We start from the raw sequence: 170,134 nt of genomic DNA, 5'->3' as shown, positions 1-170,134 counted from the left end.
TCTGGCCCGCGGCGGGGGGGGGGGGGGCGGGGGCGGGGGGGGGGGGGCCCCCCCCCCGGCCGCCCCCCCCCCCCCCCCCCCCCCGGGGGGTCAGGCCTGGGGCGTGAGAGGGAACCACTCACTGCCGATACCAGTGACGATCTCCAAGGCGGCCTGGTGCTGCGGAAGACCGGAGTCGCCATGGCTGTGCGGTCGGTGGAGCCGCGTCTCTCGCACGGTGACAGGTGTGTCGTGGACGAGGGTCAGGTCACCGGGCTGCAGGTCCGGGTCGGAAGCGGGCTTAACGAGCTTGGCCAGCTGGATCGTCGTCTGATGGGCAAGGACCCAGTCGATCAGGTCGTCGAAGACGGTGTCGATCTCGCTGCGCTCGTAGTGGTGGCGCTCGTAGTGGTGCTTATCGGCGTCGTAGGCGACAGTGCCGCGCGCCGAGTCCAGCTTCTCGACGAGCTGGTTGATGTCGATGGTGCTGCCGGGCTTGGGGCGGTTCATCGGTACGTACTCCCTGCGGTGCGGGCCGGGGAAGTGCTGGGGTCTTCCCTTGTCGGTGGCCGCAGTGAACCGCTCCGGGTCGGTGAGCAGCGAGGATCCGCGAGTTCGTGCGGATGGCGGTGGCGGAGGCCTGTGTCAGCCGCCGTACCGTCAGGACAGGGAGCGGATGAGCCGCTGGTCCATGGCGTCGCGGCCCGGGCTGTGGGTCCGGCTTGGAATAGGCCGGACCAGCGACAAGCCCCGCCGCGCCGGTACTGGCAGCCGGCGTGCGCAGCAGGCATGGGACGCTGCGGTCATGAGCGGGTCCGGTCGGGCAGGCGAGCGTGGCACCATGCGCAGCGAGTGGCACTCAGAAGTCGGAGGGGCCAGTGTCGGCCGTTGCTGGTGCTTGGGCAGCGGCGGGTGACGCGCAGCACGTCAAGCGCTTCCACCGCAGGCCCGATCAGCCGACAGTTGTGGCTGAGCTCATGGCCTGCCAGCCCGGCGATCCGGCGGGCATGCTCGGCCAGAGTGTCTCGCTCACGCCGGACCAGAGCTAGCTCCTCCGTCATCGCCCGGACTAGATCAGCGGCAGACGTCTGCCCCAGCCTGTCCAGGTGCTCGGCCAAACCGAGTGGATCAAGCGGCGCGGTCACGCCGTCCGTCTCAGGGCCTTTGCGTCCCTGCGGACGTTCGGTCATCACAGGCGGCTGCTGGGGAGCGGCGAACTCCTGCTCCGTGCGGCTCACGAGCCGCACCCCGGCCCGCAGCGGTGACGGCCAATGCCGCGCCACCACCCCCAGTACAGGCGTCCCACCCGCATCCTCAGCGTCCGCGCAAGCCGAGCCGGGCCGTGGATGCCGAGAAGGAATTCCATCGTGACCCCGGCCTCCTCGGCGATACAGGCGAGGTCGGTCGTGCTGGGCGTGAGCGTGCCGTCGCACAAGGCCGGCAGCTCCTCATACTGGAGCGGGCGCCCTTGGGACGCTCGTTCGATGGCGAGAGCCCGAATCCGGTCGAGGGTCGCCTCCTCGCTGCGGGCGACAGACGCGATGCGCTTCATAGGGTGTGGGTGTCTCCTTGACTCATGGCGGGCTGAGAGGTCCGAGAAGACCTGGTGCTGCCCAGGTACGTCACGCGCTGGCGAATCCCGGGTTTATACAGCCGTACTAGATCCACCGGCCCCGCCTCTGCGGGATCACTCGGCGTCGTCAGCCAGCCGCCACAGCGGACAGTCGGTGATCATCGGCGTGGCGGCTCCGACGGCACAGCCCTCGGGGACTTCGGGACAGTTGCAGTACGGATCACCCCAGCAGCCGCGCGCAGCCTCACCCGGCTCGTGGTGCTCGCACGTCTTGCAGGACCGCACCTCGGGGTTGCTCCAGCAGCGGGCGACGTGCGCGGCGGCGGCGGGCTTCTTGGCCCAGGTACGGCGGCAGTGCGGGCACTGGTGGCGTACGACGGTGACCGGGAGGGTCACGGCAGTCGGAAGGCGGGCCGCTTGCAGGGCGGAGCGTTCCTCGTCGGCGGCCTCCACTAGTACACGGACGAGCCAGTCGACGTATGGGGTGGCGGTGAGCAGTTCAGGGAACGGCCTTCGGCCGGTAGGGGAGCCGTCGGTGTGGCCCACGGGGAAGCCTTCCTTCTCGTGTGCGGACTGCTGTTTCACCGGCCTTGGCTGCCGTCGAGGCTGCTGAGGGCGATGGTTTGCGCCTGTACCAGCAGGGCGTGGCAGTCTTCGCCGCTGGAGCCGACTGTGATCGGAGTGTCAACTGCTGTGACCAACTGCCACCCCTCATGGGTGGGCCGGAGGATCAAGCAGGGCTCGCGGCGGGCCCCGAAGCGCAGCTCGGCGCAGGGCGGTATGACCTGGATGTTCATGTCGGGGAGCATGCGGTCCGTGCGGGACGCTGGCCGTACGGCACTGCCGATGGAGTTGAAGGATCTGGCCAGGGCGGCGGTCCCTTCCTGCGTGGTCAGCGAGACGTTCCACGCGATGTTGCAGGTGCGGACGGGACGGCGAGGGTTGGTGGTCGGAGGGTGGTCGGGGCACCACAGCTGAGAAGAAAGGCTCTGGAGCCAGGCGGTCATGACCTCCCGGGCGTACCGCTTGGAAGGGCGGTCGTGACCGCGTATCCACCAGCGAAGAACACCGGCAAAGCCGTCTTCAGCCAGTGCGTCGGCTAGCTGTCGGTGAACGATCCGTTCCTCCAGCAGCTCGACTTCCGCCTCGCGGCGACTCTTACGCTGCTCAGCGACGACTAGCCGGGCGCGAGCCGCTGCCAGCTCGTCCTCCAGCTGCTCCACGGTGTGCGCAGACGGCTGAGACGCTTCGAACTGCGAGACCTCGGCACCGATGCTCTCTACCAAGGCGCCGCGCAGTTCCTGAGGCACATCGGGGTGGACGGCGATGTGGATGCGGACGCCGAGGCCGTTCACCGTCTCGAAGAGCGGTCCCAGGCCATCGGCACCGAGAGCAACGGACCACTGTGAGAGGTCGGGAGCGTTGTTGATCAGGTCGTAGATCGTCTGCTGCGCCCGGCGGAACTGCTCCTGATTGAGCTCCGCCCAGCGAAGGTGCCCCTCCATCTGCTCGCCGACACCCATGAAGTCGGGATCCTGGGTGAGAGCGCCGCGCTGACGGGCAGCCTCGGCGCGGAGATCGTCATCGGTGTATGGGGCGGTGCTCATGGACGCCTTCCTTGAGGAGAGACCGACAGTTGCTGCGGCCGTGATCACTGAAGCCGACCGCGGCCGTAGCGTCGCCTGGCCGCGAATCTCGGTCGGCTGGGTGCGGCCGGCAGCGGGGCAGAAGCAGCGGGTGGGCCCTTGCCGGCGCGGCACTGTGTCAGGGAGGTTGCATGGCCGCCGTGAGCCTGCCGCAGGGAACGGACAGCCGTCCCCGTCCCTGCGTGGGGTCAGGGCCGTGTGACACCTTGCCGCCTCGACGAGGAGACGTGGCCAGTCGACTGCCGCCGCGGTGAACTCGGGATTGCGTGCGGACGGGGACGCTCCAGGACCCCGAACGTGGACTCTGGAAGACCTGGAGCGCCGAGTTGGAGAGGACTACAGCGAGGGCATCTGGATGGTGCCGTAGCGCTGGGCGAGCTTGTCGGTTACCTCGCGGGCGCACCGGATGGCGTCGGCCGCCGCGTCGAGGTCGCCCGGTGCACCGTCGACCAAGGTGGTGAGGTAGTCGCCGGCGGCGTCGTGCAGGTGCGCGGACCAGGGTTCACGGTGCTCGGAGGCGGGGCGGTCGGCGCGCTCGCCGGCATACATCAGGACATGCAGGCCGTCATAGGCGGCATTCTCGTCGTCCGGGGCACCGGGACGTGCGGCCATGATCAGGAACGTCATCCCTCCCTCACTGCCAGGGAACGCGTAGCGGCCGACGGCAGCCAGTGCTGCGCGTAGCAGTTCGCCTTCGGTGGGCACACTCTGGTGGGACAGTTCATTCATCGTTGTTTCCGCTCCGCGGGTGGTGAGCGCCGGTGGAGCCTTGGTGCACCGGCGGGACGGCCGCAGTGAACAGGAAGGGCGCGGAAAGGGCGACGATCGGCGAATCCGCCCGCGAGCTGGTCTTGTTACGCGCAGGATCGGCGTCAACCACTTGAGGCGGCACCCAGACGTTCCACCAGGAGTCCAGGGAAGAGCGCCGCCAAGGCGATGGTGATTCCCCTTGGCCCGCCGCTGCGGGCGGGTTAGGCGATGCCGTTCTTGGAGACCGTGTAGCGGAAGCCGCAGGCCGAGATGATGACGAACTCGACCCCGCGCGGCGAGGTGTACGGAACCCAGGTTGCCTGCTCGTCCCTCAACAGCCCGAGGGCGTACCTGAAGACGACGTCCTGGGCCCAAGGCGGCATCTCCTCGAGCGGCTTGCCCTCCTCCGCGGTTCCAGAGGGCTCATGCCCGGCCTGGCGCTTGGTCGTGGAGAGGGCGGGTCCGGCTGTGGGAGCTGCGGCTCCGGTGGTCAGGGGGATCATTCGGCGGCTTCCTGCTTCTGCGGGTCAGTAATGGGGGAGAGGAGGGCGCGCATCTCGCGCACGTACCGGACGCGGTGCTCGTTCCACCGGTGCCGTGCCGCGACGTTCTTGAGCGTGTTGTTGTCCCAGCCGATAAGAACGGCCCACAGATAGGCATCGTGCCGGTCGGCGGACCAGTCACGGGTGTCGCCGGCGCCCACGCGCATCATGTTGCAGACGGCGTTGACGGCCCGTGCGATCCCACCGAGGGTATTTCGGTGCCAGTCCCAGGCCTTGTACATGGCCTGCGCTGCCTCGCGGGTCTCGGCTCGGTCGTGCTCGGCGTCCTCCAGGGCCTCGTAAAGCTCCGCCAGGCTGGCCTCCGTGCGCTCGTCCAGTGACAGCCGACCGGGTGTTTCAGCGAGCGTCACAGGCACAGTAAGCTCCCCGGCTGCGAGCAGGAGGTGTTCCTCCCACAGTGGCCGAAGAAGACCACCGTAGGTCTGGGAGCGGGACATCCAGCCGCAGGCACAGGCCACCATCCAGCGGCCGTTGGGCACATCGACGGTGCGGGGCACATGCTGGGTGACGATACCGACGTGATCAGGGCAGACGGAGCCGGTCGAGGGGCCACGGGTGACCTGGCGCCAGCCCGCACCGGACCAGCATGGACGGGCGGGCTCCCGCCCGTCCATGCGGGCCGCCATGTCGAACTCCCGAAGACATCCCGGGTACAGGCACTGGCGGAGGGAGGGCTGGTTGCGAAACGCCGTGGCCTCGGCGATGAGATCGGCCAGCTGCTCCTCGGTGAGCGTGGCCAGGGTCGGCTGGTCGGTCACGGGCTGCTCCTTTCAAGGCGGGCGAGGTAACGGAGAGCAGCTAACCGCGGGCTGGTGGTGCGGGCAGTGGTGCGGCGAGTTTGCGTGCTGCCACCACCGCCCTCAGCACGGCCAGGCTCAACCGCTGGAAACGTGTCAGCAGCCGGCGACATGCGGTTTTCAGCGCAGCCGTCCCCGGCGGGACTGCCTCATGGGACGTTGCGGGTTCGATGAGCCTGCCGCAGGGATCGGACAGCAGAGCAGGCGGCAGCAGGTCCATGCCTCCACGGCCGGTCCGCTCGAAGCTGTCACTGGATCGACCAGCGCCCGGCTGGTGAGGAGGCCCCCGCCTTCACCTGCGTCAGCGGGGGAAGGGAAGTCGGCCGAGGCCCGGCCCCCGCAGGCGGGCCGTGACGGTGCGCTGCTGCGGGCCGGGGCCCAGCGGCGTTCTACCCAACCGCTGAGCCCCGACGTCGCCTGGTTGTCCTGCTACGCGTGCGGCGGCATGTCCGGGTCGTCGCCCTGCTCGATGCCGAGGGCCTGGGCGACCGCCTTGAACACCTCGGGGTCAAAGGACGGCCGAGGGAAGCCGTCCTGCCAGTCGAGACCGGCGGTCGGCCAGTCAGGATCGACGATGACCGGACGGTAGGAGCCGGAGAGCACTTCGCTGGCGAGTAGACCGGGCGGGAGCGGGAGCCGTTCGTCTGCTTCAGGGAGCAGCCCGGCGAGCTCGGCCGCCCCCGTACGGGTCTTGTCCGCGCCGCCGCGCCGGAAGTACTTCTCGCCCAGGTGCTGGCGTACCACGGCTTCAAGCTCCTCGTGCTGGGAACCGGCAACGTACGGGGCAGTCAGGGCGCGAGCCTGCTGCGGGGTCATGCCGGTGGCCGCGACGAGCGACTTCACCGCGGCGTCGGACAGGCCGTCGGCGAGCTGGTCCAGGCGCTCGGTCGCTGAGGCGCCGGGCTCCAGACCGAGGAGCTCCATAGCCCGGTGTCGTTGAACTCCGGCGGCAACGGCGACGCGCTTCACGTAGCCCTCAAGGCGCTCACCGGGCCGGGGCAGGGGAACACCAGCGATCCGGGAGGGGAGGCCGGGGCGTGGGCCGGAGCGGGCGGCGACGGCGGCGCGGGCCTGGGCCAGGGTGATGCCGGGGTGGGCCCGCTTGTACGCGCGTACGGCACGGTCCTGCTCACGGCGGCGGGGATTGGTCATGACGTCTCGTCCTTGTCCGGCCTGCTGCCCCACACGCGCCGGCCGTCCACGAGGAGAGCATGACGAATTGGCTCGCGCGAGTCTCAGACGTCTGTGGTCCCCGTCGACGGTGTGGGCGTCGAGGTCGGTGTGGACCGGGCGCGGCGCGGTTGCCCTTCCAGCGTCCTCATCATAGGCGCGGTGACGGTACCGGGGGAGCCTCCCTGACGTCACTGCCGGGGCCAGGCGGCACCAGTGTGCCAACGGTTGGCCAGACACGGGTGCAGAGGTCAGTCCGCGCGCTGTGGAGCCCACCCGTGATAGGTCCACGTCCCCCTGGCGAAGCTGTACACGACGGCACTGCCTTCAGGGTCATCAGGAGCCTCGTCGGTGCACGGCAGGACCTCTATGCCGAGGTCCTGCGCGGCCGCGATCCGGTGACAGCCATCGTTGATCTCTCCGTCATGAATCCAGATAGGTACACGAAGGCCGTGTGTCCTGATGTCCTCGACCAGCGCGGGGTACCAGGCGTCCTTGCGCTTGTCAGGGAGTACGGCAGACACGCGGAAGTCGGGCATCTCTGGGTCGTCAGGCATGTAGTAATCGCCTGCGATGGCGTCACAGGCATACGTCTCCAGCAGCTCGGCGAGCGTACGGGTGTAGGGCATCGAGCCGGGTTCCTTCGAAGGGCAGGTTGAAGTACGACTGGTTGCCTTGAGTCGGCCTCGGCGACCAGCGGGTGAATGGGCGGCAGCAGCTCAACCCGGCAGCTTGTCGGAGAGCACCATGCGGCCGTCTCGGGCGGGGTGGTCCTTCACGGTGAAGTGCTGCTCCAGGTAGTCCCGCATGGCGTTCAGCTTTTCCTTACGCAGCGAACCGTCCGAACGCCACATCGAGTGGCACTCCACGTAGTTCACGATCACGCCGTGCGTGGGCGAGGTGCGGACTTGGGCGCCCTCGGACCAGCGCTGCCCGGAGCGCCGCCCGGTGGAGGTCCGGCTCAGACGGAACTCCTTGCCGAGACGGTAGCGAACAGCGGAGTAAGTGGCCTTGGCCATGGTCTCGGTTCCTCGTTGCTCTCGGTGGGCGTTCAGCTCGGCGTGCATGGGGCGGGTTGCCGGGACGTATCTGACCGCAGCCGGGCGGTGCGGACCCCTGTCCGGCGAATTCCGCAGGTCCACTGACATTCACAGGGAGGAGCAGCGGCACCTCGCCGTCTTGCAGGATCGGCATGAGGCCCCCGAAAGAGGTGCTGACTTGCAGGCCCTGGCGCGTCCCTCGGCCCAGAAAGCTGTCGCCGCCAACCGGCTGGCCCTGGTGGTGACCGCCCTGCCTCTGCCCCGGACACCTCCTGAGCACGCTCCCCGTCCTGTCCGGCCATGGGACCGAGGCTGCACACGCCGTGGGCGAGAGTCCATCAGCGATACTCAGCCTCGGTCTCCGGACCGGTTTCAGCCTCACCCGGATGCCGCCGGTGCCTGCCGGGCATCCTTCAGCGTGGTGCTCAACACCGCACCAAGCTCCTCCTGGAGCATCCTGATCTGCTCGTCGTTGTGGCTGCACCGGTCCTTGGCCGTCGTCTCCGGTTTGGCTGGCTTCAGTTCCGGGACCGTCTTGGCCCCGGGGTACTGCTCGCGGAGGTAGGCGAGCAGGAGCGGCAGCCAGCCACCGCGGTTCCGTTTGATCCCGAAGAGGTGACCGACGGTCTCCCCGAACACGGCGGCGGAGACGACGGGGGCCACGATATCCGCGAACTGCTGACAGATACTCGTCCGTGAACCTTCGGCGAGCGCTGCGTAGTCCCTGGGGAGGGTGACCAGCGCTGCCACCTGCTCAAGGGTGAACCGGCCGCCCTTGTGCCCGACGTCGACCGACCGGATCCGCGAGGTGACACCCGGGATCACGCGGCCCATGGCGAACGCGTTACCCCCGCTGGTCTTGCGCGCGCCCCGGGTGATCACCTCCAGATCAGCGGGAAGTCCCGTCGCCTGGTCGGCGGTGATCGTGATCTCAGGTGCTACCGGTCCGGAGTTGTACCGCCCGAATGTCGCCATCATGAATGCCCGGCGGCGCGTCGACGGCGACCCGTACGCGGCGGCGTCGATCTCTTCCCACGTCACCGACACCGCCGCGCCGAGTTCACTCTCCCCGGCGCAGTACAGCTCTTCCGTGATCGCGTCGCGGATCTCTTGGGGCAGCTGGTTGGACTGTTCGAAGAGGATCGTGTGCAGCGGCGCTCCACCGTGCTTGAGGGCGAGTGCCCAGATCATCGGTTCGAGCATGAGCCCGGCCGTCTGGGCGCCGGGCATGTCGGCGACGAGTGAACGGATCTCGTCCCAGGTGGCACCTGAGCGCGGGCCGAAGTGGTCGTAGGCCTCCGGCCCGCACTCGCACTCTTCGTCGGTGACGCACGTGCAGCCCGGCCCGTCGACGATGTAGTTCCCGACGGCTGCCCCGGCCTGCTCGATGGCGTCGGCCAGAGCGGCAACGTTCTCGGGCAGTCGTCCGGCGCGCTTCCCGGCATTGGTGAAGTCGATGCACGGCGAGGACCCGATCAGGATCTGGGTGTGCCGGAACACGAAGTGCTCGGGGTCGATGCTGCGCACGTCCGCGCAAATGGCGTGGCATCCGGCCCGCGTCGCTGTGGACGTGGCGTCGCGGCTTGCGTCTATGCACAGCATGTCGACCTTGGCCCCGAGGATGCGACGGATCCCGACGCACCAGCCCCCGCAACCACCGAACAGATTCACAGCTCTGGGCGCGTCGCCCTCGGCGGGGGCGAACAGCCATCGCACCGGGCCCGGCCCGGCGAGCCTCACCAGGTCGGCGGTGTCCTCCTCGGACGGGTGCGCGGCAACGAAGTCGGCGTACGTCCAGCCGTCCAAGTCGTCGTACATGATCGGCGTACGGCCCGCCGCGCTGAAGGTGTCCGGCACCCGCACCGGGCCCGGCTCCTGAGCCTGCGGTGCGCCGCCGCTGCCGCCTGCCGCCGGGCTCTGTGGCCTGGCAGTGGTCGGGATGGCAGCGGCGTCGGGCTGCGGGGGCTGGGCCTGGGTGGGGTACACCCGGCCGTCAGCGCTGCGGTGAAGGGTTCCGGCCTCGAGCAGCGGCAGCACCCGGGAGGGGTTGACCTTGCGGCCGGCGTGGCGGAAGCCGTCACCGTTCTGCCACAGCAGGCCCGCTCCGGCCCACTCGATCACCTCGGCCTCCGTGCCCGGCTTGGCGGTCTGCACGAACTCGCGCGAAGCCCACTGCTCCGCCGGTTCCTCCGGCCCTTGTTCGGCCTGATCAAGCAGTGCGAGCGTCGTCGTGCCTGCCTTGATGGCGGCGGCCAGGTCGAGCTGGTACACCCCGTACCGGTCATTGACCGTCGTGCACAGCGCGTGCCAGGTCTGGGCCGTGGCATCCGTGAGGTTCGCGGCGGCCGCCGACAGGACATCGGCGGCCGCCGGCGTGATCGGCTTCTCCACGCCGTTGACGTTGTAGGTACGCGTCACCCGCCGGTCGCCCCGGCCCGTGCCCCCATCAAGACGCGCCGAGGTGGCCCCCGGACGGAGACGGGTGACCACGTGGCCGATGTACGCGGCCGACAGCGTCGTGGCCGCCTGCGCGTCCAAACCGTCAGCGTTCAGTGCTTCCAGCACGGCCAGCTCATCAACCGTGGGGGTGGCGGCCCGCTCGGCCGCGGCCTTCTCCTCCGCGGCCCGCAGCGCGGCGGCCCGCTCGTTGGCGGCCTGCTCCGCCTCCGCTGAGGCCTGGGCCTTCTCCTGCTCCCCGGGCCAGGTTTCCCCGGCGGACAGCCACCGGTAGCGGGAGCTCTTCACCGCGGCGTGCCGGGTGTCCTTCTCCGGCTCCGTGACCGCGTTGATGCGCATCGCGTTCGACCACAGACGAAGCGCGCGGACTCCCTCGTCGGTGAGACCGAACGCGCGGGCCCCGGGGGCGATGGCGAGCACCTTCACGAACCCGGCTGCCCACAGGCGCGGAACCAGGGTCTTCCTGATCCTCTTGGAGACGTCGGCGCGGTCGGGGCTGATGTCGTAGGCGCTGAATCCGTCGGCAGTCTCGCGCACCTTGCCGTCACGTATCCACCCCAGCGTGCGCCACTGGTTGCGGGAGAAGTTCAGTGCTTGGGCAGCGTCGATGTCCTCCGGCGTCATCACGTCGGCGTCTTCCCGGGCGTGCACGTCCAGGTGGGCGCGGGCGGCGTCGGCGGCATCCTGCTCGGTGTCGTAGACGTAGGCAGCGGCGATGTCGGCGACCGCGTCACCGAACTTGTTCAGCCCCATGGAGACGGGGCCATGCCGGTCGCACTCGGCCACCCACTGGGAGCCGATCAGGTCGAGAGCGACCGCCCGCGCGGGGGCGGGGGTGCGGTACGCCTCCCCGACCTTGGGCAGATCGCCGCACTCGGCCGCCCGGCCCTGGCCGGTCTCCTTGGGCGTAGCGACGGCGGCACCGGGCGGCGTCCATTCGGGAAACGTCTCGCCGCGCTCCGTGGCGTCGGCGTGGGCGCGGACGATGTCCCGGACGCTGGCCGCGTACGGCGCGTCGTTGATCACCGAGCAGACGTCGATGCGCGTGCCGTCCGGCGCGATGACCAGCCAGGGCCAGTCCTCGCCACCCTCCTTCGACACCACGTAGACCGCTCCGCGGACCACCGCTTCCCAGATACTCGGGCTGACCCGCGTCACCGTGACGCGCCGCCTACCCGTGCCCATGACGATCTCCTGCGGGCCGTGCTGCGACATGACGAGACCGTCCTCGCGGCGGTCATCCTTCGCCGCCTGCCGCTCCTCGGCCTCCTGCTCGCTCCGCGCCCATGCGGCCGCCTGCTCCTGCTTGGCCTGCGCATCCCGCTCCGCCTGCTCCGCCGCAAGACGCTCCCGCGTGGCCTCCATCTCCTTGGCCCACTGCTCGACCTGCCGCATCTGCGCGGCGCGGCGGCGCTCCTCCTCCTGTCCGTACGGCAGGGGAGTAAGACGCCGGGCCTGGTCCCTGGCCGACTGCTTGCTCGTCCGGCCGGTGTGGTGAACACGCACCCGCGCCCAGTAGGCGGCCCGGTGGTCTGCGTGCAGAAGGTCGGGGGCGGCGGTGCACCAACGGTGCGCGATAACGCCGTCGGGGGTGACCGTGACAGGGCCGCGGCGGCCGGCGCGGGGGACCGCGATGTAGCCGCCGGACGCCAGCAGCTCGACTAGGGCGGCCCGTACCCGGCGGCCCTGACCCTCACGGCGGCGGACGATCCCGGACGTGTCCGCGTGCAGGTCTCCCGCGTACGCGGCGGCCAGAACGTCGGCCAGCCCTGTGCACCAGCCCATACGCGGCAGTTCGGTTCGGGCGTTGCTCTCATCGAGCCACTGGTCCGCGCCGCTGTTCTCCATCTCTGAGTCAGCGGGTGCGGCGAGCGTGGTGCCAGCCGTTCGGCTGGCGTCGTCGGCCCGCTCCGGGGCGTTGGTGTCGTCCGGACCGTACGCGGCGTCAGTCGTCGAGGCCTCCGTCGTGGAAGCCACCGCTGTGTGAGGGGGCGTGCCCCCGAGGCCTTCCTCGGCGGTCTGGCCGGAGGCGGTCTCGCCGGGGCGCTCCTCATCCTGGGTAGTGGACGTGGCGTTGAGCCGGGCGGAGAAGGCGGTCCGGCTCGCCCGGACCGCGGCGACCAGGGCGGCCCGGTCGCCGCGCGCCTCAGCGGCCAGCGCGGCGGCCTCGTCCTGCGCCTTCTTACCGCCGCCCCGCTTGCGCACAGCCGCGCGGGCTTCCCGCTTCGCACGCTCGTCACCGTCAGCGGCGCCCTGAGCTATGAGCGCATCGGCCAACGCCTTGGACGGCCACGGCGCCCGCTCGCCGTTTTCCAGAGCCTGAGTGAGCATCTGCCCGCACAGCTCCGCCGCACGATCACCCCACTGCTGCCAGTGCAGTGCGCACGTCTTGGGATCGCCCTTGGCCAAGGCGCGGGCGAGGTCGATCACATCCCGCCCGGCGGACCGGTCGCCGCCGTGAGCGTCGTCCAGGATCCGGCGGGAGAGGCAGCGGGCGCAGGCGACGAACCGGCCGAGCTCGCAGTCCTGGTCGTCGACGACCGCCACCCAGTAGCGGGCGCCGGAGCGCTTCGCGCTGCACTTGCCGACGTAAGGCGCGGACATCGCACAGTACGCGTCGACGTCGGCTTCCTTGTCGTCGTCGGCACATACGGAGACGACGCGGAGACGGGAGTTCGCCACACTCTCCAGGGCGGAGTTCCACACCTTCCACTCGGCCACGTAGCGCCGGTGGTCAGTCCCCTTGCGTGACCAGTCCTCACCCGTGCAGCCTTCACGGCCGTCTGCGGCGGTCAGGTGCTCGAACCCCCAGCGGCACTCGGCAACCAGGCCCACGGCGCCGAAGCGGCGGATCAGGAACACACCGGGCTCAAGCTCCACACGGTCCGGCATGCACCCGAGCGCCGGAGCCTGCGCCGTGTGCTGCCCGTACTTCGCCCACAGGGCGGCGAACCGAGCACGGGTGTTGGAGTCCTCACGGATCCGGGCGAGCACCTTGGCAAGGGGGCGGTCCTCGATGTTGGCGGCCCACCAGTACGACCCGTCAGCGTCGTGTCCGGCCTCCCACTGGCCCTCCTCCGGGCGGCAGTAGGTGATGGGCCGGATCCGGAACGCGTGCCCAGCCGCCGTCGTCAGTACCCAACCAGCGGCAGGCTTCGGCCCGTCCAAGAACGACACGGCCGCGATCGACTCGCCTTCCTGCAGCGCGGCCGCGAGCTGGCCGGCGGCGATGTTCCCGGCTGCAGCCTCACCCCGTCCGGCATCGCCATGGACGACGGACTTGCGCTGGCTGTCGACGGAGCTGGGGACGCTGTTCACGGGATTCCTTCGCGGGCCGGGAGAGGCCACGCGGATGCGCAGCCGGGGCCACTGAAGCGGCGTGCGCCAGCGACGTCGCCTTCTCGCGAATTCCGGTCACGGCGCGCCCACCAGCCGGTTCTCGACCGCGTGCTGACAGGCAACGAGGGCGTCCTCGACGACGGACAGCAGCCGGTCCGGGCCGAGGGGAGCGACCCAGACCGGTTGGTGACCGCGCACGACCGCGGTCCAACTGGACAGCGAGGCTGCTACATCGTGAGCGGGAGGGCCTGTCCCGCGCCCTGAGGCGTCCGTGCGCCCCGCGGGGGCAAAGGCCCCCGCCGGGCGCACGATGGCAAGCAACGAGCAGTCCGAGACCGTCATGCTCACCTGGGGCAGCGCACCGCACCCGTCGCAGCCCCTACCGGAGCACGTCCTCGCGCCGGACCTTCTCCGCCTGCGCGGCATCCGCGAAGGCGCACCCGTACAAAGCCAGCGTCTCTTCACGCCCGGACTCGGCACGGGCGGCGGCTTCCTCCATGCGCGCGCACTCGGCCACGAAGTCAGACAGGGCACCCGCTGCGTGGTAGGTCTCGGCCGACGCCTCGTAGTGGCCGGCGTCCCGCTTCGCACGGCTCACGTCGTCGTACGCCTCTTCACAGGACCGGACGGCCGACCACACGCCTTCAGCGAGCGCATCGCCTTCCTGGACCCGGTCTCCGCAGGCCCGCGCCCGCTCCACGTCACCGGCGGCGAGTACCCCCGCTGCGTGCACACGCATGCGGGCCTTCGTCAGCCGCTCCACCGCCGCCTCCCACGCGGCCGCCGTTCGGCCGGACGCCGCGCGCTCGGCCCGGGCCTGGTCACGCCCGGCCAGCCCGGCACGGCTGGCTTCCGCACGCGCCTCCGCCCGCTCGCCGGCGTAGTGCGCATCCCAGTACAGGGCCTTCTCGAAGTCCCGAACGCCGTTGTACGCGGCCTGGGCGGTCTCGAGCGCCGCCCACTCGGCGACGGCGTGCTCAGCGAGCCGGGTCGGCTCCCCGTAGCTGTTGTACGGGTACTTGGCCCAGTCGACCAAGTGCTTGCGGTCGTTTCCAGTACCGAATCCCCGAGGGTTCTGGCGGACGGCGGCCGCCGCCTTTCGCAGGTTCTCAGCGCCGCGTCCCTCGATACGGTCAGCCACTGCCAGCGTGAACGCCACGGCAGCGGCGTCGACCCGCTCACCGGCGATCAGCGCAGCGGAGGTGTACCGCGAGGGGTAATACACCGACCGGCTGGAGCGCTTGGACTTTACCCAGGCGTCGTACTGCGCCACGAACGACAGCGAGGGATCACCATGCCCGGCGTGCGTGACACCGTCGTAGTCGGTGTGGCCGTCGAACCACGCACACCAGGCACGCGAGGAGTCCTCGAACATCACAATCAGCCCGGCGTACCCGCGCGCCGACGGTTCGCGGCCTGCGTCGACCAGCTGCTTGCGCCACTGAGCTTCCTGGGCGATCAGCCGCTCCTGTGCCTCCTCAATGATCGGAGCGGCGAGCGCCTCCCGCTCAGCGCGCGCCGCAGCGTCCGCGATCGCCTCCCCGGCTTCCTTGACGTGCTGCCCGGCCAGCACGATCGCACGACGCCACGACGCACACCCCCGCGCATCCTCGCCGTTCGTCTCGGCCAGCCACGCCCGCGCCGCCTTCACAGCGTCGGTGGCCGACCGCTCGGCCGTCTTGGCCTCCGCGTAGGCGGTGGAGCCCAGCTCCACCGCCCGCGCGCCCGTCGGCGTGGAGCCGTCGAGGGCGTTGAACGCGTCCCGAGCGTCACTCAGGGCAGCACTCACCCTCGCCACGGCGTCGTCCATCTGCCGGACCCACTCCGCGGCGTCGCGCCCCCACACCGTCCGGCCAGTGGCCTCCTGCTCACGCGAGACGACGCGCACAGCCTTGACGGCCTCGCGCACGGCCTTGAACCCTCCGGTCGAAGCGGATGCCACGAACTTGCCCGTCGCCTCGTTCCATGCGCACACGTGCTCGGTTTCCTCCACCCCGGCGCGCACCATCACGAGCCCGGAGAGCACCGCGGCGCGCACCCACAGGCGGCCGGTCCAGCGGCGCTCCACGCGCACGTCCCAGCCCAGCTGTTCAGCTTCACGCACCAGGGAGCCCGCGTTCTTGGGCATGCCTGCCAGCGCGGCGGCCGCCGCGTCGGCCCCGAGGGCAGCGGCACATCCGCCGCAGCGCCCAGAGCGGACCTCCTTGCGCTGGCACGCCGGGCACGACTCGGCTGCGGTCTCCTCGCCGGCAGGACCGCGAGCATCATCGTGTCCGCCGCTCGCAGCGGCGGGAGAGGACTGCGGGTGGGAAGCTGCGGTACGCGAGTCGGCGTTCATCGGGTGCCTTCCTGAGAGAGGACTGCCGGCGGCTGCGCGGCTCGGCCACTGAAGAGGCAGAGCACCGTCACCGTCGCGATCTCGCGAATCCCGCGCACCGACTGGGCCGGGGCCCCAGCCTGCCGACCTGTCGGTCCGGCGGCGGGCGCTCGCCAGCCGGGGTGCGGCAACGTCAGCGGCGGCGACCTGGCGCGCGGTTCTCGTAGATCAGGTCCAGGTCCCAGGGCCCGCGGTGCTCGTACACCGTCATGTGCTGGCAGGCCGGACACCGGAACGCCACGTAGCGGCCCGGGGGTTCACTGCCGCGCCCGGATGCCATCAGTCCGGGCCCCGGATCCTCACAGTTCTCGCACGCTGTTGAGTAGTGCGACAGGACGAGCTGTGGCTGCCAGTCGCACCAGACGAGTGGCCGGCCCCGGTGTTCACGTGGCAGCGCGGGAATGCGCCGCTCGACGGGCTCGATCGGTTCGGTGCCGGGCAGCTCCTCGAGGACAGCCTGCTGCGGGGCCGGGTCGCCCCGCCACACACGCAGACACGTCCGGCATGTCTTCGGTCCATTCCAGGGACCGTCGTACGCGCGGACTGCGGGGGCCTGTTCCGGGTCGGTGCAGCACAACAGAGGGACAGTGAACACCGGCAGTGGGGGCGGCGCGGCGCCGGGGGCCAGGAGGTGCAGGACACCGGCGGGGGTGCGGACTACGACGGCCGCAGGGCCCCCGGTGCTCGCGGCCGAGGGTGCGGGGGCGCGGCGGTTCCTGGCTGTGGCGGTGCGGGGCTGTTCCACGGGCGCTCCGGAGGCGAAGGATGGGGAGGGGCTGGCGGAAAGCCAGTCACCAGCCGTTGCCGGTGTGGCGTTCGAGGATGGCTGCCAGGTCGCGGTGCCAGCGGTGGTACATGGCCATACGGTGCTCATGGACGAGCCGGGCCATCTCTGACGCGTCCTGGCCGAGGACGAACGGCGCCTTGGTGTTGAGCAGCTGCCGCATGGCGGGCTCGGGGGAGCGCGGCACATTCAGACGCTGGTCCGCCTCGGACAGCGCCGACGCGCCCGTCCAGGAGTGGGCGCGGGCCCACAACTGGTGCAGAGCCTGCGCCCGTACGAAGGTCTCCAGCTGCATGCCGGGAACGGGGTCTTCGGCTTCAGCGGCGTTGACCAGGCGGGTGATGGCCTGGTGGTGGGCCTTGCGGGCCACTCGCGTCTCCTCCCGGACGGAGGCGACGATCAGATCGTTCGTTGTCGGCTCGGGCATCGGATGTCTCTCTTCTGCGGGGTCGTGCTCGGGGAGCTGCTGGTCCTGGCTCCATGCCTGGATGCGCAGCGGGATGGTGATCGTGACGAGGGCCGATCGGACAGCCTGGAGGGGCCGGGCGAGAGCGCCTCGCTCATGCGGCTCGTCGGGTCAGAGCCCGCTCACGGCTGTGACTGCTCGACGGCCTGAACCGACCACGTCAGCAGGTACGCCCGGAACACGATGCCCTCGTACCTGCTGCGGTCCTCTTCCGTCGCCCATCGGGCGCGCTGGATGGCCTCGGCCGCATCGGGAAACGCCGACAGCCGGTGGTGGCCCCCGTTGCGGTGCGCGTCGAAGTCGATGCTGCTCCATCTGCTGTTCCAGGAGGGGGTGCTGGAGACGAAGGCGTAGTCGGGACCGCCAGGTGCGGGGGTGCCGACGTCCGCCGGCGCACTGGTACGCGTGATCCGGTACAGCGTGGGCCCGGGCCAGGGCCCCGGCCCGGCCGCTTCGGCGTCTTCGCGGCTGCGGTGGGCGTGGGGGCCGAACATCCGGGTGATGTCGCTGTCGGAGGATTCGGCCAGGAAGACCAGGCCCCACGCCATCGAGGGGCTGTCGGACCAGACGAACCTGGTTCGGCTCTCCTGCGCGCTCATGGGCGGCTGTCCTTTGCTGCTGGCGGGGTCGTGGGTGAGGGGCGTGGTGCACGGCTGGCGGCCTGCTGGGTGGGGCTCGTCGGGTGGGTTCAGGCGTCGGGGATGAGGGTGAAGTAGAGGCTGCCTCGGCTGGTGGTGATCTGGGTGGCGGGCCGGTGGCGGGGGAGGCCGGAGCGGGGGTGCTTGTTGGGGGCGTGGAAGTCGATGCTGCGGACGGTGGCGGGGTGGCCGTTGTGGAGGATGACGTCGCCCTCCTTGAGGTGGGGGTCGGTGGGCTTCTTGGCGAGCTGGGCCAGTTCCTCGTCGCTCAGGTGGGTGCGGACGTAGTTGATGAGGTCCTCGAAGGGGAGGTAGCGGCCTTCGCCGTCGATGGCCACGCATTCGGCTTCGAGCGCGGCGATGAGCGCGAGGGGGTTGAGGGGAGTGCCGTTGCTGGGCATCGGGTCGGGCTCCTTGGCGTAGGGCAGGTGCTGGGCCCTGCCGGGACGGCCTTCAGTGAACGGGGCGCCACCACCGGCGGCGACGTCTGGCGAATCCCGGGTGCCGGCGGCCGCGCGGTTGCCCTGATGGTGCTGTCCGGTCCTGTCCGTACGGTGCGGGCACCACTGAGAGAGAGGACAGCGCCCGTGCCTGCGACCAGCCCACGAATCCATAACGGCAAGAAGCCTGGAGTCCTCCTCTACGGGTGGCTGTCCGGCTCCCGGCCCTCTTGGGGGCCCGGACGTGACGATTCGGAACGACACGTGACGACCCGTGACGAGTCGTCACGGCCCGGCGGGCACGGTGCGGGTGGGGCAGGCGGGCTAAAAAGGAGGGCGGAGCGCTTCTTGCCGTTATGGGTTTCTTGGCTGGTCGTAGACACGGGAGAGGCGGTTCGGTGAGGCACGAGCGCACCGTACGCGGGGGAGCGGACACCCCCTCTGGCCACCCCGGGCGCAGTCCCCTTGCGACAGGCCTGTCCGCGGCCGCGCCTACCGTCGCGGCCCACGCGCCGAGAGGAACCCGATGACCGAGACCGACCTGCCCGCTCCCGCACGCACCACCCCGGTACGCGACGACCACGCCTGGCCCTTCCCCCTCAGCACCGGCGGCCGCTCCCACGTACGCCTGCGCGTCTGGCCCACCCGCGACCGCCCCGGCCCCCTCGTTATCGCCACCGACCTGATGCTCGGCGCCGGACTCATCAACAACGCCGAGAGCCTGTGCCGCGCAGCCCACGCCGAATTCGGCCCGCACACAACCGTCGTACGCCACTTCCCCGCCTGGTCCATGCTCGCCATCAACGGAGAGGACGTCTTCGACCAGCTCACCCTCGACGAACAGGACCGCGCCCGGGCCCGCCGGTGCACCGAACAAGTCCTGGACCTTCTCGGCGCCGGCGTCCTCGGCTACCCCGGCGACACCCCGCCCACCCACGCCGGCGCAGGCGCGGCCGCCGTCCCGCCGCAGAGCGCCCACATCGCCCGCGCCCTCGCCGCCCTGCTGCGCCTCGACGAGACCCGGGTGATCGAACGACGCCCCGACGGCTACCCCACCCTCACCGGCCCCGTCGCCGAGAAGGACCTCGCACCGCTCAGCCACCTCAAGCTCGGCACCGAGGCCCTCCGGCGCCTCGCCGGCTTCCTCGCAGAGGCGGACACCAACCCCCACCAGAGCGCCGCCGGCGCCAAGCGGGAACGCCGGCTCGGCAAGATCATCCACACTCTGCAGGAGCAGACGTGGCAGCTCGGCCTCCTCGCCGACGAACTGGCAGCCGAAGAACAGACCTGAACCACCCACCGCCCGGACGCCCTCACCGCGGCCGGGCCCGGCCGCCCCGGTGGAGCCTCCCCGCAGCAGGGACGGACAGCTCCACCGGGGCGGGCGGCACAGATCCGGCATCCGCTCACACAGGGACGCCGCGGTACGCAAGACTCCCACCGTGCCCCCCTCACCCAAGAAGCCGACGAACCGCATGGAGCCGCTGGGCCAGGTCGCCCGGGAACTGTGGATCCTCAGCGGCAACGAATGCGCCTTCGACCCCTGCACCGAGCGGCTCATCTGCGAAGACGGCGCATTCATCGGCGAAGTGGCCCACATCCACGGCGTCGAGCCGAGCAGCCCCCGGCACGATCCCGCACTGGACCGGCAGGCCCTCCGGGCCGCCAGCAACCTGATGCTCCTGTGCCCCAAGCACCACACCCGGATCGACCACGTGAACAGCCGCAGCAAGTACCCCGCCCCCATGCTGCGCAGGATGAAGAAGAAGCACGAAGACCGGTTCCGCGCAGCGGCCGCGTACATCGAGGCCCAGTTCACCGATCACACGAAAGCCGCGACCGTCCACTACGCCACCACCCTCGACGCACTCCACGCCGCCATCGGAGTCGACAAGCTCACGCCTGACGAGAAGCACGACGACGTCGCGATGGTCAACACCATCGCGGACAAGCTCGCCGAGCTGACCCTGCCGGCCCGCAGCCTCCTCTCCTTCCTCGTCCAGGCCGACGCTGTACTCGGCATCGCCGAGGTGTCCCGGCGCACCCGCCGGTCACAGAGCGAGATCAGCAGCACGATGGAGGAACTGGACCGCCTCGGGTACGCCTACCTCGAACGCGAACCCGACGAGGACGAACCCCGAGGCGCTCTCAAGCTCTACGCCCACGACTCGTTCGACGGATGGCCGTTCTGGGATGACCTGCGGACCTTCCTCGACGAACACCCGGAGCACATCGCGCGGGTCATCGTCGACCTCGAGTTCAACCTGCTGGACTGACAACGCAGCGGCCTGGGCACAGTCAGCCTCTCGGTCCGTCTGGTGTGGGGGTTGGCGGTGGGCGAGTTCGGTGACAATCGCGCGGATGCTGGGGCGGTCGCGGACCTCGCGGAAGCGCTGAGCGGCTGGCGGGTGCGGGGGGCGGCTGGCCGACGCCGAAGCTCTCGAACAGGGGGGCTGTACGCCTCCCTCGACCGGCGCGCCGACACGGACCTGTCCGCTTGCGTGGAGAGGACCATCACCGAGAACACGAAAGCGACGCACACATGATCATCTGGGTTAACGGTCCCTTCGGCGGCGGCAAGACCACCACCGCCCGCCTGCTCCACCAGCAGCTCCCCACCAGCCTGATCACCGACCCCGAGGAGATCGGCTTCGTCCTGCGGAAGAGCATCGGCGACCACCCCAGCCGACAGAAGGACTTCCAGGACTACCCGGCCTGGCGCACCCTGGTCGCCGGCCTCTGCGCCGAGCTCGACCGCCAGACCCGGGGCGGGCCGGTCATCGCGCCGATGACGCTGCTGCGCCGCGAGTACGCCGAGGAGATCTTCGACGCCCTCGCAAAGGCCGGTGTCGAGGTGCACCACCTCCTTCTGCACGCCGACTCCGACGTCATCAAGAGGCGCATCGAAGGCAGCATGGAGTTCCCCGGCGATGAGGAGCGCAGCGAGAAGGTCCGCGCCTTCCGGCGTCGGAAGCTCGAGGTCTACGAGCAGGCGTACGGCTCCTGGCTGAGTGAGCGGGCCGACGTGATCGACACGACCGCGCTCACTCCGGACCAGGTCGTCGCGGAGGCCCTTACCCTCCTGAACCTGTCGTGAATAGCGCCGCGATAGCGATGATGGCCGGGCCGGCTGGTACTCCCCCGGACGCACCGCGTGCCTGGAGGAGTCCGTCGCCGCCGTACTGCTGCTCGCCTCTCGGCGCCTCGGCGTGCGCTGGTGCCACGGAATCGCGTCCGACCCGATCCGGCTCCGGAAGGTCGGTGCGATCCGGCAGGCCGGGTACTGGCTCGGCCAGGTGTGCGACGAGATGGTGATGGATGCTCTGGCCACGGACTTCATCGGGCCGTCAGCCGTCGCTCCCTCGCACCCCGCGTCTGGTTGATCCACTCGCGCATTTCGTCGTACGGGCAACCGGGTCAAGCGGACAACGTCCGCGCCCCGACATCGGGGCCTGGCTGAAGAGGCTCGGCATGCCCTAGCTCTCCCTTCGATGTCAGTGACGGCTGCGATCGTGGGCCCCATGGTCACGGCAGAGGTTGCGAGGTCCGATTCGGTGTCCTGGCTGGCGGTCCAGCTCGCCAAGCCGGTAGCGGAGGTGCTGGCCGTGCGCGCCGCCGATGTCCGGGCGTTGTTGCCTTCCCGACCGGACAGCGCCTCCGGCCGGTACATGTGGTGGCGCTGTCTCAGCATGGAGCAGGCCCGCCAGGCGATGATCCTCGGTCGGCTGGAGGCGCTCAGTCTGCACCTGCGGGGGATCCCCGCCCTGGGATATGCCGCCGACGACCTCCTTCCGCTGGAGGCTGTCGAGGAGGCCGAGGGGTTCGTGGACGAACCCCTGGCTGAGGCGCTGGCGCACTATCGAGCGTGCAGGGTGCGGGCGCGCAGCACGCCCGCGCCGCTGGAAGATCAGGTGTCCTGCACGGTGAGCAGCACGGGCCGTCGTCCGTAGGAGGCGCTGAGGGCATCGATCACCTGACGGCCTGCCCCGGTCAGGTCCTCCTCAGTCGCGTGCCAGAAGCCTGAGAACGCCTCGTGCGTCGGAGCCTCGGGATCTGCGTCGGGGTCCCGAAGGGCCCAGGTCGCCCCGGTGGTCCCGAGCAGCAGATGTCCGATCAGGCAGTCGGAGCGCGAGGAGACGTCGATGTCGTCGTCGTCCAAGTCGGGGAACGCCTGGCGCCATGCCGGGGCCGGGCCAACCGGTTCCTCGGTGAGCACGGCATGGACGTCCAGACCTGCGGCGCACACGATCATGGGCTCCTCGGTGCGCTCGGGCCATAGCGCGTACACGCTGGTGCCGCAGCCCCCGTAGCTGTCGAGGTGCGTTGGCCAGCGAATGAGTGTGCCGGTCATGGCGGTGGCGTCCATACGGCGCCAGAGGCTGCCCACGGTGCTCTCCGTTCGTAGATGGGCGGGATGGGCGGCCTTACGCGGGGGTGGGAGGCTGCCCCGGGTAGACAGGGGCGGATGGACGTTCGGCGCCGTACCGGACTGTGAGGTCGGGCCGCTGCACCGCGCCGGGCTCGAACAGGGCGTACTCGCTGTAGCCGCAGATCATGTACGAGGTGTTCGTCCTGTCGGCGAACTGGGCTATCACCTCCCCGTCGCGGCAGGTCAGGTGCCAGGCGAACGTCCAGGTGACCGCGTCGACCGGCTTTCCGTCGCGCATGACATCGAGCGGCTCCACGTCCACCGTCGCCACTTCTCCGACTTCGTACTCCTGGCCGAGCCACGGCCGGAATACCGTCTGGATGAGCAGCCCAGGCTTGAGCTGGCTGGCCGTTACGTACGGCAGCCCGGTGGCGTCACAGGCGGCGCAGGTTCCATCGGTGGGGTGGCGGTGCGTCATCGACTTCTCCGAGGGGGCGGGATCGCGGTTGTGGGGGTGTCGGCTGGATGCTTGCGCAGGCCGAGCAGATGGTCATCAGTCCGCGAACTACAGCGCCGGCAGCGGGAGACGGCCGCGTCCCGAGGCCCCGAGGTGCCGGCCCTGACTGGTTGATGGGTGGGCAAGGGCGTGCCGGCGGCGGACAGCGGTGCGTGACGTCTGCCGCCGGCACGCAGAAGACCGCCCGTCCTTTGGTCCGCACCGCCCCGAGGGCACGGGCCGTCAACACCACGGCTCCTCTTTCGAGGGACCTTTGCCTACTTCCCGGCAGTCGCTCCTCGTTGTGCCGGTAGCGTCGGGTGGACGGCAGAGTGCCTGCCGGTCTCCCGCTGATGCGACACCCCACGCGGTCCCAGCGACGAGGCGAAGGAGCCTCGCGGTGTCCGCGGGGTGAGTCCCGGACCCGGCACGCACCATCTCTTGTGAGACCGACCGTGGACTTTGACGGCCGGGCGTGGGCGGCCTCGAAGGACGCAGCATGGCACGGAACCGGACAGTGCAGCGCAGGGCCCGCCAGCTCCAGCGGCGGGCGGGCGGCGGGTTCAACGCCGCCCGCGACCAGGTGGTCGCGCTGCCACCGTTGCGGGCGCGTCTCACGCACGAGGAATGGCTGGCCGCCGGGCGGGCCCGGTTCGGCACGGACGACATCAGCCAGTGGTCTGCCCTGTGCCCTCGGTGCGGGCACGTCACGTCCGTCGCACGGTTCGCCGAGGTCTCCGGGAGCACAGAGCTGACGCAGGCGTTCACCGAATGCCTCGGCCGGCACCTTCCCGGCGCCGGAGCCCACACATTCCCGTGCGACTGGGCCGCTTGGGGCCACATCCCCCTGTACGGCTACACCGTCGTCGTCGACGGGAGGGAGTTCCGGGTGTTCGCCTTTCCGGCCCCGGACGAGGACGTGGCGAGGAACAAGGCGCGCCAGGAGGAACGGGCCGCGGCTTGGCAGGCTCGTGTCGACGCCCAGGCGGAGGCCGAGGCAGAGGCGGAGGAGGACCAGGAGGGGGACGAAGACCAGACCGATGTGTGCGAGTCATGCGACCGGCCGGTGGGCCGGCGTCACCGACAGGACTGCATCTGGCGGGTCGAGGAGCTGCTGGGTGAGTGGACGGCCGTCGAGGAAGTGCACACCTGGGCGGACGGTCAGGCGCTCCTCGACGTCGCGACGGACCTCGAGCCGGCCATCGGCGCCTACATCGAACTCGTCGGACAGCTGTTGACTGGCCGCGGCATCCCTGTGACGGAGCAGGCCGCGGTCCGGGTGGAGGACGGCTTCGACCTGTCGGCCGACGGCGACGTGACACTGCGCGGGCGGAACCAGCTGGGTGGTCTGCAGTGGTTCTCCTGGGATGCCGAACACGGATGGTCCTTCACCTCCATCGATCCGGCCCAGCGGCCCAGCCCGGTCTTCTACGCCGGAGGCCCGATCACGCCGGTGGCCAGCGTGGCCGCCGAGCGGATCGCGGCGGTCGTCGAAGGCCGGGAGTCGTGGACAGGGCAGCGCATCCGTCAGCGCGCGGTGGTCGAGCCCAGCGCGTGGCACGGTGTGGCGCGCGAGCTGAAGGCTGCCGTCGATGGCTGTGGCCGAGTAGCAGGTCAGGGCGCCGAGCTGGTGAACTGACGGCCGTCGACGCGCGCCGCTACGGGTTCACCGTGTTGTGCACGGCACGGTGAACCCGATGACCGAGCCCGTGCCTGTTCCCGTCCCGCTCATGCGCCCTTCCGCGGTGTCGTCCGTGCCTGCGGGGCCCGGTTGGTCCCATGCCATGAAGCTGGACGGGTGGCGGGCAGCCGTTCACCGCCGCGGCGGTCAGGTCCTGGTCCACTCCCGGTCCGGCCGGGACATCACGAGGGAGCTGCCCGAACTGCGGACTGTGCTGATGGACTTGCCCGACTGTGTCCTTGACGGTGAGATCGTGGCGGCCTACGCGGACGGACGGATGGACTTCGGTGCCCTCGCACGCACGCCGGCGTGGCGGGCCTCCCATGGGGTCGGGGTCGTTTTCACCGCGTTCGACATCCTGGCCTTCTCCGATTCGCCTGGCCGGCCTGCGTTCGACGTTCGCTCCCGGCCGCTGCGGGAGCGGCTGCTGCTCCTTGAACGAGCCCTGGCGGGGCGCGGTGTGCGATGGGTGCCGGGGCTCGACAGCGCGGCCGAGGCGGTACAGCAGGCGCGGGATCTGGCACATCTTGGAGTGGAGGGTGTGGTCTCCCGCCGGCTTGACTCGCCCTACAGCACGCGGGCCTCCCGGGCATGGGTGAAGTGGCGCACCGACGGTGATCCGGTCGACGCGAAGGTGATCGCGGTGATCGGGCCGGTGCACCGTCCTTGGGCGTTGCGAGTGCTGGTCAACGGCAGGGAAGCGGAGACTTCACCGCGGTTGGACTCTGTGCGCGCTGCGGAAGTCGCCCGGCAGCTCACAGGTCACGTGGGCGCTCGCCGGCAGCGCGAAGACGGCTCCGAGGAGCACCTGGTCGTTGGGGTGGTTCTTGCCGAGGTGCGTCCGCCTGTCGGCAGGCACGGCAGCCTGCACTTCGTGCGGCTCCGCACGGACATCTGAGGACTTCCGCAGACGCCACGGCGTCACCTCACGCAGTTGATGGCCGGACCGGCCAACTGCGTGAGCGCCGCGGTGTCCGCTTCGCACGGCAGACTGCCTCACGTAGCCACACACCGCCCCCGGCGCGAGCTCGCGCCGGGGGCGGCCGTACGGACATCGCATGTGGTCGACCGCTCGCACGCTCGTGTCGACGCCGGTCGTCAAGGAAGGACGATCATGAACGACGCGGCTCCCGCTGCGCGCGGCGACGCCCTCCTGCAGCAGGCCATTGCCTCGCTGCGCCAGGGCAACCCTCTCGTCGACCCGGCCTTGTACGAGCCCCTCACCGAGCTGCTTGAGGACGCTGCCCAGGGCGACGACGAAGGTGTCATCAGCCCCTACGCCGAAGCCGTCGCCGCAGCACTGCTCGGCAGCCCGCTGACGCCTGCCCGGCCGGCGGCCGCGCCTGGGCACGAGTCGGCGGCCGCTTCCGACAGCCACACCCCTACAACGACCAGGAGCACCCTCTCGTGACCGCCCTGCCCCGCCTCACCGCCGACGCCCGTGCCCAGGCACTGCAGAAGGCCATCGCTGCCCGCAAGGAACGCAGTGAACTGCTGATCAGCCTCAAGGCAGGCCAGATCTCCCTTCACGAAGTCCTCGACCGTACGGACACGGTCGCAGGCAAGATCCGCGTACGCCCCCTGCTCGAAGCGCTGCCGGGCATCGGCAAAATCCGTGCCGGCCAGCTCCTGGACCACATCGGTATATCCGAACGCCGCCGAGTCCGAGGGCTCGGTCCCCGTCAGAAGGCCAAGCTCCTCGATCTCTTCCCGCCCCAGAAGAAGTGAGCCGCCGTGGTGCCCGGTGCCCGTCCCGCTGGGCACCGGGGCCTGGTCGTCCTCTGACCTCGCGTCCCGGCTGTCCCTCCGGGCTGTCGGACTCAGGCACCGAGCGATCGGAACCTGGCTAGGCCCGAGCCCTTTGTCGTGCTGTGCGGCGCTCGTTCCGGGCGGCTTCCACCGCCGCACGCCGCCGTTGGCGAGCCTCCTCCGTGGAGCGGCACTCATCCGCGATCTGCCGCCCCATAGCTGCTGCCGACCATGCGCCCGGGCGGTCGCCGCTGCCCAGCTCTACTCCGGCAGGGGGTGTGGGTACCCGGGTGAGCTCCGGCTCGTTGCCCGGACCGCCGTACAGAGCGACGTATCCAAGGCCGACAGCCCAGAGTCGGAGGGCTTCGACCTCGCGTACCACTGCTTGCCCCAGATCTCCGTCGGGGGTGTCGGCCCAGAGAGCTACCTCGTGCCAGCCGTCGGCCGGGGGCGGAGTGAACTGCTGTACCGCGCTGGCGACGGACTCGGTGGTCTCCAGCCACAGCCGGGTGCCGGCTTCGTCCCGGCAGGCCACTCCCAGCAATGGCCACGTCCGGACGTCGTGCTCGACGGCTTGTCCGTCGGAGGTGTACGGCGTGAGGCGCATACCTCGGAACCGCAGACCGTTCACTGTCACCTCGGCATGTGGGTGGGGACCTGATGCCTGCGCCGGTGTCCGCAGGCCTTGCCATTGTGGCCGACACAACCCCGCGCCTCATGGGCCTGCCAATCCGAGGGAGAGAGTTTGCTGTGCTCCGTCATGAGCCGTACGCGCCTTGTTCCTTGCCGCTCGCAACCTGCGGTTCGTGCGGGGGTGGGCCGGTCGTTCACGGTCTTCCTGGCCGAGGCTGTCGCAGTGTTCGACGGTCCGGTGGACGTTCCTCACGGCCTGACAGCCGGGCTCCTCCGCGCCCAATCTTCCGGACAGCCACAGGCCGGCTTCCGGCACTCCGCTGGCGTCGCCTCTCTCGCTGCCGGAACCACCGAGCGTGCAGGACGCTCCGCCCCGTCGTCCTTCTTCACCACCGCCCGATCGACACCAGAGGTCCAGGTATGAGCCAGGAACGTAGTCACGACGAGATGAACGATCTGATCGACGCTGAGCGCAGGGTCGACTGGGACGAAGAAGAGTACGAGCGGTAGGCGTCTCAGACCTCAAGTCCCTCGATGGGGTGAGGCAACCGTCGGCAGGCTCGGGGCATCTGGGACGACCGCTAGAGTCGGGCTCCGGGGGTAGCGCAACCTGACTCCGGCCTGCATGGGCGCCCACGCCGCCGCAGGACCGGCCAAGCCGTCTCGGACGCAGCGCTGCATTGTCGTGTAGCCAGCCGGTATGTCTTCCATCGTGGAACGGACGGCGGGGGCGTGGGGTCCGCCGGAGGGGTTCACCATGGTCAAGAGCCGTAAGGCGCGCCGGAACACCCAGGCCCGCGTGGCTGCCACGGGGCAGCGGCCCGCCGCCGCCTACCGTGAACTGCGCGCGGTCAATGCGCCCTACGAGGGGTACGTCGTCGATCTTCACCATGTCGTGGACGACATCACCACTCCCGGGCACCAGGGGGACTCCTGGGCGTACCGGGTGCGGACTCCGGAGGGAGTCGACCTGACGTGGAGCGATGTCAACGACCCTGATGCCGGCGGCCCGGAGCTCACTTCCAGGCAGCAGATCTCTCTGTTCGGAGGGTGGCCGCTGACTCCTGCGCTGCTGCGGGCCCGGTTCCCGGGCGCCCGGATCATCGAGCACAGCGTCATGCCGGAAGGTTGCCACGGCTGCCATCTGGTGAAGTGCTGGACGGTACACGTCGGGTGCACCGTTCCGTGCGAGCGGCTTGAGGCTGCGCGGGAGACGGAGGCGCGGTGGGAGGCCGAGGAGGCGTTCGACTGTGCGTACGCGGCGTACCAGGCGGAGCTCGCTGCTCTGTGGCGCCGGCACGAAGCCGAGGACGCCGATCTTGAGCGGGATGTGCAGAAGGTCCGCGAGCGGGTGGATGCCTGGCGGACCGCGGTGGACTCCGGGCGCTGGGAGGATGCCGGGGGTTCCGAGGCGATGTGGAGTGAGTGGGACGCCTGCAACGGGCGGGAGCGTGATCAGCGTGAGCGGCATGACCAGGAGTACAAGGAGCTGACCGGCAGGCAGCCTGAACTCCCCGCCCACTGGGAGACGGCTGTCTCGGCCTGAGCGGTGATCTGTCGGCCGGTGGCCGCATCGGTGAGTCCGCTGCTTAGATGCTGCCCTGCGTGCATCACCAGGCGGCGGACACGCCGGTCGTACGATGTGACGTCATGGACCGGCTCGAACGCCCCGCCCGCACCGAGATCACCGCGCTGCTGAAGAAGCTGGCACGCGGCCCGCAGGCGACGTACGACCAGCGTGCCTTCTTCCTGAACGAGTACCTGCGGGTGCTCAGCGACTTCCTCGAGCTCCCCGAGGAGCGGATCCAGGCAGGCGACCTCGCGGACGTTGGCTACGCGGTCGCGTGGCTGAACGCCGCGGCCGCGGGTTACACCCGTCAGCGTCGGGTGGCCGGCAAGAAGGACGCGGCCGCGGCGTCGCAGGCAGCTCGCTGCGCCACTTTCAACGCCTTTGCTCGTCACCTCGGTCAGCCGGAGCGTCTTTCCGAGGGGTGGCCCGACAGCCAGGGCCTGCCGGTCGACGAGAGCCGCCGGGTGGTGGAGCTCCTTGCGGACAACCGACCGCCGCGCACGAACCGCAGCACGTGGGAACGCACCAGCGCGCTTGCGGCCCTGAGGCTCGTCACCGGCCGCCCGCTGTCCGAACTCGCTGGTCTTCAGGTGTCGGCCCTCGACCTGAAGGCGGCCCCGCCCACCGTCACCTTGGGAGAGCGCGTCTTCCCTCTGGACGAGTTGGCTGTGCGGACGATGAACCGGTGGCTGGATACCTGGAAGCGGCTGACCGAACAGCTGGAGGGTGGGACCGTCACGCAGGTGTGGGTCACCATCAAGCCGGGCCGGCCCCGCTACGGTGAGCCGGCCAAGCACCCGTACCTGCCGTGCTCCATCCGCGCTCTTCGGGCGGCTCAGCACGACCTGACCAGCAGACTGCTCGCCCGGCCGACACGGCTCGGGCAGCTGAGCGGCCCTGATCCAGACGACGTCGTCTCCCAAACCCCCAAGAGGCGCCGTGCAGCGCCTGCGGCTCCTCCTCCGGAGCGCACCGCCGAGGACCGGGCGCTGGCGCTCCGGCAGGCTGCCGAGGTCAGGCGTGAGCGGGCGGAGATGCTGGGGCGGCTGAAGACCGGCGACCTGTCGCTGCCCGATGTACTGGCACGGGAGGACAGGGTGGTCGGCGGTACCCGGGTGGGCCGGCTGGTGGAGTCGCTGCCCGGCGTTGGGCCCGCTGCGCGGAGGCGCATTCTGGCGGAGGTCGGCTTGGACGAGCAGCGGCGTCTGCAGTCCCTCCGGGCCCAGCAACGTGAGCGGCTGCTCCACGAATGCTCGACCGTTTCGTGAGCCACGTAGTCGCCCGCGGCTGACGGTTCCGCGTGCGAGCCGGTCTGAGGAATGGGGAAGAGACCCGGGGGATGTGAACCCTGCGGGGAAACCGCCGGACCCACGGGCTCTCGCTGTCAGGAGGACCGCGCGGACAGTCGAATCCGCAGCTGGTGCGCCGTTCGCTCCACACTGGGGTCTCTTGATTCCCAGCCTGGAGTGAACTGCCCATGACCACGGACCCGAGTGCCGGACCGGCCGCCGGCGACGACCTGCTTGACGAGACCGCGCTGCTGACGCACGGCGACACGATCGCCCGTGCGCTGCGGCGTTGGTGCGCAGACCGGATCGAGGACCTGGAGGAGGAGTTCGACCTGTTCGGTGCGCCCGACAGTCCATCGGAGCGGCAGCGCTGGACTCTCGAGCTTTCCGAGCGCCAAGCGCTGGCTCTGGCCGAGGTCGAGCAGCTCCAGCGGGTACGGGCGGAGACCAACAGCGCTTGGTCAGAGGACCGGTGGGCCGACCTGGGGGCGTTGGGGCTTCGCCACCAGCGGCACCTGGATGAGGAAGCAGTCGCCACAGCTCGCCGCCTGCGTGATCTTTCCGACGCGTATCCGGGCCGCGGACGGGCCCCCCGGCCCAGGCAGTCTTCCGCGACGCCCGGGCCGGGAGAGGTGGCCGTGCCGTGGGGCGTCGATCCCGGTGCTCCGGCCACCGGTCGATCGCCGCAGATAACCTCCCGGTCCTTGTGGGCACTGCTGAGAGAAGCCTTCCCAGATGCCTCCTCCGGCCGGTGCACGGTGACGGCACACCGGCTGCTGAAGGAGGTCCTGCAACCCACACTCGGTCCGGTCGACGCGATGCAGATGCGCCGGGAGCTCACAGCGGCCCTGCACGACGGGGTGAGGCCGCCTGCCGACGAGCACGAACAACACCGCAACCAGTGGATCGTCGAGTCGGTTCTCGGGCGAGTGGTCGTACCGCTTGCTGATCAGCGCAACCGGCTCGCGGCCGCGGCGGATGACGCCCGCGCTCTCCACCCACTCATCTCGGGTGGCAGTTGCCCGGTTTGCGGGGTTGCGTCTCCGTGTCCGACACGGCGAGCGCTGGGGGACACGGCCGTAGATGGCATGTGAGGGGAATGGCCCTGGGGGCATCTGGGCCGACGCCGCCCGCTCGTGTTCTTGGGCAGAGGAGCTGGTGGCGGCCGCCGAAGTCCGAGGCCGCCACCAGCTCAAGCGGATACCGGGTCAGTCAGAGGGGACGCCCGGCCGGCAGCAGAGAATCCTCTGGCAGGCCGTCCTTGAGGAGCGAATAGCTTCTGTCCGGGTCCTGGAGGATGCCGCCGCCGTCATACGGCCACCGCTGCGGATCACGGAACGCCACTCCGATGTAGGCACGGCCGGGAGTATCGGCCCAGGTGGGGTCCAATACCGTCCCATCAGCCCGGACGCACCAGGCGTGCGCGAGAGGGAAGTCCACGCCGCCGGGGAGGGCGAACCCCTCGGCGTAGACCAGACCTTCGGAGCGGTGGTCGCGGGCGTACCGGGCGGCATTGCTGTAGCACAGCCGTGGCTCCATGCCCGTCAGGTCGGGCGGAGGAGGGGAGACGGTGAAGCGGCGACCGTGGCTGAGCAGGAAGTGGTAGAGCGTGGGGAACGCCCATCCGTCTGTGTTGTAGTTGCCCTCAGCAAGCCTCGCTACGTCGTGGAGATAGGTGGCGACCGCCTCCTCGGAGAGCGGGTCGACGATGGGTGTGATCATGAGCGAGAGCTTCCTCCGGAAGGGCCGACGCGCCGAGCCTAGGCGAAACCCGCATCGGGGGTGAGGCCCTCCGCCAAGGTGATGCTCGCACTGCGGCACAACACCCTGCACGCGCGCTGCCGGACGGCCGGACACCGGACGGAGAGCCCGCTCAGGCGGTGAGCGGCCACTGCTCGGCGACCTGCTGCTGGGCCTTGTGCCACGCTCGCTCCAGCTCGCTTCCCTCGGTGGGGTCCTGCAGGGACCATCCATCGGCGGCGAACTGCCGGATCTGCGGCAGCAGCATGAGAGAGGAACCTCGTAGGGCCGCCCTCAGCACAACAGTGGCGGTCGGCTCGTGGGGTGAGTCCCCCCACCAGTCCGGCACGCGCCCATGCCGTCGCGGCGCCGGCTGATGGACGACATCACAGACGCGCAGCGTGGAACCGAGGACGAAGGGGCGGAAGTCGTCGCGGGACGTCAGTCGTAGCGAGCTGACGCTGAGGCGGCTGCCGATGGCCGGGACGGCAAGAGCGAGGTACCCGTCCGGGCGGCAGAGCGCCCCGAGGAGGCGACGCTGGTCCACGTCCACGGTGGCGGCGTCGAAGAATTCGATGCGGATTCCCAGGTCAATCATGGGTCGATCCTGCCGCCGTGACCGGACACCCCTCGGCCAGGTGCAGGCGCTGGCATCCCGGTGGGCTACTCCTGGGCGCCGTCGTTCCCTGGGTCTCCGGCCGTGATGGCGGCCAGGGCCGCTTCGAGCTTCTCCTGGGCGATCGGCCCGGAGTCCGGGAGACCAGCGGCTCGCCACGCGGCGACAGCGCGTTCAGTGTCCCCGCCCACGGCCTCGACCATCATGTCCTTGGCGTCCTTCTCGGCGACGGCTCCGTCAGCGGGCCCGAGGTCGACCAGGTGCACGGCCATTCGCACCTTGCTGGGCCGCTCTCCAGCCTGGGCCTTCGTCGTCTCCATCTCCTTGTAGACGCGGACGAGCCGGCCGACCAGGCGCTGGGCCGTGGCATACAGCGCCTTGCCCGAGTCGTTCTCGAGCCGATCGGTACGGAACCGTTCCTCACCCCGGCCCAGAGCCTTGATGTAGATGAAGGCGCGGTTGCTGCTCTCCTCGATCTCGACACGGGTGAGGACGCCGCGGACACGGTCCTTGGCGCCTTCGACGCGCGCGATGTCGGCGGCCAGCTGGGTGCCGTCCAGGTACAGGTTCAGCGCGAGCTCGCGCACCCGGCCGTGCCAGGCTGCCTCCAGCCCGGGTCGGCATGGGCCGGCGGCCTGCGCTGCAGCAATGATGAGCTGATGGGGTACGGATCCGTTCACGTGCATCATCATGCCGCGCCGAGCCTGGGCGCGCTGCGGCCCCCGGGAGAGATATGGGACGCAGCGCTGCACCCGCGCCGGGCCGCTCGTCAGGAGCCATCCTGATCTTGAGGATGACCCTTGGTTGCTGCTTCGTGCTCCTGGCGGGACTCGAACCCGCGCCAAGTAGGTGAGCTTGGAAAACGCGCTTCCCTGCCGGGGGTTCGGGGCCCGAGTCTTCAGGTCCCTCGCTTAGGTTCCCCACCCCTGGAGCTTTTGACTGCCAGGGCCCGGTCCCGGTGCATCCGCAACCGTCTCACCATGTCGCCGTTCCGTTTTACGGCCGCTCTGCCTTCTGAGCTACAGGAGCCTGCTCTCTTTCACGGAGCCATCATCCGCAGAAGCTATCCGGCCCGGTGGGGTTGCGCGAACGCTTTCCGTTCCGGAGGAGTCCCGTCGGCCCTCGCCTGCACCTTTCGGGCCCTGCCTCGTCCCCAGCTCGGACATCTGTCGCTCGGGCCGACGCCGAGCGGCTGTGGACGGTACAGGGCGCAGAGAGATGCGGCGGGGCTCTCGTGTCACCGAAATGTGGTGGTGCGGGCAATCAAGCGGCGGCCCGGGCCAGCCGTCAGCTCGGGAGAGCAGGAGCGGCTACTGAACGTGGAGACCGTCCCGTTCCCATTGCCGCAGCAGCGCATAGTCACGCTCGATGGTGCGCTGGTCTTCGGCGGCGAGGTAGACGTAGCCGGGGGAGCTGGTCAGGTCGCTTGTGCGCGCCAGTGGTTCGCCGGGGGTGATCGAGGAGCAGACCGCTATCGCGCTGGGGAGCGTGGCTACCGTGCCGGCGGCCTCGGCGCTGGCACGTCCGGGGGTGGGGTTGATGAACTCGACATTCCGGATCCGTCCCGGCCAGGAGGCGAGCTGGTCGTCGAAGTCGAGGAGGGTGCGGGGGTCGACGAGGGCCGCGGCGAGCAGAGCGGTCTGTGAGGTCCCCAGGTACTTGTCGATGACGTCCGGGGAGGTGGCGCCGCCGAGTCGGGCGCCGGTTTCGATCAGGACGGGGCCGCGGGCGGTCAGCATCACCTCGGTGTGGGCGGCCGACTCCTGGATGCCGAGCGCGTCGAGGACACGGCAGGTGTAGGCCTTGAGCAGCTTCGCCTCGGCGGTGTGCGGGGCGACGGGCTCTTCGTAGTCGTACACGGGCATGGGTCCGTCGGAGGCCCGCTTCGTGTAGCGCCAGATCTCCGCGATCCGGTGGACGCCACCCGAGCTGACCGAGTTGATGTAGTACTCGTCGCCGGACAGCCGCTCCTGGACGATGACGGCGGCGTTGCGCTGCCCGAAGATGTTCGGCTTGGCCAGGATCGCCTCGGTGGCGTGGGCAATCTCTTCAGGGGTCCGGCAGAAGCGCACACCGTCGGTCGCCGCGCTGGCCAGGGGCTTGACGACCGCCTCAGTGAGGCCGGAGGCGGTGAACCATGCGGCCGCGGCCCCCGGGCTGACTGCCGTGGTTCCTTGCGGTACGTCGAGCCCGGCGCGCTCGGTGGTCTGGTACATCAGCGCCTTGTCCCGCCGTGCCAGACGGCCGACGGGGGTGTTCGTGGGGAGGCCGAGCTGCTGGGCGAGGGTCTCGGCCAGCGTCACACCGGATTCGGAGCCGGCGATGACCCGGGAGATGCCGAGGGTGGCGAGCTGCCCTGCGAGCGCGGGGATGTCGTCGGTGTAGCCGAAGTCCAGGGAGTAGTCGTCGGGTCGGAAGGTGCGCTGCAGGAAGCCGTTAGTGCGGGGCTCGCTCTGGACGTGGATGCAGTTCACGCCGAGGTCGCGCAGGCGGCGGGTCAGGCTGGCGCCGGTGGAGTAGCCGTCGACGATGCAGATCTTCATGTTCTTCCTAGGTTCTGGCGTGGGGTGAGGTGCGCTGCGCGAGGTCAGCTGAAGTCGAAGTCGGACATCCAGTTGCCGGCCGGGGACTGGTCGGGGGCTGGCTGCTGGGGCGCGGGTGGGGCAGGTGGCGGCTTCGGGGCCGGAGTCTCGGGCTGGCGCGGCTGCTCCGGCGGTTGGGCGGCCGGAGGGGCAGCCGGAGCAGCCGGGGGCGCCTTCGGGGCCGGTGTCTTCGACAGGGGCGGCCGCTGGGGTGCATCCGCTGGAGCTGGTGAGGGCTCCGGCATCGAGTCGGGGGTCGGCGGGGGCTCGTCGACGAGGTCGCGGCGGACCCAGCGGGGGTCCTGGCCGCCGTCCTTGTTGGGCACGAGTACCTGCTCGTAGCCGAGTTCGGTCAGGTGCGCGCGGGCCAGGTCCTTGGCCCCGTGAATGGTGACGGTGGGGTCCCAGGGCAGGGGCGTGGTGTCGTCGGGCAGGAACATGATCTGGGCCTGCTGGTAGCCGTACTTGGGGTCGTAGCCCCAGGAGCGGCCCTTGGGGGTGCCTTCGGCCGGGAAGCGGGTGCCGTGGTCGGAGTTGAGGATCTGCTGCGATTCGTACTGGTCGAGTGGTCCGACGCCGAGGCGCCGGCCGAGTTGGGAGCGCAACTGCATGCCGAGGATGTCGCCGGCCGGCTTCTGGGCGGCGCAGGCGATGTTCGTCTCCAGTGCGCGGCCGAGACGGGCGACCTTCTCGAGCATCGCCTTGGCGTCGTTCTTGAGTTCCTCGATCTCCTTGTTCGCGGACTTGGCGAGGTAGTCGGCGATCTCGTCGAAGAAGAGGATCAGTCGGCCCGGGATGGTGTCGTCGTCACGCAGGACGACTTCGCCTCGGGCGACGGCATCGCGGAGAAGTTGCAGGTTGCGGCGCCCGTACTTGTTCAGGAGGGACTGGCGCTTGTCCATTTCGCCGGCGAACGCCTGGATGGCCTCGTAGATCTCTTCGTCCGTCGCGGCGAATCTGATGACGGCGGGGAACTCGGGGGTCCAGGTGAAGTCGGTGCGCTTGGGGTCGCAGACGATGAGCTGGTAGATGGTCGGGTCGTACAGGGCGGGGAAGAGGATCAAGGACAGGGCGACGGACTTGCCGGCGCCGGTCTTCCCGCCGATGAGGGCGTGGGGGGTCTGCTGCAGGTCCCAGTCGAGCCAGCCACCTCCCTTGACGGGGCCGAAGCGGATGGTGCCGCGGCGGGCGAGGGCGAGGAACTCCTTGAACTCGGGGCTGCCGGGTTCGGGGAAGGCGAGCTGGGTGGGCAGCCGGGGGACGGCGCTGACGGTGACCCGGCCTTCCGCCTCGCTCCAGGCGTAGTGCCAGTCGTTGGTGTCGGTGAGGGAGTCAGCGTGCTGTTCGAAGGCGTCCCTGGTCTCCGGCTTGGTGACGTCGTAGGCACCGAAGGTCACGGTGAAGGACTCGGGCCGCTCGACTGGGGAACCGTTGCTTCCTCGGTGGCTGCTCCAGGTGTGGATGTCCACCTCGACGGGGTCCTGGCCGCGCTTGGTGGGGAACTTGGACTCGACGACGGCCTGCAGCCGGGCCGTTTCCCGCTTCCGTACGGCGCGGGGATCGGCGTTGGAAACAGCCTTCAGGACGAGCCGGTTGGTGTTGGCGAAGGTCCAGTCCGGCAGCCAGGTCCGGTCGGGAAGGGTTTTGGACAGGGCGGTGTCCAGGGTGCGCTCGATACGGGTGCGCAGTTCTGGCGCGGCGACGTCCAGGGTGCCCAGGCCGATGGTGATCTCAAGGGGCGTGTTGGCCCTGGGGCTGTTGGGGTCGTCCTCCCACTTGGTGATGTCGACGGTGAGCTGGCCGGCCTGCCGGGCCGGGATCTGGGCAGTGATGAGGTCGGAGATGTAGCGAGTGCCCTGCTTACGGATCGCCTCCGGTGAGCCGGCGGGCACTCCACGGATCGTGAGCTCCCCGGGCTGCCAGGTGTAGATCCACACGTGGCCGCGGTCGATCTGGGCGTCGATGACGCGTTCGACGTTCTCCCGGAAGGCGCGCTGAGAGACGTCGTAGGCGCCCAGGGTGACAGTCAGCTCGGTGGGGACTTCTCGACCGTCGCGGTCCTCCCACGCGCCGACCGCGACGGACACGTCGACGTCGACACCGCGGGGCGCCGGGAAGAGCTGGCCGACGACCGTGTTGATCCATCGCTCGTCCTGCATACGCAGCAGTCGCGGGTCGCCCTCGTTCACGAGATCGCACGCCAGGGAGCCGGGGTTGGCCCAGTCGAAGACCCAGCCAGTACCCGGCGGGATGGGCGCGGCTTCGACGGCCTTCTCGGCCTGCCACCGGGTGCGGGCCTGAGCGGCCGGCGCCGATGGGGCGATCATGATGCGGGCCGCGGCGATCACGGTGGAGCGCCGCCAGCGGATGACGCGAATGTACTGGCCTTCGTTGACCGGCCGGGTAACGGTGGGAGCCGGCAGTCCGCATGGCTTCATCACACGGCCGTACAGCTCGGACAGAGCTCGCCGCTGGCGGGGGATGACCCGTGCGGCCCGCCCGATGGTGTACAGCAGGGCGGTGACGGTGACCGCAGAGAGGACCTGCCACTGGCGCCACTGCAGGTACCAGGCTCCAGCCAGCAGCGGCAGGATCAGCCAGTTGAGGAGGACGTGCGGCACTTTCCCGAAGGCGCGACTGCGGTCGCGGCCCAGGGTGAACGCCAGCCACGTTCGGGTGTGCGCACCTACCGGCCATCCGGGCCCTGCGGCGGGCCGGCGGGCGGCGGGACGGCGGCGTTTTCTGGCCGCGGGCATGAGGGTGATCCTCCCGAGTCGACAGCGGTGTTACCCGGATCGTGCTCGGGAAAGCGGACAGCTCTGATCCGCCGGTCCGCAGCCGGTGAGCAGCGAGGTGAGCAGCGAGGTGAGCAAGAGCCGCGCTCCCGGCCTGGGGTGACGGTGGCCCGCGTGTACGCAGACGGGGCACCGTCACCTACGGACTTGGCTGGGCTATGCGAGCGTCGCGCCGGGGTCGAACCGGTCGTAGGCAAAGCCCTGCCAGATCTCCCAGGCGGTGCTCACGTGGCCGGTGCCCGCCGCCTTGCCGGTAGCGGCCCAGAAGGGGCGCAGGACCAGCGCACGGAACTCCGGCGGCCGGCATCCGACCGCGTGCGTGACCAGGTGGGCCGTGTGGTTGAACTGGCCGGGGCCGTGCAGGTGGCCGCAGCAGGGAACACGCCAGTTGACGACTCGGTGGCTGGCCGGCACCCGGTGGCGGTCCATGTGGGGACGGTAGTGGTCGCGGATGACGTGGTTGCCGTGGGCCTTGGCCGCGTCGAAGTTGGTGTAGGTGCCCAGTGTCTGATCAAACTTCTGGACGTTCCAGAGGCTGGTGCTGGCCATCGTTGGGGTCCTCGCATGTCGGCGGCGTGTATGGATCGCTGTCGCCCGGAGTCGGCGTGCTGTCGGTGCGTGTGTCATCGCAGATGGGTGTCGTCATGGAGGGCGACCCTGGCCAGCTCAATGCTCTGATCGGGCAGTCTCCACCACATCAGGCGAGGCGCGGCCGAGGTCTGGTTCTTCAGGTGGCAGCGCATCGCGACGGCCTGGTCGGCGCGTACGAGCGGGACTCCGCCGCGCTCGTCGCGGGCCCGCATCCGGTGGACCTGTCGGCCGGGGATGGCGGCGGCGAGTCCGGTGAGGACTTCGACGGTCACCTCGACGATCTTGCGTCGGTCCACGAGTTCGATGGTGTGCAGCGAGGTGAGCCAGTCCGGGCCGAGAGTGAAGGGGGCGAGCGGCTGGCTGGGGCGGTCCGGCTCGGCGATCATGCGCAGCCAGCACTGGTCGAGCTCGTAACGGAACTGCTGTTCGGGGTCGGCGTAGATGGTGGGGGTGTCGATCTCGGCTCGCTCTTCGGCTGCTCGCAGCGCCTTGCTGAGCCGCCGTACGTCCTGACGCAGCGATGAAGTGGTGCGCTTCTCGGCCGCCAGCAGGGTGCGCAGGTGCTCGATGTCATCCGGCGCATGGCTGCTGCGGTCGCAAGGCACGGGCGGGCGGCTGTTGCCGGCCTGGGGCGTCGTGGTGCTGTAGACGAGGGTGCGCCCGAGCAGCTGGTGGTGGATCTCCCGGAGGGCCTCGTCACTGCGGCCGGGGGTGATCTTGATGAGAGGATGCCGGTGCTTGGGGTCGTCCGGGGCTGCGCCGGGGCGGACGATGCGGACGGCTCCGCCCCACACGGCCAGGTCAGGCATCAGCTCCCGCAGGTTGCGGGCGGCTGTGTGCGTGGTGAGTACCGCGACTTCCGCCTCAGGGTGGATTTGGTCGTACAGGCGGATCGGATCGATCAGGGGGACGCCGTCCTCGCGGCGGGGGTCAGGAGACAGCACCGCCACGGGGGCTGTGCGGGACAGATCGAACAGATGGTTCATGAAGGCGGCAGTGTCCGTATCGCCGACCTCACGTACAGGGCGAGACGTCGCCGCGGTGCTCTTTCCCGGGGCGCTCGGAGGGGGGCTTGGTACAGGCATGGGACGGCTTCCTTTCTCTGAGTCAGATGTCAGCTGGCGTAGGCGTAGAAGGCCCCAGTGGCGGGAGGGGTGGGTTCCTCCCTCGCTATGGCAAGGACCTGCTCGCGGGTGGCTCTGCGCGCCCGCCGGATCCGTTCACGCTGCTCGCGGTACTCGGCGCTGGGGGCGTCGCCCGGGTGCGGGCGCGCAGGAGGCGCGGGTGCTCCTGACGGCTGCGGGCATGTGGGCTCTCCAGCTGCTTCCCGCGCGGCCCGGGCTTTCGCCTGCCGGGCACGTTCCTGCTGGTACTCGGCGGTGGGCGGTGCGGCGCGCTCCTTGCGGAGTACCGGGGCAGGTGCCTCGGGGACCGCTGGCGCAGCGTCGTGGGATGACGCGGTGGGGCGGCCGCTGCGTAGCTGCACGTCGAGTCGGCGCAGCGGGCTGGAGCGGCGCTTGCCCTGGTGCGTCTGGGCCTGGAGCCGCTCGAACTTCTCGTTGACCTCGGCGATCACCTGGGCTGACAAGAGCCGCAGGTTGGCCGCCCATGAGGCGGATTCGCACAGGACTCGCAGGGTGCCGGTCTCTTCGTCGAACTCTTCGGCCTTCCAGTGGGTGGCACGTGTTTCACCGAGGAGGGAGGGCCACTCCTTCTTCAGGTCCGCTCCCGCAGCTTCTCCCTCCCATTCGTTGTCCACCACCAGCTGGCTGATGACGCTGCCCAGGGGGTTGGGGTCCCGGCCGTCACCGCCGTTGGCCCGCCGGGGAGCAGCAGCCCGCTTGCGTTTGGTCTTGACGGGGTTGTTCTTGGCATCGGCCCTGGCCCGTCGCAGAGCGATCCGCGCCAGGTCAGCGCCTGCGGCCGACTCTGTGGCTGCTTCGGTGGAAGGGGCGGCGGGGAGAGCAGCGGCGTCCGCATTCGGTGCACCGGTGAGGTCCGGTTCCAGGTGCGTGGCGGGGTGTGCCGTCATGTCGTTCGTCCTCCTCGTGCTCGAGTGCGGGTCAGCAGGCGTTCTGCAGGCGCGGGTTGTTGTGGAAGCGAATGCAGGCGTCGACGAGCTGCGCGGTGTAGAGGCGGGATGCCTCGGCCACACCGAGTCCGTCGACGGCAGTGAGGACCAGGTCGGTGTCGCCGTAGTGCTTGAAGCGCCCCCAGGCGTCGGCCCTCATCTGCTGCACGAGGCTGGCATCGAGCTCGTCGATGGTGGCGGCTGCCGCGAATTCCTCGATCTCCTCGGCGTTGCCGGCGCTGTCGTTCCTCAGGGCCTGGACGGCGTTGGTGAACTCGGCGGTGGGCGGGGTGGCCCGGGCTTCGTCGGCCAGCCGCTGCGCCGTCTCCCGGTCCTGGGCGGCGTCTCGCTGGAGCTGTGCGGCGACGTAGGCGTGCGCGCGGTGGGGGAGCCAGCGCGGTCCGAAGTAGTGGCTGGGGTTGATCTCGTGGAGCCAGGCGTGGACCTGCTGGAGGGATGCACCGGCGGCGGCCTTGTCGACCAGGACCCAGGACAGCTGCTCGATGCGGGTGCGCTGAAGCCAGGTGTGGAGCGGGCGGAGTGCCCGGGCGAACCGGTCGGCTACCTGGTAAGCGGCGGCGGTGACAGGGTGGCCGAGGACGGACTTCTTCTTGGGCCGAGTGATCTTGTTCGCTCGCGCCTGGCGCGTAGTTGTTGATCTACCTCTCACATCAGCTTTAGGGGAGTGGGTGGTGGTGCTACGGGAAGGGGGCTCACGCCGGTTCTGATCTGCTGTTTCCTGCGCAGCGGCGATGGCCTGGGCCCGGCCTTCGGGGGTGAAGCCGGTATGCCTGGCGGTGTATCCGTGGCCGGACAGGCGGTGGCCGTGGGCAGCGTCATAAGCCGGCGGGATGGTGGCGCCGTAGACGGTGGCTGTGGCGGTGTACGGGCGGCCCGGGAGACGGAGGTTGCGGCGGCTGCCGTGTTCCAGCCAGACGAGTGCGCCGAGCTCGCGCAGGACCTTGATGTGCCGCTTCACGGTGGCGCGCGATATGCCGACGCGCCGGGCGGTGCCTTCGAGGTCGTACAGGACGATGCCCCGCTGGAAGTCCATACGGGCAGCGAGGTCGAGGGCGACGTCGACCGTCGTGGTGGCCAGTGCCTTGGGATGCGCGCCGCTGTCGATGAGCCAGGCGACGGCCCGGAGCCAGGCGCGAGGTTGGCAGCGCCGGGACCGGGTGGTGATGACGTCCTGCTCGGCAGACGGGACAGGCTCCAGCCGATGCGGCTCGGCGTGCGGCTGGTGGGACGGGCGGCGCATGAAGAGGGGCTCTCAGTGTTTTCGGGCAGCACAAAGTCAGGCGTGGCTGCCGCTCAGGTGCGGAGGAAGAAGGGGATCCGCCTCAGGGGCGGGCGCTTGCCGGCTGGAGACCGGAAGCGAGGTAGCCGGGGTCGGCGGTCAGCCGCTGTGGGCGGCGGAGGCCGACCCCGGTAACGCAACGGGCGAGGAGGCCGCTCTCGGCCTGCCGCAGCTCGCGCTGTCCGATGTCACGGTCAGAACCAAGGCAGGAGCTGTTCGGCGGTGCTGAGGACCTTCTTCGGGGTGAGGGGGTTCCGCCGCGGCCGCCGGCGCACGTTGCAGGAGCTGCGCTGCTTGCGGCGGATCGTGCGGGTGGAGCACCCGAGCTCCTCCGCCATCTCCACCTGCGTCAGCTGGCCGACCGCGGTCATGGCGGCGACCTTCTCAGCGTCGACCTCGTCGTAGGTGCGGCGGACCATGAGGTAGATGTCCGTGTCCTCTTCCGCGAAGGGGGCCAGGCCGAGGCTGCTGCGGATCCGCTCACGGTCAGTCTCGGTGGTGCCGGCGACGATGCCCTTGACCGCATGATCGGTTACCGCGGCGAACAGGCACGACTCAAGCATCGGGCAGGCGGCGCACAGGGCGCGGGCCTGGCCGAGGGCCTCACGGAAGTCGGCTTCCTCGTCGGTGAACATGGCGAGCTGGTCCCCGTCGAGCATCTGGTCGTTGATGCCGGAGCCGGACAGGTCCTCGAGGAGTCGGAAGAGATCGGCGTGGATGATGCAGGGTGTGGTGCTCATGCGATGTCCTGGCGGGAAGCTGCGGAAGGTGCGGGGGCGACGGCGATGGTGACGCCGGGCTCCGGAAGAGCCCAGTCGTGCGTTCCCAGCGGCGCGGGATACGTCTTGTGGGGGCCGATGTCGTAGCCGACGATGCGGGAGTCCTCCGTGTAGACGCGGAAGGCCTTCTTGTCGGCAGGGGACAGTGCGTCCTGGACGGCGCGGATCAGCTTGTCGATGTCGGGCTTGGTCGCGGCGTGGACGGCTTTGGTCTTGGGCGCGCTCTTGGGCCGGGGCAGGGTGAAGACTGCCGACATGATGAGCGGGCAGTTCGCCGGCTCCCAGTCCGTGCCGCAGGTCTTCCGCGCGGCCGCGTTGATCTGGCGGCGCCACTCGCGGAGTTCACGGCTGTACTTGACGACGCCGGGGGCGGGAACTTCGACAGAGCCTTGGGTGACGGGCGTTCCGATGACCGTGAAAGTCAGTCGCCTCTCAGGGAGATTCTGCAGACTGCCGAGGGCTGCTTCGCTGACGGCGGCCAGGCGCGGGCCGGAGGTCTTCTTCGGCTGGGGCGCGTCCGCCGACGGGGCCGGTACGAGGGTGCGGCAGTGGGGGCAGCGGGTCGTGGTGGGGCGGAGCACGGCAGGGCATGACGGACAGGGGCGGTAGCCGCGGTCGGTGATGAGGCGCTGTATGTCGATGCTGGTGCCCATCGTGCGTCCTTCTCTCGTTCGGGCCCGGTGGGGGCGGAAGCGTCTGTGCGGCGCTCCCGCCCCCACCGGGGTGGATCAGGCTGCTGTGGCAGCGGGTTCGGCCTCGGCCGTCTGGCGGGCGGCGGCGCTGGCCCGGGCGGCAGCGAGGAACGCGGCCGGGTCGGCTTCCCACTCCGCGAGCGCGGGGAGGAAGTGGGCGACCTCGATGCGGTCCAGCTCGTGGGTGCCGAAGCGGTCGGTCAGGAGCGGGAAGACGCGGTCGGGCCAGCCCGCGAGGCCGACGTCCTTGTGACCCATGAGGATCTTGAAGCGGGCGAAGGCGTCGCTTTTGAGCACCGGGTGCACGACGGGGATTCCGTCCGGGCCCACGGCGCGGTCGGTCTCGGCGACGCGGGCCACCGTGTCCATCAGCGGGCCGACGGTGGCGATGACCTTGCTGGCCCACGCGTTGCGGGCGAGGACCGCCTCAACGCTGATCGGGTCGGTCATCTCGGCGGTGTAGGCGAGTGCGGGCTGGTGGCTGACGACGAAGTCGATCCACGCACGGGCTTCGTGGTGGGAGCGGTCGGACCGGATGGCGCTGCCGTCGGTCTTGCGGTAGACGCCGAGCTGGATACGGTCGGCCATCCCCAGGATCAGTTCGGCGAGGGTACCGACCACGGCCGGGTCAGTGTCAGGGTCGACGCCCGCCGAAGCGATCATCTGGTGCGCCTGCGCGTACGTCTCCCGGATGGCGGTGGCGAGGTAGGAGCCGTGGTTGAACCGGCCGTCGGTGTTCCAGTCCTCCCACGGCTTGGCCTCGGCGGCGTGGGCAGCCCGCTGCGCCGGGCGGCCCGGGCGCGCGCTGGTGGCCGGGGCGGTGTTGGAAGAGCCGAAGAACTTCTTCAGCTCGTTCCGTATCTGCTGGCTCACGTCGACGCTGCCGGACGAGGCGTTGGCGGCGGGGATGATCGCTCCGCCGAAGACGGCGTAACCGTCGGGGGCGAGACTGCCGTCGCGGTTCTCCCGCAGCGACTCCCACTCCTCCGGGTCGGAGACCAGCTCGTCGGTGAAGACCCCGTTGACCGCGACCACGAGGTTGCGGCAGTTGCGGTTGGTGATCTCCGCGTTCGCCCGGGTCGAGTCGCCGACGATGCCGCGCAGCTCATGGATGGGCGTGAGCGGGCTGATCAGCTCACCGCTGTCGTTCTGCTTGTACCGGCGGGTCGTCTCGATGGCGACGGTGACCGGCAGGTCGTTCTTGAACGCCTCGGCCAGCAGTTCCGCCGCCTTGGAGTCGGCCTGGACCGACCCGTGGAAGTCGTGCTCCAGCCCGACGGACTCGGCGTCGAAGGTCACGCGGCCGGTTCGGAAGGGGCCGTCGTCGGTCGCCTTCGTCTTCACCTTGTACGCACTGACCTTCACACCCACGTGCTCCCGCACGTACACGCTCGGGCGGGCGCGGACGGTCTGACCGTCGGGCCCAGCGGCAGCGCGTGCCTTCTTCTCGTACGCGATGAACGGACGGCCCTTGGCCGGCGGCTCGTACGCCATGGGGTGACTCCCTCTGTAGTGGATCGACGGGCTCAGAATCCGGTCGGACGGGCCGCACAGCGAGCTCTCGCGAAAATCCATCGGGCGGGTCGGCAACGGGCTTCGGAAGCCGATCGCCCGGATGATCAGAGGAGGGTCGGGATAGCGAAACTGGCAGAAGTTGTGGAGCCGTCTAGGCGGGGACGGCACGCAAGTGACACACTCATCTCAGGCTCCAACGCTGGGTGGAAACATGCCGAGACCAGGCTTTTGACTGGTTCCTGCGGGCAGGCTCGGTCACGGCTCCTCACGGAGCGGACAGCTGGTGGAGGAGCAGCTGGATCAGCCCCCCGATAGGGAAATATAGACGAGCCACGTTTGGCTATCAAATGGATAGCTAAACTGAAGTTGCCACATCCCCCCGCCACCACGTTCAGGAGCGTCTCCGGATGCCTACCCCTCGCCACTTCGACGGTTCCCTCGTGCGGAAGCTCCGTCGCGACAAGGAACTCACGCAGAAGCAGGTTGGGGCTGCCGAAGGAGTCGAAGTCTCCGGCACCGCCGTCGCGAACTGGGAAGGCGGAAAGTCCACACCCGACCCGGAGAAGCTGCCGGGCCTCGCCAGAGTCCTGGGGAAGCCGCTCGATGATCTGTTCCCTCGCGACGGCCTGCCGGACCTCGCCGACCTGCGGTGCGACGCCGGCATCCCGCAGTACCGCACCGGCAAGCTGATCGGCACACGCAGCCATATCCCGGTCAGCAACGCCGAACGCGGTGTTCGCCCCCTGGACGACGACTACGTCGGAAAGCTCGCCGCCGCCTACAAGGTGACCACCGAGGAACTGCGGGCTGCCCAGGACCGGTCTTTCGGCAAGTACGTCCCGGACGTCACCGGCGCCTTCACTCCCGCGGCCGCGCCGGCCCGACCGCGCACCATCGCCGAGAAGATCTCGTACATCCTCAACGAGACGTACGACCAGCCCCCCACCGACAGGGAGCTGGCCGCACGCGGCAACGCAAAGTCCTCGCGTCAGGTACTGAACACCGAGCTGGTCTTCGCCCTGCGCACCGGCGCCGAGACGACCGCCTCGGACGAGGTCCTCAACGCCATGGCCACAGCTCTCGACGTCCCGCCCATGTTCTTCCGGAGCGACGACGAAGAGGTCGCCCGGATCGTCGCCAGCATCCGCACCGCGAAGAACGGCCTCAAGGTCATGGCAGCCCGCGGTGGCGAGAACGGCGGGGTGTCGGCCGAACTGCTGGACTACGTCAACGACGAGCTGGCCAAGCTGCTCGGCCCTGACGTGCTCGACGGGCTCGATGACATCTAACCCGCCGGACGACTACACCTCGACGTAGAGCAGCCGACCCTCCGCCCGGGCGATCAGCGCGGCTTCCCACATCTTCCGCGCCAGCGGGGGGATATCCGACTCGGGGATGTCCCCGGGGGCACTGAAGCGGTACTCGCTCAGCTCCCCCTCCTGCAGGCGGATGGACTGCTCTTCGACTGCGGACAGCTGTCCGCAGTCGAAGAGGTAATACGCGTGCGCCGGCCTGCCAGGGGCCGAGATGAAGGCAGACACCAGAAGGCGCCCCACCTCCAGGTCGAGACCGACTTCCTCGCGCATCTCGCGCGCGCACGCCTCACGAGGACGCTCCCCCTCATCGAGGTGGCCGCCGGGCAGGTTCCAGCCCGGCTTGTACGTCGGCTTCACGATGAGAACGCGGCCTTCGTGATCGGTCACGATCGCTCCGGCGGACACGCCTGCGGTCAGATGGGTGGGTCGCATGATTCTGTGCTCCGTCTTCTCGGTCAGGTCGTCATCGCTGCGACGGGGGTCGACGGTCCGCCGCGGTTCTCGCGGGTATCCACCGGGCCGATTCGGCCGTAGACAGCTGCGACGGCCCGAAGGTGCGGGATCTCTTCGGCGAGGTCGTCCCCGGCGCCGAAGGGGAACGGAGCAGGGAGGCCCGCCTCCCGCTCGGCCAGTTCGACCTTGGCGCCCCGGATCCAGTAGGCCTCGGCGGTGATGTCCGCGTCGCTGCCCTGCACTCCGTCCAGTTCGGCCTGCCGCCGGGCCCAGTCGACAAGGCCTTCGGGGGCATGGCGGCGAAGCTCGTAGATCACATCGCGGATCTCAGTGACGTAGCGGCCAAGGCGGCGGGTCGGGGAGTCGTCATGACCGAAGAGGTCGCGCAGTCTGTTCACCGGTGCACTGAGCTTCGTGTTGCCCAGGAGCTGGCTCGGGCGGTGCCGTACGACCTGCGGTGCAGTGAGCGCGAGGTCACGCCACAAAGGGTGCAGGTCCCGAAGAGAGCGCAGGGTCCGGTACCTGATGCCGGCGGCGTGCGAAGCCGGGGCAATGGCACCCAGGCCGTAGAGGAGGAACGTCGCGTACAGGATCGTGTCGGTCACGGCCTCCTGCTTGATAGCGAAGGCGTCAGAGACAGGGTGGACCGTGATCAGGATCAGGTAGCCGATGCGCAGGACGGCGTAGACCACGGCCAGGACCATCGAGGCGGACATCATGCGCAGCCCGATCTTCAGCGAGCGCATCGGTGCCTGCGACACGGCCCCACCCCACTGGACGGCACAGACCGCGGCGGCCGCCGCCGTGTAGAGGTAGAAGAGGCCCATGTACACCGCGAGTTCCGGCTCACCGGCGTGGCGGGCGAGGAAGAAGACGGTCGAGGTGTCGGGCTCGTCGAGGCCGATGAAGAAGACGGCCGCCATGACCGTCACGGTGATGAGGGAAGCCCGTGTGGCAACTCGGTGGACGAGGGCGGAGATTCGTACCGATCGGCGGACCTTGGCGGCGTCGTCAGCGGTGCGGTACACGGCCGTGACGTACTTGAGGAGGACGCAGATGCCCAGGATGGCCAGGACGTGTTTGACGAGGTAGGCGAGGTCCGTGACTCCGAAGCCGTTGAGCAGGTTGCGTCCTGGCTCGGTTCGTGCCAGCCAGGACGCGGCCAGGGCAGCGAAGGCGCCCCAGAGCGATCTCTCGCGCACGCGACCCCGTAGTGCGGACTTGGCTCTCAGTACGGCCTGCACGAGCAGCAGGCCCGCGATGGCGTACGCGAGCGCGTCAGACATTGTGATCCCCTCGTAGGGTGCTTGCTGCGTTGCCGCAGGGATAGGCGAAGTCCGCCGCCAGGCGTCGGGCGGTCGTGTCTTCGATGTAGGTGTCGAAGGAGGCTGCTTCGTTGATCCGGGCCGCAGCGGCTTCTGTGCGTACTTCCCGGTATGACTCATACCGGCGACGGGCCGCGACCTGGTTTCGTCCGATGAGCCGGTCCACGAGGGCTGCCGGAAGGCCCGCCACGAGGTCGTCCATCTCACCCTCGGTTACACCATCTGCGTCGTCGGCCCAGAGATGGACCAGCTCGTGCAGGATGATCTGCTGCCGGTGATAGGCCGAGGTGCTGTCCACGTGCAGGATCACGTCCAGCGCCTTGTGCTGGTGCTTGAGCCACAGTCCGCACACGCCGCTGCTGCCCAGGAGGTGGTCGGGGACCGGCATGAGGATGATCCGCCGGCCTCTGGCTGCCTCGATGTTTGCGATGAGCTGGTCCAGGTCAAACGGGACCGGGATGGGCATCGAGTCGACGATCGTGGAGACGTCACGGCGGAGGGTCCGCCGCTGCTGCCAAGCAGTGCGCCAGGAGGAGAAGATTGGGGGGCGAGCGGGTCTGCGCGGAGCTCGCAGTCGGCGGACCTTGTTGTCTGCCTCGACCTGCGGTGTGTCCTGAGCTATGTCTGCCGACTGGCTGGAGCCGTCGTTGCGCGACATTCCGCTGCTTCCCCCTTGATCATCGAGACGGGTCTCGAACCCTGCGGCGTCGTCGTGACGCCAGCAGGTCGGGCAGCCCTTCCTGTGCTGCCCTCGGCAGGACGCAGGTCAATCCCGGCACGTCCTTGCCTGCTGCGGTGGACACCTGCGGCAGCCATGCCGATGAGCCCCGTCTCCCACCGGCACAGCAACCGCCGCTGACCAAATCATTGGCACGCGCAGTGCGGAGCTCCCCCGACTGACGGCAGCAGTGCAATTCGCCCTGCAAGAGGGAGGGTTGACTGCGAACTGCTCATCCGCGTCGGCGTGCAGCGCATGAAAAGGTCCCGCGCCACGGCGCGCGGCGTAAGAACCTCACAGCGCCAGCCCCCTCGATCCATCTCAGTTGATCTGGCCGGTATGAACGTATGCGTATGCCCGTGGCATAGTCAACTGAGATGGATTGCCCTCGACGCCGAGAAGGACCGCATGACCCCCGCGAACCCGCGACCCCAGCCGGAAGAGCCGACTGAGGCGAATGACGCCTGTGACGAAGGTCTCTCGCTAGCCGACAAGCTGAACCAGCTCTTCGAAGTCGTACACCCGAAGGACCGCGGCCCTTACACCAATGACGAAGTCGCCGCAGCCCTTAAAGAGCAGGGCGGTTCCACGATATCCGGCACCTATCTATGGCAACTGCGAACTGGAAGGCGCGACAACCCGACGCGACGCCACTACGAGGCTATCGCGGAGTTCTTCAAGGTGCCCCCGGCGTACTTCTTCGATGATGATCTTGCGCGCCGATACGGCGAGCAGTTGAAGCGTCTACAGAAACTCCAGCAGTCCGGCGTGGAACGCGTAGCCCTGCGCGCCGTCGGCCTCTCCCCCAAGAGCATGGACACTCTGATGACCATGATCGACAGGGTGCGGGAACTGGAGGGGCTGCCCGACGAGCCCGACGAGCCGGTTCTCTAATGTGTCTGTCCAGGACCCATGACCAGCCCGGGGGGATTAGTTGATTCAGGAACAAAGGCGAGCCAGCGAAGGCTTCGTCCGCGGCCTCCGCCTCCCACCTGCCTCCAGCATCCGTGACCTGGCGCCCGAGATCGAACGGCGCACAGGTCGCGCAGTCGAGCTACAGCCCGCCGAATTGGACTGGTCTGCCCCGTGCGGCATGTGGGTCGCCACGAAGAGCCGCAACATCGTCTTCTTCGATCTGCGAACCACGTTGGCTCACCAGGATCACATCATCGCCCATGAATTCGCCCACATGCTGAGGAATCATAAGGGCGGCGCGAGCATTGGCGGTGAGACCGTCGGGGGACTTCTTCCGGATCTCGACCCTGAACTGATCCAGATGGTACTCGGCCGGACCCAGTACGACGAAAGAGACGAGATGGAAGCCGAACTCGACGGCTCGTATCTCCAAGCCCACATCCACGCATCCCAGCGTCGCATAATTTCCCAACGCGGCGAATCGGAAGTGGACCGACGCGTTGCGCGCACATTTCTGCGCGGAAGAAAGTAAGGCCCCGTGAAGGACATACTTCACCCCATCTGCTTGGTGATCGCAGGCTTGGGGTTCCTTTTCCTGCTCCGGGACCTGAAACAGAACAGACGAGAATCGTCCCTTGTGCTTCTGAGCCTGGTATATCTATCGTCCGCTCTGAGCTTCGCGATATCCATAACACCAATCTGGATTCGCATCGACAGCGTCTTGGGGATCACCAACATTGCGGTTCCGCTCGCGCAAAGCTGCGTGATCCTGGTGCTGGTGTTCCAGACCAGCGTGCTGGCTCACTGGGCCTTGCCGCCCCAGAAGGCGCGTCGTCGGACTCGCCTCTTCGGGTTCGTGGGCGTCGGGGTCATCGTTGGCCTGTTCGTCCTGTTCGCCCTCCTGACGCCGGCCGTACAGCGGACCTCCGACTTCGCCACGTACTACGTCCACGATCCGGCCTACAAGGCCTACCTCTCGCTCTACATGGCCGCGTACACGACCGCGGAGGTCTACCTCGGGGTCGTCTGCTGGCGACACGCACGCCAGGCCAGCAACGTCTGGGTCGTCCGCGGGCTGCGGACCATCACGACCGGGGCTGTTGTGATCATGGGCTACTGCGCTATCAGGATTAGCGGAATCCTTGGCGACTCGTTCGGCTTCAGTGTCGCCCGCTTCAAGGACATCGCCTGGTTCTGCGGAGATGTAGGGGCTCTCCTCACCTTGATCGGATATTTCCTTCCGACTCTGATGGGGCGGGTTGAGGGCCTTCGCGGCTGGTCCCGAGACCACTACGCCTTGTGGCGCCTTGAACCTCTCTGGCGAGCGCTCCAGGCCGCCGCACCCACGATCGCCCTAATGCCCGCTCCGTCACAGATACGAGAGCTTGTGCGGTTCCGTTCGGTGAGCTTCCTTCTATACCGGCGAGTAACCGAGATCCGTGACGGGATGATCGAACTCCGCCCCTACCTGGACCCGCAAGTTCGAGCCAAGGCCGAGAACCGGCTTAGAGAGCAAGGGCTCCGGGATCCCGACCTCGCGGCTGCCGTCACTGCGGAGCAAATCAGCCAGGGCATTTCCAGCCTGATGCGTGACCAGGACTTCGCCGAGCCGGCTGAGTACGCCGACGCCCGACTTTCGATTGCCACCACAGAAGAGGACATGCAGGCCCAACTGCGCATCGCCGCGCACTTCACTCCGCCCGTCGTATCCACCCCCAAATCGCAGCCAGCAGCACGTGCCGCCGGCCAGACGGGAGGCGAGCAGTGATCAGACGTACCTTCCTCGCAGGCACCGCAGCAGCCGTGGCCGTAAACGCCTCGATGCCCAGCGCTGCCCATGCCGTAGTTCCGCCCCGCACCCAGGACAAGGACGACCGAAGGGCCGCTTCCATGACCACCGCTCCCCACCTGCGCCCCGCCCACGAGCAGGTGGCGGCCCTCATAAGCCGAAGGGTCTCCAGCCGGCAACTCTTGGAGCTGCAGCTGAAGCACATCGAAGCGACCAACCCAGGGATCAACGCGATCGTCACCCTGGATGTCGAGCGGGCCAGAAGGGAAGCCGACAACGCGGACCGGCACATCGCACGCACGGGCAAGCCGCTCGGGCCTCTGCACGGTCTTCCCCTCACGGTGAAGGATGCCCTCGAGACCGCCGGTATGCGCACTACATGCGGCACGCCCGACCTGAAGGACCATGTTCCCGACCAGGACGCGGACGCCGTCGCTCGGCTCCGTGAAGCCGGCGCGATCGTCATCGGGAAGACCAACACCCCGGCGTACTGTCAGGACATCCAGACCTCCAACGCCGTCTTCGGTACCACGAAGAACCCGCATGCCCCCGGCCGGACCGCAGGCGGCTCCTCCGGCGGCCCAGCGGCCGCTGTCGCCGCAGGTCTCACGAGCCTCGATGTCGGCAGTGACCTTGCCGGATCACTCCGCCTCCCCGCGGCCTACTGCGGTGTCTACGCGCTGCGTCCGAGCTACGGACTGATCTCCACCCGCGGGCACATCCCCCGGCTGCCCGGCTGGCTCACTTCGAGCGACATGACCACGCTCGGTCCACTCGCGCGTACGCCGGCTGACCTCGCCCTCCTCCTGGACGCTCTCGTCGGGCCGTCACCGGCAGATGCCCCCGCCTGGCGCGTGGAGCTGCCCAGCCCCCGCTTGTCCCGGCTGCGGGACTACCGCGTCGGCATCTGGGCCGACGACGACTACTGCCACGTCGATTCGGACACCCGTGACCTGATGAACACCGTGACGGGACTCGTTCGCTCCTCCGGGGCGCAGGTCGACGTCGCCACGCGACCCGTCAGCATGCCGGAGTCCGACCGGGCGTTCACGAACCTGATGTACGCCACGTCGACCGCGACTACCCCGGACTCCGTGTTCCAGGGGGAGGTGGACCAGGCGGACAAGCTCGCCGCCGGCGACACATCACCCGGCGCCTTCTATCTGCGGGCGCGTACGCAGCGCCACCGTGACTGGCTGGTCGCGAACGAGGCCCGCGAGAAGCTGCGCCAGCGCTGGGCTCAGTACTTCACCCAGCACGACATCCTGATCACGCCGGCCGCACCGACAGCGGCTGTCGAAGACCAGACGTCCATCCCGGTGCAGCAGCGATCCATCACCGTCGACGGCGCGAAGCGCAGCTACTACGACCAGACAACCTGGCTGAACCTGACCAGCCAGGTACGCCTCCCGTCAGCGATCGTCCCCGCCGGGCGGACAGCCGACGGGCTGCCACTGAGCATTCAGGTCGTCGGACCGTACCTCGCCGACCGCACTGTCATCGCTGTGGCAGCACATTTGGCACAGATGCTGCCGAGGCCTCTGGGCCCTGCTGAGCTGCGAAAGCAGTAGAGCCAAGTACAGGCACTCAGCCAAGGTGCCCCGGCACTTTCAGGAGCTCCGTACGTGATGCACGTGATGGACGCCGTCAGTACGGCCTGGCGCACCTGAGAACGGACAGTCCAGCAGCTCCTCGATGATGCCGTGCTCGGCGAGGAGCTGCTCGACTTGCTGGAGCAGGACGGTGTCGCCGAGTTCGGTCAGGTGCACTCCGTCGCTCCACAAGGCGGCCGGGTCGCCTATCAGCCGGGCGACGGCTGTGAACGGGGCCCATACGTCCAGGAACAACGTGCCGTGCGCGGCGGCCGCCGCGTGGGCGACCTCGTTGTAGCGGGCCAGCTCCGCGTTCATCGCGGTGACGGTGGCCGGGTTTTCGATCGGGCCGAACGGGGTTTCGGAGACGACGATGATCCGGCGGGAGTATCCGCTGAGTTGGTCGAGTATGCCGGTCAGGTGCCGGGCATACTCCTTGATGCCGACTGCTTCGGTCATTCGGCCTTGGAAGTAGCGCCAGACGTCGTTGATACCGCAGCCGAGGAACACCAGGTCGTAGTCGGTGTTAGTCGTGGACCGGTTGGCTTCGACGATGCCGGCGATGTCGCGGCTGGTGGCACCGCCCTTCCCGTGATTGCGGACGTCGAAAGCGATGTGCGGCCAGGCGGCGCGCAGAGACAGGGCCAAGCGGTGCACCCAGCCGCGCTGGGCCCAGCGCTCGACGGTGACCCTGGAGCCGACCTCGGGCAAGTTCGCCTGGTCAGTCATCTGCGTGTTGACGGCCTCAAGGTGCTCCATGATCGAGGTGCCGAAGAACCCGACGGTCAGGGCGCGGCGGGCTTCTCCCAGCACGGGGGTACCGTCGAAGTCGATCACCACAGGTCCAGCACTTCCAGGACATGCGCGGCGGGTTCCAGGGGCGCGGAAGGAACGGTCGTGAGGATGTCATCGGGGACGGCTGCCTTGGTATCGAGCTTGATCATCTCGCGCCACCTCAGGACCTCCGGCCACAGCGCTGTCCAGGCTGGGCGCAGTTCTTCGACCGGGATGCTTTCGAGTCGGCGGCCGTCGATCAGGAGCCGGGCCGCTGTCTTAGCACCGATGCCGCGGACGCCACTGATGTTGTCCGCGGGGTCGCCCATCAGGGCGCGGAAGTCGGGCCACTGCTCGGCAAGGACCCCGTAGCGGGGACGAATGTGCTCACTGGCCGTGTAACGGCGGCCCTGAGCGAGGGCGGTGTTCAGCAGACGCACATCGGGGTCGACCAGGAGCTGGATGTAGTCCTTGTCGGTGGTCATAATGTCCACCGCGCGGCCTTCGGCGCGAGCGATCGTGGTCAGGGTCGCGATGACGTCGTCCGCCTCACAGCCGTCCTGCTCAACCCACTGAACCCCCATATGGGCGAGAGCGTTCTTGACCAAGGCAAGAGACGCGACCAGGCCCGTCTCGGGGGCCGGCCGCTGGGCCTTGTAGTCGCTGTCCTGTCTGGCGCGGGCCCGGGAACCGTCCTCGGAGTCGAAGACCACGAAGATCTCGAACCCATCGGCGTGCTGGGCTTGTGCCTTGCGCAGCAGCGCACTGAAGCCAAACACGCCGGTTCGGTCGATCATCTTGTCGCGGGTGGTAACGCGGGAGGCGGCGAAACCAAACCACGACCGGTGAAGGAGATAGTGGCCGTCGACGAGCAGTAGGGGCGTGGTCATGGCGTAGCCTCCAGGGATTCTGCATGCTGGTGGGGCCTGTGACCGCGGCGTACGGGCATCCGTTGCCGGATGGCCACGGAGTCTAGCCCCAGGGCAGAGTTGAGGCCGCCGATCGGGCCTTGCCGGGCGGGGGGTGCTGTGCATCGGCTGCCTACCTGTGCAGGTCGGGGCGAATGGGTGGGGTCAGACGTCCAGGAGCCCGAGCAGCGCGCCCTGCCCGGACTGGAGCACGTGCGCGGTCTTCAGCGGGATCCAGAAGCACTCGAACCGTGTCGGCTCCCCGTGTCCGTCGTGGTCCTCCTGGCTGGGCCACCGTTCGGGCGTCGGCTCGGTCAGCTCCATAAGGAAGACGTGGCGCTCCTGGATCTCGGGGCGGTACGGGCCTGTGTCGTACGAGGTCACTCCGACCTTGCGCACGATCTTGAAGCCCGTCAGCCCTGTCTCCTCGGAGGCCTCGCGCAACGCCGCCGCCTCGGGCGTCTCGCCCTCGCGAATGCTGCCGGCCGGGACCTGGACACCGACCTCCTCCCAGGGGAAGTCGACGTGACGGTGGACCAGCAGTTTGCCGTCACTCACGATGTAGCACAGCGCCTTGGACTTGGTGCTCTTCGCGGACATGGGGGTTCTCCTCAGGAGTCGTTCGGATCGCGCCCGCCAGCCGCAACCCGAAGTCGGGCAACGAGAACCGGGCAGAATGGAAGCGCTGAGTCTTCGACCGCCACCAAGTACTGGGCCGCCGCCCTGTACAGCGCTCATGTCACCGGGGACCGCGACATGGGCGCCGCCATGCTCGAAGATCTCGCCTACTGACTAGGCCGTCAGGCCAAGCCCCAGCGGCGTACGGAGACGTCACGGCGAGGTGTGCCGGGGAGCAGAAGGGTCATCAGCGAGGGCGATGGTCATCCAGGGAACAGCTTCGTGTCGGTAGGAGTGCCCGACCGGGTCGGTGCCGCTGCGGTCTTCGAGGCTGAAGGCAGTAACCATGATCAGGTCGGAGTCGTCAGCGACAGAGATGAGGTGCGTCCCGCAGCGTGGGCAGAAGCCCCGGTGAAGCGTGGGCCAAGTGGCGTACCACGTCGGCTCGCCGCCGGGACCGGTCCACGTCAGACCCGCCTTATCGAAGCCGACCCACAGGACTGCGGGGGCGCCAGAGATACGCGTCTCGTGTGGGCAGGAGCAAAGGTGCGGGTCGATCGGTTCACCGAGGACCTGGTACGCGATGGCCCGGCACTGGCAATGACCGGTCCGAGTGATCTCGGGTCGGGCAGGCTCAGGGTGCCGACCGGTCTGAGGCTGAGCGGAGGGCTGGTCGGGCGTGAGTGCGGCGTTCATCAGTTACTCAATTCGGGAGGTGGGGAGCTACCAGGAGACCGGGGCGGTGAGTTCTGTGACGGGCTGGTGAGCGGCTTGAGGGATGCCGAGAAGGACGCGAGCCTGATGTGCAACCGTGAGCTGCTCCGCTGCTGCGGATGATCCCCAGCCTGGGTGTCCACGGCAGGTCCGGCGGTGTCGACGAGGGTGATCTCGGGGCGGGGCCTGAGCAGGCTGACCACGCCCGCCCGGTATATGGGGTCCGGGGCGTGCAGCATGATGGCGATCCGAGAAGGCCCGGTCATGACGTCTGCCGGGGCACGGCGGCGAGCGGAGGAAGCGTCCAGGACAGGGCCTTCGGGCCCGCGCCGGAGGTGACGTGCTGGACCCCGGAGCTGTCGCGGAGATCGACCCGGTACCGCTCGGGCCGTCCGGCCTGCTCCCAGTGAGCGTGGAGATCCTCGAGTTCGGCCCACACATCACGCGGCCCATGTACTCGAACGGTGCCTTCGCCCCGGTCGGCCACGGCCCAGGAGTCGTCCTCGGGCGCGACGATCGTCATCGTCTCGGCCTGGAAGTCCCGGACCAGACCGGGGGCGAGGTACGCGGCGGCGAGCCAGAACCCGTACGCGTCGTCCGGCGGCAGCGCGAGCGGTGTGGACCGTGCAGTGCCGGGGTCGTCCTTGATGCGGGCGCGGTGGTCCAGGGCGTTGAGCCAGCGGTAGCCGAGCAAGGGCCGGTACCCGCGCGGCCGGCCCCGGAGGACCGCCTCGACCGTGCCGGCCGTAGTGCGGGTGACGAGGAGTTGGCCCGGCCAGCTCGACGTACGAGTCACGAGCGTCGTGAGCAGCCGGCCGCCCGGCGCGAGCTGCTCCACCCACGGCTCCGGAACACAGGGGACACCGATGCCGGAGTGGACACGGTCGTACGGCGCCTTCGCCTCGTGCCCTTCGAGCGCGTCACCCTCGATCACCACCGTACCGACGCCGAGCCGGTCCAGGTTCCGCTGGGCGAAGGCGGCCATGTGTCCGTCCCGCTCTACACCGGTGGCGAGGCCGGGACCGGTGATGGCGGCGGCGAGTGCGAGGGAGACGCCGGGGCCCGGTCCGAGCTCCAGATACCGCTGCCCGGAGCCGAGTTCCATGGCTTGGAGGGCTTCGATGGTGGCGGGGGTGTAGGTGGACATGGACGTCATGTGTCCGCCGGTGACCGGCCCGCGGGGGAGAGCGTCGAGGGGTTCGCCGTCGCGCTGGAGCAGGATCGACTCGTCGCTGTGGATCAGGTCGAGCCACTCCTGGTGGTCGTCGGGGTGGGAGCCGTTGAGGAGGCGCCAGTCGATCGGGTCCGCGCCCGGTCCGCTGACCCGGACGTAGGCGTGCGGGAGCAGGATCTCGCGCGGCAGGCGAAGCAGCGCGTCGCGCAGCAGCGAGTCGGTCAGGGCGCCCTCGGCTGTGAGCTGGTCGACCATGTCGGCACGCCGACGGCTCGTCACCGTGTGGAGGTCAAGAGCCATGAGCGGAGTCCTTCACGGGAGTGGGCGCAGCAGTGGGCATGGTGGTCAGGCGGCGGACCGGCGAGGCCCACAGCAGTGCTGCCGGCACGAGGTAGAGCAAGGTCCCGGCGATCAGCGCAGCGTGTACGGAGGAGGCGGCGGCGATGGCGCCGGCCGTGAGGGCGGCGGCCGGGCGCAGTCCGGTGACCAGCCAGACGGAGGTCTGCTGCGCGCGGGACTGCAGCTCGGGAGGGCACAGTTGCTGGCGCAGGGACCGCTGTGTCGTGCCCGCCGCGACCGCGGCCGCCGTCCTCAGCGCGCCGGCGGCCGCGATCACGCCCAGCCACACCGGTTCCGGCCGGGCGACGAGAAGGGGCACGCCGCACACGGCGTAGGCGAGGAACCCGGTCAGCATCACGCGTGCCGGCCCGAACCGGTCCACGAGACGGGTGGCGACCACCGCCCCCGCGAGGCCGCCGACGGCGGTGACGCCCATGACCAGGCCGAGACCGGTGCTGCCGGAGTCCAGGCGGGTCAGCAGCGTGTACGCGAAGTACGTCGTCACGATCCCGTCGGCGAAGGCGAGACCGGCGAGCGAGAGCACCAGGGGACGCTGTATCGGATCGCGCATCACGTAGCGGACCCCCTCGCGGATCGCGGCGCCCATCCGCGCGGGCCGGGCAGCCGCCGCCCGTCGTGCCGCGCTGGGCCGGATCCGGGAGGCGCACCAGGCGCTGAACAAGTACGAGACGGAGTCCAGCCACAGGGCGCGGCCCGCACCGAGGAGGCCCACGACGAGGGTGCCGCCGTAGGTACCGGCCGTGTCCGCCAGGGAGAAGGCGCCGGCGATCCGCGCGTTCGCCGGATGCATGTGGGCGCGGTCGACGATCTCGGGCACGATGGCGATCGACGCGGCCTGGTGCAGCACGGTCAGTGCCCCCAGCAGCAGGGCAACCGCGTAGAGCACGGGCACGGACAGGACGCCCACGGCCCAGCAGACTGGCACCACGGACACCACCGCGGCTGCGGCGAGATCCGTACCGATCATGATCTTCTTCTTCGGGTACCGGTCGCCGGCCACCCCGGCGGGCAGCGCGAGAACGAACGCGGGCACCGTAGCCGCGGCGGCCAGCAGCGACACCTGACCGGGGGAGGCGCCCAGCTCCAGCACCGCAATCACCGGCAGCGCCACGCCGTGGACCGAAGACCCCGCGAGGGTCACCGCCTCGCCGACCCAGTACGCGCGAAAGGACCTGTTGGTGCGCAGAGTAAGGGCGGCCACGCCTTCCGCGGCCGCGTCATGGACTGTGCTGGTGGGCGTCACGATCGGCTCCGCTCCGGCCGGCGAGCCAGGGTGTGCACGAGGTGACCCATGTCCCGGTAGGGGCTCCGCGAGGACGCGGCCCACTCCAGCTCCAGTGCCGCCGCGTACGCGGCCGGATCCGGAGCCCAGATGTCGTCGAAGTGGTCGTGGAAGATCCGCACGCCCTGCCAAGGCTGCGGACTCAGCCCGTATTCGGCGGCGAGCCGGTCGAGAACGTCGGGGTCGTCACCACGGGTTTCCCGGCCGAGATTGCCCACGCTCCGCTCCGCCCCGGACACGATGAGCCGGCACGCGGTCTCGGAGTCGCCGACGAGAGCCTCGCGTACGCCGATGGCCCGGCGGTTCTTGGCGAGGATGCTCAACAGGCCGCCCGGCGCGACGAGCCCTGCCAGACGGGCGACCGCCTCACCGGGATCGTCCAGGTACATCAGCACGCCGTGACAGCACACCCCGTCGAACGGCTCCCCGTCCAAGGAAAGCGACTCGAAGCCGGCGTTGACGAGCCGGACGCGGTCGGCGAGCTCGGGCCGGGCCGCGAGACGGTCGGCCGCGGCCGCCAGCATGGTGGCGGCCGGATCGACGCCGGTCACCTGGTGGCCGGCCGCGGCGAGGCGCAGCGTCATCTCGCCGTTCCCGCAGCCGACGTCCAGAATCCGAGCGGGCGCGGTCGGGAGCTCGGCGAGAAGCCGGCGTTCCACCAAGTCGTGACGCAGGCGGCCCCGCGCGCTGTCGGAGTGGGCGGCGTACGCGGCCCCCACCGAGTCAAACGCGGTCACCGTGTCCATCCCAGTTCCGTGTAGACGCGTCCGGCCCGAATGCCCTCGATCGCAGCGCGCGTGTAGGGGACGATCGACTCGGGCAGGCCCTTGACGTTCCACCACTCCCACTGGACGCACTTGTCCGGCTCCCGCAGCTTCGGCTCACCCTCCCAGCGGAGGGCGCGGAAGAAGAGCTGGACGCGGGGCGGGTCCGTGGGCTGTTCCCTCATGTGTACGGTGTGGACGAGCTCGACGTCCGCCGACTCGATGACCAGTCCCGCCTCCTCGTACGCCTCCCGCACCAGGCAAGCACTCGCGGCCTCCGCCTCGCAGTGGCCCGCCAGCACGTGCCAGGACCCGCCCGCGTACGCCGAGTCGGGATGCCGCAGGCCCAGCAGGACCTGCCCGCCGCGTTCCAGGTAGAGGTGGACACCGACCACGTTCAGCACGGTCCCGGATGGCGCCTCCGCCCGCGCGGTCCCTGCGGGCGCCGTCGGACCGTCGGCGGGCAGGGGATGATCGACGGCGTGCTGCTCCAGCAGTTCCCGGGTCGAGGGCAGCATCGTCATGTGCGGGAACTTCTCGGGCCGCACCCAGGCGAGCATCACGCCCTCGGTGAGGGGCAGACGGGCCGGGTCGCCGTTCCAGAGGCCGGTGAACAGCTGGATCGGCACCCTTGTTCCGTCGGTGCCGGTGACGTGCTCGACCGCGTACGGCTCCAGGTCCGCGACCGTCAGGCCGGCCTCCTCGCGCAGCTCCCGGCGGACCGTGTCGAGCAGGGTACGGTCCTGCGGCTCCCGGCCGCCGCCGAGCAGCGACCAGCACCCGGGTTCCCAGATCCACGGCTTGTTGGCGTCCCGCAGGTGCAGCAGGTACCGGCCGTTGCCGTCGTGGATGATTGCGGAGGCGTTCACCGGAACGATCACCCCGTCCAGAGCCGAGCTGGCGAGTTTCTCGCGCAGCGTCGGGGAGGACACTTCGTCGAACGGCAGCCAAGCCGATCCCGTGACCTCTTCGGTTTGCAGTGCGAGCTCGGGCGCATCGTCGGCGAGGTAGAAGACGAAGCGCACGTCGTAGTGCGAGTGGGCCGCTTCGCCTCGTGTCGGGTTGCGATCGATGGCGTGGACGTCGATGTCGATCGGCTCGTTGCGGAGCTCGGGCGTCAGGACGAGAGCCGAGGCTGGGATCCCGGTTTCCTCCTTGACCTCGCGCAGGGCCGCGGCCAGGAGAGTGTCGTCGTCCGTTTCGACGTGTCCGCCGGGGGCGAGCAGCAGTCCTCCGCTGGCCTTGTGGCGGATGTGCAGGACCCGCCGGTGCCGGTCGATCACTACGGCGCTGCACGTGATGTGTGCTGGAAGGGTGGTGCGGTTGGTCGGCTCGGCGCCGGCGTCCAGGGCTGCCAGCAGGCCGGCCAGGGCGTCTCGTTCGCCGGGGTGCCGGTCGAGGTAGGCGGTGACCACGGTACGGATGTGAGAGAGGGAGGGCGGCATCAGAACCTCGGCGTTGAGGGGACGGGTGTGTCACGCGGAACCGGCTTGGGCTCTTGTTGAGCCGGGCATGGGGGCAGGGGCGGCTTGGCTGTCAGCGAGGGGACGGACGTGACGGGGCGTGATCGGTCAGCGGTCCTGGGAGAGTTCCAGCAGTTCGGCGAAGGTGCCGCCGGCGTGGACGAGGTCGTCGTACCGGCCCTGTTCGGTGATCCGGCCGTGCTCCATCACGATGATGTGGTCGGCGATCTTGGTGTTCTCCAGGCGGTGGGTGACCACGATCGTGATGCGGTCGGCGGCGATGGCCTTGATCTGCTCGAAGATCTGGTGCTCGCCGCGCGGGTCCATCTGGGAGGTGGGCTCGTCGAGGATCAGCAGCCCCGGGCGCCTGTACAGGACCCTTGAACAGGCGATGCGCTGCCACTGCCCGCCGGAGAGCTCCGAGCCGCCGAAGACGTCGCGGGCCAGGAGGGTGTCGAGACCTGCGGGAAGGTCCTCGACGGCCTCGCGCAGGCCGACCGCGTCGATGGCCTCCCACACGGGGGCGTCGTCGTGGGTGCGGGGCTGGCCGAGGGTGACGTTCTCGCGGACCCGCAGCGGCCACTGGGCGAAGATCTGCGGTACCAGGCCGGTGTTCGCCCACACCGTGGCGGGGTCCATCTCGGCGAGGTCGGTGCCGTTCCACGTGACCTTGCCTTTGTCGGGCAGGTAGATCCCGGTCAGCAGCCGGGTGAGCGTGGACTTCCCCGACCCGTTCGCACCGATGATCGCGAGGATCTGCCCGCGCTGCAGAGCGAGCGAGACGCCGTCCACGGCGGGCTTGTCCTTGCCCGGGTACTGGTAGACGACCTCCTCGAGCCGGATCTCCTCGGTCGGCGCGGCATGCGCGAGGGGGCCGCGCTTGGGAGCGCGGGCCGCGGCATCGTCGAGGAAGGCCTGCATGTCACTGAGGTACAGGCTGGTGTGGAAGACCGCGGCGCCGTTGATGACCACCTGGGACAGCGCGGCGAGCGTGGTCTGCACGGCGATGACCGCCGTCGCCGCTACCGCGAGCTCGACCCGGCCGGAGACCGCCAGCCACGCCAGCGCGCCCCAGGTCACGATGAGGAAGACACCGCCGGCCAGCGCGGAGAGCAGGGCGATCCGCAGGGTCCGCGGCGCGGCGGCCAGGGTGCGCCGGTCGCACCGGTCGGACAGAGCCCGGTACCAGTAGATGAGGTAGTCCGTCATCGAGTTGGCGCGGACCTCGTCGCCGTACTTCGACTCGGTCGCCCACCAGCGCATCATCCCGCGCACGTTGCGGTCGGCGATGTTGGCGTAGTGGATCTCGTAGTCGACCCGGGCGGTCAGCACGGCGCCGACGCCGGCCGGCAGCACCGCGAGCAGGAGCGGCGGCAACATCCACGGGTTCAGCACCGACAGCACGCCGCCGGCGGTGACCATGCGGATCAGCGCGGACAGGAACCGCTGAGCGTCGGTGACCATGACGTGCGTACGGATCACCCCCATCTCGGCCGCCTCATGCCGGTCCGAGAAGCCGTCCTCCGCGTAGGCCGACGCCTCCACGCGGCACACCGCCTCCACCAGCGCGGTGTCCGTCTCCGTGGTCAACCGCGGAGTGATCCGCCGCTCGGCGTACGCGGCTACCGCTCCCGCCGCGCGTGCCAGCGCGGCGGCGAGCGCCACCACCAGCAGCGCCGGCAGGGCGCCGCGCAGCCGCTCGCCGGCTGTGCCGTCCCCGAGGACCGGTGCCATGGCGCGGGCCGTGGCGGCCAGCAGCACGGCGGCCGAGACGCCCGTGACCAGCTGGCAGCCGACAAGCAGCTGCACGGCCCGCCGGTCGATCCGCCACGACAGCCGCGCGATCCGGCCCAGGACGGCCGGGATCTGCGCGCACATCCGCCGGAAGGAGACCTCGGCGAGAGGATTGACGGAGTACTGCCCGCTGTACGTGATCTCCGCTGGCAAGGGCGGCGGAGGCACGGTCTTCTGCTGTTCGTTCGTTTCGGCCGAGCTCAAGGCGGGTCCCCCTAAACGGTCGTCCAGCATCGTCGTGAGGTTCAACGACCACGCCGAGATATCGAACTGGTGTATTTGAGTCGCTTCGGATTTCCCGAGATAGAGCGGCCGGAGCCGTATGGAGAATGCACGGACCCAATCCCCGCAACAGGTCTGTGGAACGGAGCGGTTGGCCGAATCGCCGAGGGTGGTGCTCGCCGCCTAGCGCAGGCGAAGGCGCTGGCAGTGGCCATGAATGTCGTGAACGATCGTGCGGGCCCGTGGGTGTGCTGCGCTGTGCCTGTCAAGGACGAAGGCAAGATCGCGTAGCAACATGACGCTTCGGGTGGATGCGACGGTCGGCAGCCGGGTGAGGGCGGTCTCGGCTGCATCGACGGCGGTGTCGAGATTGCCGAGCTGGGCTTGAGCCAGGCTGTAGAGGGCTCCGTGGCGTAGGGCGGAGCGTTGATGGTCGCCCCCCAGCGGTGTCTGCGCCCTGGCCTGTAAGAGCTGGGATGCCCGGGGTAACACGATCAACGGGTCAGCGGTGCGTTTGGCGGCGAGAATGACCAGGCCGCGTCCGGCGATCGCGTCGAGTTCGGTTCGGTCGGCGTGGCCGGCCCAGGAGGGGGCTTCGGCTTGAAGATCTGCTTGTTCGAAGAAGCGGTTGCTGTCGTCGATCGATGCCTCGAAGGCGTCCAGTTCACGGGCGCTGGCGTGGGCGATTCCCTTGCGGGCGGCGACGAGTGCTCGCACGCTCGGCGCGGCGTGCGCGGCTGCCTCGGTGGCCGTCGCAGCGAGTTGGACGGCATCGGCGGCCTGTCCGTAGTCAGCCGCTTGCCCTGACATGCGAGCGAGGATGCTGGCGACGAGGGCGTGATCGCCTGCGGCATGGGCGGCTCGCAAGGCCATGAGGTAGAGGCGCTGGGAAATGCCAGCAGCGAGTTCGTCATGATGCATGGAGGCCAGGGTCTGGCAGACCTGAGCCAGAGATCGGGCCAGGTGGGCACCGGCTTCGGGGGAGTAGTCGCCTTCTTGGAGCAGCTTCACGATGATCGGGACGGACATGCTGATGGTCTGCCTGGCCGAGCTGCCTTCCCTGTCGTCAGCGGCCTGCGCGGAGGAGACCAGGCTGTCCACGATCCGCAGTGCGGATGGCGGGACCGCGGTGGTCGGCTTGCGTGGGGCGATGAGACGGGGAATCGGGGCGGCGAGGGATTGCCAGGCCAGCGTTGTCAGGACGGTTCCCGTGGCGGCCAGCACCACACGGCGGGCGGGCACCTTGTCCAGTTCCTGCAGCAGATTGTGCAGGCCGGTGATGTCCCAGGGTTGATCGAGCCCCTCGTGTGCGCGGATCACTTCGGTGACGGTAGTCGGGCCGCGATGCACCCAGACGTCATCAAAGGTGAGATCCCTTCCCAAGGCAGTCGATAGTGCTCGGACGACGAGAGCCGGCACGGGGCCACTCGGGACGTGCCCACGCAGCCACTTGTAGGGGGTGGTGCGGTGGATCACGCGGCGGCTGCCGGCCTGGTGGAGTAGCCGGTTCACGCGGTCGGCAAGAACACCGACGCTGTCCCATCCGGTCTCGGCTATCAGCTGTCCGAGCCGGTGATTGGGGGAGAGCTCTTTTGACCGAGCCATGGGGAGTCCTTCAACACGATGGCGCATCAGAGAGTGACGGAGAATGTACACCGCGTGGCTGATTGTCCCGGGATAGTCCCGGGAAGTGGCTCGATCATCCCGGCCCTAGGTGGCCACCGGGGAGGGGCCGCAGCGGGTTGCACAGGTTGCACAGCATCGAGCTCTAGCGACTACGCAGGCGCACCCAGCACCCTCAAAGGGCTTTCTCAGCAGTTGGGTTGACGGACACTCAGGTCCTCTCGCACCGGTGGCCTCCTACTGCTCTCCGCCTGTCCAAGAGGAGCCTCATGACCGTCATCGTCGGCTTGAATATGAGCCACGACAGCGCCGCGGCGCTCATCGTGGACGGACAAGTTCGCGGGGCCTTAGCCCTGGAACGCATCACCGGTGTGAAGCGCGGCGTTGTCGCCCACCACGCCTATCCCGCCGCTATGGCCCGCCTCATCGACGCCGTCCTCGCTGACCAGGACCTCGGCCGACGGGACGTCGATCACTGGATCGCGACCTCCACCGAGACCCGCAGCCAGGGCGAGGAGAACGGGCTGCTGGAAAGCCTTGGGCTGCTCACGGACCCGGCATCGGCGCTCGCGCTGCCCCACCCCGGGCACCACCTCGCCCATGCCAGCGCCGCGTTTTACTGCAGCACCGCAGACCGTCCGGCTGCCGCGCTTGTCATCGACGCCTACGGTTCACGTATCGGCCAGAACGCCCGCGAGCAGGAGAGCGCGTTCCTCTTCCAGCCGGCGGGTGAGCCGAGGCTGCTGTGGCGAACGGTGCGCCCCTCCAGCAGGATCGCCGGTCGCCGCCGGGACGGTGCCCTGTGGATCCCGACCGATCTGTCCGGCATTGGAGAGGTCTACCGGGCTGTCACGCTCGCTCTCGGCTTCGCCGAGCGTGGGTCCACCTACGACGACGCAGGCAAGACGATGGGCCTGGCCAGCTACGGCAAGCCCTTGTCGAAAGAGCCGCTTTTCATCCACATCGACGGGGACCAGATCCGGTTTGACGGAGCCGCCGACCACCTCGCCGACCTCGGCTTCGCCACCCGCACCACCGACGGCTACCTGCTGCGCCCCTCACACAGCGGGGGCGGGTTCGGCCACCAGCACTTCGATCTGGCCGCTCAGCTCCAGCGGGAGTTCGAGGCCGCCTGTCTGGCGCTGGCCGCCCGGACGATGCAGGAGGCGGGCACCCGCCGCCTCGTGCTGGCTGGCGGCTGCTTCCTCAACAGTGCCCTGAACACACGCATCGCCTCCGAGCTGCAGCCTGAGGATCTGTTCGTCTTCCCCGCTGCGACTGACGATGGCAACGCCGTCGGCGCCGCCCTGTACGCCGACCGAGTCCTGCTCGGCCGCGCCGCCCCCGCACTCGCCTCGCGGATGTCCCACGTCTACCTCGGACCGTCTCAGGTCACCGGCCAGCAGGACACCATCCAGGCCCTCGCGCAGAAGACCGGGCTGGATCCGGTGACCCACGCCGACGAGCGCGGCGCCGCCGAAGCGGCGGCCGCCGCCGTCGCGCGCGGAGAGATCGTCGGCTGGTTCCAGGACCGCGCCGAACTCGGCCCGCGAGCCCTGGGAGCCCGCTCGATCCTGTGCCACCCAGGGATCGACGGGATGAAGGATCGTCTGAACGCCCGCGTCAAGTTCCGTGAGGGCTTCCGGCCGTTCGCTGCTTCGGTCCTCCAAGAGCAGGCGACGCAGTGGTTCGACCTGCCCTGCCACGACAGCCCATTCATGCTCCTGGTCTGCCCCGTTCGGCCTGACAAGGCGCCGCAGGTGCGGGAGATCACCCACGTTGACGGCACATGCCGCCTGCAGACCGTGGCCGCGGACCTGCCCGGCGGTTTCCGGGCGCTCATCACGGAGTTCGAGCGGCTCACCGGGATCCCGATGGTGCTGAACACCAGCTTCAACGTCCGGGGCAAGCCGATCGTCGAGGACCCCGCAGAGGCGATCGACTGCCTGTTCGGCAGCCAGCTCGACCGGCTGTTCATCGGCACGACCGAGATTCCCGCCCCCGATCGCCTCGATCTGCGACCAGTCCGTACACCGGGGGCCAGCACCGCCGGTCTCGACCCGGACGAGGCGCTCCTGCTCGACCTGGCCACTGGCGAGCACCCGCTTCAAGATGCCGCCGAGCACCTCGGCTGGCAGCCGGACCGGGTGCTCGCGATGGCGCTCGACCTACGCCGGCGGGCGCTGCTGGACTGGGACGCCATCCCCGCCTACACGGCCCCGGAACTGCCGATGGCGCAGTACGACCCCCACCACGGGGCCTGATATGCCCGGTATCGACCTCGCCGACCCGGACATGTTCGCCACCACCGGAGGTCTGGAAGAGCTACGCGAATTGCAACGCAGCTGCCCGGTCTACTGGAACTACGGGGCTGGTACCGGGTTCTGGGCGCTGACGCGGTATGCCGACGTCGTCGAGCTGTACCGGAGTCGGCGCCAGCTCTCCAGCCAGTACGGCATCCACGTCGGACAGCTGCACGAAGCCGACCAGCCGGCCCGCGGCCGGATGCTCGTGCAGTCCGACCGCCGCACACACAGCCGGATGAAGGCCGCGCTCAGCCGGGCCATGACACCCCAGGCCCTCTCCTTCGTCGAAGAGCCGCTGGCCGAGACGGCGCGCACGGTGGTCGACGAGGTACTCCAGGTCGGGAAGGTCGATTTTGCTACGGCCGTGGCCACACGGATGACCCTGACCCTGACCGGTCTGATCCTCGGGATCCCCGCCGCCGACCGCGAGCAGGTCTCCCAGTGGACCACCGCGGCCTTCGGCTCCAGCTCCGGCCCTCTTCCCACGCCCGAACCCAGCCAGCAGGACGTGGCCGAAGCCAACACTGAGCTGTTCCTCTACTTCCAGCAGCTCCTGCACCGTCCCGACGCAGGCGAGGGGGTACTTGCCCGGCTGCGCGCCGACAAGCAGGAGGATCTCGGCCTGGAACAGATCCTCTATAACGCGCACCTGCTGCTCGCCGGCGGGCACGAGACGACACGGCAGGCCTTGGTGGGCGCGGCCAGCACCTTCATCGCGGCGCCCGAGCAGTGGCAGCGACTGCGCACCGATCGGCAACTGATACCGGGCGCGGTGGAGGAGATCCTGCGCCTCAGCGCGCCCAGCCTGAACGTAATGCGGACAGCAACCGAGGACCTCACCATCGGCGGCACCACGATCCGAGCCGGGGAGCGCATCACGGCCTGGCACCCGATCGCCAACCGCGACCCCAGCGTCTTTCCCGCCCCTGACCAGGTCGACATCGGACGCCAGCCCAACCACCACCTGTCGTTCGGGATGGGCTCACACCACTGCCTCGGGGCCTGGATTGCGCGGCTGACCCTCACCTGCCTGCTCGACGCGATGGCGCAACGTGTGACCCAGCTCGCCCCGGCTGGACCCGCGCGACGGTCCCGTTCTCTGCGCACCTGGGGCTACGACCACCTGCCCGTCACCCTGCTCAGCTGACCGGCCTTCACACACTGCCGAAAGAGAGCACCATGACCACCTCCGCAACGTCATCGGCCCCGGCCGGGACCCTGGATGCGGACGAGCTGACGCTGCTACGCGTAGGTGTCCGCGCTGGGGCCGCCGTCGTCCACCTCCAGCTTGCCTTCGTCCCCGACCGCGGACGTCTCGAAGCCGCCTACCGTGCCGCTGCCACGGATCTGCCCGGGCTGCGCAAGGCGCTGACCCTGTGCGAGACCGCGCCTGTGTGGCGGTTCCTGGACGAGCCGCCGCCCCTGACCGTCCACGACCTCGGCGATGCACCCGCGGAATCCCTGACGAAGACCGTCGGCGCGCTGGCCACGGCCTGGGGGAGCGGGGTCACCCAGCTGGATCCCGGCCCCGAGACACTGTTGCCGGCCGTACGCCTCGGGCTGATCACCGGCCCCGGCGCCGCCGCTCTCCTGCTGGTCCACAACCCGGCCGCACTGACCCTGGAGCAGCAAACTCAGGCGCTGACCACGGTCCTGCACCGCTACCACCAGCAGGCCGCCGCCGTATCCCACCGGAATGCAGCCGAGCTGACGCTGCCGTCCGCCGTGCCGCCTGTGGCAGTAGCGGAGGTGCAGGACGGGGCGCAGCAGCCCCGGTTCTGGATCACCGAGCCCACGGACTCAGCCTGCGACACAGCCGTATCCTCGCCGGGTGACCCGGTCCAGCTCCGGGTGCCGGTCGGTACCAGCCACTCGCTGGCGTCCTTGATCAATGCGCATCTCGCGGCGGTGCGTACCGCCACCGGCCGCCCGGCCCCGAACATCGCCGTCCAACTGAGCAGCCGCCATCGCCTGATCGTGACCAGCGCCCCCGTGCTGCCGACCGAGAGCACCGGCCGCCTCGAGGACGATCAGGCCGGCGCTGGCCGTGCCCTGCTGGCTGCGGTGTCCTCGGCCACCCTCTACGAGATCGCTCGGAAGCTCGGCGTGGTGGACGTTCTGGACACCCAGGTCCTCGTCGACGCACACGGGCCAGCCGCCGACCTGGCCGACCCCGACACCAGCGAGCTCATCCCGCTGGGAGGCACCGCGCTCGGACCGGCCACCACCCACCCGGCGGACGCAACGGTGCTGCTGCACCTGATCCACTGCCCCAGCACCGGAACCACCGAGCTGGATTTGGTCTCCACGCGCCTGAACCCGGCACAGATGCGGGCACTGGGCGAGGTCCACCGGACCGCCCTGGCACTGCCGCCCCGCTCCGCTGAGCCGCGGGTCCTGACACGGCCGCACGAGAACCTGACGATGGCCGCCTGGCAGGGGCCGCAGCGTGGCTGGGACCTGCAGACTCCGCTGCACCAGCTCTTGCAGGACCAGTCACGCCGCACGCCCGGCCACGTCGCCGTCCAGGACCCGGAGCAGCAGCTGACGTTCCGCGACCTGGACGAACGCGCTGCCCGAGTTGCGGCCCGGCTCGCCCGGCTCGGCATCGGCCCCGGGGCGATCGTCGCAGTCCGAGCGAGCCGGGCCGCGGACCTGCTGGTGGCCTTTGTCGCGGTCATGAAGGCCGGCGCGGCCTACCTCCCGCTGGACCCACTCGCGCCGGAGAGCCGGACCATGCACATGCTGCATGACGCGAAGGTCACCCTGGTGCTCAGCGACGCCACCTACGTCGCCAGCACCCCGGAAGGCCCGTGGACGGCCTCGGAAATCCGGGACCTGGCCAGTGGCCACACTGATCCCGGCACCCCGACGGAGCTTCCGGAAGTCACTGGTGACGACCTGGCCTACGTCATCTACACCTCCGGGTCCACCGGTCTGCCCAAGGGCGTCGAGGTACCACACCGGGGCCTGGTGAACTACCTGCACTGGTGCGTCGAGCAGTACATCGGCGAGCGCACCGGCGGCGGCGCGGTGTTCTCCAGCGTCGCCTACGACATGGTCGTGCCGAACCTGTACGCGCCACTGCTCGCCGGGCAGCGCGTTCTGATGATCCCGGAGAGAGCCGACCTCTTCCAGATCACCGAGGCGCTGGCGGAGAACGCTCCGTTCGCATTCTTGAAACTGACCCCCGGACAGCTCGACGCGCTGGCCGAGCTCCTCACCACGGACCAGGCCAAGGGACTGACCGGCATGCTGGCGGTGGGTGCCGACGCATTCACTACCCGCACCCTGGCGCACTGGCGAGACCGGGAACCGACCCGGTACGCACGGATCCTGAACGAATACGGGCCCACCGAAGCATCCGTCGGCAACAGCGTCCACACGATCGACGACACCGTCGATCTCGGCGTGGAGCTCGTCCCCATCGGCCGCCCGATCGCCAACACCACCATGTACGTCCTCGACGAAGACCAGCAGCCGGTTCCCGTCGGTGTCCCCGGCGAGCTGTACATCGGCGGCGCCTGCGTGGTCCGCGGCTACCGCGGCCGGCCAGAGCTGACCGCCGAGAGATTCCTGGCCGACCCCTTCGCCGCCGACCCGGCTGCCCGGATGTACCGCACCGGCGACATCGGCCGCTGGCAGCCCGGCGGGAGCATCGAGTTCCTGGGGCGCCGGGACCAGCAGGTCAAGATCCGCGGATTCCGCGTCGAACCCGCCGAGGTCGAGGCCGCGCTGACCAGCCACCCGCAAGTCACCGAGGCCGTCGTCACGGCGGTCGGCAGCCGCCGCGAACTCCTGGCTCTGGCCGGTTACTACGTCGCCACTACACCGGTTGACAGCGTCCTGCTCCGTCAGCACCTGGCCACGCGACTGCCCGAGCACCTGGTCCCCACCCACCTGATCGCCATCCCCGCCGTCCCACTCAACGCCAACGGGAAGGTCGACCGCTCCGCGCTCCCGGCGCCCGGAAACGCCAGGCACCACGCCACCGGACAGGCCGCCGTGGACAACGTCGTCGGCCAGCAGGTGACCGATGCCCTGGGCCTGAAGCCGGCCGCTGACGCCGCGAGGGAGTTGCCCAACACGCTGTCCTGGACGACCGGTGCCGCCCTCGTGCTCGCCCGCACCCTCTCCCTGCCTGCCCGGGTCGCTCTGAATGCCGTCGACCGGTCTCCGAGTCTGGGGGAGCTGTGCGTTCACACAGCCGAGGCCCACCGGCTCCATCACGCGGCCTCGCCGACGACACCGGAAGGAGAGGTGAACTGATGCCCGCCCAACCCGTAAACCGAGACCGGCTCCTGCGCCGCCTCACGGAGCTCGCCCAGATCGGCCGGTCCGAGAGCGGCGGTGTGACCCGCCCCGGCTTCAGCCCTGCGGACCTCGAAGCCCGCCGCTACATGGTCCGAGAAGCCGAGAGCTCGGATCTGCGCACCGCCGTGGATGCCGCTGGGAATCTGTGGCTCGGGCCGCGCCCGCACCCCGGCACGACCACGCTGGTTCTGGGCTCGCATCTGGACACCGTCGTCGACGCCGGTCCGCTGGACGGGGTCTACGGCGTGGTCTCCGCTCTGGAGGCCGTCGAGAACCTCGCTTCCCTCAACCTTGCGCACCCGGTCACCGCGGTCGCCTTCGCCAACGAGGAAGGGGCGCTGCACCCACAGCCGTTCTGGGGATCGCTGGCCGCCAGCGGACAGTTGTCCACGCCCGCGGCAACGACCACCGCCTACGACGGCACCCTCCTGCGGGACGCGATCGCCCAGGCCGGCGGCAACCTCGACCTCATCGACCAGGCCCGCCTGGACCCCCATCAGCTCCTGGCCTACCTCGAACTGCACATCGAGCAGGGCCCGGTCCTGGAACGCGAGTGCATCCCCATCGGCATCGTCGACGCCATCGTGGGACGCGTCCAACTGGAAGTCGAGCTCATGGGCGCGGCCGCCCACGCCGGCACCACCCCTATGCCAGGCCGCTCCGATGCGCTCGCCGCCGCCGCGGAGATCGTCCTCGCTGTCGAAGACCTGCCCGCCGCCGGCTGGTGCCAGGTGGCCACAGTCGGCCGGCTCGAGGCCGCGCCCAACTCGCCGAACACCATCTCGGGCCTCGTGCGCCTGACCGTCGATGTGCGCGATGCCGATGAAGCGCAGCTGCACCAGGCGGCCGATGAGGCCGTGCGCCGAATCGAGAGCATCGCGCAGCGCCGCACGGTGAAGGCATCGTGTACCCGAGCCGCATCCTCCAAGCCAGTGCTCACCGACGCTGCCCTGCGCCGGTCGATCGCCGCGGCGGCCGCTCGGCGCGCGGTGCCGACGCTGCCCCTCACCAGCGGAGCCGGGCATGACGCTCAGATGATGGCGGCCATTACCCCTGCCGCGATGATCTTCGTGCCCAGCGTCGGTGGCGTCAGCCATGTCCCGCACGAGGACACCAGCCCCGATGACCTGGTCCTGGGCGCACAGATGCTCCAGGACACAGCGCTCGCGCTCACCTCACATCCGGGGAGCCTTGCATGACCATCCCGCACACCCTCACCGCACCGAACTCCGTCCCACTCGCCACCTGGACCGGCCAGCACGCGGACCAGGTAGAGCGGGCGCTCGCCGTCACCGGCGCGATCCTGCTGCGCGGGTTCACCGTGAGCGGCCCGCAGGAGTTCAGGCGTGCCGTCCGCCCCTTCCTGGGCGACCTCCTGCCCTACGTCCACGGCGCTTCGCCGCGCACGCGCGTCACCGACGGCGTCTACACCAGCACCGAATGGGACAGCACGCAGGACATTCCGCCACACCATGAGCTCGCCTACAGTCCGTTGTGGCCGGCCCGGATCGCGTTCTACTGCGCGCAGCCGCCGGCCCTCGGCCGGGGCGGACAGACCCCGCTCGTCGACGGCCGCACCGTCTTCGCCCGCGTCACCGCCGCCGCGGGCGGGATCCCCGACCAGGTCACCTACATCCGCCACCAGACAAGCGCAGACGGGCCGGGCATCAGCTGGCGGCAGTCGTTCGGCACCGACGACAAGAACGAGGTCAGCCGCTACTGCGCCGAGCACGGTATCGACCACGCCTGGCTGCCCGGCGACACCCTGCGCACCGCCCAGAGCCTGCCGACCGCGATCCGCCACCCGGTCACCGGCGAGCCGGTGTGGTTCAACCAGATGCACCTGTGGCACGCCTCCCACGGAGGTCCCGACCGCGAGGACCTGTGGCGGGACCTGTTCGGCGAGCAGATGCCGATGCACGCGCGCACCGGCGTCGGCGAGGAGATCCCCACCGAGCTGCTCGCTTTGACCCGTACCGTCCTGCGTGAGGAGGCCCACCAGTTCGACTGGCAGCTCGGGGACGTCCTGCTGCTGGACAACATGCTGACCGCCCACGGCCGCCGCGCCTTCCAGGGCGAGCGCACCATCCTGGTCGCGATGGGCGGGCCGGTCGCCGCCGCCGATGTCAAGGCGGTGACGTTCCATGTCTGACCGGGCCCCTGCCGACCTGATCGCCGCGCTGCAGACCGTCGCCCGCGCCCAGCCCGAGGCCTCCGCGCTGCGGCTGCCCGGCGGCCGACTGACTTACGGCCAGATGACCGATCACATCCGCGAGCACGCCGATGCCCTTCGCCGGCAGGGCTTGCCCTCAGGTGCCCTGGTCGGCGTGGACGTCTCACGGTCCGTGCCCGCGCTCCTTGATCTGCTGGCCGTCATGGCCTGCGGGTGTGCCTACCTCCCACTCGACCCCGCGCACGACCCGAAGCAGATAACCGGCCGGGCCAAGCCGCACTTCCTCCTCCGCGACGCCACCCTCATCCCGTTCGCGCCCGACGAGGCCCCAGTCACCGGCGGCATCGCCTACGTCATGCCGACATCCGGCACGGCCGCAGCCTCGAAGCTGGTGGAGGTTCCGCACCAAGCGGTCCTGCACAACCTCGCGGCCCTGAACCAGCTCACCGAGATCACCCCCGAGGACCACTGCCTGCTCCTGGCACCCCTCAGCTTCTCCTCCTCGGTCCGGCAGCTGTTCCTTCCCCTGCTCCACGGCGCGAGCGTCGTCGTCGCCGACGAGACGCAGCGCCAGGATCCCGACGCCCTGCTCGCGCTCATCGCCACCGAACACATCACCAGCCTCGACACCGTCCCCTCCCTTCTGACCCTGCTGGCCGATACCCAGGCGCTGGACGCGCTCGCCGCCACCGGCCTGAGCCGGATCATGGCCGCCAGCGAACCCATCCCCGCCGCCCTCGCCCGGCGCTGGACCACGCTGCTGCCCGAGTCACGGTTCTTCGCGATGTACGGGCTGACCGAGACAGCCGGCATCGTCGCAGCTCATCTGGTGACCGCGTCGGATCTGCCGGGAGACGGTTACCTCCCGATCGGCGACCCGCTGCCCGGCACCCACGTCGCGCTCCACCCGCAGCAGGAGGAGCCCGGCGACGGACGAAGCGAGGTGCTGGCCGTGTCCGGCCCCGGCCTGGCCCGCGGCTACCGCTATCAGCAAGGCGAACAGGACACCCGGTTCGTGACCCGGGAGGGCCGCCGCTGGCATCTCACCGGCGATCTCGCCCGCGTCGACGAGGCCGGCCGGATCGTGCTGACCGGCCGCGCCGACCGCCAAGTCAAGGTGGCCGGGAAACTGGTCGACCTGAACGCGGTCGAGGCAGCTCTGCGCACCCACCCGGCCGTCCTGGAGGCCGTCGCCGTCCCGCTCACCGCCTCTGACCAGGACCCGCGCATTCACGCCGCCGTCCAGCTGCGTCCCGGACACCTGATCGACGACAGCGCCCACCCGCTGCGCCATCTCGACGCGCAACTGCGCGTCCTCGAGGCCAACCCGCCCGAAACCACGCACATGTACGAGGAGATCTACCGGCACCGCGTGTACGAGCGGCACGGCATCGTCGTACCGAGCGACGCCACGGTCATCGATGCCGGGGCGAACATCGGGCTGTTCTCCCTGTCCGTGGCCCAGCGCGCCGCCCGGGTCCTCGCCTTCGAACCGTGCCCGCCCACCTACCAGGTATGCGCCGCGAACCTGCATCTGAACGCGGCCGCAACCGTGCAACTCCTCGGGGCTGCCCTCGGCAGCCGCAGCGGAACCGCCGAAATCACCTGGTACCCCGGGGCGACCGGGCTGTCCACCCTCCACCCCGACCCCGTCGCCGAGGCCGCCACCTTGCACGCCATCGCCCGCCGCGAAATCGACACGGGCGCGGTGGAGGATGCCGAGGCCTGGCGCGAGCAAGCCGCCGACATCATCGAGGGGAAGCTGCGCGGTCACCTGTTCCCCTGCCGGGTCCTGCGCCTGTCCGACGTGCTCGATACTGCTGGGGTGACCGACGTCGACCTGCTGAAGATCGACGTGCAGAAGGCCGAGGCCGACGTCCTCGCCGGCATCGACGAGCGCCACTGGCCGCGCATCCACCAGATCGTCGCCGAGGTCCACGACATCGACGGCCGGCTCGCCGACCTCGTACGCCAGCTCCACACCCGCGGCTTCCACACGGTCACCGAAGCCGACCCCATGTCACAGGGCGCCGGCCTGCACTACCTGTACGCTCGCCGCTCCGGCTACGCCAGAAGCCCCGCTTCACCGGCTGCCACCTCGGGCACGGCCTGTGAGACCGTCCTTCTCGACGAGCGCAACCTGCTCGCCTGGGTGAATAGCCGTCTGCCGCACTCCCATCGCCCGGCCGCCGTCACCGGGCTGGCCCGGATGCCGCGCACCCCCAGCGGAAAACCCGACCGCCGGGCGGTAGCACGTCTGCTCGCCGCCTCTCCCGTTTCCGGACAGAGCGCAGCCGGTCGCCACGACGCCGACGACCCGCAGGTCCAGGCGGTCGCAGCCCTGTGGTCCGAGATCCTCGGCCGCCCGGTCGCCCCGGGGCAGCACTTCTTCTTCAGCGGCGGCACCTCTTTGTCCGCGGCCCGTGTCGTCAGCCGGTTGCGCCGCAGCGGGTACCCGCAGCTGAGCGTGCGCGCCCTGTTCGACCATCCCGTCCTCGACGCGTTCTGTGCCGCGCTCACCCGTTCCCAGGAGGACACCGCCCCATGACGGCCTCAACCACCAACCCGGCGCATGTCAGAAGCCGCCCGCTCACCGCCGGCCAGCAAGGCATGCTGCTCCAGACCGCCGCGAGCGGACCGGTCGCCCTCAACGTGCCGACCGCCGTCCACCTGACCGGAGCCCTCGACATACCCGCGCTCCGGCGGGCCCTGGACTGCATCGCAGAACGGCACGACGTGCTTCGCACCACCTTTCCCGCCACCGAGCCGTCATCGCTCGAACCGGACCGGCTGCCCGCACAGCTGGTCCACCCGGCAAGCCCGGTGCCGCTGCCCGTGCTCGACCTCCAGCCTGTCCCGGCCGCGGAGAGGCCGGCGGCGGCCCGCAGCATCATCGAAGCCGAGGCCGCGCGCCCCTTCGACATTGCCGGCGAGCCCGGATTCAAAGTCATGCTGCTGCGCCTGAGCGCTGACGAACACGTGCTGTTCTGGCTGATGAGCCACCTGGTGTGCGACGGCTGGTCGAAATCCGTCTTCGCCCGGGAACTGTCCGCCCTCTACACCGCCCACACCACCGGAGCCACCGCGGACATCCCGAAACTGTCCGTGGACTTCGGCGACTACGTCACCGAGACCCGGGACCGGCCGCGCATCGCCACGGATCTGGCGTACTGGCGCGAGCAGCTGCGCGGTGTCGCAGACCAGCCCCCGTTACTGGCGGCCGAGGAGACCGACGATCCGCCGGGCAGCGCCCGAGAGATCCAGATCCCGTCCGTCGGTGTGTCCCGCAGTCAGCTGCTCGAGCTCGCCCAACGCACCGGTTCTACCGAGTTCATCGTGCTGCACGCGGCCTTCGCCGCTGCCATGGGAACCGCCCTGGGCCGTCAGGACCTGATCGTCAACACGCCGCGAGGCGACCGTCCCACAGCCGACTTCGAGAGCCTCATCGGATTCTTTGTCAACGTCCTGCCGATCCGCAGCCGCATAGCGCCCACCACCACCTTCACCGCCCTGATCGGGCAAGTCCGCGAAGAGGTCATCGACGCGCTCGACCATGCAGACGCACCCATCGCCGAGATCGCCGCGCAACTCGCCGCCGACCATGCCGGCCGCATCGGCCCGCTGACGCACCTTTCCTTCGCCTACGACAATCTCCCCGCCGCCGACCTCGGCCTCCACGCCCTCAGCGCGGCACCCTGGCCCATCGACCGCGCCGACACCAGGTACCCGTTCGAGCTGCACCTGTGGCCCAGCGACCAGATGATCGCGTGTCGGGCTACCTACCGAGCCGATCAGCTCACCGCCGCCACCGCACACCACCTCCTCGACCATTTCCAGGCCGTCCTCACCGCGGTGCTCAGCGAACCGGATGCCCCCCTCAACCAGCTCCCGAGCTCCGCCCTCCACGACAGCCGACAGCCCGCCAGCCAGGTGACATCGGACGAGCTCACCCCAACCGAGCAGCGCCTGGCGGGGGTGTGGTTCGAACTGCTGGGCACCGACGACATCAGCGCCGACAGCCACTTCTTCAACATCGGCGGAAGCTCCCTGCTCGCGGCGCTCCTGGTCGCAGCCATCAGGGAGACCTTCGCCGCGCAGATCCACCCCCGCGACCTCTACCAGGCACCCACCCTGCGAACCCTTGCGGCCCTCATCGACGACCACACCGCGCCGACGACGCCGGTCCAGCGCTGACGAAAGGGAACACCGTGACCACCACCGGACAGACCACCACCGCCCACCCCCGCCTGGCCCGTTACCTGGACGGCTACCAGCGGGTCATCGGCGCCGACATCCCCGCCGGTGCCGCCGAGCTCCTCCCCGTCCTGGACCGCCTGAACTTGCACGACGCCCCGTTCCCGTTCGCCACCGTCGACGACTTCCTGCCCGAGGACCTCTACCGCAGCGTCCTGGCGAACTGGCCCTCGCAGTCCGGCTTCGACCCGGTCGCCCGGTTCGTGGAAGGCCAGCCCAAGGCCTACCTCGGCAACCGCAAAGAGCGCATCATCGAGAACTTCGCGGGCAGCGACGCGCCGATGGCCACCGAGACGTGGAACCGAACGCGCCTTGCGCTGCGACACCCCGAATTCGTACGGGCGCTGTTCGAGCGATTCGCGGGCCCCCTGGAGGAACACCTGGGACTGGACCGGCTCCAGGACCGGGACCAGCCCAACTTCAAGCTCTACGCCAACCAGGACACCGGCGCCACCGAGGCGCTCGGCGCACACCTGGACGCCGCACCGAAGCTCCTGACGATCGTGGTCTACCTCCAGCTCGAAGGCAACACCGACGAGACCAGCGTCAACCGCTACGGGACCGCACTGTACGAGTGCCGCGCCGGGGAACACGACTTCCTGAACTTCAGCTCCAACGCCGCGCACCGCACGGCCCACCAGGTGCAGTTCGCCCCGAACCGGGCGTTCATCATGCCCAACTCGCCCGTCTCGCTCCACGGCGTCGCCGGCAGCCAGGACGGCGTCCTGCGCAAGACCCTGATGACCGGCTACTGGGCCAACAAGCAGTGACCCCGTCGGCGGCCCTTGGGGGTGCTGCTCGCGGCCCCCGGCATCCGCCGACGCCATTAACCGGCCTACCAGCGCGGGATCGAGGATCCAGGTGACAAAGCCACGCACACTGTCAGCTCCGCAGGAGGCCATCCTCGAAGCCGGCATCAGCCATCCGGACCCCGCCGCCTACACCGTGGTCAACGCGATCATCGTCGACGGTGTCCCAGCGAAGGCGCTGCGGCAAGCCGCGACTGATACCGCAGCCCGGCACGACGCCCTGCACTGGAGCCTCAACCTCGACGACCGCTACCGAATCAGCGCCAGCGCCGGGCTGGGCCCGGCCCTGGTACCAGCCGAAGAGACCGACCTGCGCTCCCTCGATCCGGCTGACTCCATCGCGACGGTCGAAGCCTGGATGGCCACCCAGCGGGCCGCCGCCTACGACCTCTGGGGCAGCGGCCCCCGCATCCGCTTCGCCCTCTTCCACCTCCCTGAGACCCCCGCCGGCCCCAGCACGGTCTGCGCCCTGATGACGCACCACCTGTACACCGACGAGCATGCACTCCAACTGCTGTGGACCGAGATCGTGCGCCGCGCCAGTACCCCGCCGATCTCGGCACCCACCAGCCCCGACCTGCGCTACAGCAGATGGGCCGAGGCCAGCACCAGCGCCGCGGCTGCTACCAGCGCGCGCACGGCCGCCGAAGCCGTCGCGCAGCGCTGCCAAGCGCACGAAACCCGTCCCTACCCCGAGTACCTTGAACGGTCACCGGCCCCAAACGGCTATGGCCAACAAGCTCGCGCCCTCGGCCCAGTAGACACCGCCAATGTGTCCGCGCGTCTGAGCGTCGGCCCGGCCGCGGTCTCCGTCGCAGCCGTCGCCCAGGCCGTGGCCGAGGAAACCGGGCACGGACGCATCGTGCTCCACATGCCGATGAGCCTGCGACGGACAGCCGCAGAGGCTGGCATCGTCGGCTGCTTCGTCGCCTCCGCCCTCCTGCCCATTCGTGTCGAACCCACCGGCGACCGCCTCGTTCAGCACTGTCAACAGGCCCTCGACTTCGCCTCCCGACACGCCCACGCCCGACCGGGACTGCTCAGCCGCTCCGTCGGACGGCCACAGATCTCCCTGGCCATCGAGCAGCCAGCCACCACCCGCCGGCTGGGCCCGGTCACCTGGAGCAGCTTCGCCGCACCGAACGCCGGGCCGAAACACCCGCTGAGCCTGCAACTGTCCGCCTCGGCCACCGGTCCAGGACGCCTTCGTGCGTCCTGGACAACCGCCACCCTCACCCAACAGCAGGCCGTTGACCTGCTGGAGCGAACCACCGACCACCTGAACCGCCTGACCGTGAAGGGATGAGAGCACGCCCATGGACCTGACCGACCCGCGGCAGGGCACGCCCACAGACGACCGCGCGTGGCTGCTGGACGCCTGCGCGGCCATCACCGACCAGCCCGTCGACGCAGACGCCAACCTGTTCGAACAGGGCCTGACCAGCCTCGGCGTGGTCAGGCTCTCCGGCGCGATCCAGCGCCGTCACGGCTTGCGTCTGGGCGCCGTCGACCTCCACGACCACCCCACCGTCACGCAACTGTCCGCGCTGATCGCGGACCGGAAGGAATCCGGTGTCTGAGCTCGCGGCGCACCCGGCGCAGATGTCTCTGCTCTCGGCCCGGCGGCTCGGCAACCCGACGGCGAACTCGGGTCGGATCTTCCGCCTGGACGGGCCCCTCGACCAGGACCGGCTCGCCGAGGCGTACCGCGCCGCTGCCCAAGAACACGACGCGTTGCGACTGCACCTGTCCGGCCGAGACACCTGGCAGACCGGCGCCCGGGCCCGCATCGACGTACGGCTCGTCGACCAGCGGCGGAGCGGACATCCCGTCGAGCCGACGATGAAGGCCATCCTCGACGACTTCCACCAAGAACTCAGCCGCCGCTACGACCTTGATCACGGCCTGATCGGCCACATCACCGTGCACCGCGTCGCCGATCGCACCTGGGTGGTCACCGAGATCATCGACCACGCCTTCGTGGACGGCCGCTCCATGAAGCTGCTGTTCAACACCGTGGCCGCGATCTACCGGGGCGGTCGTGCCGGTCGCCCCGGTTCCTTCGCCCAGGCCCTCGCCGACCAGGCTCCCGACGAAGCGGCCGAACTCTACTGGCGCCGCCGGTACACAGACTTCACCGCTGCTCCGCAGGCCCGGCTCTTGCCCGATCCGGAGCCGGTGCAAATCGTGCCCCGGCTCCGTCTGCACCTGGCACCCGCTCAGACAGCCGCCCTCGCCCGCGCCGCCCGAGCATCGCGCGCCACCGTGCCCGCTGTCCTGCTGGCGGCCCACGCCCACACCACGGCTCGCCTCCAGGGAACCGGCGACCTGAGCATCCACGTGGCCGTCGACACCCGCACCGACGAGCACCTGGACACCGTCGGCCAGTTCGCTCACGTGCTCCCGCTCCGGTTGACCATGCCCTGGAACTTCCGACTGCCGGAATACATCAGGATGACGCACCGCGCCATCCTGGAGGCACAGGACCACGTCATGGTGACTCCCGACCAGTTGCACGATGCCGGAGCCCCCACTCTGGCCGCACCCGGAGCCACCGCGTTCGTGATGCAGGCGGTCGCCCCGCCCGGTGACCCGTCCCTGCCCGGCATCACACTCTCCCCGATCACGGCCGACAGCACGCCCCAAGGCGCGGCGCTCAGCACCGTCGTGCGCACTCTGGACGACGGCTCCACAACCGTCGAGCTGACCGGCCGCGCCATCGACCCGCTCGCCGCCGACCTCGACCGGTGGGCCAGCACCTTCCGCCAGTTCCTCCATGCGCTCGCCGAAGAGCCGGACACCTCGCTCTGCTCCGACCTCCTGCTCAGCCCGACGGACCGCACCAGTGTCCAGGCCCTGGCCACCCCGGCACCCGGCTACGCCGGTCCGCCGTTGCACGAAGCCGCTGTCCGGCAACTGAGCCGAACCGACCGGACCGTCATCCTGGACACGGACGCCGCCTGCACCGGACCACAACTGCTCAGTCTGGCCACCGCCACCGCCGAGGCGCTGCTGCACGCGGGCGCGCGCAAGGGAAGCGAGGTCCTTGTCGGCGGACTCCGCCTCACCGACCGCGCGGCGGCCTGGCTTGCCTGTTTGCAACTAGGCTGCACCTACATCCCTTACGACGCCGACACGCCACCCGACCGGTCCGCCGCGCTGCGTCTGAACCCCGACGGCGTCAGCCCCGCATGCCTTCCTCCCACCGTGGACCATGACGATCTGCCGGACCCGCCTGCCTACGTGATCCACACCTCCGGGTCCACCGGACGCCCGAAGGGCGTCGCGGTCGGGCTGGCGGCGCTCACCAACCTCATTCACGGAGAACAGGACCGGTTCGGCCTCGACGCCACCAGCCGTGTGCTGCTGGTCGCCCCGCCGACCGTCGACCCCTGGATCTGCCACGTGACCACGGCGTTGGTTCTCGGAGCGACCCTCATCCAGGGCAACCCGATCGGTTCCACGACGCTGACCGAACAGTTGCGGCACCACCGCATCACCCATGCCTTCCTCCCGGCCGGCCTACTCCGAAGCCTCGACGCCGACGCGCACCTGCCCGACCTGAGGATGATCGCCTCCGCCGGGGACGGCTGCCGCAGCACCGACCTCGACCGATTCGCCCCGGCCCGCACGTTCAACATCTACGGGCCCACCGAAGCGACCGTCACCGCAACCGTCCATGAGCCCACCCCCGGAGCCGGCGACCCCGTTCCCATCGGCCGGCCCATCCGCGGTCTGGCCGCCCGAATCGTCATCGACCGGGCAGCCACCGCCCCTCCCGGAACCCCCGGTGAACTGGCGCTTACCGGCGCCGGCCTCGCGGCGGGCTACCTGGACCGGCCCGACCTGACCGCCGAGTCCTTTCACCCACTGCCGGATACCGCTGGGCACTGGTACTTCACCGGAGACCGCGCCATGCACACCCCTGCGGGGCTGGTCCATCTCGGCCGCATCGACCGTCAGGTCAAAATCCGCGGCTACAGAGTGGGGCTGGATGCCCTTGAGTACCAGGCCATACGCACCGGTCTATGCACAGCCGCACGTGCCTTGACGCACCACCACGACGACGTCGTACGGCTGCTGCTCTTCGTGGAGGGCTGCCCCGACACCCAGCAACTGACGGCCCAGCTTCGGCAGATGCTGCCGCCGACACACTGGCCCCACCAGGTCCACCAGGTCGGCCACATCCCCACCCGCCCCACCGGAAAGCCCGACGACGACGCGCTCGCCGGCCTCGTCACCCCACCGACACCCATTTCTGCCCGGCTCGGCGCCGACGACACGGTGCTCGGCCAACTCTGGCGTGAACTGCTGGGCACCACGCCAACACCGGACAACCACTTCTTCCACGACGGGGGAGATTCCCTCACCGTCCTGCACCTGGTGACCCGACTGCGCCAAGCCGGACTCCAGCTCACCCCCGCCGACGTGTACGAGGCCCCCTACTACCGCGACCTCGGGCGCCGCCTCGCCCGCGCCCACGCCCAGAGCACCGCCCGGCATACGAGCCCGCGATTTCCACTCACCCCTACCGGCCGGTGGATGCACCAGCTGAACATCCCCGCCTGGAGGCGGTGGACGCTGCGCCACAGCATCGCCTTCGACCGCATGCCCCCGGCGGCGCAGCTCGCCGCCGCGCTGGAACACCTCGTCGAGAGCACTCCGGCGCTGCGCTGCCGCACCGACCGGTGCGAGCAAACCCTCACCGTGGCGCCCCCGTACCAGCCGCTCGTCGCCGCCGTGGCCGAGAGTACCGTCGATCGGGACCTGCGACAGACCCTGGCCAGGGCTCGGCGCACTGTGGACCCGGTCACCGGACGCATGCTCACCGCGGTCGCCGTCCAGCAGGACGACGGATCGGGACGCCTCGTCCTCTTCGGGCACCACCTTGCCGTCGACCCCTGGTCCTGGGCCGTGATCGGCCAACGGCTGACCCTCACCCTGGACGGTGCTGGCCTTTCCGAGGACCACGCATACCAGCAACTCGCCGAGCTGACCGAGCAGCAGACCGCAGCCGGTCACTTCGACGCGGAGACCGGGCTATGGCGCGCGGTACTGGCCGGGGGGATCACCGCGCCCCAGACCCCGCTCGTCTCCCGGCTGCGGCAGACCAACATCACGTTGCCACCTCTGAGCGAGCTCACCCGGCACTGGCGACACAGCCCGGCCGCGTACCTCCTCGCCGCGACCGGGCAGGCGCTGGGGTCCCACAACGGCGGACAGCCCACCGTCATCGACCTGGAACGCAACGGGCGCAGCCATCCAGAGCTGGATCTGAGCGACGCGGTCGGCTGGTTCGGACTGCATCATCCCGTCCTCGCGCCCTACCTGCCCACGGCAGAGGCGATCGAGCACCTGGTCCTGGAGCTTGCCGACGTCCCGGACCAGGGCACTGGTTACGGCGCCCTACGCTGGAGCGGCCGAGTCGACTTCGAATCAGCGGTCGGTCACATCGCCGTCGACATCCAGGACGCCGGCGCAGCGCCGGACGCACTGGAGCGCCGAATCCAGGCCCTTGCCCCAGCCAACCCGGCGCCGCTCACCCCCTACCCCCTCGCGCTGACCTTCCGTACTGGTGCAGAGGCGACGACCGCAACTCTGCGGCACGGCGGCACCACCTCCCCCAAGGAAGCCGCGAGCATCCTTGAATCCATCAACGCGGCGTTCCAACCGAAACAGGAGCGGGGCGCCCAGGCCACCACCCCGAAGCACACACGCTCGACCGGGCGACCTCGTCGCGCGCTGCAGGCCCCGGCCGGCGCCATGCAGCAGCTGATGCTCCAGTTCGCCGCCCTCGGCCCGCAGACAGGGATCTACCTGCCACGTCAGCTCCTCCACCTCGACATGCCCGCAGGTGAGCAGGCCAGGTTCCTCCAGCGGCTCGAACAGTGGCTGGGAGGGCTGGACATCCTCCACCGCCGGTTCCACACCGATTCCAGCACTGGCGCTCTCACCCAGCGATGGACACCGAGTGCCGGGCCACACCTGCAGGTCGAACCCGGCGACGGGGACACGGCCTGCGCCTGGATGACTGGACCCGACCACCTGGATGTTCGACAAGCCCGCTACGGAGCCCCACTCACCACTCTGACGGCCTTCACCGGCAGCCACGGCCTGTTCCTGGGCATGGAAACCCATCACGCACTGATGGACGGCCACAGCAATCGGCACTTCCTCCACCAGCTCACGCTACTGGCGGCAGGCGGCCCTCTCCCACCCGGCCCGACTGCCGCCCCGGTCCTACGGCATCTGGGGCGCGAAACAGCCACCGGTGCCGCAGCACACCCATTGCCGCCGCTCACCTGGACTCCGAAGCAGCCCGATGAGCACCACATCACGATCCCCGCGCAAACCGTACGCGCATGCCGCACCCGGGCTGCGGCACAGGGCACCAACCTCCGGGCCTGCCTGGCCGCGCTGACCGGGCAAGCCGTCACAGCAGGCGAGAACGTGACGCTCTACCTCGTTGCCAACGGGCGAGACAACGCGATCGCGCACGCCAACGACGCCTGGGGCATGCTCTGGTACTTCACCCCAGTGCCGCTGCACCCCGGCGAAAAGCCCGCCCAACTCCAACAGCGGGTGTACGCCGGCGAGGCGGCGCCGTTCCCCGAGATCCGCGCAGCCGCATTGTCCTGGCGGCAGTGGAACCCCGATGCGGCGATCTCCTTCAACTACGTCAGCGCGCCACGCACCGCAGACGGTGCGAGCCAGGTGACGGTCCTGCAGTCCAGGGACCGCTTCCACTGGCCCCGGCAAATCACCGCGGTCCTCCGCGATGACGACCAGGTTGATCTCATGCTGTGCACCCTCGACGGCTCATCCGCCGCCCCCCTGCTGGAGCACGCCGGGGAGAGCCTGCGGCAGTACGCGGCCGGGACACCCGAGTGCCCCGGGCCAGACCCGAACCTGGTCGCGTAGCTCCAGCTGATACTGACGCGGGCTCCAGCCCTGATCTGTGCGGGGCGAACAGCGTAGTGACCGCTCAGTCGATCCGCACGGCTTGCACCCCGAGCCGTTCAGTAGAGGGAGGGTCACGCTCCTGAGCCCTCAGACCCCATCTGGAGGATTCATGCCCATCCGAGGCCCGCAAAGCGGCCAGGGCCGTGGCACCGTCTTCGACCGAGCCGCCGCCAGTTATGGGCGCATCGGCGGGCAGTTCTTCGAACAAGCCGGGCAGGCCCTGGTGCAGCTAGCCCTGCCACAGCCGGGCGAGGACCTTCTCGACGTCGGCTGCGGTCGCGGCGCCTCGCTCCTGCCCGCAGCCGCGGCCGTTACCCCCTGCGGACGAGCCGTCGGTATCGACAAGTCGCCAGAGATGGTCAGCCAAGCGAACCAGGCACTTGCTGCCCGCGAACTCACCCACGCATGCGCGGTAGTTGCCGACGCAGACTCTCTTCCCGCAAGGACGGGAACCTTCGACGTCCTCCTCGCCGGCCTCGTCCTTCAATTCCTTCCAGAGCCACAACACACCCTCCGGCGACTCACCCACATGCTTCGCCCCGGAGGCCGCATCGCCATCTGCACCCCCGCGGCAGCACCCGACGACCTGGACATCGTCGACCGCACCGCAGACGCGGCCCTCATCGAGTTCATGGGCTCATCTGCACAGGAACGAGCACCGATGCCGGGAATCGACAGCTCGGCCATAGTCGCCGCTATGCACCAACTCGAGTACGTGAAAATTCAAGTGTTGAATATGTTCTTCCCGATCTCGGTGCCGGTCTCGAAATTCTGGGACTGGCGCATGTCACACGGCAGAAGAACACAACTGGAGAGGATTCCAGAAAAGGACAGGGAGCGTGCGCGCGAAAAATTGGTGGAGAGCGTGCGCGCAGTCAGCGTCGCCGGTCACGTGCACCTTCCCATGCCCGTGTGCATGATCGCGGCATGCCGAACGTAGCGGCTTGCGATCCACCGCACGAGGCCGGCCTGCGGTCACGGGGTGATCAGCGCTGGCGACAGAGGGGTAGGCTTCCTCTCCGCTCAGCGGGACGAGCGGATCCGACAGGGAGCCTGTGTCCGTCCCCTTCATCGCGGCCGGAACCGTGCTCTGCGTTGCCGGCAGACCCGTTCACAGTTGCCATCTCGATACCGTCCGCTGGCGCGCAAGTGGAGCCGCGGCGCTACAGCACCTGCGATGCAGCCCATTCTGTAGGGCGTGTGCCTCTCGGTTCTTCTAGGGGCACGAAGCAGGAACTCAGTCGAACAGCCCGGCCCCGCGGCTCTGCGCGCGTGCCAGCCGCCGCCAAGGCCGGGCCAGCCGCAGGCCGACAGTGATGTCATGGTCGGAGGCGTCCAGGTCAAGGTCCATGACAGCCATGCCTGGACGGTCCGCTGCCGGGCAGCGGGCAAGCCACCGGCCTCCCGGACCGATGATCCCAGCGGGGGCTGTGCGGCCGAATTGCGCGGGCACCGAGTAGCCGATCCAGTAGTTGAACAGCGTTCCGTATGCCTGGGCGACGACGGCGCGGGCGGCGTCGTCCACCATCACCGACAGCAGGACCACGTCCACATCAAGCGCCTCGTACTGGTCAAATAGCTCGGGGAAGTTCGCCTCGATACATAGCGCGCAGCCAATCCTCAGCCCGTCGACCTCGAATACCACCGGCTCACTGCCGGGGGAGTACAGGCGGGTGGCCTCGGTGTGGGAGAGAATCCGCTTGTCGTACCTGGCAACAATCTCTCCCCGATCGGATACGACCAGCAAGGAGTTCCGTGGGGCCGCGGCTGCGGGCTGAGGACGGATGGTGCCGAACGCCACCCACACGCCGAGCTCGCCGGCGAGCAACCGGATCGACTCTTCCTCTTCGCCCATGACATCCCAGGCTGCCTTCGCCCAGCTCGCCCTCCCAAGGTCACCAGTCGGCATGGCATCCGGGTCGGGGTAGACGATCGCCCCCTCGGGGAACTGGACCAGCCTGGCTCCGGCAGCGGCGGCATCACGCATCAGTGAGCGGATCTGAGCCCCACTCGCCCGAAGAAGCGCAGGGTCGGCTGGGTCCTCCGGGACGTTGCTCTGCGCCACTGCCAGCCGTAGACGACGGACAGCGCCTGCATGGTGCGGCATGTCCCATCGTGGCGTCGGTGGCGCGGACGAGCTGGCGGTGGAACGGGGCACGGTTGCCTTCCTAGATGTGGACACTGCAACCAAAGCCGCAGATAGTCACATTATCTAGCAAACCTGAATTAAGGGCGCAATGCGACCGGTAGCCCCTGGGTGTCCGATCGGCGACAGCGGCGCCGAGCGGACGGCGCCGCTGGCATCCTCCCAGGCCGGAGCGGCTTTACCCGATTTTTCATGATCACCACATCAGCAGAAGTGGCGGCTGCGGGGGCTGCCGATGTGTGCGTCGCGTCCTGACGGATCGCCAAATCCCGCTAGGCTTAGGACCCTTGCTCGGGCCAGTCAATGCGCAAGGGAGCCACCGCACCGTGAGTAACAGCTTCGTTCACCTGCACAATCACACCGAGTACTCGATGCTCGACGGAGCGCAGCGAATGAAGCCCATGTTCGAGGAAGTGGCGCGCCAAGAAATGCCGGCAATCGCCATGAGCGATCACGGCAACATGTTCGGGGCATACGAATTCCAGTCAGTGGCTAAAGGATTCGGCGACGTAAAGCCCATTATCGGCATTGAGGCATATGTCGCCCCTTCGTCTCGGAGGCACAAGAAGCAGGAGTTCTGGGGGCCGGGCGGACGGCGCGCGATGAGTGATGACGGCGAGGGTTCGAAGGACGTCTCGGGCGGCGGCCGCTTCACTCACATGACCATGTGGGCAGAAAACGTCCAAGGCCTCCGAAATCTCTTCTATCTCTCCACGGAGGCCTCCTACACGGGGCAGTTCCCGGCAGGCAAGCCGCGTATGGACATGGAGCTGATCAGCGAGCACCCCCAAGGGATCATCGCCACCACTGGCTGTCCCTCGGGCGCCATCCAGACCCGTCTGCGCCTGGGGCAGTACGAGGAGGCGCGAGAGACTGCCGGTGCGTACCAGGATATTTTCGGCAAGGACAGCTACTTCCTCGAGTTGATGGACCACGGCCTGTCCATTGAACGCGAGGTGCGAGACGGACTGCTTCGCCTTGCAAAGGAACTGAACATTCCCTTGCTGGCAACCAATGACGCACACTACGTCCAACCGACCGACGCGGAGGCACACGACAACCTCCTCTGCATCGGAGTGGGAAAAAACAAAGACGATCCCAACCGCTTCAAATTCCAGGGCACCGGCTACTATCTCAAGACCGCGGCCGAGATGCGCGAACTGTTCTCGGAACTGCCGGAAGCCTGCGATAACACATTGCTGATCGCCGAGCGCATCGGCTCATACGACGACGTATTCGACAACGTCGATGAGATGCCGCAGTTCCCTGACGTCCCAGAAGGGATGACACAGGAGGAGTACCTGCGCAAGGACGTCCTCAAAGGACTCGCCATGCGCTATGGAGACCCAATCCCCGATCCCGTAATGGAACGCTTCGAGACCGAGATGAAGATCATCGGTCCGATGGGATTCTCCTCGTACTTCCTCGTCGTCGCCGACATCTGCAAGTACGCACGCGACAACGGCATTCCGGTTGGGCCCGGCCGTGGTTCGGCAACCGGATCCATCGTCGCCTACGCCACTCGGATCACCGAACTCTGTCCGCTTGAACACGGACTCCTGTTCGAGCGGTTCCTCAACCCGGAGCGCATCAACCCGCCGGACGTCGACCTCGACTTCGACGACCGCCAGCGCGACCGGATGGTCCGGTACGTCACCGAGAAGTACGGTGACGAGTACACCGCCATGGTCAACACCTTCGGCCGGATCAAGGCGAAGAACGCGATCAAGGATTCCTCGCGCATCCTCGGCTACCCGTTCTCCCATGGTGAGCGGATCGTGAAGGCGCTACCGCCGGACCAGCAGGGCAAGACCATCACCCTGTCGGGCATCTGGGACTCCCAGCACCCCCGGTACGGCGAGGCCGGCGAGATCCGGGCGCTGTACGAGAACGAGCCCGATGTGAAGAGGGTCATGGACACCGCCAAGGGTGTCGAAGGCCTGATGCGCGGCACTGGCGTGCACGCCGCTGCGGTGATCCTTTCCAAGACCCGCCTGACGGATCGCATCCCCCTGCACATGCGCGCCTCTGACGGCGTGAAGATCACAGGGTTCGACTACCCCAGTTGCGAAAACATGGGGCTGGTCAAGATGGACTTCCTGGGGCTGCGCAACCTCGGCGTCATCGACCAGGCGATCCAGAACATCCGGGAAAACCGCGGAATCAAGCTGGCGACAGTGGATCCAATGGACGGCGACACAGAGACAGTCGTCATCCCCTTGGACGACACCAGGACCTACCAGCTCCTGGCCGACGGCAACACGTTCGGAGTTTTCCAGCTCGACGGCGGCGGCATGCGCACCCTGCTGAAGCTGATGCAGCCCACCCGATTCGAGGACATCGCCGTAGCGCTCGCGCTCTACCGGCCCGGCCCAATGGCCGCCAACGCCCACACCAACTACGCACTGCGGCAGAGTGGCAAGCAGGAACCCGCTCCAATCCACCCGGACCTGAAGGAAGCCCTCGACCCGATCTTGGGCTCCACCCACCACCTGCTGGTCTACCAAGAGCAGATCATGGCCATCGCCCGGCAACTCGCCGGTTACACCCTGGGCGGCGCCGACATGCTCCGCCGAGCCATGGGCAAGAAGAAGCCTGAGGTCCTGGCCGCGGAGTGGGACAAGTTCGCAGGCGGCATGAGAAGCAATGGCTACTCAGAAGAGGCGATTAAAGCCATCTGGGACGTCATGCTGCCGTTCTCCGGCTATGCCTTCAACAAGTCCCACACTGCGGGCTACGGCCTGGTCTCCTACTGGACGGCGTACCTCAAGGCCAACTACCCCGCCGAATACATGGCCGCGCTGCTGACCTCAGTCGGAGACGACAAGGACAAAGCAGCCGTCTACCTGGCCGATGCCCGCGCGAACGGCGTCCGCGTTCTACAGCCGGACGTCAACGAATCGACCGCAGAGTTCACCGCCATCGGCGACGACGTGCGATTCGGTATGAGGGCCGTTCGTAACGTCGGCGATGCGGTGATCGAGGCCATCGTTGCTGCACGCCGTTCTAAGGGGAAGTTTTCCTCGTTCACGGACATGCTTGACAAGTGTGACCTACCTGCCCTGAACAAGCGGGCCATCGAGTCGCTGATCAAGGCAGGTGCCTTCGACTCCCTCGGCCATTCCCGGCGCGGCCTGTGCGCGATCCACGAAGACGCTATCGACGCCGTCGTGCCCGTCAAGAAGGCAGCCTCTTACGGGCAGGACGATCTCTTCGCCGGGCTGGGAGGCAGTGAAGCCGAAGACACTGGGGCCGGGTTCGGGCTCGACTTCCCTGTCGACGAACAGGAGTGGCCTCGCCGGCAGCTTCTCGCTACCGAGCGGGAGATGCTGGGCCTGTACGTGTCAGCGCATCCTCTGGACGGTGCCGAGCACATTCTCTCCGGCTCCAGGGACACCACGATCGCTGAACTCTTGGCCTCCGGACGGACCCAAGGAGACGTTCAGCTCGCCGGCCTGATCACCGGCGTCCAGCGGAAGATGACCAAGCAGGGAAACAACTGGGCCATCGCCAACCTCGCAGACCCTACAGGGTCCATTGAGGTGCTCTTCTTCCCCGCCGTCTACCAACTCGTTGCTCACGCTCTGACTGAAGACAACGTCATTTCAGTCAAGGGAAAGATCGAGGACCGAGACGGCACCCTGAATATCTTCGGTAGGGAGCTCTCGGTCTTGGACGTCTCTAGCGCCGAGCACGGCGGCAAACCCCCCGTGCGCCTATCGCTTCCCCTTCATCGTGTCTCCGACCAGACTGTCGCGGACCTGAAACGCATCCTGTATGCGCACCCTGGCGACAGCCCCGTCCACCTGTCTGTCCGCGGCCCGCAGAAGACAACTGTCTTCGCCTTGGCAGCACAAGTCGACGCTGCCTCGCTGGCGTCCGACATCAAGGGCACATTCGGACCGGATGCTTGGCAAGGTGTGGCGTGACTGACGCACATCGGACCGGAACGGCTCCTTTCCTCGCCAGTCATGACGAGCTATTCGTCAAGATCGCCGATGTATCGGACTGCCGGGCCTGCGGCACTCCTGGGCTACTTCTCGTCCGGTATAGGCACTCGTGGAAAAACCAAACCGGAGATGATGTTCCGGGAATCCGCGAGACCCTGTTATGCCCCCAGTGCTCTCACCAAAACTCAGATGCCGCCGAGCTGATCGCACTATTTTCCGTTGACGAAAAGATGAGTTCCGAGAACGTCAACGTTTTCGGTGGGCTCGTCGCAGCATGGGTCGAGTCGCTACGCCAGGAGCGCGTTGACGAGGAGCTTCTCGCAGCGGAACACGAGTTGTGGCTGCGCGGCGAACTCTGAAGGCGGCCTGGTGGCGGGATGCAGTCGGACATCAGACTTAGCGGAGGAAAAGAGGCCACAGACGCCTACGCGCACTGCACTCTGCAGCCGATCGAGCATCGGCTGGCTTTGTGCAGTCCCAGTTCAAAGGATCCTCGGGGCAGTGGGGCCATGGTGTGACATGGACGCCTCCGACATCAGTCGTATAATCGGAGAGATTCCTCATGTGGATCGACTATTACTCCATACACGGAATTGTCCAGGTCAGTTATTAGAGCCGCAAACTTCGTGCCGATCTCGAAGTGCCAGCTCTCGTACCAATGGGGCACCCAGCCGCCGTGGGTCATAGCCGCGAGCAGCAGCGTTCTGTTGGCGCGAGCCTCCTCAGGGAGGGCATGGGAATCCAGGAATGACATTTCGCCGGGTCTATTGGACTTGACGTTGATCCGATAGCCGATGTCCAGCTCTGTCCCGTCCAGGGAGGCGAGGGTGACATCGACCGCGCCGCCGCAGCTGTGCGGGGCGACCCAGGGCGGAGAAACGTACCGGCCGGCCAGCTCGATGAGCTGATCCGAGGTTATATCCGGATGTTCAGCGGCCAGCCGCGACATCTCCTCCTGGAAATATCGGCTCTGCTGGGCCGGCGGCCGGTAGCACTCGACGACGCGCAGTCTGCGGCCGCGCTCGCGCAGGTACTGTTCAGCCACCCATAGTTGATCCACCAAGCCTGAGCGAATCATGGCAAACGTCTCGGTGACGGTGGCCTTGCGCTCGTCGATCAAAAACCGGTCGTCGTCGCGTAGAGACACAAGCGGCTCACCACAATCGGCGACCCGCACGGCTACGACCCGCGGATCAGACATCGCAACGCCCTCCCCAACGATCTCAGGCGTGCAGAGAGCGCCGGGGAGGAACAGGCGAGAATCTTCTCTCATAACTCGGCTGCCTTCGTTCCTGTCATGTAGAGGAGGTCGGGGATGGCGGGAGTAGGCGGCGGACACGTGCGGCGTCGCGCGGGCTGATGGATGTGTAGACCCGGAGCGAGTGCTCGAACGCGGCGCGGGCCTGGTCGCTTTGGCCAGCCTCTTGCAGGGTGCGACCGAGCAGTTCGAGACTGCGGGCTGTCCAGCGCGGGGAACGGGCAGCGGTGCACTCTGCGACGGCCTGTCGTCCCTCGCGCTCAGCGGTGCCGTGGTCGCCGGACAGGGCGTGTGCGCGTGCGAGCCAGGCCAGGGCGCGGGCCGCGTCGAAGGCGTCCTGGATGTCTAGGAGCGCCGTGCGCGCGGACATGAGCCGGGTGATGGCTCCAGCAGTGTCACCGAGGCTGATGGCCACCTGTCCTAGGGCGGTGTCGCTGAGGGCGACCGCGCGGGTGTAGGTGCGCTGTTCGTACGGGTCCGTAGCCTCAACACCAAGGATTTGGCGTAGAGCGCGGCCCTGTTCGAGCGGCGCGCGGGCGGCGTCCATGCGGTCGGCGGCCAGGTAGGTGGAGCCAATTTCGTGCAGGGCCTGGGCCTCGGCGCGTCGGTCGCCGCTGGCGCGGGCGATCTGCAGTACCTGCTCGAATCGCTCGACGGCGGTCTCGAACTGGCTGTCGCTGCGCAGGCCGACGCCCCAGGTGTTGAGCATTTCCTGCTCTGCGAGCCGGTCACCGCACTCGCGCGCGGCCATGAGGCCGAGTTCGTGCGCCTCGAACCAGAGGGCGTGGTCGTGGGTGAGGCGGAGGTAGGCCCACAGCGCATGGACCAGCTGCCACGTGGTCTGTGGGAGCCCGGCCGCTGCCGCCGTGCGAACGGCGGGCAGCAGGTTGTTGCTCTGGGCGTGGAGCCAGGCGGCCGCTCCGTCCTTGCCGGTGAACGGGGCGGGTCCATAGGGTTCGAAGCGGTAGTCGCGGGCCAGACGGCGGTGGGTGTCCGTCAACAGGCGCTCGGCCGCGGTGATGGTGGCCAGGTAGAAGTCGAGTCCGCGGCGGGTCTGTTCGTCGAGTTCACCGTCCGTCGACTCGGCCACCGCTCGGTGCCGGGCGTACGCGCGGACCTCGTCGTGGAAGCCGTACACCGTGCCTCGGGCCGCGTCTTCGCGCACCGTGGCCAGGAGGCCGGCGCCCGCGAGTGCGGCCAGCTTCTCTTCGGCCCTCTCCAGGGGGAGGCCGCAGACGGCGGCGGTCACTGCCGCGTCGAGGTCGTGGGGGAAGAGGTGGCCCATGCTGCGGAAGACGCGGGCGCTCGGGCGGGGCAGGCCCCAGTAAGCCTCGTTCAGTGAGCTGTTCATGGCGACTCCGAAGCGGGTGAGGCCGTGCGTTGAGGCGAGGACCTGCTGGCGCCTGTGTGTCAGTGCGGTGGCCAGCTCGGCCAGGGAGCGGTCGGGGTGGGAGGCCAGAATGGTCCCGGCCAGGGCCAGGGAGAGGGGAAGCCCGGCCCCCAGGGAGGCGATGACGTGCGCGGCCCGCCGGTCGCCCGCGACGCGGTGTTCGCCGGCCACGGCCGCCAGGTACTCCTGGGCGGCGGCAGGGGAGAACGGCTGCAGGTGGTGGTGGAGGGCTCCGTCGCGGCCGAGATCAGCCAGCGGCGTCCGGCTGGTGACCACGAGCAGGTGCTCGCGCCCACCGGGCAGTATCGCGCGCACCTGATCCGCCGCGACGGCGTTGTCCACGAGCACCGCAACCGGCCGGCCGGAGCGCTCGGCCGTCACCGACCTCCACCACGCGGCACGCTCCTCCACCCCGGAGGGCAGATCACCGCCATACAGGGAGCGCAGCAGCTGACCGAGGGCTTCGTCGAGCCGTGCCGGGCCCGCCGGGTTGTATCCCCGCAGGTCGACGTAGAGCTGTCCGCCGGGGTACTCGTCCCGCAGCTCGTCCAGGAGACGCTGGGCCAGGGTGCTCTTGCCGACGCCGGGCGGCCCGTGGACAGCCACCACGCGGACGTACGGCGATCTGCTCCGGATCCACGCGATCAGGCTCTCAAGATCCTCGGTGCGGTCCGTGAACGTGGCAGGCACGGGCCTGACCTGCCACGGGGTGGGCGGGCCGAGCGGGGCCTGATGGAAGTGGACACCGCCGGTGATACTGCCTGACTGGATGGTCGGTCCGTGCACGGTGACATCACGCATCGTGTTGTCGGTCCGGGGTCCGTTCCCTGGGGCGGGCGAGGTCGCCGTCACCGCTCCTCCTCCAGACTGCGCAGCCGATCCGCCTCATCCGGACGGATCACCTCGACGAGGGCCGCAGCCTGCCGGAAGCACTCCCGGGCAGCGCCGTCGCTCCCGCGCGCCCGGTGGGCGCGGCCGAGCATCTCGAGCGCGCGGGCCTGCCAGCGGGTGCTGCTCGCCGCCGCGAACACCACGAGCGCCTTCTCCAGGTCGCTGATGCCGACGTCGAGATCACCGATCAGAACTCGGGTGTATCCCTGCAGAGCGAGCGCGCGAGCCGCGTCATAGGAGTCGTCGACGCCGGCGAGAACGCTGTGCGCGGCGGCGAACCGGTCGAGGGCCTCGGGCTCCGCGGCGCGGCTGAGTGAGATCTCGCCGAGCAGGACCGTCGCCAGCGCGACGCCGCGCCGGTACCCGCAGGAGTCCCACAGGGCCACGGCCTGGGTGATGTACGGCTCGGCCTGCGCGGGGCGGCCGGTCTCATGATGGCAGGCGCCTATTCCGAGCAGCGCCTGGCCCTCGTCGCGCACGTCGCCTTCGGCCTGTGCGGCCTGCCGGGCCTCGCCGTACCAGGTGAGCGCTTCCTCCAGGCGACCGGCCGAGCTCAGGCCGATCGCCCCGGACAGCAGCATCTGCCGGACGGCAACGGCGTTCCCGGTACGGCGCGCCGCGGCGAGTCCGTCCTTGTGCGTCTGGATCCACAGGGGGTAGGGGTGGCGGCGCAGGAACAGGGGCCAGAAGGCGTCGACGAGCATCCAGGCCACGTCGTCGGCGCCGCTGGTGACTGCCGCCTCCAGCACGCCGGGGAGGTCTGACTCATACGCCTCCAGCCAGGCCATCGCACCGGCTTCGTCGCGGAAGACGGGCGGGGCGTCGGCCTGAACGGGCAGCTGGCTGCGCAGCAGCGTGGCCTGAGCGGGAGTCAGCATGCGTTGGGCCTGGGTGGCGATCGCGAGCATCCACGTACACAGCCGCCCAACCTGCCGCCGCCGCTCCACTGGATCGTCGCGCCGTTCGGCGAGCGTAAGGGCGTGCTCGTGTATGGCCGAGGCCAGTCGGTAGCGCGGGGCAAGGCCGGCCACGGACGTGCCGGGGGTCAGCAGCTGCTCATCGGCAAGGACACCGAGCAGCCGATCGGCGTCGGCCCGCTCCAGACGGCAGACGGCGCTCACCAGGTCCGGATCGACGGCAGCGACCGGCAGCAGCGCGAGGGACCGGTACACGTATTGCGCCATCGGCCCCAAGGAGTTGTAAGTCTCGGTCAGTCCAGCGGAGATGGCCATCCGTACGGGATCCTCACTACGGGGGTGGACGAGGGCTGCGGCCGCCGCGGCGAGGGCGTGTTCGGGCCGGGACTTCAGCCGGGCTCCTGCCAAGGCGAGCGGCAGCGGCAGGTGCGCGCAGCGGGTCGCGAGGTCGGCGGCGGCCTCAGGCTCGGCTGCGATCCGCTCCTCGCCGAGGAAGCGAGCCAGCAGAGCGATCGAGGAACTAGGGGCGAGCGGGCGCAGGGGCAGGTGTGCGGCGCCGTCCACGGCCAACTCCCACAACGACCGGCGGCTGGTGACGACGGTCGTGCTGGAGGAACCGGCGGGCAGCAGCGGCGGGACCTGACCGACTTCGACCACGTTGTCGAGCAGGATCGAGACCGGGCGGGCGGCCGTGACCGAACGCCACAGGGCACTCAGCTCCTGCAACCCGGCCGGCGGCCGGCCGATCCCGAAGGCGCGAAGCCACGGCCGCAGCACGTCCTCGGCCCGGGCCGGACCGGCCAGGCCGCTTAGCTCGGCGTACAGCTCCGGCCGTGCGGCGTCGGTGGTGGAGGTGAGCCACCGCGTGGCGAGCGCTGTCTTGCCGACCCCGGCGAGGCCGGTGATCACCACCTGTCTGCCGCCGTTGCGACGTGCAGCGTCCAGGGCGTCGATCTCCGCCGCACGGTCCACGAAGTGCGGTGTGATCGGTGGCAGTTGGTGCGGCGTGGGCGGCGGCTGCGGGGCTGCGTGATGGTGGAGGCCGCGGTGGACGTAACGGGCCTGGACGACGAGGCCGGACAGATGGGCATCCCCGCTAATCTCATTCGTCGTCGTCACGGTGCTCCTCCATACCGGAGGGCCTCTGGTAGCCGCGGTTGCGCATGGTGACCTTGGCGTCGCCGAGGATCCGGTGGATGTTGCCGTAGGACCTCCCCGTCTTCTCGCAGATGGCGCGGATCGCCATTGGCTTGGGTTCGACATAGAGCGAGACGACGTAGGCGCTGAAGGCTTTCGCGAGGTCTCCGGTGAGGCGCTGGCCGGGCTTCACCACCGGCGCCTGCTCTCTCTCTGCGGGTGATGGGGAGGCGTTCGCGGCTGTCGGCGTCGGCATGACGTGTCCTGTTCAGATTCGGGTTTCGTCGAGGGCGAGGTCGAGGAAGCCGCCTGCTGCCCACAAGCGGTGAAGTTCCTGCTCGTACACGGAGTCGATGGGGAGATATCGACCTGCGAGGCGACGGCCAGGCCGTGGATGTCATGTCGGCGTAGCGCCGCGTAGGCCCCGGGCCAGGGCGAAGCAGGTCACCGGGTCGTTCCTCCACGTGTCGTCGACGTAGGTCTCGGTGACCTCGAAGCCGACCTGCCCGGCGCAGCCGAGGGCTACGGCGCGCCGCTCACCGGCGCTGCTGTTGTCTTTGACCAGGACGTAGGCCGCCGACGAGGTTGGCCACCGGCACACCGGGACGTCGGGACCCCCGATGAGCCGGAGCGCCGTTGCTGAGGGCGTGCCTCTCGAGGTCGGCGCTTCCGCCACGGACCCCGTCGGTGGCGCCGCCGCCGTGAAGTCAAAAGGTTCGGACCGGCCAGGCAGGGTGCCGTGGTCGCAAGAGATCGCCGGACGGCACTGGTCGCTGACTCCGATGTTGCCGTGGAAGAAGTCACGGCTGGGCCGAAAGCTGTTCCGTTTATGACGGACGTTAGGTCACTGCCTTCGCTGAGGCTGCATACCGGGCTAGCTCGGCGTGCAGAGTCGAGTACACGCGCTCAGCGAAGGCGTAGTCGTCGTCGCTTACCTCGGTGCGGAGCCCCTCGAAGTTCTTGTTCACTTGTTCTGGGCTAGAAACCCCGGCCACCACGATGGAGTCGGGGCAACGCCTGAGGCAGTAGTGCAAGGCAATCCGCGCGAGAGCCTGCGGATCCCTCCCGAAGCGGTTGCGGAGTGCCTCCAAGCCGCGATCGATGATCTCCAGGTCCGCCGGGGTGTACCGGGAGCGAACGTCGCCAGGCGAGAAGACAGATCCGGGACCGTACTTCCCGGTGAGCAGCCCGTGCAGGAGCGGTTCGTGGATCATGGTGGCGACACCGCGCCGGCGTGCGAATGAGAAGACACTCTCGGCTCCGCCCACAGCGGTGTGGCCGGTCTGCGGTTCGAGCGGGCTGGCCGTGGTGCTGAGAACCTGCGGGTTGAGCTGATCGAAGAGGAAGTCGTAGCGCGGCTGGCTTCCCCAGTAGCCGGCGCTCGGATCGGAAGTGGCTGGGCTTACCGGCAGGATGCCAGGCACGCGCAACCCGATCGCCGTGACGTCGCCGGAGTCGCGCAGGGCCCTGAGGGTGTCCCGTGCTTCTTCAAGGTAACGGTCGCGCGGCCCGAAATCGGTGTGGGCGAGGACCAGCACATCAAGGTGCTTCACGCCCAGGTTCTCCTGGGTCTGCTCCACCTGACGGAAGAGGTTGAGGGAGCTGTAGGCGTGCTGGCCGGTCCCCTTGTACGTGCCGACTGTGCATGTGATGCGCACGCTCGTGCGCGGCACCTGGGTGAGCATCCTGCCCAGCAGCCTCTGAGAGTGGCCGAGCCCGTACACGTCCGAGGTGTCGTACACGGTCGCCCCCCGGGCGTACGCGTGAAGCAGGGCGTCGACCGCGCTGCCGTCGGCCACATGGGCCCATCCGACCGGACGTCCCTCATTGGTCGCCGGACCACCGATGGGCCGGCAGCCGACCCCCAGGGGATATTCGTCCGGCCCGGCCACCAGGCGCCGGGGGGACAGATATGAAGCGGTCACGAAGGCTCGCTCTCTTCGCGGGGATCAGGGGCGCCGCTTCGGCCCGCTGTGGCGGGCACGTCGGCGCGAAAGAAGTTGCGGGCGGCGGCGGTGCTGCCAGCCTGCCCCCACTCACCGTGGCATTCGTCCGGCGGCCGCGTCCAGGAGACCGGTGTGTCGTCCCGGTGGTCACTTTTCCAGCAGGCGGCTCTCAACGACCTGAAGATTTGCAAGGGTTGTGCCGTTTTCGCCGCCCGGGTTCGCGGGGTGGGGCGCGAAAAACGACCACCGGGACGACACACCCGCACCCTGGCGGAACGGTCCAGGAGCGCGGCAGGGTGTTGATCAGTTCCAAACCGGCCTGCTGAAGCCGGACTTGGAGCTGACGAGGACTGCACCACCCATCACGTCCCTCAGGCGAGAGCCCGGGAGCACTCGACCACTCGCCTGTCACCATCCGCCGCTTCCCCGGATACCGAACATCCCCCAGGGTGACCCTGACATCACCCCACGGTGTCCGGGGAGGCGGCCTCGATACCCGAGGACCTGACCGTGACTGCGATACACGAAGTGGCCATCGCGGCCTTGAGCGCCACAACCGCCGGCAGCCTCGCCGCCGCGGCGCTCATGGCACGATCACGCCGGACGCTCTCTCGCAGTCATGCCAAGGCCCAAGACGGTGCTGCGGCCGAGGAGCAGTGGAGGAACGAGGCGCTGCAGCACCTCGTGAACGTGCAGCTGCCCAGCCTGGCTCTGCATCTGCGCAGCGCCCACTACCCCGTTCCTGGCCTGATGGACACCAGCCTCTCCGGCACCGAGTTCGCGGCCTTCCTCGACTCCGTCCAGGAACTGTTCGCGAGGGCGGTTCTCGCAGAGCGGCACCGCGTGGATGCGGCCGCCCGCGCCGCACTGCGCGGCGCCTGCATGGAGATCCAGGCGAAGTCGTACCAGATGCAGACCGATCTCGATGCTCTGCAGCAGGCGTGCGAGGACGAAGAGACCCTCAAGAACTACTTCCGCCTCGACCACCTCAACGAGCAGCTGGCGCGCCTGGTCCAGAAGGCAGCGATCGTCACCGGCTCCTGGCCCGGCCTCGTCCGCCCGGACACCCATCTGCCCGACCTCGTCACCGGGGCGACCTCCCGCCTGCACGGCTTTGAGCGCATCCATGTCCACTCCAAGTTGCGCACCGACACCGTCGGCGTCGTCGGACGCGCTGCGGAGCCGATCGCGGTGGCCTGCACGGAGCTGCTCGCGAACGCTCTGGAGTCCTCACGCGCGGACCTCTCGGTGGAGGTCACCCTCCTGCAGCCCGACAACGGCGCGGTGTGCATCCAGATCGACGACGCCGGCAAGGGCATGACCGCAGAGGAAGCCAGCAGAGCGGCACAACTGCTCGCCGGCAGGCAGCAGGTCCTGCTGACCGAACTCGGTGATCCTCCCGCCCTCGGCTTCGCGGCCATCGGCCAGCTGGTCGCCGACCACGGATTCCAGGTCACCGTCGATCAGGTATCCACCTACTCGGGCGTCCGCGCGGTCATCACCATCCCCCCAGCTCTGGTCACCTCGATCAACCCCCACACGGATCCCCTCTCCGCCATGTCCCCTCGGCCTGCCCCCGCACCCCGCGCACCCCGCCGAGCGATCACCACCGACGACTCCCCGGCCGCCAGTCCGGACAGCGGGGCCTTGCCCCAGCGGCACCGCCGCCGCCGCAGGGAGCCCACCTTGGAGGAGCGCACCGCCCCGGGCGGCCATCCCCCTGAGCCGGAGCAGGCCCGCTCGACCTGGGACGCCTACGAACAGGGGATAGCCGCCGGACGAGCCGCCCCTTCTGACATCCGAAACGAGGACCGAACATGAACAGCTCCACCCTCGGTGCGCAGATCGCCGATCCGTCCTGGGTCCTGGACCCGATCACCACGATCAACGGTGTGCACGTCGCACTGATCATCTCCTCCGACGGAATCGTCGTGGGCGCGTCCGAAGGCACCACCACGGGCCCGGCCGACCGCACCAAGAGGGACATGGACGACCGCGCCAAGAGAGACACGGTCGACCGGATCTCCGCGGCGATCTCGTCCCTCCATGGAGCGGGCCGCGCCGCGGCGGTGGAGGCCCTCGGCGCCCATGAGAAGACACCCATCTCGACCATCACCGTGCAGCTGGACGCCGACCCCACGTCGCAGGGCGGCATGAGCGCCGGCACCCTCATGGTCATGCCCGTCGGCGGGGAGACCAACGCCTACCTCGCCGCCGCGTTCGGCCCGGCGACGCCGATGGGCATCATCGCGCAGACCATGGCCAAGCAGGCGAAGAACCTCGGTGACCAGCTCATGACCGTGTCCTCGCGAAACGACGGCCCGGCCTCATGAGCCGAGGCCAGGGACGCAGGCTCGTCCCGAGCTACCTGGCCCCCGGAGGCAGCAGCGCTCCCACCCGCAATTCGCTTCAGGCGCTCACCGCGCTCATCGCCACCAGCCTGCCGGCCAAGCCCCACCACACCCCGGCCCAGCAGCGGCTGCTGGACCTGACCGCCAAGGGGCCGCTGACCGTCGCGGAATCCGCTGGCTACCTGCGACTGCCGATGGGGGTCTGCATGATGCTCGCCTCCCAGCTCGTCGACGACGGCAACCTGATGGCCCGAGCGCCCCTCTCCGGAGTTCCTGACGGCATTCGGACACCCGGGGCCGGGCGGCCTACCAAGTCTCTCCTGGAAAGGGTCCGCGATGGTCTCCTCACCGCCCTCTAGCAGCCCGCCCTCACCGGTGTACCTGCCCGACGGGGACTTCGACCTGGTGAAGATCCTCATCGTCGGGCCGTTCGGGATCGGCAAGACCACGGCCATCGAGACGGTGTCCGAGATCCGCAGCCTGCACACGGAAGAGCCGATGACGCAGGCCGCGGCGTCCGTCGACGGCCTCGTCGTCGACGGCAAGAGCACCACCACGGTTGCCATCGACTTCGGCCGCATCACGCTTCGCGGCACCCGCATCGTCCTGTACCTGTTTGGGACGCCCGGACAGGAGCGGTTCCGCGTGATCTGGCAGGACATCGCTCAGGGAGCCCTCGGCGCCCTGGTCCTCATCGACACCCGCAGACTCGACGCCTCCTTCGAGGTGATGAACCTCGTCGAGGACGCCGGACTGGACTACGTCGTCGCGCTGAACCAGTTCCCCGACACCCCCCAGCACGAGCTCGACCTCGTGCGCAGCAAGCTTGACCTGGAAGACCACACCCCCCTCGTCACCTGCGACGCGCGGGACCGCACGTCGGTACTGGACGCGCTCAGAACACTGGCCGACCACCTCGTATCCCGCGCCGGAGCCGAACTGTCATGACAACCGCCCCCCAGCAGTCCGCCGTGCTGCTCTACACCGCCGAGCACGCCGCCGACCCCCAGCGCAGCTTCGCCCGCCTGCGAGAGCAGGGCCCCGTGGGACTCGCCGAGATCGACGCCGGCGTCCTCGCCTGGGTGATCACCGATTACCGGGCCGCCCTGGACCTGCTCCGCGACCAGACCGGCCTGTGGACCAAGGACACCCGCGGGTGGATGGAGTACGTCCCCGCCGACAGTCCGGTCATGCCGATGATCCAGTGGCGCCCCAGCCTGTTCTTCGCGGACGGGCAGGAACACGCCCACCTGCGCCGGGTCATCACCGACAGCTTCGCGCTCCTCGACCCCCGGCACGTGCGGGACACGACGCTGCGGCACGCCGACACGCTCCTGGCCGAGTTCTCCCACGCCGGGCGGGCCGACCTCGTCAGCCAGTACGCCCGGCGGCTCCCCCTGATGGTGCTCAACACCCTCTTCGGGAAGCCCGACGACGCCGCAGCCCAGCTCATCGACGCAATCAAGGCGATGACGAGCACGGACCTTGCCCGCAAAGCCCAGGGCGAGCAGGCCCTCGGCGCCTACCTCAGCACGCTCTACCAGACGAAGGCCGCCCGGCGAGGCCACGACCTCACATCGTGGTTCATCGACCACCCCAACGGCTTGTCCCCAGAGGAGGTGATCAACCAGATCCTGATCACGCAGGGCGCCGCCTGGGAGACACTGGCCGGTCTCATCGCCAACACCGCCGCCCGCATGCTCTCCGACCCGCGCTACCGCGGCACCCTGACGACCGGCAGCCTGCCCATAGGGCACGCCGTCGACGACGTCCTGTGGAACGATCCGCCACTGGCCATGTACAGCCTCCACCGGCCGAACCGTTCCGTGCACTTCCACGGTCGTGACATCGAGCAGGGCCAGCCGGTCTTCGTCTCCTACGCCGCGATCAACACCTGCCCGTACACCGGGCAGACCCGTGAGGGGTTCCGCTCCGACCGCAAGGCGCACCTGGCGTTCGCCGCCGGCCCGCACGAGTGCCCCGCGCAGTCCATCGCCCTCGTCGTCGCGATCGCGGCGATCGAGCGGCTCACCGCCACCCTGCCAGACATCGAACTCGCCGTACCGGTCGAGCAGCTGACGCACCGGCCCGACCCCAACTACCGCGTCCTCACGGCCCTTCCCTGCCGCTTCACCCCTCTCGCGCCGGCACCGAACACCCCGCCGCGCCCGGTGAGCACCGAGTCGCGACGGCCCGCGGCCGGGCGGCTGCCGGCGGCAGCCCGGCCGCGCTGAACCTCGCCTTCCCCGCACCACACAGCAAGGAGTACAGCGCCGCGCCACGGATAAGCCCGGCCCGGCCACGTCTACCCGCGCCTCATCGCGGCCATCTCGGTCCACTCGGAAGAAGAAGGAGGCTCCCATGACGGTCCTCGACCAGATGGGGAAACGCCAGCCGGTGCCACACACCACCGTCCTGTCGGATCTGTCCGCCGTACGGGACGAAGTCGATTCGATCCTCACCGACTTCCTCGCCGGCAAGGCCCAGGCCGCACCCGGGCCAGAGTTGGCTCCGCTGTTCACCACGCTGAGCGGTCTCCTTGTCGGCGGCAAGCGCCTGCGGGCGCACCTGTGCGTCGCAGGGTGGTACGCCGGTGGAGGGTGCGGCGACCGGGAGCTGATTCTGCGTGTGGCCGCGTCCCTGGAGCTTTTCCATGCCTTCGCCCTGATCCACGACGATGTGATGGACGGCAGCGACCTGCGCCGCGGCCTCCCCACAGCGCACCGCGCGCTCACCACTGCGTACATCGCTGACGGGGGCACTCCCCGCCGGGCCACGGCTCACGGCCAGGCCGCCAGCCTTCTGCTCGGCGACCTCGTCCTGACACTGTCGGACGACCTCATCCGCACCGGCCCCGGCGCGGATGCGATGTGGCGGATCCAGCCTCTGTTGGAGACCATGCGCAGCCAGCTGGTGTACGGCCAGTACCTCGACCTGGCGTCCACCGGCCGCCCCTGCGACAACGTCGAGGCCGCGCTGCGGATCGTGCGCTACAAGACCGCCTCCTACACCGTGGAGTGGCCGCTGCGCATCGGCGCGGCTCTCGCCGACGCCGGACCCGATGTGCACAGCGCCTGCAGCGAGTTCGCCATCCCGCTGGGAGATGCCTTCCAGCTGCGCGATGACCTCCTCGGCGTCTTCGGCGACCCGGCCACGACCGGCAAGCCAGTCGGCGACGACATACGGGAGGGCAAGGCCACCGTGCTGATGGCGCTCACCCTGCAATCGGCCTCCGCCACCGACAGGCAGCTGCTGCGCAAGGCGATCGGCAACCCGGACCTGACGGACGAGGACTTCGTGCGCGTCCGTCAGGCCATCGAGCGGTCCGGCGCTCGCCGGCAGGTCGAGACGATGATCACGACCCGGCGCCATGCGGCCCTGACCGTACTCGAACGGGCCCCGATCCCTTTCCCCGCCGCCGAGGCCCTGAGGGAGATCGCCGACATAGCCACGGAGCGGCAGGCGTGACCAGCACCCAGGCGGGAACCAGCACCGCTGTCATACCGAAGGCGCCTCGCCGGTTCGACTCCCAAGCCGTCCGCCTGATGGCGGACATCGACGCCGACCCGTGGGGCAGCGTCCGCGCATCGGTGTACGAGACGGCCCGCGTCATCTCCCTGGCCCCGGACTTCGCCGGACACGGTACCCGGCACGGATGGCTGCTGGACCAGCAGCTGCCGGACGGCACCTGGGGCGAAGGCCCGGCACGGTACCGGCTGCTTCCGACGCTCAGCGCCGTCGAAGCCCTGCTCGCCACCATTGTCCGGGATGCGACCGCCACCGTCCCGGCCCGGGCCCGCCTCGCGTCGGCCGCCGCCGACGGTCTCACCGCGCTGCGCAGGCTGCCGGCCGACGGGCGGTGGCCGGACACGGCAGCCATCGAGGTCCTCGTCCCCAGCCTCGTCGCCCGGATCAACAGCCTCCTGGACCAACCCGCGATGGGCACGCAGCCCCACCTCGGGCCGCTCTCACGCGGGTCGCGCCCAAGCGTGCCGCACAGTTTCCGGCCCAAGCGGCACGAGGAGATCGCGCAGCGGTGCCGCACCGGTGTCCCGGGCAAGCTCCACCACACCTTCGAGGGCATCGCCCGGCATCTGCCCGGCAACACGGTGCCCGTGCCGCACGGTCTGCTCGGCAGCTCACCCGCGGCCACGGCCGCATGGCTCGCCTCACAGCCGGAGGGCACACAGGGCGAACAGGCGAGGGCGGCCCTGTCAGCCGCAGCCCGCCGTTACGGCGGGCTCTTCCCGGAAGCGGCACCGATCCGTGTCTTCGAGCGACTGTGGGTCGCCGCCGCCCTCGCCCGCCCCGGCCTGCCGCCCGCGTGCCGGGCCACGGCCGGGGCCTGGGCACACGACATCTACGACCCGGCCGGAGTCCGCGGCGCCCCAGGCCTCCTGCCCGACGCCGACGACACCGCAATGGCCGTGCTGGTGGCCGCCCTCACCGACACATCGGGCGACCCTGCCCCGCTCGCCGGGTTCTGGGCCGACACCCACTACCGGTGCTACCTCGGCGAGGACACCGGATCCGTCACGGCAAACGCCCACACCCTCCAGGCGCTGACAGCGCACCTCCGATTGCGCCCGGTCCACCACCCGCGCATGGACCTGGTGCGCGACTGGCTGGTGGAGCAGCAGACCGACGGTGCCTGGACGGACAAATGGCACGCCTCCCCGTACTACGCCACCGAGCGGTGTGTGCGAGCTCTCCTCGGCCACAACGGACCGGGCACCCGCCAAGCCATCCAGGCAGCCGTCGACCGGGTCCTGGCCAGCCAGCGCGACGACGGAACCTGGGGTATCTGGGGCGGCACAGCGGAGGAGACCGCGTACGCGGTGCAGATCCTCCTCGCCGATCCCGCCGCCGCCACGCGGCCCGAGTGGCGCACAGCGCTCCAGCGCGCCGAGCACGCCCTCGACGACTGGGGCACCTGGCACGAGCCGCCAGCGCTGTGGCACGACAAGACGCTCTACGCCCCCACCGCGATGATCCAGGCCGAGATCCTTGCCGCCCGCGAACTGCTGACCCGGCACGGCCCCGGACGGCACACGGAAGGAGTGGCCTCGTGACCGCTGACCACCGGCTCGCGCCGATCGCTCCGGGCAGGCGCCCGCTCATCGGACACGTGCTGCCGCTCCTTCGCGACCGACTGGGCTTCCTCCAGCAACTGCGCGCCCACGGCCCCATCGTGCGGATCACGCTCGGTCCGAAGTCCGTGACCGTGGTCAACTCGCCCGAGCTGATACACCAGATGCTTACCGCCCAGTCCGGTCACTTCACCAAGGGGCTGCTCTTCGAGAAGTTGAAGCTCTTCGGCAAGGACGCCCTTCCCGTCGCCGAAGGCCCCGGGCATCTCGCGCGCCGCCGGCTGATGCAGCCCGCCTTCCACCGCGAGCGGGTCACCGGCTACGTCCAGACCATGCACGACACCGCCGCCTCGGCCATCGACGCCTGGAGAGAGGGGGATGAACTCGACCTGAAGACTGAGATGCAGCTGATGGCCCAGAACATCGTCATGCGCGCCGCGTTCTCCGCCGCCCCCGCACCTCACACCGCCCGCGCGATCCTCACGAGCGTGGACACCCTCTTCAAGGCGGCCCTCCGGCGCGCCCTCGTGCCGCTGCCCCTGCTCGACCGGCTGCCCACCCGCCACAACCGGCGGCTCGCCCGCGCCAGCAGCAACCTGCACCACGCGGTGACCGGCATCATCACTGACCACCTCACACGCCCCGGCGACTACGACGACGTCGTCTCGATGCTCCTGGACGCCCGGGACGAGACCGGCGCTCCGCTGCCGGACGACGAGGTCCTGTCCGAAGTCACCGGCCTGCTCGCCGCCGGATCTGAGACGACGGCGGTCGTCATGGCCTGGCTCTTCCACGAGATCGGCCGCCACCCCGACCTCGAGCCACGACTCCACACCGAAGTCGACACCGTCCTGGCCGGACAGGAACTCACCGCCGACCATCTGCCGCGGCTGACGTTCACCCGTGCTCTTGTCCAGGAGACCCTCCGCCTGTACAGCCCCGGCTGGCTGGTGACCCGGCAGGCTACCGCCGCGGTCCGGCTCGGAGACTTCACCCTGCCGGCCGGCACCGACGTCGTCTGGAGCCCCTACACCCTGCACCGCGACCCCGGCCTCTACCCGGACCCGTTGCGGTTCGACCCCGACCGCTGGCTGCCGGACCGGCTCCAGCCGCCGAAGAACGCCTTCATCCCGTTCGGCGCCGGCAAGCGCCAGTGCCTCGGCGACGTTTTCGCCTGGACCGAGATGACGATCATCACGGCCCTCATCGCCGCCCGCTGGCGGCTGCGACCGGCCCCCGGGATCCGGCCTGTGCCGGTCGGCGCGATCACGGTCCACCCGTCTGTCCTGCGGATGAGAACTGAAGCCCGCCAGAGCGGCACCGCCCGGGAGGCGGCGTGAACAGCGGCCCCGGCATCGCGCCCGTCCCCCTCACCCTGCCCGATCTCGGTGCTGCCTTCCCCGGCCCGTTCCCGACCAGCCCCCACGCTGTCACCGCGGACAGACACCTCCGGCGCTGGGCCGCCGAACGAAACCTGCCCGTGCCGGCCGACGAGCTCCGCACCCTGTGCGGCATCACCAGTCAGGGCATCGTCCGCGCGCTGCCCACCGCCGATCTCGACAGCCTGCTGCTCGCCGCCGAGCTCTTCCTGTGGCTCGTGGCCTTCGACGACATTCACGGCGAGACGACCGCCGCGGCCGACCCCGCCGCCCTGGCGGGCCACATCGACGAGCTGACCTGTGTCCTGGCAGGCGACACCCCCACGGCGCCGACAGGTCCGTTCACGACAGCGCTACGCGACCTCCTCGACCGCATCCGGGAAAGGGCCGCACCCAGCCAGTACCTCGGGCTCACCGGACACCTGCGCGGCAACCTTGTCGGGCTTCTCTGGGAGGCCCAGTACCTGACCGACCCCAGCCGCGTTTCCCTGCACACCTACCGCACGATGCGGCCCCTCACCGTCTTCGCCCGCACCATCACCGCCATCACACCAATCGCACTCTCCTACAAGCTGCCCGACCGGCAAGGCACTGCGGACCTGGTGGACCGTCTGGAGTCCTCCGTCGCGCGGCTGGCCGGCTGGGTCAACGACCTCGCCTCCTATCCACGCGAGGCAAGCCGAAGCCCCGTCCCGCCGTTGAGCCTGCCGACACTGCTGATGCACGAGCGCCATCTCCAGCTCCCCGAGGCGTTCACGACCGCCGCCCGGATGTGCGAAGAGCAGGCCGTGCTCACCCGCACGCTCATTGATGAGCTGTCTGTCACCGGCTCCTCGCCGCTCACGCTCCATGCCCAGGCCCTGAAGCACATCGTCCACGCGTTCATCTGGCACATCGACCACGACCGGTACACCACCCCGTGACCTGAGCCGGGGCACTCGCCTCACCACCGAAAGCGCCTCCCATGCCTGTGAAGATCCGCACCGCACAAGCACTCACCCAGCTCACCCCGGCCGAGAAGCGGGCCGCCGAACACCTTGTCACCGGCGCATCGAACGCCAAGGGTGCCCAGGCCCTGGGCATCAGCACCACGACGTTCACCGGCTACATCGTCGCCATCGGCAAGAAGTTCGGCATCACCAGCCGGCGCGGCCGGCCCGCCCGAGCCCACGCCGTACTGGCAAGCGGACAGGTACCCCCGCCGCCGTCCCCCGAGCGCACCCCCGACTTCACCGAGCGGGACCTGCGGCTGCTGCGCGCGCTCGCCGAGAACGCGGAGACCCACGACATCGCCAGGGCGGCCGGGATCGCCTCCGCCGATGTCCGCCCGTTGATCGACGACCTCGTCGACAAGGCCGGGGCCGACAATGACACGCACCTGGTCGGCCTCGGCCACGCCTGGGAGCTCCTCAACACCGGCCCCAGCCAGCTGGCTGGGGCCGCGCAGGCGCCCCACGCCGCGGACCCACCCTTGGAGGCGAGCCGGTCGCCTTGGGGCGCGACGCCTACGACAGCGGGATCGTCAGCGATTACGGTTCGAAGGTGAGCGTCGGGACGCTGTGCGGCCCGCACGCGGGCCGCAACATCGACGGCGCGATGACCTCCTGCAAAGCCATCTCCTGGATGAACTGGACCTCCGCCCACAGCAGATGGGACACACTGCCGGCTGCCTTGAGGTCTTTGCGTCCGACCGCGACGTGAAGGTGAGGGGCCAGGGAGTCGGTATCCGGGCTCCAGGCGAGGGTCCCGGCGCCCACGGCCTCCACTGTCTCTAGGACGGTCTCGTCCCACACGGGCGCTTCCGGGTCCTGCAGCGGACCGGCCGCCCCCACCAGGTGCACCCGCCGGAAGCCGCCGAGGAACATCGGGATGATCGCTTGCTGTATCCCCTGCTCCGCGCAGAAGTCGGTGAGCTCCTTGACGAAGTCGTCGCCGTCGTCGAAGGCCAGCGCGAAGGAGCGCCCCAGGGTCAGTTCGGTGGCTCGCATCAGCCTCGTCCCTCCGCGGTCGTTCCGGCGGGAGCGAACGTCGCGCGGATCGTGTCGTTGTCGGCGCCACTGCGCAGCAGCACCCTCAGGAGATGGCGGGCCTTATACGGGTCGAGGTGTCCGGCGCCGATGAGACCGCGGGAGAGCAGGTCCTTCTCCGATCCGTCGAACCCGTACGCGCGCGTGAGGGTGGTGCCGGCTCCGGTGCGGGAGGCGAGGACGACAGGGATCCGCTGGGCCGCCTTCGCGAGGACGGGAACCCAGGTCTCGGGGACGTGGCCGACTCCGAAGCCGGCGATGACCATGCCGTCGACCTGGTTCAGCAGCACCTCCAGAAGAGCGCCGTCGTCGCCGAGGGTCGCGGGGTACAGGGCGACGCGAGCTGGCCTGTCGAGGGTCGCGGCGAGGGGGCGGGGCGTGTGCGCGGGGACAGTGAGCAGGCGGAGGGCGCCTTCCGCGACGATGCCGAGGGCCCCGGTGTCGGGGGCGGTGAACGCGCTGGTGCTCGTGCTGTGCGCCTTGCGGACACGCGCGGGGTCGAAGACCTGGTCGTTGAAGACCACGAGAACGCCCAGGCCGCGGGCCTGGGGGCTGGCCGAGACGGTGATGGCCGCGAGCAGGTTGGCCGGCCCGTCGGCGCCGGCCAGGTGCGGGGCGCGCATGGCTCCGGTGACGACGAGCGGGGCCTGCTCCGCGTACAGCAGGCTCAGCAGGTAGGCGGTCTCCTCCAGGGTGTCGGTTCCCTGGGTCACGACGATGCCGTCGACGGTGCCTTCGTCGGCCATCGCCCGGAGCCGGTTCGCGAGGCGGTCGATGTCGTCCAGCGTCAGCGAGGCGCCGGGCTTGCTCGCGAAGGACAGCGTCTGGATGTCGATGTCCGTGCCGTCCAGCTGGGGTACCGCGGCGAGCAGGTCCTCCGCGCTCAGGGTAGGACGAGCCGCTCCATCACGGTCGGAGGGCATCATGGCGATGGTGCCACCGAGGCCGACCACGACAACGGTGGGACGGGTGCAGTCCTTCGTCAACGCTGATTCCTCAGATCACCTTGGGAGCAGAGCGGGTTGAGCCTATCGACCTCCATCGCGGCTGCCTACAGCGCGCCGAGGAAGCGCAGAGTCTGGTCGACCACCGTGAGGGTGAGATGACGACTGCGGGGCCGGAGCATGCCGCTGATCCCGCTCTCGCCGAGCGCACGGCACCGGGCGACCAGCCATGTCCAGTCCAGCTCGAGGTACTCGGCCAGCGCCTGCAGCCGTGCGGCGGGGGTGGGTGCGTCGACGATGCTGTGTGCCTGGGCGTGCGCGATCGCCTCCCGGTAGGGGGCGACATCCTGGACGGCGCTCGTGGTGGCGACACGCCACACGGAGTCCTCGCGTACCCAGTTGGCCAGGATGGCCCGGTCGCGGGCCAGGACGAACCCTTCGGTCTGGGCGTAGGCCGGGTCGCTGGTGATCCACACCTTGATCCGGTGCATCTCCATCATCGCGACGGTGAGGAGCAGCAGGATCCGCTCGTAGGGCTCGGTGCCGTGCACGGCCTGCTCCGGTACGCAGAAGGCGCGTCCCAGAGGGCTGGTCGCGCCGGCAAAGCGGCTGGCCACGGCCTGGAGGTACTCGTGCTTGTGCCGGAACAGCAACCAGGGGGCGCATTCTTCGCCGGTGGCTTCCCGGGTCCAGAACACGGGGACGGCGGGCAGTTCGTCGAGACGCCGGGTGATGTACTGCGCGCACAGGCTGGAGCCGAGCCACGCAGCACCAACCGGGGAGAGCTCGGGCATGTCCGATCTCGGCGGCGCGGAGTCGCCGGTCTTGACGTAGTAGCCCAGTTCCTCTGCCCGGTCGGACAGCGGCAGGTCGTCGGCGAGCATGCCGTCGTCCAGGACGTACAGCGCCCGCGCGAGCGCGAAGGTCAGATTGTCCAGCTGGTAGGCGGCAGGGATGCGAGGAACCTGGCCGGTGGTGAGCTCCTGGCGGGCGTGCGCGGCATCCAGCAGATACAGGCCTGTTCCGCCCGCGGCGCCGAGAGAGGCGAGGATCGCCCCTCGGCGTGAGGATCGGACGAAGGACTCAATGTGCGGCAGGTCGGCTTCCTTGAGCTCGACCTGATCGCCGTCGGGCGCGGCCTCGTACAACTGCAGGCCGATGGTCGTACCGTCGAAGTGTCGGCCACCAGCGAGCTCCCAGGTCCCGATGACGCCCGTGTTCGGTTCGCCCGGTACGTACCGGGAGGTGTCCCAGGTGTAGTCCAGGGCTCGTGTGGCGGCGGTGAGGGTACTCGGGTCCAGCGGGCTGGGCCGCACGATCTCCCGGCGGGGTACGGGCCGAGCGAGCTCGGCAGCGCTCTTTCCGAAGTACCACTCCAAGACCACCGCCGTGTCACCCTTGGCGACTTGGGCGCCGGAGAGCCACCGGATGTAGGTGGAACGCGAGACTCGGACATGCGCGAGCTTCGGGAGTCCTAAGCCCTGTGCCGCCTCGGCCGCCATGCGTCCCCAGAGAACCTGGAACCGAGGCCATGTCGTGCCGTTCAGCCTGGGCGTTGTCTCCAGGAGGTGCTGTAGGAGGGTACGGGGATGAGGCTGCGTCATGCCGGACTCCTTGACGGCCACGGAGTTCTCGAGGTGGGTCATCATGCCCCCGTTTCTGAGATCGCCATCGGACGACTCTGGGCAGTGGTGAGCTGCGTCCAGGCCAGGGCGACGAGGTGCGCGTTGCTTCTGGCTCCGGCCGCCTGCCGAAGCCGCGCCAGGTGGTCCTCTTCGGAGTCGCGCAGGTGCATCGGCACGCTGGTGGGGTGGGAAAGCTCCGCGACGGCTCGGATGATGGCGAGGTCGTCGGCGGTGAAGACCGGCGGGGTCATGGCGGTCTGTGGTGGAAGGAGATGTCCGCCGGCCAGGAGGGCAGCGGCTCGGCCGGCCGGGGTGGTTCCGCCGGCCCGGTAGCCGATTCCCTTCAGGTGATCGCGCACGGTCGTCACGGACACCTGAAGCTCGGTGGCGATCTCCTGATTGTTCTTTCCGGCGAGCAGGAGTCGACCGGTGCGCAGTTGCGTCGGTGTGAGCGGTCGGGGGTTGAGAGGGAGCGTTGCTGTGCCCGGCGTCGGCGCAAGACGCCTCGATGCCGAGACGGGGCGGGCTGCCGGGTGGAGCACGGGGAGGGCGGCATCGGCAGCGTTCAGCGCCGCGCGCAGCCGGTCCGCGGAGGTGGTCTGGGTCCCGGGTGTGACGACCCAGTGGACGTCCTTGCCCCCCGTGACCTCGCGCGGCGGGATGCCGATGATGGTGCCCCGGCGCAGGACCCGGACCCCGGGCGCCCACAGGCCGGGCTCGGCCTTCCCAAGCGGCAGGAGGAACCACCAAACGCGGGTGACGTCGTTGGCCAGGACCGGCCCCGTACCTCTGCCGAGGTGCCGGAGTACGGGCGCGGCAATGTCGGCGGGCATGCGGACGGCGTCGAAGTACGTCCCACACGGGACTGGGACGGTCCGGGACTGAGGAAGCCACGACCACTCCGGATCGCCCTCGTCGGCCCACGGCCAGACGTCGTCGGCCGAGTGTATCGGTGACGCCATGGTCATGTGGCTGCCTTTCTTGATGGATTGTCGATCAAGTACTGGGGCTGCGTGGCAGGGTGTCGCCAGAGCGATCGTCTTGTCGCGGCGTACCTGAGCTGAGGCTCCGGCGTGTATCTCGGGGCCGGGAGTGCCTTCACGGATCAGGCGATCCGGATGGCTGGAGGACGATCCCCGCCCGCCGGTTGAGCCGGAACACGTCCCGCATGTGCCAGCCTTCACTGCCGAGGGACGCGATTTCCTCCTCGCTCATTCCGCACTCGTACGGAGGGAGCTTCCCGTCGTGCTGATCAGTGACGTCTGTGAGGATGTAGAGCCGGCCTCGCGGAGCCATCCACCGCCGTACGTTCGGCAGCAGCCGGGACTGGTCGAAGCACGAGAAGGAGAGCCGACAGGAGACGATGTCGATGCTGCCCGGGAGCAGCAGGTCCGAGGTCGCCTCGTTGTCGATGTCCCACAGCTCGTAGCGGGCCCGACTCACCGCGGCGCGGGCCTGCTCCAGGGCGACCTGGGAGAAGTCCAGGCCGATCGTGTCCAGGCCCCAGGCGGCGAGCTGCCGCGTCCATTTTCCGGTGCCACAGCCGAGATCCACCGCACTCATGCCGCGGACCACGGACAACTTGCGGTGGGCAGACCGGCTCTCGCCGTCGCCGATGAGCCGGGATGTCACCCGCCCGGAGGCGTAGAGGCCATTCCAGTCCTCGGCCGTCAAGGACGGTGCGGCCGTCCTGATCATCCTGATCTCCTGAGTTTGCTGGGGAAGTGCGGCGTACCTCGTGGAACGCGCGGAGAAGCCTCCGCGCGTTGAGGAAGCGAGGGACATCAAGCCGGATAGGCCAGCGATCGCGCAGACGACTCTGAGATGCTCGGCACCGCCGATGGCCGCCGTGGCGTTGGCTACCGAGAACGGCGACTGCACTTTGGCAGCGAGATAGTCCCGGGCCCCAATGGGCATTCCAGCGGGTGTGGCGGCGGCTTCGTCGGCGGTGATCACCATGATCAGCACCAGACCGCCGATGACGGCGCCGACCCATAAGAGGGGCAGGACCAGCTCAACGCCCGTGGAAGGGCGGCGTCCACGGGGGCGGGGCCGGCGCTCGTATACCCACGCCACGATGCCGACGGGCAGGCGGAGCGTGGCGAGGTAGAGGCCCGTGTGGAGGGCGTGCCGAAGCCACCGTACAAGGACCTTCGCCGACGGCCGGACGAGGACGGCCAGCCCGGCCGCTGCCTGGCACGGCGCGATAATCCCTGCCGCCAGCCGGCGGGCGGGGCCAACGTCGTACGGCGTGATCATCTGGGGGCTCAGGGCCTTCACCGGACGGCCACCTCCGCCGAGTTCGGCTCCGCAGTGGTGGGCGCGTCCGCCAGCGCCAGGAGCACGGCGATGTGCGAGAAGGCCTGTGGGAAGTTCCCGAGCTGCTGTTCGGTGTGCGGGTCCCACTCCTCCGAGAGCAGTCCGACGTCGTTGCTGGCATGGAGGAGGGCGTCGGTGAGGATCTCCGCCTCTTCGAGGCGACCGATGCTGCGGAGCGCGACGATCTGCCAGCCCATCCCGATCAGGAAGGTGCCCTCGTGGCCGGTCAGGCCGTCGACGCCCGGTCCGTCGTCGCTGGTGCGGTAGCGCAGCAGGTAGCCGCCCTTGATGGACAGATCCTGCTGGACCGCTTCGATGGTGCCGATGACCCGCTTGTCGTCAGCGGGCAGGAACCCGGAGTTCAGGGCGTGCAGGAGGGCGGCGTCCAGCTCGGTGGAGCCGTAGTACTGGGTGAAGGTGTTGCGCTGCGGGTCGTACCCCTTCTCGCAGACGTTCCGGTGGATCTCGTCGCGCAGCGCGCTCCAATGCTCCAGCGGCCCGTCCACGTGTCCGGCCTTGATGAACCGTACGTACCGGTCGACAGCCGCCCAGTCCATGATCTTGGACTGGACGAAGTGACGGCGCGGTCCGCGGATCTCCCAGATCCCCTCGTCCGGCTCCTTCCACCGCTTCGCCACGCACCGGACGAGCCCCGTGATGAGCGGCGCCACTGTCGGCGCCAGGTCCGGAAAGCGCTGCTGCGCCTTGTAAAGGGCGCAGACGACCTCGCCGAACACGTCGAGCTGGAGTTGCCCCGCCGCGCCGTTGCCGATCCGGACCGGACGGGAACCGGCGTGGCCGGGCAGCCAGTCGAGCTCCTTCTCGGCCAGGTCCCTCTCACCGCCGACCCCGTACATGATCTGCAGGTTGTCGAAGTCGTCGCCGATGACGGTTGTGAGCCAGCCGATCCAGTCCCGCACCTCCTGCCGGTAGCCGAACTCGGCAAAGACTTCTGCGGCGAACGCGGAGTCGCGCAGCCAGCAGTAGACGTAGGACCAGTTGCGGGTGCCGCCGATCTCCTCGGGCAGCGAGACGCTGGGGGCGGCCACCATGGCGCCGGTCGGCTCGTAGGTGAGGGCCTTGAGCACGATCAGCGAACGGATGACCTCGTCGCGGCGGGCGCCGGTGTAGGTGCAGTGCGAGGCCCAGGTGGTCCAGAAGTCCATGGTCTGGCGCAGAAGGACGTCGGGCGCGGGCAGGGGCGGCGGGGTGGTCTGGTCCGGCTGCCACGACAGGGTGAAGGCCACCTGCTCGCCCTGGGCCACGGTGAATTGTGAGAACAGGTCCTCGCCGCGCGCGCCGAGGTGGACATCCGCGTCGAGCCACAGCCTGCCCTCGTCCAGGCTCGCGCTTACCCGGCGCCCGCAGAAGACGAGTTGCGGTGTCGTGCGTCCGTAGTCGGTTCGCGCCCGCAGAACGGAGTTCATGGTGACGCGGCCGGCGACGCCCTCGACGATGCGGACCAGCTGCGCCGCTTCGCCGGTGGTGGGCATAAAGTCGAGCACCTTGACGGTGCCGGCCTCGGTGGTCCAGACGGACTCGAGGATGAGGGTGTCGTCGAGGTAGCGCCGCCGGTCTGCCGCAGGCGCGGTGCCGTCCGGGCTGACGGGGCCGATGCGCCACAGCCCGTGCTGCTCGGTCCCCAGGATGCTGGTGAAGTGCGCCCTGGAGTCGAAGCGCGGCAGGGCCATCCAGGAGACTCGGCCATCCCGGCCGACCAAGGCGCCGGTGCGCATGTTGCCGACGTAGGCATGGTCCTGGATCCCGTCCACACCGCGTATCGGCAGGGGCGTCTCGCCGGGCTTGCGGGGGGAGGGGACGAGGCTCACGCGGCCACCGCCTTGGCGGGCATGGCGCGGTGTGGGGCGACGACCTGCCCGTCGGGGAGGATCTCGCCGGTGTCCTCAAAGAGCAGGACACCGTTGCACAGCAGGCTCCAGCCCTGCTCAGGGCGGTGCGCGGTCAGGCGTGCGGCCTCGCGGTCGGCGGACTCGGCGCTGGGGCAGCGCGGCTCGTGGTTACACATGCTGTTTCCTTGGGTTACGGGGCGGTGATGATGGCGGCGTAGGCGTGGGTCGTTCTGATCTCCGGCCACTGCGGGCTGACCGGATCCTGGGGTGTGCCGGTGGCCTTGGGCACGAGCCACAGCACGCTGGCCGCGGTTCTGGTAGCCGGGCCCATTCCGACCTGGCACAGCAGCCGGTGCGGACTCTGCATCGCAGCGCTGCTTGACAGGGTTGACGTCCGCGTAGAGGTAGCGGCCGGTCTCCGGGCCGATGATCCGCGGCCACAGAAACCCTTCAGGGTCGCGGTCTGCCGGCCCGGCACCCTCGTAGGTGAGACCGTTCCGGCTCATGCGGAGCCCGGGGAGGTGGATCCGCTGGTCGGACCGCATCACGATCGCGGGTTCCGGCCGAGGTCGGGGCACCTGGCAGCGGGAGGCTTCGGCGCTCAGCAGTATCGCGGTCATGGCGTGCCGTCTCCAGCAGAGGCAAGGAAGGCGTAGGCGCGGGGGGCATGTCCGTACCTCCGTGCCGTGGCAGCGTGCGCCCGCAGCGCCGGATCTCGGTGGCGTCGCTGTCGGCGTGACGCGGGGGAGGGACGCGCGCCGTGCGAAGGCATCCTCCTCAAGGACGAGCAGCCGGGCCATGGTCGCCTCATGCGGCTCGCCGGCGAACAGGAGGGTACGCAGGCGGGCGAGGATCACGGGGTAGCCCTCCGCTGCATGGCGTCGGCCGCGCGCATGAGCCGGTCGTGGGTCTCCTCGCGGCTGCACGCGGCGTCCACGGCCTCCCGCAGGCCGGCGCTGATGATCTGCGCCGCGCGCGAGCCGGTCTCGTAGCTGGGGAGGAGACCGACACTCGCCACCATGCGATGCCCATGGAGGCTCACCTCGGCGACGGGGCCGACCGTGTGGATGAACAGGACCGGACTCATCGACAGGATCCGGACACTCAGGCCCCGCCCATCGGGCCTTTCCCGGCTCACGAGGTCGGCCAGGTGCCGCAGCTGGCCGGCCACCACCTCTGACTGCTTGCTTCCCCTGGTGAGCACGGTTTCGTCCAGCAGCACGATCCGCCGCTGCTCCTCGGCCCACCGAACGCGGTGTACCCACGACGGAAGTCCGAGCACGGGCTCATCGGGGATGGCGCACATCTCGGGGGCCAGGACCGCCCGCTTGTACGCCTGGGTGCGCAGGCCAGCCGGGACCACCATGCAGAACTGGATGAGCTCGCTCGCCGTCCGCATCACGGCGATATAGCGGGCCGTCGCCTCGTCGTCGGCCACGTCTGCCCAGTAGTCGTGCGGGGCACGCCGGGCTTCGCCCTGCTCTACACCCTTGCTGCGGGCGTAGTCCTGCGGCGGCAAAGTCCCCACCAGGAAGTTCATGTGATCGCCCGTCACGCCGTAGCGCAGCAGCAGCGTGCGTAGCGCGTCCGCCCTGATGGGGGACTGGGCCCGCTCCCATCGGCTGACGGCCGACGTTGACATCCTGACGGCGTAGGCCGCGTCCTCCAGCTTGGTGTCCGTCGCCTCGCGCAGGCATCGCAGGTAGAGGCCCGTCATGATCCGGGCAGGCGCCTGCGGCACCTCAGTGGGTGACGACGGAACGACATGAAGCATGAAAGAGGTCCTTGAGTGTGTCATTTGGGCAAGTCAGCGCAAATCGTCTGACGTGGCCGGCTCGGGGGTGCTCCCCGTCTGCGTGCGCCGGGCAGTTCTTCTGGGGCCGAAAAACACCAGGCCGGCCATGGCCGACACGATCAGAGCGGTGATGATCCATCCGTCGACGGTCACCACTGCCTCGGCACGGATCCGGCGCAGATGATGGTGATCACCGCGAGGGTGAAGGTGAGGACCCGGAGGTGACCGCGGCTGGGACGCCAGGCCCATCAGTGTCTGCTCACTGGCAGAGGTTTACGCATGGCGCATCTCCCGGTGACGCGGGTGGGGTGCGCTGCGGGGTGCGCGCAGGCGGGCCCAGGTGAGGCTGAGTGCCTCATGCAACGCGTCGGCCGGGGTGACCCGGTTCAAAGGGGCGTCGGGGCGGGTCACCCATAGGCCCGTACAGCCGAGGTAGCCACCCATGTCGCACCGCCAGGCCCCGGCGGCGGGGGCACAGTCGGAGTGCGCGGCCTTCCATCGGTGGACCGCGCTGGCCTCCACGGGTACGAGGAGTCTGTGATGGGTGAGGCAGTACTTCACCGGGCCGACATCCGCGCCGCCCGCAACCAGAGCGTCGATCGCGGGCAGGCCGAGCGCCATACCGACTCCTACCGAGCCGAGGTCCGACGGAAGGTGCTCGGGGGGCTGCGCACCGAGAGCGATACGCCACGCGTGGTCACTGCGTAAGGTCATGGGAGTGGTCTCCGGCGAGTGAGAGGTGTTCTGGTGCCGCGCCGTAGCGGGGGTGGCCGGCGCGGCACCAGAACGGAAGGGGCGCCGCGGGGTGTCAGGGGGCGTGCGCGGCGCCGGCACGGACGGCAGCCGGGGGAGGAGTGGGCTGCCATCCGTGCTGCGACTCGGGTGCGGGGGGCCAGCTCCTCGCATCCAAGTCGCGCCCCCCGTGTCCGGCGGGGGGCAGTGTGATGACCCAGTGTCTGGGCTCCTCGCGCAGGCCCTGGAACCGGCGGCGAGCGTCCGGGGCGAGGTCGTCCGGCATCGGATCGCCCCATCGCACGAGTTGGCCGGAGACGGTGAGCCGGTCGAATCCGGGACGTCCCCGCAAAGCGTCCGCGAACGCCTGGGCGAAGACCGGGTCGAGCATGTCCATGGAGCCGCCACGGCGGTCCGCGCCGACCGGAACGGCCAGCAGCGGAAGGCGGTGCAGCGCCACGGCAACCGCGTCACGCAGGAGGCCAAGGGTGACGAGCCTTGCCGCCCAGGACTCGTAGTCGCACGCGGCTGTCGGGGGAAGAAGTCGTACTCCCAGCGGCGGTACAACGCCTGCGGGTGAGGTGGTCATGCCGCTACCGCCTCACGGGGCAGTACCCTGCGCGGGCCGACGATGTCGCCGGACGGCAGGAGGTACCCGGTGTCCTCGAAAAGGATCACCCCGTTACACAGCACGCTCCAGCCGGCCTCGGGGCACCCGGTGTGGACTCTGGCCGACAGACGGTCGGTGGCACTGGCCGGCGGGCACGGGGACGAGTGCTCGCACAGCGCTCCTTCGGCTCGAAGCGTCCAGAGCACCGTGCGCACTGCCGCCGCGAACTTCGCCAACGGCATCAGAGCCCGGGCGCAGTCCTCCGGCACCTCGGCCCCACGCTCCCGGGCCACGGCCATCGCCTCGGCCACGGCACATGACCGGTCGGGCGCCAGCGCCCCCAACTGCATGAGATGACCGCGAAGCCGGAGCATCAGGTCGTGGATGTCCTGGTTGGTCTCGGGAATCGGGGCGCCGTCCGCCAGCACCATCGCCACCGTTTCCTGCGCGGCCGAGACTGCGGACCGGGAAGCAACGGAGGCGGACGCCGGACGCAAGGCGGAGCGGAGACGGACAAGACTCACGACGCCGCCTCCTCTCCAGGCAGATCCAGCTCGAACCACACGGTCTTGCCGGTCTTGCCCGTCACGGAGCCCTCCGTTCCCCAGCGCGTGACCAGAGCATCGACCAGATGCAGACCTCGGCCGCCTTCCTCGTCTGCGGCCGGTGGCCGCGGATGAGGCTGCTCGATCGATGGGTCCTCCACCTCCACCCGCAGACGCCCGTGCCCGTGTATGGCTCGCACCGAGAACTGCAGCCCAGCCCGGTTTCCGCACCCGTGCACCATGGCGTTCACCATCAGCTCCTGGGCCACGAGCGTCACCGTGTCGACGCACTCGGAGAGCCCGGACCTCTGCAGCAGAATGCCGAGCTGACGGCGCGCGCGGGCGACAGCCTCCGCCTGGGCAGGAACTTCTGCCACCATCTGGAAATCACGCGCACGGCAGACAGGAGTACCGCCGTCTTCGGACGGAGAGGCGATCGCTCTTCGACCGCCCCGCACCAGCGAAACAGTGCGCGCCCCCCGTAGGCCGGCCATCGGGTACTGCAGGTTCATCCGCTGCCCTTCCCGGCCCCTGATGGAGCCAATTCCGGTCACGATCCGAGTTCGTGGGCCTGACGTGGCCGATTCCGTTGCGCAGCAAGAGGGTTGGAGGAATATCGTCTTCACGAGACAACCGCGTGCGAGGGCCGACGGGAATCCCGGCTGGGGCGCCGATGTGGTGCACGTGGTGCAAGATCGTTTCGGGAACAGGGGCGCACACGTATGGGGCGCACACGCAACACTCGACTGGAAGCCGTCGTCCAGGAATGGGGCCTGTCGCAGCGGCAACTGGCCGCTCGCTTCCGGGCTGTCGCCGCAGAGAACGGCGCGACCGAGCTCCTGCGCTACGACCACTCCCGCATCGCCCGCTGGATCGGCGGCGCCACACCCGAAGGCCGTGCAGCGCATATCTTGGCCGAGACGCTCTCCCGTGGCCTCGGCCGCACCATCACGCTGACCGACCTCGGGCTGGCAACGGACGATGCCGCCGCCCCGCAGACGCCAACGTGGAGCGTCGACACCCTCGCGACCCTGGCGACCCTCGGGAGTACGGACATGGACATTGAACGGCGCCAGGTGCTGGCACAGTCGGCCTACTCCGTCGCCGGCCTGGCCCTGCCCACCGAAAGCTGGTGGCAGGAAGCCACCGAACGCGCCCGAGCCCGCAAGCCCCTGTCGAAGCACACGGTCACGGCCCAGGACGTCAACAGCGTGCGCGAGATGACGGCTTTCCTGTCCGAGCGAGACCAGCAGCGCGGCGGCCGCGGCGTGGGGCGCGCCGCTCTGGTCGCCTACCTGCGCACCGACGTCGCCGAACTTCTGGGCGGACGCTTCCCGTCCGATGCTCTGCGCCGGGACATGACGTCGGCCGCTGCCGAGCTCGCCTACCTCGCGGGCTGGACAAGCTTCGATGCCGGGGAACACCCGATCGCGCTGCGGTGGCTGACTCTCGCAACCCAGTTGGCCGAGGAGGCTGGCGACGCGCCGCTGGCCGGGCATGTGCTGAGGGCCATGGCCCACCAGGCCGTGGACCTGCATCAGCCTCAGGAAGCAGTACGCCTGGCCGAGGGATCTCTCTCCAGCCGCCGCTACTCTGAAGCCTGCTGGCGGGAGAAGGCCCTTCTCGGCGTCGTCCACGCCCGCGGACTGGCCGCCGCCGGCTACAAGAAGCAGGCCGCCGAAGCGCTCAACCGTGCAGAGTCCGATCTCGCCCGTGCCCGCGACGACGGTGACGAGCCTGGCCGGGTGTGGTTCTTCGCCGAGGCGAGCCTCGCGCATGAAACCGCCGCTGCGCTGCGGGATATGGGCAACCTGAAGGGTGCCGAGGAGCAGTTCAAACGGAGCGTCCGCACCCGCAAGACGCCGTTCAAGCGGACCCACTCCGTCACCCTCGGATACCTCGGCGAGGTTCAGGTCCGACAGGGCCAACTCGACGCGGCCTGCGCCACGTGGCATCAGGCACTCGACACGATGACCGGCGTTCAGTCCGGGCGAGCCCGAGAAACCGTGGTCCAGATGCGCCGCGCGCTCGGCCCCGTCCTTCGTCGAGGCGGCGGCCCTGCCGCCGACCTCGACGGGCGAGCACGTGCCGTCCTCGCAGACAGGTGACCCGTACGGTAAGGAAGCCCGGAGCGGAACGCGCCTGCGTCGGCGCCGGAGGAGAAGGCCCAGGAAAGGGGAAGCGTGTTCGACCAGTACATCCAGGTGCCGGTGATCGCCACGGTCGTAGGGGGCCAGACCGGTCGCCTTGATGACTACAAGGGCGGAGTCGAGTCGGTCATCCGTCTCGTGCCGAGCATCCCGGAAAGCGCACTGCAGGGCATCGAGGAGTTCAGCCACCTGGAAGTGGTCTGGCACTTCAGCCTGGGATCGGACAGCGACATCGAGCTCGAACCGCGGAGTCCCCGCGGAAATCCGGACTGGCCGCCCACCGGTGGCCTCGTCCACCGCAACCACAGGCGGCCGGCCCGGATCGGAATCTCCTACCCGCGGCTGCTGCGAGTCGAGGGACGGGACCTCCACGTCACGGACCTGGACGCGGACGCCGGCACTCCCGTTGTCGACCTGGCGCCGGTCTTCCAGGAGATGCTGCCCCGTGGAACGGTGCACCAGCCGCCATGGCCCGCCGACATGCTTCAGAACTACTGGAAGAACGCTGGCGATCGCCCCTGAGCCGTTCTGTTCCCCAGGTACCCGCCCCGCTACAGCCGCACACGGCGTCTGTGCTGATGCCGTCACCATCACGGCCTCCTGGAGGACGGCAGGGCGGACTTGACCACTGCCACGGCACGGCGCAGTGGCGTTCGCTCCGCGGGTGCGTGGAGGGTGAGAACCTCGGCAAGGCACCGGGCCAATGGCGAAGGGCTTGTCAGCAGTGGCGCCCCGCCAATCACCTGCTCGTCATCGGGCCGAACGAGCCACTGCGCGACTCCGGTCGCCAACCGGGCAGCGGGCGCGGGTACGAGGATGGCGTGGCCTTTGCCGAGGCAGGCCGGCCGCGGGAACCCGCCGGGCCACTGGGAGGCGGCCATCAGACTGCTCCAGCTCTCAACCGTGCCGCTCGGCACCAGCACAGCGGCGGATCTGAGGCTGGTGAACTTCACAGCGGGCCCGAGGGGCTGCTCGTACTGAGCGAGGAGCCGGTAGGCAGCTTCGATCAGCAGCCGATCTGCCAGGACGACGTCGAAGGTGACGCCACACGTGAGTCGCCGGGGAAGGTGAGGGTTCTCCTGCCATTTGCTGGCCGACGTGTCCGGGCACGGCGTAGCCATGGAGAACCACACGGACAGAGCCGTGCTCTCGGCGATCTCACCGACCTCCATGAGCCCTCCCAGCATCACAACGAAACACAGGGTGTCTGCAACGTGACCTAGTGCAGCGAAGGGCTGGAGCGGTGAACAGGTCTTTTCCCCGGAACTCTGCCCGCCTCCTGCATGCCCTTTAGCCGCCCTTTCGCCTGCCCTTTCCCTCTGACCTGGGGCGTTAGATGACGAACCCTCACGGGAGGCTGCCGAAGTCGCTACCGTGAGGCCATCCAGACAGTGAGGAGGTGGCCATGCGTGAACTTAAGCGGTTACGCACTCGCGCGAACCGTACGCAAGAGGAGGTCGTACGAGAACTCTCAGACCTTGCCCGACGCCTTCGTGCAGAAGGGCGCTTGAGCAGGACGCCCACGTTCACGATCCGCCAGTACTCCAAGTGGGAGAACTCCGACCCTCCTCCCTGGCCGCATCCTGACAGCCGGGCGGTACTGGCCGCCTACTGGAAGTGCCCTGTCGAGGAACTGGGATTCCGCCCCCCAACGGATGAGGATGCGGGCCCTGTGGCTCTCACACCGGTGCCTTTGGTGAGCCAGGCATCACCCGGTCCCCTTCTGGTCGCCGGCAGCTCCAGCCCTCTTACCGATGAGGCGCCGCCCCCATGGCTGGCCGAGACGACTACCGGTACCAACCACAGCGGCGAGTGGCGAATCTCCCCGGAGGAAGTCGAGCTGCTGTCCGGCGCCGCCGACGACAACTACGCGATCGACCAGCAATTCGGCGCGAATCGACTGTGGCGACCGACCCGGGCTCATCTGCTCTGGACGCACCACATGATCGACAGGGGTATCTACGACGACGCTCTGGGCCAGCGGCTGCACGCGCTCGCGGGGAAGCTGACGACGTCGCTCGGATGGTTCTGCTACGACGCAGGACTGCAGACCCAGGCCCGTCAGTACTTCTCCGAGGCGCTCAACGCGGCCAACTACACCAGCGACGACGTGCTGGCCAGCCGCACCCTGAGCAATATGGCCCGCCAGGCCGTCGACCTGAACAAGGGACGCGAAGCCGTGCGCTTCGCCAAACTGGGACAGCGGCATGCCGAACTCTGGAACGCACCGAGCCGCGTCACCGCACTGCTGGCCATCCGAGAGGCCCAAGGTCACGCACGCATCGGCGACGTCTTCAACGCCGAGGCTGCCATCAAGCGCGCCTGGCAGGAGTGGGAGCGCGGAGACCACGAGCTGGACCCGGACTGGGCACACTTCCTCAACCTCGCCGAGCTGACGTGTCTGGAGGGCATGTGCAGGCTTGACCTCGGTCAGGTGGCCCGAGCTCAAGAGCTCCTCGCACGGTCTGAGGCGCTTCAGGACGTCGCCCACTCCAGGAATCGCGGAATGTGCCTCGGCCGGCTCTCGGTCGCGGCCGTGCAGAACGGCGACATCGACCACGGCCTGGCCGCCGGGACGCAGGCACTCCAGCTCGTCGAAAGCGGGATGTCGTCTACACGGACGACCGCGCAGTTGACGATCGTTCATGACGGCTTGATTCCCCATCGACGCGCCCGCGGCGTGGGGGACCTACTCGAACAGATCCGAACTCACGTCGCGTGAGCAAGCAAAGGAGAGTACAGACGGTGGACCCGGAGTTCCAGCGGCACGATGCGCAGTCAGCGAAGGCGATGCTCACCGAGCTGGTCGACGTCTACGCCACGGTGTACGACAGGCCGCCCTACGTCGGCGACCCCTTCTTTTCCGTCGACTCGTTCCGGAATCGACTCGAGGCGGCATTCGACACGGAAGGCTTCGAGACCGTGACAGCTCGGCTGGACGGTCGAATCGTCGGATACGTCCACGGCGCCACCCTGCCCCACGACAAGCCTTGGTGGACGTCCCTCGGCACCCGGCGGCCGGCCGCGTTGCAAGAACTCGCCTCCTCCCGCGACATCTTCTGGCTGCGGGAGCTAATGGTGCTGCCCGCTCTACAGAATTGCGGTCTCGGACGACAGATCCACGACACGGTCATCTCCGGCCGGGAGGAGAACGTCACAGCCCTGACCTGCATCGTGGATAACCAGCCCGCCCACGATGCCTATCTGCGTTGGGGGTACACGGTCCTGGGCCAGATCAAGCACGCCCCGGAATCACCCGTCTACGACGCGATGTACCTGACCTCCCACTAAGACCGGAAAGCACATGACGCAAGCCATAGCCACCCCGTCCCTGGAAACCGCTCTTCGCCAGGACCGTCTCTCGCAACGCCCCGACGTGCTGTTCTGCTACGGCACGCTCCAGTTCGACGCCGTCCTCCGGGCCTTGCTAGGGCGCGTCCCGGAACAGTCTCCGGCCTTCGCGCCCGGCTACCGTGCTGCCGCGCTCGAGGGCCGCGTCTACCCGGGCCTTGTCGTCGGACCGCCCGCCAGCCTCGCCTCCGGGGTGCTTTTGACCGACCTGAGCGACAAGGAGTGGCGCATCCTCGACGCATTCGAGGACACTCGATACGAGCTGCAAGAGGTTCCGCTGTCCGACGGTGGATGCGGTTGGGCCTATGTCTGGCCAGGTGGCGACGTGCGGGCGGAGAACTGGGATGCTACCGAGTTCGAAACCCAGCATCTAGCGGCCTACGCCGCACGATGTGCGCGACTCGCCCCTGGACTGGCTGCCGGACAGCCGAAAGGCGAGTAGCCCGCGACGGTGCACGGAGGGCTCGGCGGCAGACGGTTGTCGCGACCTCGTGTATTGATCTGCCGTGCAAGCATCTCTAGGGCCCCTCCCCCTGCCCAGACCAGCGGGAGGGGCCATTCGTACTCCTCGTTCAGCACAACCGACAGCCCCTATGGCGGGCAGATCCGTTCTACTCCTGCGCTGCCCCGGACCGCTACGGATCTCCGCGCTCCCGGGACGGCGGCCGAGTTGCGGCAGCAGGTCAGGCGCCTCGTGCTCCGGCGTCGAGGGTCTCTGCCGCGCCAAGTGCCGCCAGGACTTGAGCGCGTCCCTCGACCAGAGGCAGGGCGCCGATGGCGATCGCCTCGGCGATGCGCGCCGCATGCTCCAGTGCAATCGCCACGCCGGTCGGTTCCCGGCTCACGGTCAGCAACTCGTAACCCGCGCGGAGCGCGGCCGCGAGGTCGCCGCTGTGGTCCTCGGGGCCGTTCGCGGTCAACGGCACCAGCCACGCTGCGGCATGAGACTGCACGATCTGGGCGTAGGGGCGGTGGTCGGTGACGGTCCCGCATCGCCCGCCGGCTCCTTCAGTGCTGCGCCGTCCGGTCCAGTTGTCCGCGAGCCATCGGTGGCGTCGGCAGACCTCCAGCCGGTAGTCCACAGACCGGTCGCGTGCGCGGGTGCGCCGTTCGATGACGACGGTCGACGGCTCGGTGCACGTGGTGATCTGGCGCAGGACCGGCACAGCGGGACCCCCTCCTGGTCGCGGGTGAAGGTCTAATCATGGCGAGTGAAGGGAAGGGCTATCGTCCACGATTGAACGCTACGACCGTGGCCTAGGACTCACTTTGAGGCTGGGGTGTGGAGCTGCGGTTCCGTGGGTCGTTTCCGGGGGTCGAACGTGGCTCGTCGGAGTCCACCCAGACCCCCTCAGCGATCTGGTAACTCCCGGTCAGCGTCTCTCCCTCAGGGAGCCCGCTCGGGAAGATCCAGAAGCCGTTCTCACTCCGGTAGGCGCCTGCGGTCTCCCGGGCCCTCTCGGTCTCGAGGGCTTGGCGGACAACGCCGCACAGCGTGCACGGGCATTCAGCCGGCTGCACATCTGCGAGCCAGGCTTCGTAAAGCTCCTTCCCTCTGTGCATGGGTAGCCCGCGGCTGATGGCGACCGCTTCGAGCATGGCGTCCCATCGGACGGTCTCGGTCGCGGGCGGTTCGACGGTGCCTCCGAGGGTCCGGTGGCTGCGCTCTTGGTGGACGTGACGGAAGACGCGTACGGACATGCCGCGAGCCTGACAGGCCCAGGCACGGCGGGACCAGGGACTTGCGGAAACATGCGCGTCAGGGTCTCCTGCGGCACGACCAGTCGGCCCGGAAATGGCCATGGCCCTGACGTCGGTCAGGGCCATGGCGTCCCAAGTTGCAAGCAACGCGACGGCGTCGGCGTAAGGCAGCGGGATCTGTTGCAGGGCTACGAGGTAGTGAGGATCCGACCCAGCTCGGCGTCCAGCGCCACTCGCACACTGGGCACAGAGCTCTCCCTGCCGTACGGAACCACTTCGGTCGTACGGCGGAGGAAGTCTTCGATCGGCGGCCGGGGGGCCGTCAGAAGCGCGCTGGCGTCGGCCACACGGAGGCGGAAGACGACGTCGTCTGCGTTGCGCGGATCAGGACCGATTTGTACATCCCCTTCTCCCACCTGCCGGACCAGACCGTCTCGGATGAGGTCGCGGTTCACGTGCCAGACGACAGGCTCGTCTCCCATGCTCATGCGGAAGACGATCCGTACGGCGTATGGGTCTTCCAGCGTGTAGTGCAGAAACGCTGTGATGACGAAGCAGGGGTGCGGCTGCGGCATGTGGAGCCTCATCGCAAAGGCGGTGCTGACCGGCTCCTGCACATCAGTGCTCATCGAAACTGATCTCCTCGGTAGTGAATGGCAGGAGTTTCTGGCTGAGGCCGTTGCAGCGTGGTCCCGTCGCGAATCTCTTGCCATCCATGAGCAGGTGTCGACGTTGGTCCCTTCGGGGACTGAGCACGCAACCTACGAGGCGAGGCGGACAACCACCCGGAGCTCACGTCCGTGATCACCGCCGCTAACAGGCCGTGTCCGGTTGACCGGTGAGCATGCGGCGGGGCCACCACCGCGGTGGCCCGCAAGGAGGTCACGACATTGCCCGCCGACTACATCCCTTCGCCGGCCGAGACCGCGGAGGCCGCGTCTGCAGAGACCGAAGATCAGGTGCACGCTGACTACGCCGACTGGAGTGTGGTGACCAGTGCGGACGAGAACCATCCCTTCCCCATCCTGGTGCTGGGGAACGACAGGGCCGAGTTGCATCTCGAGCTGGGCCCGGAGCGACTGGACGAGCTTCTTGGCGCGCTTGCTGCACAGATCCAGGAGAACGGCGACGGCGATCTTGACTATCTGGAGCCCGACGACGCTGACCGGAAGCCCCTGACGAGGCGGATCGGTTCCAAGGCAGTGGCCGCCTCTGGCTGGCCGACCGCGGACCACTGGTGGCGGTCGGCCGATTCGAGTACGCGCATCATCGTCGTCGGCGTCATCGTGGCGGTCATGGTGCTCGGGCTGCTGGTGACGTTCTGAACCCAACGTGACGAGGCGCCGTCCTCTCCAGCCCACGGGTGTGCTGTCAGGCAGTGCGGTCGCTGCTTCCTCGAATGAGAGCGAGTTGCTGTTCATCGGGCAGCTGGTCGAGAAACGTCGCCTCGCCGTACTGCTCCGTCTTGGCGGCCAGTGCCTCTTCCTCTGTTGCGCCTGGAAGGAGAGCCCAGGTGGCAGTGCACCACGGCTCGCCGTCGAAGTGGTGCAGTCGACCGTGGGAGAAGCACCAGGTGAAGACGGTGGGGTCACTCAATGGTTGTCCTGAGGTGCTGGTAGGGAAAGGTGGTGATGGGCAACGTATCTGGCGGTACCGACAGTCACGCTGTTTCCGCGGAGCGCTCCGCTTCATCGTTCGTTGAGCGGGGTCCCGGGGTAGTGAGTGCGTCGGCCGTGCGGATGCTGGAGTGCAGGGGCCAGCACAGGACAGCCCCGAGTGCTCCAGCGCCGCAGATGGTCCATGTCGCAGTCACTCCTCCGCCGTGGCTGAGGGACCAGGCGGCAAGGAGAGGCGCGGCGATGACCGCCAGGGCGAGGTTGCTGCCCCACAGGCCGGCGTACCGTCCGTGTGCTCCAGGCGGGGCAAGGCGGGAGACGAGGTCGCCGGCTGCGATGAACAGGATGATCTCGCCTGGGACGGCGGCGGCTGCGGCAAGGCAATAGCCGGCGGTGGAATCCGCCAGACCGGCCAGGCCCATGCCGGCGCCCAGGAGGAGGGCGCTGGTGGCCAGCAGACCGGTCATGGGCCCTCCGTGCGCAGCGCGTCTGCTGAGCCATGGGGTCATGAACGGGGACAGGATCAGTACGGCGGCCGCGTTCGCTACCTGCGTCCAGCCGTATGCGGTGGCGTCCAAGTTGTCGTAGCTCATCATCATCGGAAGGGCCGTGAAGACGCTGCCGGCGCAGATGAGTGCGCAGAGGCTGGCGAGGGAGAGCAGCCACAGACGGGCGTCGCGCACCGCGTGGGTGTACCCCGTCTTGGTTGCCTCGGGGCCGGTGCGGCGGGTGTACGGAGGGAGTAGGAGTACGGCGGCCACTCCGAACATCGCGCAGGCGAGCGCGTTGACCCAGAACAGTGTCGGAAGTCCTGCTGTGGCGGCAAGATAGCCGCCCAGTGATCCGGTGAGGGCGGCACCGATGTTGACGGCGAAGTGTCGCCAGCCATTCACCAGTACCTGCTGCGCCTTGGTGGGGAAGGTGTCGTCGATGAGTGTGGTGATCACCGGCCGGGCGGCGTCGTAGACCACGCCGGTGAGGAGGGCGGCGGTGATGATCCCCGTTGGGGAGCGCACTTCCGCCAGGATCGGCAGGATGACCGCGGCTGTGGCCATGGCGTAGGCAAGTGTTGCGCGCGGTCCGATGCGGTCGGACAGCCAGCCGCCGCCCACCTGTCCTATGAGCCAGCCTGCGCCGAAACTTGCCACGACCCAGCCGGTCGTCTGTGCGGAGAAGCCGAGGCTGTCGGCGTGGTACGGCAGGAAGGGGTAGGCGAAGCCGAGGGCACGGATGGCGAAGGTTCCGATCAGGGCTGCCCAGATGATCGGGGGCCATCGGCGGTTCTCGGCTGGTGTTGTGGTGGTGGCCTGCGGCGAAACGACGGCAGAAGGCACGGCTGCTCCAGGGGTCAGGTTCCTTGTGCGGGGGTGGTCGCGCCGAGGCCTGCTCGGTCAGGTCAGCGCGGGGGTGCGGATGGAGTCCGCGAACAGGGCGGCGGTATCGGCGGCAGCTGCTGCGCCGGTGCTGTCGGGGCGCCGAAGGAGACAGCGGACGATGGGGGATCCGACTACGACGCCGGCGACGTGAGGGGCGACCTGCTCGGCAAGCTCGGGGCTGGAGATGCCGACCCCGGTGACGATGGGGACGTCGGACAGTCGCTTCAGCCTGCGGGTGAAGGCCTTCAGGGCGGCTATGTCGAGGTGTCCCTGGTAGCCGGTGCGGCCCGTAACGGCTGGGGCGTACAGCCAGCCGCTCGCAGGTGCGGTGACCTGGCCGAGTTCGGTGTCGGTGGCCTGTCGGGGGGTGAACTGCAGGTTGTGGAGTCCTGCCGCCCGGGCGGCTACGGCCCACTCGGCAGCTGCAGCCGCGGGGAGGTCCGGGATCAACGCTCCTGCGGCGCCGGCGTCGGCGAGTTCACACGCGAATCGACGCGGATTGTGCGCGCGCACGGGCTCCCAGTACGTCATCACCAGCACGGAGGCTTGGGTGGTTTCGGCTGTGCGCCGGACCGTGGTGAAGACGTCCTGGGTCTGTGTCCCGTGTTCGAGGGAGCGCTGGTTCGCCGCGGTGATGGCCGGTCCGTCGAGGGGGGCATGCGGGTGGGGCAGGCCGATTTCGAGAACGTCCGCTCCGGCCACGGAGAGCATCTGCAGGGTCTCGATGTCCAGGCCGGGGGCCGGGAATCCGGCCGGCAGGTAGGCACCGAATACGGGTACGGGCTGGGCCAGCCTGGCGGTGAGACGGGCCGCAGCGGGGGTGATGTCGTGCACGGAAGGTCCTTGGGGGAGTGATCGGCCGGGGCCGGGAGGCCCGGGCTACGGGGCGGGGGTGGGAAGCGGATGTGTTTGTTCCTGCTGCGCGTCTCGGAGGGCCCTGGCCAGGGGGCGGCACGCGGCGACGGCGACGAGTGCGCTGCCGACCAGGAGGGCCGCGACCAGGGGGCGGCCACCGGTGTTCAGCGCCAGGGCTATGCCGAGCGGCGGAAGAGAGGCGACGGCGGTTGCTCCGCTGAGGACTGCCTGGTAGCGGCCGGTGGCGTTGCGGGGGGCGTGGGTCGAGATGTAGGCGCCGAGCGCGACGGAGAAGGCGATCTCACCGGGGACCAGGAGCGCGGCCGCGGCGGCGTACCCGAGGGTGGTGTGCTGCAGAGCGGCGAGGCTGATGCCAAGCCCGAGAATGGCGCAGCCGCAGGCGAGGATGGGGACGAGCGGATATCTGGGGGTGTCCCCGGAGCCGACGAGCAGCCGGGTGAGGGGTGGAGTGAGCGCCAGGACCGTGATCGTGTTGGCGAGCATCGCCAGGCCGTAGCTGGTGGGCGGGAGTCCGTCGTCGGTCATGAGTAGCGGCAGGACAGAGACCAGTCCCCAGGCGCAGGTCATGCCGCAGACTGCCGCAACGGCGATCCAGCGCAGTGAGGGGTCGGCGAAGACCTGGCGGTAGGTGACGGCCGGGACGTCGGCGCTGTCAGTCGCGGTCCTTGGTGTCAGGACTCGGTAGGCCACGGCCGCAAATCCCAGGCACGCGAGTCCATTGACGACGAAAAGGGCTTTGTAGCCGTAGTGATGGGCCAGGTATCCGCCGGCTGCCGCGCAGATGGCTATGCCGACGTTGGAAGCCCAGTACAGCCAGGACTGCGCACGGGTGCGGCCGGCTTCACTGTCGATGGTGGCGTTGATCTGCGCGCTGACCGCCGGCCGGTGGATCTCCATCGTCATGCCGAGGAAGAACGAGACCAGGAGCAGGGCGGGAAACGACTCGGCGAACGCGAGGGCGAAGCAGGCGAGGGAGGACAGCGCCATGACGAGCGAGAGGCCGACCCGTTGTCCCAGCCGGTCTGTGAGGGCCCCGGCTGAAGCGAGGCCAGCGCACCAGCCGAGTCCGAATGCGGTCAGTGCTGCGCCTGCGGCCGTGGTGCCGTATCCGAGCCCGTCAGCGACGTAGTAGCCCAGGAAGTCCCATGCGAAGCCGGCGGCCTTGATGAGCAGAGAGGAGGCAAGCAAGGTCCAGACGACGGATCGCGCCGCTCGCATCGCTGGGCTGACGGGCGGGGTGATGACGGTGGGGGCGGTGGTCATGCAGGTGCTCCGGATACTTGAGGGGCGAACGCCCGGTTGTGCTGGTGGGAGAGGGGCGGGGGGCCCGGATTGAGCCCGGACCTGTCGGCCGTCTCTGGAACCCGACGGACAAGTTCGAGCGCCGCGATGCTCAGCCCCGACCGCTTCGTCTTCGTGGAGGTGCGATCTCTTGTTCCAGCTCGAGGTCGGCGTCGATCTCCTGCTGAATCGCCGGGTCGTACCGGGGTTCGAGGAAGACGTCTTGCCAAACCGGTCGAGGTGACAGCGGCTGCCGACGGGCTCGCCCGGGAAGGGTGGTGCGTGCGCCCGGGACCTGTTGGGATCGGTGCGCTGGCTGAGCGGGTGACACTGCGTCTCCTCTTCGTGGCATGACCAAGTGGGCCGCAGAGGGCATCAGCGGTCTGGAGGGGTGGGCGGTGCCCCGGCACTGGGGCCAGGGCACCGCCTGTACGTGCGCAGGGAGCCCGCGTTGCGGGCATCGCGTATACGGAGGGCCCAGCGGTGACAGCTCGCACCGCCTGGCAGGTTCGGCTAGCCGGCGAGGCTGAGGAGCATGTCCTTGCGTATCCAGCCGTAGGTGTTCGCGGCCATGCCGCTCTTGGACCGGTAGATCAACTTGCCGTAGTACCAGTCACCCTTGCCGCAGTAGATGCGCAGGTCGTCGCCGTCGTAGAGGAATCCCTTGGAGGCGTACGACGTCCCCGGGCCCGATCGGTAGTTGATTCCGTTCCCGTCGACCTGGGCGTTGTGGTCCGCCAGGTTGTAGGTGCAGCTGGAGGCGGTGGCCGCTGACGCTGCCGGTGCCAGGGCGGCCGCCCCGCCGGCCATGAGGGCCGCGGACAGGGCGACGGTGGTGAAACGGCGGATGGACTTCATGAGTGCTGCTCCTTCGATCGCTGGCGCTTCCTGAACAAAAGCCATAAATGCGACACGCCTGAGCAGGCGGGGGTAAGGGGTGTTCTCACCCCCGCCTGATCGGTTGCGACGTGGTGTTACGCGGCGTCGGGCTTGCCGGCGCCTCGAGCGGCGCGGCGCTTGTTGATGCCGGCGACTCCGAGGGCGGCAACGCCGGCCGCGAGCAACCCACCTGCCGCCAGGCCGAGCTGGGTGTTGCCGTCCGCTCCGGTATGGGCGAGCGATCCGCTCGGCTTGCTGTCCGCCACGTTCTGGGTGGTGTCGGACACCCTGCTCGCTTCGGACTTGCCGTTGCCAGCTGCCTCACCCGCCGGCTTGCCCGACCCGGACCCCGGCGTCGACTCGTCGCCACCCCCAGGGTTTGAGGTCGGGTCCGGGGTGGGGTCGACGCTCGGGTCCGGCTTCGGGTCCGGCTTCGGGTCCGGCTTGGGGTCGGGCTTCGGGTCCGGCTTCGGGTCCGGCTTGGGGTCGGGCTTCGGGTCCGGCTTCGGGTCGGGCTTGGGGTCGGGCTTGGGGTCGGGCTTCGGGTCCGGCTTCGGGTCCGGCTTGGGGTCGGTGCCCGGGTCCGTACCGGGATCGGTGCCCGGGTCGGTGCCCGGGTCCGTACCGGGATCGGTGCCGGGATCGGTGCCGGGATCGGTGCCGGGATCGGTGCCGGGATCGGTGCCGGGATCGGTGCCGGGATCGGTTCCCGGGTCCGTGCCCGGGTCGGTTCCCGGGTCGGTCGGGTCGTCTGCGGGCGTCACGACCGTCTTCGCGTCGGCCTTGGCCCCTTCGTCCCCGGCCGCATCGGCCTTCACCTGCGCCGTGGCGCTCACCTCTGCGGCCGAGGCACCGGTGGTGGCGACGCCCAGCACGCCGACTGCCATGACGGCGGCCGAGGCCACCCGCATCATGCGCCGGCGCGGCGTCGTACTCCTCTTACTCATGCGTCTCGCTGCCCTTCATCGCACGTTGGCAGGCCGCCGCGGATCGACGATCTCCAACGAGACGCACAGTAGGAACGGAAGCGGACACCTCCCTCGAAGCGCATTGCCGGCGGCCTCGACCACGCGCCACTGTCCTGTTGGGCCCCCGTCGTCAGCGCCTCGGCACAGCACTCCGGCCGCAGAAGAGCCTGTCCGCTCTGCTTCATACGTTCAGGACATGAGTAGTTCACAGCTTCCGACCCACCCAGCGGGGCTCGCAGTGCCGGCACAGGTCCCACCGGTGCCTCTTCGACGCCCTCCAGAGGCTCGCGCACCGCCGAGGATGTCTCGCACCGCCAGCCGAACGCCGTCTCTCGACAACGAAGGAAGTAATCCATGCGACCTCTGACCCGCCGGGCCGCGACCGCCACCGCGGTCACAGCCCTCATGCTCGGTGGAGCCACCGCCCTCGCCGCTCCCGCATCCGCAGTCGGCTCCACCGCATGCACCAAGAACGTGGCCGACTACACCGCCTGGACCTCAACCACCGTCCACCTCCGCAACGGCCCGAGCACCAGCTACACGTCCCTGGGCCTGCTGCGCACCGACACCAAGATCACGGTGGCCTGCTACGCAAAGAGCGGCACCTGGGCCCACATCAAGGTCCGCAGCGGCGCCAACTCGGGCAAGACCGGATGGATCAGCGCCTACTACATCTCGGTGCCAATGCAACTGGACTAACCGCACCACAGGGCTTGGGCCCTCACGCCATGGGTGGGCCCTGTCGCTCTCGCGTCAGGGCCCACCCAGCCCAACACGGCCAAGTTCCACCGATTCCTGAAACGCCACCTGAGTCCTCCCCTCCCTGCGGAGCCTCGGAAGGAGACACATTCCGTGAACCGACCACCCTTGGCCGCCCACTACGGCCTCGGTGTGATCTTCCCCGTTGTCGTATTGGACAGCAGCGGATGGAAGCAGGCGGCGCCCTGGGCCCGCCCCCAGCGGGCCACAGAACGCGATGACCTCCTGGTCCTGCGCTGGTCCGGTTTGGACCAAGACGAGGACGAGTCGGTACAGCTGCTGGTCGCCCTCGCCCAACTCGCACCCGACCCGCTCGACGACGAATCAGCGCTGGCGGCGTACGCCGAGCAGTTGCCCCGCTCCGCACGTCTGATCGCGCTGCGACCTTCGGCACTGATTGGCAGTTGGGCGGAGCGCCCCGGACAGCAGCAGCCGACGGCCGGCCGCGTCGCATAGCCCCTCTTACCACCCGACCTGCACCACATCGGAGTTGCACATGCCCTACACCGACGAACCGGCTGTCGCCGTCATCACCCCGACCGGCCTGAGCAACCGCCGTCTCGCCTACCTGGAGGAGCTCTATGAGAGTCTCCGCTGGCAGACAGAGGTGACGTGGGAATGGATCATCGCGCCGAATGGCCCCCGCGCGGATCCGGAGCGTATCCCCGAGCTGATCGCTAAGGACCATCGAGTGCGGGTCTGCGCCCGGCCCGATCCGGGTCCCGCGCCGGCTCGGAATACGGCGCTGAACTACGTGTCCGCACGCTTCGTCGCCTTCGCCGACGATGACGATCGGCTGCCCGAGCGTTCGCTCGCTGTGCGGTACGACCGTGCCATGGACAGTGGGCTCCGGTGGGTCGCTGGCTGGTCCGCCGACTGGCGGGTCGACGGAAGCCTGGAGACGAGGATGTGCCCGACCCCGGTCGGAAGGCACGAGCCCGGAGACGTCTGGACGTACTGGCCGACGGCCACTGGTAGCAAGCCCCCGTTGGGGCACTGCATGCTCCTCACCGACACCCAGCTCGCTCGGGCCGTAGGCCATGGCGGGTTGCACAAGGGTGAGGACTACACCTACGTCATGGGGGTCACGGGCCGCAGTGCCGGGGAACTGCTGCCCGCAGTTGTCTACCACCGGCGCGACCATGATGACCAGTGGACAGCCGACGCGGGTTACCGCGATCAGGCGGAGTTCGACGCGCGTACGCACGCCTGGAACCAAGGTCGCGCCGAACGTGCTCTCTACCGGGCGCTGCACTCGCCAGACGGCCTGAACGAGGCGAAGTCACTGGTCTGACTGCAAGCCCGGGCGGCGGTGCCTGCTGAATCATTCCGCAGGCCAAGGGGCTGGCAGCGTTGGGTCACTACGTTCCTCGCGCTGCCGGTCGATCGCTCCAGCCTCATGAAGCCGGCCGACGTGTGGGTCTGCATCATGTCCGCTCGGTCGGCGGCATCGCTGGGACGGCCGGGCGTGGCACAGAGGGCAGCTCAGGCTCAGCGGACACGTGAAGCCGTCGGTGAGACCACCGCACGCCCAGCCGCACTCCGCGGCGCCCAGGGCGAGACCGCGGCGGTCGATGAGGATGCCGGCGCCGAGCAGCTTCAGGTAGTCAGCCTGGTAGAGAGGAGCTGGCACCGGTTGAGTGATCCCATGAGCGCCGAGTCGAGCTCGGTCTTGAAGCACAGTCCCTCTTCTGGTTCGGATCTCGCCGGTTCGGCCTTGCCGTAGGTGCCATCATGCGGCTGTGAGCTCCGCTTCATCGAGCAGCAGCATGGCCTGATCGAGCACGGTGGTCCTGACGTTGCGGTAGAAGAGGGCGGGCGGCCAGAACAGCTCAATCGGCTCCTGCATCCGCATGGTGAACCACAGCGCCTCACGCATGCTCTCCAGCACGTCGCGCGTCTGGCGCCGTCGCCACGCTCGGCCCGCCCACGTTCGCGCTCCGGCAACGTAAGCGTCCACCAACTGCTGGAACCGCAACAGCGCCCGGCGCAGGTGGTCCTCCGCGACCCAACCGGCGCTGCTTCGGCTCAGGCCGTATGCCTCGTAGCGGTGCACCAGGCCCGTGGCCGCCTGAATCTCCCGCACGACGTCGCTCGACGCCAGAGCGTGGGTGAACTGCTGAGCCGTGATGCGGCGGGGGCGAGCGTGGCGGGCCGTGAACACGAGGTCCTCCGAGGCTGAGGCGGGATGAGGGCCACAGCTTCGGGCTGTACCTGGCAGAAGCGAATCTCTCGCGAGAACCGCCTCGGCGCCTTCCACCGCCCGCAGCGTCTGGTGCTCGCCCTCGGTCACAGGGCGCTGAGTGCTTCCTCCGTAGCTGCGGCGACCCCGCCCACCTTCTGCGCCAGCTCCATCAGCTCCTTCTCCTCAGGCTCATCGGCGTTGTCGAGGATGCCGGGGAGCTCGCCGCCCGTCGCGGCGATCACACGCATCGCGCGCAAGAACTCCTCGTAGCGGTCAGCTTCCGCCAGAGCGGCCTTGCTCGGGGGCGCGACGGCAGGCTGGACAGGCTCCTGTGGCTCGTCATCGAAGCCGTCAGAGTCGAAGTCGGTATCAGCGCCCCAGCCCTCGCTGTCGTCGCGCCGCGAGGCGGGGGCCGCACCGCCCTGCCGGGCCTGGGGTTCGTCCTCGCCGGCCCACATGTCCTCCTCCGGTGGCGCGTTTCGAGAGTGCGCACGGAGCGTCTCGTTCACCGCCTCGTCCATGTCCTCCGAACTATCGGCATCGGCCAGGCGGCTCTCCAGAGCATTGATCACTTCGGCGTCACGGCTCGGAGCGACCTGGCGCAGGGCGCGCTCGGTCAGCTGCAGCTCCAAGGCGTCGTCACCGAGCCGTTCGGTCAGCTGGTGGGCGAAGGCGGCGAAGCGCGCCAGTCGGTAGCGGTGCGCTCGGGAGGAGTTGGTGAACTCCTTGAGTACGTACTCGCGCGGGTCTCGGTAGCCCAAGGGCTCCCATGCCTTCACACGGACGATCTCCGTCATCGTGCCGTCCAGCTCGTCGGCCAGATGCAGGGCGCGTTCCGTCAGAGTCCGTGCGTACTCCGGAGTACAGGGTGTGCCCGGGTCATCGACGACGACGCCGGTGATGACGCCCGTCTTCGGCTCGGTCGCCTTCTCAAGGCCGGTCTCGGAAGTGTGGTTCATGATGCTCTCCGGGGGTCTGCCGCTGAAGCCGATGCAGGGAGCACTGTGCCGGGTAAAGCGGACACCCTCCCCGGCCGTGAACACGGTCGTCCTGGAGGGGGGCATGGGGTGCTCTAGCGAGTGCAGCAGGCGTCGGCCGTGCGCCGGTGCACGGCCGACAGGGTGGTGGCACCGACTCGGAAACGCTCTGCGCGCTCGCTGATGCTCGTGCGGCGTGGTGGCTGGGGCCGGGACGATACCGTCACTGCGGTGGCAGCCCGCACGGACCTGGGTGGCCCTTGAACTGCGGGCACATCCGGCTGAGCCGGTCGATCCAGCGGCAGCAGTATGTGGTGAACGCCCCGTCGGCTGGGACGTGCCAAAGCGCCTCGTCTTGTTCCCGCTGTCGTTCCGAGGGCTGCTCGGGGACGCGGAAGACATCGCCCTCGGCTAGGCCCAACTCGACGTCGTTGTCGAAGCGAATGCAGTACGGGAACGGGGTGACGTACTGCCGGACCAGCGTCACGCGGCCGAGCGCCCCGGCCGGCACGTCATGGGTGAGGCAGTAGTCCGCGGGCTCCGCGCCCCACCCCTCTTCAGCCTCCAGGTCCTCGTCCGGGTATGAGCCCCGAAGGCGGTGGCTGGCCCTCACCCGGTCGCCGACGTGCAGTGTCAGGGAGCCCACCCGCACCCGGCGCACCAACTCCAGCCGGTCCAGCAGCGAGAGCTTCTGCAAGAGGTCGTCGAGCTGCGTGTTCATCCGCCCGTCGCCCCATCGGTGCGCTTCTTAGTGGGGAGGGCAGCGAGCGGGGATCGATGGCCCTTGGGGGTCGCGTGGACAGCCCGCCAGTCGATGCGGCGGCTCCGGAGGAGCCGGTCCAGGTCGGCCTGACGGTAGAGGCGAACCAGAGTGTGGTGCCGTCCCTCGACGATCTCGGAATGGGTGAGCAAGCCGGCCCGAAGGAGGTGGTCGAAGTCGCTCTCCCTCACGCCGAGGGTCTTCGCCGCCGCGTCGCGCAGGTGTAGGCGGCCCGCGGCCGAGGCGCGTTGGACCGTACGGCGGTCGCGGAAGGTTTCCAGAGCGAGGCCGCAGTAGAGCGGGCGGGCATGGTATTCCCCCCTGACGGGAAGGTGGCCCCGGCGGGCGAGCTCGGCGGCCGTGCCGGAATGGACGGTGATCGAGAAGCGGTCGGCGAGGTGTCGTTCGGCCCGGGCGGCGCCGACGTCCGGGAGTGTTCCGGTGGCCTGCTTGATGGTGTCGATGCGGGCGATGGCGTCGTCGAACACGGCGCGCGACCAGCGCTTACCGTTGACGTCAGGGCCGGGGATCAGGCCGAGGCGCCGGGCGCGTTCGAACTGCCACAGGTGCAGGCCGGCGCGGTCGGGGAACTGCATGGGGCCGTAGGACTTGAGCGCCGTACCGGTCGTGGTCACGTCGGTTCTCCGTCCGCGGTGTTACGGCTCTGCGGGACGATCACCGCTGACATGGCGTTGCCGGTGAGGGCCAGGACCCCGGCGATGGCTGTCGGGTCGCCGCGTAGCTCGAAGAGGATGTCCAGCATCCGCGCCCGGCCCTCCGCGCCACGTGGGACCTGCTCCAGCACGCTCTGCACGACTACCCGGGCGCGGGCGGTGGCCGACACCAGGTCCTCGACGTGCTCGAGAGCCTCGTCGAGCCGCATGCCCCGCACGGCCCGCAGGTCTTCGGCCACGGTGAGCGTGGTGGCTGCATCGGCGCGATCGAGCACCAGGCGCTTCAGGTCCGGGACACCGGCGGCCGTACGGAGTCGGTCCGGGCACCTCTTGAAGACGACGCCGGACAGAAGCATCTGCGCGACATGCAGGGTGTAGGAGAAGCCGAACTGTTCGGCGTGGGTCGCCATCGCCGGCAGGCCGGCCAGCGACGAGGCACCCGGCTGGGTGTGGGCCACCCAGCACTCGGCTGCGCGTTCCTGCACGATCTTCCAGTAGTTCACCGGTACTCCTCGTCGTACTCGAAACCGTCGGCCTCGGCTTCGTCGGCCCAGCGTTCCTCGTCGGCCGCGTCGAGCGCGTACTCGATGCGCCTGTCCTCGTCCGGGTCGTAGGGCTCGGCGGCCTCGTCGGCCATGGCCTGGTGGTAGGCGGCTTCGTTCTCGGCTTCGTACTCGGCGCGCTGCTGCGGGGTGAGGGACGCCAGCCACGCTTCGTGCTTGGCGTGCTCGGCCGCGTCCCGGGCCTCGACGTAGCCCTGCCAGACGTAGGCAGCGAAGTGCGGCTCGGGCCCGCACCACGTCCAGTGGCCGGGGTGGCCGGCGGGCTGGGCGCAGCGTCCTCCGTCGATGGGGTGTGCGAAGCCGCGGCAGCGCAGGACGAGTTCCGTCGAGGGAGTACGCGGTCGGCGGCCGGCCGAGGCGTGGTCACGCTCGCGGCGCAGCTGGGCGAGGACGTCGGGGAAGCGGCGCCCGGTCGTACGGGCGATCTCCCGGGCCTTGCGCTTGAGGTAGTCGCTGCCGGTCTTGGTCACGGTCGCTCCACAGCGGGACCCCACGCTTCCCGCCGGACGTCGCGTGAATGGGCGCAGCCGGACAGACGGATCCTTCGGGTGGTACTGCGCGGGACCCTGGTGCAGTCCTTGTCCGGCGGCGCTGCCCCGGTGCGGCGTGGGCGCGGGGCGGCAGCGGAAACGGCGGTTCGCGGCATGCCGTGGCGTACAGCTACACGGTACCGGCTGCCGCCGACACAGAGGCAAGACCGCCGGGCGGTGACCGGTGTTGCACGAGTCGTGCCTGGTGATGCGTCAGGCTGGGATCGGCACGGGAAGGGAGCAGTTGGTGGCCACCAAGGCGCAGGCGGCATGGGAAGCGCTGAACTCACGGCAGCAGACCTACATGACGGTGCTGTACGACCAAGACCAGGCGCAGGAGACCGCGCGGGCGCAGGACGCCGCCGCCGGCTACTACGACGACACACCGGCGTCTGTGTGGCGGTGGATCGACGTAGTCACGCCGGGAGCGAAGCTCACCTCGGTGCAGCGGGCCCTCGCCCTTCGGGACGTCCGGGACGACGGTGCCGGGTCGACGCTCCAGGCGCTCCAGCGGTACGGGCTGATCGAGGTCCGGGACGAGGTCGTCGAAGGGCCCAGGGGGAAGTCCCGGACGGTGAAGACGAAGCTCACCCGGGCGGGGCGCGCGGCGGTGCGGGCGGGAACAAAGGAGCCGGGTCGGCGCCGCGCCGGTGAGCTGTCGGAGTACGCGTGGGAGCGCCTCGTCCGGCTGTGGAGGGCTGACCCGGGCACGGTACGGATCTGGGGCCACAACACCTACGAGGCGCTCGTCGGCCGCCCGTCGCCGCCGTACGCCGAGGGCAAGCAGGGCGATTATCGAATCACCGAGGCCGGTCGTGCGCACTACCGCACCCTGTGGGCTCGCTACGCCGTGCTGTACCCGGACGTCGCCGCCCCGGACCCGGACGGCGGCCCCGAGCCGTGGCCGGCCGAGCTGCAGCGGACGCTGGACCGGATGAAGGGCTCGGTCGAGCTGGCGCACCGGGCCCAGTGGTCGGCGCACCGCCGGTGGGAGGAGGCGGAGCGGGACGTCGGGAAGACCGCGGCGCCCCGGGAGGGGGAGGCCGATGCGGAGTGGCACGCCCTGCTGCTGAAGCAGGCGCGCGCCCGTAGCGCGCTGGCGCTGGTGCATCGGGAGCGGGCGACCGAGGAGGCGGTCGTGGCCATCCGCCGGTACGCGCACGCCGTCTGCTCCGCGTACACCGCCGCGGTCGAGGGCAGCCCGACCGGGTCGGATCTGACCGCCGCGGTGGTGGCCGCGGCCGACGCGGGACGGGACAGCGTGAAGGTCCCGAAGCCGCCGGTGTGCGGCCTGCACCGGGTCGACACCGCCGTCCAGGAGGCGTACGGCACCCTGGCCGGTACCCGAACCCGCAAGCGCCCGCTGCCCAAGCAGATGCAGCCCTCCACCCGGTCCGTGTGGCGGGACTTCACGGACCCGCCCCAGCACGACCTGGTGGTGCGCCGGCTCCTGGAGTTGGCGCGGACCGTGGCCTCGTACGTGGACGGGGGCGCGCTGCGCCGGGAGCTGCATCCACCCGCCGTGCCGGACGCTCCGGCCGACGGATCTCCGGCAGCTGGTGTCACGACCGGGTGAGGGCCCGTTCGGACAACGCTGGGCGGGCGTGACCGCCTGCGGGGGCGTCGAGGGGGCACCACCCGCCGCGGACCAGCCGGTCGTTGAGGAGGTCGAGCACGTCCGCGTCCTCACCGTTGAGGTCGGGCAGCACAGTGCGTGGCCCGACGGGGCCAGCGAGGAGCAGCACCTGGCCGCGCTCGCAGGCGGCCGAGGCGAAGGCGTCGGTGAGGTCGACGGCGCCGAGGAAGAAGTGCCCGTGCCCGGCGTCCGCGTCCGCGGGCGCGGTGGCCGCGCGTACGGCGACCCAGCTCGGCGCCAGGGGGCCGGTGCCCGGGTGCTCCAGGCGTACCGACCAGCCGTGCGCCCCCAGTTCCCCGGCGCCCTGGGCGGGGAAGCCGTCCTCGAGCAGGTTGAAGTCGAAGAACTCATACAGGCTCGGGTGGGGTTCGTAGTTCTCCACCTCGGCGTTCAGCAGGAGCACGGGCAGTTGCGGGCCGTCGGGCTCGTCGCCCGGGAGCAGGTGCGCGGTGGCGGTGATCTCGTAGGCCACGACGTGCTGCTCCCCGTCCTCGGTGCCGGCGTCGACGCGGACGGTGAACGGCTGCGAGGGGACTTCGGCCGGCACCGCCCAGCGGATCTCCGAGGGCGCGCAGGCGAGGTGGGCGTACTGCGTCATCATCACGTGCGTGCCCGGGTTGAGGTCGGGGTCGAAGACGGACACGGTGAACTGCACGCTCGTGGGGTCGGTGGCAGTGTGCACGTCCTCCCCGCACTCGTAGCAGTCGTACCGGCGTGCGGTGCGCTCGGCGAGGAAGGCGCGCAGGTCGTACTCGACGCCGATCTGGTCCCGGCCGTCGACGAACCGTTCGACCTCTTTGGTGAGGGCGAAGCCGGGCTCCGGGACGGTCTGCTCTGTGCGCGGGGTGCGCAGGCTTTGCAAGGCGGCGGTGTACGGCATGCCGGTCTTCTCGGCCAGGGTGCGAGCGCGGGCAGCGAGGCTGTTGCTGGTGTTCTGGTTCTTCGTCACGGCGGACGGCTCCACGGGCGGGTCTCCCACGCCGGCGCCGCCGCAGTTCGCTCGGAGGAGGGTGCGCGGTGCTACTCCACGGGCCCTTGCCGACGTGGCGCCGGTGCCGGTCTCCTGGCCGGCGGGCCTTCGAACCCCTGCGTGCCACTGCTGCGTGGGAGCGGGTGGCGGGTCTGCGCGGTGCGTGTCCAGCGCTGAGAGCAGCGTAGCGGCTGCCGCTGCCAGCCGGACCGCACACGCCGGGTCCGGCGTACCAGACCAGCTGTCCTCGGCAGCGGCGGGCACGACGACAGGTCGCGTTCTGTGGCGCCGGGCCGGTTTTCGGACAATCAGCGGCGACCCGCCGTCTGACTCGTATGTGGGACGTACGGTGAACCGACGCCTGCGGCGGGGCGTTCCCCCGTCGTCCCGCCGCAGGAGTCCTGACCTGCGAAGTGCGCGCTGACTGAGTGCGAGTCGGCACTACAGTCCGTTCACAGATGGACGTCAGGCTGAGGGCGGCCGTCGCGGCAGGATGTCTCGGCACATGGGACTTCTCGGACGCGCCAGTTACCGTTCCTCGGGATGTGATCGCACAGGCGACGCTTGACCTCCCCGTGGATGCACTCCTCGCTGATGTGAAAGTGGCGGGTGCGCTTCCTTTCCGGCGCTGCCGGCGCGGCGGGGCGTCCGGCTTCCGCTGCTGTTCGTACCTGGTCGGGGTGTGCCGTTCGCAGCAGTTCGGTGATGGGTGACTCGGGCCCAGCAAGATCAGGGGTGGGGGTGGTGTGGGGGCGCAGCAGCCGGTTCGCGTTGAGGGGGTGTTCGTCATCCGGCCGGGCGTCAGGCGCGAGGAGGATGCAGGGGATGCCTCGGCGGTCGGGCCCGTGGGGAAGGTCGGCAGGAAGGAGATCGGGCTCCATTCCGTCGTTGAGCAACTGGATGATGCGGAACAGGAGCTGCTGTGGGCTGGTGGGGTCGGCATCCGCCACCTGCCAGACGGAGTGGTGCGGAGAACCGGCTGGCAGAGACGGAAGTCGGTCGGGCCGGGGGTGGCCGATGGTGTGCAGCCGACGGCCGTCAGCTGCGAGGACTGCTTCCAGCCACCACAGGTCGCCCTCCTGGCCGAAGGTGAGATAGGCGGCTCCTGGGATCTGCTCCCGGAGGGTGGAGGCGATCAACGTGATGACGTCGCGGGCGGCGTCGCGCCGCAGAGCGGCGATGTGCTCGTAGGTGAGCAGCGGAGAGATCATCAGAGGGGCGGGCACGGCGCGGGGTCCTCTCGGTCTGTGAGTTCTTGGGTGATCTCTCGGTGCCATTCACGGTGTTCACGAGCGCGCTCGGTGCCGTGGTCGAGAGACTTGAGGCTGTGTCCCGGGCAGCACCAGTCGCGACGCTTACCCAGGCGGGTCATCAAGGCGGCCACGTGTTTTCTCCCTGTTCTGTCCCCTACATGCCTCCGGCGGGCCAGGCGGAGTTCGCCTGGCCCGCCGGTCGGTCGGTTGTACCCGTGCTAGAACGGCGGCTCGTCGCTCGGGGGAGCCGAGTTGGTGGCCCACGGGTCATCGGCGGGCGGGCCTCCCGCCGCCTTGGTCGCCTGGCGGGCGTTGCCGAATTCCTCGCGGCCCGTGCCGTTGCCGGTGGTCTTGGCGATCTTGGCCGTGGCGTTCTTGAGGCTCGGCCCGACCTCGTCGACGTCCAGTTCGTAGACCGTGCGCTTGGTGCCGTCTCGGTCCTCGTACGACCGCTGCTTCAGTCGGCCCTGCACGATGACGCGCGTGCCGCGCTGGAGCGATTCCGCGGCGTTCTCCGCCGCCTGCCGCCAGACCGAGCAGGTCAGGAACAGGCTCTCCCCGTCCTTCCACTCGTTGGTCTGCCGGTCGAAGGTGCGCGGGGTGGAAGCCACACGGAACTTCGCGACCGCCGCGCCGGAGGGAGTGAAGCGCAGCTCCGGGTCGTCGACGAGGTTTCCGATGACGGTGATGACGGTCTCTCCTGCCATGCAGCTTCTCCTGGTGTGAGTGGGTGGCGGCCGGCGCGCACGTTGCCGGGGGGGCTCGGTGTGCGCCGGCCGCCGTGGGGTGGTGACGAACGAATGGTGTCGGGAGAGGGCGTCGGCAGCGAGATCTCGCGAATCTCAGGCCGCCTGCACTTCGTGGGCGTTACGTCGATGGGTGGCGGCCGCTGCCTGCGCACGCAGGTAGTCAGCTATCTCCTGCGGGTCGTCGCGGAGGTCGAGGAGTTCGTCGGCGAGGCGCCGCGCCAGGTCCGGCTGATGACAGGACAGGGCCTCCAGCAGCCGCGTGCTGATGCCGGCCAGGGTGGTGGTCATGGCGGTGTAGGCCAGTAGCTGGACGTCAGGGTCGAGGTACTGGCGTTCTGTCTCGGTGCGGCGCAACGCGGCCAGTCCTTGGTCGAGGATGTGGTGGCGCAGCTCGGTGGTGGACACGACGGGCGGTCCCCTTCATGTGCGGATGGGGTGAAAGCATCATCGCCCGCAATCCGGACACCCCCTGCTGGCCGTGCCAGTCACGGATGGCACGGCCAGCATGGGCGGATCAGACGCTGTGCACGACCTCGGGCCGCTGGTCGGCTCGGGCCACGTACCGCTCTCCGAGTACCCGGGGTGCGCGGCCGGAGGCGCGGTCGAGCATCTCGGCACGCCATCCGTTGCCGGGAGGGACCGGAACGCCGTGCGGGGAGACGGCGTCGATGGGGAGCTTCAGCGCCGCTGCCAGCTCACGCCGCTCGGCGGTGGTGATCTCCTTGCTTCCGGTCCGGCGCTGAAGCGCGGTGGTGATGTGCAGCCACCCGTCGGGCTTCCGCGTCACCGACCAGTGCTTGCCGGTCTGCTTCCGCAGACCCGCGCGGAGGCCGTCCTGGACGTCCTTCTCACGGTCGAGCCGTACCGAGTCCCGTCCGGCGGCGTCCGCCGGGTCCACGCTGATGCCGCCTTCCGACCACACCTTCGGCGTCTTGACCGGCTTGCCGGTCTGCCCGTCAACGGCGCCGGCCGCGTACAGCCAGCGGCCGTCCTGCGCCTTCGCGAACTGGTCCGCTCGGCTGCGCTCGCTGCCGCGCCATGCTGCCCGGACCTCCCTGATCTGCGCGTACGACTTGCGGGTGAACCCTTCCTCCGGGGCGTCCTTGGCCGTCTCCTCCCGAACCGGGGCGGCCGCTGGCAGCGGCGCGCTACGCAGTGGCGAGCCGACGGCCGGGTGGTCGGCGGCATACCGCTTGGCCATGGCCAGACCGACGACCCGGACGTGCCGGCAGGTGTGGTTCTTTTTGAAGTCCCGGCAGGTGCACTGCAGGGTGGCGCCGTCGTCCCGGTCCGTGGACAGCTTCATCTGCCCGTCCGCGTCGTTCCAGGCGACCGCCTGACCGGTCACGCTCGCGTCCAGGAACTTCGCTCGCGCCTGCGCGACCGCGACCTTCCCCGAGGAGAGCTCCGTATCGATCCGTCGCCGGTCGGCGTAGAGCAGCGATCCTTCGTTGCCGAAGCGCAGTGCCGCGCTCGGCGGGACCGTCGCGACCGCCGGAGGCATCTGGACCGGCCGGCCGGCAGCACGGGCGGCCTGCTTCTCCGCCTTGATCCGGGCACGACGAGCGCTGTCGTCCTGCCCGGCCCGGGATCCGGACACAGGGCAGGAGTGCGCGGAGGTCATGGAGGCCCACTGGCCGCAGGTGGCGCACTTGCGCTGCACCGACGCCTCGGTCGCTTCAGCGACGTTCTCGAACTGGTAGGCGACGTTGTTACCGTTCTTCGCCCAGACCGACTGGCTGACGTAGCTGGTCAGGGACGAGGCCGCCATCATCTGCTGGTACTGGCCGGGCGACATCCGGTAGGCGTACGTCTTGGCCGGCATCACCTGGCCGTCACGCTTGCGCGTGTACGGCCTGGTCGTGACCTCGAGGTAGCCGGTGTCCGGGTTGTAGCCGACCTCCTGGATGCGCGCCGACGGCGGCGCGTTCGACGTGCGGGCCTTCGACAGAGCGGTGGCCGTGGATATCTGCGCAGGGTCGATCCCCGCGTCCAGAAGCCGCTTGTCGATGTCGATGCTCTTGGCGTACCAGTCGTCGTAGAGGGCGTTGTCGGCGTCGGTGAGCGGCGCGGTGTCGGGGTTCTGCCCGCGCAGCTCGGCGCGGCTGCGGATCTTCTCCCGGATCCGGTCGGCCTCGCGAGCGTGCTCCTCGACCTCGTCGAGCAGGGCCGCGTTCGGGCATTCGTCTCGTGCGTGCCCGAACTGGCCGCAGCCACCGATGCAGCGGATCGCCGCACCCGCGATCTCGGCCTTCTTGTCCTTGAACTGGATGCCGGCGTGATTCCGGTAGGCCTCCTCCGTCTTGGCCTGGCTGCGGAGCTTTTCGAACTCCTCCTCGTCGTAGCTGCCCTGAGCCTCCAGATCGTCCATCTTGGAGTAGATCTCCTCCATCGCCCTCTGGCGCTCGTTGACCCGCTGGCGCAGGTCTTCCAGCTCCTGGACGCGACGGGTGTTCGGGCACTCGTCCTTCAGGTGCCCGAACTGTGCGCACTGCTCGCACTTGACGGTGCCCTGGCCGACACCTCCGACGAGGGAGTTCGTGATCTGCTGGTCATGCTGCAGAGCCGTGTCACGTTCCCTGCGCATCTCCTCCATCTTGGTGAGCCCGGGGCCGATGTGCGCCCAGTTGTTGCGGGCGGCTTCATCCGCCCGCTCCTGGTGACCACGGATCTCCTTTTCCAGCTTCTTCCACCGCGCCCGGGCGTCGTCCCGCTGCGTGACGAGGAACTGGTTGGGGCAGGTGCTCCGCTCGTGACCGAACTGGCCGCAGGCGCCCTCTCCGGTGCACTGCACGTTGCCGGTGCCCGGCTCGGCAAGGCGTACCCGCTGCGCCGAGGTAAGGGCCGGGCGGGTGGGAAGCGAGGCCAGCTGAGCGCGCCGTTCCTCCTCCATGATGCGCAGGGCCTCACGGGAGACGTTGCTCTGACCGATGTCGGCCTGCTGCCGGGCGGTGAAGCCTGAGACGGCCAGCTGGTCCCGCCACTTGTCCGTCAGGGAGATACGCGTGTTCTCCCGCTCCGACTTCTGCCGGCGGACGAGCGACTTCCAGCGGCTTCGGGCCGCCGCGGCCGAGATGCCCATCGTGCGGGCGTAGACGTCGAAGTACCCGTCCTTCGCCTCCTGGTTGCGCTGCAGGAGCACACCGAGGCGCTGCATCGCCGCCAGGTCCTGGCCGCGCATCTTGTGCTTGGGCTGCAGCGGCCGGCCGTGCTCGTCCTTGCCCGTCTTCAGCCGGGCGATCTCCTGATCGATCCGGGTGACCATCCCGGGCTGCCGGTCGCTGTCCCGGTACTTGTCGGCCTGCGAGATCCGCGGGTCGCTCTCGATCTGCTGCTTGAGGCCCTTGAGGAAGGCCAGCTGCTCCTTCTCGGTGGGAGCCGGGAAGCCCTCGTACTGGTGACCGAACTCGTGCACGCCCGACTGCAGCTCGAAGTCGTCGTAGTCCGTGTACCCGAGCTGCCTGAGCAGGTGCTTCTGATAGCCGATGACCGCCGAGCGGCCCTTGTTCTCGCGGCAAACCACGTTGTGCCCCTCCAGTGGATGTCTTACTGAAGGGCGATCTTGCGACTCAAAGCGGACAGCCCCCGTTCGGGCTGCCTGGGGGCCGAACGGGGGCTGTCACTGATTGTCGTCGCGGAAGTCACGGCGCATGGCGATGACCGGCGGGCACAGCAGCAGCAGACCGATGAGACCGAGTCCCGGCCTGTCGAGCAGCAGGCCAAGGCCAGCGGTCGCTGAGCCGGCGAAGGTGAGCACCAGCATGGCCCGGCGCCGTTTTCGGTACTCGTTCCAGGCGGCGAAGGCGGCCGTCGGAGGCAGCAGATGCATGGTGATGAAGGCGATCAGCTCCCTCACCGCTGGAGGCCTCCTTCTTCACGTGCGGGCGCCGTCGGAAGTCGCGCCGCCGGCGCGGCCGTCACCTCAGGCGTCCGCGGCCGCGCTGCTCTCCAGGACGGAGGCGTACAGGTCGTCCATCGGCACGTACTCGCGCTCCTGCAGCTCGATGACGCCGGCGCGTCCGAGAGAGGACAGGTACGTGAAGGGGTCGATCGGATCGAGGATGACGAGGTTCTCCGGGTGCTCGACCACCACGACGACCTTGCGGCCGTCGGGCATCTCGGTCTCCAGGCCTGAGGAGGGCTCGCTGACGTCCCCGTCGACATACTCGCCGCGGTTGAGGACGAGGGGCACGGTCGCCGACCACTCGCCGAGCTCTTCCTCCGCCGGGTTGCCCAGGTCGTCCTCGGCCGGCGCCAGGTAGATCACTCCGGTGGGCACCGTGCCGGCGGCCGCGGCGGCCAGCAGCTGCTGCTCCTCCTCGTCGAGGCTGTTCCAGCTTCCGTCGTCGTGGGCGGTGGCGTTGATGCGCTGCTGCAGCGTGTGCCGGATCGTGGTGGCGTGCGCCGACCGGGCGTCGAACGCTGCGAGCTCGGCCTGGTCGATCGCGTCCTGGTTGCCGCTGGCTATGGCCTGCTCGAGGGCGGCCTCCAGTCCGGCGTAGTCCGGGATGAGCTGGGCGAGGATGTCGGCCGGCCGGTCGGCGAACACGCGCAGGGACTGGTCCCGCAGGACGGCTTCGAAGGTGTGCGGCCGCTCCCGGCCGATGAGGGGGAGGGTGTAGCCGTGCCCGGGGGACTTCATGTCGGCGGTGTTGGTGACGACGACGGCCGGCGCGGGCCGGGCGGGGTCGCACTGCTCGACGCCGAAGTCGGGGGTCTCGGGGTTGTTGATGGCGTTCATGTGGTGGCTCCTGGTCTGGGACGAATGTTCGGGGTGTGTCGTCCAGATCGTCATCGACGGCCTGGACGTGGTCGCGGAGGTTGCGTCGAGGCTTTCCGACGCGCGGGAGGTGGTCGCGGTGTGGGCTTCAGGCAGTTACTCGTTCCTCGGTTCCGGCAGCTAGGCGGCCAGCTCGTGGCTGGGTTGTGGGCGGGACGGTAGACGAAGGGGCGGACACCCGGGCTCGACGGCTTCCTCGCCCTCGGCGAGGAGTTCGTGCGCACGCTGGCTGCGCAGGCCGAGGCGGGCCAGGGACTCGGTCCAGTTGAGGCCCTCGTCCCGCAGGAATTCGAGTTCGAGGCGAAGCAGGTCAGGTGTCCACTCGCCGGAGCGCCCTGCCGTGCGTGTACCGAGGGGCTCGGCGGCCGGCTGGTCGATGGTTTCCTCTTCCCAGGCCAGCGGCGGGTCCCATTGTTTGGCCAGGGCTCGCTGGCGGGCGAGTTCGGAGGGGCCTGGCCGATGCGACAGTTGCCCCCATGCCGCCAGTACGGCGGCTTTGACCGACGGGGTGGCGCTGCCGGTCTGGTTGAAGTCGGTGAGGGACTTGACGGTGGTGCCGCCCGCGCCGGCGATGGTGTTCAGCGTCCAGCCAAGCGCGCACAGTCCCCGGATGCGGCGGATCAGGCCGACATCGGTGACCCCGGGACGACGCTGGAACGCAGGAGCAGGCAGCTCGGTGAGCGCGAGAACCTGGCGTGCCATCGTCGGGTGGATTCCTCTGCGAAGTCCTGCGGTGTGGTCGTCGATGACGCTCGTGAGCGTGGACGAATTCACCCCGGCTGTCTTGGCGATGAAGGCGATGCTGGCCAGTTCGTACGCCTCCTGAAGTTGTCGGACGTGCTCGACGACTGGGGTGGCGTCAACGGCGTCCTTCCGGAACGCCGGCGCCAGGTCGGTGGCGTTCAGGGCGAGCAGTCGTTCGGCGAAGCGGACCTTGATGGTTCGTGGCCGGCCTGCCCGCACGTCCTTGAGGGTGGCAGCCAGTGTGCTCACCGTCATCGTCGCGGCGCGCGCGACGGTGGCTACTGAGATCTCGGGATGTTCCACGAGGATGCGGTCCACATGCTCCACCACTGGGGCAGCGTCGGTGGACTGCCCGCCGTAGCCGCGGGCTTCGTTGGGAAGGTCTGCGGCGTTGAGCAGGAGCAGGCGGTGGGCCACGTCGGCGTTCACGTTGCGCTGCTGACCTCGGTCGGCAGCGCGCAGAAGGTCTTTCAGGGTCGTGGGGGGCACTTGCGCGTGCCGGGCCATGGCCGTGACGGGCAGGTGCGGACGCTGGATGATCAGGTCCTGCACATGTTTGGCGGCCGGCAGCGAGTCGATCACGCCGGTGTCGAGAACGTAGCCGGTACGCCTCCGGGCCCCTGCGGCCGTGGTGGCCGACGGGTGGAGATCGGTGAGGGAGATCTGCTGCGGCTCCTGGAGGGTCGTCGCGTTCACTGCCTCGGCGTGTGAGGTGCCGACGCCGGTGATGCGAATGCGGGAGCCGCCGTCAGGGCTGCACGACCAGTACACCTGCTCAGGTGCAACGTGGTGGTCAGAGGTCATGGTGGCGGTGCTCCTGTGAGGTCTGCGGTGCTTTCTGGGTGGTGAGCCGTTCGAAGGGTGGTTCTGGGCAGCTTAGGAGGAGGTGGTGCCACCACCTCCTCCTGGCGAGTTTCCGCTGAGCGCTGTCGGCGGGAGAACCTCGCCGGCGGTACGAAGGGAGCTGACGGCCAGCCGCCTGCCGTCGGTCACGCGGGCCAGTGCACCGGCCTGGTTCGCGTGGGGTACAGCACCGGTCTGCGCCGCTGCTCGCTGATAGCCCGGTCAGCGCGCGCCTGGGCGTCCTTCTCGAGTTCGCCCACGTCGTGGAGAGCGTCGCCGCGGGACACGGTGACGTTCGGACCGAGCCGGAACAGCACGGCGTTGACGGCACAGCACGCGACGTGGATCTCGTCGATGTCGTTCATCCACCACCGGTAGTCGGCGGGATCCTTCCCTTGGAACCGCAGCGTGGCGGCAGCCGCGCGGACCATGGTTCCGGTTCCGGCGCACGGCTCGATCAGCCGGGCACCCGGCGGGACCGGCTCGGTGAGGAGGATCTCCGCGTGGTGGTCAGCCGCGCCTGCCGGAGTGAAGAACTGGCCGGCCTTCTGACGGTCGGCGTAGCTCCGCATCCGTTGGACCAGAAGACCGATCAGGTCTTCGCCTTCGCAGCGTGTGAGATCGCTGGCGTACTCCAGCAAGCCGGCACGGACCAGGATGCGGGTGTAGTCGCTGAGCCCACGGGTGTCGCCGTCATCCGCCTGGGCGAGCCACTCGTGGAGAGGGCGGGCTGCCTCGGCCAGGACAGGGTTGTAGGACCAGAGGTTGTTCCACACCGCACGCAGAACATCGGTTGCTTCTTGGTCGTCCAGCGGGAGGAGCAGCGGACCGTAGTCAGGGCCAGCAGGGGTGCTGGGCGCTGCCAGCGCGAGGGCGGCGAGAGTGCCCACGGCAATCGGCAGGTCGCTGGTACCCCCGCGGTTCTCCAACCACCAGGCCAGGGCGACATCGGCGATGTGGCGGGCGTGGTCGCGGCCGGTTTCGGGAGCCATCGCGCGGCGGAAGGATGCCGGGGGTATTCCGTACATGGTCATGAGTAGGTCTCTCCCTCGGTGGAGCAGAGTGTTCGGGCACGTGATCCGCAGCCCGGTGGGGCGGCTCATGGGCCGCCCCACCGGGGTCTGGGCGGGTTAGGGCGAGACGATGAGGCCGTTGGTCAGGAGGGCGACGGCAGCAGACAGCTGCTGGGGCGTCACGAGGACGGCCAGGCGGGCAGAGACCGACTTCTGCCCGTGCGAGGCTGTGTCGAGTGCTGCCTGAACCACGAGGCGCACGTCTTCCGTGACGTGCATGTGGGCCTCGGTGTGCGACAGGTCCGCAGCCGTCACCTGACCGCGGCCCATCATCTGGTTAGCTCGGGATGCGACGTCGAGGACGGTGAAGGGATCAGCCGGGCGGGCGGGGGAGACGGCGGAGATGTTCACGCCGCCGAGGGAGTTCCGGAAGCGGGCCGGGCAGCGCGCATGGAGGTTGCAGGTGAGTTCAGCAGCGAGGTCGCGCACCGCCGGCAGCCCGTACGTGTCGGCCAGGAGTGTCATGTGACCGAGGGCGGAGTGGAGGTTGCCCTGCTTGACGTGGGCGATGTAGGCGTCGGTGATGGCGCGCAGAACGAGAACGGGTGCGGTCGAAGAGGTCAACGGACCAGGCTCCTTGCCATGTGAGTGGGTTGAGGGTCGGCAATGCGCACCGTGGTCAGCCAGCGGTTCGGCATGTGCGGTGGGTGCGGGCCGTCATTAGCGCCTTGGAGCAGGCATTTCGCCGAGCCCTCGCGAGTAGGAGGGCGATCGCTGCGCCTCGGGCCATGAAGTCGTTCGCCCTTCGCCGGACAGGCGCAGACGTCGCCTCGCTGCTGCATCTGGCCGGCACGGAGCAGCCCGGCCCGCTGGAGGTCCTGTGAGCGGTCCAGCTTCTGATGAGATCGGGCTGGTGCGGCCCTTCACGCACTGTGGGTCCGCCTGCCGGCGGGGTGCCCCGCTTCGGCAGGCGCCTTGGCGCGGGCGCCGTGGAGTTGGTCGCGGACAACTCGTAGGCACGTGCAGAAGCGCGCCCTCCCAAGCCGGGGCCGAGGCCCTGGTCCGGGAGGACGTCTCCGCGTGAGCTACGCGACCCGCTCGACGTGAGCGAAGATCACGGTTTCGTCGGAGTCGAGGTCGAAGCCGCGTTCGCCAGAGTGGTGGACGAACTGGTAGGTCCCTGGGGTGACGTTCACGATGGTGTCGCCGGAGTCGAGCGTTTCAGGGTCTCCGCCCATCGAGAGCCAGTGCTCGTAGTCGGCGATGGCGTAGGACCAGATGTCCGTGCAGATCTGAGCCAGGCATGTCTCCTCAGGGATCGACGGAGTCTCGTCGTTGTCGAAGTCGATCCACGGGGTGGCGATGATGTAGCGGTCCTGCTCCGTGCGGTAGAGACCCAGACTGCGATCGCTCGCGGGCCCGAAGGCGCATCCGATGGCGGCCATCGCTTTGATGGCTCTGTCCCGGCCGAGTACGCAGTTGTAGTCGACCAGGGCGTCGTCCCCCCAGTTGTAGACGGGGCGCAGGTTGTCGGAGACGAGGAGCTTGCCGGAGGGCACGCTCAGGGTGATCGTCGTAGTGATTCCGTCCGGGTGAGAACAGGGTTCCTGCACGTGGGCGGCTTCCTCGATGACCTCATAGGTGGGGTGCTGACCGCAGATCCGGCAGCCGCCGAACGGGAAGCCTGCGGGGTACATCTCCCCGTTGAACACATTCACCTCCGCTTCGTTGTTCACGAACTGGTGCCCGTTGGACTCGCTGACCGGCAGTCTCTTGCTCCTGATCGCCATGAGGCGTGCTCCCTGCGGTGTGGTGTCCTGCCAGGCACTGAACGGACGGGGCCAGGCAGGCGCGGTGGTCGGTTCGGCTGTGATTAGGCACCCCCCACGTCCTTAGGTCCTCCTCGGCGCGAGATACGAACGCGGCAGGGGGCTGCTCCGCCGGGTGGCGTTGCCACCTGGCGGCCTTGCTGATGGACAGCTCCGCGGCGCAGGGGCCCGCCTCCTCGTCCTGGGTGACGGGGAGAGTAGAGGGTCCTACTCAGGCTGCTGGGGCGATCATGGTTCCGGTGTTCTCGTCCGGCTGGCTGAGGCTGATGACCTGCTGAGCCACTTCCGTGATCTCCTCGCCGTGCGAGACGACCAGGGCGGGCCAGCCGAGTTCGGAGAGGCATGTGAGGACGGCTCGACGGGTGTCTGCGTCGTGAGCTGCGGTGATCTCGTCCGCGATGATCATTCCGATCGCGTTGCCACCTGTGATCTGCTCGGTGATGCCCAGCCGGAAGGCGAGTGCGGCCGTGGCCTTCTCTCCTCCTGAGAGGACCCGGGTGGGGCGTACCGTGCCCTCGGCGGTGTGCACGCGCGGGACGAAGGCGTCATCGATCTCGAAGCGCACGTGCCGGTCGGTGATCTGGGTCAGCACGTCAGTGGCTGCCTGGGACACCGCTGCGGTGTACTCGGCCAACAGGTCGCGTCGGAACTGAGCAAACGCCGCGGCGGCCTCGTGCAGGATGTGCGCCGTATGGAGCTTGTCGGCTTTCGCACGCATCCGGGCTTCGGCAGCCTCATGTGCCTTGGCCAGCACGGTCGCGCGTTCGGCCGCCACCAGGAAGCGGGTGTTCGCCTCGGACGCCTCGGCGGCTGCCTGATTGTGTTCGGCGCGGGCTGCGGTCAGCGCGCCCGTTGCCTCGGCCAGCTCGTTGGCCGTGACGTCGGGGTGTGTGGTTTCCCGCGCGGCCAGGTCGGCGCGCGCAGCCTCCAGCTCAGATTCGGCGTTGGTCAGCTGAGTACGCAGACCGTGTGTGTGCCGAGCCTGGACGAGTTCGGTGCCGAGCTGCTCGATGGCGGCCCGACCGGCTTGGAGGGCCCCCTCGGGGTTCGTCGGCCCGGCGAACCCCGGGAGGTGAACCACCACAGCGCTCACGGCCTCGTCGGCCGCGCGTCGTGCCGCCTCGGCCTGCTGCCGGGCGGCAGCCGCCTCAGCACGCACCGCGTCCAGACGGGTGGACAGTTGCGTGAGTTCCTGGCGTCGAGAGAGCAGCGCATCGTGAAGCTGGACCGCCGCCTCCGCCTTCGCCTTCGCGTTCTTGCCGTCCCTGATGCAGCGCTCCCACTGGCCACGCAGATCAGCGACCAAGGCCCCCACGTTCCGCAGCGGCTGGACGCAGGTGGGGCAGCAGGCGGACTCGGCCGTGGTCAGCGCCTGTAGTGCCCGGCTGAGGCGGGTGTACTCGCCCTTGAGCGCCCCGCGCCGCTGCTCGTACTCGGTGTGCTGCTGCTTCGCCGATTCGATGCGCCGGTCCAGTTCCGGGTCGGCGAGCCGGTCGACTTCGGCTCGTGTCTGCCGTACTCGGCCGTCGATTGCGGCGGCGTGCTTTTCGGCGGTATCGGTCTGTTCGACAGCTCGCTCGGCCGAGTGGACAGCATCCCGCAAGGCGTCCAACTGTCGAGTGAGGATCTCCGGCGTGGGAGTAGTTAGGCCGGCCCGGCGCAGCTCCCCGGTCAGAGAGGCCACCCGCTGCTGGCACTGCTGGACCCGCTCATCAGCACGGGCCCGGTTGATCCGCTCCTGTTCCGCCCGCAGGTGCCGTTGCTGTACATCCTGGGCCTGCGACTCGGCGCTACGCACCCGGTCGGCGGCCTGGCGCGCTGTCTCGGCAAGCTGCTCATGCGTCTCGTGAGCCTCAGCCGCCTGCTGCTGGGCCTCGTCGAGCGCGCGGCGGGCCTCATCGGTCTCCTCACGGGAACCGGGCATGGCGGCTGCCAGTTCCTCGGCCCGGCGGGCCTCGGCGTTCGCGATATCGACCTTCTTCGTGAGGTCGCCGAGCCCGGTCTGCTCTTCAAACAGTTGCTGGACCTGGGCGGGAGTGCCTTCGGCCAGCCCGGTCAGTTCGCCCTGTGCGATGAAGAAGGCCCCGCAGTAGGCCCGGCCGGTCAGTCCGGTCAGTTCGTAGATCTTCGTGGTGAGCTTGCTCGGGCTGATCTGCGGTTCGTCCTGGCCGGGGCCGGTGGCTCCGTTGGTCCACCAGCGGGCGTACGCCTCCTCTCGTACGCCGCCCCGGTGGTTGCGCTGCCGCAGGCCCCGAAGGGCCGTGTACCGCTGCCCGTTGAAGATGAAGTCGACTTCGGCTTCGCACGGTTCACCGTCCGCGCCGGAGCGGCGCATGTCGGCCTGCTTCAGTCCTCCGGGGACCTCGCCGTACAGCGCCCACACCATGGCGGACAGGAAGGTCGACTTCCCCGAGCCGACCGGCCCGTGCAGGGCGGTGATGCCGGTGTCGGGGATGTTGATCTCGCCGTGCCGGACCGAGCGGATGTTGCGGACGCGTATCCGGATGGGGGTGATCATGCGACGGCTCCGTCCGTGGGGCGGATGTTGACGCGCAGAACGGTGCTGGAGTCCCGCCCGGGAGGCGTCTGGATCCGGGGTGCGGCGAAGTGGAGGGTGCGCAGAGCCGACACCAGCTTCAGCTGCGGGGCGTCGCACTGGTGGTGCTCGGAACCGTCCACGTACTCGCCGTCCGCGAGCGCGAGGCTCCCGGCGTGAGCCCAGGCCGCGTCATCGGCGGCGACCCGGGTGGTCTCCGCGTCGGGACCGTTGGCGTACACGATCAGGGCGGGGGCGTTGCACGGGCAGGACCAGGAGTAAGTGCACACCAGAAGGATCGGAGTGGGGTCGTCCACGCTGGCGTGGCCCAGCAAAGTGGTGGTCTGCGCGTGCGGCTTCCACACGCCGCTCTGGTACTCGTCTTCTTCCACCGCCTGCATGTGCCGCTTCGAGCCCGGGGCAGCGTTGCTCATCCAGCCGACGGCGCGCAGCTGCCCCCGGTCGGGGTGCCGGGTGACGAGCTCTACTTCGAAGACCCGGGCCAGCCCGAGCGCCTGGTGGGCGGCGGCGTCGGTGTAGGTGCGGAACGGCTCGAAGAAGTTGCTGGTGATCGTCAGGCTGGGAGACATGCCGGGTCCTTCGGGGCAGGGTCGCGAGGTGATGCCCGAAGATCACCATTTGACGAGGTACGGCGCGAGAATCCGCGAATCTGGCTCTGTGGCTCCGGCACTCGTCGTCGAACCGTCCTTCTCACCTCTCGCTGTGGAGGGGGGAAGTGCGTGGTCAGCGCGACGATGATGGCGAGACCGACCATGGCCCCGATGCCGAAGCCCGCCCCTGGCCGGCCAACAGAGGGCCGGCCAGGGCGCCGGGACCGCGCAGGGCAACCGGACACCGTCATCGGACGGAGGTTCCTCCGCTTGATCGGACGAGGTCGGCGGTGACGACGACACGCTTGGACGAGCCGTTGGCCGGCCAGCACGTGACGAGCGTCAGCACCGGCTTGGTGGGAGTGGCAGTGGGCTTGCCCGGTACCTGGGCGATGACGTTCACGTTGCTCGGGTCTACGGTCTGAACGGAGGCCACCTTGTACGTGTAGGTGACGCGGTTCGCCGTCGTGACGGAGATGGACGCACCGGGCGCGATGCGGTCGATGTTCTTGAAGGCGGGGCTTGCCACGCCGGAGCGGTGGCCGGCGATGGCGTAATTGCCGATCTGCCCGGGACGTTCTGTCCCGGGGAAGTGCCCGACGCCCGCTCGTAGCTGTCGGCTGGTCACACCCTCGTAGACGGGCTGGGCCCAGTCGTTGCCGAGCGCCGGGATGCGCAGGACTTCGGTGACTGCACCACCGCCCCCTGTGGTGGGGTTTCCGCCGACGCTGTGGGGGCCGCTGCCTTTCGGGTTGGAGGAGGACCAGGTGTCCAGTGCGGCGGATGCGTCGGACTGGGCCTTGACCGTCCGGTCCGGCACCTTCGGGTCGTCGCCGATGGGCTCGTCGGCGGCGGGTTCGTCGGGGGTGGCGGAAGTGGCAGAGGAAGTGAGCGGATCTGGGACGGTCGATGCCGGCTCGGTGGCGGCGTGCTTCTGGGTGGCGGCGGGCTGGTGTGCGCGGGTGGAGGGCTCATCGTCCCCGCGGGTCACCAGGAGTGCGGTGGTTGCGAGGCCTGCGACGGTGATGGCGGCGATGCCCGCGGCCAGTGCTCGTCGGGTTCGGCGCGGTCGGGTGGTCGGCTGTGCTGTGGGAAGGCTGTCGGGGCTGTGTGGTGCGTCGGACACGTGCGCTCCAGGGATGGGTCGGTGGGGGCGCGGGCCGGGACGTGGACGTCCCGGCCCGCAGCGTCGGCGAGTGAGAGCCGTCAGGTTGTGGTCACGCGCCGGTCTTCGGCAGCTCGGTGATGTCCACCGGCCGCGGCTTCGGCTTCTCGGGCTGGGGGATCTTGACGTCGATGACGCTGACGTCGGAGGTTTTGCCGTCCACGACGATCACGTTCTGGTCCACGGCGAGCTGGTAGCCCTCCACGGCCTGGACCTCGTGGATGGTGTAGGTGCCCGGCGGGAGGTTGTCGATCTGCCAGAGGCCCTGGCTGGTGGTGGTTCCCTTGGCCACCGTCTTGTTGGCCTCGTCCTTGACTTCGAACTGGACCCCGGACAGCGGCTTCTTGGTGTCGCTGGCGGTCTTGAGGAGCTTGATGCTCCCCTTCAGCGCGTTGACGGTGATCTTGAGCTGGGCTTCGGCGCTCGTGGTGCCGCCGGCGACGAGCATCCGCTGTGCCTTGTCGTTGGCGGGCAGATGGGCGATCAGCGTCGAGGCGGGCAGGTTCTTGGCCACCGCCTTCAGCTCGACGGTCCCTGCCTTGGCGGGTGTGATGGTGGCTGTGGCGACGCCTTCGTCGTTCGTGGTGACGGTGCCCGCGCCGGCTACGGCGCCCGCCCCGTTGAGCTGGATCTGGACGCCGGGGACCTTCTGCCCGGACGCGGCGGTGACGTCCAGCGTGATGGTGGTCTTCTCGCCGGGCTTGAACGCGGCGGGGGTGTGCACGTTGACCTTGTACGGGCCGGCCAGCTTGCCCGCCTCGGTGATGAACCCCTCTGCCTTGGTCTTCACCTCCTTCGGCACGTTGGGGTACGAGACCCGCTCCAGCGCTCGCTTGCCGTTGGGCAGGGCGTACGTGCTGCCCTGCTCGAGGAAGCTGTACACGGCCGCGTCGACGGCTGCGGCCTGGCTGTCGTTGGCGGTGTCGCCGTACTTGGACAGCACGTACGCGGCGCGGGCGGTGTTCTCCTTGGAGACCTGCCGACCGGTGGCCTTCGAGGTCCAGGTGGTGACCTCGGTGGCCTTGCTGTACTGGCCGCCGGCCGCTGGACCGGCGAGGGTCGGGTCGGCGCAGTAGGCCCGGCCGGTGATGCCGCTGACCGGGGCCCCCGGCGCTCCGTACGCACCCAGGTGGGAGGCGTCCGGCTTGTTGAGGTCATCGGGGATGGCAAAGCCGGGGCCCCATTTGTCAGCTGCGACCGCGCTGGGGGCGGCGCACAGGGCGGTCGCGCCGACCAGGAGGGCTGTGGCGAGAACGGTCGAGCGGCGCAGCGTCCGGCCCGGCGCCGGGCGGCGTGTGGTCAGGGTCAAGGCGTTTCTCCTTGCCGGTGGGGCCGCAGTTCAGCCCCGTCTGCTGCGCAGCATCGTCGGCAAAGCGGACACCTCCGCCCCGGGGCGGGTTCAGTCGGTGATCGCAGCCTCGCTCGACGAGGCGGAGGTGGGGGTGATCTCCTTGGCCCATTGCAGGGCCTTGGTGCGGACCGGCTCGGCGATGACGTCGGGGATGCCCATGCGCCGGGTCAGCTCGGCACTGCGGGTTTCGAATTCCGTGCCGTAGTCCGTGATCCTCCCTGTGATCAGGCGCTGCCTTCCCGCTGTGCTGTCCGCGTCCTGCGCCTGGGTGGGGTGGGGGTAGTCGATCTGCCAGGACGCGGCGGCAGAGGCGAGGCGGCTCCATCGCGGCTGGAGGGCTCGCAGAGCCGCTCGCTGGCCGGGGGTGGTGCCGCTGATGCGCTGGCGGACGATCGCCCCGGCGTCTCCGGTGAGCTTCGCGCTTTCGGGGTCTTCCAGTTCCAGAGCGGCGATGCGGTCGGTGATGAGCTGGTCGATGTCCTCGGTGGTCAGCTCTGCGGCGTTGATGACGGGAAGATCGTGCTGAGGCCGCTGCCAGATGGTGCGGGCTTCGACGTGAACGCGGCCGGTGTCCTCGATGGTGACGTGAAGCCAGCCGCGCGGGCCGAGATCGTCGGAGAAGCCACGGGTCAGGGAGGAGCCGGTGTACCAGACCTGCCCGGGGCCGTCGTGGTCGTGACCGGGTACAGCGCCGAGGGAGTGGTAGTGGGAGAGCAGCAGCGCGTCCCATCCGCGGTGGGCCCACTCCAGGGGGATGGGGCGTTCTTGCCCTTCGGGGTTGATGCAGTGGTAGAGACGGCCGTCGGCTTCGAACGTGCCGTGGCAGACGAAGAGGTTCACGTGGCCGGGCAGCGGGACGGGGTCGATGTGGATGCCGGCGTCGGCCAGGGAGCGGTCCAGGCCGTAGTGGGACACTGCGTGGATGGCGAGGCCGTCGGTCGGCTGGTGGATCTCGTACAGGCCCGGGTAGGGGCCGGTGCCGTCGCCCGGGCCACGGCGGGGGTCGGGGTAGACCGCGTGCATGCCGAGATCGGGTCGGTGCATCGTGCCCATGGCGGAGATGTCCGTTCCCGCGCCGGCGCAGTGGTTGCCGCTGTTGCCCAGGCCCCAGATGTTGGCTCGGGCCCGCAGGTCGTCGACGCGGTTGGCGTGTTCGACGTCGCGCGGCAGGGGCCGGGCCCGGTGGGTGAGGTCGCCCCCGTCGATGATGCCCTGCACCCCGGCGTCGAGCATGGCGCGCATGGTCAGGTCGTGGGCGAGGTGCCCGTCGACAACGCGCTGGTTCCAGCGTGTCTGAGGGTGCAGTCGCATCCGGGGGTTGTGGTAGCCGAGGTGCTGGCAGCCTCGGATTCCCAGGGTGTAGGCCACAGTGGGTGCCCTTTCTGGTGTGGGTCCCGCCTGCGCTGTGGCGGGGCATGAACCGGGCGGTTCGTGCCCCGCGACAGTGCACCGTGCCGGACATCAGGTCACGCGGCCGCGAAACTTCTCCCGGCGGCGCCTTGGCGGTGAGGGCCGCTGCCGATGGGGCTCTTACGCCGGGCGCGCCGTTGTGTCGCCGGAAGCGGAACGCTGGCGCCAGGTGATGAGTCTCAGGACCTGGTTGGCCAGCTTTTCGGCTTCGGCATCCGGCAACTGCACTTCGATCTGGCGGCCGGCCGCCGTCTTCGGCCCGTCCGTGATTTCGACGGTGAAGCAGATGTGATTGTGTGCCTGTCCCTCCGCCGCGGCATGGCGCAGCAGTTCCTCTTCGGTCATCTGCTCGGGGGCCGATGCACGGGCGGCGGCAGATACCTGGGTGGCGAACGCGCGGGGGAAGGCGAAGCTCGTCACCTTGGCGAGCCACGGACGCCCGCCTCCACGGGGGCGGCGCTGTCGACGATCGATGTCGATCTCCAGCAGGCTCAGTTCGGCAGCCTCGGTGATCTGGGCAAGGGTGGTGCCCTTCTTCCGGGACAGGGTCAGGAGCTCACTCAGTGCGGTCTCGGCGAGCAGAGCCGACGGGGTGGCGTGCCCGTTTCTCACCGTGCCGGTCCTTCGAGCTGGCGCGCCCTGGCCGTGAGGGGACTCCCGGATGGCTGTGTGGAGTCGAAGTTGGCCAGCTTGGCCCGGAGCTCGTCCTTCTCCACGTGCTTCCAATGGATGCGGCCGCTGTCGTGCCGGTACTGCTCGGCGTAGTGCTCGCCGCCCGCTCCGGTGCCCGCCGGCCAGTGCTCCACGATGGTCACCTGGAAGGGCTGGCGCAGCCCTTCCAGGGTGAGGCGGATCGTGGCGGCGGCCGTCTCGATACTCATCGTGGGTTCGGTGGTCTCGGTGACCACAGCGAGAATGTGCTGCTCGTCCAGCTGCCATATGCGGCACGGACGCCACACGAGGTGGTTGTCGTTGCCGAGGTAGCAGACTGGCGTCGAGTCGATCAGAGGGGCTAGCACCGCGGTCTTCCTCCTACTGGGGGGCTGAGAGCCCGTACTCTGCGGCGTTCTCCCCGTCGTGCGCCTGCGTCGGCGAATCTGCGGTGCGCGGGTCCGATGCGGCCGCCGGGACGCCGACGGCGGATATCTGCAGCGCCTCGTCCACCAGGTCCCGGGCGGCCTCCAGGTTCTTGCGCAGGTCTGCGATCTCACCAGCCGGGCACACCGTGAGGACAGCCAGGCTGGCTTCGATGCCGGCGCGGGCTTCCGTCAGCCTTTCGGGGTTGGCACCCACGCTCTTGTCGGAAGCCAGATCGGTCACTGTCTTGAGGTTCCGCTTGATCCGGGCGGTGACTGCGCGCAGGGCAGCTTCGATGGTCTTGGGCTGACCAGCCGCGAGGAGCGCGTCTCGCTCTGTCGGGTCGAACTGGACGAGCTGTACGGGCTGAGGCATGAGACAGGTCCTAACCGTCGGAGTAGGCGCCGTCGGGTGACCCCGAGGCGGCGCCTACTCTGCCTCTCGATCCGGACAACCCCTTCGAAGCGCCGCGGCTTCGGTGAGGCATCGGCTCGGGCGGGGGACTCGCCGGTCGACCACCGGCTGGGGGCGGAGCGTATGCCCTGCCGTCGCGGCGTACTCCGGCCATCGCGCGGCCGCGCGACGGCCGGAGTCGTCCTGGTCTGCTGCCTCTCGCCTGCTCGGCGGGAGGCAGCTTCGAGGTGGTCAGCTGGCGGTGAGCACGTAGACGTGCGTATGCAGGGCGGCGTCAGCGACGGCGTAACGGGCGTAGAGACGGCCGGTGGCGCGGTGGTAGGTGATGGACGCTCGCTGGTGCCTGGCCAGGGTGCCCTGCAGGGATGTACGTACGGAGGCCAGATTGAGCGGCGTCGGGTTGCCCCGCAGGACGCCCCGGTCGTTCCCCAGGAACGACTGCATGCCGTTGAGGGAGACGGTGTACAGAAGCGCTCCGGCCGCCGGGCGGAAGACCAGCGCGTCGAGGGCTTCGCGTGTGGCGCAGCTGGTGCCCGGCAGCGGCCGGTAGGCGGTCGGGAACGCGGGGGCGTATGTGCCGTCCTCCGACGCGAGGACGGTACGGATCGTGTCGTCGGAACGGCTGGCGTCCTGATCGTCCAGAGTGGCCCACTGCCCTGCGTGGCGCAGGCCCCGGCGCCACGTTGTCCCGCTGGAGCTGACGACGTCGCCGTCGGTGAAGCGCATCGCCACGAGGTTGGTGTGGGAAGCGGTGGTCATCTTCGGCTCCGTTCGTCGCTGGGGTGATGTGGTGCAGCGTGCCGCCGATCAGCGCCGTTTCCCATCCAGGGCGAAAACAGAGAAGGCCAGGGGTGCGTTTCGCGGAGTGATTCGTTACTGGCGCACCTGACGCGACGCCTTGTCACGCTTGTAGGTGTGTGCGGGCCCTCCGCTTGCCAAGTGCTGCTCATAGGTGCGCGCACCGCACTTGCACACGATCTCGTCCATCACAGGAGGCCGAGTGTGGGCAGCGGGCCAAGGCCGTCATGGCGCAGGAGAAGGGCTTGTTCACCATCGGCCCACCCCCAGCAGCGGACAGTGTCCCGGTGTTCGTCGGTGGCTCGCACCTGCATCCGCCGTCGCCAGCCGAACAGACGGTCTCGCTCGAGGTCGGGGTCGAGAACCACCAGGCGCGTTCCGAGGCTGTAGACGAGTTCGTCGCCCGCCTTGACGTGCTCAAGGAGCGCGGCCTCGACGTACTTCAGGGCGAAGTCGTAGTGCATGTAGAGATTGGCCCGGCGGTGCCAGGCCGCGACAGACCGGGCGTCCGCCCCGGTGCCCGGTACAGGCATGTTCAGCAGCGTGCGCTGGTTGCGAAGGTACGCGGCCCGGTGTGTGGCAGGCAGGGTGGCGGTAGAGAGCAGTTCCGTCACCTGAAGCCTGAGGCCTCGGTGGTCAGTCTGGAGCAGGGCTACCTGGACGCCGAAGGGGGTGGAGTAGACCCGGTGAACGAATCCGGTGGCCCGGTGCGGGCCGGTGGCCTTCTGCCCGACCCACGGCGCACGGTCGTCCTGGCACAGGACGGGGCGGCTCAGGTGCATGGGGTCGTTGAGCGGCAAGGGTTCGGATACCGCCAGGCTCATGGTCTCTCCAGTGTCGGGCTGCCGTGTTCGACCGAAGGTCACCAGCTGTGCCTCGGCAACGCGAGGTGCAGCGAATCGGCATCGGCATCCGTCGTGGGGGGATGTGAGGCCTGCCGCCGGCCCTCCTGGGCCGGCGGCTGCTGCCAGCACGTCGGCTCACCCGAGGTGAGCCGACGCATCGGTCCGCGTAGTCCGCGGTCTCCTGTGGCTGCATCAGTGAGCTTCGCTGGTACCGCCGTTCGGCCCGACTGCCGTGGTGCCGGAGGGAATCTCGACGTGGTAGAACCCGATCAGCGGGTCCTTCTGCTCGGCCCAGGACCCGAATTTCACGGGGGACTTGCTGTTGGCGGCGTGGATGACCTTCTTGGTGGCCGGGTCCCAGACCATGGCGACGTGGACGGGGTTGGACTCGCTGCCGAAGAAGACGAGGTCGCCCGCCTGCACCTGGTCGGCCGGGACCTTGTGTTTGGACAGCTTGGAAAGCTGGGCGGTGGTGTCCCCTCCGATGTTGAGCTTGCCGCCGGTGGCCTGGTAGTAGGCCCACTGAGTGAAGGAGCTGCAGTCGAAGTCGGCCGGGTGGTCGCCCTGTAGACGGCGGGCACCGTACAGGTAGGTCTTGCCGAGACCGGTCTGCGCCCAGGCGAGAGCCGCGCGTACGACCTCGGAGTCCGCTGCCGGCAGGGGCCCGGTAGCACCGGCGCCGTCGGGGATGACGATCGCACCACCCGAGTCGGCGGCGCAGGCCTGGGCCTGGTCCTGGGCCTCGGCGTACTGATCATTGCCGTAGGTGGGCGAGGCCGTCGTCTTACCGCTCATCCAGTCCTTCGGGTTGACCGGGCCCGGGCCGTTGTTCTGCCCGGGCCTGTGCGGATCGCGGACACCGGGCAGGCGGACCTCCCAGTGCAGGTGGGCGCCGGTCACGTTGCCGGTGGCGCCGACGTTGCCGATGTGCTCCCCGCGCTTCACTTCCATGCCGACCCGGGTACCGAACGTCGACTGGTGGGCGTACCAGGTCTGGACCCCGCCCGCGTGTTCGATCTTGGTGAGGTTGCCGTAAGCGCCCCCGTCACCGACGAAGATCACCTTGCCGTCGGCCGGGGCGTAGAAGCGGACACCACTCGGGGCGGCGAGGTCGATGCCGGTGTGGCCGGCCGACCACCGTCCGCCGCTCTGCCCGAACTCGGCTGTGAAGGTGAAGGTGCCCTGCTTCATGGGCCACTGCCACCCGGCCGAGTTGACGCCGGAGGGCCCGCCGCTGGACGGGGTGCCGCCGCCCGGCGTGGGGGTGGCGGCCTGCGTCGCCGGGGTGGTGGATGTCCCGGGGGCAGAATCGAGCGGAGGCGTTGACCAGCTCTTGGCCGGAGCGGACTTGATCTGTGCGGCGTTGGTGACCTTGGCGTTGAAGTCGTTGACCGGCTCGGGGATGCCGGAGGCCTTACCAAGGGTCGGAAAGGACGGGTTCTTCTTGATCGTGTCGGCGAGGTGCTTCTGCCAACGCTCGATCATGGCGCTGTCGCTGGAGAAGACGCCCCGGTAGCGGGCGGACTGGGTGGTAACGACCCGCATGTAGGTGGTGTTGGACACCGTGGAACCGGAGTACCGGCGCAGCGCGTTCCAGGAGTCGGTCTCGGCCTTGAGGGCGTGGATGTAGTTGGCTGCGGCGAAGGCCGCATCCTCCACGTTGTAGCGGTCCTTGACGCCGTCCCCGTTGCCGTCGCCGCCGTATTGGGCCCACGCCGGGTCGCCGAACTGAACGATTCCCTTGTAGCCCATGCCGTTGTCTCCGCCGGGAGCGGCGGAAGGGTCCTGCCCGTAGCGGGTCTCCTGGTACATCTGGCCGGCGATCAGCGTCCAGTCGAGGCCCGGGTACCGGGCGGCGGCCCGGATCGAGGCGAGCATCATCCGCGGGGGTATCTCCGCCCGTGCGGTGTCGGACGGGAGGTACATGCCCTTGCCGGGCATGATCGGGTTGTAGGCACCGCCACCGGGGACACCGGTCGCCCCCTGCTGTGCTGAGGCGTCGTCCAGGCATGCGGCCTCGGCGGACTTCGATCCCAGGACTCCGACGATCGCGCCGAACGCGGTGAGGAAGGCGACGGCGACAGCGCAGAAGGCGGCGATCCCAGCGAGCAGCCACCACTTCCAGCGCTTGCCTCCTCCGTTCCTGCCGGCGGCACGCGCCGCCGCCCGGCGCGCGGCGGCCGCCGCTATCTTCCGTGCGGCGAGCGCGGCGATGGGGGCGGCCATCAGCTGTTCTCCGTGGTGCCCGCGTCGCCGACGCCGGCGAGCTGCAGGCCGGAGATCTTCCACTCACCCTTGGTGTAGGTCGCGGTGATCTGGAAGTCGGTGCTCTGGCTGGTCTCCTCTTCCTGGTGGAGGCGGACAGTGGTGGAGGCGAGGGTGGTCACCGACCGGCCGGCGCCGTCGACGGGCGCGTTGCTGATCACGGTGTCGCGCTTGAGGTCGGCTGTGGCGGTGGAGGAGCACTTCGTCCGCTCGCACTCGGCCCACGCCCGCCCGGTGGGCAAGGTGGTCTGGTCGACGATGGCCGATGAACCGTCGGTGAGCTCGCGAGCCTTGGCCGTCCAGGCGGCGGCGTCCGTGCGGTAGGTGTATGTGCCGAGGGTGGTCAGGTACTCGCGCATCACCGTGTGGGCGGCCGCGAGTTCTTGGGGTTCGATGACGGCTGGGACGGAGTCGACCGTCCCGGCCGACGTACTGGGTTCGCTCGTAGTGTCCGGTGCGGGAGCGGTGGTGTCCTTCTTCTCCCCCTCGGGGCTGCTGCGGTTGAGGGCGACCGCCAGGCCGACGAAGGCGGCCAGGGCGATCAGGGCGGCGGCGATGATGACGGCGCGGCGTCGTTCCACGGGGACTCCCTGGGACGGTCGGGGGCGTTGACGCCCGCGACCGTAGGGAGCAAACCGGACACCTCCTGGGGAGCTCGTGCGGCAGCTGCTTCAGGCAGCGTTCTCAGGCTGCTGCGGCTCCGCGGGTGGGCCACCACTCGTCGTGGTCTTCCTGTCGGCACAGGGCACAGCGGCCGTCGTGTTCGGTGGTCATCCCGCAGGCGCAGTTGCTGATCGGTCGTACGTCGGCCGGCAGCTCCTCGCCACGCAGCGCAGCGAGACATGCCGGACAGAGCCCGTCGGGGAGATCGGTGCCGGCGGCCAGGCGGAGAGCCTCGTCGGGGACGACGGCCAGTCGTCCGCAGGAGGTGGGGAGCAGGGCGCCGGGAGGCGGGGCACCGAGAGATGCCGGCGTGGGGAGGATGTGCCGGTACCGGGGATCTGCGTCAGCGTGGGGGCTGTACGGATTGGGTGCGATGGAACTCATGGGGGCTCTTCTCATGCGGTGCGGGTGAGGGGGCGGCGTCAGCGGGAGTGCCAGTAGCGGTGTCGATCGTTTCGGAGGCTTGGGACTCGCCCTCCTCGGTGGGGTCGGGGACGACTTTCAAGCGGCTGCGCTCTTTACGGAGCGCGGTGATGTAGACCCGCACGGTGTTCTCGGTCAGCCCGAGGCTGGGCGCGAGACGCTGGGCCAGCTTCCGGGCGGACAGGTCCGCATCTGGCGAGGTCAGCGCGTCGTAAGCCGTCTTTACAGCGGCGCGCCCGTCCACGGGTGGAGCAGGGGGTTCTTCCTCCTGGAGGGACGACGGCGGGTCTCCCTGCGCGGCGGTCGGGGTGCCTTCAGGCCGGTCGGGGGGTGGTGGTTCCTCCTGCGGGGCGGAGCTCGGCGGGTCGGCCGGCGGCGGGTTTCCCTGCGCGACGGTCGGGGTGCCTTCGGACCGGTCGGGGGGCGGGGCCGGAAGTTCGGGTGCGTTGGATCGTTGCAGGGCCGGTGGGGCATCGGCTTGCACGGGAACGCCGTACTTCGCCAGCCGCAACGGCATCAGGGCCTCGATGGGTGCTGTGCGCCGCCAGGCGGGCCCATACCGCACTTCCAGCCCTGCTTCGTAGATCAGCCGGTCCTGCTCGAGCTTGATGACCTGGTCGTAGGAGCGAAGCTCCCAGAGCTTCATCCGACGCCACATCCGGAACGTGGGCACCGGCGACAGGATCCACCGGGTCAGCCGGACGCCTTCCATGTGCCGGTCGGCCGTGATGTCCGCGATGCGCCCGACCGCGTGCCGGGCGGCTTCGACTGTCACGACGAACAGGACGGGGATGACGGCGTGCATGGCTGTGCCGAGCGGGTCCGGCCACGCCGCCGCGGCGTTGAAGGCGATGGTGGCGGCGGTCAGGAGCCAGGCCGTCTGCCGGAGCAGCGGGAACGGGATTCTGATCCAGCTCAGCAGCAGATCGAGGGCGAGCAAGACCACGATCCCCGCGTCGACGCCGATCGGGTACAGGCGCGCGAAGTCGCCGAACCCCTTGGCCTCCGCTAGGTCTTGGACAGCCGCGTAGGAACCGATGAAGCCGATCAGAGCGATGATCAGGCCGCCGCCGGTGATCACAGCGACGAGAAGAGCGTGAGCGCGTGGGGCCCGGGTGGGCTGCGGCTGCTCTACGTCGGGCGGGGTCACTGGCGGACTCCCAACGGTTCTGTGGCCCTGGCTGTCTCGCGTGGGGCATGGCCGCAGGTGCCGAGATCGCCGCGGTGATCAGTACGGGTGGTCATGCGGCGCACGGTAGGGAGCGAAGCGGACACCTCCCGTGGAGCCGGCGCGCGGCAGGGTTCCCTCTGGGCCGGTCGGCGTCCGTGCGGTCAGTCCGTACGACGGTGATCGCGCAGGAGAGCTGCGGCTTCCTCCCACCACTGGCGCCGAAGCTCCGGTTGTTCGGCTACCGCCCGGCACTGTCCGCGCTGCGTCCCCATGCCGCCGGTGAGCGGCCGCAGGCACTGCGGGATCGCGGGAAGGAGCCTGTGGGCGTAGCGCTTGCCGCCGAGGAAGATGACCTCTGCGCTGTGCAGGCCGAACGTGTCGGCCTGCTGGCGGAGGCGGTCGCTGGTCACCGAGGAAGGGTGATCGATCGTCATCTCGTATGGGACGAGGGGCTGGCTGACCGTGACAAGCCCGTGCAACGCTGAGGCGATCAGGATCTGCGAGGGGCTGCTGGTGAGTGCTTCTGCGGCAGCGCGCAGCGAACAGTGGTAGTGCCCGATGTAGAGCTTCCCGGCCGGCACTTCTTGCAGGTTGCCGCCGGGCTTGGACTTACGGGAACCGCAGCTGATGATCACGATGCGACGGCTGGGCGGAACGGGCATCAGCGTCTGTCCAGGCAGGTGTGCCGGGTGGGGCTGACGGCGTAGGCGACCGCCACGATGCCGATCAGGGCTGTGACCATCATCGCGGCGAGGGCAACGAGGCTCATGGGTGTGGGGCTTTCTCCTCGGCGGGGCCGCGCCCACCCCCCCGGGCGCGGCGGGCCCCCGGGGGTGCGGCCGGGGGCCCCCCCCGCGTCCGTGTCCGGTCAGGCGCTCTTCGGCTCCACGAACTGCATGTCGAGCTGGATCTTCACCACCTCGCCGAGCA

Annotated in this window: 153 protein-coding genes and 1 pseudogene; 51 read left to right on the top strand and 103 right to left on the bottom strand. The window is 69.3% G+C overall.

Features of this window, described 5'->3' with window-relative positions; all coding sequences use genetic code 11:
* Window positions 1-90: 90 nt before the first annotated feature.
* The 16 genes from ACPXCS_RS28935 to ACPXCS_RS28860 all read right to left on the bottom strand — a co-directional run bounded on the left by ACPXCS_RS28935 (window position 91) and on the right by ACPXCS_RS28860 (window position 17,980).
* Complete coding sequence (locus ACPXCS_RS28935) at window positions 91-489, bottom strand: hypothetical protein (RefSeq protein ID WP_413093285.1); 399 nt, start codon at window positions 487-489, stop codon at window positions 91-93.
* 724 nt (window positions 490-1,213) lie between these two features.
* Window positions 1,214-1,531 carry a hypothetical protein gene (locus tag ACPXCS_RS28930; protein ID WP_413093284.1) on the bottom strand — a complete coding sequence of 106 codons (318 nt, stop codon included), beginning with the start codon at window positions 1,529-1,531 and terminating at the stop codon, window positions 1,214-1,216.
* A gap of 135 nt (window positions 1,532-1,666) precedes the next feature.
* Window positions 1,667-2,098 (bottom strand): hypothetical protein, encoded by a 432-nt coding sequence (locus ACPXCS_RS28925; protein ID WP_425823562.1) that lies wholly within the window; start codon window positions 2,096-2,098, stop codon window positions 1,667-1,669.
* A 35-nt stretch (window positions 2,099-2,133) separates the two neighbouring features.
* On the bottom strand, window positions 2,134-3,159 hold the full coding sequence (locus ACPXCS_RS28920) for a hypothetical protein (RefSeq protein ID WP_413093282.1): 1,026 nt from the start codon (window positions 3,157-3,159) through the stop codon (window positions 2,134-2,136).
* Between the two features lie 375 nt (window positions 3,160-3,534).
* Complete coding sequence (locus ACPXCS_RS28915; protein ID WP_413093281.1) at window positions 3,535-3,927, bottom strand: hypothetical protein; 393 nt, start codon at window positions 3,925-3,927, stop codon at window positions 3,535-3,537.
* 242 nt (window positions 3,928-4,169) lie between these two features.
* A complete protein-coding gene (locus ACPXCS_RS28910) occupies window positions 4,170-4,451 on the bottom strand; it encodes a hypothetical protein (RefSeq protein WP_425823564.1) in 282 nt (93 codons plus the stop codon).
* Window positions 4,448-5,269 (bottom strand): hypothetical protein, encoded by an 822-nt coding sequence (locus ACPXCS_RS28905; RefSeq protein WP_425823566.1) that lies wholly within the window; start codon window positions 5,267-5,269, stop codon window positions 4,448-4,450. The genes ACPXCS_RS28910 and ACPXCS_RS28905 overlap by 4 nt, the downstream gene beginning before the upstream one ends.
* Window positions 5,270-5,737: 468 nt before the next feature.
* A complete protein-coding gene (locus tag ACPXCS_RS28900; protein WP_413093278.1) occupies window positions 5,738-6,460 on the bottom strand; it encodes a hypothetical protein in 723 nt (240 codons plus the stop codon).
* Window positions 6,461-6,729: 269 nt separating this feature from the next.
* The gene (locus ACPXCS_RS28895; RefSeq protein WP_413093277.1) at window positions 6,730-7,107 is read right to left on the bottom strand and encodes a ParB N-terminal domain-containing protein; all 378 of its coding nucleotides are present in this window, start codon (window positions 7,105-7,107) and stop codon (window positions 6,730-6,732) included.
* 90 nt (window positions 7,108-7,197) lie between these two features.
* Window positions 7,198-7,497: a hypothetical protein gene (locus ACPXCS_RS28890; protein WP_413093276.1), complete on the bottom strand. Its 300-nt coding sequence runs from the start codon at window positions 7,495-7,497 to the stop codon at window positions 7,198-7,200.
* Window positions 7,498-7,896: 399 nt separating this feature from the next.
* Window positions 7,897-13,293, bottom strand: coding sequence for a hypothetical protein (locus tag ACPXCS_RS28885; RefSeq protein WP_425823568.1), 5,397 nt, complete (start codon window positions 13,291-13,293; stop codon window positions 7,897-7,899).
* 96 nt (window positions 13,294-13,389) lie between these two features.
* The gene (locus ACPXCS_RS28880) at window positions 13,390-13,512 is read right to left on the bottom strand and encodes a hypothetical protein (protein ID WP_413093274.1); all 123 of its coding nucleotides are present in this window, start codon (window positions 13,510-13,512) and stop codon (window positions 13,390-13,392) included.
* 181 nt (window positions 13,513-13,693) lie between these two features.
* On the bottom strand, window positions 13,694-15,442 hold the full coding sequence (locus tag ACPXCS_RS28875) for a hypothetical protein (protein ID WP_425823570.1): 1,749 nt from the start codon (window positions 15,440-15,442) through the stop codon (window positions 13,694-13,696).
* A gap of 1,040 nt (window positions 15,443-16,482) precedes the next feature.
* Complete coding sequence (locus ACPXCS_RS28870) at window positions 16,483-16,902, bottom strand: hypothetical protein (protein WP_413093271.1); 420 nt, start codon at window positions 16,900-16,902, stop codon at window positions 16,483-16,485.
* A 161-nt stretch (window positions 16,903-17,063) separates the two neighbouring features.
* Window positions 17,064-17,540, bottom strand: coding sequence for a hypothetical protein (locus ACPXCS_RS28865; protein WP_413093270.1), 477 nt, complete (start codon window positions 17,538-17,540; stop codon window positions 17,064-17,066).
* 89 nt (window positions 17,541-17,629) lie between these two features.
* Window positions 17,630-17,980: a hypothetical protein gene (locus ACPXCS_RS28860; RefSeq protein WP_425823574.1), complete on the bottom strand. Its 351-nt coding sequence runs from the start codon at window positions 17,978-17,980 to the stop codon at window positions 17,630-17,632.
* A 565-nt stretch (window positions 17,981-18,545) separates the two neighbouring features.
* Between ACPXCS_RS28860 and ACPXCS_RS28855 the strand changes: the two genes are divergently transcribed.
* The 5 genes and pseudogenes from ACPXCS_RS28855 to ACPXCS_RS28835 all read left to right on the top strand — a co-directional run bounded on the left by ACPXCS_RS28855 (window position 18,546) and on the right by ACPXCS_RS28835 (window position 21,969).
* The gene (locus ACPXCS_RS28855) at window positions 18,546-19,310 is read left to right on the top strand and encodes a hypothetical protein (protein WP_425823576.1); all 765 of its coding nucleotides are present in this window, start codon (window positions 18,546-18,548) and stop codon (window positions 19,308-19,310) included.
* Window positions 19,311-19,461: 151 nt separating this feature from the next.
* Entirely contained in the window at window positions 19,462-20,295 is an 834-nt protein-coding gene (locus ACPXCS_RS28850) for a hypothetical protein (RefSeq protein WP_425823577.1), read from the top strand.
* Window positions 20,296-20,561: 266 nt separating this feature from the next.
* Window positions 20,562-21,116 carry an AAA family ATPase gene (locus ACPXCS_RS28845; protein WP_425823579.1) on the top strand — a complete coding sequence of 185 codons (555 nt, stop codon included), beginning with the start codon at window positions 20,562-20,564 and terminating at the stop codon, window positions 21,114-21,116.
* 37 nt (window positions 21,117-21,153) lie between these two features.
* Window positions 21,154-21,402 (top strand): annotated as a pseudogene (locus ACPXCS_RS28840) (lasso peptide biosynthesis B2 protein); the annotation flags it as partial.
* 138 nt (window positions 21,403-21,540) lie between these two features.
* A complete protein-coding gene (locus tag ACPXCS_RS28835) occupies window positions 21,541-21,969 on the top strand; it encodes a hypothetical protein (RefSeq protein ID WP_425823581.1) in 429 nt (142 codons plus the stop codon).
* On the opposite strand, the gene ACPXCS_RS28830 is transcribed toward ACPXCS_RS28835, so the two are convergent.
* Both ACPXCS_RS28830 and ACPXCS_RS28825 read right to left on the bottom strand, forming a co-directional pair.
* A complete protein-coding gene (locus tag ACPXCS_RS28830; RefSeq protein WP_425823583.1) occupies window positions 21,927-22,385 on the bottom strand; it encodes a hypothetical protein in 459 nt (152 codons plus the stop codon). The two genes, ACPXCS_RS28835 and ACPXCS_RS28830, sit on opposite strands and share 43 nt — an antisense overlap.
* Window positions 22,386-22,443: 58 nt before the next feature.
* A complete protein-coding gene (locus ACPXCS_RS28825) occupies window positions 22,444-22,866 on the bottom strand; it encodes a hypothetical protein (RefSeq protein ID WP_425823585.1) in 423 nt (140 codons plus the stop codon).
* 517 nt (window positions 22,867-23,383) lie between these two features.
* On the opposite strand from ACPXCS_RS28825, the gene ACPXCS_RS28820 reads away from it, so the two are divergent.
* From ACPXCS_RS28820 to ACPXCS_RS28790, 7 genes are all read left to right on the top strand, one after another.
* Window positions 23,384-24,523: a VVA0879 family protein gene (locus tag ACPXCS_RS28820; RefSeq protein WP_425823587.1), complete on the top strand. Its 1,140-nt coding sequence runs from the start codon at window positions 23,384-23,386 to the stop codon at window positions 24,521-24,523.
* 58 nt (window positions 24,524-24,581) lie between these two features.
* Window positions 24,582-25,463 carry a hypothetical protein gene (locus tag ACPXCS_RS28815; protein ID WP_425823589.1) on the top strand — a complete coding sequence of 294 codons (882 nt, stop codon included), beginning with the start codon at window positions 24,582-24,584 and terminating at the stop codon, window positions 25,461-25,463.
* 216 nt (window positions 25,464-25,679) lie between these two features.
* Entirely contained in the window at window positions 25,680-25,976 is a 297-nt protein-coding gene (locus ACPXCS_RS28810; RefSeq protein WP_376620733.1) for a hypothetical protein, read from the top strand.
* Window positions 25,973-26,293: an integration host factor, actinobacterial type gene (gene mihF, locus ACPXCS_RS28805; protein ID WP_425823590.1), complete on the top strand. Its 321-nt coding sequence runs from the start codon at window positions 25,973-25,975 to the stop codon at window positions 26,291-26,293. Before ACPXCS_RS28810 ends, mihF (ACPXCS_RS28805) begins: the two co-directional genes overlap by 4 nt.
* 1,354 nt (window positions 26,294-27,647) lie before the next feature.
* Window positions 27,648-28,493, top strand: a complete 846-nt coding sequence (locus ACPXCS_RS28800) for a hypothetical protein (protein ID WP_425823592.1) — start codon at window positions 27,648-27,650, stop codon at window positions 28,491-28,493.
* A gap of 104 nt (window positions 28,494-28,597) precedes the next feature.
* Entirely contained in the window at window positions 28,598-29,785 is a 1,188-nt protein-coding gene (mihF, locus tag ACPXCS_RS28795) for an integration host factor, actinobacterial type (protein WP_413093258.1), read from the top strand.
* 209 nt (window positions 29,786-29,994) lie between these two features.
* Entirely contained in the window at window positions 29,995-30,900 is a 906-nt protein-coding gene (locus tag ACPXCS_RS28790) for a hypothetical protein (RefSeq protein ID WP_425823594.1), read from the top strand.
* A 118-nt stretch (window positions 30,901-31,018) separates the two neighbouring features.
* Here ACPXCS_RS28790 and ACPXCS_RS28785 read toward each other — a convergent pair whose 3' ends face one another.
* From ACPXCS_RS28785 to ACPXCS_RS28730, 12 genes are all read right to left on the bottom strand, one after another.
* Complete coding sequence (locus ACPXCS_RS28785) at window positions 31,019-31,528, bottom strand: hypothetical protein (protein WP_376620728.1); 510 nt, start codon at window positions 31,526-31,528, stop codon at window positions 31,019-31,021.
* Between the two features lie 151 nt (window positions 31,529-31,679).
* Window positions 31,680-32,144 (bottom strand): hypothetical protein, encoded by a 465-nt coding sequence (locus tag ACPXCS_RS28780; protein ID WP_413093255.1) that lies wholly within the window; start codon window positions 32,142-32,144, stop codon window positions 31,680-31,682.
* Window positions 32,145-32,209: 65 nt separating this feature from the next.
* On the bottom strand, window positions 32,210-32,842 hold the full coding sequence (locus tag ACPXCS_RS28775) for a hypothetical protein (protein WP_413093254.1): 633 nt from the start codon (window positions 32,840-32,842) through the stop codon (window positions 32,210-32,212).
* A gap of 630 nt (window positions 32,843-33,472) precedes the next feature.
* Entirely contained in the window at window positions 33,473-34,705 is a 1,233-nt protein-coding gene (locus ACPXCS_RS28770) for an ATP-grasp domain-containing protein (protein ID WP_425823596.1), read from the bottom strand.
* Window positions 34,706-34,749: 44 nt separating this feature from the next.
* Window positions 34,750-37,500: an FtsK/SpoIIIE domain-containing protein gene (locus tag ACPXCS_RS28765; protein ID WP_425823598.1), complete on the bottom strand. Its 2,751-nt coding sequence runs from the start codon at window positions 37,498-37,500 to the stop codon at window positions 34,750-34,752.
* A 195-nt stretch (window positions 37,501-37,695) separates the two neighbouring features.
* Window positions 37,696-38,088, bottom strand: a complete 393-nt coding sequence (locus ACPXCS_RS28760; RefSeq protein ID WP_425823600.1) for a hypothetical protein — start codon at window positions 38,086-38,088, stop codon at window positions 37,696-37,698.
* A 74-nt stretch (window positions 38,089-38,162) separates the two neighbouring features.
* Window positions 38,163-39,116: a hypothetical protein gene (locus ACPXCS_RS28755; RefSeq protein WP_425823602.1), complete on the bottom strand. Its 954-nt coding sequence runs from the start codon at window positions 39,114-39,116 to the stop codon at window positions 38,163-38,165.
* Window positions 39,117-39,244: 128 nt separating this feature from the next.
* Entirely contained in the window at window positions 39,245-40,162 is a 918-nt protein-coding gene (locus ACPXCS_RS28750; RefSeq protein ID WP_425823604.1) for a DciA family protein, read from the bottom strand.
* Between the two features lie 31 nt (window positions 40,163-40,193).
* A complete protein-coding gene (locus ACPXCS_RS28745; RefSeq protein WP_425823606.1) occupies window positions 40,194-41,462 on the bottom strand; it encodes a hypothetical protein in 1,269 nt (422 codons plus the stop codon).
* A gap of 233 nt (window positions 41,463-41,695) precedes the next feature.
* The gene (locus tag ACPXCS_RS28740) at window positions 41,696-42,241 is read right to left on the bottom strand and encodes a WhiB family transcriptional regulator (protein WP_332757169.1); all 546 of its coding nucleotides are present in this window, start codon (window positions 42,239-42,241) and stop codon (window positions 41,696-41,698) included.
* The gene (locus ACPXCS_RS28735; RefSeq protein ID WP_425823608.1) at window positions 42,238-42,933 is read right to left on the bottom strand and encodes a RusA family crossover junction endodeoxyribonuclease; all 696 of its coding nucleotides are present in this window, start codon (window positions 42,931-42,933) and stop codon (window positions 42,238-42,240) included. Before ACPXCS_RS28735 ends, ACPXCS_RS28740 begins: the two co-directional genes overlap by 4 nt.
* A 75-nt stretch (window positions 42,934-43,008) precedes the next feature.
* On the bottom strand, window positions 43,009-44,466 hold the full coding sequence (locus ACPXCS_RS28730; protein ID WP_425823610.1) for a hypothetical protein: 1,458 nt from the start codon (window positions 44,464-44,466) through the stop codon (window positions 43,009-43,011).
* A gap of 428 nt (window positions 44,467-44,894) precedes the next feature.
* Here ACPXCS_RS28730 and ACPXCS_RS28725 point away from each other — a divergent pair, with 428 nt between their 5' ends.
* On the top strand, window positions 44,895-45,776 hold the full coding sequence (locus ACPXCS_RS28725; protein ID WP_425823612.1) for a helix-turn-helix domain-containing protein: 882 nt from the start codon (window positions 44,895-44,897) through the stop codon (window positions 45,774-45,776).
* 12 nt (window positions 45,777-45,788) lie between these two features.
* Here the strand turns inward: ACPXCS_RS28725 and ACPXCS_RS28720 are convergent, their stop codons facing one another.
* The 3 genes from ACPXCS_RS28720 to ACPXCS_RS28710 are packed head-to-tail and all read right to left on the bottom strand — an operon-like array spanning window position 45,789 to window position 48,047.
* Window positions 45,789-46,235: an NUDIX domain-containing protein gene (locus ACPXCS_RS28720; RefSeq protein ID WP_425823614.1), complete on the bottom strand. Its 447-nt coding sequence runs from the start codon at window positions 46,233-46,235 to the stop codon at window positions 45,789-45,791.
* Between the two features lie 23 nt (window positions 46,236-46,258).
* Window positions 46,259-47,542 carry an MAB_1171c family putative transporter gene (locus tag ACPXCS_RS28715; RefSeq protein WP_425823616.1) on the bottom strand — a complete coding sequence of 428 codons (1,284 nt, stop codon included), beginning with the start codon at window positions 47,540-47,542 and terminating at the stop codon, window positions 46,259-46,261.
* Window positions 47,535-48,047 (bottom strand): hypothetical protein, encoded by a 513-nt coding sequence (locus ACPXCS_RS28710; RefSeq protein WP_351867097.1) that lies wholly within the window; start codon window positions 48,045-48,047, stop codon window positions 47,535-47,537. Before ACPXCS_RS28710 ends, ACPXCS_RS28715 begins: the two co-directional genes overlap by 8 nt.
* Before the next feature lie 660 nt (window positions 48,048-48,707).
* Between ACPXCS_RS28710 and ACPXCS_RS28705 the strand changes: the two genes are divergently transcribed.
* Window positions 48,708-49,193: an XRE family transcriptional regulator gene (locus ACPXCS_RS28705; protein WP_351867094.1), complete on the top strand. Its 486-nt coding sequence runs from the start codon at window positions 48,708-48,710 to the stop codon at window positions 49,191-49,193.
* Window positions 49,194-49,353: 160 nt separating this feature from the next.
* On the opposite strand, the gene ACPXCS_RS28700 is transcribed toward ACPXCS_RS28705, so the two are convergent.
* Complete coding sequence (locus ACPXCS_RS28700; RefSeq protein ID WP_425946732.1) at window positions 49,354-49,770, bottom strand: hypothetical protein; 417 nt, start codon at window positions 49,768-49,770, stop codon at window positions 49,354-49,356.
* On the opposite strand from ACPXCS_RS28700, the gene ACPXCS_RS28695 reads away from it, so the two are divergent.
* Together ACPXCS_RS28695 and ACPXCS_RS28690 are read left to right on the top strand one after the other, a co-directional pair.
* Complete coding sequence (locus ACPXCS_RS28695; protein WP_425823620.1) at window positions 49,753-50,982, top strand: MAB_1171c family putative transporter; 1,230 nt, start codon at window positions 49,753-49,755, stop codon at window positions 50,980-50,982. The genes ACPXCS_RS28700 and ACPXCS_RS28695 overlap by 18 nt on opposite strands.
* Before the next feature lie 122 nt (window positions 50,983-51,104).
* The gene (locus ACPXCS_RS28690; RefSeq protein ID WP_425823622.1) at window positions 51,105-52,574 is read left to right on the top strand and encodes an amidase; all 1,470 of its coding nucleotides are present in this window, start codon (window positions 51,105-51,107) and stop codon (window positions 52,572-52,574) included.
* A 39-nt stretch (window positions 52,575-52,613) separates the two neighbouring features.
* On the opposite strand, the gene ACPXCS_RS28685 is transcribed toward ACPXCS_RS28690, so the two are convergent.
* From ACPXCS_RS28685 to ACPXCS_RS28640, 10 genes are all read right to left on the bottom strand, one after another.
* Window positions 52,614-53,432 carry an SGNH/GDSL hydrolase family protein gene (locus tag ACPXCS_RS28685; RefSeq protein WP_425823624.1) on the bottom strand — a complete coding sequence of 273 codons (819 nt, stop codon included), beginning with the start codon at window positions 53,430-53,432 and terminating at the stop codon, window positions 52,614-52,616.
* Window positions 53,429-54,259 (bottom strand): 5'-3' exonuclease, encoded by an 831-nt coding sequence (locus ACPXCS_RS28680; protein WP_425823626.1) that lies wholly within the window; start codon window positions 54,257-54,259, stop codon window positions 53,429-53,431. The genes ACPXCS_RS28685 and ACPXCS_RS28680 overlap by 4 nt, the downstream gene beginning before the upstream one ends.
* Window positions 54,260-54,442: 183 nt before the next feature.
* Window positions 54,443-54,877, bottom strand: a complete 435-nt coding sequence (locus ACPXCS_RS28675; protein ID WP_425823628.1) for an NUDIX hydrolase — start codon at window positions 54,875-54,877, stop codon at window positions 54,443-54,445.
* 231 nt (window positions 54,878-55,108) lie between these two features.
* Complete coding sequence (locus tag ACPXCS_RS28670; RefSeq protein WP_425823630.1) at window positions 55,109-55,591, bottom strand: GFA family protein; 483 nt, start codon at window positions 55,589-55,591, stop codon at window positions 55,109-55,111.
* A gap of 280 nt (window positions 55,592-55,871) precedes the next feature.
* The gene (locus tag ACPXCS_RS28665) at window positions 55,872-57,083 is read right to left on the bottom strand and encodes a methyltransferase (protein ID WP_425823632.1); all 1,212 of its coding nucleotides are present in this window, start codon (window positions 57,081-57,083) and stop codon (window positions 55,872-55,874) included.
* Window positions 57,073-58,386: an MFS transporter gene (locus ACPXCS_RS28660; RefSeq protein WP_425823633.1), complete on the bottom strand. Its 1,314-nt coding sequence runs from the start codon at window positions 58,384-58,386 to the stop codon at window positions 57,073-57,075. Before ACPXCS_RS28660 ends, ACPXCS_RS28665 begins: the two co-directional genes overlap by 11 nt.
* On the bottom strand, window positions 58,383-59,171 hold the full coding sequence (locus ACPXCS_RS28655) for a class I SAM-dependent methyltransferase (protein WP_425946731.1): 789 nt from the start codon (window positions 59,169-59,171) through the stop codon (window positions 58,383-58,385). Before ACPXCS_RS28655 ends, ACPXCS_RS28660 begins: the two co-directional genes overlap by 4 nt.
* A complete protein-coding gene (locus ACPXCS_RS28650; RefSeq protein WP_425823637.1) occupies window positions 59,159-60,634 on the bottom strand; it encodes an NUDIX domain-containing protein in 1,476 nt (491 codons plus the stop codon). Before ACPXCS_RS28650 ends, ACPXCS_RS28655 begins: the two co-directional genes overlap by 13 nt.
* A gap of 126 nt (window positions 60,635-60,760) precedes the next feature.
* On the bottom strand, window positions 60,761-62,650 hold the full coding sequence (locus tag ACPXCS_RS28645; protein ID WP_425823639.1) for an ATP-binding cassette domain-containing protein: 1,890 nt from the start codon (window positions 62,648-62,650) through the stop codon (window positions 60,761-60,763).
* Window positions 62,651-62,851: 201 nt separating this feature from the next.
* Window positions 62,852-64,273 (bottom strand): hypothetical protein, encoded by a 1,422-nt coding sequence (locus tag ACPXCS_RS28640; RefSeq protein WP_425823641.1) that lies wholly within the window; start codon window positions 64,271-64,273, stop codon window positions 62,852-62,854.
* Between the two features lie 287 nt (window positions 64,274-64,560).
* Here ACPXCS_RS28640 and ACPXCS_RS28635 point away from each other — a divergent pair, with 287 nt between their 5' ends.
* The 12 genes from ACPXCS_RS28635 (at window position 64,561) to ACPXCS_RS28580 (ending at window position 86,050) form a co-directional block, all read left to right on the top strand.
* Window positions 64,561-66,555, top strand: coding sequence for a carbamoyltransferase C-terminal domain-containing protein (locus tag ACPXCS_RS28635; protein ID WP_425823643.1), 1,995 nt, complete (start codon window positions 64,561-64,563; stop codon window positions 66,553-66,555).
* 1 nt (window position 66,556) lies between these two features.
* Window positions 66,557-67,744: a cytochrome P450 gene (locus ACPXCS_RS28630; protein ID WP_425823645.1), complete on the top strand. Its 1,188-nt coding sequence runs from the start codon at window positions 66,557-66,559 to the stop codon at window positions 67,742-67,744.
* 32 nt (window positions 67,745-67,776) lie between these two features.
* Window positions 67,777-70,866 carry an amino acid adenylation domain-containing protein gene (locus ACPXCS_RS28625; RefSeq protein ID WP_425823647.1) on the top strand — a complete coding sequence of 1,030 codons (3,090 nt, stop codon included), beginning with the start codon at window positions 67,777-67,779 and terminating at the stop codon, window positions 70,864-70,866.
* Complete coding sequence (locus tag ACPXCS_RS28620) at window positions 70,866-72,110, top strand: Zn-dependent hydrolase (RefSeq protein WP_425823649.1); 1,245 nt, start codon at window positions 70,866-70,868, stop codon at window positions 72,108-72,110. Before ACPXCS_RS28625 ends, ACPXCS_RS28620 begins: the two co-directional genes overlap by 1 nt.
* Window positions 72,107-73,063: a TauD/TfdA family dioxygenase gene (locus ACPXCS_RS28615; protein ID WP_425823651.1), complete on the top strand. Its 957-nt coding sequence runs from the start codon at window positions 72,107-72,109 to the stop codon at window positions 73,061-73,063. The genes ACPXCS_RS28620 and ACPXCS_RS28615 overlap by 4 nt, the downstream gene beginning before the upstream one ends.
* Window positions 73,056-75,632, top strand: coding sequence for an FkbM family methyltransferase (locus ACPXCS_RS28610; protein ID WP_425823653.1), 2,577 nt, complete (start codon window positions 73,056-73,058; stop codon window positions 75,630-75,632). The genes ACPXCS_RS28615 and ACPXCS_RS28610 overlap by 8 nt, the downstream gene beginning before the upstream one ends.
* A complete protein-coding gene (locus ACPXCS_RS28605; RefSeq protein ID WP_425823655.1) occupies window positions 75,629-77,278 on the top strand; it encodes a condensation domain-containing protein in 1,650 nt (549 codons plus the stop codon). The genes ACPXCS_RS28610 and ACPXCS_RS28605 overlap by 4 nt, the downstream gene beginning before the upstream one ends.
* Window positions 77,279-77,292: 14 nt before the next feature.
* Window positions 77,293-78,108, top strand: a complete 816-nt coding sequence (locus tag ACPXCS_RS28600) for a hypothetical protein (RefSeq protein ID WP_425823657.1) — start codon at window positions 77,293-77,295, stop codon at window positions 78,106-78,108.
* 91 nt (window positions 78,109-78,199) lie between these two features.
* Window positions 78,200-79,453 (top strand): condensation domain-containing protein, encoded by a 1,254-nt coding sequence (locus ACPXCS_RS28595; protein ID WP_425823659.1) that lies wholly within the window; start codon window positions 78,200-78,202, stop codon window positions 79,451-79,453.
* 10 nt (window positions 79,454-79,463) lie between these two features.
* Window positions 79,464-79,727: an acyl carrier protein gene (locus ACPXCS_RS28590; protein WP_210907520.1), complete on the top strand. Its 264-nt coding sequence runs from the start codon at window positions 79,464-79,466 to the stop codon at window positions 79,725-79,727.
* Window positions 79,720-85,068, top strand: coding sequence for a condensation domain-containing protein (locus tag ACPXCS_RS28585; protein ID WP_425823661.1), 5,349 nt, complete (start codon window positions 79,720-79,722; stop codon window positions 85,066-85,068). The genes ACPXCS_RS28590 and ACPXCS_RS28585 overlap by 8 nt, the downstream gene beginning before the upstream one ends.
* 151 nt (window positions 85,069-85,219) lie before the next feature.
* The gene (locus ACPXCS_RS28580) at window positions 85,220-86,050 is read left to right on the top strand and encodes a class I SAM-dependent methyltransferase (RefSeq protein ID WP_425823663.1); all 831 of its coding nucleotides are present in this window, start codon (window positions 85,220-85,222) and stop codon (window positions 86,048-86,050) included.
* Window positions 86,051-86,347: 297 nt separating this feature from the next.
* Here ACPXCS_RS28580 and ACPXCS_RS28575 read toward each other — a convergent pair whose 3' ends face one another.
* Complete coding sequence (locus ACPXCS_RS28575; RefSeq protein WP_425823665.1) at window positions 86,348-87,217, bottom strand: carbon-nitrogen hydrolase family protein; 870 nt, start codon at window positions 87,215-87,217, stop codon at window positions 86,348-86,350.
* Between the two features lie 365 nt (window positions 87,218-87,582).
* Here ACPXCS_RS28575 and dnaE point away from each other — a divergent pair, with 365 nt between their 5' ends.
* Both dnaE and ACPXCS_RS28565 read left to right on the top strand, forming a co-directional pair.
* Window positions 87,583-91,185 (top strand): DNA polymerase III subunit alpha, encoded by a 3,603-nt coding sequence (gene dnaE / locus ACPXCS_RS28570; RefSeq protein WP_425823667.1) that lies wholly within the window; start codon window positions 87,583-87,585, stop codon window positions 91,183-91,185.
* The gene (locus tag ACPXCS_RS28565; RefSeq protein ID WP_425823669.1) at window positions 91,182-91,565 is read left to right on the top strand and encodes a DUF6300 family protein; all 384 of its coding nucleotides are present in this window, start codon (window positions 91,182-91,184) and stop codon (window positions 91,563-91,565) included. The genes dnaE and ACPXCS_RS28565 overlap by 4 nt, the downstream gene beginning before the upstream one ends.
* Window positions 91,566-91,741: 176 nt before the next feature.
* Here ACPXCS_RS28565 and ACPXCS_RS28560 read toward each other — a convergent pair whose 3' ends face one another.
* The 6 genes from ACPXCS_RS28560 to ACPXCS_RS28535 all read right to left on the bottom strand — a co-directional run bounded on the left by ACPXCS_RS28560 (window position 91,742) and on the right by ACPXCS_RS28535 (window position 98,598).
* Entirely contained in the window at window positions 91,742-92,407 is a 666-nt protein-coding gene (locus tag ACPXCS_RS28560) for a M15 family metallopeptidase (protein ID WP_425823671.1), read from the bottom strand.
* Window positions 92,408-92,501: 94 nt separating this feature from the next.
* A complete protein-coding gene (locus ACPXCS_RS28555) occupies window positions 92,502-94,544 on the bottom strand; it encodes a tetratricopeptide repeat protein (protein WP_425823673.1) in 2,043 nt (680 codons plus the stop codon).
* Window positions 94,545-94,702: 158 nt separating this feature from the next.
* Window positions 94,703-96,781, bottom strand: a complete 2,079-nt coding sequence (locus tag ACPXCS_RS28550) for a tetratricopeptide repeat protein (RefSeq protein ID WP_425823675.1) — start codon at window positions 96,779-96,781, stop codon at window positions 94,703-94,705.
* Complete coding sequence (locus ACPXCS_RS28545; RefSeq protein WP_425823677.1) at window positions 96,765-97,055, bottom strand: helix-turn-helix domain-containing protein; 291 nt, start codon at window positions 97,053-97,055, stop codon at window positions 96,765-96,767. The genes ACPXCS_RS28550 and ACPXCS_RS28545 overlap by 17 nt, the downstream gene beginning before the upstream one ends.
* A gap of 141 nt (window positions 97,056-97,196) precedes the next feature.
* Complete coding sequence (locus tag ACPXCS_RS28540; RefSeq protein WP_425823679.1) at window positions 97,197-97,400, bottom strand: hypothetical protein; 204 nt, start codon at window positions 97,398-97,400, stop codon at window positions 97,197-97,199.
* 238 nt (window positions 97,401-97,638) lie between these two features.
* Complete coding sequence (locus ACPXCS_RS28535; protein ID WP_425823681.1) at window positions 97,639-98,598, bottom strand: aldo/keto reductase; 960 nt, start codon at window positions 98,596-98,598, stop codon at window positions 97,639-97,641.
* A gap of 657 nt (window positions 98,599-99,255) precedes the next feature.
* Here ACPXCS_RS28535 and ACPXCS_RS28530 point away from each other — a divergent pair.
* From ACPXCS_RS28530 to ACPXCS_RS28485, 10 genes are all read left to right on the top strand, one after another.
* Entirely contained in the window at window positions 99,256-100,566 is a 1,311-nt protein-coding gene (locus ACPXCS_RS28530; protein ID WP_425823683.1) for an ATP-binding protein, read from the top strand.
* Entirely contained in the window at window positions 100,563-101,078 is a 516-nt protein-coding gene (locus tag ACPXCS_RS28525; RefSeq protein WP_425823685.1) for a roadblock/LC7 domain-containing protein, read from the top strand. Before ACPXCS_RS28530 ends, ACPXCS_RS28525 begins: the two co-directional genes overlap by 4 nt.
* Window positions 101,075-101,455 (top strand): DUF742 domain-containing protein, encoded by a 381-nt coding sequence (locus ACPXCS_RS28520; protein WP_425823687.1) that lies wholly within the window; start codon window positions 101,075-101,077, stop codon window positions 101,453-101,455. The genes ACPXCS_RS28525 and ACPXCS_RS28520 overlap by 4 nt, the downstream gene beginning before the upstream one ends.
* Window positions 101,433-102,044, top strand: a complete 612-nt coding sequence (locus ACPXCS_RS28515; protein WP_425823689.1) for a GTP-binding protein — start codon at window positions 101,433-101,435, stop codon at window positions 102,042-102,044. The genes ACPXCS_RS28520 and ACPXCS_RS28515 overlap by 23 nt, the downstream gene beginning before the upstream one ends.
* Entirely contained in the window at window positions 102,041-103,330 is a 1,290-nt protein-coding gene (locus tag ACPXCS_RS28510; RefSeq protein WP_425823691.1) for a cytochrome P450, read from the top strand. The genes ACPXCS_RS28515 and ACPXCS_RS28510 overlap by 4 nt, the downstream gene beginning before the upstream one ends.
* Window positions 103,331-103,457: 127 nt before the next feature.
* On the top strand, window positions 103,458-104,564 hold the full coding sequence (locus tag ACPXCS_RS28505; protein ID WP_425823693.1) for a polyprenyl synthetase family protein: 1,107 nt from the start codon (window positions 103,458-103,460) through the stop codon (window positions 104,562-104,564).
* Window positions 104,561-106,168, top strand: coding sequence for a labda-7,13-dienyl diphosphate synthase (locus ACPXCS_RS28500; protein ID WP_425823695.1), 1,608 nt, complete (start codon window positions 104,561-104,563; stop codon window positions 106,166-106,168). Before ACPXCS_RS28505 ends, ACPXCS_RS28500 begins: the two co-directional genes overlap by 4 nt.
* Entirely contained in the window at window positions 106,165-107,526 is a 1,362-nt protein-coding gene (locus tag ACPXCS_RS28495; RefSeq protein WP_425823697.1) for a cytochrome P450, read from the top strand. The genes ACPXCS_RS28500 and ACPXCS_RS28495 overlap by 4 nt, the downstream gene beginning before the upstream one ends.
* The gene (locus ACPXCS_RS28490) at window positions 107,523-108,488 is read left to right on the top strand and encodes a terpene synthase family protein (RefSeq protein WP_425823699.1); all 966 of its coding nucleotides are present in this window, start codon (window positions 107,523-107,525) and stop codon (window positions 108,486-108,488) included. Before ACPXCS_RS28495 ends, ACPXCS_RS28490 begins: the two co-directional genes overlap by 4 nt.
* Window positions 108,489-108,529: 41 nt before the next feature.
* Entirely contained in the window at window positions 108,530-109,111 is a 582-nt protein-coding gene (locus tag ACPXCS_RS28485) for a hypothetical protein (RefSeq protein WP_425823701.1), read from the top strand.
* Here the strand turns inward: ACPXCS_RS28485 and ACPXCS_RS28480 are convergent.
* The 12 genes from ACPXCS_RS28480 to ACPXCS_RS28425 all read right to left on the bottom strand — a co-directional run bounded on the left by ACPXCS_RS28480 (window position 109,095) and on the right by ACPXCS_RS28425 (window position 120,524).
* The gene (locus tag ACPXCS_RS28480) at window positions 109,095-109,553 is read right to left on the bottom strand and encodes a PPC domain-containing DNA-binding protein (protein ID WP_425823703.1); all 459 of its coding nucleotides are present in this window, start codon (window positions 109,551-109,553) and stop codon (window positions 109,095-109,097) included. The two genes, ACPXCS_RS28485 and ACPXCS_RS28480, sit on opposite strands and share 17 nt — an antisense overlap.
* Entirely contained in the window at window positions 109,553-110,578 is a 1,026-nt protein-coding gene (locus ACPXCS_RS28475; protein ID WP_425823705.1) for an asparaginase, read from the bottom strand. The genes ACPXCS_RS28480 and ACPXCS_RS28475 overlap by 1 nt, the downstream gene beginning before the upstream one ends.
* A gap of 65 nt (window positions 110,579-110,643) precedes the next feature.
* The gene (locus tag ACPXCS_RS28470; RefSeq protein WP_425946730.1) at window positions 110,644-112,185 is read right to left on the bottom strand and encodes a transcriptional regulator, XRE family protein; all 1,542 of its coding nucleotides are present in this window, start codon (window positions 112,183-112,185) and stop codon (window positions 110,644-110,646) included.
* Complete coding sequence (locus tag ACPXCS_RS28465) at window positions 112,182-112,994, bottom strand: helix-turn-helix transcriptional regulator (RefSeq protein WP_425823709.1); 813 nt, start codon at window positions 112,992-112,994, stop codon at window positions 112,182-112,184. Before ACPXCS_RS28465 ends, ACPXCS_RS28470 begins: the two co-directional genes overlap by 4 nt.
* A 265-nt stretch (window positions 112,995-113,259) precedes the next feature.
* Window positions 113,260-114,441 (bottom strand): class I SAM-dependent methyltransferase, encoded by a 1,182-nt coding sequence (locus ACPXCS_RS28460; RefSeq protein ID WP_425823711.1) that lies wholly within the window; start codon window positions 114,439-114,441, stop codon window positions 113,260-113,262.
* On the bottom strand, window positions 114,438-116,252 hold the full coding sequence (locus ACPXCS_RS28455; RefSeq protein WP_425823959.1) for a glycoside hydrolase family 15 protein: 1,815 nt from the start codon (window positions 116,250-116,252) through the stop codon (window positions 114,438-114,440). The genes ACPXCS_RS28460 and ACPXCS_RS28455 overlap by 4 nt, the downstream gene beginning before the upstream one ends.
* Window positions 116,253-116,305: 53 nt before the next feature.
* Window positions 116,306-116,506 (bottom strand): DUF5999 family protein, encoded by a 201-nt coding sequence (locus ACPXCS_RS28450; RefSeq protein WP_425823713.1) that lies wholly within the window; start codon window positions 116,504-116,506, stop codon window positions 116,306-116,308.
* Window positions 116,507-116,520: 14 nt separating this feature from the next.
* Window positions 116,521-116,697: a hypothetical protein gene (locus ACPXCS_RS28445; RefSeq protein WP_425823715.1), complete on the bottom strand. Its 177-nt coding sequence runs from the start codon at window positions 116,695-116,697 to the stop codon at window positions 116,521-116,523.
* A 486-nt stretch (window positions 116,698-117,183) separates the two neighbouring features.
* Window positions 117,184-118,104, bottom strand: a complete 921-nt coding sequence (locus ACPXCS_RS28440; protein ID WP_425823717.1) for a Scr1 family TA system antitoxin-like transcriptional regulator — start codon at window positions 118,102-118,104, stop codon at window positions 117,184-117,186.
* 829 nt (window positions 118,105-118,933) lie between these two features.
* Window positions 118,934-119,446: a DUF6302 family protein gene (locus ACPXCS_RS28435; RefSeq protein ID WP_425823719.1), complete on the bottom strand. Its 513-nt coding sequence runs from the start codon at window positions 119,444-119,446 to the stop codon at window positions 118,934-118,936.
* The gene (locus ACPXCS_RS28430) at window positions 119,443-119,904 is read right to left on the bottom strand and encodes a DUF5999 family protein (protein ID WP_425946775.1); all 462 of its coding nucleotides are present in this window, start codon (window positions 119,902-119,904) and stop codon (window positions 119,443-119,445) included. The genes ACPXCS_RS28435 and ACPXCS_RS28430 overlap by 4 nt, the downstream gene beginning before the upstream one ends.
* Window positions 119,905-119,987: 83 nt before the next feature.
* Complete coding sequence (locus tag ACPXCS_RS28425; protein ID WP_425823723.1) at window positions 119,988-120,524, bottom strand: ATP-binding protein; 537 nt, start codon at window positions 120,522-120,524, stop codon at window positions 119,988-119,990.
* A gap of 210 nt (window positions 120,525-120,734) precedes the next feature.
* Here ACPXCS_RS28425 and ACPXCS_RS28420 point away from each other — a divergent pair, with 210 nt between their 5' ends.
* Together ACPXCS_RS28420 and ACPXCS_RS28415 are read left to right on the top strand one after the other, a co-directional pair.
* Window positions 120,735-122,120, top strand: coding sequence for a Tat pathway signal protein (locus ACPXCS_RS28420; protein WP_425823725.1), 1,386 nt, complete (start codon window positions 120,735-120,737; stop codon window positions 122,118-122,120).
* Window positions 122,121-122,195: 75 nt separating this feature from the next.
* Entirely contained in the window at window positions 122,196-122,684 is a 489-nt protein-coding gene (locus ACPXCS_RS28415; RefSeq protein ID WP_425823727.1) for a TrmO family methyltransferase domain-containing protein, read from the top strand.
* A 68-nt stretch (window positions 122,685-122,752) separates the two neighbouring features.
* Here the strand turns inward: ACPXCS_RS28415 and ACPXCS_RS28410 are convergent, their stop codons facing one another.
* Window positions 122,753-123,334 carry a hypothetical protein gene (locus ACPXCS_RS28410; RefSeq protein WP_425823729.1) on the bottom strand — a complete coding sequence of 194 codons (582 nt, stop codon included), beginning with the start codon at window positions 123,332-123,334 and terminating at the stop codon, window positions 122,753-122,755.
* A 335-nt stretch (window positions 123,335-123,669) separates the two neighbouring features.
* Between ACPXCS_RS28410 and ACPXCS_RS28405 the strand changes: the two genes are divergently transcribed.
* Genes ACPXCS_RS28405 through ACPXCS_RS28395 form a run of 3 tightly spaced genes read left to right on the top strand, consistent with a single transcriptional unit; the run spans window position 123,670 to window position 125,955 of the window.
* Window positions 123,670-124,884, top strand: a complete 1,215-nt coding sequence (locus tag ACPXCS_RS28405; RefSeq protein ID WP_425946729.1) for a hypothetical protein — start codon at window positions 123,670-123,672, stop codon at window positions 124,882-124,884.
* 23 nt (window positions 124,885-124,907) lie between these two features.
* A complete protein-coding gene (locus ACPXCS_RS28400) occupies window positions 124,908-125,453 on the top strand; it encodes a GNAT family N-acetyltransferase (RefSeq protein ID WP_425823731.1) in 546 nt (181 codons plus the stop codon).
* Between the two features lie 13 nt (window positions 125,454-125,466).
* Window positions 125,467-125,955, top strand: coding sequence for a gamma-glutamylcyclotransferase family protein (locus ACPXCS_RS28395; RefSeq protein WP_425823732.1), 489 nt, complete (start codon window positions 125,467-125,469; stop codon window positions 125,953-125,955).
* A 241-nt stretch (window positions 125,956-126,196) separates the two neighbouring features.
* Here ACPXCS_RS28395 and ACPXCS_RS28390 read toward each other — a convergent pair whose 3' ends face one another.
* Together ACPXCS_RS28390 and ACPXCS_RS28385 are read right to left on the bottom strand one after the other, a co-directional pair.
* The gene (locus ACPXCS_RS28390) at window positions 126,197-126,679 is read right to left on the bottom strand and encodes a hypothetical protein (RefSeq protein ID WP_425823734.1); all 483 of its coding nucleotides are present in this window, start codon (window positions 126,677-126,679) and stop codon (window positions 126,197-126,199) included.
* A 723-nt stretch (window positions 126,680-127,402) separates the two neighbouring features.
* Entirely contained in the window at window positions 127,403-127,843 is a 441-nt protein-coding gene (locus tag ACPXCS_RS28385) for an SsgA family sporulation/cell division regulator (RefSeq protein WP_425823736.1), read from the bottom strand.
* Window positions 127,844-128,080: 237 nt separating this feature from the next.
* Here ACPXCS_RS28385 and ACPXCS_RS28380 point away from each other — a divergent pair, with 237 nt between their 5' ends.
* Window positions 128,081-128,539 carry a hypothetical protein gene (locus tag ACPXCS_RS28380; RefSeq protein WP_425946728.1) on the top strand — a complete coding sequence of 153 codons (459 nt, stop codon included), beginning with the start codon at window positions 128,081-128,083 and terminating at the stop codon, window positions 128,537-128,539.
* Window positions 128,540-128,585: 46 nt separating this feature from the next.
* Here the strand turns inward: ACPXCS_RS28380 and ACPXCS_RS28375 are convergent, their stop codons facing one another.
* The 6 genes from ACPXCS_RS28375 to ACPXCS_RS28350 form a co-directional block, all read right to left on the bottom strand.
* A complete protein-coding gene (locus ACPXCS_RS28375; protein ID WP_351866884.1) occupies window positions 128,586-128,810 on the bottom strand; it encodes a hypothetical protein in 225 nt (74 codons plus the stop codon).
* Window positions 128,811-128,874: 64 nt separating this feature from the next.
* Window positions 128,875-130,164, bottom strand: a complete 1,290-nt coding sequence (locus tag ACPXCS_RS28370) for an MFS transporter (RefSeq protein WP_425823740.1) — start codon at window positions 130,162-130,164, stop codon at window positions 128,875-128,877.
* A gap of 57 nt (window positions 130,165-130,221) precedes the next feature.
* A complete protein-coding gene (gene trpA, locus ACPXCS_RS28365) occupies window positions 130,222-131,040 on the bottom strand; it encodes a tryptophan synthase subunit alpha (protein WP_425823742.1) in 819 nt (272 codons plus the stop codon).
* 45 nt (window positions 131,041-131,085) lie between these two features.
* Window positions 131,086-132,345 (bottom strand): MFS transporter, encoded by a 1,260-nt coding sequence (locus tag ACPXCS_RS28360; protein ID WP_425823744.1) that lies wholly within the window; start codon window positions 132,343-132,345, stop codon window positions 131,086-131,088.
* Between the two features lie 531 nt (window positions 132,346-132,876).
* Window positions 132,877-133,221 (bottom strand): hypothetical protein, encoded by a 345-nt coding sequence (locus tag ACPXCS_RS28355; protein WP_332757089.1) that lies wholly within the window; start codon window positions 133,219-133,221, stop codon window positions 132,877-132,879.
* Window positions 133,222-133,337: 116 nt separating this feature from the next.
* A complete protein-coding gene (locus ACPXCS_RS28350) occupies window positions 133,338-134,189 on the bottom strand; it encodes a hypothetical protein (protein ID WP_425823746.1) in 852 nt (283 codons plus the stop codon).
* Window positions 134,190-134,564: 375 nt separating this feature from the next.
* Here ACPXCS_RS28350 and ACPXCS_RS28345 point away from each other — a divergent pair, with 375 nt between their 5' ends.
* The 3 genes from ACPXCS_RS28345 (at window position 134,565) to ACPXCS_RS28335 (ending at window position 136,263) form a co-directional block, all read left to right on the top strand.
* Window positions 134,565-134,909: an SH3 domain-containing protein gene (locus ACPXCS_RS28345; RefSeq protein ID WP_351866868.1), complete on the top strand. Its 345-nt coding sequence runs from the start codon at window positions 134,565-134,567 to the stop codon at window positions 134,907-134,909.
* A 153-nt stretch (window positions 134,910-135,062) separates the two neighbouring features.
* Window positions 135,063-135,425, top strand: coding sequence for a hypothetical protein (locus ACPXCS_RS28340; protein ID WP_411098841.1), 363 nt, complete (start codon window positions 135,063-135,065; stop codon window positions 135,423-135,425).
* 40 nt (window positions 135,426-135,465) lie between these two features.
* Complete coding sequence (locus tag ACPXCS_RS28335; RefSeq protein ID WP_425823748.1) at window positions 135,466-136,263, top strand: glycosyltransferase family 2 protein; 798 nt, start codon at window positions 135,466-135,468, stop codon at window positions 136,261-136,263.
* Window positions 136,264-136,701: 438 nt separating this feature from the next.
* Here the strand turns inward: ACPXCS_RS28335 and ACPXCS_RS28330 are convergent, their stop codons facing one another.
* From ACPXCS_RS28330 to ACPXCS_RS28305, 6 genes are all read right to left on the bottom strand, one after another.
* On the bottom strand, window positions 136,702-137,133 hold the full coding sequence (locus ACPXCS_RS28330; RefSeq protein WP_376620643.1) for a hypothetical protein: 432 nt from the start codon (window positions 137,131-137,133) through the stop codon (window positions 136,702-136,704).
* A gap of 125 nt (window positions 137,134-137,258) precedes the next feature.
* Window positions 137,259-138,113 (bottom strand): hypothetical protein, encoded by an 855-nt coding sequence (locus ACPXCS_RS28325; RefSeq protein ID WP_425823750.1) that lies wholly within the window; start codon window positions 138,111-138,113, stop codon window positions 137,259-137,261.
* Between the two features lie 241 nt (window positions 138,114-138,354).
* The gene (locus tag ACPXCS_RS28320; protein WP_332757082.1) at window positions 138,355-138,852 is read right to left on the bottom strand and encodes a hypothetical protein; all 498 of its coding nucleotides are present in this window, start codon (window positions 138,850-138,852) and stop codon (window positions 138,355-138,357) included.
* The gene (locus ACPXCS_RS28315; RefSeq protein WP_425823752.1) at window positions 138,849-139,526 is read right to left on the bottom strand and encodes a hypothetical protein; all 678 of its coding nucleotides are present in this window, start codon (window positions 139,524-139,526) and stop codon (window positions 138,849-138,851) included. Before ACPXCS_RS28315 ends, ACPXCS_RS28320 begins: the two co-directional genes overlap by 4 nt.
* Entirely contained in the window at window positions 139,523-140,068 is a 546-nt protein-coding gene (locus ACPXCS_RS28310) for a hypothetical protein (protein ID WP_425823754.1), read from the bottom strand. The genes ACPXCS_RS28315 and ACPXCS_RS28310 overlap by 4 nt, the downstream gene beginning before the upstream one ends.
* Window positions 140,065-140,598: a hypothetical protein gene (locus ACPXCS_RS28305; protein WP_413093167.1), complete on the bottom strand. Its 534-nt coding sequence runs from the start codon at window positions 140,596-140,598 to the stop codon at window positions 140,065-140,067. Before ACPXCS_RS28305 ends, ACPXCS_RS28310 begins: the two co-directional genes overlap by 4 nt.
* A gap of 307 nt (window positions 140,599-140,905) precedes the next feature.
* Between ACPXCS_RS28305 and ACPXCS_RS28300 the strand changes: the two genes are divergently transcribed.
* Window positions 140,906-142,234 (top strand): hypothetical protein, encoded by a 1,329-nt coding sequence (locus ACPXCS_RS28300; RefSeq protein WP_425823756.1) that lies wholly within the window; start codon window positions 140,906-140,908, stop codon window positions 142,232-142,234.
* Here ACPXCS_RS28300 and ACPXCS_RS28295 read toward each other — a convergent pair.
* The 7 genes from ACPXCS_RS28295 to ACPXCS_RS28265 all read right to left on the bottom strand — a co-directional run bounded on the left by ACPXCS_RS28295 (window position 142,221) and on the right by ACPXCS_RS28265 (window position 150,007).
* Entirely contained in the window at window positions 142,221-143,243 is a 1,023-nt protein-coding gene (locus tag ACPXCS_RS28295; RefSeq protein ID WP_425823758.1) for a hypothetical protein, read from the bottom strand. The genes ACPXCS_RS28300 and ACPXCS_RS28295 overlap by 14 nt on opposite strands.
* Window positions 143,244-143,716: 473 nt before the next feature.
* Window positions 143,717-144,490 carry a hypothetical protein gene (locus tag ACPXCS_RS28290; protein ID WP_413093164.1) on the bottom strand — a complete coding sequence of 258 codons (774 nt, stop codon included), beginning with the start codon at window positions 144,488-144,490 and terminating at the stop codon, window positions 143,717-143,719.
* Between the two features lie 245 nt (window positions 144,491-144,735).
* Entirely contained in the window at window positions 144,736-145,224 is a 489-nt protein-coding gene (locus ACPXCS_RS28285) for a single-stranded DNA-binding protein (protein ID WP_332757075.1), read from the bottom strand.
* A 135-nt stretch (window positions 145,225-145,359) separates the two neighbouring features.
* Window positions 145,360-145,671, bottom strand: a complete 312-nt coding sequence (locus ACPXCS_RS28280) for a hypothetical protein (RefSeq protein WP_425823760.1) — start codon at window positions 145,669-145,671, stop codon at window positions 145,360-145,362.
* A gap of 109 nt (window positions 145,672-145,780) precedes the next feature.
* Complete coding sequence (locus ACPXCS_RS28275) at window positions 145,781-148,789, bottom strand: hypothetical protein (RefSeq protein ID WP_425823762.1); 3,009 nt, start codon at window positions 148,787-148,789, stop codon at window positions 145,781-145,783.
* Between the two features lie 96 nt (window positions 148,790-148,885).
* Window positions 148,886-149,122, bottom strand: a complete 237-nt coding sequence (locus ACPXCS_RS28270; protein ID WP_376620633.1) for a hypothetical protein — start codon at window positions 149,120-149,122, stop codon at window positions 148,886-148,888.
* A gap of 66 nt (window positions 149,123-149,188) precedes the next feature.
* Window positions 149,189-150,007, bottom strand: a complete 819-nt coding sequence (locus ACPXCS_RS28265; protein ID WP_425823764.1) for a hypothetical protein — start codon at window positions 150,005-150,007, stop codon at window positions 149,189-149,191.
* Here ACPXCS_RS28265 and ACPXCS_RS28260 point away from each other — a divergent pair.
* A complete protein-coding gene (locus ACPXCS_RS28260; protein WP_425823766.1) occupies window positions 150,006-150,170 on the top strand; it encodes a hypothetical protein in 165 nt (54 codons plus the stop codon). The genes ACPXCS_RS28265 and ACPXCS_RS28260 overlap by 2 nt on opposite strands.
* Here the strand turns inward: ACPXCS_RS28260 and ACPXCS_RS28255 are convergent.
* The 18 genes from ACPXCS_RS28255 to ACPXCS_RS28170 all read right to left on the bottom strand — a co-directional run bounded on the left by ACPXCS_RS28255 (window position 150,167) and on the right by ACPXCS_RS28170 (window position 169,866).
* Window positions 150,167-151,594, bottom strand: coding sequence for a hypothetical protein (locus tag ACPXCS_RS28255; RefSeq protein ID WP_425823768.1), 1,428 nt, complete (start codon window positions 151,592-151,594; stop codon window positions 150,167-150,169). The genes ACPXCS_RS28260 and ACPXCS_RS28255 overlap by 4 nt on opposite strands.
* 185 nt (window positions 151,595-151,779) lie before the next feature.
* Window positions 151,780-152,667 (bottom strand): N-6 DNA methylase, encoded by an 888-nt coding sequence (locus ACPXCS_RS28250; protein WP_425823770.1) that lies wholly within the window; start codon window positions 152,665-152,667, stop codon window positions 151,780-151,782.
* Between the two features lie 96 nt (window positions 152,668-152,763).
* Window positions 152,764-153,270: a hypothetical protein gene (locus tag ACPXCS_RS28245; protein WP_425823772.1), complete on the bottom strand. Its 507-nt coding sequence runs from the start codon at window positions 153,268-153,270 to the stop codon at window positions 152,764-152,766.
* 461 nt (window positions 153,271-153,731) lie between these two features.
* The gene (locus tag ACPXCS_RS28240; protein WP_425823774.1) at window positions 153,732-154,436 is read right to left on the bottom strand and encodes a hypothetical protein; all 705 of its coding nucleotides are present in this window, start codon (window positions 154,434-154,436) and stop codon (window positions 153,732-153,734) included.
* Between the two features lie 250 nt (window positions 154,437-154,686).
* Entirely contained in the window at window positions 154,687-156,993 is a 2,307-nt protein-coding gene (locus tag ACPXCS_RS28235) for an AAA family ATPase (protein WP_425823776.1), read from the bottom strand.
* On the bottom strand, window positions 156,990-157,601 hold the full coding sequence (locus tag ACPXCS_RS28230; RefSeq protein ID WP_425823778.1) for a hypothetical protein: 612 nt from the start codon (window positions 157,599-157,601) through the stop codon (window positions 156,990-156,992). The genes ACPXCS_RS28235 and ACPXCS_RS28230 overlap by 4 nt, the downstream gene beginning before the upstream one ends.
* A gap of 268 nt (window positions 157,602-157,869) precedes the next feature.
* A complete protein-coding gene (locus tag ACPXCS_RS28225) occupies window positions 157,870-158,748 on the bottom strand; it encodes a sortase (protein ID WP_425946727.1) in 879 nt (292 codons plus the stop codon).
* Window positions 158,749-158,839: 91 nt separating this feature from the next.
* A complete protein-coding gene (locus ACPXCS_RS28220; RefSeq protein WP_425823782.1) occupies window positions 158,840-160,096 on the bottom strand; it encodes a SpaA isopeptide-forming pilin-related protein in 1,257 nt (418 codons plus the stop codon).
* 90 nt (window positions 160,097-160,186) lie between these two features.
* Window positions 160,187-161,449: a hypothetical protein gene (locus ACPXCS_RS28215; protein ID WP_425823784.1), complete on the bottom strand. Its 1,263-nt coding sequence runs from the start codon at window positions 161,447-161,449 to the stop codon at window positions 160,187-160,189.
* A 219-nt stretch (window positions 161,450-161,668) separates the two neighbouring features.
* Entirely contained in the window at window positions 161,669-162,160 is a 492-nt protein-coding gene (locus ACPXCS_RS28210; protein WP_425823786.1) for a hypothetical protein, read from the bottom strand.
* A complete protein-coding gene (locus tag ACPXCS_RS28205; RefSeq protein WP_425823788.1) occupies window positions 162,157-162,567 on the bottom strand; it encodes a hypothetical protein in 411 nt (136 codons plus the stop codon). Before ACPXCS_RS28205 ends, ACPXCS_RS28210 begins: the two co-directional genes overlap by 4 nt.
* Window positions 162,568-162,580: 13 nt before the next feature.
* Window positions 162,581-163,000, bottom strand: coding sequence for a hypothetical protein (locus tag ACPXCS_RS28200; RefSeq protein ID WP_425823790.1), 420 nt, complete (start codon window positions 162,998-163,000; stop codon window positions 162,581-162,583).
* A 270-nt stretch (window positions 163,001-163,270) separates the two neighbouring features.
* On the bottom strand, window positions 163,271-163,798 hold the full coding sequence (locus ACPXCS_RS28195) for a hypothetical protein (RefSeq protein WP_411098819.1): 528 nt from the start codon (window positions 163,796-163,798) through the stop codon (window positions 163,271-163,273).
* Between the two features lie 227 nt (window positions 163,799-164,025).
* Complete coding sequence (locus ACPXCS_RS28190) at window positions 164,026-164,661, bottom strand: hypothetical protein (RefSeq protein WP_413093147.1); 636 nt, start codon at window positions 164,659-164,661, stop codon at window positions 164,026-164,028.
* Window positions 164,662-164,874: 213 nt separating this feature from the next.
* Window positions 164,875-166,908, bottom strand: a complete 2,034-nt coding sequence (locus ACPXCS_RS28185; protein WP_425823792.1) for a peptidoglycan DD-metalloendopeptidase family protein — start codon at window positions 166,906-166,908, stop codon at window positions 164,875-164,877.
* A complete protein-coding gene (locus ACPXCS_RS28180) occupies window positions 166,908-167,528 on the bottom strand; it encodes a hypothetical protein (RefSeq protein ID WP_425823794.1) in 621 nt (206 codons plus the stop codon). The genes ACPXCS_RS28185 and ACPXCS_RS28180 overlap by 1 nt, the downstream gene beginning before the upstream one ends.
* Before the next feature lie 425 nt (window positions 167,529-167,953).
* On the bottom strand, window positions 167,954-169,114 hold the full coding sequence (locus ACPXCS_RS28175) for a DUF2637 domain-containing protein (RefSeq protein WP_425823796.1): 1,161 nt from the start codon (window positions 169,112-169,114) through the stop codon (window positions 167,954-167,956).
* Between the two features lie 251 nt (window positions 169,115-169,365).
* Window positions 169,366-169,866 (bottom strand): DUF6884 domain-containing protein, encoded by a 501-nt coding sequence (locus ACPXCS_RS28170; protein WP_425823798.1) that lies wholly within the window; start codon window positions 169,864-169,866, stop codon window positions 169,366-169,368.
* Window positions 169,867-170,134: the final 268 nt, after the last annotated feature.

It is taken from the genome of Streptomyces sp. DT190 (assembly GCF_049846985.1).
In the GTDB taxonomy this organism is placed as follows: Bacteria; Actinomycetota; Actinomycetes; order Streptomycetales; family Streptomycetaceae; genus Streptomyces.
This window is presented reverse-complemented; position numbering and strand designations above follow the sequence as displayed.

What these genes read in the sequence shown, in the direction of transcription:
- ACPXCS_RS28260 (WP_425823766.1), top strand. Translation starts at nt 150,006, where the DNA reads ATGTGGTGGCTCCTGGTCTGGGACGAATGTTCGGGGTGTGTCGTCCAG.
- ACPXCS_RS28825 (WP_425823585.1), bottom strand. Translation starts at nt 22,866, where the DNA reads ATGACGCACCGCCACCCCACCGATGGAACCTGCGCCGCCTGTGACGCC.
- ACPXCS_RS28240 (WP_425823774.1), bottom strand. Translation starts at nt 154,436, where the DNA reads ATGGCGATCAGGAGCAAGAGACTGCCGGTCAGCGAGTCCAACGGGCAC.
- ACPXCS_RS28515 (WP_425823689.1), top strand. Translation starts at nt 101,433, where the DNA reads ATGGTCTCCTCACCGCCCTCTAGCAGCCCGCCCTCACCGGTGTACCTG.
- ACPXCS_RS28440 (WP_425823717.1), bottom strand. Translation starts at nt 118,104, where the DNA reads ATGCTTCATGTCGTTCCGTCGTCACCCACTGAGGTGCCGCAGGCGCCT.
- ACPXCS_RS28730 (WP_425823610.1), bottom strand. Translation starts at nt 44,466, where the DNA reads ATGGCGTACGAGCCGCCGGCCAAGGGCCGTCCGTTCATCGCGTACGAG.
- ACPXCS_RS28650 (WP_425823637.1), bottom strand. Translation starts at nt 60,634, where the DNA reads ATGCCGCCCTCCCTCTCTCACATCCGTACCGTGGTCACCGCCTACCTC.
- ACPXCS_RS28895 (WP_413093277.1), bottom strand. Translation starts at nt 7,107, where the DNA reads ATGCCCTACACCCGTACGCTCGCCGAGCTGCTGGAGACGTATGCCTGT.
- ACPXCS_RS28715 (WP_425823616.1), bottom strand. Translation starts at nt 47,542, where the DNA reads ATGTCTGACGCGCTCGCGTACGCCATCGCGGGCCTGCTGCTCGTGCAG.
- ACPXCS_RS28810 (WP_376620733.1), top strand. Translation starts at nt 25,680, where the DNA reads ATGAACGACGCGGCTCCCGCTGCGCGCGGCGACGCCCTCCTGCAGCAG.
- ACPXCS_RS28920 (WP_413093282.1), bottom strand. Translation starts at nt 3,159, where the DNA reads ATGAGCACCGCCCCATACACCGATGACGATCTCCGCGCCGAGGCTGCC.
- ACPXCS_RS28910 (WP_425823564.1), bottom strand. Translation starts at nt 4,451, where the DNA reads ATGATCCCCCTGACCACCGGAGCCGCAGCTCCCACAGCCGGACCCGCC.
- ACPXCS_RS28625 (WP_425823647.1), top strand. Translation starts at nt 67,777, where the DNA reads ATGACCACCTCCGCAACGTCATCGGCCCCGGCCGGGACCCTGGATGCG.
- ACPXCS_RS28710 (WP_351867097.1), bottom strand. Translation starts at nt 48,047, where the DNA reads ATGCCCATCCCGGTCCCGTTTGACCTGGACCAGCTCATCGCAAACATC.
- ACPXCS_RS28425 (WP_425823723.1), bottom strand. Translation starts at nt 120,524, where the DNA reads ATGAACCTGCAGTACCCGATGGCCGGCCTACGGGGGGCGCGCACTGTT.
- ACPXCS_RS28195 (WP_411098819.1), bottom strand. Translation starts at nt 163,798, where the DNA reads ATGACCACCGCTTCCCACACCAACCTCGTGGCGATGCGCTTCACCGAC.
- ACPXCS_RS28525 (WP_425823685.1), top strand. Translation starts at nt 100,563, where the DNA reads ATGAACAGCTCCACCCTCGGTGCGCAGATCGCCGATCCGTCCTGGGTC.
- ACPXCS_RS28350 (WP_425823746.1), bottom strand. Translation starts at nt 134,189, where the DNA reads ATGAGTAAGAGGAGTACGACGCCGCGCCGGCGCATGATGCGGGTGGCC.
- ACPXCS_RS28615 (WP_425823651.1), top strand. Translation starts at nt 72,107, where the DNA reads ATGACCATCCCGCACACCCTCACCGCACCGAACTCCGTCCCACTCGCC.
- ACPXCS_RS28580 (WP_425823663.1), top strand. Translation starts at nt 85,220, where the DNA reads ATGCCCATCCGAGGCCCGCAAAGCGGCCAGGGCCGTGGCACCGTCTTC.
- mihF (WP_413093258.1), top strand. Translation starts at nt 28,598, where the DNA reads ATGGACCGGCTCGAACGCCCCGCCCGCACCGAGATCACCGCGCTGCTG.
- ACPXCS_RS28705 (WP_351867094.1), top strand. Translation starts at nt 48,708, where the DNA reads ATGACCCCCGCGAACCCGCGACCCCAGCCGGAAGAGCCGACTGAGGCG.
- ACPXCS_RS28835 (WP_425823581.1), top strand. Translation starts at nt 21,541, where the DNA reads ATGGTCACGGCAGAGGTTGCGAGGTCCGATTCGGTGTCCTGGCTGGCG.
- ACPXCS_RS28830 (WP_425823583.1), bottom strand. Translation starts at nt 22,385, where the DNA reads ATGGACGCCACCGCCATGACCGGCACACTCATTCGCTGGCCAACGCAC.
- ACPXCS_RS28635 (WP_425823643.1), top strand. Translation starts at nt 64,561, where the DNA reads ATGACCGTCATCGTCGGCTTGAATATGAGCCACGACAGCGCCGCGGCG.
- ACPXCS_RS28190 (WP_413093147.1), bottom strand. Translation starts at nt 164,661, where the DNA reads ATGAGCCTGGCGGTATCCGAACCCTTGCCGCTCAACGACCCCATGCAC.
- ACPXCS_RS28755 (WP_425823602.1), bottom strand. Translation starts at nt 39,116, where the DNA reads ATGAACCATCTGTTCGATCTGTCCCGCACAGCCCCCGTGGCGGTGCTG.
- ACPXCS_RS28410 (WP_425823729.1), bottom strand. Translation starts at nt 123,334, where the DNA reads ATGGAGGTCGGTGAGATCGCCGAGAGCACGGCTCTGTCCGTGTGGTTC.
- ACPXCS_RS28640 (WP_425823641.1), bottom strand. Translation starts at nt 64,273, where the DNA reads ATGGCTCGGTCAAAAGAGCTCTCCCCCAATCACCGGCTCGGACAGCTG.
- ACPXCS_RS28630 (WP_425823645.1), top strand. Translation starts at nt 66,557, where the DNA reads ATGCCCGGTATCGACCTCGCCGACCCGGACATGTTCGCCACCACCGGA.
- ACPXCS_RS28935 (WP_413093285.1), bottom strand. Translation starts at nt 489, where the DNA reads ATGAACCGCCCCAAGCCCGGCAGCACCATCGACATCAACCAGCTCGTC.
- ACPXCS_RS28675 (WP_425823628.1), bottom strand. Translation starts at nt 54,877, where the DNA reads ATGTCCGCGAAGAGCACCAAGTCCAAGGCGCTGTGCTACATCGTGAGT.
- ACPXCS_RS28360 (WP_425823744.1), bottom strand. Translation starts at nt 132,345, where the DNA reads ATGACCACCGCCCCCACCGTCATCACCCCGCCCGTCAGCCCAGCGATG.
- ACPXCS_RS28285 (WP_332757075.1), bottom strand. Translation starts at nt 145,224, where the DNA reads ATGGCAGGAGAGACCGTCATCACCGTCATCGGAAACCTCGTCGACGAC.
- ACPXCS_RS28230 (WP_425823778.1), bottom strand. Translation starts at nt 157,601, where the DNA reads ATGTCTCCCAGCCTGACGATCACCAGCAACTTCTTCGAGCCGTTCCGC.
- ACPXCS_RS28765 (WP_425823598.1), bottom strand. Translation starts at nt 37,500, where the DNA reads ATGCCCGCGGCCAGAAAACGCCGCCGTCCCGCCGCCCGCCGGCCCGCC.
- ACPXCS_RS28215 (WP_425823784.1), bottom strand. Translation starts at nt 161,449, where the DNA reads ATGCGACTGCACCCTCAGACACGCTGGAACCAGCGCGTTGTCGACGGG.
- ACPXCS_RS28745 (WP_425823606.1), bottom strand. Translation starts at nt 41,462, where the DNA reads ATGCGCCGCCCGTCCCACCAGCCGCACGCCGAGCCGCATCGGCTGGAG.
- ACPXCS_RS28505 (WP_425823693.1), top strand. Translation starts at nt 103,458, where the DNA reads ATGACGGTCCTCGACCAGATGGGGAAACGCCAGCCGGTGCCACACACC.
- ACPXCS_RS28845 (WP_425823579.1), top strand. Translation starts at nt 20,562, where the DNA reads ATGATCATCTGGGTTAACGGTCCCTTCGGCGGCGGCAAGACCACCACC.
- ACPXCS_RS28665 (WP_425823632.1), bottom strand. Translation starts at nt 57,083, where the DNA reads ATGGCTCTTGACCTCCACACGGTGACGAGCCGTCGGCGTGCCGACATG.
- ACPXCS_RS28560 (WP_425823671.1), bottom strand. Translation starts at nt 92,407, where the DNA reads ATGTCTGATCCGCGGGTCGTAGCCGTGCGGGTCGCCGATTGTGGTGAG.
- ACPXCS_RS28860 (WP_425823574.1), bottom strand. Translation starts at nt 17,980, where the DNA reads ATGCCCAGCAACGGCACTCCCCTCAACCCCCTCGCGCTCATCGCCGCG.
- ACPXCS_RS28185 (WP_425823792.1), bottom strand. Translation starts at nt 166,908, where the DNA reads ATGGCCGCCCCCATCGCCGCGCTCGCCGCACGGAAGATAGCGGCGGCC.
- ACPXCS_RS28815 (WP_425823589.1), top strand. Translation starts at nt 24,582, where the DNA reads ATGACCGAGCCCGTGCCTGTTCCCGTCCCGCTCATGCGCCCTTCCGCG.
- ACPXCS_RS28395 (WP_425823732.1), top strand. Translation starts at nt 125,467, where the DNA reads ATGACGCAAGCCATAGCCACCCCGTCCCTGGAAACCGCTCTTCGCCAG.
- ACPXCS_RS28325 (WP_425823750.1), bottom strand. Translation starts at nt 138,113, where the DNA reads ATGAACCACACTTCCGAGACCGGCCTTGAGAAGGCGACCGAGCCGAAG.
- ACPXCS_RS28720 (WP_425823614.1), bottom strand. Translation starts at nt 46,235, where the DNA reads ATGCGACCCACCCATCTGACCGCAGGCGTGTCCGCCGGAGCGATCGTG.
- ACPXCS_RS28865 (WP_413093270.1), bottom strand. Translation starts at nt 17,540, where the DNA reads ATGAGCGCGCAGGAGAGCCGAACCAGGTTCGTCTGGTCCGACAGCCCC.
- ACPXCS_RS28420 (WP_425823725.1), top strand. Translation starts at nt 120,735, where the DNA reads ATGGGGCGCACACGCAACACTCGACTGGAAGCCGTCGTCCAGGAATGG.
- ACPXCS_RS28770 (WP_425823596.1), bottom strand. Translation starts at nt 34,705, where the DNA reads ATGAAGATCTGCATCGTCGACGGCTACTCCACCGGCGCCAGCCTGACC.
- ACPXCS_RS28820 (WP_425823587.1), top strand. Translation starts at nt 23,384, where the DNA reads ATGGCACGGAACCGGACAGTGCAGCGCAGGGCCCGCCAGCTCCAGCGG.
- ACPXCS_RS28510 (WP_425823691.1), top strand. Translation starts at nt 102,041, where the DNA reads ATGACAACCGCCCCCCAGCAGTCCGCCGTGCTGCTCTACACCGCCGAG.
- ACPXCS_RS28355 (WP_332757089.1), bottom strand. Translation starts at nt 133,221, where the DNA reads ATGAAGTCCATCCGCCGTTTCACCACCGTCGCCCTGTCCGCGGCCCTC.
- ACPXCS_RS28790 (WP_425823594.1), top strand. Translation starts at nt 29,995, where the DNA reads ATGACCACGGACCCGAGTGCCGGACCGGCCGCCGGCGACGACCTGCTT.
- ACPXCS_RS28480 (WP_425823703.1), bottom strand. Translation starts at nt 109,553, where the DNA reads ATGCGAGCCACCGAACTGACCCTGGGGCGCTCCTTCGCGCTGGCCTTC.
- ACPXCS_RS28735 (WP_425823608.1), bottom strand. Translation starts at nt 42,933, where the DNA reads ATGGGCACCAGCATCGACATACAGCGCCTCATCACCGACCGCGGCTAC.
- ACPXCS_RS28620 (WP_425823649.1), top strand. Translation starts at nt 70,866, where the DNA reads ATGCCCGCCCAACCCGTAAACCGAGACCGGCTCCTGCGCCGCCTCACG.
- ACPXCS_RS28680 (WP_425823626.1), bottom strand. Translation starts at nt 54,259, where the DNA reads ATGACCACGCCCCTACTGCTCGTCGACGGCCACTATCTCCTTCACCGG.
- ACPXCS_RS28450 (WP_425823713.1), bottom strand. Translation starts at nt 116,506, where the DNA reads ATGTGTAACCACGAGCCGCGCTGCCCCAGCGCCGAGTCCGCCGACCGC.
- ACPXCS_RS28760 (WP_425823600.1), bottom strand. Translation starts at nt 38,088, where the DNA reads ATGGCCAGCACCAGCCTCTGGAACGTCCAGAAGTTTGATCAGACACTG.
- ACPXCS_RS28465 (WP_425823709.1), bottom strand. Translation starts at nt 112,994, where the DNA reads ATGCCCGCCGACATTGCCGCGCCCGTACTCCGGCACCTCGGCAGAGGT.
- ACPXCS_RS28655 (WP_425946731.1), bottom strand. Translation starts at nt 59,171, where the DNA reads ATGGACACGGTGACCGCGTTTGACTCGGTGGGGGCCGCGTACGCCGCC.
- ACPXCS_RS28575 (WP_425823665.1), bottom strand. Translation starts at nt 87,217, where the DNA reads ATGCCGCACCATGCAGGCGCTGTCCGTCGTCTACGGCTGGCAGTGGCG.
- ACPXCS_RS28725 (WP_425823612.1), top strand. Translation starts at nt 44,895, where the DNA reads ATGCCTACCCCTCGCCACTTCGACGGTTCCCTCGTGCGGAAGCTCCGT.
- ACPXCS_RS28255 (WP_425823768.1), bottom strand. Translation starts at nt 151,594, where the DNA reads ATGACCTCTGACCACCACGTTGCACCTGAGCAGGTGTACTGGTCGTGC.
- ACPXCS_RS28250 (WP_425823770.1), bottom strand. Translation starts at nt 152,667, where the DNA reads ATGACCATGTACGGAATACCCCCGGCATCCTTCCGCCGCGCGATGGCT.
- ACPXCS_RS28785 (WP_376620728.1), bottom strand. Translation starts at nt 31,528, where the DNA reads ATGATCACACCCATCGTCGACCCGCTCTCCGAGGAGGCGGTCGCCACC.
- ACPXCS_RS28875 (WP_425823570.1), bottom strand. Translation starts at nt 15,442, where the DNA reads ATGCCCAAGAACGCGGGCTCCCTGGTGCGTGAAGCTGAACAGCTGGGC.
- ACPXCS_RS28435 (WP_425823719.1), bottom strand. Translation starts at nt 119,446, where the DNA reads ATGACCACCTCACCCGCAGGCGTTGTACCGCCGCTGGGAGTACGACTT.
- ACPXCS_RS28930 (WP_413093284.1), bottom strand. Translation starts at nt 1,531, where the DNA reads ATGAAGCGCATCGCGTCTGTCGCCCGCAGCGAGGAGGCGACCCTCGAC.
- ACPXCS_RS28235 (WP_425823776.1), bottom strand. Translation starts at nt 156,993, where the DNA reads ATGATCACCCCCATCCGGATACGCGTCCGCAACATCCGCTCGGTCCGG.
- ACPXCS_RS28750 (WP_425823604.1), bottom strand. Translation starts at nt 40,162, where the DNA reads ATGACGGCACACCCCGCCACGCACCTGGAACCGGACCTCACCGGTGCA.
- ACPXCS_RS28485 (WP_425823701.1), top strand. Translation starts at nt 108,530, where the DNA reads ATGCCTGTGAAGATCCGCACCGCACAAGCACTCACCCAGCTCACCCCG.
- ACPXCS_RS28610 (WP_425823653.1), top strand. Translation starts at nt 73,056, where the DNA reads ATGTCTGACCGGGCCCCTGCCGACCTGATCGCCGCGCTGCAGACCGTC.
- ACPXCS_RS28800 (WP_425823592.1), top strand. Translation starts at nt 27,648, where the DNA reads ATGTCTTCCATCGTGGAACGGACGGCGGGGGCGTGGGGTCCGCCGGAG.
- ACPXCS_RS28320 (WP_332757082.1), bottom strand. Translation starts at nt 138,852, where the DNA reads ATGAACACGCAGCTCGACGACCTCTTGCAGAAGCTCTCGCTGCTGGAC.
- ACPXCS_RS28345 (WP_351866868.1), top strand. Translation starts at nt 134,565, where the DNA reads ATGCGACCTCTGACCCGCCGGGCCGCGACCGCCACCGCGGTCACAGCC.
- ACPXCS_RS28915 (WP_413093281.1), bottom strand. Translation starts at nt 3,927, where the DNA reads ATGAATGAACTGTCCCACCAGAGTGTGCCCACCGAAGGCGAACTGCTA.
- ACPXCS_RS28740 (WP_332757169.1), bottom strand. Translation starts at nt 42,241, where the DNA reads ATGAGCACCACACCCTGCATCATCCACGCCGATCTCTTCCGACTCCTC.
- ACPXCS_RS28690 (WP_425823622.1), top strand. Translation starts at nt 51,105, where the DNA reads ATGACCACCGCTCCCCACCTGCGCCCCGCCCACGAGCAGGTGGCGGCC.
- ACPXCS_RS28870 (WP_413093271.1), bottom strand. Translation starts at nt 16,902, where the DNA reads ATGCCCGAGCCGACAACGAACGATCTGATCGTCGCCTCCGTCCGGGAG.
- ACPXCS_RS28900 (WP_413093278.1), bottom strand. Translation starts at nt 6,460, where the DNA reads ATGACCAATCCCCGCCGCCGTGAGCAGGACCGTGCCGTACGCGCGTAC.
- ACPXCS_RS28445 (WP_425823715.1), bottom strand. Translation starts at nt 116,697, where the DNA reads ATGCAGAGTCCGCACCGGCTGCTGTGCCAGGTCGGAATGGGCCCGGCT.
- ACPXCS_RS28670 (WP_425823630.1), bottom strand. Translation starts at nt 55,591, where the DNA reads ATGAACGCCGCACTCACGCCCGACCAGCCCTCCGCTCAGCCTCAGACC.
- ACPXCS_RS28170 (WP_425823798.1), bottom strand. Translation starts at nt 169,866, where the DNA reads ATGCCCGTTCCGCCCAGCCGTCGCATCGTGATCATCAGCTGCGGTTCC.
- ACPXCS_RS28855 (WP_425823576.1), top strand. Translation starts at nt 18,546, where the DNA reads ATGACCGAGACCGACCTGCCCGCTCCCGCACGCACCACCCCGGTACGC.
- ACPXCS_RS28890 (WP_413093276.1), bottom strand. Translation starts at nt 7,497, where the DNA reads ATGGCCAAGGCCACTTACTCCGCTGTTCGCTACCGTCTCGGCAAGGAG.
- ACPXCS_RS28470 (WP_425946730.1), bottom strand. Translation starts at nt 112,185, where the DNA reads ATGATGACCCACCTCGAGAACTCCGTGGCCGTCAAGGAGTCCGGCATG.
- ACPXCS_RS28200 (WP_425823790.1), bottom strand. Translation starts at nt 163,000, where the DNA reads ATGCCTCAGCCCGTACAGCTCGTCCAGTTCGACCCGACAGAGCGAGAC.
- ACPXCS_RS28265 (WP_425823764.1), bottom strand. Translation starts at nt 150,007, where the DNA reads ATGAACGCCATCAACAACCCCGAGACCCCCGACTTCGGCGTCGAGCAG.
- ACPXCS_RS28335 (WP_425823748.1), top strand. Translation starts at nt 135,466, where the DNA reads ATGCCCTACACCGACGAACCGGCTGTCGCCGTCATCACCCCGACCGGC.
- ACPXCS_RS28385 (WP_425823736.1), bottom strand. Translation starts at nt 127,843, where the DNA reads ATGAGCACTGATGTGCAGGAGCCGGTCAGCACCGCCTTTGCGATGAGG.
- ACPXCS_RS28545 (WP_425823677.1), bottom strand. Translation starts at nt 97,055, where the DNA reads ATGCCGACGCCGACAGCCGCGAACGCCTCCCCATCACCCGCAGAGAGA.
- ACPXCS_RS28605 (WP_425823655.1), top strand. Translation starts at nt 75,629, where the DNA reads ATGACGGCCTCAACCACCAACCCGGCGCATGTCAGAAGCCGCCCGCTC.
- ACPXCS_RS28590 (WP_210907520.1), top strand. Translation starts at nt 79,464, where the DNA reads ATGGACCTGACCGACCCGCGGCAGGGCACGCCCACAGACGACCGCGCG.
- ACPXCS_RS28520 (WP_425823687.1), top strand. Translation starts at nt 101,075, where the DNA reads ATGAGCCGAGGCCAGGGACGCAGGCTCGTCCCGAGCTACCTGGCCCCC.
- ACPXCS_RS28780 (WP_413093255.1), bottom strand. Translation starts at nt 32,144, where the DNA reads ATGATTGACCTGGGAATCCGCATCGAATTCTTCGACGCCGCCACCGTG.